Below are 230,686 nucleotides of genomic sequence, written 5' to 3'. Positions count from 1 at the left end.
CGGATCGTCGCGACGTGGTACCGGGTCGGCGACACGACCACGCAGGACGAGACGCTGGTGAAGATCGAGACGATGAAGGCGCGGCTGCTCGGCGGTCCGCAACGTGCGGTGGCGATCCACCTGTCGGTCGAGGGCGCCGACCCGCGTCCGATCGCGCGCTTCCTCGCCGCATTGGGGCCGATCGGTACGGTCGCCGATCATGCCGCGGGGATGCGCTAGATGTGCGGCATTGCCGGCATCTTCCATCCGGGTACGCCCAAGCCGGTCGACCCCAACCGCGTCCATGCGATGATCGCCGCGCTCGCGCATCGGGGGCCCGACGGCGACGGCATCTGGACCGCGCCGGGCGTCGGGCTCGGCCACCGCCGGCTGTCGATCATCGACCTCGAAGGCTCGCCGCAGCCGATGTCCGACGGTACGCTGACGATCACCTACAACGGCGAAGTCTATAATTTCGCCGAACTGCGCGACGAGCTGATCGCCAAGGGTGCGATCTTCCGGACGGTGGGCGATACCGAAGTCCTGCTCCACGCATGGCGCGCCTGGGGGCCGTCGATGCTCGACAGGTTGAACGGCATGTTCGCGTTCGGGATCCACGATTCCGCTGCGCACACGCTGTTCCTCGCGCGCGACCGGACGGGCGTGAAGCCGCTATATTATGTCGAGCTCGCCGACGGTTCGCTCGCCTTCGCGTCCGAACTGAAGGGCCTGCTCGCGCATCCGCAACTCCGGCGCGTGCCCGATCTGAGCGCCGTCGAGGATTACCTTGCGCTGGGCTACGTCCCCGATGATTCCTGCATCGTCGCGGGCGTGAAGAAGCTGGCGGCAGGGCATTTCCTGCTGGTCGAGCGCGGTCGCGCGGTGCCGCAACCGCGTAAATGGTGGGACATCGATTTCTCCAACCGAGCGACCGGATCCGCCAAGGCACTCGGCGAGGAACTGGTCGACCGAATGCGCGCGGGCGTGCGGTCGCGGATGGTCGCCGACGTGCCGCTCGGCGCGTTTCTGTCGGGCGGAGTGGACAGCTCTGCGGTAGTCGCGCTGATGGCCGAGGCGAGCCCCAAGGCAGTCCGCACCTGCACGATCGGCTTCGACGAAGCTGGGCATGACGAGCGGGGCTTTGCCTCCACAGTCGCGCGCCGGTTCGCCACCGATCACCGCGAGCGCGTGGTCCAGTCCGGCGACGTCTCGCTGATCGACACGCTGGTCGCGAGCTTCGACGAACCCTTCGCCGATGCCTCCGCGCTCGCGACGTACCAGGTCTGCGCGCTGGCCCGCGAGAGCGTCACCGTCGCGCTGTCGGGCGACGGCGCGGACGAGGCGCTCGCCGGCTACCGTCGCTACAAGTTCCAGTCCGCCGAGGAGCGAGTCCGCGGCCTGCTCCCGGCGCATCTGCGCGCGGACGTGTTCGGGACGCTTGGCCGCTGGTATCCGAAGGCCGATTGGGCACCGCGTCCGCTGCGCGCGAAATCGACGTTGCTCGCGCTCGCGCAGGGTGGCGGCGAGGCGTATGCGCGGTCGGTCGGCGTCACCACGCCCGAGTTGCGCGCGCATCTCTTCACGCCCAGCGCCCGCGCCACGCTCGGTGGGTACCGTGCCGAGGATCGCTACGTCGCGACGATGGCGAACGCGCCCGCGCGCGATGCGATCGACCGCGCGCAATATGCCGACATCAAGCACTGGCTGCCCGGCGACATCCTCACCAAGGTCGATCGCACCAGCATGGCGGTCGGGCTGGAGGCGCGCGAGCCGTTGCTCGATCACCGCCTGATCGAGTTCTGCGCAACGCTGCCGGCGAACATGCGGTTGCGCCACGGCGAGGGCAAATGGCTGATGAAGAAGGCGATGGAGCCGTATCTGCCACGTGAGATCCTCTATCGGCAGAAAATGGGCTTCGTGACGCCGATCAGCGCGTGGTTCCGCGAGACGCTGGCGGGGGAGGCGTCGGCGCTGGCGAAGTCGCGCACGCTCGGTGAGACGGGCTGGTTCGACATGGCGACGATCGCGCGGATCGCCGACGAACACCGCATGGGCCGGGTCGAGCATGGCCGGACCCTGTGGCAGTTCGTGATGCTCGAACGATCGATGAAGCGGATGTTCGGGTAGCTCCTGATCCTCCCCCGCCAGGGGGAGGTGTCGCCGAAGGTGACGGAGGGGGAGGACACGGAACAGGCGTTTCGCGTACCTCCCTCTCCGTCTGGCAACTGCCAGCCACCTCCCCCTCGCGGGGGAGGATTCAGCCTTAGAACAACCCTTCGATCAGCCCTTCGTCGTTGAGGCGGATCGCCTCCGCCGCGGGCACGCGCGGGAGGCCCGGCATCGTCATGATCTCGCCGCAGATCGCCACCACGAACCCTGCGCCTGCCGCGAGGCGGACTTCGCGTACCGGTACGATGTGTCCGGTCGGCGCACCGAGCAGCGCGGGGTCGGTCGAGAAGCTGTACTGCGTCTTGGCGAGGCAGACGGGGAGGTGGCCGTAGCCCGCATCCTCCCAGCGCTTGAGTTGTGCCAGCACGCTCGGCTCGGCGACCGCGTGTTCGGCGCGGTAGATGCGCCGCGCGACGGTGTCGATCTTGTCGAACAGCGAGAGTTCGTCACCGTAGATCGGCGCGAAACCGCCGCCATGTGTCTCGCAGATCTCGGCGACCGCGTCGGCCAGCTCGACCGCGCCTGCGCCGCCCTCCGCCCAATGCCGGCACAGGATCGCACGCGAACCGTGCTGTGCGGCGGCCTCGACGATAGCGGCGATCTCGGCGTCGCTGTCGGTGTAGAAATGGTTGATCGCGACGATCGCGGGAACGCCGAACTGGCGAATGTTCTCGATGTGGCGGACGAGGTTGACCGCGCCCTTTCGGACCGCATCGACATTCTCGTGCGCGAGATCGGCCTTCGCGACGCCGCCGTTCATCTTGAGCGCGCGCGCGGTGGCGACGATCACGACTGCGTCGGGGGCAAGGCCCGCCTGACGACACTTGATGTCGAAGAACTTCTCCGCGCCGAGGTCCGCACCGAAGCCGGCTTCAGTCACGACGTAATCGCCGAGCGACAAGGCGGCGCGTGTGGCGATCACCGAGTTGCAGCCATGGGCGATGTTAGCGAACGGTCCGCCGTGGAGGAACGCAGGCGTGCCCTCCAGGGATTGGACGAGGTTGGGCTTGATCGCCTCCGCCAGCAGCACCGCCATCGCGCCGTCCGCCTTCAGGTCACGCGCGGTGATCGGCGAGCGGTCGCGGGTGTAGGCGACGACGATATCGCCGAGCCGGCGCTCCATATCCGCCAGATCGTTGGCAAGACAGAGGATCGCCATCACTTCGGAGGCGACGGTGATGTCAAAGCCCGATTCGCGCGGATAGCCGTTGGCGACGCCACCGATCGACTGGACGATGTCGCGCAGCGCACGGTCGTTCATGTCGAGCACGCGGCGCCAGACGACGCGGCGGACGTCGATCTGAAGCGCGTTGCCCCAGTGGATATGGTTGTCGATCATTGCCGCGAGCAGATTGTGCGCAGCGGTGATGGCGTGGAAATCGCCGGTGAAGTGGAGGTTGATGTCCTCCATCGGCGCAACCTGCGCGCGGCCGCCCCCGGTCGCGCCGCCCTTGGTGCCGAAGCACGGTCCGAGCGACGGTTCGCGAAGCGCCAGCACCGCTTTGCGGCCGGTGTGGCGGAGTGCGTCGGCGAGGCCGATCGAGGTGGTGGTCTTGCCTTCGCCCGCCGGGGTCGGGTTGATCGCGGTGACCAGGATCAGGCGTCCGCCCTTGCCCTTCTCACGCGTTTCGAGCCAGTCGAGCGAGATCTTCGCCTTGAACCGACCATAGGGCTCGATCGCCGCATCCGGAATCCCGAGGCCGTCGGCGATGGCGGCGATGGGGCGCAGTGCGACGCTGCGGGCGATGGCGATATCGGTGTCCATGTCGCACGCCTAGCCGTGGAACGATCCGCTTTCCAGACGGCTAAACGATGAAACGTCGAACGGCGCCCGCGTACCAACGCGGACGCCGTCGATGTCATACGATCTGCGTTACATCGATTGCAGTTCGGCGATATGCGTCTGGACGACCGGTACGATCCCCGCCGCGACCGTCTTCAGGCCGGGGACAGTACCGTTTGCCGCATAGCCCTGCTGCAACGCCAATGCCTTTTCATGCGCTGCCTTTTGCTGCGTCACGTAAAGCCGGTCACGTGCGGTACCCTTGGCGGCACGCAGCGCCGCGACGTTCTTGGCGCCGACCGCATCGAGCTTCGGCGGGGCGACTTTGACATGCGCCGCGGTTGCCGCCGCCTTCACGTCAGCGGTGCTCTTGGTATGATCCGTGACCATCATCTGCGCGAACGACTTCAACTTCGGATTCGTCGTCGTCGCCAGGACGAGCTGGCTCGATGTCTTCTCATACAGATCGCTTGCGCCCGCCTTCATGACATAGGTCGAGGCTGGGATCGGGGCCTGAGCAGACAGTGCGTAGGCGGGCAATGCTATCAATACGGCTGCGGTATAAAAGCGATTCATCATCTTCTCTCCTTGGCGGATATCGTTCGGTCGCCGTTGCCAGAACTTCGACCGCACGATCCGAACTGAGCGAACAACTGTACCGAGCGCTCTAATGTTCCGGTCGTTACCGGATCATTCGACGATCTTGATTTGGGTCATGACGGAACTGCCTCGAGCAGCGTTCGGCGTGTAACGAAGTTTACAGATCGACAGTCGAATTCACGCGTCGGTGACAGGCCGACCTCGATTTCACGCGGTTGTTGCTCCAGCTTCGTGTCAACAACTCTACACGCCGATCATCGCAGCAGCAGACGAGGATCGCCCGTGACCTACCAGACGCATATCGCCCAGTTAACCAACCTCATCGCCGATCAGAACGGCACTTGGGACGCGATCTCGCCCGAGTCCGTCGCGCGGATGCGGCTCCAGAACCGGTTCACCACCGGGCTCGACATCGCGCGCTACACCGCCGCGATCATGCGCAAGGACATGGCGGCCTATGACGCGGATCCGGCGAACTACACGCAGTCGCTCGGCTGCTGGCACGGGTTCATCGCGCAGCAGAAGATGATCAGCATCAAGAAGCATTTCGGCACCACCGACCGCCGCTATCTCTACCTCTCCGGCTGGATGGTCGCGGCGATGCGGAGCGAATTCGGCCCGCTGCCCGACCAGTCGATGCACGAGAAGACCAGCGTCCCCGCGTTGATCGAGGAACTCTACACCTTCCTCCGCCAGGCCGATGCGCGCGAGTTGGGCATGATGTTCCGCGACGTCGATGCCGCGCGCGCTGCGGGCAACGCCATCGAGGAACAGCGCCTGCTCAACGCGATCGAGAACCACCAGACGCACGTCGTGCCGATCATCGCCGACATCGACGCGGGCTTCGGCAATGCGGAGGCGACGTACCTGCTCGCGCGGAAGATGATCGAGGCGGGGGCCTGCGCGCTCCAGATCGAGAATCAGGTCAGCGACGAGAAGCAGTGCGGCCACCAGGACGGCAAGGTCACCGTGCCGCATGAGGACTTTCTCGCGAAGGTCCGTGCGTGCCGCTACGCGTTCCTCGAACTCGGCGTCGAGGACGGCATCATCGTCACGCGCACCGACTCGCTCGGGGCCGGCCTCACCAAGCAGATCGCGGTCAGCAAGGAAGCGGGCGACCTTGGCGACCAGTATAACTCGTACCTCGATTGCGAGGAGATCGATCCGGCGACCGCGCAGAACGGCGACGTCATCCTTAACCGCGACGGCAAGCTGCTCCGCCCCAAGCGCCTGCCGTCGAACCTGTTCCAGTTCCGCGCGGGGACCGGCGAAGATCGCTGCGTGATGGACTGCATCGCCAGCTTGCAGAACGGCGCCGACCTGCTCTGGATCGAGACCGAGAAGCCGCATATCGAACAGATCGCCGGCATGGTCGACCGCATCCGCGCGGTCGTGCCGAACGCGAAGCTCGTCTACAACAACTCGCCGAGCTTCAACTGGACGCTGAACTTCCGCCAGCAGGTGTTCGATGCCTGGTCGGCGGCGGGTGAGGACGTCTCCGCCTATGATCGCGCGCGTCTTATGAGTGTCGATTACGATGGTACCAAGCTCGCCGACGAAGCCGACGAACGCATCCGTACTTTCCAGGCGGATTCGGCCAAGCGGGCTGGGATCTTCCACCACCTCATTACGCTGCCGACCTACCACACCGCCGCGCGCTCGACCGACAATCTCGCCAAGGAGTATTTCGGCGATGCGGGGATGCTTGGTTATGTGAAGGGCGTCCAGCGCAAGGAAATCCGCGAGGGGATCGCCTGCGTGAAGCACCAGAACATGTCGGGCTCGGACCTAGGCGACGATCATAAGGAGTATTTTGCGGGTGAGGCGGCTCTGAAGGCTGGCGGCGCGCATAATACGATGAATCAATTTGCGGCGTGATGCCCAAGCCGGAGCGAAAGCTCCGGCGCGGATCCGGCATCACGCCCGGCCGGCGGGGCCAAAAGCCCCGTCCGACGACGCGGCTTTGCCGCGGCGCTAAGCTTCAGGAATGTTCGCGGAAACAGGTGGTCCTTCCGACGATCCTCCCCTTGACTGGGGAGGGTCGTCAAACTCCCGACCTACTTCACTCCGCCGGATCCACCCGGTCAGCCGCAAGCGGTTCCGCCAGCGCCGTCTCACCCAACGAGGCGAGCACCGCCGCCGTCAGCGCGTCGAGCCCATACGGCTTCTCCAGCATGATCGCATCCGTATCGCCCTCGACCGACGCGGTGTCGCCGCTCGCGAAGACGATCCCCACGCCCGGCCGCAGCGCGCGCGCAGTGCGGGCGAAGTCCGGTCCCGATACGCCGGGCAGGTTGATATCGGTCACCAGTGCGTCGATCGGCACGGTCTGAAGCGCGGTCATCGCGTCTTCGGCACTGGCCGCGTCGACCACCACGAAGCCGCTGCCTTGCAGCATCTCGGCCGTGTTCGCGCGAATCATCTCGTCGTCCTCGACCAGCAGGACGGTGCGCCGCGCCGACGCGTCGAGCCGTCGCTCCGCCTCGATCCGCGCATCGCGCGCGACCTTGGCGGCAGGCGAGTCGCCGCGCTGCCGATTGGCCAGCACTTCGCGGAATTTCCGCGCCAGCGCCTCGCGCGAATACGGCTTCGACAACAAGTCGACGCCGGCATCAAGCTTGCCGCCGTGCACGATCGAATTCTCGGTATAGCCCGACGTGAACAGCACCACGAGATTGGGCAGCCGCTCCTTCGCCTTGCGCGCGAGTTCCGGGCTTTTCAGCGTTCCGGGCATCACGACGTCGGTGAACAGGATATCGATCGGCACGCCGCTCTCGACCACGTTGAGCGCACTCGCCGCGTCGACCGACTTCAGGACGCTGTAGCCGAGGTCGGTCAGCAGCTCGACCACGGTGGTGCGGACCTCGTCGTCATCCTCGACCACCAGCACCGTCTCCGTGCCGCCGCAGATCGGCCCCGCATCGGCGACGACCTCGACGTCCTCGCTCTCCATCGCGCGCGGCAGATACAGCTTGATCGTGGTGCCTTCGCCGACCTCCGAATAGATCTTCACATGCCCGCCGGACTGTTTGACGAAGCCATAGACCATCGACAGGCCGAGGCCCGAGCCCTTGCCCTCGCTCTTGGTCGAGAAGAACGGTTCGAACACCTTTTCGATGATTTCGGGGCTCATGCCGCTGCCGGTGTCGGACACCGCGAGCAGGACGTACTGCCCGGCTTCGACCTCCTCGTGGCTGCGCGCATAGGCGTCGTCGAGGTGGGCGTTGCCGAGTTCGATGGTGAGTTTGCCTTGGCCCTCCATCGCGTCGCGCGCGTTGATCGCGAGGTTGAGCAGCGCGTTCTCGATCTGCGCGGGGTCGATGAAGGTGTTCCAGAGGCCGCCGCCGACCACCGTCTCGATCTCGACGCCTTCGCCGATCGCGCGGCGCAGCATGTCGTCCATCCCGCGCACGAACCGCGTGACGTTGACGACCTTCGGCTCGAGCGCCTGGCGACGCCCGAACGCGAGCAGCTGCGAGGCTAGCTTCGAGCCGCGCGTGACGCCGGCCATCGCGTTGGCGACCCAGCGCTCCGCACGCTCGTTGCCGGCGAGGTTCTTGCCGAGCAGCTGGAGATTGCCCGAGACCACCTGGAGCAGATTGTTGAAGTCGTGCGCGACGCCGCCGGTAAGCTTGCCGACGGTCTCCATCTTCTGCGACTGCGCGAGCTTGGCTTCGGCCTCTCGGCGCTCGCCGATCTCGGCGATCACACGCGCCTCCAGCGTCTCGTTGAGCTGGCGGAGCTGATCCTCGGCGCGTTCGCGGTGGCGGACCTGGCGGGCGAGCGCTTCGGCCTGTTCGCGCAAGGCGGCCTCGGCGGCGCGCTGATGCGTGATGTCGGTGTGGACGCCGACCCATTCGACGACTTCGCCGCCTGAATCGAGGATCGGCAGGCTGCGGACGGCGAACGTGCGCCATGCCCCGCAATGGCGGCGGACGCGGTGTTCGAACACGAACATCGACTTGTTCAGGACGGCGGTGGTCCACGCCTTGATCGTCGATGCGACGTCGTCGGGGTGGATCGCGTCGGCCCAGCCGAAATTCTGGTACTCGTCGATCGACTGGCCGGTGAGCGTCGCCCAGCCGGGTTGCTCGCCGATCATCCGGCCGTCGGGGCTGTTGGTCCAGAGCACGCCGTGGACCGCATCCATCGCGGTGCGGAAGCGGCCGTTGCTGATGCCGAGTGCGGCCTCGCGTTCGGCGCGGTCCTCGACGTCGATGCCGAGCACGTAGATGCCGGCGACCGAACCGTCCGCCTGGACATGCGGAACATAGCGGAATTCGGAGCGGCGCGGGCGTCCGTCGCGGTGCGGAAAGACGGTCTGCGCGATGAAGCTTTCGCCCGCCAGCGCGCGCTCGAACGACGGGCGGCGATCCTGGTAGACCGCGTCGCCGAGCACTTCGCGGACGGGTTTGCCGATCATCGTTTCGGGCGCGACGCCGAGCCATTCGTCATATTGCGCGTTGGCGAGACGGTAGACGTGGTCGCGGTCGATGTACGAGATCAGCATCGGCACGGCGTCGGTGACGCGGCGGAGTTCGGCTTCGCTGGCGGCGAGGCGGTGCTCGGCTTCGACCCGGCCGCTATTGTCGACCATCGTGCACAGGACGCCGCCGACCGCGCCACCGGCGCAGTAGACGGGCGTATAGAACAGGTCGAGCGTCAGCGTCTCCGGGCCGTCGGGGCGCTGGAACAGGATCGGCTGGTCGCGATAGGCGACGGTCTCGCCGCGCAGGCCTGCTTCGAGGACCGCGCGGTTCCAGTCCCACACCTCGGGGAACGCGGTCGCGACCGGGCTGCCGAGTGCGGCCGGGTGGCGGTCACCTGCGACGGCACGGTAGCTGTCGTTGTAGAGCATGATGTGCTCGGGTCCCCACATCACGACCTTGGCGACGGGCGAGTTGAGGATGTTGGCGAGCGTGACGCGAAGCTCGGCGGGCCACGAGTCGATCGGGCCGAGCGACGTCGCGCTCCAGTCGCGCTGGCGGACGAGCATCCCGCATTCGCCGCCGCCGATCAGGATTTCCGCTGGTGCGGCCAAGGCAGCGTCGCGGTCGCGCATCTGCTCGAGCGCGGTGCGGACGATGGCGGCGGTGTCGCCGTGCCCTCCGTCGGTCAATTCGTCGATGTAGCTGCCGAGGTCTGCGGGCAGGGAAATGGTGCGCGACGAGTCAGGCGTTGTCATGCCGGACTAGTGGGTATGCGGCGCGCGCCTGTCAATGATTAGGGGTGTTTGGGAAGCTCTGCCCCTCCCTCATACCACCCCGGCGAAGGCCGGGGCCCAATTGGAAAGGTGGCAGTAACGACGGGTGACGCTCCGTTGACAACTTCACCCAATTGGGCCCCGGCCTACGCCGGGGTGGTGCGGGGGGGGGGAGCAACCGATCTCCAAGCATGTTTCCCCGCGAAGGCGGGGACCCAGACTGGCTCCCGCCTTCGCGGGAGAACAAGGAAGGGCGCCCTGCCGTTCGGCAGCGCGCCCTTCCTTCTCTCATCCGATCAGCCCTCGGTGCGTGGCAGGCCGAGCGGGTTGTCGTGCTTGACCGCCTTCGGCAGCAACGCATCGGGCAGATCCTGGTAGCAGACCGGGCGCAGGAAGCGCTCGATCGCAGCCGTACCGACCGAGGTCGTGCGCGGGTCCGACGTTGCGGGGAAAGGGCCGCCGTGCACCATCGCCGGGGCAACCTCTACGCCGGTAGGCCAGCCGTTCGCCAGGATGCGACCAGCCTTGCGCTCGAGCACGGGCACCAGCGTCGCAGCGTCGGCGTAATCGCCTTCGTCGATCTGCAGCGTGATCGTCAGCTGACCCTCGACCTGTTCGAGAACCTGTCGGACCTCGGCGAGATCGGTGCAGCGGACGATGATCGACGCCGCCCCGAACACTTCGTGCGACAACGCCGGATCGGCGACGAACGCCTTGCCGGTGGTCGAGAACAGCGCGGCGCGACCGCGGTTGGCGCCCTCGGCCTCGGTGCCGCGCGCGAGCGTCTCGACCGCGTCGTGACCGGCGAGCGCGGCGACGCCCTGGTCGTAGCTGGCATGGATGCCGGGGGTCAGCATGACCTGCGGCGCAGCTTCGCCAAGCGCAGCGGCGGCGGCGTCGACGAAGGTGTCGAGGTCAGGCCCGTCGACCGCGACGACGATGCCGGGATTCGTGCAGAACTGGCCCGAGCCCATCGTCAGCGAGCCGACATAGGCCTTGCCGAGCGCTTCGCCGCGCGCCGCAAGCGCCGCGGGGAACAGGATCACCGGGTTGACGCTGCTCATCTCGGCATAGACCGGGATCGGCTCGGGGCGGGCTGCGGCGAGTGCCACCAGCGCAAGGCCACCGCCGCGCGAGCCGGTGAAGCCGACCGCCTTGATGCGCGCGTCCTTGACGAGCGCGGCGCCAAGTTCGTTCGCCGGACCCTGGACCAGCGAGAACACGCCCTCGGGCAGGCCGCACTTGGCGACAGCGGCCTGGATCGCCTTGCCGACCATCACCGACGTTCCGGGATGCGCGGGGTGCCCCTTGACCACGACCGGGCAACCGGCGGCGAGTGCGGAGGCGGTGTCGCCGCCAGCGACCGAGAAGGCGAGCGGGAAGTTCGAGGCGCCGAACACCGCGACCGGGCCGACCGCGATGCGGCGCTGGCGCAGGTCCGCGCGGGGGGCGGGCTTACGATCGGGCTGTGCTTCGTCGATGATGACCGAGGCCCAGGTGCCAGCGCGGAGATGCTTGGCGAACAGGCGGAGCTGGCCGGTGGTACGGCCGCGCTCGCCTTCGAGGCGTGGGCGGGGCAGGCCGCTTTCCTGGATCGCACGGGCGACGAGCGGCTCGTGGATCGCCTCGATCTCGTCGGCGATCGTCTCGAGGAATTTCGCACGCGTTTCGGGGTCGGTTTCGCGGAAGGTGTCGAAGGCGGCCTCGGCGAGCTTGCACGCCTCGGCGACATCGGCCTCGCTCGATACGGCGAAGGCGGGCTCGATCTTCGCGTCGGTCGACGGATCGATCGCGAGGAAGGTGACGTCGCTGCTTACGGCGCGCGCGCCGATCGGGAAGGTACCGTCCATGTCAAATCTCCAAGCGTTCGGAGCGGTCATGCCGATCGAGGGCAGGACCGCGAATGATGCTGGCCATGAAGTAAGGTTGGGAGCGATAACACGCAACCCAAGCTTGCTCCGACGGCGATGTGCCCGATGATATCGATTGCAGGCTGATTATCCCGCATTCCCCTGCTAGACGTCGGTGATGGGGACCATCACGCGCAAGCCGCGCACCGCAACCGGACGCCGGAGCGGAGCACCGACTATTTCCGACGTCGCGGCGCTCGCCGGCGTTTCGCCGATGACCGTATCGCGCGTCATCAACGGCGAAGCCAAGGTGCGCGATGCGACCCGGGACGCGGTCAACGCCGCGATCGTGACGCTTCACTACGCCCCGAACCGTGCCGCGCGCAGCCTTGCCGGTGGCGGACAGATGCGGATCGGGCTGCTCTACAGCAATCCGAGTTCGGCCTATCTCAGCGAGTTCCTCGTCGGGAGCCTCGAACAGGCGAGCCGCAGCGACGTGCAACTTGTCGTCGAGAAATGCGACATCGGCGATCACGAGATCGAGGTGGCACGGCACATGATCGAGAGCGGGATCGACGGCGTGATCCTGCCGCCACCGCTGTGCGATTCACGCGCCGTGCTCGACGTGCTGACGGAGGCTGGCGTGCCGACCGTCGTCGTGGCGACCGGCTCGCCGCCGAGCGGGTCGGCGGCGGTCACGATCGACGACTTCGAGGCGGCACGCGCGATGACCGAACATCTCGTCAAACTGGGGCATTCGCGAATCGGGTTCATCATCGGCAATCCGAACCAGACGGCGAGCGAACTGCGCCACCAGGGCTATCTGGCGGCGATGGTGGATGCAGGGCTGCCGGCCGACGATTCCCTCGTGGTCGGCGGATTGTTCACCTATCGATCGGGGCTCGACGGGGCGGAGCAACTGCTCGACGCGAAGGATCCGCCGACCGCGATCTTCGCGAGCAACGACGACATGGCGGCGGCAAGCGTCGCGGTCGCGCATCGCCGCGGGCTCGACGTGCCGGGCGACCTGACCGTGTGCGGGTTCGACGACAGCGCGCTCGCGACGACGATCTGGCCGGAGCTGACTACCATCCACCAGCCGATCGCGGACATGTCGCGCGCGGCGGTCGAACTGCTCGTGGCGGCGATCTCGCATCGTCGTGGCGGCGGCAAGGATCACAACGGCCACGTCGTGCTCGACTATACGCTGGTCCGGCGGCAGTCGGATGCGGCACCGCGCCGCCGCCCACCCGCGAGCGTGCGCGCTTGACCGACTCCCGGTGGTCGCGGTAGCGCTCCCATCGAATAATAGACCGCGTCTAGGAGAGTTTGCAGTGGACCGTGTACCGGTGAAGCCGTTCCGATCGCGCGACTGGTTCGCCGATCCCGCCCGCTCGGACATGACCGCGCTGTATCTCGAACGCTTCATGAATTACGGGCTGACCCCGGCGGAACTGCGCTCGGGTCGGCCGATCATCGGCATCGCTCAGTCGGGCAGCGACCTTTCTCCGTGCAACCGCATCCATCTCGAACTCGCCAAGCGAACGCGTGACGGCATCCGCGACGCAGGCGGCATCGCGATGGAGTTTCCGGTCCATCCGATCTTCGAGAATTGCCGGCGGCCGACGGCGGCGCTCGATCGTAACCTCGCCTATCTCGGGCTGGTCGAGACGCTGTACGGCTATCCGATCGACGCGGTCGTGCTGACCACCGGCTGCGACAAGACCACGCCGTCGGGGATCATGGCGGCGTCGACGGTCGATATCCCCGCGATCGTGCTGTCCGGCGGTCCGATGCTCGATGGCTGGCATGACGGCGAACTGGTCGGTTCGGGAACGGTGATCTGGCGTAGCCGGCGCAAGCTGGCCGCGGGTGAGATCGACGAGGAGGAATTCCTCAACCGCGCCACCGACAGCGCGCCGTCAGCGGGGCATTGCAACACGATGGGCACGGCCTCGACGATGAACGCCGTGGCGGAAGCCCTGGGTCTGTCGCTCACCGGATGCGCGGCGATCCCGGCGCCGTACCGCGAGCGCGGCCAGATGGCGTACGAGACCGGCCGGCGGATCGTCGAGATGGCGTATGAGGATCTGCGCCCCTCGAAGATACTCACGCGCGACAGCTTCCTCAATGCGATCCGCGTCGTCAGCGCGATCGGCGGATCGAGCAACGCGCAGCCGCACATCATGGCGATGGCGCAGCATGCCGGCGTGACGCTGTACCCGGAGGACTGGTCGGATCACGGCTACGACCTTCCGTTGCTCGTCAACATGCAGCCGGCTGGCAAGTATCTCGGCGAGCGCTTTCACCGCGCGGGCGGCGTGCCGGCGGTGCTTCACGAGCTGATCGCGGGCGGGAAGCTCGACACGTCGTGCCTGACCGTCACCGGCCGGTCGATCGGCGAGAACATCGCCGGTCGCGAGACGCGGGACCGCGAGATGATCAAGCCGTTCGACGCACCGATGATGGAGCGCGCGGGCTTCCTGGTGCTCAAGGGCAATCTGTTCGATTTCGGGATCATGAAGACCTCGGTGATCTCGCCGGCGTTCCGCGCGCGCTATCTGTCGACGCCGGGCGCGGAAGATCGGTTCGAGGCGCGGGCGATCGTGTTCGAGGGTTCGGACGATTATCACCACCGGATCAACGATCCTGCGCTCGATATCGACGAGGGCTGTATCTTGGTGATCCGCGGCGCGGGACCGATCGGCTGGCCGGGCTCGGCGGAAGTCGTCAACATGCAGCCACCCGACGCACTGATCCAGCGCGGCGTGCTGGCGCTGCCGACGCTCGGCGACGGGCGTCAGTCGGGGACGTCGGACAGCCCTTCGATCCTGAACGTCTCACCTGAGAGTGCGGTCGGCGGCGGACTGTCGTGGATCCGGACGGGCGACGTGGTGCGGATCGATCTGGTCGCGGGCACGTGTGACGCACTGGTCGAGCCGGACGAGATCGCGCGACGCAAGGGCGAGGGGCTGCCACCGGTGCCCGAGAGCAATACGCCGTGGGAGGAACTGTACCGCGAGAAGACCGGGCAGCTCGCCGAGGGCGGCGTGCTCGACTTCGCGGTGAAGTATCGCGGGATTTCGGCGAAGACGCCCCGGCATAATCACTGAGGGCTTGGGGGGCAGCGCACGGCGTCCTGCCCCCTCATCGTCATCCTGACAACGACGGTGGATGCGCTTTGTTCAGCCCCGCGCGATCGTCAGCGACATCGCGATCGTCCGGGTCTCGTCCGGCGCCAGGATCGTCGGGTCCGCCAGGTTGAGCGCGTTGGGCATGTCGCTCACCGGTTCGGCACAGAAGAACCCGAGACCCGGCGGCGTGAAGACGTGGAGATAGGGCGTGCCCTCGCCCGTCAGCGTGATGGTGTCGTCACGCGTCGCGATCGTCGCGTCCTTGCTCCAGCCTTCATAGGCGTTGTCGATCAAGGTCGAGCGTACGACCGTTTCGCCCGACGACCAATCGGCCAACTGGTTCGCGCCGGCACGCTCGGTCGGGAGCATCGCGTCGTCGGCAAGCCAGACCGATTTCGCGTCGAAGCTCAGGCGCGTTTCGGCATCGGCGGGGAAATAGGGATGGAAACCCAGGCCGGCGGGCATCGCGCGGTCGGTGGTGTTCCGGACCGACAGCGATACGTGAAGGCCGGACTCATCGAGCGAGACATGCTGTTCGGCGCGGTAGGACCACGGCCAGTTCGCGTCGGCTTCATGCGTATGGATCAGCACCGCCGAGCCCGCATCCGTCGCCTGCACGTCCCAGCCGCACAGCCAGCCGACGCCGTGCAAAGGATGATCCTGCCCCTCCATGTTGCGGGGAAGCGCGTACGACTCCCCCGCGAACAGGAACCGGCCGTCGGCGATGCGGTTCGCGTAGGGCACCAGCGGGAAGCACGCGGTTTCCAGCGGGTTGGTCGCGCCCGCCGGCGTCGGCCGCAACACATCGCGGCCCTGGAAGGTGAGGGCGGCAATCGTGCCGCCCAGTTCCGGCTGGAGCGCGACCTTCCAGTCGCCCGCTTCGAGGTGGAGCATCAGCCCTCCATGTCCTCGAGCTCGCGACCCCGCGTCTCGGAGACCATCTTCCAGACGAAGAAGAACGAGACGAACGCCGAAAGCGCGTAGAAGCCGTAGGTGAGCGACAGGCCGAGCGAGATCGCCATCGTCGGGAAGCTGACCGAGATCGCGAAGTTGGCAAACCACTGTGCGAAGCCCGCGACGGCCAGACCCGAACCGCGGATCTGGGTCGGGAACATCTCACCGAGCATCACCCACATGATTGGGCCCCAGCTCAGGTTGAAGAACACGACATAGGCATTGGCTGCGATCAGCGCGATCAGGCCGTTCTGGTCGGAGAGGCGCAGCGAACCCTCGACGATCGCACCGCTGGCAAAGCAGATGCCGACGATCGCAAGCGTGACGGTCATGCCAGCAGACCCGATCAGCAACAGCGGCTTGCGCCCGACCTTGTCGACCAGCGCGACGGTGAGCAGGCACGCGACGATCGACAGCGAGCCCGACAGGATGTTGATCAGCAGCGCATCGCTCTCGCTGAAGCCAACCGACTGCCACAGCACCGAACCGTAATAGAACACGATGTTGATGCCGACGAACTGCTGAAAGATCGCAAGGCCGATGCCGGTCCAGACGATCGGACGGATCTTGCCGCTCGCCTTGTCGATCAGGTCGGACAGTTTGGGACGATGCGCGTCGGCCGACAGCGAACCGCGGATCTCGGCGACCTTACGCTTGGCTTCGGTGGCACCGAACAGGCGCGTCAGGACGGTCTCGGCTTCGTCGTAGCGCCCCTTGAGGACCAGGAAGCGCGGGCTTTCGGGGATCAGGAACAGCGTCACGAGATAGATCGCGGCGGGGATGACTTGCATCCAGAACATCCAGCGCCACGCCGGATAGTCGAGCCAGAACAGCGCGGTCGACGAGCCGGCGATCCGCGCGAGATACCAGTTGGCGACGAACGCACCGGTCAGGCCGGTGATGATCATGATCTGTTGTACGCTCGACAGCCGGCCGCGGACGTTCGCAGGCACGACTTCGGAGATATAGACCGGCGCGAGCACGCTGGCGGCACCGATGCCGAGCCCGCCGATGATGCGCGCGAGCACGAACATCGTCGCCGAGGTGGCGGCGCCGGCGCCCAAAGCGCTGATGATGAAGAGCACGGCGGCGATCATCATGACGTTGCGGCGGCCGAGATTGTCGGCGAGCCTGCCCGCCATGAACGCGCCGACCGACGAGCCGATCAGGATCGCGCCGACGGTGAAGCCGGTGCCGAGCGACGACAGCGCGAACGTGCTTTCGAGCCCCGCCTGCGTGCCGTTGATGACGCCCGAGTCATAGCCGAACATGAACCCGCCGATCGTCGCGACGATGACGATCATCGCGATAAGCGCTCGGTTCACGTGTTGGCCGGAATCTGCCGCAATGGTCATTGGTTTTCCTCTCTGGTGCAACGCTCTGGCGGCGTTTTGCGCATTATAGTGTGATGGGGTCGACGAGCACGCCGGGGACGGCGACGCGGAAGGTGAAGAGATTGCCGGCGAGCGGCTGGGCCGCGCGGGCGTCGTCGTCGAGCCCCTTGGCCGCGGTCGTCGCATAGGCAGTACGACCATCGGGACCGCCGAGTGCGATCTTGGTGATGTTGGCCACCGGGAAGCGGACGATATCGGTAAGGCTGCCATCGGCGGCATAGCGTCGCGCTGCCCAGCCGCCGAAGAAACCGACCCACACGCCGCCCTCGGAATCGCAGATCGCGCCGTCCGGGTGTCCGTCGTCCGGCCCGACCGTCAGGAACACGCGCGGCGCGCCGAGCGTGCCATCGGCGTCGATCGGGTACGCGCTGATCGTCTTGCCGAGCGTGTCGACCGCGTACAGCGTGCGGCCATCGGGCGAGATCGCCGGGCCGTTGGTGATCGCGACGGGCGGGATATCGGTCTTGGTCAGTGCGCCGTCATGCCAGTGATAGACATGGCCGGTGAGGTCCGCCTCCGCATTGTCCATCGTCCCGAACCAGACACGGCCCGAGGGATCGCGTGCCGCGTCGTTGAGGCGGTTGCCGGGTGTTTCGGGGTGAACCGCGGCAAGATGCTCGAACGCGCCGGTTGCCGGATCGAACCGGTGGAGGCCGCCGCGGACCCCCGCGAGGAAGTCGCCATCGTCGGTGGGGATCACCCAGCCGACCTGATCGGGCGCTTCCCACGTGTCGAGCGTTGCGGTCGCCGGATCGAACCGGTGCACGCACGGTGCCTTGATATCGACGAACCAGAGTGCGGCGTCGCGCGCGATCCAGATCGGGCCTTCGCCGAGCGTCGCGCCGACGTCGCAGACGCTTTCCGCGGTGATCTCGTTCGTCATGTCAGCGCCAGCCGGCGTCGACGAAATAATCATGCCCGGTGCACATCCGCGCATCGTCCGACGCGAGGAACAGCACCAGCGCGGCGACGTCGGCGGGCTGGACACGGGTCTTGAGGCACTGCGCGGCGATGATCTCCGCCTCGCCCTCGGGCGTGTACCATTTCAGCTGGCGCGGCGTTTCGACGTTGCCGGGGACGATCGTGTTCACGCGAATGCCGTCGCCACCGAGGTCGCGGGCCATCGCGCGGGTCATGCCCTCGATGCCGGCCTTGGCGGTCTGGTAGATCAGCAGCTCAGGCAGCGCGAGATGCCAGGAAATCGAACCGAAATTGAGGATCACGCCGCCGCCGGCGCGCTTCATCGACGGCACCACGGCCTGGCCTGCGAAGAACAGGTGGCGCAGGTTGGTCGCCATCCGCTCATCCCAATAGGCGGGCGTGACCTCTTCGATGCTGTGGCGATCGTCGTTGGCGGCGTTGTTGATCAGGATGTCGATCCCGCCGAGCCGGTCTTCGATTCCGGCGATCGTCGTTTTCAGGGCGTCGATATCGCGCAGGTCGAGCGATGCGAAGATCGGCGCGGTCGCGACGTCGGGCGTCAGCGTTTCGATCAGCGCGTTCGCCGCGTCCTCGGCCATGTCGACGAACGCGACGTGCGCGCCCTGCCGTGCGAACGCCTCGACCAAGCCTGCACCGATCCCCGACGCGCCGCCGGTGATCAAGACGCGCTTGCCCTTGAGGCTGGGATAGATCGCCGTCTGGTCGGCGGCTTGGGTCTTCTGCAACACGGGCTTACGCTCCCTGGTTCTTGGTGGGCGCGAGCAGGCCCCGGCCTGCCAGATTGCGCATGAGATCGCCGATGCCGTAGTCCCACGGTGCCGCGTCCTTCGACGTCGTCACCGGATTGACGAGCGCACCGAGCTTCGGATTGGAGATCGTGACGACGTCGCCGACCGCATGCGTGAAACCGCGACCGGGCTCGTCGCGGTCCTGCGTCGGCGCGAACAGCGTGCCGAGGAACAGCACGAAGCCGTCGGGATATTGATGCTCGCTCATCGCCTGGCGGACGAGCTCCTCGGGATCGCGGCTGATCTGGTCCATCGAGCTGCTGCCGTCGAGTCGGTAGCCCTCGGCGCCCTCGATCGTCAGCGCGATCTGCGCGGCGCGAACGTCGTCCATGCCGAAATTATCGTCGAACAGCCGGATGAACGGGCCGATCGAGCAGGACGCGTTATTGTCCTTCGCCTTGCCGAGCAGGAGCGCCGAGCGCCCCTCGAAATCGCGCAGGTTGACGTCATTGCCTAGCGCCGCGCCGACGGTCTTGCCGGTGCGGTCGACGATCAGGACGACTTCCGGCTCCGGGTTGTTCCAGGTGGAGTCGGATCGGATGCCGATCTCGCCACCCCAGCCGATCGTGGAAAGCGTAGGGCTCTTGGTGAAGATCTCCGCGTCGGGGCCGATCGCGACTTCGAGATATTGCGACCACATGCCGTCTTCGATCAACGCAGCCTTCAGCGCGGCGGCTTCGGGCGAGCCGGGTACGACCGAGCGGATGCTGCCACCGACGCGCTCTTCGAGGCGCGCGCGGACCGCAACGGCAGCCGACGCATCGCCCCGCGCGCGTTCCTCGATCACGCGCTCGAGCGCGGAGACGGCGAAGGTGACGCCGGAAGCCTTGACGCACTGGAGGTCGATCGGGCTCAGCAGGCGGACGTCCGAGGTGGCATCGGGTGAGAGCGACAGGTCGTCGAGATGGCCGAGATCGGTGCCGGCAGCAGCATCGAACTTGCCGCTCGCGATCAGATCGGCGACGGTTGGCGCGACGTACGACATATCATACACGCGGCCGCCACGGACGATGACCGGGGTCGGCCCGTCGCCCAGGTCGATTCGGCCGAGCAACGCCGCCTGTTCCCAATCGGCGGGCAAGGCCCATGCCGATGCGAATGCGATCTCCACGATGTAATCCCCTCCAGGTTTGTTAGCGGTACCGTATGCTGCGCAGCGACAGCGTCAAGTCCCCAATGTGGCATCCCGCTGCGCGAAGCTGATGCCGATCGGGCTTGCGCAAACCGTAAATGAACGACATTAATCTTACAAATGATATGTGCGAAGAGCACGGACACCGTTGCCGCAAGCAACTGGGCGGGGAACTGGGAGAGGATGATGATCGCCATGTGCAACTCGAAGCCGGCAACGCTCGAATTTTGATGATAGCGATATCATTCTGCACCGTCCGCGACGGCTTCGCGGGCAATTATCGCGTGTATATCGGCACCGATACCGAGGGGCGGGGGATCGGCTGTGCCGACCGCGCCTTTGCGCAAAAGGATTGAAGATGGTTCGTATGAAGAGCGTGCTCGCCGGGCTGGCGCTGTCGGCGTCGATAATTTCCACCGTCGCGACTGCGCAGACCACCACCGAGATCCCACGCATGGTGACGAAGAACGGCCGGCATGCGCTGATGGTCGATGGTGCGCCGTTCCTGATGCTCGCGGGGCAGGTCAACAACAGCAGCAATTATGCGTCGGCCTTGCCGCAGGTGTGGCCGCTGCTCGACCGGATCCACGCGAACACGGTGGAGATCCCGATCGCGTGGCAGCAGGTCGAGCCGGTCGAAGGCAAGTTCGATCTCTCGTTCCTGCAGACGTTGCTCGATCAGGCGCGCGTGCATGACAAGCGGGTCGTGCTGCTCTGGTTCGGAACGTGGAAGAACACCTCGCCGGGCTACACGCCGGACTGGTTCAAGGCCGATAACAAGCGCTTTCCGCGGATGAAGGCGAAGGACGGGACGGACCATTATGTCCACTCGCCGATGTTCCGCGCGACGCTGGAGGCGGACAAGCGCGCGTTCGTCGAGGTGATGAAATACCTCAAGGCGCACGACCCGCAGAACACGGTGATCATGGTGCAGCCCGAGAACGAGGTCGGCAGCTATCGTTCGCCGCGCGATTACGGTCCGCAGGCGAATGCGGTGTTCGCGAAACCCGTGCCTGCCGAACTGGCGAAGGCGTTGAAGAAGCCGGGCGGAAGCTGGACGCAGATGTTCGGTGCGCAGGCGGATCGCGCGTTCAACACCTGGCATACCGCGCGGTTCGTCGATGAGATCGCGGCGGCGGGCAAGGCGATCAAGCCGTTGCCGATGTACGTCAACGCGTCGCTCGCCGGGCCGTCGAACGTCCCGGATCCGACCGGCGTCGCGAGCGGCGGGCCGCAGCAGGACGTGCTCGATATCTGGAAGGCGGCGGCGCCTGCGATCGATTTTGCGGCACCCGATATCTACGACCGCGATGCCGCACACGTGGCGCTGTATCTCGATGCGTATGCGCGGCCGGACAACGCGCTGATGGTCCCCGAGATCGGCAACGCGAAGGAATTTGCGCGTTTCTTTTGGGCGACGCTCGGACACGGCGCAATCGGCTATGCGCCGTTCGGCATGGATGACACGGGGTACTTCAACTATCCGCTCGGCGCGAAGGCGCTCGATCCCGAGACGGTCGATGCGATCGGCCTGAAATACGGTGTGCTGTCGTCGATGGCGCGCGACTGGGCGAAGATCGCATTCGAACATCCGACCTGGGGTGCGGCCAAGCCGGATGACGGCGCCAATCAGATTACGACGATGGGCAACTGGACGATCGGCACGAGCTATGGCGAATGGCAGTTCGGGCAGAAGGACTGGACCTGGATCAAGTCCGAGCCGCCCGCCTGGGCGAAGGAGGCGGTCGGCGGCGTCGCGGTCGCGCATCTGTCGCCCAACGAGTTCCTGGTGGTCGGCGACCACGTCCGCCTGAACTTCGGTACCGCGAAGGATGGCCCGAAGAACGGCTCCGTATTCCGCGTAGAGGAAGGTCGCGTGGTCGACGGGCGCTGGGTCATGAGCCGCATCTGGAACGGCGATCAGACCGATTACGGTATCAATCTCATCACGCCGGTCATCCTGAAGGTGACCATGGGCAGCTACAAATAACGAGCTCTTGGCTCGACGATTTTAAGGAATATGCTGATGAAGGTTTTCGGTTTTGCGGCGCTGCTCGCGGGCAGCGCACTCACGCCGGCCTTGGCTGAAGCGCAGGTTGCCAAGGGTGGTTTCGAGACGATCACCAACGGGATCGGCGTTGCGCCGTCGAGCGGTCCGGCAGGCTGGATCGAGGTGACGGTGCATGGTGACGGGATCATCCACGTCGTCGCCAGCCCGACGCGCGTGACGACTGCGCCCAGCTTGATGGTGCCGACACCGCCGATCGCGGGCGAGTACACCGTCACGCGATCGGGCAAGCGCGTGCTGGTCGCGACGTCGCGCGACACCGCCGAGGTCGACCTGAAGACCGGCCGAGTCCGCTTTCTCGACAAGGCCGGGAAGGTCGTGCTGGATCACGCCGCCGCGCCGGCGTTCGCCAAGACCCAAGCTGACGGCAAGCCGTTCGTCGTTGCGTCGCAGCAGTTCAATCGCGGTACCGACGAGGGGCTGTACGGGCTCGGCCAGCACCAGAACGCGCAGATGGATTATAACGGCGAGGACGTCGAACTCGCGCAGCACAATATGGATATCGCTGTCCCGTTCGTCGTCTCGACGCGCAACTACGGCCTGTTGTGGGATAACGACGGCATCACCCGCTTCGGCAATCCGCGCCCCTATTCGCTGGTCGGCACCGATGGCCTGAAGGTCACGAGTGGCGGCAAGCCGGGCTTCACCGCGCAATATTACTTAGGCAACCGGCTGGCGGTGACGCAGCAGGAAGCGTCGATCAACTACCAGTATATCAAGGATCAGGCGAAGTGGCCCGCCGCCGCCAAGGCGCAGACGGTCGCCGCGACCGGGGGCCAGAATACTGCGGGCAACGCTGTCGAGACACAGAAAGTGGTGTGGACCGGCGACGTGACGCCGGACGTTAGCGGCGTGCACAAGTTCCAGCTCTACGGCTCGAGCTATTTCAAGGTGTTCGCGGACGGCAAGGAGGTGCTGAACCGCTGGCGCCAAAACTGGAACCCCTGGTACGCGAACTTCGACCTGCCGATGACCAAGGGCAAGCAGGTCAAGGTGCGGATCGAGTGGGAGCCGAACGCAGGCTACATCGCGCTTCTCCACAACGACCCGCTGGCCGCGCCCGATCGCCATTCGGTGTGGTTCACCAGCGATATCGCGAAGTCGGTCAATTATTGGTACGTGCCCGGCAAGGACATGGACGATGTCGTCGCGGGCTATCGTTCGCTGACCGGCAAGGCCGTGATGATGCCGAAATGGGCCTACGGCTTCTGGCAGTCGCGCCAACGGTACAACACGGAAGGTGAGGTCGTCGACGTCGTCAAGAAGTATCGCGACCTGAAGATCCCGCTCGATAACATCGTCCAGGACTGGTTCTACTGGCCCGAGAATGCGTGGGGCAGCCACGAATTCGACAAGGCGCGTTTCCCCGAGCCCCAGAAGATGGTCGACAAGATCCACGACATGAACGCGCGCTTCATGATCTCGGTCTGGCCGAAATTCTATCCGACGACCGAGAACTACAAGGAGCTTGCGGCGAAGGGCTATACCTATCGCAACAACCTCGACGTGAAGAACATGGACTGGGTCGGCAAGGGCTACGCGAACACCGATTACGATCCGTATGCACCCGAGGCGCGGACGATCTACTGGCGGCAGATCAAGGACAGCCTCGCGAAGATCGGCACCGACGCGTGGTGGCTCGATGCGAGCGAGCCCGATATCCATTCGAACCTGTCGATCCCCGAGCGGATCGCGACGATGGGCCCGACCGCGGCCGGGCCGGGCGCGCAATATTTCAACAGCTATCCGCTGGTGCATGTCGGCGCGGTCTATGACGGCTGGCGTCAGTACAAGCCCGACGTCCGACCGTTCATCCTGACGCGCTCGGGGTTTGGCGGGTTGCAGCGCGAGGGGGCCGCAGTGTGGTCCGGCGACGTCGCGAGCCGCTGGTATGATCTGCGCGCGCAGATCTCCGCGGGCGTGAACATCTCGATGTCGGGCATCCCGAACTGGACGCACGACATTGGCGGGTTCGCGCTGGAGGATCGCTATTCGAGCAAGACGGCGACCGCGGTGAACCTCGACGAGTGGCGCGAACTGAACCTGCGCTGGTTCCAGTTCGGCGCGTTCAGCCCGCTGTTCCGCAGCCACGGCGAGGCGCCGTACCGCGAGATCTACGAGATTTCGCCGGAAGGCTCGCCGATGCGGCAGTCGATGGTGTGGTACGACCAGCTTCGCTACCGCCTGATGCCGTATATCTACACCGTCGCGGCGGACACGTGGTTCAAGGACGGCAGCATCATGCGCGGGCTCGTGATGGACTATCCGAACGACGTGCAGGCGCGGAAGGTGAACGACGAATATCTGTTCGGCGACAGCTTCCTCGTCGCGCCGGTAACCGAGTACAAGGCACGGTCACGCGCGGTGTACCTGCCGGCGGGGACCGCGAGCTGGTATGATTTCCAGACCGGTCAGGTGTATCGCGGCGGGCAGACGGTCACGGTGGCCGCGCCGTTCGAGCGGATGCCGCTGTTCGTGAAGGCGGGCGCGATCGTGCCGATGGGGCCGGTCACGCAATATGTCGACCAGAAGCCCGACGCGCCGCTGACGCTGTCGGTCTACACCGGCGCGAACGGCAGCTTCGGACTGTACGAGGATGACGGCACCAGCGAGCAGTATCGCGGCGGCGCGTACAGCCGGATCCCGGTGACGTACGACGATACGACCGGCGTCGTGACGCTCGGCGCGCGTGAAGGGCAGGGGTATAAGGCCATGCCTGCGAGCCGGACGGTTCGGGTGCGGTGGATGACGGCCGGGCGTCCGCTCGATCTCGATGGGGCGGGCGATGCGACGGTGACGTATCGCGGAGCTGCGGTGGAGGTGAAGAGGCCCGGTAAATAAGGGCTGGGCTGGGCGGTCGGGAGCCCCGTCCGTCATGCCGGGCTTGTTCCGGCATCCAGGATGCCGCGGACCGAAGCTCAGTCGGAGCGTGGTAAGACTGGCCTGCCAATACCCGTCTTCCACGAAGGCGGGGTGTGAGAGCTACGTACGCCATCGCTCGTAACCCTGGGCCTCCGCTTTCGCGGGGAACTAGCGTCACATGCTCTTACGGTTTGTAGAGTGTGCGGCGCGGTGGATGCCGGAATGAGCCCGGCAGGACGGGGGAGGGGGCAGACGTTCCGAAAAAGACCCCCTCATCACGAGAATACCCCCACCCCGGCGAAGGCCGGGGCCCAGTTGGGCGACGGCGGTAACAATGCGGATCGCTTAGTTACTGCGACCTTTCCAACTGGGCCCCGGCCTTCGCCGGGGAGGGGGTTTTGTTGGAATGGTATCTCGTCAAATTGGCGGGCGGCGGACCTAGACCAGCCCGCGACCTTCCAACTTCAGCACCGGCACGAACCGCCCGCGCGTATTCGACGGCATCGTCACATGCAGGCCCTTCGCGTCCTGCCGATGCGCAATCACGCCGCCGCCGAGCAGCGTAACCCTTTCGACCACGCCGCCATTCACCGTCCGCGCCAGCGAGCCGATCGTCGCCGCACTCTCGGGCCAGCCGAGGAACACTGCGTAGAGCGCGCCCTTGTTGGTCGTGAACCGAATGTCGCTCGGCGTGAACGGCTTCACCGTTTCGTTCTGCATCCCCGTCGGCAGGATCGTCGGCCCTTCGCCATATCGCCGCCACGGTCGCGAGCCGAAGATCGCCTCGCCGTTGATCGCCACCCAATCGGTCATGCCGTCGAGGATATGCTCGACCTCGCTGTCGATCGAGCCGTCGCCCGGCTGTGGCACCGACAGCAACAGATTGCCGTTCTTCGACACCACGTCGGCGAGCCGCTGGATCACCTCGGGCGCGCTCTTGTAGCTTTTGTCGCGGAGGCGGGCGACGTTGTAGAACCAGTCGCCGAGGCACGTGTCGGTCTGCCACGGCTCGTCCCAGATATGGTCGGTATAGCCGCGCTCGACGTCCTCGACCAAACCGAAGCGGTGCGCCGGCTGGATCTTCTTGGCGGTGAGGACGACGTCGATCTTGCCGTGCCATTCGATCGAGCGGTTGTAATAGTCGGCGACGGATTCGAGCCCGATTGGTCCGAACGGCAGTTCGTAATCGTCGAAATAGACCATGTCGGGCTTGTACTTGTCGATCAGGTCGGTCTGGCGGAGCAGCCATTTTGCCGCATAGCCGGGCGCATCCTTGGGGCCGTGCTCCATCCACTGGCCATCATTTGCCTCATGCCACGCGTTCATCGCCGCGATGCTGTCGATCCCGTCGGGTGTGGCCATGTGCGCGCCGGTGTAGAGTTGTTGCGGATCGAGGCCGTCCCACCATTTGCCCGCGCCGTCCGCTTTCCGGAGCGTCGACGCGTCGTAGCGGACGCCCTTCAAAGGCCCGGTCGGATCATAGGCGTAGCCGGTCTGGTACCAGTGCCAGGCGTGCGCGGCATGGTTCGAGACGCCGAACTTCAGCCCCGCCTTCCGCGCCGCCTTTTCCCAGATGCCGACGACGTCGCGCTTCGGGCCGACCCGCAGCGTGTTCCAAGCATGATAACGGCTGTCGTAGCAGTCGAGATTGTCGTGATGGCAGGCGAGCGACATGAAGTATTTCGCGCCGGCCTTCTTGTAGCGTTCGATCAGCGAGTCGGCATCCCAGCGGTCCGCGGTCCAGCGGTTCATGATGTCCATCATGCCGGTCTTCGACGGATGACCGTACGTCTTGAGGTGGTGCTCGTACATCGGATGGCCCTGCATATACAGGAAGCGGCCATACCAATCGCCTTGCTCGGGCACCGCTTGCGGCCCCCAGTGCGACCATAGCCCGAGCTTCGCATCGCGGAACCAGTCGGGGTAGCGATACGCGCTGACTAATGAAGACCATTCGGGCTTCACCGGCCCGGCGGCGAGCCCCATCGGGCTTTGCGCAACCGCTCCCCGCGCCGCGCCGAGCGCCGCCATGCCGGCAAGAACCGACCGCCTGCTGAAATCCATCTTCTGTCCTTACCGACCGAGGGTTTTCGCGATCGCGGCGCGCGCGAGCGGCTTCATCACGGCATAGCCTTGTGGCGTCGGGTGGACACCGTCGGTTGCGTAGCCGGGCTTCATGCCGCCATCGGGCCCTGCAAGCGCGGCGTGATAGTCGACATAGGTGAAGCCGTTCTTCGCGGCATAACCGCGCAGCCACGTGTTGAACGCGACGATCTGCGGCGCAGGCTTCATCGCCGGGCTCCAGGGAAACGCGGCGGCGGGAGGGATCGAGGCGAGGATCACCTTGATGCCGTGCGCGCGCGCGAGTTCGGCCATCGTCATGATATTGCCCTGCACGGTCTCGATCGTTGCCGCGCCGGTGTTGCCGGCGATGTCGTTGGTGCCCGCCATGATATGAACCGCGCGCGGTTTCAGCGCGAGCACGTCGGCGCGGAAGCGGACCAGCATCTGCGGCGTGGTCTGCCCGCTGATCCCGCGATCGACGAGGCCGGCGGTGAACAATGCGGCATCCGCGCCGATCCAGTTGTCGGTGATCGAATCGCCCATGAACACCACGCGCACCTTCTCACCCGAGCCGAGCAGCGCTGCGTTCTGCGCGGCGTAGCGGCAGCGCTGGGCGAAATCGCGCGTCAGCATGTGCAGTTTCCACTGTTCCCAGCCGGCGCCGTCGGTCGGCCGGGGGTGGATCGGGCAGGGATCCGCGACGATCCCGACCGGATCGCCGGTGTAAGGATCGCCTGGAATCCGGGTTTGCGCGATACCGGGCTGCAGCGCGCAGCCCGCGAGCAACGGCGCGCATACCGCACGTAGCAATCGTGTTTTGATCATATGCAGCCGTCTCCCAAACCGTTTCATGTCCGACAATCTCCGAAGATGACGGAGTTTAATCTATTATAACCAAAAGTTACGGCTACCATCGACGCTATACCCTATCCGAGGGGAATATCCCGCGAGGAATCCCTCTTCACAACCGCAAACTTCGTGATATGACAAATCAAGGCCGTTAGCGCTAACGCTAGCTCAAGAGGTCGAAGGAGGGAACGGGCAGGGTCGTCGATCCGAGCCGTACCATCGAAACTTGACGCGGGATTCCGCGTACCCGGAACGCAACTGCCCCGGGAAGCAATCGGCGGCGACACGGCAGCGTGGCGTGGTCAATCGATGTGTTGAAAGGGTTTGTCATGTTCGTCCGTTCGCAGCGCGAGATCGCGCTTCGTCTGCTCACCGGGTCCTCCGCCGCCGTGCTGGCCCTGAGCCTGACGCCAGCCGCATCCGCGCAGGATGCGACGCCTGCTGCTCCCGTTGCTACTGCTCCGGCTGCCGAACCACAGGCGACACCCGATGCGCAGGCCACCAGCGGCGCGGTTACCGCACCGAGCGGCGATGCCGGCCAGCCGGTCGAGGCGGCCTCGGCCCCCGGCGGCGAGGACATCGTCGTGACCGGCGTCCGTGCCAGCCTCCGCAGCGCGCAGGCGATCAAGCGCAACTCAGACCAGATCGTCGACTCGATCGTCGCCGAGGATATCGGCAAGCTGCCCGATCGCAATGTCGCCGAAGCGTTGCAGCGCATTTCGGGCATACAGGTAACCCGCAACTACGGCGAAGGCAGCTCGGTCGCGATCCGTGGCCTGACGCAGGTCCGTACCGAACTCAACGGCCGCGACATCTTCACGGCCAGCGGCACCGGTACGTCGCTGAGCCTTGAGGACATTCCCTCAGAGTTGCTCGCCGGCATTGATGTCTACAAGAACCCGTCGGCGGACCTGATCGAGGACCAGCTGAGCGGCACGATCAACCTCCGCACCCGCAAGGCATTCGACTTCGACGGCTTCAAGATCTCGGCCGGGGCCGCGAACACCTATTACGACCTCGCGCGCAAGAGCCAGCCGACCGCGTCGGTGCTGCTCAGCGATCGCTGGAAGACCGGCATCGGCGAGATCGGCGTGCTGGTCAGCGCTTCGTACCAGAAGACCGTGTTCAGCCAGGACACGATCTCGACCGAGCCGTTCAACACGCTCGACCCTAACGACCCTGATCCTGTCGTTCGCGCAGCGTCTATCGCATCGCTCGCGACGCTCGGCCGTACCGGTCAGGTCACGACCCTGCCGCGTGGCACGGGTATTGGCCAGGTCAACGGTGCCCGTCGTCGCTTCGGCATCGATGCGTCGCTGCAGTGGCGCCCGACCGATACGCTCGAATTCACGGGCGAGCTGTTTCGCAACGACTACAAGTTCCGCTACGACGATTTCAGCTATTTCGCGCAGCCGGCCGAAGGTGCGACCAATGTCTCGCCGCTGCCCGGTGCGCCGTTCACCTTTGCACCGAACGGCGATTTCCAGAGTGGGACGTTCCAGAACATCCGCACTGCGGCAAATACCAGTCTTGAGAATCGCCATTCGACGACCATCGATTATTCGTTGAACGGCAAATGGCGTCCCACCCCCAATCTGACGATCACCGCAGATGGTCAGTATGTGGATTCGAAGACCACCCGGACGCGGTCCATCGTCGGCCTCAACGGCGCCGGTAACGGTACGCTGACCCAAGACATCACGGGCGACGTACCGTCGTTCCAGATCACGACCCCCCAAGGCCTGACCAACGCGGCGACCTACGCCTCGGCCTTTTATCTCGATAACCTCAACCGTTCGCGCGGCAAGGACAAGACGGCGCGCCTCGATGGCGAGTACAAGTTCGACAACAGCGTGCTGCGGTCGATCAAGCTTGGCGTGCGCTATGCAGACCGCAGCAATCGCTACAGCGACACGGGTTATCGCTATACCGGGTTGAACAGCGTGCCGTCACAGCTCGAATTCGCCGATTTCAGCAAGTTCTTCCGTGGTGACGCCGACCTGTTCGGCAACGCGCTGCTCTTCTCGCGCGGTATCACGCAGGATTACGACGCTACGCTCGCCACCCTCGGCATTACGACGCTGCCGAGCTACTTGCCGAGCAGCACGACGACGCAGTCGCAGAAGACCTATACGGGCTATGCCACCGCGTTCTTCAACGCCGCTGACCTGCCGGTGCCGATCGACGGTAACATCGGCGTGCGCGTCGTCCAGACCAAGCTCGCAGTCGCCGGCTTTTATCAGCAGACCGATCTGATCACGCCACCGGGCGGCACGGCGCAGGTCACGGGACCGACGACCTTCGTCGCGGCCGGCAACAAGGACGACTATACGTCCGTCCTGCCGAGCTTGAACGTCCGGGCGCATCTCACCGAAAAGCTCCAGCTTCGTCTGGCGCTTTCGAAGAACATTTCTCGCCCGGATCTCAACCAACTGAACCCGAGCCTCAACATCACCGAGCCGGGTCGCGCCCAAATCGCGCAGCTTCAGTACACGTCGGGCGGCAACCCAGATCTGAAACCGATGACGTCGAAGAACCTCGACGCATCGGCCGAATGGTATTTCGCACCGACCGGCTCGCTGACCGTAGCGGGCTTCTACAAGGACATCTCGGATTATATCCAGACCGGGATTTCGAACCGCGCGGTGACGTTCACCGACGGCTTGACCGCGAACTACAGTGTCACGTCGTACAGCAATGTCGCCAACGCCAAGGTGAAGGGCGCCGAAGTCGCTTATCAGCAGTTCTTCGACTTCCTGCCAGGGCCTCTCGCTGGGCTCGGCGCACAGGCAAACTTCACTTTTGTCGACTCCAAGGCACCAAGCCCCGCGACCGAGGGTCCGGTCCGTCAGCTGCCGCTGCAGGGGTTGTCCAAGTACAACTACAACCTGATCGGCATCTACGAGCGCGGCATTATCTCGGCACGTGCCGCCTACAACTGGCGTAGCAAGTATCTGGTGACGACCTCGAGCAACGGCTCGGGTAACCTGCCGGTGTTCCAGAAGCCGTCCGGCCAGCTCGATGCGTCCGTCACCGCCAACGTGACGCCGCACTTCTCGTTGACGCTGGCCGGGGTCAATCTGACCAACACCGTGCGCTCGACGTTCTACGGCGTAACCACCCGCCCGCGCGATTCGATCATGAGCGATCGCCAGATCACGGGCATCGCGCGCATCACCTTCTGATCGCCTTCCTTCTTTAACCTTCTCTCCCCAACTGGCCGGATCTCACGATCCGGCCATTTTTTTTACGGGTTCGAGATTTGGAAAGCGGTTGGCGCGCCCGGAGGGGTTCGAACCCCCGACCGAGGAGGTAGAAGCTCCTTGCTCTATCCAGCTGAGCTACGGGCGCGCGCTGCGGCGACGACTAGCGCGGATTGTGCGGGCTTGGAACCTCGATCATAACGGTCTGCATGGTTATTGGTACGGATGAAGCGCGGCGGCCGGAGCCGGTTGTCGCGATCGCGGTCAGCGGTTCGCAGTTTCGCTATTTCGATTTCGTGATGGCGGCGTTCGTCACGATCCTGCTGCTGTCGAACGTGATCGGTGCGGCCAAGCGCGCGGTGATCGACCTACCGTTTATCGGCGCGTGGCCGTTCGGTGCCGGCATCCTGTTTTTCCCGGTCAGCTATGTGATCGGCGACGTCCTGACCGAGGTGTACGGCTATGCGTACGCACGGCGCTGCATCTGGGCGGGGTTCGGCGCGATGCTGTTCATGGTGTTCATGTCGGCGGTCGTCGTCGCGCTGCCGCCAGATGCCGGGTGGACGGGGCAGGCGGCATACGAATCGGTCTTCGGCCAAGTGCCCCGGATCGTGTTCGCGTCGATCTGCGCGTTCTGGGTGGGCGAGTTCGCCAACAGCTTCGTGCTCGCGCGGATGAAGATCTGGACGCAGGGGCGGATGCTGTGGACGCGGACGATCGGGAGTACGATCGTGGGGCAGGCGTTCGACAGCCTGATCTTCTACCCGCTCGCGTTCTACGGCGCGCCGGACTGGCCGGTGGAGGCGATGCTGATGGTGATGGTCAGCCAGTTCCTGCTCAAGGTATCTTGGGAGGTACTGCTGACGCCGCTGACCTATGTCGCGGTGGGGTGGCTAAAGCGCCGCGAGGGGGTGGACGTGTACGACCGGGGGACGGACTTCTCGCCGTTCCGGACCCGGGTTTGACGCCTCGACCTTGACTGCTCTCCCGCGCACGCGGAAGTCCAGGGTCACGGTCGATGTGGGTGATATCCTGGGCCCCCGCTTTCGCGGGGGAACAAGGGTTAGGCGCTGACGGCTTCCAGCAAACCTTCGAACAAACGCCGACCATCCGTGCCGCCGTGCGCCGCTTCGATACGACGCTCCGGATGCGGCATCATGCCAAGTACGTTGCCCTTGTCGTTCAGCAGCCCAGCGATGTTGCGCGCGGAACCGTTGACGCTCTCCGCATAACGGAACGCTACGCGGCCTTCGCCTTCGAGGCGGTCGAGCGTTTCGGCGTCGGCGAAGTAGTTGCCGTCGTGATGCGCGACCGGGAAGGACACGCGTTCGCCTGCGGAATAGCCCGACGTGAACGTCGAACTCGCCGTCTCCACGGTCAGCGCGACATCGCGACAGACGAAGTTCAGCCCCTCGTTGCGCATCAGCGCGCCGGGCAGGAGACCCGCTTCGGTCAACACCTGGAAGCCGTTGCAGATGCCGAGCACGGGCAGGCCCTTGCCCGCCTGCTCGACGACCGCACGCATGATCGGCGATCGCGCCGCGATCGCGCCCGAGCGGAGGTAGTCGCCATACGAGAAGCCGCCAGGGACCGCGACCAGGCCGACATCCGCCGGCAAGTCCGCATCACCGTGCCAAACCATGAGCGGCTTGACACCGGTCACCGCCTCCAGCGCGACGGCGATGTCGCGGTCGCAGTTGGAGCCGGGGAAGACGATGACCGCAGTTTTCATGCGCGCTCGACCCGGTAATTCTCGATCACCGTGTTGGCGAGCAGCTTGCGGCACATGCCGTCGATCGTCGCGTCGTCGGTATCGTCGGCGACCTCCAGTTCGATCAGCTTGCCCTGGCGGACGTCGTGCACGCCGTCGAAGCCGAGGCTGCCGAGCGCGTGGTGGATCGCCCGGCCCTGCGGATCGAGCACGCCGGGCTTCAATGTCACGAAAACCTTGAGTTTCATTTACTTGCCCCGGTTCTTGCGATGCTTTTCGAGGTCGAGGACGGCGTTGTCGGCCCCCTCGGGCAGCAGGCCAAGACGGCGTGCAACCTCTTGATACGCCTCGACTTCACCACCAAGATCGCGACGGAAGCGATCCTTGTCCATCTTCTCGTTGGTTTCCATGTCCCACAGGCGGCAGCCATCGGGGCTGATCTCGTCCGCGAGGATGATGCGACCGAAGTCGTTGTCGAAGATGCGGCCGAATTCGAGCTTGAAGTCGACCAGGCGGATGCCGACGCCGGCGAACAGCCCACACAGGAAATCGTTCACGCGGATCGCGAGGTCGGCGATGTCGTGCATCTCCTCCTGGCTTGCCCAGCCGAACGCGGCGATGTGTTCGTCGGAGATCATCGGATCGCCGAGCGCGTCGTCCTTGTAGTAATATTCGATGATCGTGCGGGGCAGCTTGGTGCCCTCCTCGATCCCGAGACGCGTCGAGATAGAGCCCGCGGCGACGTTACGCACGACGACTTCGATCGGGACGATCTCGACCTGGCGGATCAGCTGCTCGCGCATGTTGAGGCGGCGGATGAAGTGCGTCGGCACGCCGATATGATCGAGCAGCGTGAAGATGTGCTCGGAAATCCGGTTGTTGAGCACGCCCTTGCCGTTGATCGTGCCCTTTTTCTGGGCATTGAACGCGGTCGCGTCGTCCTTGAAATACTGGATCAGCGTGCCCGGCTCGGGACCCTCGTAGAGGATCTTGGCCTTGCCTTCGTAGATCTGGCGGCGGCGAGCCATGCGCGGTCCCCTGGAAATCGAGCGATGAAAATCGAGCGGCCCCAGCCTACGCGAGATCGTTCGCGAAGCCGAGGCCGGAATAGGCCGCGCCTATAGGCGAAGGGTGCGGGGGGTGCAATCGCGGCTTCGCGTGGTGTCAGGTGACAGCCAGGCGCTCGGCGAAGGCAAGGGCTCGCCAGGCTTCGGTTTCGAGCGTTTCGCGCAGGATGTCGCCCGCGCGCCAGACGTCTTCATGGCTGAGATACAACGGCGTCAGGCCCAAGCGGAGGATGTCGGGGTCGCGGAAATCACCGATGACGCCTCTAGCTATGAGGGCTTGGGTCAAGGCGTAAGCGTGCGGGTGACGGAAGCTGATGTGGCTGCCGCGTTTGGCGGGGTCTCGAGGGCTGACGCAGTCGAGGCCCAGTGCGTCGCCGGCTGCGGCGAGGATGTCGAACAATTGCGCGCTCTTGGTAGCGACAGCGTGCTGGTCGATGTCGGCCCAGAGGTCGAGCGCGGTTTCCAGTGCGGCGGTCGAAAGCATCGCAGGCGTGCCGGCAAGCCAGCGCTTCATGCCGGGGGCGGGGCGGTAGGCGTCCTCGAACGCGAACGGCGCGATGTGGCCCATCCAGCCGGAGAGCGGGCTGGCGAGCGCGTCCTGCCAGCGCGTGGCGACGTAGAGGAACGCGGGCGCGCCGGGGCCGCCGTTGAGGTATTTGTACGTGCAACCGACGGCGAGATCGGCGTTCGCGCCGGTCAGGTCGATCGGGACCGCCCCGACACTGTGGCTCAGGTCCCAGAGCATCAACGCGCCGGCGTCGTGCGCGCGCGCGGTCCAGGCGGCCATGTCGAAGCGGTCGCTGGTCTTGTAGTGCACGTGCGTGAGGAGGAGGATCGCGGTATCTTCGTCGAGCGCGGCGGCAAGATCTTCGCGGGCGACCACTCTGAGCCGTGCGCCGGGGACGCAGGCGACTGCACCCTCGGCGATGTGCAGGTCGGTGGGGAAGTTGCCGGCCTCGCTCAAGACCGTGTGACGCTCCGGGTTGCTGCGCAGTCCGGCAACCAAGGCCTTGAAAAGGTGCGTCGAGGTCGTGTCACCGATGATCACCTCGTCCGCGGCCGCGCCGATCAGCGGGGCGATCTTCGTGCCGATCCGCTGGGGGGCCTCGATCCAGCCTTCGTTCCAACTGCGGATCAGGCGGTCGCCCCATTGGCGGGTGGCGACGTCGGCGAGTGCGGCGGGCGTTGCCTTGGGCAGCGCGCCGAGCGAGTTGCCGTCGAGGTAGATCACGCCCTCGGGGAGCGCGAACTTGTTGCGGCAGGCGGCGAGCGGATCGGTCGCGTCGAGTGCGCGTGCGTCTTCGAGAGTCACTGGCTCTTTCCGAAATAGGACAGGATCAGGCGTTTGGCTTCGGCCCAGGCAGGCGTTTCCGGCGCGATCAGTTCGACATGGCCGGTCTCAGGAATGGTGTGCAGCGTCGCGGTGTCGCCGGCTGCGGTTGCCTTGGCGATATAGTCGGTGGCCATGACGAAGGGGATGATCCGGTCTTCGCGGCCGTTGATCAGGTCCTGCTTCATGCCGAGCGGCAGCAGGCGCGGGACCGAGGTGTCGGCGTAGACGCCCGGATGCTGCGGCGTGGGCGTGCCGACCAGTTTTGCGACGACTTCGGTGCCGCAGCCATTGTCGGCGTTGGTCGCGGTGGCTTCGAGATCGGGAAGGCCGCCGAGGCTGATGACGTGGCGGATGCGGAGTGGGTGAGCCATGTGGAGGGGGCTCGTCGTCGGAAGCTTCGGGCGAGCAGCGAGCCAGAGCGCGAGATGGCCGCCAGCCGAGTGGCCGATCGCGAGCACGCGGCGCGTGTCCAGGTTGAACGTCTTGGCGCTGACCTTGAGTTGGTCGGCGGCCTTGGCAGCGTCCGCGAACGTGCCGGGATAGCCGCCGCCGGTGCGGTCGACGCCGCGATAGTCGATGTTCCAGACCGCGACGCCGGTGTTCCGCAGGTCGTCGGCGATCCAGTTCATCAGGCTGCGATCGGCGATGCTCGTCGTCCAGCAGCCGCCATGGACCATCACGACCACTGGGAACGGCCCCTTGGTTTTGCTCTTGGGGAGCCAGACGTCGACCTTCTGCATCGGGTCAGTGCCATAGTCGACGGTCGCATCGGGCATCGGTTTCTGCCGCTTCGTCAGGTCGGGCCATGTCAACAGCTTGGCCGGGGGGGGAGCGGGCGTCTGCGCCATGACGGGCGTGGACGTTGCGGCAAGCGCGAGAAAGGCAAGGCGGATCATAAGGTTGGTGTAGCGGGCTCGATCGACCGCGTCATGCGGGCATATCGTCGTGATCGAACGTGCAGGCCGCTTCGTACGTTCATGCTTTGATCGTTTCGTTCGCGGCTGCTATCGCTGCGCGCAATGGCCACCGATTTCAAAGATCCGTTCGACTCCATCGTCGACGCCCCCTTCGACAGCGCGCTGTCCGAGCGGTATCTCGTCTATGCGTTGTCAACGATCACCGCGCGGTCGCTGCCCGACGTGCGCGACGGGATGAAGCCGGTGCATCGGCGCTTGCTGTGGGCCATGCGACTGCTCAAGCTCGATCCAGCGCAGGGGTACAAGAAGTGCGCGCGCGTCGTCGGCGACGTGATCGGCAAATACCATCCGCACGGCGACCAGTCGGTCTACGACGCGATGGTGCGCTTGGCGCAGTCGTTCGCGATGCGCTATCCGCTAGTCGACGGGCAGGGCAATTTCGGCAACATCGACGGCGATAACGCCGCCGCCTACCGCTACACCGAGGCGCGGCTGACTCAGGTCGCGATCGACCTGATGGACGGGCTCGACGAGGACGCGGTCGCGTATCGCCCAACGTATAATGGCGAGGATCACGAGCCCGAGCTGTTCCCGGGGCTGTTCCCGAACCTGCTGGCGAACGGCGCGAGCGGGATCGCGGTCGGCATGGCGACGAGCATTCCGCCGCATAACGCCGCCGAGTTGCTGGAGGCGGCGATCGTGCTGATCGACACGCCCGACGCCGACGATGCGGCGATCCTGGAGCATGTGAAGGGGCCCGATTTCCCGACCGGTGGACTCGTCGTCGATCCGCCCGCGGTCATCCGCGAATCCTATGCGACCGGGCGTGGTGGCTTTCGCGTCCGCGCGCGCTGGGAAACCGAGCGCGAGAAGGGCGGCGGCTGGCAGCTGATCGTTACCGAAATCCCGTACGGTGTGCAGAAGGGCAAGCTGATCGAGCAGATCGCCGACCTGATCAACGCCAAGCGCCTGCCGATCCTCGCCGATGTGCGCGACGAATCGGATACCGAGATTCGCATCGTGCTCGAACCGCGCAGCCGCACGGTCGATCCGCAGATCCTGATGGACGGGCTGTTCCGGCTGACCGATCTCGAGACGCGTATCAGCCTCAACCTCAACGTGCTCGACAAGGATCGCACGCCGCGCGTGATGAGCTTGCGCGAGGCGCTGGCGGCGTGGGTCGATCACCAGTTCGTGGTGCTGCGCCGGCGGACCGAGCACCGGCTGGCGAAGATCGCCGACCGGGTCGAACTGCTCGACGGCTATCTGATCGCGTATCTCAATCTCGACCGCGTGATCGAGGTCATCCGTACCGAGGACGAGCCGAAGAAGGTGATGATCGCCGAGTTCGCGCTGACCGATCGCCAGGCCGAGGCGATCCTCAACATGCGGTTGCGCAGTCTGCGGCGGCTCGAAGAGTTCGAGATCAAGACCGAGCGCGACAAACTCGACAAGGAGCAGGCGACGCTGGCCGCGTTGCTCGCCGATCCGAAGAAGCAGCGTGCGCGGATGAAGCGCGACATGGCGAAGATCCGCGATCGATACGGGCTTGAGACCCCACTCGGCAAACGGCGGACGACGATAGAGGAGCATGCTCCGACCCGCGACATCCCGCTGGAGGCGATGATCGAGCGCGAGCCGATCACCGTGATCCTGTCGCAGCGTGGCTGGATCCGGGCGATGAAGGGGCACAACGATCTGGCAAGCCCGGAAGCGCTGAAGTTCAAGGAGGGCGACGGCCCGGCCTATGCGTTCCACGCGCAGACTACTGACAAGCTATTGCTCGCCGCGGAGAACGGGCGGTTCTACACGCTGGCGGCGGACAAGCTGCCGGGCGGGCGCGGGTTCGGGGAGCCGGTGCGGGCGATGATCGACCTCGATGGCAGCGTCGGGATCGTCGCGCTACTGCCCGCTAGCAAGCATCCCAAGCTCTTAGTGGTGGCGACCGATGGGCGCGGTTTCTCGGTGAGTTCGGCCGAAGTGATCGCCGAGACCCGCAAGGGCAAGACGGTGATGACGCCGCGGCCGGGTGCGCAGTTGAAGATCGTTCGGCCGATCGGGCCCAACGACGACTACGTCGCGGCGATCGGCGACAACCGGAAGATGCTGGTGTTCCCCCTCGCCGAACTCGTCGAGATGACGCGCGGGCAGGGGCTTCAGTTGCAGCGCTACCGTGACGGCGGGCTCGCGGATGCGATCACGTTCGTATTTGCCGAGGGTCTGAGCTGGGCGATGGGCGGCGGCACGGGAAGAACCCGGACCGAATCGGACCTTGGCCCATGGCGTGCGGCACGCGGCGCAGCAGGAAGAATGCCACCGACCGGTTTCCCGCGCGATAATCGGTTCGGGTAAATCCAGCGGTAGCACGCTGTAAAACCGAAAGATTGGCGATAAACGACAGTTAAGAGCCGTTTCGGTTCCTTCAGGACGTTTTAACGAACGTCGGCTAGGCAAGGCGCATGGCATCGATGGCCCCGGATGCGATGACGCAACCAATCGTCGCGACGGAACTCGTCGCGCGGGCGCTCGAACTCGTTCCCATACCGGCGGCGCACGTGGTGGTGAACGCCGGTGTGTTCGATCTGTTCGCGATGAACCGCGCCTATCGGCTGGCTGGCCTGGGCGTCATCGCCGAGCGATCGCCGATGATCGCCGATCTGGGATCGCGTATCCTTGCCTTTCTCGATTCGGCGAGCTTGCGGTCCGATTTCGAATGGTCGCTGGGGGACGAGATCGACTGCCGCTATTACCGCGTGACGATCGCGCGGACGTTCGCGTCGTTGCGCGATCGCTGCACGATCAGTTTCATCGACCAGACCTCGCAGATCCAGACCGAACGCAGCCTGCGCCGCGAGATGACGACCGACAGCCTGACCGGTTTGCCGAACCGCGAGGGATTCGAGGAACTGATCGAGGATATCGGCGATCGTAGCGCCAGCGCGGTTCTCGCAATCGATCTCGACCGGTTCGGGCGGCTGAACTCGTGTCTCGGCTCGCTGGCCGGTGACGAATTGCTGATCACCGTCGCCCGGCGGATCAAGGGGGCGTTGCGCGCCCGCGATACGCTGGCCCGCATCGGTGGCGATCAGTTCGGCATCCTCATGACGGTCGACAATGACCGCGACGAGGCGCACGCCTTGGCCGAGCGGATCCAGCGGACGCTGACGACGCCGTTTCGGCTTACCGATTACGAGATCAGCGTCGAATGCTCGGTCGGCATTGCGTACGGCGCCGACGAGGCTGCCGACGTCGCCGAACTGATCCGCCACGCGCAGTTCGCGGTGAAGCGGGCGAAGGTGAGCGGTCGCGCCGAGAGTTATTTGCCGCAGGACTTCGCGATCGCCCGCGCGCAGTTCAGCATGGAGACCGCATTGCGGCGCGCGATCGAGAATCGCGAACTGCGGCTGGCGTATCAGCCGATCTGCGATCTCGCGACCGGCCGGATCGTGTCGTTCGAGGCGCTCGCCCGCTGGACCGACGAACAGGGGCGCGCACACAACCCGACCGAATTCATCCCGGTTGCCGAGGAATCCGGCCTGATCGTACCGCTGGGGCGCTGGGCGATCGAAGAGGCGGCCCGGACTCTGGCGGGCTGGGACATGCGCCACGGCGGATCGTGCGGGGTGAAGGTCGCGGTCAATCTGTCGGCGATCCAGTTGCAGCGCGACGACATCGCGCCGGTGGTCGAGGCGGCGCTGGCGTCGACCGGATTGAGCGGGGATCGCTTCACGCTGGAGCTGACCGAGAGCGCGATCGTCACCGATCCGGACCGCATCACGGGCACGATGCATGCGCTGAAGGCGCTTGGCACGACGCTCGCGATGGACGATTTCGGGACGGGATATTCGAACCTTGCATACCTCCAGAAGCTGCCGATCGACGTGCTCAAGATCGATCGCAGTTTCGTCTCGGGGATGCTCGCCGACCGCGACAAGGTGTCGATCGTCCGCGCGATCCTGAGTCTGGCGCAGGCGCTGGGGATGAAGACCACCGCCGAGGGTATCGAGACGAACGAACTGGCGCAGACGCTGGCCGCACTGGGGTGCACGTTCGGGCAAGGATATTTCTATGCCAAGCCGCTTGAAGCCGATGCGGCCTATGCGATGATCGGGTCTGTGGCCTAGCCCCCGCCCTGCTCCGATAGACCGGAGCAGGGGAATGACGGATGCCCCGCGTCCGGCTCCTTCGGACTCAAAAACGCCGCCTCAGAGCGCGGTTGCGACCATTTCGTCGGCGATTGCCGCGACCCTTGCGGCATCGGGGAAGCGTTCTGCGATCCACTGCGTCTCGACCCGGCGCAGCATTGCCGCGACGTCCGGGCCCCTGCGGAGCCCGCGTTCGACCAGTGCGCCGCCCGAGAACGGGAAGGCGGGCGGCGTCCAGTCGGTGATCGGCGTGACGTCGTCGCCAGCGATCAGGAGGCGGTCGACCGCGACGGTCGAGCCGACGCGGTAGGCAAGTGCCTGCGGGCCTTCCTCGCCGGGGCCGGCGGTGGCGGCGATCAGGCGCTTGCGGTCGGTGTTGGAGAGCTTCAAACGCGCGCCGACGGCTTCGGCCGCTGCGGGAGCGATCGTCATGGCGAGGCGGCGGATCGGGTCCGGCGCGATGCCTGCCGTCGTCTCGCGGTCGGCCAGGAGGGCGAGCCGCTCGGCACCGGCCGCGTCGATCTCCGGCAACACCGCGCGAAAGATGCCGCGCTCGACCATCAGCGCGACGACGGGCACGGCGTTGGCCGCAACCAGCAGTTTCAGCACTTCGCTCGCGACGCGTTCGCGCGAGAGCGCCATCAGGTCGTTGGCGCGTGCGGTACATGCGTCGAGCCCGGCTTCGTCGATCGTGGTGCCGAACCGCGCGTGGAAGCGGAAGAAGCGGAGGATGCGAAGGTGATCTTCGGCGATCCGCTGCAGCGGGTCGCCGATGAAGCGGACGCGCCGCGCCGCGAGATCGTCGAGACCACCGAAATAATCGAAGATCTCGCCGGTCGCCGGGTCCGCGTAGAGCGCGTTAATCGTGAAGTCGCGGCGCGCCGCATCCTCGCGCCAGTCGTCGGTATAGGCGATGATCGCATGGCGACCGTCGGTCGAGACGTCACGGCGCAGTGTCGTCACTTCGACCGGTCCCGCAGCCGTGACCGCGGTGATCGTGCCGTGTGCGAGCCCGGTCGGGACCGCCTTGATCCGCGCATCCTGAAGCCGCTCGATCACCTCCTGCGGGGGCAGGCGGGTGGCGATATCGACATCGGCGACGTCGATCCCGAGCAGCGTATCGCGCACCGCGCCACCGACGAAGCGCGACTCGCCGTCCGCCGCGCCGAGAACCTTGGTCAGTGCTTCCAGGCCATCACGGTCGCGCCACGCCGCAGCCGGGAGTATCAAGACCACCTCAGACGGCGCGCGAGGTTGACGATCATCGCCGCGGTCGCGCCCCAGATGCGGCGCTCGTTCCACATGATCTCGTAGTAATGCCGGTCGTGGCCCTGCCATTCGAGCGTCGCCTCGACATGGTTCGCCTCGTCGAGGAGGAACGCGAGCGGGACTTCGAAGACGCTGGCGACTTCCGCTTCGCTCGGCGTGAAGATCAGGTCGGGCGGGATGATGCCGATCACCGGCGTCACCTGGAACCCGGTGACGGTGCGGTAGCTGTCGGCCTCGCCGATCACGCGGACCTGGTCGCGGGGGAGGGCGATCTCCTCCTCGGCCTCGCGCAGGGCCGCGGTCACGACGTCCTCGCCGGGATCGATCCGGCCGCCGGGGAACGCGATCTGGCCGGGGTGGCGGCTCATCGTGTCGGTGCGCTGCGTCAGGATCACGCCGGGATCGGCGCGGTCGGTCACCGCGATCAGCACCGCGGCGGGAAGCAACGTGTCGGCGGCGGTGAGATCGCCGTCATGCTGGTCGCCGGTGAGCAGTATCATGTGCGACCCGGCGCCCTTCGCCAGCGCCGCAGTCATCCGTTCCGTGAGGCTCATGCAGCGGGCTCCAGCGGGAAGAACGCGCCGTCGCTCCACAGCCCGGCAGGCGTCGCGTCGTCGGCGATCGCGCGCTCGGCGAGCTCGTAATAGACCGAGCGAACGACCAGCGCCTCCATCCCGCCGCGCACCGCGAGGTACGGGCGAGGGCCATCGGTATCCTTGACGAAGCGCAGCGGATGCTCCGGGCCTGCGGTGACGAGGTCGCCGGTGTTCAGCCGGAAGGCGAGCTTCGCATCGCGACCGCTACCTTCGGCCTTCATCTCGACCGCGATAAAGGCCGCGTCCTCGACCTCGATATCGAGTTTCTCGACGGGGGTGACGAGGACGTGCGTACCGTCGGGTTCGCGCCGGAGGATCGTCGAGAACAGCCGGACCATCGCCGGGCGCCCGATCGGCGAGCCCTGGTGATACCAGGTGCCGTCGCGGGCGATCCGCATCTCGCTGTCGCCGCAATGCGTCGGGTTCCATTTCTCGACGGGCGGCAACTTGGCCTCCTCGACGAGCTTGGCGATCTCGGCGAGACTGAGCGAGGCGATATCGGGAATGGGATCCATGGGCATGGCGGCGGACTAGGCGGGGAGGGGGCCGAGGTAAAGCGGCGCCTTATACGGATGCGGTGACTGGTATCGTCTCCGCCGTGCGTGGACCGAGTATGCCCGCGGTATCCGGTACCGAAGTGCCGCGCGCGAGCAGGCGGTGGCGCTCGACCGGGCCGGGGGCGTCCCAGAATGCGGTGCGCTCGGCCGAGAAGCCGAAGAAGCGACCGTAATAATCGGGGTCGCCGATCAGCATGAGCGCATCGTCGAGTCCGTTCGCGGCAGCGGCCTCGAGCACCCGCGCGACGAGGCTGCGACCGATGCCGTCGCCCTGGCGGTTGGGGGAGACGGCGACCGGACCGACCATCACCAGCGGACTCTGCCGGTCGTCGCCGATCAGCGCGATCGGCCAGCACTGGATCGAGCCGACCAATACGCCGTCCTCGACCGCGGCAAAGCTGAGCGCCGCGATCGGCGTGCCGGTGCCGCGGATCATATAGGCGGTCCGCGTGAACCGATCCGGGCCGAAAGCGGCATCGAGCAACATCTCGACCGCGGTCGGATTGATGACATCGAGGGGGACGAGCGTGATCACCGGCATCTCCTGCCCCGCATGCGCCGCGTGTCGACCGCGTGTCGGCGGCGCGTGGACGGTGGGGCAGCGCGCTTTAGCGTTGGCGACGCTGAACGCAAGGATAACCGAAGGCTTCGGAAATGGGGGACACGCAGCGGGCATAGTGCCTGAACTACGCCTCCGTCATGCAAGTGCCCGCCACCTTCCCCTGGCAGGGGGGATCGAGGGGGCCGAATACCCGACCGCGTTCGCTCTTCCGAAGAGCCGACTTTCATCTCGGCGTGCGTCTGCTAGAGGCGCGCCTATGGAAGACAGTCTTCAACTCGAAGTTCACGATCTCGAAGTGCAGGTCCTGACCGGCATCTATTCGGAAGAGACGCACCTGCCGCAGCCGTTGCGGATCTCGCTGACGGTCGACATGGTCTGCCCGAAGCGCTTTGCGCCGGATACGCCGTTGTCCGCCTCCAAGAACTATCTCGACCTGAAGAACGCGGCGACCACCGCGCTGCCGCCCGGCGTGCACTTCACGCTGATCGAGGGCGTCGCCGATCATATCTGCGAGACGCTGTTTCTGCAGGATGCGCGGGTGTTGCGGGTGCAAGTGAAGATCGTGAAGCTCGCGATCGCCGAAGCCGACGAGGCGATCGGGGTTACGCTCGTCCGTCATCGGCGGTGATCGGATGCGGCTGACGCTGGAGTCGGGTGGCGATATCGCGGCATTGGTCCGCGGGGCGGGGGGCGAATCGCTCGTCGTCGTGATCTCGCCGGTGCTGGATGCGCTGACGATGGCGCAGGCGAGGGCATCGATCGCGCCACTCGCGGTCGAGTTGGCGCCGTCGACTCGGCTCAACGCCGTCGTGCCGGGCGAGGGAGCAGACCCCGCCGACATCGATGCTGCCGTCGCTTTTCTCGAACAGGCGCGGTCGACTACCGGGCAGGTGCTGGAGATCGGCAAACGCTAAATCGTGAGGGCGTTCAGCTCTTCCGCGTCCGCCCGCAGGGTCCGAGCGCGGCCAGGACGAAGGCGTAATCCTCGCGTGCGATCGTCGCGTCGGCGGCTTCGAGCGATCCGGTGCTCCGTTCGGGTAGCGTCGCCGGCAACGCGCAGGCCATCCGGTACCACAGCAGCGTCTCGGGAGCAGGCGGTGCTGCCGATTCGTCGACGATCTCGCTCAGCGCCACCGCCCAACGGGGTTGCTCGCCAGGGCGACGCAGTACCGATAGCGAAACCGGACGTTGATCCGCCGTCGTCAGGAAGATCTGCGTCTCGCCCTCGCCGGGCAGCGCACCGGCGACGTGGAACGCGTTGCCGATCCCGGTGATGACCGGTGGCGCGTCGCTGGCCAGCGCATCGTTGGCGATCTTGCGGGCGCGCGCATCCGCCGTCGGTGTCCAGTCGAGTTGCGCATCGGGCGCGATCAGCTGGACCTGGTTGACTGCACCCGCGACCGGCCGCGCGAAGATCAACACGCGCGCCTTCTTGAACTTTGGCACCTTGCCGGCGGAATCGGGTGCGATATCGAGCAGGTACCCGATTCGCGGCGGCAGTCCGTCCGCACCCCGGATCAACGCCGTGACGTCGACTTCGACATAGAGCCGGACAAGCCCGGGCGCGAGATTGGGCGCCTCGGCCGGCTTTATCTTCGCGGTCGACCGCACGGTCGCATCGGCGATGATCGGCGCCGAGAGAACCAGGTCGGCGATGTCGGCATAGCCGATCCCGCCTTGTGTTTCCGGTGGCGCCTCCCGTGGCGCCTGGCCTGTCGTGACAGGCGTCGTACCGGGAGAAACCTGCGGCTGCGGTGGCACCCGGCCGGCATCGGCGGGCAGTGCGACGAGGGCGATCGCGAGGGCCGAAGCCGTAACGTGAAACAGTGGATTCATGTGTTCAGGCTACGCGACTGAAGCTGAACGATACAGAAATAATTCTGCCATCGTACGGTTGTACGTTTGTTGCGTCTGACAAAGCGTTTGCGTGTCGCAGAACGTGGCGATAGGACTTGGGCACTGCCCCGTGGTTATTCCGGCCAACGGCAGACGTATGTGTCGCGTACCGAGTGCGGATACGTGCGTACGGAGCAGGCAGATTAAGGGAGTGTCGTTTCTGAATGGCCTATACTGACCAGAAGATGTCCGGAGGCAAAATCGTCGCGATCGTGATCGTCGCGCTGATTCATGCGGCCTTGGGCTATGCTTTCGTCACTGGCCTTGCGTATCAGTACGTAAAGAAGGCCCAGGAAAAGATGACGACGTTCGACGTGGAGCCGCCACCGCCGCCGCCTCCACCCGACGAGCCCCCGCCGCCGCCGCCTGACCAGCCAAACCTGCCGCCGCCACCGACCACGGTCGTGACGCCGCCGCCGGTCGTGGTAACGCCGCAGCCCGCTCCAGCGATTACCACGTCGAGCATCATCCCCAAGTTCCAGCCGACGGCCCCGCCGTCGCCGCCAGCACCGCCGGCTCCAGCAGCGCCTCCCGCGCCGCCAGTCGTCAGCAAGGCAGCCGGACCTAAGGGTGATCCTGCTCAGTGGGTTTCGACGGATGATTATCCGCCGAGTTCGCTGCGCGCCGAGGAAGAAGGCACCGTGGGGATCGCCTGGGACATCAATGCCCAGGGTCGCGTCGAGAATTGCCGCGTGACGTCGTCGAGCGGATCGTCCGCGCTGGATCGGGCCGCATGCGCCGCGATCACACGGCGTGGTCGGTATTCGCCGGCAATGGACACGGCGGGCAATCCGATCCGGTCGAGCTCTTCGCGTCGCGTGACGTGGAAGATCCCGCCCCAGTGATTTGGGCCAGTGATTATCGGGCCCGGTGATTTGGGCTCGATACTCTGGTCAGTTTACGCTGCACTTTTCGTTTCAGACATTGACTATAGTCAGAGGACTAACCGATCATGATCACCACCATCCTTGCAGCGGCAGCGCCCGCCGCAGCCGACGCCAACCCGTACGGCCTGCAAGCCGCACTCCGTGAAGGCGGCCTGATTTCGCAGACCGTGTTCGGCATCCTCGTGCTGATGTCGGTCGTGTCGTTCTACATCCTGTTCTCGAAGCTGTTCGAGCAGCAGAAGATCATCGGTCAGGGCAAGCGCGTCCGTCAGGCGTTCTGGTCGTCGAACAGTCTTCGCGAAGGTTCGGCCAAGCTCGAGAAGAACTCGGCCTACAAGCAGATCGTCGACGACGGTCTCGCCGCTCAGGAGCAGCATTCGAAGCTGACCGATCCGGTCGAGGCGCATGACTGGCTGCACGGTTCGCTGGCGCGTTCGGAAGCCGCGATCAACTCGAAGCTCGGTGGCGGTCTCGCCTTCCTCGCGACGGTCGGTTCGGTTTCGCCGTTCATCGGTCTGTTCGGTACGGTTATCGGCATCTACCGCGCACTCGTGAAGATCGGTGCATCGGGTCAGGCATCGATCGACAAGGTCGCAGGGCCGGTCGGTGAAGCACTGATCATGACCGCCCTCGGTCTGGTCGTCGCGGTTCCTGCCGTTCTGTCGTACAACTGGCTGCAGCGCCGCAACAAGTCGATCGCAGAGGACCTGTCGGCCTTCTCGAACGACGTGCTCGGCTTCCTCGCTTCGAACGGTGCGGTTCGTCCGTCGATCGCTTCGGGCGCAAAGCCGGTTCCGGCCAAGCCTGTCACGACGACCACGACTGCCGGCCAGACCGGTGGCGTACCGCGCGCCAACTAAGACGCGTGAAAGGCGGGGCTGCTGCTCGCAGCTGCCCCGCTTCATTGCTGCCGGCGGTTCCGGTGGCGATCAAATGGATAGGATAGTTCGCACATGGCGATGAGTGTTGGTGGCGATTCCACCGAGAGTTCGATATCGGACATCAATACGACGCCGCTGGTCGACGTCATGCTCGTGCTCCTGATCATCTTCCTGGTAACGACGACCGTCGCGGTCCAGGCGGTGCAGCTGAAGCTCCCGGATGTCCGCTTTGATCCGACGATGACCAAGCCCGAGAACGTCTCGCTGTCGGTGACGTCGGCCAACGGGCAGTGCCAGGTATTCTGGGGTCTTTCGCCGGTTACCCATGAAGAGCTGCTGCAGCGCGGCGTGGACAAGCTGAAGGCCGAGATCGCACGTCAGGGCGGTGCCAATGCCGCTGGTCTCGAACTGCCTGAGGCGCATATTCGCGGCGACGTGAACGCACCGTACCGCTGCATCGGCGCCACGATCTACACGATGCAGCAGGCCGGGTTCGCCCGCGTCGGCTTCATCTCCGAACCGCCTCCCGGCGGCACCACCGAACGCTGATGCCGAACGCTGATGGTGGCTCGGACGTAATTAGGAGTAGTATAAAATGGCAATGAGCGGCGGCAAAGAAGATGGCGCGCCGATGATGGAAATGAACATGACGCCGTTGATCGACGTCCTGCTCGTTCTCCTCATCATGTTCATCATCACGATCCCCATTCAGACGCACGCGGTTAAGGTCGACCTTCCGGTCAACAGCCCGAACCAGCCGCAGAACCCGGTCAATCCCGAGAAGAACAAGATCTCGATCGATGCCGCCGGTGTTATCGCGTGGAACGGTGCGCCGGTCGACGAGGTCACGCTTCGCCAGTATCTGGATCAGTCCGCGGGCATGACGCCCGAGCCCGAACTTCACTTCCAGCCTGATCCACAGGCCCGGTACGAAGTGGTCGATCGCACGCTGGCCGTGATCAAGCGGTCCGCGATCACCAAGCTCGGCTTCATCGGCAACGAGCAGTACCGCAACGACTTCTAAGTCGCCTGCGTACAGTATCGAACGTCCAAAGGGCGGTCCTCCGGGGCCGCCCTTTTTTGTCGTGTGCTCGTGACTAGCGAGGCTCGGATCGAAGCGACGCTCGGATCGGAGCGTCGCGGGGCCGATCGATCGAGGCAATGAACCCGCGCGCGCGAGCTTGATCAATGTACTTGTATGACAGTCATCGAAGTGACACACCGTTGTCACAAAAATGAAACCTTCCGGAATGCGAAGGTCAGTGGAGATGGATGATGCGCAAGTCCGTTCTGTTCGTTCTCGCAACTCTTGGTGCCGCGACGCCGGCTCTGGCGGACCAGTCCGCGACGGTCGATCGCACGGGCTACGTCGCGATCGCAGCCGGCGATCTATCGATGGCGGAGCAGCGTATCGTCGCCGAGCGTAAGATCTTTCCGCAGCGCCCCGAACTTATGCTCAACCTCGCGTCGGTCTATCACCGCACCGGTCGCGAATCGGAGGCACGCGCGCTGTATGCGGCAGTGCTGGAGCGACCTGCGGTTGCGATGGACCTGCCATCCGGCGCGGTGGCATCGTCGCACGATCTGGCTAGCCGTGCGCTCGCTCGGCAAGCGCAGCAGATCGCCACTCGCTAGAGCGTGATCTCGCGGTCGTGATCGCGGAGGGGGCGCCCTCTCCCTGTTCTCTTGCGAAGGCGGGAGCCCAGGCGGGGTCTCCGCCTTCGCGGGGGATCAAGTGCGGAAGGTTGATGGTTCGGTACCTGTTGGATGACGAACTGCCATGCGCTGCAAGGCACGACACCGTTTGAGCATGTGGGTTTGGCAGCGGGGTCAAATCGTCCGCGGTTGGTCTTCGTATGGAAGACGTGTGTGCTGGGTTTGGGTGTGCTCTTCCCGTCGTTAGCACTCGTAGACTTCGTCTATCAAGACACGCACGACACTACCCCGGCGGAGGCGTGGACCCAATCGGGGACGCTGCCAACGGAGCGTTGAGCGTCGTCACCTAGACCTCGCCGCTTGGACCCCGGCCCTCGGCGGGCGGGGGAGACGGGGACAACTAGGTTCGCCCGATTTGTCCACGTGTCTGACAGCTCGCTGGGCCGGTGAATCCGCGGTGGGAGCTGGCAACCTCAGGAGCCGGAACAAACGTGGAGCGGGTCTAAGTTTCCGCAGCCTCGCGTCAGTCTCCCCGGCGGCAGCAGTACCCAGCCCGACGCCCGAAGCCCCATGCGCCAAGCCCTAAAGCCGCGGCAGCGTCACCCCGCGCTGGCCCATGTATTTCCCGGCGCGATCCGCATAGCTGACCTCGCAAGGCTCGTTCCCCTTCAGGAACAGGAACTGGCACGCGCCCTCGTTCGCATAGATCTTGGCCGGCAACGGCGTGGTGTTGGAGAATTCCAGCGTCACATGCCCCTCCCATTCCGGCTCCAGCGGCGTCACGTTGACGATGATCCCGCACCGCGCATAGGTCGACTTGCCGAGGCAGATCACCAGCACGTCCCGCGGCACGCGAAAATATTCGACGGTGCGGGCGAGCGCGAAGCTGTTCGGCGGGATGATGCAGACGTCGGTCTTGCGATCGACGAAGCTGTTCGCGGCGAAGTCCTTCGGGTCGACGATCGCGCTGTCGACGTTGGTGAAGATCTTGAATTCGTCGGCAACGCGCGCGTCGTAGCCATAGGACGACAGCCCGTACGAGATGCACCCGTCGCGGCGCTGCGCTTCGTGGAACGGTTCGATCATCGCATCGCCCAGCGCGCGCTCGCGGATCCAGCGGTCGGACATCACGGACATGGCAACTCCCTTTTCGGGAGCGGCTTTCGCCCGGATGCGTGCCGACGGCAAGAGGGACGCGCCGAATCACGTGCAGCCCCGTCCGCGCGCCTCTCACGAAGCGTCCGCTCACGCGCGTAGGCTATTGATGCGGTCGGGCGGTGGCGTCACAGTGCGACGTCACGATCGCCGCGATCGCAACTGCGCCGTCGGTGCTGGCCCGACGGCTGAAAGGGAAGCTGGCTTGAAGTTCATCGAGACCCCGTCACCCAATTTCGACGATCGTTCGCTGCCGATCACGATGATCGTGCTGCACTATACCGGAATGCAGGACGGCGCGTCGGCGATCGCTCGGCTGCGCGATCCCGAGGCGAAGGTGTCCTCGCATTATCTGGTCGAGGAAGACGGCACGGTCCTGCGGATGGTCGCGGAGGACAAGCGCGCCTGGCACGCGGGCAAATCGCACTGGCGCGACGTCGACGACGTCAACTCCGCCAGCGTCGGCATCGAGATCGTCAATCCCGGTCACGAGTTCGGCTATCGCCCGTTCCCCCCTGAGCAGATCGCGTCGGTCGTGACGCTGGTCGCCGAGATCAAGGATCGCCACGAGATCACGCGGGGCAACATCGTCGGCCATTCGGACATCGCGCCGGTGCGCAAGCGTGATCCAGGCGAGCTGTTCCCGTGGCACGAACTGGCGCGGCGCCGGCTGGCGTTGCCGCGGCCGACGAAGAATCTGATGGACCCGGGCTGGACCGAAGGCGGCTTCTGCCTCGCGCTCGAACGCTTCGGCTATGATGTCGAGAACCGGATGGCGGCGACGATGGCGTTCCAGCGGCGCTTCCGCCCGGAGCTCGTCGACGGCGAGGTCGATGCGGAGTGCCGGTGCATCCTGCTGGCACTGTTGCTGCCGAAGCCGATGGGCGACGACTAATCACGATCCTCCCCCGCCAGGGGGAGGTGGCACCGAAAGTGTCGGAGGGGGAGGACACGGAACAGAAGCTGTCCCTTGCCTTCCCCTCCGTCTGGCGAGTGCCAGCCACCTCCCCCTGGCGGGGGAGGATCGCAGCGCACGCTAAAAACGGTGGTGCATCGCCCGCACCCGCGCTAGGGCTCGCCTCGCCAGAGGGTCGGGCGGCCGCGGGTGTTTTCGGACACGCGAGGAAAGTCCGGGCTCCGCGAAACGACGGTGCCGGGTAACGCCCGGCGAGGGTGACCTCAGGGAAAGTGCCACAGAGAGCAGACGGCCAACCCTCGGCTTCGGTCGGGGCGGTCAGAGTGAAAGGGTGCGGTAAGAGCGCACCGCGCGCCTGGTAACAGGGGCGGCACGGCAAACCCCACCGGGAGCAAGATCGAATAGGGGTGGCACATGGGCTTCGTTTCAGCTCGTCACCCGGGTTGATTGCTTGAGGCGGCGGGCAACCGTCGTCCTAGAGGAATGGTCGCCTAACTTCCGCATCGAAGGATCGGAAATGGACAGAACCCGGCTTATAGACCCTCTGGCATCCATCTCCGAACCATTGCAGACTGCGCGCAAATGACGCGGGGTGGCGACATGGGGGATGCGATGCAGATCGACAGGGTAGGGGTCTTTGGCGCGGGCATGGCGGCGATCGCTGCCGCGATCGTGCAGATGGCGGCCCCGGCGATTGCGCAAGGCCCCGCAACGACGGTCCAGCAGGATTTCGACGCCGCAACCGCCCTCGATGCGAAGGGCGACAAGGTCGCGGCGCTGGAAGCGTGGGAAAAGCTCGAGGCACGGACCAAGCCGGGGTCGCGTAGTCGTGGCATCGCGCTCATTCGCAAGAGTGCCGCCTTGTTCAAGCTCGATCGCTCGGACGACGCGGTGACCGCGGCGCGAACCGGGCTCGCGGTGTTGCCCGCGACCGATCCGACACTCGCAGAGGATCGTTGGCGGGCCTATTACAACCTGGGGACCATCGCCCAGAACGCGCTCGACTATGCGGGCGCGAGCGATGCCTATGCGAGCGCGGAAGCGGCGGGCGATACGCCGTCGCTGAAGGCGAGTGCGATGCTGGCGCTGGCGGAGACCAGGACGTTCACCGATCCCGCCGCCGCAGAGGCGGTCCTCGCCCGTGTCGATGCCCTGGTGAAGACCACCCCGGCGGATGCCAAGACGAAGGCGATGATCGCGCGCCGTCATGCGATTCTGGCGCTCAACCGTGGCGCGTACGAGCCTGCGCGCGTCTATGCGATCGACGCGGTCAAGCAGCTCGGCGGAATGACCTCGCAGACCGATATCAACGACGTGTCCGCACGCTCGGACGCGGCGATCGCCTCGCTGATGGCGGGCAAGCCCGACGACGCGCGGCGATATATGGCGATGACCGGCGCCGGGCGGCTGACTAAGGGCGAGTTCGACCCGGCGGTGCAAATGGATGTGCCGCCATGCGGGGGCGAGGCCGACCTGCGGCCTGCCGACATGGCGGTGGTCGAGTTCACGGTCGGCGACGACGGCGTAGTGAAAGACGTCTCGCCAATCTATGCGGCAGGAGGCGGTGCGGTCGCGCTGGAGTTTGCCCGCGCGGTCCGCGGCTGGTCCTGGACGCCGGAACAGGCAAAGGCGTTCCCGGCATTCTTCCGGTACAACGTCCGCATCGAGATGCGGTGCTCGACACTGTTCGAGCGCCCGTCGATCGGCAAGTTCCTTGATGCCGACATGGCGACCTGGCTCGAATCGAAGGGGCTGTCGCTGCCGGCCGGGGAGCGTGGGGCGGATGCCGTCGCGGTCGTGAACCAGCGCGCGGCTCTTGCGGCGGCAGAGACGAAGTCGGGCGCCAATTCGCTTGCGACGCTGCCGCCGCTGTATCAGCTGGTCAATAATGCTGTTGTCGGGCGCGAGGAGACCAACGTGTTCGCCAAGCGTGCGCTGGCGATCGCTGAAGCGCAGGGCGCGCCCGCATCGGCCAGACTGCCGCTCGATATCAGCGCGCGCGTTACGGCCAGTGCGGACAGCTGGAAGGACGGGGCGTTCACGCGTGCCGTCACGCCGCTGCTATCGATGCCGATCTATGCGAACGATCCCGAGGCACGCTCGGCGATCCTGTTGCTGATCGCCGAGCGGACCAATGCGCGAAACCGTCGTGCGGTGCTGCTGCAACAGGTGGCGGACGACCAGCGGCTGGCGGCGAACGATCCCATGCGGGTCGGGGCGTTGATCCGCCTGGCTTCGCTGCAGCAACAGGCGGGCGACACCGCTACGGCGCGTGCGACGTTCGACCGGTCGGGGCTGGCAGCGAGCCAGTGTGCGATCCTCGACGCGCCGCCACGCTTCCTGTCGGCCGGCGGGACGTTTCCCGACGAGGCGATGGCCTGGGGCTTCGAAGGGTGGACCAGGACACAGTTCGACGTCGGCGCCGACGGCAGGGTCCTCAACCAGCGCGCGGTGCTGAGTTACCCCCCGTTCGTGTTCACCAAGGCCGGGGTGCAGACGATCGCCGGGGCACGGTACAGCAAGACGTTCCGACCCGATGGCGGTGTCGGCTGCGGCGGCCTGTCACATAGCGTGCGGTTCAAGCTGCCGGGGTGAGGCGGCAGGTGACCAGCCCGCCTACACCAGCACCTTGTCCGGTCTGCCGACCTCTTCCAGCACGGTCGTCGAGTCGATCTCCATCATCGGTTTGATGAGCCCGTCGCGGATGTCGTAGACCCAGCCGTGGAGCAGCACTTCCTGCCCGCGGGCGAACGCGCCCTGGATGGTGGCCGTGCGCGCGAGACGGAGGAGCTGGTCGCGGACGTTGACCTCGACCAGCCGGTTGACCTTCTGCTCGCGGTCGGGCTGCGCGTCGATCTCGTCGGCATGGTCGTGCATGACGCAGCGCGCGGGGGCGAGCCACGCGTCGACGGCGCCGGTGGTGCGGCCATCGACCGTCGCACGGATCCCACCGCACGCGTAATGCCCGCAGATGATGATATGCCGCACGCCGAGCACGTCCACCGCATATTCGAGCACCGACATCAGGTTCATGTCGTCGGGATTGACGAGATTGGCGATGTTGCGGTGGATGAACATGTTGCCGGGTGGCGTCATCGTCATCTGCTCGGGCCCGACGCGGCTGTCCGAGCAGCCGATCCACAGGAACTCCGGGTTCTGGCCGACCAGCTGGCGCTGGAAGAAGTCGGCGCTCTCTTCGATGATCTCGGCCGCCCACGCCTTGTTGGCGAGCAGGAGCTGCTTGTACTGCCTCATGCGAAACGGACCTCGGTCTGGGGGGCGTTGATCAGTTTGACCGTGCGCAACGCGAGATCGCCGCGGATGAGTACGGTGATGCCGCGATACTCGGCGCCCTTGATGAACGCGTTGATGATGTCGACGTTGTCGAGGTCGACGTAACTGGTCGACGACAGGTCGATCAACAGGTTGGCGTTGTCGGGCACCCGGTCGAGTGACTTCTGCAACTCGTATTTGTGGATGAAGTACAAATTGCGGCGGGCACGGACCAGGCAGTCCTCATCGTCGCATGCGAAGGTGATCGCGGTACGGAAATTGCGCGCGATCACGAACACGAAGCCGACGACCATGCCGATCAGGATGCCTTCGAGCAGGTCGGTGAACAGGATCGCGGCGACCGTCACGACGAACGGAATGAACTGGGTCCAGCCCTGCTTGTAACGCTCGGTGAACAACTTGGGCTTGGTCAGCTTGTAGCCCGTCGCGATCAGGACCGCGGCGAGCGCCGACAGCGGGATCAGGTTCAACACCGCCGGGATCAGCGCGACGCTGACCAGCAGCCAGAAGCCGTGCAGCATCGTCGACAGCTTGCTTTCGGCCTTGGCATCGACGTTCGCCGATGAGCGCACGATCACCGAGGTGACGGGCAGGCCGCCGATCAGGCCGGACAGGATATTGCCGCCGCCCTGTGCCATCAGTTCCCAGTTCTTGTCGGTCGAGCGACGACGCGGATCGATCTCGTCGACCGCCTTGACGCTCAGCAGCGATTCGAGGCTGGCGACGATCGCGAGCGTCACGGCGCTGCTCCAGACGATGCCCATCGTGATCCCGGAGAAATCGGGGAAGGTGAACAGCGACGGGAATTGCGACAATGTCTGCGTGATCGGCACCTGGACGAGGTGCGTCGCCTTGAGCTGCCATTCGGGCTTCACCGCGCCAAGCAGGACGTTGCCGAAGATGCCGATCAGCACGACGACCAGCGGGCCGGGGACGAAACGCAACGGGCCGTTCTTCGGCTTGGCGCCGTCCCACCAGAACAGGAAGGCAAGGCTGACCGAGGCGATCAGGATCGCACCCGGCGTGACGGCAGCGCTCAGGCTGTCGAAGATCCGCGCGAACGTGTTGATGCCGTTCGCGGTGGTGAATTCGAAGATGCCCTCCGCTTCCCGGTCGAATCCCACGGCGTGCGGAATCTGCTTGAGGATCAGGATCAGGCCGATCGCGGCGAGCATGCCGGTGATGACCGACGACGGCACGAATTCGCTGAGGATGCCGGCGCGGGTCAGCGAGAAACAGATCTGGAGCACGCCGGCCAGCACGACCGCCATCAGAAACATCTGGTAGCTCGGCATGCTTTCGATCGCGGTGAGTACGATCACGGTCAGGCCCGCCGCTGGGCCGCTGACCGACAGCGGCGACTTCGAGAACAGGCCGACCGCGATACCGCCGACGATCCCCGAGATGACGCCCGCGAATAGCGGAGCACCCGAGGCGAGCGCGACGCCGAGACAGAGGGGCAGCGCGACGAGCGCGACGACGATGGAGGCGGGAAGATCCGCGCGCCATGTGGTAAGCCTTGGAATGAGAGTCGGCACCGATGCTCCTGTCGCTGAGGTGTCGGCTGGGAATACGTCCGACCCGGACGCGTCTATCCATGCCACATGACAAATAGTTCATGTTCAGTAAGCGATGAACGGTGGCTGACTCAAGGCGGAATGTTGCGCTGCGGGAGATTGTCGGAACGCGGGACTTTCGCTCGCGATCACCGCGTGCGGTTGCGTTGTCCGCGGGGACGCCTATCTCGGGCCGCTATGGCGAGAAGCACGACACGATCTTCCGACTGGGGTTTCCCGCGCTGGCGCGAGTATGGCGCGAGCACCGAGGCGGTGACCGTCCGGCTGTGCGACCGGCATGGCTGCAACGAGCCCGGGAACTGTCCGGCACCGAAATCGCCCAACAGCCCCGATCGCTGGTATTTCTGCATGAACCACGCGGGCGAATATAATCGCGGCTGGAATTATTTCGAAGGTTTGAGCGCGGAGGAAGCGGCCGAGCGCGAAGCGGCGGAGACGCGCACCGCCGATGGTTATACCGATCCCAAACATTATGCCTGGGCCGGTTCGGGTGACGGTAGCCGATCGCGTGACGAGATGCGCGCGCTGGAGGTGCTCGACCTCGAGCCCGACGCGACCTTCGAGGACGTCCGTGCGGCGTGGCGGCGAATGGCGAAGGCGAATCATCCGGATGTCCGCCCGAACGACAAGGACGCGGCGAAGCGGTTTCAGGGCGTGCAGGCAGCATACGAGGTTCTGAAGGTGGCCGAAGACCAGCGGACGTGGAAACCGGCGTGATCCGTGTCCTCGCCAGTCGCTGGCAGGGTAGCGTTCTGGTCTGCGGGAAATGCTCGAAGAAGCTGCACGGCGGGTTCGGCGAGAAGGGCCGGATGTCGCTCGTGAAGCTGTTGCGTCAGGCACTCGGCGTCAAGAAGGGCCGCAAGTCGGATCGCGGCGTGGTCGAGGTGAAGTGTCTTGGCGTTTGCCCGAAGAACGCGGTGGTGATGGTCGATGGCGCCCGGCCGGACCGGTGGATGCTGGTGCCGGCTGGTGCAGACGTGACCGAGGTCGTCTCAACGCTCAGCGAACCCGCCAGCGTGCCCTCACCCTCGCCGCCTCCGGCGTCTCTCCCTCTCCCCTGAGGGGAGAGGGAAGGGGCCCGCCCGGCGCTTGCCGGGTGGGAAGGGTGAGGGCACGGTTCTCGCGTTACCCTGCGTACCGCTCGGCCGTCTCCCGGATCAATGCGATCATGTTCGGGATACCCTGAGTCCGGTTCGAGCTTAATTGCTTGCTCAGATCGAACGGCGCCAGTTCCGCCTTGATGTCGGTCGACACGATCTGGCCGGGAGTCTGATCCTGCACCGTCAGCAACACCAGCGCGATGATCCCCTTGGTGATCGCCGCATTCGAATCCGCGAGAAAGTGGAGCCGGCCATCATCGGTCGTGGTCGGATAGACCCAAACCGACGCCGAACACCCCCGCACCAACGTCGCATCGGTCTTGAGCGCATCCGGCATCGGTTCGAGCTCTTTGCCGAGGTCGATCAACAGGCGGTAACGATCGTCGGGTTCGAGGAAGTCGTATTCCTCGCGAATGTCGGTGAGAGTGGGCATTGGGTGGTCGGTAGCGGTTCGGCTTCAGCGCTTCAACACCGCGGAACAAACCAGAGGCGTATCTTTGGTTAATACCACCCCGGCGAAGGCCGGGGCCCAGTTGGGGGACGGCGATGGCCAGGTGCGGTCCGCCATTATTGCCACCTCACCAACTGGGCCCCGGCCTTCGCCGGGGTGGTCGTGTGGTTTTGGCGAGGCTTAAAGATCCACCCCGGCAGCGATCGCCTCGAGCTTCTTGATCCGCTCCTTCAGATCCGCGATCTCGATCCGCGATCCGGTCGATACCGCGACCGGCATGCGACCGTCCTGCATCTGGTCCAGTTCCATCCGCCGCAGTGAGAGCCACCCGCGCCATCCGGCCAATCCGCCTGCGACAATCATCGCGAGGCCCGCAAGGCTCGCCAGCGCGAGCGTGATGTAAAGGTTCGCTTCGATCATGTCCGCCTCCTCTAGCGGTCGCGGAGCCGTTCGATCTCTCGGTCGAGATCGACGCTCTTGTGGTTGTCGGTAATCACGCGCTCAAGCACCTGGATCCGCTCCTTCATCTGCTGCACCTCGTCGCGGAGGCGGGCTGCCTCGGGATCGTTCATCAGCGACTGCGCCTCGCCGTGTCGCGCACTCTTGAGGCGCGATTTGAAGATGCCGGTAATCATCACGATCAGGACGATCATCACGACCATCACCTGTCCACCATTCATGATCTTGTCTCCTAACGGGTCGGTCTAGTTGGCCAGGCGTTCGGTCGCGGGACCCGTATCGCGGAGCAAATCGATCTCGTTCGAGAGCTCGATCCCGCGGTCGGTGACGATCCGTTCGAGCACCCGGACGCGCTGTTCGAGGCGGTCGGTATGCGCCGCATATTGCGCGGACTTCTCGGCGATCATCTGCGCGTCGAGTTCCATGCGGCGATGCCGATACGCGAACCAGGGCCTGACGAAGACACCGCCGAAGATCGCGAGCAGTCCGCAGCAGATGCCGAGGATCGGGATGAGCAAGGGGCTGAGCATGATCGTGTCCTTCAGCGGTCGCGGAGGGCGTCGATCTCGCGAGCGGTGCGCTCGGCGGGATCGGTGGCGATGCGCTCGAGGACCGCGATCCGCTCCTCGAGGCGGGAAACCTGGCCGGTGAGGCGCTCATTCTCGCTGCTGAGCAGTTCGACCTTTCGTTCGCCAGCCGGGTCCTGCTTGTGCCCGCCGCCCCAGTTCATCGAGCTGCCCCAGTCGTCGCTCGGCGGATAGCCGTGTTTCGTACGGATCCAGTTGTTGACGATCCAGCCGACGGTCGTGATCGCGATAATGGCGATAATGAAACCTGGTCCACCCCAAGCCATAGTCATTCTCCCTGTTGACGCCGCGTCTCAGCGCAGGCTGTCGATCTCTGCCGCGAGGCTGTTGCTTGAGCGGCTGGTATAGTGCGTCTCGATGTCGGCGAGGCGGCGGTCGATGTCGCGGAACTTGCTGCGGACCTCGGCGGTCGAGCGCTTTGGGTTCGAGCGGACGCCCTGCCAGAACTTCGCGTCGTCGGGTGTCTCGTACAGCCCGATCGGCTTGGCATGCCCCATCCAGGCCACCATCCAATAGGCCAGCAGCGTCCAGGGAAAGCCCCCGGCGAGCGTCAGGACGACCATGCCGACCCGGACGAAGAGCGCATCGACGCCGGTATAGTCGGCGATCCCGGCGCAGACGCCCTTCCACTTGGCATTCTGCTTATCGAGGTAAAACTGTGTGCGGCTGCCGGACATCTCAGTTCCTCCGATCAGAAGTGCGGTCGGACTGATGGTCCGACAGATACGGCGATTGCGTCGTGCCGAGGCCCGGCTTCCAGTCGGGGTTATCGGCGGCGATGATCCGTTCGACGGTCATCACGCGGTCTTCGAGGCGGCGGGCGAGCATCTGCATCTCGTCGAGCAGGCGTTCATCCTCTTCGGTGATCCGCGGCGCCTGCTTCCACTTGGTAATGTAGTGCAGGATCACCCACGGCAGCCCGATGAAGAGCACGGCGCAGACGAGAACGGGCATCAGGTCATCCATCTCAATCGTCCTTCTTCATGCGCGCTTTCAGCGCGGCGAGCTGGGCATCGACCTTGTCGTTGCTGCGCAGCTCGGCGATTTCCTCTTCGAGCGTCTTGACGACCCCGAGCCCCATCGCATCCGCGCGGCCCTCGGCCTCGTCGACGCGGCGGTCGAGGATGTCGAAGCGGCTGAACGCCTCGTGCGTCTTCGGGCCGTTGTACATCTCGCGAAGTCGCGTCCGGTTGTTCGCGCTTTCCAGCCGGGTCTGCACCGCGTTCTGCTTGGTGCGTGCCTCGCGAAGTTTGGTCTGGAGCTTGGCGATGTCCTCCTCCGACGCGCGGAGCGCATCGTCGAGCACGCCGACCTCGGCCTTCAACTGCTCGGCCATGTCGAATGCCTTCTGGCGCTCGACCAGGGCTGCCTTGGCGAGGTCCTCGCGGTCCTTGCTCAGCGCCAATTCGGCCTTTTCGGTCCAGTTGTCCTGGAGCTGCTCCAACTTCGAGATATGGCGGCGCATCTCCTTCTGGTCGGCGATGGTGCGCGCGGCGGAGGCGCGAACCTCGACCAAAGTCTCCTCCATCTCGAGGATGATCATGCGGATCATCTTCGACGGATCTTCGGCCTTCTCGATGAGATCGGCGAAGTTGGCGGCGACGATGTCGCGGGTGCGGGAAAAGATGCCCATGTAAATCCTACTCCAGGGGTCGGCCCGAGGCTCTCAGCGAGTCCGTCGGGGTCTTATGCCACGATTGCGGTGGTTGCCGCGATGGGCGTTGCGTTGGTTGCGATCGCGGGGCCGACTGCGCCGAGGACGCAGGTTGCGCTGACGACGATGGTGCAGAGGGTAGCGGCGACGGTGCGGGCGATGTTGGTGTTGAACATGGTGGGTCCCCTTTAAGGATGGTTGGTTCCGCTATTCGGCGGGTTGCCTGAAGCTTTGCATCTCTCGTGCCAGTTTCGAAAATGGCGGAATTGCAGGGGTTTGCGCGATTCTCGCCGCTGGGTCGGTACCGGAAGCTTGCCAAGAGTTGGGAATTCGCGCCACATCTTCGCCATGGAGCGAACAACCCAGGTCATCGGCGAGTCCGGCACGTTCATGGCGGCGCTCGAACGCGCATCGCGGGCGGCGGCGCTGGATCGCCCGGTGTTGGTGATCGGCGAGCGTGGCACGGGCAAGGAACTGGTCGCCGAACGCCTCCACCGCCTGTCGCCGCGGTGGGATCAGCCGCTGGTCATCATGAACTGCGCGGCGCTGCCCGAGACGCTGATCGAAGCGGAATTGTTCGGACACGAGGCGGGCGCGTTCACCGGTGCGACCAAGGCGCGGGTAGGGCGGTTCGAGGAGGCCGATGGCGGCACGCTGTTCCTCGACGAACTCGGCACGCTGTCGATGGCCGCGCAGGATCGGCTGTTGCGCGCGGTCGAATATGGCGAGATCACGCGGATCGGCTCATCGCGGCCGATGCGCGTCGATGTGCGGATCGTGGCGGCGACCAACGAGCATCTGCCGGACAAGGTCGACCGGCACGAGTTTCGTGCCGATCTGCTAGACCGCTTGTCATTCGAGGTGGTGACGTTGCCGCCTCTGCGCGCGCGGACCGGGGACGTTGTGGTGCTGGCAGAGCATTTCGGCCGGCGGATGGCGTCGGAGCTCGGCCGCGAGCGCTGGGAGGGGTTTGGCCCGGCGGCGATGGATGCGCTGATAGCCTATCGCTGGCCGGGGAACGTCCGCGAACTCCGCAACGTCGTCGAACGCGCGGTGTATCGCTGGGAACAGGCGGGGCCGATCGACGCGATCGAGATCGACCCGTTCCAGTCGCCACACCGGCCCGGTGCTTCGACCGCGCCTAAGCCTATGGTTGTGGCGCCGCGTCCCGCCGAACCGGAGGAAGGCGAAGACCCGGTCGTCGCGTGCGAAGAAGGCCCCTCGGACTTCAAGTCCCGCGTCTCCCGCTTCGAACGCGATCTGCTCTCGCGCGCGCTGTCGGAACACCGCTTCAACCAGCGCGCCACAGCTGAAGCACTAGGCCTGAGCTACGACCAACTCCGTCATGCGCTGAAACGCCACGACCTGCTGAACGCGGGAGGCTGACCTATTTTCTTCGTTCTCCCGCGAAGGCGGGAGCCCAGGGTTGCGAACGATACCGGTCTTGGCTCCTGGACCCCCGCTTTCGCGGGGGAACAGTATCGGGATGCTCGCTGCTTAGTTTGCTCAGGCGCTCTTCCCCACCAACCCCGCCAGCTTCTTCAACTTCGGCGCAACGATCGGCACCGTTAGCATCGTGCTGGCCAGCGCCATCAATAGCAGCGCGGTGAACGTCTCATTCGTAATGATCTTCTTATCCAGCAGGATGTTGACGAAGATGATCATGATCAGCGCCTTGGTCTGAAGCAGCCAGCCGATCGCCGAAGCCTCGCCCGGCCGCCACTTCAGGATACGCCCGGCGGCATGAACCCCGGCCAGCTTGCCGCCTACCGAGGCGACGAGCAGCAACGCCGCCGCGCCGAACACCGCGTAACCGCCGACCGCCCACTGCGTCTTCAACCCGGTCGACAGGAAGAACACCGGCATCACCGCGAGCAGCACGAAGTGACGGAACTGGTCCATCTTCGCGGTCGTGAACCATTTCGAATCGAGCACCGCGCCCGACAGGAACGCACCGACCATGAAGTGCAGCCCCGCCCAGTCCGCCGCGAACCCGCAGCCGGCCAGCCAGATCAGGCTGACATACCAGCGATCACGCTCCTCGATCCGCGCCATCAGTTTCCGCACGATCAGCGTCGCCACGGCGAATCCGACCAGGAAGCCGCCTTGACGACCGACACGCTCCCAGTCGAGCAGGATCAGCGCGAGGACGCCCCAGATCGCGATGTCGTCGAGGCTCGCATAGCGCAGGATCCGCTGGCCGATCGGCTCGCGCAGCACGTCGAGCTTTTCGAGAAACAGCACAAGGATCGGCAGGGCGGTGACCGCGCACGCCATGCCGATACCGAGCACCACCTGCCATGTCGCGCCGTCCGGCCCACGCCACCCTGGGTAGCGCAACATCAGCACCGCCGCGATGCTGCCGGTGATCAGCGGCACTGCGAGCGCCAGCCCCGCCGTCACGCCGGTCTCTCCGCGGCGCTTCCACGCCTCGCCGAGATCGAGTTCGATACCGGCGACCCACACGAACATCATGACTGCCCACCACGCGATGCCGTTCAGCGAGCCCAACGTCGCAGGCGTGAAGACCGTCGCGTAATAGTCGGGATACGCCGCGCCGAGCACCCCCGGCCCGAGGAGGATGCCGCCGAAGATCTGCACGACCACCAGCGGCGCCCAGTAATCGGTCCGCCCAAGCCTCCACACCAGATACGGCACGGTGAAGATGATGAGTATCGCGAGGAGGAAGACCTCCGTCGGCGTCATGGCGTGCATGTGGATCCCCCGCGCCGATCGGTTCCCCCCGCCGGCTTTGTTACGGTAGCGGTATTATGCGGATCGGACGGTAGCGGCAATACGCCGTTGCGACGGGATTGAACCGAACCTTTTGCGCCATTCCGGGACACGCAGTGTGCTGGCGGGTGTTGGGCCGATCGATCGCGGGTGATAGTCCTCGAGCCGCATCGTACCGCCCCGGCTGGTAGGCGCATCGTGACCGTGAAAGGACGTCCCATGAAACGATCGTTGCTGGCGCTTGCGCTGCTCTCCGTCCCGGCGCTGGCGCAGACCAATGCGCCGTTCACCGTCAACGGCCAGGGGTTCGCGAACCTCCAGGACGCGGTGTCGTCGATCCAGCAGGGCACGGCGACGATCCTGATCGCGCCCGGCACGTACCGGCAGTGCGCGGTGCAGGCGGGCGGGCACATCACCTTCAAGGCCGTACAGCCCGGGACCGCCATCTTCGACAGCGTCGCGTGCGAGGGGAAGGCAGCGTTCGTCCTGCGCGGGCTCGGCTCGGCGGTCGATGGCATCGTCTTTCGCGGGTACAGCGTGCGCGACGGCAATGGCGCCGGTATCCGGATCGAAATGGGCAACCTCACGGTGACCAACTCGATGTTCCTCAACAGCCAGGAAGGCATATTGGGCGGCGGGCCGACGACTAAGCGGATCACGGTCGATCGCTCCACCTTCTCCGGGCTGGGCCAGTGCGACGTCTCGCCGGGCTGTTCGCATGCGATCTACCTCGCCAATGACGGCAGCGTGACGGTGACCAACTCGCGGTTCGAGCGCGGCACTGGCGGGCATTACGTCAAGCTGCGTAGCCCGACGGTGACGATCACCGACAACAGCTTCGACGATACGGGTGGCCGCAAGACGAACTACATGATCGATCTGTCCGATGGCGGCACCGGCCTGATCGCACGCAACACGTTCGTGCAGGGTTCGCACAAGGAGAATCACAGCGGCCTGATCGTCGTGGCGGCAGAGGCCAAGACGTTCGGCTCGACCGGGTTGCGGATCGAAGGGAATGATGCGCGGTTGTCGCCCGGCGATGCGACCAGCCCGGCATTCGTCGCGGACTATAGCCACGACAAGCTGGTAATCGGGGCGAACCGTCTGGGGGCAGGGTTGCGGCCGTTCGAGACGCGCTGAGTTGGTCCGCGTCTACCCACTGTTCGTCACCCCAGCGAAACCTGCGGTATCCCGGTTGGGATGGGCTCGCGCGGTCATGAGGAAATCCCAGCTTTCGCTAGGATGACGGTTTTCGAGGGAAGCAGCGCCCACCCAAAAGATTTGTTCTCCCGCGAAGGCGGGAGTCCAGCTTGTTCCCCCGCCTTCGCGGAAGAACAAGCTTGTCGGTAAGGCGCGGTGCTCAGTTAGCGCACGTACTCGCAGCACTCGGATCGAGATCTAGGCACCGCCCGTCTAGCCCACTAACCGGCAACCCGATCGTCGCCGCCAAGGTCGGCACGATATCCACCGTCTCCACCGACAGCGGCTGCTCGAACCCGGTCATCCCCTTGCGCCAGAACAGGATCGGCACGCGACGGTCGTAATCCCACGGCGACCCGTGCGTCTCCACATAGCCACCCGCCGGCGACACGATCGTCGTCACGCGCGGCTTGAGCAGCACCACCATCTGACCGGACCGCTCGGGATAGAACGACGCCCGCACCCGCTCGATCAGCGTCCACGTCTCAGGCGGAGACTTCGCCATCGGCGTCGCCATGATCTCCGCTGCCGAGTAGGCACCCGCTATCTGCGGCATCGCGCGATACCGACGCAACGCCTCCGCAAGCACCTTCGCCTGCGTCTTCGCCGGCAGCGTGTCGTCGATATACACGTCGCCTTCCGTCCCCAGCAGCACGCTCCCCGGCAGCCCCATGTCCTTGGCGATCGCAGTGCCGACCTGCTTGGCGAGGACGTTCTCGTCCATGTGCGCCTCCATCGGCATCGCACGCTGCTGCTGGCGCTCGGTCGCGTCATGCGCGCCGTGGTCGGCGGTCAGCACCACCTCGTAATCGACGCCGGTTTCATCCATCACCGCGAAGAAATCGCCCAGCGTCTTGTCGAGCTCGGCCATCTGGATGCACATCTCGGTGCCCTGCGTGCCGTAGGTATGCCCGACATAATCGGTCGCCGACGCGCCGATATCGATGATGTCGGTCTGCGGCCCCTTGCCGAGCTTCATGTCCTGCACCAGCGCCGCCGCCATTGCGAACACCGCGGCGTCGGATGCCGGCGACACGCGGAACCCCTTCGCGTCGCCGGCCTCGCGCTCGAAGCGCCCCTGGCCGTAGGTCTTGCCCGCGATCACGATCGGATGGTTCACACCTGCGCAATAGCCGGGCAGGGGGAGCGCCGCCTGCGGCTTGGCGATGAGCGCGGCGACCGCGTCGCGCGTCCGCTGCACTGCCGGCGGCACCGCGCGACCGGCATACGAAACGTACGTCTTGCCGTCCCACCACCAGAGCTCGTCGACCTTGTGGCCGCCCATCATCACCGCCGCGCGGTCTTTTCCGGCGACCGACACCGACCGCGTCCGCGGATCGCGCGCCTTCATCATCTCGCCCAGCGTCGGCACTTTCAGATGCATGTCGGACACGGTGTAGCTGTCGTGCGTGCTGCCGGTGACGCGCTCGTCCTCCGAGCAGTAGACGATCTTGTCGGGCCGCCCGGCGCGCTGATCGACCCAGTTGTTGGCGATGATCCCGGTATGCGCGGGCCGCATCCCGGTCAGGATCGTCGAGTGACCGGGGCACGTCTCGGTCGCGGCATGGCTCTGATACCCGCTCGGGAACACCGCGCCGTTCAGCAACCGGGTGAAGCCGCCGGTATAGTGATTGCGATATTGCTGGAACAGGTCGGCGGCGAACTGGTCGACCGAGATCGCGACGATCAGTTTTGGCGGAGTCGTGGGGGTCGCCGCGGGGGACGCCGCCGTCTGGGCAGAGACCGAAGCGGCCGAAGTCAGCAGGAGCGCGGCGATAAGTGCTTTCACGAACAGTCCTTTAGACAGCGATGACCATCGAGCGCGGCCGTCGCTTTGAAGTGCAATACGAGATCGTCACCGCTATGGCTTTGTGCGATGAACGAAACAAGGATGGCCATGCGCGGATTACGTTGCGCCGTGATGACGGTCTTGCTGGCCGTCTGCGGGCTGGCAAGCGCGCCCGCGATTGCGGAATCGCTGAACGGCTCCAGCCAGCATCTGATGATGAAGCTGGTGGCCGAAAGCGATCACCCGAAGGCCGGCGCGCCGCTGACGATCGCGCTCGCGACGACGCCCGAGACTGGCTGGCACGGCTATTGGCGCAACCCCGGCGACGCGGGTTTTCCGGCGACGTTCGACTGGACCTTGCCGACAGGCGCAAAGGCGGGCGAGCCCGAATGGCCGGTGCCGACGACGCTGTTGATCGCTGGCCTGATGAACTATGTCTACGAGGCGCCCTATGCGCCGGTCGTGACGATCCAGGTTCCGGCGGGGCTGGCGGCGGGGTCGAAATTCTCCATCCGCCTGAAGACGAGCTACCTCGTCTGCTCGGCGACGATCTGCGTACCCGAAGAGAAGGCGCTCTCGCTCGACCTCACGATCGGTGATGGCGCGCCATCGCGGGCCGCCGAGTTCGCGGGCTGGCGTCAGGCGATCCCCAAGCCGCTCGATGCCGGCGCGACCTACGCCACGAGCAACGGGACGATGCGGATCGCGGTGCCGTTCCCCGCAGGCGCAAAGATCGACAAGGCGTATTTCTTCCCGGTCACCACCGGCGCGATCGAGAATGGCGCGGCTCAGGCGGTCACGCGCGACGGCGACCGACTGACGATCAGTACCAAGGTCGCCGCGAACGCCAAGGCTGGCGGACCGATCGAGGGCGTGCTCCGGATCGGCGACGGTCAGGGGCTCGGCGTCAAGGCAACGCCCGGTGCGGTGGCCGAAGCGGCCGGCGGCGATGCGACCAGCGCGAGCGGCGAGAGCCTCTGGCTGACTGCGCTGATCGCATTCGCCGGCGCAGTGCTCGGCGGGCTGATTCTCAACATCATGCCGTGCGTCTTCCCGATCCTCAGCCTCAAGGCACTGAGCCTCGCCCGTGGCGGCGCGAGCGAGAAGGACGCGCGGGGGGAAGCCTTGGCCTACACCGCGGGCGTCGTGCTGGTCTGCCTCGGGCTCGGCGGTGCGATCCTGGCCTTGCGCGCAGGCGGATCGGCGGTCGGCTGGGCGTTCCAGTTGCAGCATCCCGGCGCGATCGTCGCACTGCTACTGCTGAGCACCGCGATCGCGTTCAACCTCGCCGGGCTGTTCGAGGTGCCGACCCCGCGCTTCGCAGGTGAGAGTGGAGCGAGCGGCGCGTTCGCGACCGGCGCGCTGGCGGCGTTCATCGCGACGCCGTGCACCGGTCCGTTCATGGGCGCAGCGCTCGGCGCGGCGCTGGTGCTGCCGTGGCCGGCGGCGCTCGCCGTGTTCGGCGGGCTCGGGATCGGCTTGTCGCTCCCGTTCCTTGCGATCGGGTTCATCCCTGCGTGGCGGCGGTGGCTGCCAAAGCCCGGCGCATGGATGGAGACGTTCCGACACATCCTGTCGGTGCCAATGTTCCTGACTGCGATCGCGCTCGGCTGGGTGCTCGGGCGCCAGACCGGGGTGGACACGCTGACGCTCGCGCTGGTCGCGGTGCTGGCGATCGGCGCGGTGCTGTGGATCGGCGGCTCGCGCCAGCGCAAGGGCAAGTCGTTCGGCGTGGTGGCGCAGGTTCTGCTGCTCGTCGTGTTCGTCGGCAGCGCGGTGCTAATCTCACGCGCGCCGCCGGTCGCCGCCAAGACCGCCACCGCAGGCGACGAGGCGTTCACCGAGGCCAAGCTCGCCTCGCTGCGCGCCGAGAAGCGTCCGGTATTCGTGTACTTCACGGCCGACTGGTGCCTGACGTGCAAGGTCAACGAGAAGGCGGCGATCGACACCGCCGGCGTCCGCGACGCCTTCGCCAAGCACAACGTCGCGGCGCTGATCGGCGACTGGACCGACGGCGACCCAGTGATGGGCCGCTTCATCCAGGGCCACAACCGCGCCGGCGTGCCGCTGTATCTATACTACGCGCCGGGCGCAGCCGAACCCACCGTCCTCCCGCAGGTCCTCACGCCAGGCCTGCTCGAAGGCCTGGGCGCCTAAGATACGATCTTCTTCCCGATGGGGGAGGATCGGGTGAATACCAGTACACAGAAGGACTTGTGCAGCGCAGCGATGCGTTGCAGCATGGAACCGCAACGCTTGATGGGGAATTGACCGTTTCGATGGGGAAACAAGCGTTCGACGAAATCATGGGGACACCGGGCGATACGACCGCCCGGCCCGAACTGGCGGCATTGTGCAAGTGGATCGAGGATACGCCTGACGCCGAACTGCGTCGCCGTCAGGAAGCTGCCGAGACGACGTTCCGGCAGCTCGGGATCACTTTTGCGGTGTACGGCGAAAACGAGGCGGCCGAGCGGATCATCCCGTTCGACATCGTCCCGCGCGTGTTCCTCCACGACGAATGGACGCGGCTTTCGGAGGGCTTGGTCCAGCGCGTCGAGGCGATCAACGCGTTCCTCGACGACATCTACGGCGAACGACGCATCCTGAAGGAGGGCATCCTCCCCGAGGACCTCGTGCTCGGCAACGCGCAGTTCCGGCCGGAGATCGCCGGCATGCGGCCGCCGCATGGCATCTGGGCGCATATCTGCGGCATCGATCTCGTCCGCACCGGGCCCGACGACTTCTTCGTGCTCGAGGACAATGCGCGAACGCCGTCCGGTGTCAGCTACATGCTCGAAAACCGCGAGGCGATGCTTCGCCTCTGCCCCGAACTCTTCCGCGAATTCCGTGTGGCGGCGGTCGACAGCTATCCCGACCGCCTGCTCGAGACGATGAAGTCGGTCGCGCCGCACGGCACCGGCTCCAACCCGACGTGTGTTTTGCTGACCCCCGGTCACTACAACTCCGCCTATTACGAGCACAGCTTCCTAGCGGATTCGATGGGGATCGAGCTCGTCGAGGCCGCGGATCTCGTGGTCGACGACGACGTCGTGTGGATGCGGACGATCGCCGGCCGGGTGAAGGTCGACGTGATCTATCGCCGGATCGATGACGACTATCTCGATCCGCTCGTGTTCCGTCCGGATTCGGCGCTCGGCGTGCCCGGGCTCATCGCAGCCTATGCGGCGGGCAACGTCGCGATCATGAATGCGCCGGGCAACGGCATCGCCGACGACAAGGCGATCTACAGCTACATGCCCGACATCGTGAAATTCTACTCGGGCGGCGAGTGCAAGCTCCGCAACGTCGAGACCTGGCGCTGCCGCGAACCGCAGGCGCTGAAGTACGTCCTCGACAACCTAGAACATGTCGTCGTCAAGCTGGTCGACGGCTCTGGCGGCTACGGCATGCTGGTCGGCCCGACCGCGTCGAAGCAGGAGATCGAGGATTTCCGCGCCGCGCTGATCGCCGAACCGCATCGCTACATCGCACAGCCCACGCTTGCCCTGTCCACCGTTCCGACGATGGCGGACGGCGGTTTGAGCCCCCGGCACGTCGATTTCCGCCCGTTCGTCCTGACCGGCTCGAAGGGCGTGCAAGTCGTGCCCGGAGGCCTGACGCGCGTTGCGCTCAAGGAGGGATCGCTGGTGGTCAATTCGAGCCAGGGTGGCGGGACCAAGGACAGTTTCGTGCTGATGGCGGATCAATCGCAGCGCATAGCGGCGGGCGGGATGACGCAGACGATGGGTGGCATGTCGCAATCGCTCGGTACGATGCTGCCATCGCCGGGAGCGGACTCCTGATGCTCTCGCGCACCGCATCGTCGCTTTACTGGCTCGGGCGCTATTTCGAGCGCGCCGACTTCATCGCGCGGCTGGTCGAGGCCACCGTACGCCTCGATGTGCTGTCTTCCCAGCCGGCCGGCGAAGCGGCGTGGGCGTCCGCACTCGCCGTCACCGAAACCGAGGAGCCGTTCGCTGCGCTCGGCGCCGGCATGACCCAGACCGAGGTGGTCCGCTTCCTGACGCTCGATTCGAGTCATCCCGGTTCGATCGTCCGCTGCGTCGACATGGCGCGCAACAACGCCAAGGCAGTGCGTACTGCGCTGACCCGCGAGGCCTGGACCGCGATAAATCGCGCGTGGCTGCTGTTCGAGAACCGGACGACGCCGCGCAGCACGACCGACCAGATGAACCTGGTCGAGGCTGTCAAGAACGAGACACGCGGGTTCGAGGGCGCGGTCCACCGCATGCTGCGCAACCAGACGACGTGGTTTATCCGCCTCGGACAGGCGGTCGAGCGCGCGGACAACACCGCGCGTCTGCTCGACGTCAAATACCACATCCTGTTGCCTGAGGGCGAACGCCTGGGCGGTGCAATTGATCGCGACCAGTGGACGACGATCCTCCAGACCGTCTCCGCGGTGACCGCCTATCGCTGGCTGTATAATGACGGTCTGCGGCCTGCCGACGTCATCGACCTGTTGCTGGCCCGCGCGGAACTCCCGCGAAGCCTCGCCGCGTCGGTCGAAGAGACGGTCGACGTGCTGAACCTGCTGGCGAAACGCACGGGCAACCACGGGGAGGCGGACAGGATGGCACGGATGCGCGCGAGCCGGATGGGTAAGACCCGATCCGGCGAAGTGATCTCGTCGGGGCTGCATCAGTATCTGCAAGCCTTCATCGCCGAGAACGCGCTGCTGCACGGCGCGATTGGTCGCCAGTTCAAGTTCCTTTGATGCGATTGTCGATCGATCACCACACGATCTACCGCTTCAGCCAGCCGCAGGGCCGGCTCGTCCAGATGCTCCGGCTGACGCCCGAGAACACGCATGACCAGACCGTGGCGTCGTGGCGGATCGACGTCGATTGCGACGCCAGGCTGCGGCCGGGCAGGGACGGCTTCGGCAACGCGGTGACGATGTTGTACGCCGAGGGGCCGGTCGACGGGATCGAGATCACCGTGACGGGCGAGGTGCTGACCAGCCATTCGGACGGCGTATTGCACGGCGTCCACGAGACCTTGCCGCCCGCGGTCTATCTGCGCTCGACCGAGGCTACGGCGCCGGATGCGACGATCGCCGAGTTCGCTGCCGATGCGGCGGTCGGCGCGCGCGACCGGATCGGGGCGCTGCACCGGTTGAACCGCGCGTTGCACAAGCAGTTCGTCTTCGATGCCGGTCGTCCGGAACCGGGGCGGACCGCCGCCGCGGCATTTCGCGAGGACAGCGCGACGCCGCGTGACATGGCGCAGATGTTCGCGGTCGCCGCACGCTCGCTCGGCGCGCCCGCGCGGTATGTGTCCGGCTATCATCACAACGATCACGAGGTCGTGCATCTGCCCACGCCGCACGGCTGGGCGGAGGCGTTCGTCGACGGGCTGGGCTGGGTAGGCTTCGATCCCTGCACGGGGATGTCGCCGGAGGAGCATTACGTTCGCGTCGCGATGGCGCTCGATGCGGCGGGAGCGGCGCCGGTGGCGGGCTCGCGGCTGGGCGAGGGTGGCGAGGAACTCGACGTCGACGTGGTGGTCCAACGCGAGGACTGAGGTTGCTTTCCTGCGAAAGCAGGGACCCAGACTTGGCTCCCTGCCTTGGCAGGAAGAACAAGACGTGGGTTACGCCAGTGCCGCGACCCGTGCTGGCGGCGTTACCAGATCCACATCCTCCAGCCGCCGCCACCCCGCCGGGCCCAACACTTCCAGCGGCCGGTACCGCGTCTTGTACTCCATCCGCGGCGAGCCCTTTACCCAATATCCGAGATACACGTACGGCAGCCCCGCATCGCGGGCGCGCAGGATATGGTCCATGATGATGAAGTTGCCGAGCCCCGGTCGCGACGTGTCGTCGGCCGCGAAGAAGCTGTAGACCATCGAGAGGCCGTCCGCCTGGCGATCGGTCAGGCAGGCGCCAATCAGCGCTCCCGGCACGCCGTCGACCGACCGATCGCGGTACTCGACGATCACCGAATTGACCGGCGAATGCTCGATCATGTCGGCATAGTCGTCTTCGTCCATCCCGGCCATCCCGCCACCGGGATGGCGCGTGCCGAGGTAACGGCGGAGCAACTGAAACTGCTCGTCGGTCGCCCAAGCCTTGCACGCGGTAATCTCGATATCGCCGAGCCGCTTCAGCAGTTTGCGCTGGGTCGCGTTGGGCACGAACTCATCGGTCACCACGCGGACCGAGACGCACGCCGTACACCCCGAGCAGGACGGCCGATACGCCACGCCCTGGCTGCGACGAAAGCCGATCCGGCCGAGCGCATCGTTCAGTTCGTTCGCGTGCGGACCGGTCAGTTCGGTGAACACCTTTCGCTCCTGACGATCCGGCAGATACGGGCACGGCGCAGGGCTGGTGACGAAGAAGCGCGGGAAACGAAAGGGCGCGGTCACCGAGCGGAAAGTCCTTCAGGCAGGCGCGAGCAGCCGCGTCGCCCCGTATATGGCCGCCCTGCGGCGACGTGCAATCGGTTTACCACGAATGTCGGTAAACGCGGTAAATCGCCGTATCAGAATGGGATCACGCCAGCTCGACGGTCGACGTCTCGTACCCGCCAGCCCGCAATGCCCCCACCAGCCGATCGAGGTGCGCCCGGTCGCGGAGCTCGCATTCGATGTCGGTGATGAGCCCTTTCGCCGGCAACGTCGTGAAGACGCGCTGGTGATAGATCTCGATGATGTTGACGCGTTCCTGGTCGAAGATCCGCGCGACATGGAACAGCGCGCCGGGCTTGTCCTGCAACCGGATGCGCAACCGCGCGAGCCGCCCCGACCGCGCCAGATCGCGCAACAGCACGTTGGCGAGCAGGCGCGTATCGATATTGCCCCCGCACAGCACGATGCCGACGGTCTTGCCCGCGAACCGCTCGGGATGCGAGAGCAGCGCGGCGAGCCCGGCGGCACCGGCGCCCTCGACCACGGTCTTCTCGATCTGGAGCAGCAGGCTGACGGACTCTTCCAGGCTGCGTTCGCTGACGAGGACGATCTCGTCGACCAGTTCGGCGACGATCTTCGAGGTGATCGCGCCCGGCTCCTTGACCGCGATGCCCTCGGCCAGCGTATCGCCCGCGCACGCCATGTCCGTGCCGTTGATGCGGTTGTACATCGACGGGAACAACTCGGCCTGCACGCCGACGACCTCGATCGGGTGACCGCCCGGCGCTTCGCTCAAAGCTCGCGCGACCGTCGACATGCCCGAGATCAGCCCGCCGCCGCCGATCGGGATGACCAGAGTATCGAGCTGCGGCACGTCCTGCAGCATCTCGATCGCGACGGTGCCCTGCCCTGCGATGACGCGCGGGTCGTCGAACGGGTGGACGAAGGTGAAGCCGCACTCGCCTTCGAGGATGCGAGCGTGGGCATAGGCCGCGTCGAACGTCTCGCCGTGCAGCACGACGTTGGCGCCGTGGCCCTCGGTCTGCATGACCTTCACGGTCGGCGTGTTGGTCGGCATCACGATCGTCGTCGGAATGCCCAGGCGGTTGGCATGATAGGCGAGGCCCTGCGCGTGATTGCCCGCCGACGCGGCGATGACGCCCTTCGCGCGCGCTTCGGCCGACAGCTGCAACAGCGTGTTGAGCGCGCCGCGCTCCTTGTACGCCGCGGTGAACTGGAGGTTCTCGAACTTCAGATACACCGTCGCGCCGGTCATCTTGCTCAGCGTCTTGCTGATCAGCGTCGGCGTGCGGACGATCGAGTCGCGGATCCGGTCATGCGCGACGCGGACGTCGTCGATCGAGACGGGGAGGGTGGGTGCCGCTACGGCAGCGTGGGTAGCCATGTCCGACCCGCTAGACCATCTGGCGCGCGTGGGAAACACCGCTTATGCGCGGACGCTATGGCAAAACTGGCATTCATCGGAACCGGCGTCATGGGCGCGCCGATGGCGGGACACCTCGCCGCGGCAGGGCACGACGTCACCGTCTATAATCGAACTAAGGCCAAGGCGTTGGCATGGGCCGATAAATATGGCGGCAAGGTTGCCGACACGCCGGCTGCCGCGGCCAAGGATGCCGACGCGGTGTTCGCCTGCGTCGGCAACGACGACGATCTGGCGTCGGTCACTCTGGGCGACGACGGTGCGTTCGCGGCGATGCGCGAGGACGCGGTGTTCGTCGATCACACGACGGTCTCCGCCTCGATCGCGCGGCGGCTCGCGGGCGAGCGCACGCTGGTAGTCGACGCACCGGTATCGGGCGGACAAGCTGGCGCGGAGAACGGCAAGCTCTCGATCATGTGCGGCGGTTCGACCGAGGCGATGGCAAAGGCCGAACCGTTTATGCAGGTCTATGCCGCACGCATCGTTCACGTCGGCGAGGCAGGCGCGGGCCAGACGACCAAGATGTGCAACCAGATTGCGATTGCCGGCGTGATCCAGGGCGTCGCCGAATCGCTGCGGTTCGCGCAAAACTCCGGGCTCGATCTCGACAAGGTGTTCGAGGCGATCTCGGGCGGCGCGGCGCAGAGCTGGCAGATGGTCAATCGCTGGCCGACGATGGCGAAGGACGAGTTCGACTTCGGTTTCGCGGTCGACTGGATGCGCAAGGATCTCGGGCTGGCCCTAGACGAGGCGCGACGCAACGGCGCTGTGCTGCCGGTCGCGGCGCTGGTCGATCAATTCTACGCCGATGTTCAGGCGATGGGCGGCGCTCGGCAGGATACGAGCGCGCTGGTACGGAGATTGCCGAAGTGAAGCGTTACCTGATCTCCGCAGCCATCTTCGCGCTGCTTCCAACCCCCGCGCTTGCCGACGGGATCGTCGACAACGTCAACGGTGTCACCATTGCTGACGGCGGACGCGTGATCCACTTCAAGGCGATCCTGGTCGACAAGGATGGTCGCGTCACGCGTCTCGTCCCCCCTGGCGAGGAGGCCCCCAAGCTCAGTCGCAAGGAATTGAAGAAGAACGCCGGCAAGCCGCTGTACGACTGGCGCGTCGACATGGGTGGCAAGACGGTGTTGCCGGGCTTCATCGACGCGCATGGCCACGTCCTTGAGATGGGCTTCGGCGCGCTGTCGCTCGACCTGTCGATGACCAAGTCGCTCGACGAGGCGAAGTCGCGGATCGCCGCCTACATCGCCGGCAACCCCGATCGCAAATGGGTCCTGGGCCGCGGCTGGAACCAGGAGGCGTGGGGGCTGGGTCGCTTCCCGACCGCCGCCGACCTTGAGTCGGTTTCCGGCGGCCACCCGATCTGGCTGTCGCGCGCGGACGGCCATGCCGGCTGGGCGAACCGCGAGGCTATGCGCGAGGCCGGCGTCACCGGCTCGACCGTATCGCCGGCGGGCGGACGGATCGAGAAGACCGGCGGCGCCCCCGCGGGCGTATTCGTCGACGGCGCGCAAGGACTGATCGAGAAGGTCGTGCCGCAACCGCTTCCCAAGGAGCGCGATGCCGCGTTCCTGACGGCGCAACGCATCCTCCTGGGCTACGGCATCACCGCGGTCGCCGACATGGGTACGACGCTCGACGACTGGCTGACCTATCGCCGGATGGCGGACATCGGCGGGCTTCGTGTCCGCATCATGAGCTATGCGATGGGCGTCGAGACCGCGAGCCGGATCGGCGGCAAGGGGCCGACGCCGTGGCTGTACAATGATCACCTGCGGATGGGCGGCGTGAAGCTCTATGCAGACGGCGCGCTCGGGTCGCGCGGTGCGTGGTTGCTGAAGCCCTATGCCGATGCGCCCGGCCAGTCGGGGCTCGGCTTCCTGACCGACGACCAGCTTCAGAACCAGATGAGCCGGGCGGCGATGGACGGGTTCCAGGTCGCGGTCCATGCGATCGGCGACAAGGCCAATCGGGAAGTGCTCGACGCGATCCAGGTCGAGAGCGAGACCTATACCGGCGATCGCCGCTGGCGGATCGAGCATGCGCAGATCGTCGACCCGACCGACCTGCCGCGCTTCGGCAAGTTCGGCACCATCGCCTCGATGCAGCCTACGCATGAAACCAGCGACCGGACGATGGCCGAGGCACGGCTAGGGCCGAACCGGCTGGCCGGTGCCTATGCGTGGAAATCGATGCTCACCAACGGCGCGAAGCTCGCCTTCGGGACCGACTTCCCGGTCGAGAAGCCCGATCCGTTCGCGACGTGGGCGGCAGCCTTCACGCGTCAGGATGCTGACGGGCAGCCGCAGGGTGGGTGGCAGCCGCAGGAACTCGTCACGCGCGAACAGGCGTGGTGGGCGATGACCGGCGCGGCCGCCTATGCAGGCTTTGCGGAGAAGCAGTTCGGTGCGCTCGCGCCCGGCCAGCGCGCAGACTTCATCGTCGTCGACCGCGACCCGACGATGGCCTCGCCGACCGACCTGCGCGCGACGAAGGTCAGCGAGACGTGGATCGGCGGGGAGAAGGTCTGGGTGCGCAAGTAACCGCGCGGATTACTGGCGCATCCTGATCAACCCCTCCTGCGCGACGCTGGCGACGAGCCGGCCGTCGCGCGAGAAGATACGCCCGCGGTTGAACCCGCGGGCATGTCCGGACCACGGTGCGTCGCAGGCGTAGAGCAGCCAGTCGTCCGCGCGAAAATCCTCGTGCAGCCACAGCGAATGATCGAGGCTCGCGGTCTGCAGCCCCGGCGTGATCCAGTTGACGCCGTGCGGCAGCAGCGCGGTACCGAGCAATGCCATGTCGGACGCATAGGACAGGATCGCGCGGTGCATCGCCGGGTCGTCGCCGATCGGCGCGACCAGGCGGAACCAGTTGGCATGCGCCGCGGGTTGCGGAACCGGCTCGATCCAGCTGCGCGGGTTGACGGGACGGATCTCGATCGGCCGCTGGCGCAGCATGTGCGCGCGGAACTTCTCGGGGATGCCGTCGATGCTCTCCAGGCGCAGTTCGCGATCGGAGCGCAGGTCTTCGGGCGGTGCGACATCGGGCATGACGTCCTGATGGTGGAGTCCATCCTCGGGCGTCTGGAACGACGCCGCCATGTTGAGGATCGGCTGCCCCTTCTGCATCGCGATCACGCGCCGGGTAGCGAAACTCCGGCCCTCGAAGTCGCGCACCACGCGGTAGACGATCGGGTAATCCTCGTTGCCCGGCCGCATGAAATACGCGTGCAGCGAGTGCGCGGCCTTTGGGCCTTCGGTCGAGCGTTGCGCGGCTTGCAGCGCCTGCGCGATCACCTGCCCGCCGAACACGCGACCGACCCCGCCCGGCTGACGCTTCCCGACATAGAGATCGGTATCGACCTCCTCGATCTCGAGCAGGTCGACGAGCCCCTGCGCGAGAGCTTCGGGCGACGTATCGGCAGTATCCAAGCTCATCTGACCTCCGTGTTCACCCGCGAAGGCGGGTGCCCAGACTGGGCCCCCGCCTTCGCGGGGGCACACCCTACGGTCAATACCCCGCGGCTACGGCCAGCCGATCCGCATGGAAGTTCGCATCCCCGAACATCTCGGCCAGCACCCGCGCGCGCTTCATATAGAAGCCGATGTCGTATTCGTCGGTCATACCGATGCCGCCATGCATCTGCACGCCCTCCTGCACGCTGAGCGTCGTCGCCAGCGCAGTCATCGCCTTCGCCACCGACACCGCCTCGTCCGCGCGGTCGCTGCCGAGATCGAGCAGTTGCTGCGCCTTGAGCACGGCGGCGCGCGCCACCTCCATCTCCGAATACAGATGCGCGGCACGGTGCTGGAGCGCCTGGAAGCTGCCAATCAGCATCCCGAACTGCTTGCGCTCCTTCATGTAGCCGATCGTCATGTCCATCGCCCCGCCGCCAACGCCGAGCAGCTCCGCCGACGCCCCGGTCCGCCCGGCGCGGAGCAGGCGGTCGAGCGGGGTACGGCCCGCATCGACCTCACCGATCACCGCGTCCGCATCGACCTCGACGCCCTCGAACTCGAGTCGCGCGGCCAAACTCGAATCCGCGAGGCGTTCGGCGTTTGCGGTCAGCCCGGCAGCATCCTTCGGCACCGCGAACAGCGTGATGCCGTCCTGGTCCTCGGCACTACCGCCGGTGCGCGCGGCGACGATGATCAGGTCGGCGGTGTGGCCGTGCGTGACGAACCGCTTGGCGCCGGTCAGCTTGAAGCCGTTGCCCGACCGTTCGGCGGTCATCGCCACGGTATCGCGGTGCTTGGCACCCTCGTCGATCGCGAGTGCCGCCACGGTCTCGCCGGCGATGATGCCGGGGAACCAGCGTTCGGCCTGCCCCGTGCCTTTGAGCGCCTCGACTGCGGCGACCGCGGTGGAGAGGAACGGGGAGGGGGACAAATTGCGCCCGATCTCCTCCAGCACCACGCCCGCCTCGACATGACCAAGCCCTAGCCCGCCCTGGTCCTCGCCAATCAGGATGCCGGTAAAGCCCATCTCCGCGAACTGCTTCCACAGATCGCGCGAGAAGCCGGTCGCATCGTCGGCGTCGCGCAACGCCCGCATGTGGCTCACGGGCGCGTGCTCCGCGACGAAATCGCGAATGGTGTCCTGAAGGACGGTCTGGTCGTCGTCTAGATACAGTGGCATTCTGGTTCCCCCGCGGAGGCGGGGGCCCAGGAGCCCCACGCGCAGCGTTCGTGATTCTGGGCTCCCGCTTTCGCGGGAGAACGGTCAAAGGTCAGGCAGGCAATTCCAAGATCCGCTTGGCGATGATGTTGAGCTGGATCTCGCTCGTCCCGCCCTCGATCGAGTTCGCCTTGGTCCGCAGCCAAGACCGCGGGATCGCCCCGCCGCGCGACCGATCGCTGTCCCATTCGAGCGCATCCGACCCGCCCGCCGCCATCATCAGTTCGTACCGACCCTTGTTCAGCTCGGTGCCGTAATATTTCATCATGCTCGGCTGGGCCGGGTGCGCCTTGCCCGCCTTCAGCTCGTCGATGAACCGCTCGGACATCGCCCCGAACGCTTTCGCGCGCACCTCGAACAACGCGATCGACGCGCGCAGCAGCGGATCGGCGAGCCGCCCGTCATGCCCAAGCCCGACGGTCGCGATCGCCCCGTCGATCAGCGGATTGCCGCCGCTCGACGCCAGCCCCATCCCCGAGATCATCTCGCGCTCATGCCCGAGCAGGTATTTCGCGACGTCCCAGCCCTTGTTCTCCTCGTAGACGCGGTTGACCTTGGGCACCTCGACATTGTCGAAGAACGTCTCGCAGAACGGCGAATTGCCACTGATCAGCAGGATCGGCTTGGTCGACACGCCGGGCGACGCCATGTCGAACAGCACGAAGCTGATCCCGCCCTGCTTCGAGGTCTTGTCGGTGCGGACCAGACAGAAGATCCAGTCGGCCTTGTCGGCATAGGACGTCCACACCTTCTGCCCGTTGACGAGATAATGGTCGCCCTTGTCCTCCGCCGAGGTGGCAAGCCCGGCAAGATCGGACCCCGCATTCGGCTCCGAATACCCCTGGCACCAGCGAATCTCGCCGCGCGCGATCTTGGTCAGGTGATCGAGCTTCTGCTCCTCGGTGCCGTATTTCAGCAATGCCGGCCCGAGCATAGAGATCCCGAACGAATTGAGCGGGTTGCGTGCCTTTATTGCCGCCATCTCTTCGCGCAGGATCTTCGTCTCTGCGGGTGACAGGCCACCGCCGCCATACGCCTTGGGCCAATCCGGCACGGTCCAGCCCTTGGCCGCCATCTTGTCGAGCCATTCCTTCTGCGCCGGGCTCGAAGGCTTGAACTGGCGCCCACCCCAGCAGACGTCGTCCTCCGAACGCACGGGCTTGCGCATCTCGGGCGGGCAGTTTTCCGCGAGCCAAGCGCGGGTTTCGGTACGGAAGGTGTCGAGGTCGGTCATGTCGCTCTCCGTCTTGCTCCCTCTCCCCTTCGGGTAGAGGGCTGGGGTGAGGGGCTGTTCCGGGCGCTGCGCTGCTTGGCTACCCCTCACCCCGACCCTCTCCCCGAAGGGGAGAGGGAGTGGAAATTACTTTATCTTACCGCCGGTTGCGGATGCATCCTTCAACGACTTGGCAACGGTGAACCCGTATTTCTCGAGCCCCGCCACGACCTTCGGCAACCCCTCGGACTGCGCCCAGAACATCGGCCCGCCGCGGTACACCGGCCAGCCGTAGCCGTAGATCCACACCACATCGACGTCCGACGCGCGCTGCGCCTTGCCCTCTTCGAGGATCAGCGCGCCTTCGTTGACCATTGTGTAGAGCGTCCGCACGACGATCTCCTCGTCGCTGATCTCGCGCGGCGTCACGCCCGATTTCTTGCGGAAATCGTCGATGATCTCGGTCACCCGTGCCGAGTTCGACGGCGTCCGCTTCTCGTCGTAATCGTAGAAGCCCGCCTTGGTCTTCTGGCCCCAGCGATTCTCCGCCGCCAGCGCATCTCGGATATTCTCGATCCGGCTCGGGTCGCGGTGCCAGCCGATGTCGACGCCCGCCAGATCGCTCATCTGGAACGGCCCCATCGGCATCCCGAACGCGACATGGACCTTGTCGATCTGCTCCGGGCTCGCACCTTCCAGCAGCAGCTTGGTCGCCTCGACCTGCCGCGGCATCAACATGCGATTGCCGATGAAGCCGTAGGTGACGCCTGCCACCACGGCGACCTTCTTGATCTTCTTCGCGAGCGCCATGACCGTCGCCAACACGTCGTCCGCGGTCTTGTCGCCGCGTACTACCTCGAGCAATTTCATCACGTTGGCGGGCGAGAAGAAGTGCATCCCGACCACGTCCTCGGGCCGCTTGGTGCAGGCCGCGATCGCGTCGATATCCAGATACGAGGTGTTCGACGCCAGGATCGCGCCCGGCTTGGCGATCGCGTCGAGCTTGGTGAAGATCTCCTTCTTCACCTCCATCGTCTCGTACACCGCTTCGATGATCAGGTCGCACTCGGCGAGGTCGGCGAAGTCCAGCGTCGGCTTCAGCGCCCCCATCGCCTGCTCGACCTGTTCGGGCTTCATCCGGCCCTTCGCGGCGGTCGCCTCGTAGTTCTTCCGGACCACGCCGGTACCGCGGTCGAGCGCTTCCTGCTGCATCTCGACGATCGTGACCGGGATGCCCGCGGACAGGAAGTTCATCGAGATGCCGCCGCCCATAGTACCCGCGCCGATCACACCGACGCGCTTGATTTCGCGCAGCTTGGTGTCGGCGGGGACGTCGTCGATCTTGGCGGCCTGGCGCTCGGCAAAGAAGATATGGCGCTGGGCGGCGGACTGGACGCCGGTCATCAGCTTCATGAATTCCTGGCGCTCGAACGCTATGCCCTCCTCGAAGCTGGAGCCGTCGGCGGCCTTCTCGACGCAGGCGATGTTCGCTGCCGGCGCGTCGAAGTTACGGAAACGCCGCGCGTTTTCCTTCTTGAACGCGGCGACCGCATCGGGATCGGCCTGCGCGGTCTTCTCGGACGCGCGGGGCAGGGGGCGCTTCGTCGCGATCTCTCGCGCGAAGGCGACGGCATCGGCCTCAAGGCTGTCTTCACCGACGATCTTGTCGATCAGGCCAGCGTCGAGCGCCTTCTTTGCCGAGATCGGACCGCCCTTCGCGGTCATCTCCAGCGCCAGCTTCACGCCGGCGATCCGCGGGATACGCTGCGTTCCACCCGCGCCGGGGAGCAGGCCGAGCTTCACTTCGGGTGTGCCGATCTTCGCCGAAGGAACGGCAACGCGGTAATGGCAGCCGAGCGTGACTTCGCAACCGCCGCCGAGCGCGGTGCCGTGGATCGCCGCGACGACGGGCTTCGACGACGCCTCGATCATGTCGACTACGGTCGGCAGGCCGGGCTCGACCATTTCCTTGCCGAACTCGGTGATGTCGGCGCCCGCGAAGAACGTGCGGCCGTCGCAGCGGATCACCATCGCGGTGATGCTGTCGTCGTTCACGCCGTCCTTGATCGCGGCTTCGAGACCCTGGCGGACCGCGGCGCCGAGCGCGTTGACCGGCGGGTTGTTCGAGATGATGACGAGCACGTCGTCATGGCGTTCGGTGCGGATCGGGCCAGTGTTCGTCGACGGGGTCATACTATTCTCCTTGTTCTCCTGCGAAAGCAGGAGCCCAGGGCCACATCGGCAGCCCTGTGTGATACTGGACTCCTGCGTGCGCAGGAGAACGGAAACTCAGGTCATCGCCGCGTAGATCATCGTCTTCAGTTCGCGGCGGATGGGATAGAAACTGCTCGGCGAAAGCTGCGTCATGAACACCATCGACAGGCGTTCGACGGGATCGACGAAGAACGCGGTCGAGAACATCCCGCCCCAGTAGAATTCGCCCTTCGACCCCGGCACCATCGTCTTCGCGACGTCGTCGGTGATCGCGAACCCGAGCCCGAAGCCGGTGCCCGCGTTCGACGCCTCGCTGAACAGCGACTTCGACATCGCCGCGAGATCCGATTTTCCGGGCAGGTGATTCTGCGTCATCAGGTCGAGCGTCTTGCGCCCAAGGATGCGCGCGCCGTCGAGTTCGCCCCCGTTCAGCAGCATCGTATTGAACCGGTGATAATCGAGCGCGGTCGAGACGAGCCCGCCGCCGCCGGACACGAGCTTAGGCTGCCGGCTCCATGCACTCTCCGCGCCGCAATCGTACATCACGCGGCCCTTGCCCGGCGCGAGCGTGTAGCAGTCCGTCAGGCGATCGAGCTTGTCGGCAGGAACCTGGAAGAAGGTGTCGTCCATCTTCAGCGGCGCGAAGATGCACTCCCTGAAGAACTGGTCGAGCGGCAGGCCTGACACGCGCTGCACGACCGCGCCGAGCACGTCGGTCGCGACCGAGTAATTCCACGCGGTGCCGGGCGAGAATTCGAGCGGGATCTTCGCCAGCGCGCCGATGAACCCGTCGAGATCATATCCGCCATGCCAGCCCTCGATCTTACCCTCGCGGTAGGCGGCATCGACGTTCGACCGGTTCTGGAAGCTATACGTCAGCCCCGAGGTATGCCGGAGCAGGTCGACCATCCGCATCGGCTCGGCGGTCGGCCTGGTTACGAACGGCACGCCGCCGCCACCGCCATCATAGACGCCGATATCCTTGAACTCGGGCAGCACATGGTGGACCGGCGTATCGACCGCGACGAGGCCCTGTTCGACCAGCATCATGAACGCGACCGAGGTGATCGGCTTGGTCATCGATGCGATCCGGAACAGCGATCCTTCGTCGACGCTCTTGCCGCCCTCACGCGCCGCGCCCGCGTTCGAGAAATGCACGATCTCGCCGTCGCGCGCGATCAGCAATTGCGCGTTCGGCAGCTTGCCCGAATCGATGTAGCGCGTCTGGAGCAGCGTATCGATCGCCGCCAACCGGCTCGCATCGAAGCCGTGTGCGGCAGGTTCAGCGATTTTCATGATTCGACCGTCCGTGCCATGACCCGCTCCATACCCCTAGTTCGAACTTGGTGCCTCTATTGCCTTGAGTGCGGCAGGAATCAACTATAACCTGTCTTCGAACAGGCGATAAGCCAAACCCGAAATTCAACTCTGGAGTCAACCGGTCTTGGCAAGCGAACCGATCATCGCACTCGATCCCTCCTGGCCGGCGATGTCGCTCGCCGATGCCGAGCGACTGCTGACCGCGCCCGGCGCGAAGTTCGAGATGGAGATGCTGACGATCGACGGCATCGAGACGCGCATCTGGAAGAACGCGCCGGCGTCGTTGCGCTGGCTGGCCGAGGCGGCGCGCGCGCATGGCGAGCGTGTGTTCACGGCCTATGAGGACGAGCGCGTCACCTACGAGGCGAACTTCCGGGCGATCGCCGTACTGGCGCACCGGTTGCGCGAGATGGGGATCGGCCCCGGCGACCGCGTGGCGCTGGCGATGCGCAACCTGCCCGAATGGCCGGTCGCGTTCTTTGCAGGCGCCAGCATCGGCGCGATCATGGTGCCGCTCAACGCGTGGTGGACCGGCGCGGAGATGGAATACGGCCTCGCCGATTCGGGCGCGCGCGTACTGATCACCGACGACGAGCGGCATCACCGGCTGGAGGCGGCCTACGCGACGCTGCCGGCGCTCGAGCACGTGTTCGTCGCGCGTGCCACGGAGCCGGTGACGGGAATCGTGACGCGGCTGGAGGATGTGATCGGCACCCCGCACGACTGGGCTGCGTTGCCTGATGTCGGCTTGCCCGAGGCAACGATCGCGCCCGACGACGACGCGACGATCTTCTACACCAGCGGCACGACCGGCGCGCCGAAGGGTGCGCTCGGCACGCACCGCAACATGATGTCGAACATCCTGTCGGGCGGGTATTCCTCGGCACGCTCGTTCCTGCGCCGCGGCGAGGCACCGCCCGAACCGACGCCGCGCGTGACGCTGACGGTGATCCCGTTGTTCCACGTCACCGCCTGCTCGGCGGGGATGATGGGGGTGATCGCGACCGGCAGCACGATGATCTTCATGCGGAAATGGGACACGATCCGCGCGATGGAGATTATCGAGCGCGAGAAGGTCAACATTACCGGCGGCGTGCCGACGATCGCGTGGCAGCTGCTGGAGCATCCCGACCGTGGCCGCTACGACCTCTCGTCGCTCGAATCGATTGCCTATGGCGGTGCGCCGGCGGCACCCGAACTGGTGAAGCGCATCCATGCCGAGTTCGGCGCGATGCCCGGCAATGGCTGGGGCATGACCGAGACGATGGCGACCGTCACGCATCACGGCGGCGAGGATTACCTCAATCGCCCGACCAGCGCGGGGCCTCCGGTGGCGGCTGCCGACCTGAAGATCATCGCCGACGACGGGGTGACGGAGATGCCTCTGGGCGAGGTCGGCGAACTGTGGGCACGCGGCCCGATGATCGTGAAGGGATACTGGAACAAGCCCGACGCGACCGCCTCGACCTTCGTCGACGGCTGGGTCCGCACTGGCGATCTAGCGCGGCTTGACGACGAGGGTTTCTGCTACATCGTCGATCGCGCCAAGGACATGATCATCCGCGGCGGCGAGAACATCTATTCAAGCGAGGTCGAGAACGTCCTCTACGCGCACCCCGCGGTGACCGACGCGGCGCTGATCGGCATCCCGCACCGCATCCTCGGCGAGGAACCGGCGGCGGTGGTCCATCTCGCACCGGGGGCGGTGACGACCGAAGCGGAGTTGCAGGGCTGGGTGAGGCAGCATCTGGCGGCATTCAAGACCCCGGTCGCGGTGCGCTTCGTCCACGAGACTCTGCCGCGGAACGCGAACGGTAAGATTCTGAAGAAGGACTTGCAGGTGCTGTTCGAGGACCGGGTGGGGGTGTCGGCGTAGGAGGCATAACTGATACTGCTCCGTCATCCTGACCAAAAGCGGGGGGCTTGGGATCAAGACATGATCGGACATGCTGCGGTCTTTTCGAGGAATTCCATCGCGCTGGCGCCGCGCGCGGCTTGAATGCCGACCGCGTTTACGGGATGGGAGTGGCAAAGGAATTGCCATGACGGACGAGGGTCTTCGCCAGGAAACGCACCAGCCGCAGGGCGGGGACGGCGTCGTTGCGGAAGGGCCGCCGGCCGAGAGTGCGTTCGGGTTGCCGATAGCGGTCGGGGTCGAAGATGCGATGCGGATCGCGCAGCGGCGCGATCGGTTGCTCGCGGCGCTGACACTGACCGCTGGCGTCGGGCTGATCCTCGCTACGCCGTTCGCGCTGAAATCGGGGGCGGAGTTTTTCCTACCGTTGACCATCGCGCTCGTGATTTCGGTCGCGCTGGTGCCGGTGCTGGAATGGCTTGAGCGGCGTCACGTACCGTCGCCGCTGGCCGCGATATTGTGTCTACTCGTGTTCCTGATTGCGGCGAACATCGCGATCGCCGCGATCCTTGTGCCTGCGACCGACTTCTTCCGTCTGCTGCCGACGCGGTTGGACCGGATTCAGAGCAACCTCGCGCCGTTGCTCGACCTGTATTCGAGCCTCGAGAAATACGTGAACAAGACGCTGCGGCAGGTCGCGTCGACGCCGATCAAGCAGCCGGCGACCGCAGGCGTAGCCGCGCCAGGCTCGATCCTCGAACTCGCGGCGACGTCGGCCCCGGCAGTTATCGTGCAGTTCCTGTTCGGTGTTCTGATCGTGTTCTTCTTCCTGTCGGGCTGGACGCGGATGCGGCGGCAGACGATCACCGGGCGGACCAGCTTCGACGGGGCCATGGCGACCGCGCGCGTTATCCAGGACATCGTCGACGACGTGTCGGCGTATCTCGGGACCATCACGCTGATCAACATCGTGCTCGGGATCGTCACCGGGACCGCGTTGTGGTTCATCGGCATGCCGTATCCGGCGATGTGGGGCGGGATCGTCGCGCTGCTCAATTACATCCCGTATTTCGGGCCGGTGATCGGTGCGTTCCTGCTCGCGCTGGGGGGGCTGATGACGTTCTCCGACATCTGGATGGCGATGCTGCCGCCGGCGCTGATGTATGGGCTGCACCTGGTCGAGGCGAACGCGATCACGCCGTTCGTCGTTGGGCACCGGCTGACGATCAGCCCGCTGCTGATCCTGATCTCGCTGAGCTTCTGGGGATGGGTGTGGGGTACGTCGGGCGCGCTGCTCGCAGTTCCGCTGCTGATCATCATCCAGACGATCGTCAAGGCCGCTGGCAAGCCCGATATTGCCGGGTTCCTGTTCGAGCACGGGACGCTGGTGCAGCCCAAGACCGGGAGAAACCGTCGTCGTGGCGACCCGCCCGAGGCACAACGTGAAACTGGCGGATAATTTGGGTTGACGGTATCCGAACCCTCGCCTAGTTGCCGCCTCCACGCTGTTTCAGCGGGTGTAGCTCAGTTGGTTAGAGCGCCGGCCTGTCACGCCGGAGGTCGCGGGTTCGAGTCCCGTCACTCGCGCCATCGTTTGCCCTGACCGGGTAGATGGTTCGAGATAGTGTTGAGGTTTTGACGAGCCTTCCCGCGTGTCCCTCGGGGCGCTAGGGTTCGTCATTGGGAATGCGGGTGTAGCTCAGTTGGTTAGAGCGCCGGCCTGTCACGCCGGAGGTCGCGGGTTCGAGTCCCGTCACTCGCGCCACCCTTATGGGGTGGGCGAGACCCTTTTTAGATTTTGGATGCCGAGAGCAGTGCATCCTGGCTCCGAGGTCAGGATCGCCCCCCTTTCCGTTCGTGCTGAGTAGAGACCGAGTAGCTTCGTCAGAAGCGTATCGAGGGCTCGTATCGAAGCATGGGTTCCGTGCGCCAACCTGTTCTTCGATACGCCCTCTCGATACGCCGCTACGCGGCTACTCAATGGCTACTCAGGACGAACGGGGGAGGGGGCAGGGGAGCGCATCGGCGCAGGGATCCGACAGGCCGGGTGCGTTACCGCCCTAGCTCCATCCAGCGCAGGACTGGCTTCAACGGCGCGATCCAGATCAGGCCGGTGAAAAGGTAGAACACCAGTTGCCCCAGCCAGTGCCAGCTGCCGACGATGGTCGACAAGCTCACTATGGCCACGCACCACACCAGGATCAGTAGCAAAATGCCGAGCATGCCGACGGGTTTGCGCCAGGTTGGCGTCATGGCGTGATCCAGTCTGATTCGGTGGCGATGGCGTGGAGCGGGACGTCCCAGGGGTCTGGGGTCAGGCTATCGACGTGCTGCACCGATAGCGCAATGCCGACACGCCAGGCGTTCGGGTGGGCGAGGAAGGCGCGGTCGTAATAGCCGGCGCCCTGGCCGATCCGGTTGCCGCTGCGGTCGAAGCCGACGAGCGGCGTCAGGATGATGTCAGGTTCGAGTTCGGCGGCGTCTTCGGCGGGCTGGTGCAACCCGAACGGTCCGGCGATCAGCGCCGCCTCGGTCGCCCAGGACAGGAAGCGCATCGGCAGCGAGCGGCGGACGACATGGGGTAGAGCGATGACGCATCCGGCATCGACCGCGGCACGCGCGAAGGGCGAAGGGTCCGCTTCGCCGCCGAACGGGACATAGGAGGCGACCGTCAGTCCGGGTTTCAGCCGGTCAAGGAACGCCGACGGCACAGAAAGCTCGACCGGCGGGCGCGCTTCTCGCGCGGCGCGGAGCGAGGCTCTCAGCGCGCTCTTGTCGGTCATGCGCCTGCGACCCTGAGATAAAGGGAAGATGGTGGTGTGGCGGGCCCACCATGGCCGTGTGCCGGGTTATCCACTGACGCACGGTACGTCAGGTGGGGACCATGTGCTTCGGACCAGGATCCTAACAGGGACAGCCCCCTATGGATGATGAATAGCCTCAGGGATAATAAAGGCTCGTACCGGGCAGAACCCGCCACAGCCAATCTAGGCGTTGGGCGGGCTAAGCTCAAGGGCTTGTGCGAGGCCCTCGAGACGATCTGCGATCCGTGTGAGTGCGATCTCGCTGACCGCCGAACCTTCGGGTGGGCGATGCGCGGCTTCGTCGAGGTCGTCGGCGAGCATCAGCGCTACGAACAGCATCGCGCGCTCGGCGCTGAGACCGCCTGCTGCACGATCTGCGGTGGCCCAGCGTTCGGCGACCATCGCACCCAGCAGGCGGACTCGCGACTCTTCGCCGTCACGGCAGGCGACGGCGTGGGGACGGCCGCCGATATCGAGCATGACCTGGGCCATCAGTTGGGGCTCCCGCGCGTGATGACGTCGTCGAGCGCGGCGACGGCTTCGGCCATCCGCGCCTTGAGCGCGGCGTGGCGCTTGGCGAGCGCGTCGCCGGCTTCGGTGCGGGCTGCAATGGCGGATTCGATCCGTGCGATCGCGGCGTCGATCCGTTCGACGGCAGTTGGTCCGTCGGGAAGTGTTTCTGACATGCCATGCGAGATAGCATGGACGGGGGGTGCGACAAGTCGGTTTAGGCGAAACCCATCACCATCCACGGTGTTGACAGGGCGCCCCACCGCCCCGCAAAGGCTGCGCGCCCGGAACGGACTCGCGGGCGTAGCGGAGATACAGCAATGACGGTCAAGGTTGCGATCAACGGTTTCGGGCGCATCGGCCGTCTCGTCGCCCGTGCGGTACTCGAACAGTCGAACGGCGCACTCGAACTCGTCGCGATCAACGATCTCGGCGATGCCAAGTCGAACGCCTGGCTGTTCAAGCGCGACAGCGTCCACGGCAAGTATCCGGGTGAGGTTTCGGCCGAGGGCAACGAGCTGGTCGTCGACGGCAAGCGCATCCGCGTCACCGCCGAGCGTGACCCGGCAAACCTGCCGCACGCCGAGCTGGGCGTCGACATCGTCCTCGAATGCACCGGCTTCTTCACCGACAAAGCCAGCTGCCAGAAGCATCTCGATGCGGGTGCCAAGAAGGTGCTGATCTCGGCACCGGGCAAGAACGTCGACCTGACCGTCGTGTACGGCGTCAACCACGACAAGCTGACCGCCGAGCACACGATCGTCTCGAATGCGTCGTGCACCACCAACTGCCTCGCGCCCGTCGCCAAGGTCCTGAACGATGCGATCGGCATCGAGCGCGGGCTGATGACGACCGTGCATGCCTACACCAACGACCAGAAGATCCTCGACCAGATCCACCCGGATTTGCGTCGCGCGCGTGCTGCGGCGATGTCGATGATCCCGACGACGACGGGTGCCGCGCGTGCGGTTGCCGAAGTGCTGCCGGAGCTGAAGGGCAAGCTCGACGGCTCGGCGATCCGCGTGCCGGTGCCGGACGTTTCGCTGATCGACCTGACCTTCACGCCGTCGCGCGATACGACGCGTGAAGAGGTGAATGCGGTGCTGAAGGCGGCCTCCGAGAGCGGCCCGTTGGTCGGCGTGCTCGACTGGTCGGACGAGCCGCTCGTCTCGATCGATCTCCAGCATACCCCGGCGTCGTCGACGATCGACAGCCTGGAGACCGCGGTGATCGACGGCAAGCTGGTTCGCGTCGTAAGCTGGTACGACAACGAGTGGGGCTTCTCGAACCGGATGGTCGATACGGCCACCGCGATGGCGAAGTTCATCTAAGCTCGCGATGCGTCCCCTGTTCCGTTCGCTTCGAGTGCAATCAAGAAGTCGTCTCCCGTGACAGATGGTGTCTCGACTGCGCTCGACACGAACGGGGAGGGGGCGGTGGCTCAGGCTCCGGCCTCAACGGTGGCTGGCACAATCGCCGGCATCGCGCGCCACCTCCGCGCCAAAGCCCCGATGGAGGTCATCGACGATGTCGAGATCACCATCGAGGCTGGCCTGCACGGCGACTTCCGCGGTCGCGTGAAGCCCGGCGGCAAGGGGCGGCGGCAGGTCACGTTGCTCGAACTCGGCGACTGGGACGCCGCGATGGCCGAAGTCGGGCGCGATATTCCGTGGTACGAACGGCGTGCCAATCTGCTGGTCGACGGCTTCGATCTTCCCCAGATACCCGGCACGCGGCTGCGTATCGGCGCGGACGTCGTGCTGGAGGTGACGCGCCACACCGATCCGTGCGACCGCATGGATGCACTGGCGCCAGGATTGTTCGCTGCGCTGACGCCGGACTGGCGGGGCGGGGCGTGTGCCCGAGTTTTGATGGGCGGCAGAATCGCCGTCGGTGATGAGATCAGGATCGAAGAACCATGACCAAGCCATTCAAGACGCTCGATGATATGGGCGATGTCCAGGGCAAGCGCGTGCTCGTGCGCGAAGACCTCAACGTGCCGATGGCCGAGGGTCGCGTCACCGACGATACCCGGCTACGCGCCACCGTCGCAACCGTTGGCGAACTCGCCGACAAGGGCGCGATCGTCCTTGTCCTGGCGCATTTCGGCCGTCCCAAGGGCGTACCGAGCCCTGAATTCTCGCTGTCGCAGGTCGTGAAGCCGTACAGCGAAGTGCTCGGCCGCGAAGTCCGCTACATCGACTGGGAAGGGGCGGATGACGCCGTCGCTACGCTCGAACCCGGCGATATCGCAGTTCTGGAGAACACGCGCTTCTTCGGCGGCGAGGAAACCAACGACGCGGCTGTCGTCCAGCGGTTTGCAAGCCTTGGCGATCTCTACGTCAATGATGCCTTCTCGGCTGCACACCGCGCGCATGCCTCGACCGAGGGTCTCGCGCACGTCCTACCCGCCTTCGCCGGTCGCGCGATGGAAGCCGAACTCGACGCGCTCCAGAAGGCACTTGGCGAGCCCGAGCATCCGGTCGCGGCGGTCGTCGGTGGCGCGAAGGTGTCGTCGAAGCTCGACGTGCTGCGGCATCTCGTCACCAAGGTAGATCATTTGATCATCGGCGGCGGCATGGCGAACACCTTTCTCGCGGCGCGCGGCGTCGATGTCGGCAAAAGCCTTTGCGAGCATGAGCTTGCAAGCGTCTGCGAACAGATCATGGAAGCAGCGGACAAGGCGAACTGCACGGTCCACCTGCCGTATGACGTCGTGGTCGCCAAGGAGTTCAAGCCGAACCCCGCCACCCGCACCGTCAACGTCCACGAAGTCGCCGCCGACGAGATGATCCTCGACGTTGGCCCGGCGGCGGTCGAGTCGCTTGGCGACGTGCTGAAGAACTGCCGCACGTTGGTGTGGAACGGTCCGCTGGGCGCGTTCGAGACGCAGCCGTTCGACAAGGCAACCGTCGCACTCGCAAAGACCGCCGCGGCGCTTACCGAAGGCGGATCGCTCGTCTCGGTCGCCGGCGGCGGCGACACGGTTGCGGCGCTCAATCACGCTGGCGTCGCGGATGCGTTCACCTTCGTCTCGACGGCGGGCGGCGCGTTTCTCGAGTGGATGGAAGGCAAGGACCTTCCCGGCGTCGCGGCGCTGACGCGTTAAGGCGCTGGTTCCCGCAGCAACGGGACCAGCAAGGTATTGAGTTCATTCAGGTCGAACGCGCCGGCTTTCGCATAGCGAACCACGCCGGCGCGATCGATGATGTAGTTGGTGGGGAGGGCGCCCATCACCGCGAACGGCCCCTTGATTCGTCGCGCCGACGGGATCGTCATCGCGGCGAACAGGGGTTTCAGCTTGAACGCGGGCAGCGAATCCTCCGTCGCCACCGCGAACACGCGCAGGCCGTTGTCCTTGCGAATGCGGTAATAGCTGTCGAGCAGCGGAAGCTCTGCCTTGCACGGCCCGCACCATGTCGCCCAAAAGTTCAAGACGACGACCTGTCCGTGCAGATCGGCACTGCGCACCTTGGTCCCGTCGATCATAGTCAGTTCGAACGGCGGCGCTGGTTCGCCGATCTTGACTGCGGCCGTCGCTGCGGATGTGGTCATGATCATCGCGCATGCGACGATGCCTTGCATGATCTTCATTGGCCCGCCCCTGTGCCGCCCGCCCCGTATTTCGAGAGTGTCAGCGTCGAGAGATCCAACGTCAATCATCAGGTTTGCAGTCCAGCCGGGGTTGATCCTCAACACCCGCCCGCCTATGTTTAACATGTTAAACGGAGACTCGGATGCTCGGCGTCAGGCTCGATAGCGAACTCGAAGAGCGACTCGCGGCGGTTGCGCGCACCCAAGGGCGCAGCAAAAGCGATATCGCACGCGAAGCCGTACGACGCTATGTCGAACGCCACGACGAGGCTTTCCTTGCCGAGGCTAAGCGGCAGTCGCTCGCGGCGGCGGCACTTGGCTGGGCCGAAGAAGACGACGCATGGGAGCGGTTGGGTGTGGCTTGGGATGATCCGGAGCCTGCCAGCAGTCGCCGTGATGCCGCCGAATGAAACGCGGTGACATTGTTACTATTGCCGACGCCAACGCAGGGGACTTTGCCAGCAAGCCGCGCCCGGCGCTCGTCGTTCAGACCAACGCGTTTCTTCAAGATCACGACAGCGTGACGGTCTGTTTGATTACCAGCCAGCTTGCCGGCCTGGGCATGTTCCGCATACCGATTGCGGCAAATCCCGATACGGGACTCTTCAAGCCGAGCGAGATCAGTATCGACAAGGTTCAGTCGGTCTGGCGGCATCGCGTCGGCCGACGGATCGGTAATGCTTCCAACGAAACCATGTTTGCGGTCGATCAGGCACTGCGCCGATGGCTGGAACTTTAAAATATTGAGAAAGGACTTACCCATGACTTCCACGATCACTCCGCAAGTCAAGACTATTCTCGACAAGTACGAAGCCACCAGTTCGGCGGTAAAGGCGAACCTCGCGCGCATCCTGATGCAGGGCAAGCTCGGCGGCACCGGCAAGCTCGTGATCCTGCCGGTCGACCAGGGGTTCGAGCATGGCCCGGCGCGCAGCTTCTCGGTCAATCCGGCGGCGTACGACCCGCATTACCATTACCAGCTGGCGATAGATGCCGGGCTCAGCGCCTATGCCGCGCCGCTCGGGATGCTCGAAGCGGGGGCGGATACGTTTGCCGGGCAGATCCCGACGATCCTGAAGTGCAACAGCTCTAACAGCTGGGCGACGACGATCGACCAGGCGGTGACGGCGACGGTGTCGGACGCGGTGCGGCTCGGGTCGGCGGCGATCGGCTTCACGATCTATCCGGGCGCGGACCAGTTCTTCGACCTCGTCGAGGAAATCCGCGAGCTGAGCGAAGAGGCGAAGTCGGTCGGCATCGCGACCGTGATCTGGTCGTACCCGCGTGGCGGCGAGCTGACCAAGGACGGCGAGCTCGCTTTGGACGTCAGTGCCTATGCCGCGCATATCGCGGCGCTGCTCGGCGCGCACATCATCAAGACCAAGCTGCCGACCGCGCATATCGAGCAGAAGGAAGCCAAGCCGCTCTACGCGAACACCGACTGGTCGAAGCAGTCGGATCGCGTGAAGCACGTCGTCCAGTCGAGCTTCGCCGGGCGTCGCATCAACGTCTTCTCGGGCGGCGCGTCGAAGGGCGAGGATGCGATCTTCCAGGACGCGCGCGATATTCGCGACGGCGGCGGCAACGGCTCGATCATCGGCCGCAACACCTTCCAGCGTCCGCGCGACGAGGCGCTGGCGATGCTCGATCGGATCATCCGGATCTACAAGAACGAGGAATAAGCACCTGTGATCGGGGCGTTCTCCTATCACAAGGCGATCGCCCCGGTGATTTGGGTGTTGATTGGGCTGTCGAGCGTCGAACTCGTGGTCGTTCATTTGCTGCTGGCGCATTGGTGGCCACGGGTCGCGGCCGTCGTCGCAATAGCGACGATGATGGGGATCGGCTGGCTCGTGACGGTCGTGCGGTCGTTCCGCGGCATGCCGGTGCTGCTCGATGCAGAACGGCTGCTCATGCGTGTCGGGCGGCTGCGCTCGGTCAGTGTTCCGACCGATCACATCGGCGGGCTGCGATCGTCTTGCGACGGAGCAGCATTGAAGCAGCGCCATGTACTGAACCTGGCGTTGATCGCGTATCCCAACGTGGTGGTCGATCTGACTGCGCCGATCGAAGTCGGTCGGCGGCAGATTTCGACGATTGCGCACCGGCTCGATGATCCAGCCGGTTTCGCTGCGGCGCTGAACCGGCTAGGGCCGCGGACATGACCGAATTCGAAGATCCGCTGGGCCCGCTCGATCCCAATTTCGCCGAGAATTTTCGTCGCGACATGCGTCGGCCGGCTTGCCAGCTTTACTTGGTGTCGCCGCTGGATGTTGGCGGCGACTTTCCGGAGCGTCTTGCTCGATCGCTCGATGCCGGCCCCGTGGCGGCATTCCAGTTCCGTGTGAAGGACATCGATCAGCATGCGGCTGCCGCGCTGGGCGAGCCTTTGCGCGCGATCTGTGCCGAGCGCGATGTCGCGTTCATCGTCAACGACGATATCGGGCTGGCGAAGCGGCTCGATGCGGACGGCGTGCATCTCGGGCAGGACGATGGCGATCCGCGCGAGGCGCGGGCGCAGCTCGGCCCCAATGCGCAGATAGGCGTGAGCTGTCACGGCAGTCGTCATCTGGCGATGGAAGCGGGCGAGGCTGGGGCTGACTACGTGGCGTTCGGGGCGTTCTATCCGACGACGACGAAGACGGTCGAGCATATGGCCGAGCCGGTGATCCTGTCGTGGTGGTCGACGCTGTTCGAGATGCCATGCGTCGCGATCGGCGGGATTACGCCGGAGAATGCTGGTCCGCTCGTTGCTGCGGGTGCCGACTTCATTGCGGTGTCGAGCGCCGTTTGGGGTGGCGACGAGGTCGCTGCGATCAAGGCGTTCGGCGAGGTTCTCGGGAAGCGCTGAGCGGTTGGAAACAACCGTCGCCCTGACCGTTTGATGCATAAGCGTAACGGTTTGGGATGATGGCATGACGGCATTTGCGATGAAGGCTTCGGTTCTTGCGGCCTGCCTGCTGGGGGCCGCGTCGCCCGCGTTGGCGCAGACAGCGCCGGCCAAGCCCGTACCGATCGATCGCAACATCCTGCACGTACAGGTTATCCTCGACCATCTCGGCTTCGGGCCGGGCGTGCTTGACGGGCGGGGCGGGCAGTCGCTGGTGGCGGCGCTGAAGGGGTTCCAGGAGGCGAAGGGGCTGCCCATCACCGGCAAGTCTGACGCGCGGACGTTGCAGGCGCTGTATCCGTACCGCGCTGCTCGGCCGACCGTGACGGTCGCGCTGACGCCGGAGATGCTGGCCGGGCCGTTCGTCAATCCGTTCCCGAAGGATCCAGCTAAGCAGGCCGAACTGCCGTCGCTGGGCTACAAGACGGTGATGGAGAAGCTCGGCGAGATGTTCCATACGACGCCGGCGGTGATCGTGGCGCTGAACTCGCCGACGACGAAGCTGGCGCCGGGTACCAAGGTCGTGTTCCCGAACGCGTTGCCATCGTCGCGCGCTTATGATCCGAAGCTAAAGCCGGACTGGATCGCGACGCTCACCATGCTGAACGTCGATGCGAAGCAGCCACAGGCGGACCATGTCGTGGTCGACAAGTCGGACGGCGTGCTGCGCGTGCTCGATGCGAACGACAAGCTGATCGCGCAATTCTCCGCGACGATGGGGTCGAGCCATGATCCGCTGCCGCTTGGCACGTGGACGATCAAGGGCTCCGATTACAATCCGAAGTTCCACTTCAATCCGGCGTTGTTCTGGGATGCGAAGAAGGGGCAGCAGAAGGAGATGCTGCCGCCGGGGCCGAACGGACCGGTCGGCGTTGTCTGGATGGACCTGTCGAAGGAGCATTACGGCATTCACGGTACGCCGAACCCCGAGACGATCGGGCGTGCCGAGAGCCATGGTTGTATCCGCCTGACCAACTGGGACGCGGCGCGATTGTCTATGATGATCAAGCCGGGCACCAAGGCCGTGTTCCAGGCCTGAGCGATGACGCGGACGTTCTGGATCATTCTCGGGCTTATCGTGGTCGTGGTCGGCGGCTTTGCGTCGATGATATCGTTCGGGAGCAGCGGTAGCGGCATCGAGCGGCGGGTGCCTTGGCGTAAGTCGGCGCCTCCCGCAGAAGTCGCAGCTGTTACCGTGACACCGGCGGCGCTGGCTGTCCCGGTGGCGGGCATCCCACGCAAGGCGATTGCGAACAGTTGGAACGATGCGCGGGGCGGCGGGCTGCGCGGCCATCACGGGACCGACATCATGGCACCGGGTGGCACGCCCGTCGTCGCGGCTGCGCCGGGGCGGATCGAAAAGCTGTTTCAGAGCGGGCTTGGCGGGATCACGCTGTACGTGCGTTCGCCCGACCGCCGCTGGACCTATTATTACGCGCATCTTGCCGGGTACGCGGCCGGCATCCGCGAGGGGATGGCGGTCAAGGCGGGCGACACGCTAGGCTATGTCGGCGATACCGGCGACGCGGGGGTGGGCAATTACCACCTCCATTTCGGGCTGACCAGGATGCAGCCGGGTGAGCGCTGGTGGCAGGGCGAGAACGTGAACCCGTACCCGCTGCTTGCCGGAACGGGGTCGTCCCGCTAAAGCCCGCCGCTTCGGGTTTCCGCAGAGTCATGCTTCAGGGTCATGCTTCGCGGACGGCCCCTAGCTCTTTCCAGCAGGAATCGGTCATGAAGATCAACGCGGTCGAGATTCGTCCCGGCAACATTCTTGAATATGAGGGCGGCATCTGGCGCGCCGTCAAGATTCAGCACACCCAGCCCGGCAAGGGCGGTGCCTATATGCAGGTCGAGATGAAGAACCTCATCGACGGCCGCAAGAACAACATCCGCTTCCGTTCCGCCGAGAGCGTCGAGAAGGTGCGGCTCGAGACCGTCGACTTCCAGTTCCTGTTCCGCGAAGGCGACATGCTCACCTTCATGGACAAGATCAATTACGAGCAAATCTCGCTCGACGCCGACATCCTGGGCGACGCCGCGGCGTTCCTGCAGGACGGCATGGACGTGGTGATGGAGCTCTGGGAAGAGCGGCCGATCTCGGTCCAGCTGCCCGACACGATCGAGGCGCTGATCGTCGAGGCGGATGCTGTGGTTAAGGGGCAGACTGCCTCGTCTTCGTATAAGCCTGCCGTGCTCGAAAACGGTGTGCGCGTGATGGTGCCGCCGCATATTGGTGCGGGTACGCGGATCGTCGTCGATGTCTACGAGCAGACGTACGTGCGTCGCGCGGACTAAAATCTGCTCCCCCTCCCGCAAGCGGGAGGGGGCTGGGGGGGTGGGCACCCGCCCCCCCATTTTACGCGACGATACTGGCGCGAACTATTTCGATGCCGCGCGACGATGATAGCGCGAGCCCACCCCCGACCCCTCCCGCACGCGGGAGGGGGGAGATAGAATACAATGGCTTCCCATTCCGGCATCATGACCGTTATCGAGCGCGCCGCCCGCAAGGCCGCGCCGCGCCTGCGCCGCGACTTCAACGAGGTCCAGCAGCTCCAGGTAAGCCGCAAGGGCCCGGCCGACTTCGTCAGCCAAGCCGACCAGCGCGCCGAGCAGACGATCTTCGAAGAGCTCAGCCACGCTCGTCCCGACTGGGGCATGCTCATGGAGGAGCGCGGCGAGGTCGCGGGCGATCCGAACAAGCCACGCTTCATCGTCGATCCCTTGGATGGCACGTCGAACTTCCTCCACGGCATCCCGCATTTCTGCATCTCGATCGCGGTCGAGGAGCCGATGCCGAACGGCAAGCGCGAAGTCACCACCGCGCTGGTGTATCAGCCGCTGACCGACGAGAGCTTCTGGGCGGAGAAGGGTCGGGGTGCTTGGCTCACCGACCAGCGTCTGCGTGTGTCGTCGCGGCGTGATCTGTCCGAATCGCTGATCGCTACGGGGATTCCGTTCCTGGGGCATGGCGACTTCGCGCAGTGGAGCCGGATTTTCGGCGCGGTTGCGCCTGAGGTTGCTGGGATCCGTCGTTTGGGTGCTGCGGCGCTCGATCTGGCATGGCTTGCGGCGGGCCGGTTCGATGGGTTCTGGGAATCGAACCTGAAGCCTTGGGATGTTGCGGCTGGCATGCTGCTGGTCAAGGAAGCCGGCGGTTTCGTCACCGACTTCCGTGGCGGCGATCGCGCGATGGAGCGGAATGAGTTTCTGGCTGCAAACGATGCGCTGCATTCGCGACTGCATAAGCTGGTAGCCGGCGCACTGCGTTAAAGCGGATGACCAATCCTCCCCCGGAAGGGGGAGGTGGCAGGCGTTTGCCTGACGGAGGGGGAGGAACGAGCAACGGTTGTTCCGTGTCCTCCCCCTCCGTCACCTTCGGCGACACCTCCCCCTGGCGGGGGAGGATCGTGAGGTCGGACCTCGTCAGCGCGCAGTCCGTCATCCTGCGCTTTTTCCGGCATCCACTCGCGCACAATTTCGTCCCTCGTTTGTTTGCGGTGCCGGGGGACCTCGGAACTGCTCGATGTATCCCCTGAGAGCCGAAGTCAGTTTGTCCCCCCGCGAAGGCGGGGATCCAGACTGGGCTCCCGCCTTCACGGGAGAACAAGGAGAAGGGGACTGTCGTTCGAACGCGGCGTCGTCTTTGCTTGTCAGCAAGGCGCCGAACACGTCCGAGGTGACGGATCGGTATCGGCGACGTCATGGAGCGCCGACGCTCGTCCGTGCCGAGTAACGCATGTTTCCCGCCACCCCGGCCCCTCCACTTGCGAGTGATTCTCACACCCTCCACGCCTTGCCCATCACCCCCCATCGGCCTAAAGCGGCCCCGTTCCGTTCGCACTTGCGAGAAGCAATTTGGTCGACCTGTCGCACTATCTTCCGATCCTCCTGTTCCTCGGGATCGCCATCGCATTGTCGAGCACGTTCGTGTTCCTGCCGATGGCCGTCTCGCGCCTCACGGGGTCACACAAGCCTACGCCTGAGAAGCTCAGCGAATACGAGTGCGGCTTTCCCGCATTCGAGGATCCGCGGAGCCAGTTCGACGTACGCTTCTACCTGATCGCCATCCTCTTCATCATCTTCGATCTCGAGGCCGCGTTCCTGTATCCCTGGGCCGTCTCGGTCTTCACGCTCGGTTGGACCGCGTGGATTTCGATGATGATCTTTATCGGCGAATTGGCCCTTGGCCTCGTCTACGCATGGAAGAAGGGAGCACTCGATTGGGAGTAGAGCTTCAGCCCGCACCCGGTTCGCCCAGTTCGCTGGTGCCACCCGACCAGGGCTTTTTCGACGGATTGAACGGTGAACTGACGGACAAGGGTTTCCTCGTCACGTCGACCGAGGAGCTGTTCCAATGGGCCCGCACCGGCTCGCTGTGGTGGATGACGTTCGGGCTAGCGTGCTGCGCGGTCGAGATGATCCACGTCAACATGCCGCGTTACGATCTGGAGCGCTTCGGCGCCGCACCGCGCGCGTCGCCGCGTCAGTCGGACGTGATGATCGTTGCCGGCACGCTGTGCAACAAGATGGCGCCTGCGCTGCGCAAGGTCTACGACCAGATGTCCGAGCCGAAGTACGTGATCTCGATGGGATCGTGCGCGAACGGCGGCGGCTATTATCATTACAGCTACAGCGTCGTGCGTGGCTGCGATCGGATCGTGCCGGTGGACATCTACGTCCCTGGGTGTCCGCCGACGGCCGAGGCGCTGCTGTACGGCATCATGCAGTTGCAGCGGAAGATCCGGCGGTCCGGGAGCATCGAGCGTTGAGGGCTCCCGCACCAGCTTACACGTCGAACGATGGCGTTATCGACAGCGCCCGCGCGGCGCTTGGCGGCATGCTGCTCGATGCGGTCGACCATGTCGGCGAAGTTGCGCTGCACGTTCGTCGTGAAGACCTGTACGACGCGATGATCGCGCTGCGCGATACGCCGGGGCTTGCCTACCAGCAGCTCATGGAGATCGCCGGCGTAGACTATCCGGATCGCGCGGAGCGATTCGAGGTCGTCTATTGCATGCTGTCGCTGACGCGGAATCACCGTCTGCGCGTGCATGTCGCGACCGACGAAGAAAAGCCGGTGCCGTCGGTGACGGATATCTGGCCGGTCGCCGGTTGGCTCGAGCGCGAAGTGTACGATATGTACGGCGTGCTGTTCAGCGGAAATCCAGACCTGCGCCGCATTCTGACCGACTATGGTTTCCGCGGTCATCCGCAGCGGAAAGACTTCCCGCTGACCGGGTATGTCGAGCTGCGCTATTCGGAAGAGTCTAAGCGCGTCGTGTACGAGCCCGTGCAGCTTGCGCAGGATTTCCGCACGTTCGATTTCATGAGCCCGTGGGAGGGCGCGAACTACGTGCTCCCCGGCGACGAGAAGGGCGCGTTGCCCCAGGCCAAGGGTGCTCAGACGCCGTTGTCGGCCGACACGATCGTCAAGGCCAATGCGGCACAGTCGCCGACCCAGGCGCCGGCCGAACCCAAGAGCACCGAGTCGACCGCGCAGACGGGCGCCGGCAAGTCGGAGTCCGACGCGACGCCGAAGCCTGCGAACCCCGACGTGGTCCCGACCAAGGGTGGAGGACAGAACCAGTGAGTCTGTATGTCGAAGAGCTTCTGGGTGAAGCCGACGTAGCCGATCCCACGACCGGCGACGTCACAATCCAGAACTACACGATCAACTTCGGTCCGCAGCATCCGGCCGCGCACGGCGTGTTGCGCCTCGTCATGGAACTCGACGGCGAGATCGTCGAGCGCGTCGACCCGCATGTCGGCCTGCTCCACCGCGGCACCGAGAAGCTGATCGAGTACAAGACCTACACGCAGGCGCTGCCGTATTTCGATCGTCTCGATTACTGCTCGCCGCTGTGCATGGAGCATAGCTGGGTGCTGGCGGTCGAGAAGCTGCTCGATCTCGAAGTGCCCGAGCGTGCGCAGTATCTGCGGGTGTTCTTCGCCGAGCTGACGCGCATCTCGAACCACATGTTGAACCTCGGATCGCACGTGATGGACGTCGGCGCGATGACGCCGAACCTTTGGCTGTTCGAGATCCGCGAAGACTGCATGAACTTCTTCGAGCGCGTCTCGGGCGCGCGCATGCATTCGAACTATTTCCGTCCCGGTGGCGTGCATCAGGATGCGCCGTTGAAGCTCCTCGCCGACATCGGCGACTGGCTCGACACGCGCCTGCCGCGGCTGTTCGAGGATGCGATCTCGCTCGTTGCGGACAACCGCATCTTCAAGCAGCGCAACGTCGACATCGCCGTGGTCAGCCGCGACGACGCGATCAAGTGGGGCTTTTCCGGCCCTATGATCCGGGGTTCGGGCATCGCCTGGGATCTGCGCAAGTCGCAGCCCTACGACGCCTACGCGAAGATGGACTTCGAGGTGCCGGTCGGCACGCGTGGCGATTGCTATGACCGGTTCATGGTGCGTGTCGAGGAAGTGCGTCAGTCCGCGCGGATCATGAAGCAGTGCCTGCGCGACATGCCCGAGGGGCCGATCGCATCGCTCGACCGCAAGGTCGTGCCGCCCAAGCGTGGCGAGATGAAGCAGTCGATGGAAGCGCTGATCCATCACTTCAAGCTCTACACCGAGGGCTTCCATGTGCCCGCCGGCGACGTCTATGTCGCGACCGAGAGCCCCAAGGGCGAGTTCGGCGTGTATCTGGTCGCCGATGGCTCGAACAAGCCGTACCGCTGCAAGATCCGCCCGACCGCGTTCTCGCATCTGCAAGCTATGGACTTCATGGCGAAGGGCCACATGCTGGCGGATACGACCGCGATCCTCGGCGCGATGGATATCGTTTTTGGTGAATGTGACCGCTGATGGCTGAAGCTCCGAAAATTCCCGACGAGGCCGAGACCCGCGCACGCTGGGGTTCGTTCGCGTGGACGGACGAGAACCAGGTCAAGGCGAACGAGATCCTCGGGCGCTACCCCAAGGGCCGCGAGCAGTCTGCGTCGATCCCGTTGCTCGATCTGGCGCAGCGCCAGGTCGGTGCGGAAACGCAGACGCAGGGCTGGTTGCCGGTGCCGGTGATCGAGTTCGTCGCGCGTCAGATCAGCGTCCCGTACATGCGCGTGTATGAGGTCGTGACCTTTTACACGATGTTCAATCTGGCGCCGGTCGGTCGCTTCCATGTCCAGGTCTGCGGCACGACGCCGTGCATGCTGCGTGGGTCGGACGACGTTCTTGCCGCCTGCAAGAACCGCGGGCTGGTCAAGGGTGGCACGACGCCAGACGGCATGTTCACGCTGACCGAGGTCGAGTGCCTGGGCACGTGCGCGAATGCGCCGATGGTGCAGATCAACGACGATAACTTCGAAGACCTCGATTACGACAAGACGACCGAGATTCTCGAGGCGCTGGCCAATGGCAGGCACCCGACGCCGGGTCCGCAATTCGGTCGTCGCGCGAGCTGCCCCGAAGGCGGCCCGACATCGCTCAAGGCGATGGTCGACGCGAACCACGATTACCGGGGGGAGTGGGCCTGATGCTCGCCGACAAGGACCGCATCTTCACCAACGTCTACGGTTTCCAGCCGTGGAACATCGACGCGGCGATCATGCGCGGCGATTGGGACAACACCAGGGACCTGATGGCGCTCGGCCAGGACGCGATCATCGACGTGATGAAGGCGTCGGGTCTGCGCGGCCGTGGCGGCGCGGGCTTCCCGACCGGCACCAAATGGTCGTTCATGCCGAAGGAGCCGAAGCCGGACCGGCCGAACTTCCTAGTCATCAATGCCGATGAATCCGAGCCGGGCAGCTGCAAGGATCGCGAGATCATCCGCCACGATCCGCACAAGCTGATCGAAGGCGCGCTGATCGCCGGGTTCGCGATGCGCGCGCGCGCCGCGTACATCTACATCCGCGGCGAGTATATCCGCGAGGCCGAGACGCTGTTCGCGGCCGTCGCCGAAGCGTATGATCGCGGCTTCATCGGCAAGAACGCGTGCGGATCGGGCTATGACTTCGACGTGTTCGTTCACCGTGGTGCTGGCGCCTATATCTGTGGCGAAGAGACCGCGATGCTGGAGAGCCTCGAGGGCAAGAAGGGCCAGCCGCGGCTGAAGCCGCCCTTCCCGGCGGGTGCCGGTCTTTATGGCTGCCCGACGACGGTCAACAACGTCGAATCGATCGCTGTCGCACCGACGATTTTGCGGCGTGGCGCGGCATGGTTTTCCAGCTTCGGCGCGGAAAATAATCGCGGTACCAAGCTGTTCCAGATCAGCGGCCATGTGAACAAGCCGTGCGTGGTTGAGGAAGAGATGAGCATCTCGTTCCGCGACCTGATCGAGACGCATTGCGGCGGTATTCGTGGCGGCTGGGACAACCTGCTCGCGGTGATCCCCGGTGGTTCTTCGGTGCCGCTCGTGCCTGCCGCGCAGATCATGGACTGCGCGATGGATTTCGACGGCCTGAAGGCGGTCGGGTCGGGCCTCGGTACCGCGGCGATCATCGTGATGGACAAGTCGACCGACATCGTCCGCGCGATCAGCCGCATCTCGTACTTTTATAAGCATGAGAGCTGTGGCCAGTGCACGCCGTGCCGCGAGGGCACCGGCTGGATGTGGCGCGTGATGGAGCGGATGCGCACGGGCGACGCCGAGCTGTCCGAGATCGACATGCTCCAGCAGGTCACCAAGCAGGTCGAGGGTCACTCGATCTGTGCGCTCGGCGACGCAGCCGCATGGCCGATCCAGGGCCTGATCAAGCATTTCCGCCCCGAGATGGAGCGCCGTATCCGTGAGCGCGGTGGCGACACCGCGCCGATGATGGAAGCCGCAGAGTAATGCCCTTAGTCAAAGTCGATGGCGTAGAGATCGAGGTGCCGCAGGGCGCCACCGTGCTGCAGGCGTGCGAGCTTGCCGGCAAGGAGATCCCGCGTTTCTGTTATCATGAGCGGCTGAGCATCGCTGGCAATTGCCGGATGTGCCTAGTCGAGGTGAAGCCTGGTCCGCCCAAGCCGCAGGCGTCGTGCGCGCTGCCGGCGGCGGACAAGCAGGAGATCTTCACGAACTCGCCGATGGTGAAGAATGCCCGCGAGGGCATCATGGAATTCCTGCTGATCAACCATCCGCTCGATTGCCCGATCTGCGATCAGGGTGGCGAGTGCGATCTACAGGACCAGTCCGTCGCTTACGGCCGCGGCCATTCGCGCTACGACGAGAACAAGCGCGCGGTCACCGAGAAGTATATGGGCCCGATCGTCAAGACGGTCATGACCCGCTGCATCCAGTGCACGCGCTGCATCCGGTTCGCTGAGGAAGTGTCCGGCGTCGAGGAGATCGGTGCGATCTTCCGCGGCGAGGACATGCAGATAACCTCGTATCTCGAGAATGCGGTCAAGAGCGAACTCAGCGGCAACGTCGTCGATCTGTGCCCCGTGGGTGCGCTGACGTCGAAGCCGTATGCATTTGAGGCGCGTCCTTGGGAGTTGCGCAAGACGCTGACGATCGACGTGATGGACGCGGTCGGCACCAATATCCGGCTCGACAGCCGTGGTCGCCAGGTGCTGCGCTGCGTGCCGCGGATCAACGAGGACGTGAACGAGGAGTGGGCGACCGACAAGACGCGCCACGCGATCGATGGCCTCGTGCGTCGCCGTCTCGACAAGCCTTATGTCCGGGTGAACGGCAAGCTGGTTCCTGCGACGTGGGACGAAGCGTTTGCGGCGATCAAGGGTGTGAACGCCGGGTCGAGCGTTGCGGCCGTCGCTGGCGATCTGGTCGATTGCGAGACGATGTACGCCGCCAAGGCGCTGCTCGCGAAGATGGGGTCGAGCCTGCTCGAAGGCCGTCAGACCGGCATGGATTATGACGCGACGAGCATCGCCGCGGTCAATTTCAACACGACGATCGCCGGCACCGAGCGTGCCGATGCGATCCTTCTGGTGGGCACCAACCTGCGCTGGGAAGCGCCGCTGGTGAACACGCGGGTGCGTAAAGCGATCAAGAAGGGTGCGAAGGTCTTTGCGATCGGGCCGGAGACGGACCTGACGTACAAGGTCGAGTGGCTCGGCGACGATCTGGCGTTGCTCGGCACTCTGCCTGAGGCGGTGACCGAAGCGTTCGCGAAAGCAGAACGCCCGATGGTGATCGTCGGTGGCGGCGCGCTGAAGGGTGGCCATGCGGCTGCGCTGAAGCTGGTCAATACGCTCGGTCTCGTGAAGGACAAGTGGAATGGCTTCAACGTCGTTCACATGGCGGCGTCGCGGATGGGCGGGCTGATGCTTGGCTATGCGCAGAAGGCCGGCATCGCCGACGTGATGGGGGCGAAGCTCGGCTTCTTCCTCGGCGCGGACGAGGTGGACTATTCGAAGTTCGCTGGCTTCAAGGTGTTCGTGGGCCATCACGGCGACAAGGGTGCGGCGGCTGCCGACGTCATCCTGCCGGGTGTCACCTATGCCGAGAAGTCGGGGACGTGGGTCAATCTCGAGGGCCGTGTCCAGCGCGGCGAGCGCGCGGTGTTCGCACCGGGCGACGCGCGTGACGACTGGTCGATCTTCCGCGCGCTGTCCGACACGCTCGGCCACACGCTGCCGTTCGACAGCTTCGAAGGCTTGCGCGAAGAAATGTATGCGGACGTGCCTGCGTTGCGGCACCAGGCGCTCGCGACGTTCGAGTGGAACCCGCCTTCGCTCAACGATGCCAGTGATGGTCGGGGTGAGGGTGTCCTCGCCGGCTATCCGATCAAGGACTTCTACCTGACCAACGCGATCTGCCGTGCGTCGCCGACGATGCAGCGCTGCTCGGCCGAACTTCTCCACGGGGAAGATTACGCGGAGGCAGCCGAATGATCTCCTGGTTCGAATCCTCGCTCGGTTACGACTGGGCGTTCTTCCTCGCGACGATCATCGACATCCTCGTGATCGCGCTGCCGCTGATGCTGGCGGTGGCGATGATCATCTATGCCGACCGTAAGATCTGGGCGGCGATGGCGTTGCGGCGTGGTCCGAACGTCGTCGGTCCGTTCGGTCTGTTGCAGAGCTTTGCCGACGGCCTGAAAGTGTTCCTGCAGGAGACAATCGTCCCCGCAGCCGCCAACCGCACGCTGTTCCTGCTCGCGCCGATCATCACCTTCACGGTCGCGCTGATCGTCTGGGCGGTGGTGCCGTTCGGCGTCGGCGTCGTGCTTGCCGACATCAACGTCGGGCTGCTCTACGTGCTCGCGGCGTCGTCGCTCGGCGTGTACGGGATCATCCTGTCGGGTTGGGCATCGAACTCGAAATACCCGTTCTACTCGGCGCTTCGTGCGGCCGCGCAGATGGTGTCGTATGAAGTTGCGATCGGCTTCATTCTGATTTCGGTCGTGCTGTGGACCGGCAGCTTCAACCTGTCGGCGATCGTGATGGCGCAAAAGTCGCACGTCTGGTTCTTCAACGGGTACATCCTCAACCCGCTGATGTTCCCGATGGCGGTGATGTTCTTTATCTCGAGCTTGGCGGAGACGCAGCGTGCGCCGTTCGATCTGACCGAGGCGGAGAGCGAGCTCGTCGCCGGGTACCAGACCGAATATTCGTCGATGTCGTTCGCGCTGTTCTGGCTCGGCGAGTACGCCAACGTGCTGCTGATGTGTGCGCTCAACGCGACGCTGTTTTGGGGCGGGTGGCTGCCACCGGTCGACTGGGCGCCCCTGTATTACGTGCCGGGGATCATCTGGCTGTTCGCCAAGATCCTGTTCTTCTTCTTCCTGTTCAGCTGGGTGAAGGCGACCGTGCCGCGGTATCGCTACGATCAGCTGATGCGGCTCGGCTGGAAGGTCTTCCTCCCCGTCTCGCTGTTCTGGGTTTTCCTCGTGTCGGGCTATCTCATGCTGACGCGCGTTGGAGTGGGTTCATGAGCGTCGCTCAGATCATCAAGTCGTTTACCCTGTGGGAATTCGTGAAGGCGCACGCGTTGACGCTTCGCTATTTCTTCAAGGAAAAGGCGACGATCAACTATCCGTACGAGCGCAATCCGGTGTCGCCGCGGTTCCGGGGCGAGCATGCTTTGCGTCGCTATCCGAACGGCGAAGAGCGGTGCATCGCATGCAAGCTGTGCGAGGCCGTGTGTCCTGCGCAGGCGATCACGATCGAAGCCGAGCCGCGTGACGACGGCTCGCGTCGCACCACGCGCTACGACATCGACATGACCAAGTGCATCTATTGTGGCCTGTGTGCCGAGGCGTGCCCGGTCGATGCGATCGTCGAGGGGCCGAACTACGAGTTCGCCACCGAGACGCGCGAAGAGCTGATCTACGACAAGTCGAAGCTGCTCGATAATGGCGACCGTTGGGAAAGCGCGATCGCGGCGAACCTTGCCGCCGATGCGCCGTACCGTTAAGCGCTCGCGACGATGACCCAGACCTACTCCGTCATCCCAGCGCACGCTGGGATCTCCCCGTTTCAGAGCGCGCCCGCGCGGCTTGAGACCCCAGCGTTCGCTGGGGTGACGAGGACCTCATGATCCAGGCCTTAGCCTTCTACCTCTTCGCCTTCGTCGTCGTCCTGTCGGGCGCGCTGACGATCGCGTCGCGCAACCCGGTCCATTCGGTGATGTGGCTGATCCTCGCGTTCTTCAACGCGGCCGGCCTCATGATCCTGGTCGGCGCCGAGTTCATCGCGATGCTGCTCGTCATCGTCTATGTGGGGGCAGTCGCGGTGCTGTTCCTGTTCGTGGTCATGATGCTCGACATCGACTTCACCGAGCTGCGCGCAGGCGTCGCCCGGTATTTCGGGATCGGCCTTGCGCTCGCGGTCGCACTCGCCGCCGAGGTGATGATCGCGATCGGCGCTTGGAGCACGGGTCCGATCCAGCTCGCACGTCGTGCCGCGCCGATCGACGACACCGTGCCCAACATCCAGGCGATCGGTAACCTGCTCTACACGCGCTATCTGTTCGTGTTCGAGGGGGCCGGCTTGGTGTTGCTGGTCGCGATGATCGGAGCGATCGTGCTGACCCACCGCCAGCGTGGCGGCGTCAAGGCGCAGAACATCAGCCGCCAGAACGCGCGTCGTCCGCAGGACGCCACGCGCAATACGAGCCCGGTCGTCGGGCAGGGAGTCGAACTGTGACGATCGGTCTCGTCCATTATCTGGTCGTCGCGGCGATCCTGTTCACGATGGGGGTGCTCGGCATCTTCCTGAACCGCAAGAACCTCATCGTCATCCTGATGGCGATCGAGCTGATCCTGCTGGCGGTGAACATCAATCTCGTCGCGTTCTCGGCGTTCCTCCACGACCTCGTCGGACAGGTGTTCGCGATGTTCGTGCTGACGGTCGCCGCGGGTGAAGCCGCTATCGGCCTTGCCATTCTTGTGATCTATTTCCGCGGTCGCGGCACCATCGCGGTCGACGACGTCAACCGGATGAAGGGGTAATACGGTTGATCCAGCTTATCGTCTTCCTGCCGTTACTGGCCGCGATCGTTGCCGGGTTCGGCAATCGCGCGATCGGCAACGTGCCGGCGAAACTCGTCACCACGGCTGCGCTGTTCGCGTCGTGCCTGTTGTCCTGGCCGATCTTCATCGGTTTCCTGTCGGGCACCAGCACGGCCTCCGTCGCGCCGCTGCTCGACTTCATCCATTCCGGCGACATGAACGTCGCATGGTCGCTGCGCGTCGATGCGCTGACCGCGGTTATGCTCGTGGTCGTCACGTCGGTCTCGGCGCTCGTCCATCTGTATAGCTGGGGCTATATGGATGAAGACCCTGATCAGCCGCGCTTTTTTGCGTATCTGTCGCTGTTTACCTTCGCGATGCTGATGCTCGTGACCGCGAACAACCTCGTCCAGATGTTCTTCGGCTGGGAAGGCGTGGGTCTCGCATCCTACCTGCTGATCGGCTTCTGGTTTCGCAAGCCGTCGGCCAGCGCAGCCGCGATCAAGGCGTTCGTCGTCAATCGCGTCGGCGATCTTGGCTTCATGCTCGGTATCTTCGGCACGTTCCTGGTGTTCGGCACGGTCTCGATCCCCGAGATCCTCGCCGCGGCCCCCGGTATGGCGGGTTCGACGCTCGGCTTCCTCGGCTACCGCTTCGACACTATGACGGTGCTCTGTCTGCTGCTGTTCGTCGGCGCGATGGGCAAGTCGGCGCAACTCGGCCTGCACACCTGGTTGCCGGACGCGATGGAAGGCCCGACCCCGGTGTCGGCGCTGATCCACGCGGCGACGATGGTCACCGCCGGCGTGTTCATGGTCTGCCGCCTGTCGCCGATGTTCGAGATGAGCCCGGTCGCGCTGACCGTGGTCACCTCGGTCGGTGCCGCGACCTGCCTGTTCGCCGCCACCTGCGGCCTCGTGCAGACCGACATCAAGCGCGTGATCGCGTATTCGACCTGTTCGCAGCTCGGCTACATGTTCTTTGCGGCCGGTGTCGGCGCGTACGGCGCGGCGATGTTCCACCTCTTCACGCACGCGTTCTTCAAGGCGCTGCTGTTCCTCGGCGCGGGCTCGGTCATCCATGCGATGCACCACGAGCAGGACATGCGCTATTATGGCGGTCTGCGTAAGAAGATCCCGGTGACGTTCTGGGCGATGATGGCGGGTACGCTCGCGATCACCGGCGTCGGTATCCCCGGCATCTTCGGCAACACCGCGATCGGTTTCGCAGGCTTCCATTCGAAGGATGCGATCATTGAGGCGAGCTGGGCTGCGGGCCAGCCGGGCGTGTGGTTCGTCGGCGTGCTCGTCGCGTTGCTGACCAGCTTCTATTCGTGGCGCGTGATGTTCCTGACCTTCTGGGGCAAGCCGCGCTGGGCCGCATCGGAGCACATCCAGCATGCGCTTCATGACGCACACGGTCATGACCACGGCGATGCGCATCATGTCGACGATCACCATGCGAACCCGGCGCAGGCCGAGGACGCAGGTCACGCGCCGCACGATCATCACGATGCGCAGCACTCGCCGGCCGAAGGCGACGGTGGGTATCACCCGCACGAGAGCCCGCTGCCGATGCTGATCCCGCTGATCGTTCTGTCGATCGGTGCGGTTCTTGCCGGCTTCGTGTTCCACGGCTTCTTTATCGAGCCGACCGCGGGCGAAGAGTTCTGGAAGGGCGCACTCGCGTTCCGCGAACATCTGATGCACGAGATGCACGGCGTGCCGTTGCTGATCAAACTGTCGGCGACGATCGCCATGCTGCTCGGCCTGCTGACCGCATGGTACGCCTATATCAAGGCACCGACGTTCCCGGCCAAGGTCGTCGAACAGTTCGGCGTGCTCTACGACTTCCTGCTGCATAAGTGGTATTTCGATGAGCTGTACGACTTGATCTTCGTCCGCCCGGCGTTCGCGATCGGCCGCTTCCTTTGGCACCGCGGCGACGAGAAGACGATCAACCGGTTCGGGCCCGACGGCGCGACCTGGGTCGTCCAGATCGGCAGCCGTGTCGCCAACCGCTTCCAGACGGGATACCTCTACACCTATGCCTTCGTCATGCTGATCGGGCTGACCGCAGCCGTAACCTGGGCGATCGGACTGTAATGACCGGCTTTCCTATCCTCTCCGTCCTGATCGCGGTCCCGATGATCGCGGCCGTCGCGTGCCTGTTCGTCTCGGCGAACACCGCGCGGATGCTGGCACTGGCGGCAACACTGATCGACTTCGTTCTCGGCATCATGCTGTGGATGAACTACGACATCGGCGGCGCGCAGTGGCAGTTCGTCGAGCATGCCCCCGGTATCTTCGGCCCGTTCGGCTGGTCGCTCGGCATCGACGGCTTCGCGCTGATGCTGATCATGCTCAGCGTGTTCCTGATGCCGATCTGCATCGGTGCCAGCTGGCGCTCGATCACGACCCGCGTGCCCGAATACATGGCGGCGTTCCTGTTCACTGAAGTGCTGATGATCGGCACGTTTGCGGCGCAGGACCTGTTCCTGTTCTACGTGTTCTTCGAAGCCGGCCTGATCCCGATGTACCTGATCATCGGCATCTGGGGCGGCGCGAACCGGATCTACGCGTCGTACAAGTTCTTCCTGTACACGCTGCTCGGCTCGGTCCTGATGTTCATCGCGATGCTGTACATGGCGAAGACCGCGGGCACGACCAGCATCCCGGCGCTGATGAACTACGACTTCCCCGCGCACGTGCAGACGTGGCTGTGGCTGGCGTTCTTCGCATCGTTCGCGGTCAAGATGCCAATGTGGCCGGTCCACACCTGGTTGCCCGACGCGCACGTCCAGGCGCCGACCGCAGGCTCGGTGATCCTGGCGGGCGTGCTGCTGAAGCTCGGTGGCTACGGCTTCCTGCGCTTCCTGCTGCCGATGTTCCCCGAAGCCTCGGGCCAGCTCACCTGGCTGATCTTCGGTCTGTCGGCGGTCGCGGTGATCTATACGTCGCTCGTCGCGCTCGTGCAGTCGGACATGAAGAAGCTGATCGCCTATTCGTCGGTCGCGCATATGGCGATCGTCACGATCGGCCTGTTCGCGTTCAACCGGCAGGGCATCGAAGGCGCGATGATCATGATGCTGAGCCACGGCCTGGTATCGGGCGCGTTGTTCCTGTGCGTCGGCGTGATCTACGACCAGCTGCATACCCGCGAGATCTCGCGCTATGGCGGCCTTGCGATCAACATGCCGAAGTATGCGATCTTCTTCCTGTTCTTCACGATGGCCTCGATCGGCCTGCCGGGCACCAGCGGCTTCGTCGCCGAGTTCCTGTCGCTGATGGGCACGTATCAGGTCTCGACCTGGACCGCGCTGCTCTGCACGACGAGCATCATCCTCGGCGCCGCATACATGCTGTTCCTGTATCGTCGCGTCGTGTTCGGCGAGATCAAGTCGGACGACGTTCGCGCGATGGTCGACCTGTCGGGCCGCGAGATGTGGCTGCTCGCTCCGATCGCAGCCGTCGTGTTGTGGATGGGTGTGTATCCCGAGAGCTTCCTGGCACCGATGCGCAAGGACGTGAGCGTGCTTCTCGCCCGTGTTGACCGCACCAAGCCTGCCAGCGATTCCAACCCAACTGCGGGGAAGCCCGCCACCGTCCACGCGGGGAACCCCGCCACTGTCGATAGTGCCGCGCACGGGGAGGCACACTGATGGATTACGCCGCTAACATCGCCATGACGCTGCCCGAACTGGTGCTGGCGTTGGGTGCGATCGCCCTGATGCTCGTCTCGGCCTGGGGCGGGGACAAGTCGACACGGGCCGTCTCGATCGCTGCCGTCTTCGTACTGGTCGGGGCAGGGATCGCATTGGTCGGTCCCGCGTCGTCGGGTGGCTATGCGTTCGACGGCCTGTACCGCGCAGACGCGTTCGGCGCGTTCGCCAAGGTGCTGATCTACATCGCCTCGGCAGTCGCGATCGTGATGGCGCCGAGCTTCTTCGCGCGCACGCACGGCGACGATCTGCGTCCGGAATATCCGGTGCTTATCCTGCTGTCGGCATGCGGCATGGGGATCATGGTTTCGGCCACCGACATGCTGACGCTGTATGTCGGTCTCGAGCTCCAGAGCCTTGCGGCCTATGTCCTCGCCAGCTTCATGCGGCGCGACGGGCGTTCGGCGGAAGCCGGCCTGAAGTATTTCGTGCTCGGCGCGCTTGCCAGCGGCATCCTGCTGTACGGCATCTCGCTGGTCTACGGGTTCAGCGGCACGACGTTGTTCTCGGGCATCTCGGAAGCCTACGCGGGCACCAAGTCGCTCGGCCTGCTGTTCGGTCTGGTGTTCGTGTTCGCAGGCCTTGCCTTCAAGATCAGCGCCGTACCGTTCCACATGTGGACGCCCGACGTGTACGAGGGCGCACCGACCCCGGTCACCGCGTTCTTCGCGTCCGCCCCCAAGGTCGCGGCGCTTGCTCTCAGCGTCCGCGTGGCGGTCGATGCAATGGGCCCGGCGACCGACCAGTGGCGCCAGATCGTGATCTTCGCGGCGCTCGCCTCGATCATCCTCGGTGCGGTGGCCGCGATCGGCCAGACCAACATCAAGCGGCTGCTCGCGTATTCGTCGATCAACAATGTCGGCTTCGCGCTGATCGGTCTTGCGGCTGGAACGCCGGAAGGCGTGTCGGGCGTGCTGATGTACCTGACGATCTACGTCGCGATGACGCTGGGTTCGTTCCTGGTCGTGTTGCAGATGCGCGGTGACGACGGCCAGCCGGTCGAGACGATCGACAGCCTCGCCGGCATGTCGCGGACCCGTCCTGCACTGGCAGCGGCGCTGGCGATCTTCATGTTCAGCCTCGCCGGCATACCGCCGCTGTTCGGCTTCTACGCGAAGTTCGCGGTGTTCAGCGCGGCGGTCGACGCCGGGCTGTTCCCGCTGGCCGTGGTCGGCATCGCCGCCTCGGTGATCGGCGCGTATTATTACCTGCGTGTCGTCAAAACGATGTACTTCGATGACCCGGCACCTGCGTTCGCGCCGATGGAGAGCAAGGTCGAGGGTGGCCTGATCGCCATCGCCGCCGTGTTCGTCTCGCCAGCCGGCTACCTCCTCATCCCCGTGCTCGGCGCGTGGACGATGGCGGCCGCACGGGCGTTGTTCTGAGCATCATCCGCACCGTCGCGGAAACAGGATCGACCAACGCCGACCTGCTGGAGCTTGCACGCGGCGGTGCCGAGGACGGTCTCTGGTTGCGTGCGATCCGGCAGACGGCGGGGCGGGGGCGGCTCGGGCGCGAATGGTCGTCGCCCGAGGGTAACCTCTACGCGAGCACGCTGGTCCGGTTGCGGACAAATGATCCGCCGGCCGCCAGCCTCGCGCTGGTTGCTGCGGTCGCCTTGCAGGAAACCGTGTCGACGTTCCTCGTCGCCGGGATCTGCCAGGGCACGACCGATGCGAGCGAGACGCTGGTCCTGAAATGGCCGAACGACCTGTTGCTTGCGGACGCCAAGCTGTCGGGTATCCTGCTCGAACGCGCCGACAATGCGGTGATCGTCGGCTACGGCGTCAACATCGCGCATCATCCCTATTTGCCTGACCGTGCGACGACCGATCTGGCCGCGCACGGCGTGGTGGTCGATCCGGCGATGTTCCTCGACATCCTCGCCGACAGTTTCGCGCGCTGGATCGGTCGCTGGCGGACCGAAGGCATCGCGCCCGTCCGTGAGCGCTGGGTCGATTGTGCGCACCCTGCCGGGACCGCGCTGACCGCTCGCCTCCCCGATGGCAGCGGGATCGACGGCCTGTTCGTCGGCCTCGACACCGACGGCGCGCTGATCCTCCGCTTGGCGTCTGGCGAGCGGCGTGTCATTCACGCTGCCGACGTCTTCCTGCTTTGAGGCCCCGCTGATGCTGCTCGCGATCGATGCCGGCAATACCAATGTCGTGTTCGCGCTCGTGGACGCGGGCGAGATCGTCGCCCGCTGGCGGATCGCGACCGATCCGCGGCGGACGGCGGACGAATATGCGGTGTGGCTGAGCCAGTTGATGCAGCTCGGCGGGCATGATCGCACCGCGGTCGAGGGCGTGATCGTCGCTACCGTCGTGCCGCGCGCGCTCCACAACCTCCAGGTGCTCGCGTCGAAATACTTCAACACCGCGGCGCTGATCGCCGGTCATGCGCCGGTCGAATGGGGCATCGCGATCGACGTCGACGAGCCTGCCTCGCTCGGCGCCGACCGTGCGGTCAACACGATCGCCGCGCATGCGCTGCATCCCGGCGATCTGATCGTGATCGATTTCGGCACCGCGACCACGTTCGACGTCGTCGACTATAGCGGCGCGTACAAGGGCGGGATCATCGCGCCGGGGATCAACCTGTCGCTCGACGCGCTGGTGACCGCCGCGGCGAAACTCCCGCGGATCGCGATCGAGGCGCCGACCGATACCAGCGTCATCGGGCTCAACACCGTCTCGCAGATGCATATCGGCATCTATTGGGGCTATGTCGCGATGATCGAGGGGCTGGTCGCGCGGATGAAGCGCGAGATCGGCCGTCCCGTGAAGGTCGTCGCCACCGGCGGCCTCGCCACATTATTCGAGAAACAGACCGACGTGTTCGACGTCATCGAAGCCGACCTGACGATCCAGGGGCTGGCGATGATGTGGGATCGTCACCATATCTAGGGCCATTGGGCTCGCGCCGACCGGCCTGCGGGCCATATTCCTGTATAATCCTGAAAGTAATCAATGACTCCGAAGAACGAACTCCTTTTCTGTGGCCTTGGCGGCTCCGGCGAAATCGGCATGAACGTCAACCTGTACGGCTGCCAGGGCAAGTGGGTGATGGTCGATCTCGGCATCACCTTCGCTGATCCGCAATATCCCGGCGTCGACGTCATCCTGCCCGACCTGTCCTTCATCGAGGACCGGATCGACGACCTGTTGGGCATCGTCATCACGCACGGCCATGAGGATCACATCGGCTCGCTTCCGTACCTTGCCGAAGACCTCGGCGTGCCGATCTACGCGACGCCGTTCACGATGGGCCTGATCCGCGGCAAGCTCGAGGAAGAGGGCATCGCCAATCGCGTGAAGCTCAAGATGATCCCGATGGGCGGCAATTTCCAGCTCGGGCCGTTCGGCTTCACCTTCGTCGAGATGTCGCATTCGATCCCCGAGGCGAACGCGCTGCTGATCGACACGCCTTATGGTCGCGTGTTCCACACCGGCGACTGGAAGCTCGACAAGAACCCGGTGATCGGCAACCCGACCACGCCCGAGGGCTTCATGGCGATCGGCGACAAGGGCGTCGATGTGCTGGTCTGCGATTCGACCAACATCTTCAATACCACTGCATCGGGCAGCGAGAGCACCGTGCGCAAGGGCCTGTTCGAGGAGGTCACCAAGGCCAAGGGCCGCGTGATGATCACCAGCTTCGCGTCGAACGCGGCGCGTCTGCACACGTTCGGCGAAGTCGCGAAGGAAACCGGGCGCAAGCTGTGCGTCACCGGGCGTTCGCTCGACCGGATTATCAAGGTGGCGCGCGCGACGGGCTATCTGAAGGATTTCCCGGACACGATCAGCCCCGACGAGGCGATGCGCCTGCCCAAGAACAAGGTGCTGATCATCGCCACCGGTGGCCAGGGTGAAGAGCGCGCGGCGCTGGCGCGTGTCGCCAATGGCCAACACACGATCACGCTTGAGGCCGACGACACGGTGATCTTCTCGTCGAAGCAGATCCCGGGCAACGAGGTCCAGATCGGTCGCATCCAGAACACGCTCGCGGCCAAGGGCATCCGCATGATCACCGAGCGCCAGGCGCACGTCCATGTGTCGGGCCATCCGGGGCAGCCTGAACTCGCGCAGATGTATGACTGGCTGCGGCCCGAGGTACTCGTGCCGACGCACGGCGAGATGCGCCACATGATGGAGCATGCGCGCTTCGGTCTCGAGCAGGGCATTCCACGCGCGATCGTGCAGAGCAACGGCGACATCATTCGTCTGGCCCCCAAGGGCCCGGCGAAGATCGGCAATGCGACGGTCGGGCGCCTGGTGCTCGACGGCGACGTGATCCTGCCGGCGGACGGCGCGACGCTGAGCGAGCGGCGGAAACTGGCGATCAACGGCCAGATTTCTGTCGGTGTCGCGCTCGGCAAGGACGGCCGGATGGTCGGCCAGCCACAGGTGCGCGTGCAGGGTGTGCCGGTCGAGGAAGACCGCGCGGCGTTCATCGCCGATGCGGTGCAGGCTGCCGCCGATACGGTGCGCGGTGGCAAGCGCGAGAGCGAGAAGATGCGCGAGCAGATCCGTCTCGCGGTGCGCAAGGTGGCCAAGCGCTGGACTGGCAAGCAGCCGATCGTCGATGTCCTGCTGATCGAGGGCTGATCGGGTGCGCTGGACCTCGGCACTCGCGATCTACGTCCTGTTCTGGTCGTTCTCGGTGTTCCTGGTCCTGCCGTTCGGCGTGAAGACGACTCGCGAGGTCGGGGGCGAACACGTCCCCGGCCAGGCCGAAAGCGCGCCGCATGAGTTTCGGTCTGGGCGGACGGCGTGGCGGGTGACGGTGGTCGCAACGGTGTTGTTCGTGTTGTTCCAGCTGAATTATTCGTACGGGTGGATCACGCCGCAGAGCGTCGACCTGTTCGACCGTGGGAACATGGTCACGCGCTGAGTGGCGGCTTCACGATCCTCCCCCGCAAGGGGGAGGTGGCACCGAAGGTGACGGAGGGGGAGGGCACGGAACAGAGGTTTCCCTAACCTCCCCCTCCGTCTGGCAAGTGCCAGCCACCTCCCCCTCGCGGGGGGAGGATCGTTACCCCGGCGACGCGGCGGAGCCTGCCAGCAAGCCGCCATCGATATTGATCTCCGTTCCCGTAATATATGTCGCCTCGTCTGACGCGAGCATCGCGGCTACCGTGGCCACCTCGTCTGGCATTCCGAACCGTTTCAACGGCGTGTCTGCCACCAGCGCCGCCATCCGCGCCTCGCGGTCCGGCCCATCCCCGAGCATCGGCTCCCAGATCGGCGTCAGGATCGCTGCTGGATGCACCGAGTTGCAGCGGATCTTCCACCCTTGCTGCGCGCAATACAGCGCCACCGTCTTGCTGTGATTGCGGATCGCCGCCTTCGACGACGCATAGGCCGCAGCTAAGGGGATCCCGACCAGCCCGGATCGCGACGAGATGTTGATAATCGACCCCGTGCCCGCGGCCTTCATCGCACCGATCGCATAGCGGCAGCCAAGGAACGTGCCGTCTAGATTGACTGCATGAACGGCGCGCCAGTCCGACAAGCTCACATGTTCCGGATCGTGCGTGACCATGCCGTGCTCGAAACCCGTCACGCCGGCATTGTTGACGACCACGTCGACCACCGGAACGATCGCCGCCAGACGCTGCCAATCCGTCTCTTCGCGGACGTCGAGCTTTTCGAACCGGCAGCCTATCGCCGCCGCAGTCTCGGCGCCGGCGGTTTCGTCGATGTCGGTGAGGATGACGATGGCGCCTTCGTCATGGAAGCGCTCGGCGATCGCGCGGCCGATGCCACGTGCTCCGCCGGTGACGACGCAGATCTTGATGTTCAGTCTGGGCATGTAAGCCTCGAAATATGAGTCCGGTCGGCGGACTGCTCCGCTGGCGATGGCCGCGTTAGCGGTGACGCTGAATCATTCCGGGAGCTCCTTCGACGTGCGGTTCAGCGCAGACGCTCGATCGCCTGCGCGAGCGCTACGTATAGCTTGCCCATGTCCGACGACAACAGTGTCACCCCGAGCGGCGAGCCGTCGCGTTGCGTCAGGATCGTGCGGAGCATCGCTTCGAAGTCGTGGATGTAGCGGTTGACCATCTCGCGGAAGGTCTCGTCCTCGTCGTACAGACCGGCGATCTCGCGGACTTCGCTGGCGTCCAGGATACGGACTGCACGTCGCGTAAAGACACCGCGGTCGCCCTTGAGATACGCGCCCCAGGCGCTGTCGGAGATTTCGGGCGCGATCGCCTTGGTGATGTCGATCGACGCGGAATTCAGCGATTCGATCAGCAGAGAGACGCGGCGTGCGAAGGTGTCCTGATCGGCGTCCTCGCGCTCGGTTCGCGCTTCCTGGAGCCGCGTTTCGACGATCGCGGTCTGGTCGACGATCGCCTGGACTTCGCGCGCAAGGCGTTCGGTTGCGCCGGTAGCGGCGTCCACCGCGGCGCCCGTCGCATCGGTGAGCGCCTTGACCTGGCGTTCGACGGTGTCGTTGGTGGCGCGGCGCATCGCGTCGGCGCTGGCGGCTTCGAGTGCGGCTGCGGCTTCGGGAATGACTTTCGACAGCGTCTCGCGCGCCTTGTCGGCCGCGACCGCAGCGGTCTCGCGGACGCGGTGGAGCGCCTCGATCAACTGCGGCGCGGCGTCTTCGGCGAAATGCTGCGTCCGGCCGATCGCCTCGTCAACCATGTGACCGAGCGCATCGGCCTTCGCGCGGCCTGTGTTGAGCGTGTCGAGCAGGTCGGTCGACAGCGTGTCGAGCACATGGCGCTGTTCGCCGATGACCCCGGCGATCGCCTCGATCGCGTCGTGCGTGCTCTCCGCGGCGGTGACGAGCGCGAGCAGTTCGGGGCGTGCCGAAACGACGATGCTCTTGCTGGCGAGGACCTGCGTATCGAGGCGGCCGAGTGCGGCTGGCATCGTCTCGTCGATCTCGCGCGCGGCAGAGTCGAGGGCGACGAGCAGCGTCTCGGTCGTCGCGATCGTCCGGTGCGCCATGTCGTCGCCCGCGCGCAACGCCTCGGTCATTGCATCCGCAGAGCCGCCGAGCGCGCTGATCGAGGCCGCGAGGTCCTGCGTGCGCTCGGTACCGTGGCGATGGAGCAGTTCGATCCGCGATTCGACTTCGCCGAGCCCGGTGTGGAGGTCGTCGACTATCCGATCGCCGGCGCTGCGTTGCAGGTCGAGGCGGATCGCGACGCGTTCGATCGCGTCCTCCACGCTGGCAATCCGCTTGGCGAGCGCTTCGGCGCTGTCGCGGGCGGCGTTGTCGAGTGCGGCCTGGTTCGCGCCGACCATTGCCAGCATCGCGTCACCCTGCGCGGCGATGCCGCGGCGTGAGTGATCGACCGCGTCGGCGGTGCGGTTGAGCAGCGCGTCGACTGCGGCCGACATGCCGTCGGTGACAGATTCGAGATGTGCGCCGGCGGTCTGACTGGTCGCCTCCATCCGGACGATATGCGCGGCAAGACGCTGTGCGGCGCCGCTGGCCATCGCGTCGGCATCACGGCCGCGTTCGGCCAGCGCGACGATCTGCGCGTCGAGGGCGGCGGCGTGTTCGCTTGCAGACAGCCCGGTGCGTTCGAGGCGCTTGGCGACGTCGTCGATATCGGCCTGCGCGCGGGGGAGGGTGGCGATCAGCACGCCGAGGCTGGTCTGCGCGCCGGCCGTCGAGGTCGCGAGGTTGCGCGCGTGCGCCGCGGCTTGGTCGATCTCGGACACCATGCCGCGACCGATCGCTGCGAGTTGCTCGGTTGCGCCGCCGCCCATCGCCATCAATGCGTTGAGCTGCTCGGCGAGGTGTTGGCGGTTGACGTCGATCGTATTCGATAGCGCGGCGACGCTGCGTTCGAGGCTCGCGGCCTCGTCGCGCATGGCCTGCGCGGTGATGCCGAACCGGTGCGCCTCGCTACGGCTGGTCCGCATCGCGAGTAGCCAGACGATGCCGATCAGCGCGGGGACGATGCAGAGCGCGGCGATGAACTGGACGAGCGTAACCGGCTCGATGGTTGCGAGCGATCCGCGCGCGAGCCAGAGCATTGCCGCGAGCCAGACCACCACGATGGCGACCGCGATACCTGCGTAGAGACGTCCACGTTCAGGCGCAGGCTCTTGATAAACCTCATCAAAGTGTGTTTCGAGGACGGTGTCGGACATGTCTTCTATCACCGGATCCATCACGATATCCGCGCGAATGGGATGGGCATTGCCTGCCGTCGCGCGAAACCCGATCATTGACGAACCCCCGTTCATGAGTGTCTGAGGTATCACGAAACGCGGGCAGACAAAATGCATAGTGCAAGCTTTGCTTAAGCATCCGTCCGGTAAGCAGGGCGGCATGGCGTATGATGCCGGAGCTATCGGTACGACGCTCGCGGCTGCGGTCGGCGACGATCCGGCGCTGATCGCCGATCTGCGCAGCGCGTTCGTCGAAAGTGCGGAGCGCGTGCTGACCGCGATGACGCTGGCGGCGGACGCAGAGGATTGGCGCGCGGCGGCATGGCGACTGCGGGGATTGGCGGCGAGTTTCGGCGCCGTGCGGCTGATGGCACTCGCGACGGAGGTCGCCGAAGACCCGCGTGACGCAGAGGGTCTGAAGAAACTTCGCCGAGCTATTTCCCGCCTGTAACGCGGTTCCGACCATATAGCGGGGCGGTTCGGCCGAACGCGGGCTTTGCAGGACGGCGCGTACCGCCTAACAGCCGCGCATGCTTGCCGGCCTATTATTTGCAATTCACGACGCCGACGATCGCCCCGATCGTCTGGCCGCGACGCTGCCGTTCAGTGGTGTCACGCTTATCGAATACCAGGCGCGGTTGCTGATCGCGGCCGGCGTGTCGCAGGTGATCGTCGTCGTCGCGCGTATGACCCCCGAACTGCTTGGCGCGATCAACCGCATCGGACGGCGCGGCGTCAGCGTCGATACGGTGCGCTCCGCGACCGAGGCGGTGGAGAAACTTCACCCGCTCGCCCGCGTGCTGATGCTCGGCGACGGGCTGGTCACGACCGAGGCGATCGTAAAGGCGATGGCGACCGAGGAAGGCGATTGCCTGCTCGTCGTGCCCGAGAGCGATGCAGGTCCGGGGTTCGAGCGTGTCGGCGGGCAGATGGCATGGGCCGGCGTCGCACGCCTGAGTTCGAGCCGGATCGCCGAAGTAGCCGCGTTGCCGCAGGATTACGATCTCCAGTCTTCGTTGTTGCGGCTGGCGGTACAGTCGCGCGCGATCCATGTGCTGTTGCCGACTGACGCAGTGCGCGGCGGGCACGGGATCGAGCGTCAGGCACGGACGCTGGAGGAGCGTGGTCGCGCGGTGCTGATGACGATCGTGTCTGGGCGACGGGGCTGGTTCGACCGGTTCGTGCTCGCGCCGATCGCGCGACTGGCGCTGCCGCTGCTCGTCGATCGCGGCGCGGCGGGAACGACCGTTGGCGCGGGCGGGCTGGCGCTGGGCGTCGCCGGGCTGGTGACGATCGGCTTCGGGTTATCGTCGGTCGGGCTTCTGGTCGCGTTGATCGGGTGCATCGCTCTGGCGCTCGGGTCGGTACTGAGCGGACTGCGCGACGAGGAGCCGATAGCGCATGGCCAGACGCTGGCGATCGCCGGCGTCGTTGCCGCCGCGATCCTCGTCTTTGCATTCTTCGTCAGCGGTTATGCAGGCGAGAACACGGCCTTGGCGATCGGCACTGCGCTTGTCGCGATCGGTGGACTCGCGGAGCGCGCCATCGTCGAACGCGAACGGCAACTCTGGTGGGGCAGCCCCGCGGCCTATCTGCTGATCGTTGCCGTGTTTGCGCTGATCGGTTTTCCGGTGTTTGGGCTGGGGCTGACGGCTGTGTATGCGACCACGACGCTGGCGGCAGTAATCGAACGATTGCGTCGCACGCCTTAGGCGGACCTTAACGACCGGGGGCTAAGCACGGGATCATGTCGGTCGGCCCAACGATGCATGACGCTATGCCGTCCTACGATCCGGTGACGCGAGCGGAGACTGCACGCCTGCGGGCGGAAGCGCGGTTGGCGGGCACGATTGCCGACTTTTTCCTGGATGCGGACGCGCGGTTGGACGACCGGACGCGGCTGATGCTGGCGCATGTGCTCGGCGCTATCGTCGGCGCGATCGAGTGGGATATTCGGCGACATGCGGCGCGGTTGCTGGCGGGTGACGGGGCGACGCGCGCGGGTGAAGCGATCCTCAAGGCAGGGGCGGGGAGCGTCGTCGAACGCCTGACGCGCGCTGGATTGCTTCGTGACGAAGAGTTGATGGAAGAGCTCATTGCCCGCGTTCGGCATGACCTGATCGCGGCGTCACTGCCTGTCGAAGTGGCTGAACCCGACGAGGCGAGCCTGCTGGTACGGCTGGCAGGGGTGCCCGACAGCATCGTGGCGTCGGCGGCGTCTGCGTTGCTGGCGGCGGAAAGCCGGCGGCGGGTCGCGAACGAACTGGGATCGGCAGGCGGGAGCGAACTGCCGGCCGAGCTGCATCACCGGCTGGTCTGGTGGGTCGCGGCAGCGATCCGCGATGGTTTGAAGTCCACACGCGAGAGCGACCGGGCGATCACCGATGCGGCCGAGCGCAGCCTTGCCGCGCATGACGAAGGCGAGCGACCCGACGCGGTCGCCATGCGGCTGGCCAAGGCTCTGGACGCGCGCCCCAATGAACTGGCCGCCGTCCTGGTCGAATCGATCGGGGATCGGCGGCTGTCGCTGTTCGTCGCGGTACTCGCGCATGCGCTCGGCATCGCGTTCGATCAGGCGCGATCGATCACGCTCGAGCCGGACGGCGATCGGCTGTGGCTGGCGTTGCGTGCGCTCGATATGGATCGACCGACGATCGCGAGGATCGGTCTCGCGCTGTCCGAAGCCGATCCGCGGCGCGATATCGAGGCGTTTGCCGATGCGCTGGATGCGATCGTATCTATCGGTGTCGAGGATGCGCGGGCGTCGATCGCACCGTTGGCACTGAACCGCGATTTTCGGATGGCGTTGCGCGCGCTGGCGCGTACGGATCGGCGATGAGCGTGTTCGACCCCACAACCGAAAGCCCGATTGCCCACGCCATCGTCGCACCCGACGGTTCGCTGTCGTTCGCGGATCCGGCGCTGATCGCACTCAACCAGCGCGCGGGCGGGATGCGCGGCGCGCCGCTGGCGGTGCCGCAACTCGCGACGATCGCGCGGCTGGCACGACGGCTCGGGATCGTCGTCTCGCGCGGCGTGGTCATCGCGGATGACGAGACCGACGTCGACCTCTGGGTGCGCGCGCAACCCGACGGCGAGAACGTGCGGCTGACGGTCAGCGGCTGGCGCGAGGTCGCCGCGTGGCGCCCGACCCGGCCTGCACCCGACGCGCAAAATGATTTCCTCAGCAGCGATACCGACTGGCGATGGGAGACCGATTCCGCGCTGCGGTTGACGTTCGTGACGCTCGACGCGGGGCCGAAGCACGGCTTCGACGCCTTCGCGCTGCTCGGCCAGCCGCTGACCGCGATGTTTGCGCTCGATGCTGGCACGGACGGGACGCTGCCGATCCTCGATTCGCTCGCCCGGCGACGGGCGATGGCGGCGCAACCAGCCAGGTTACGGAGCTCGGGACGTGCGGTAACGCTGACTGCGAACGTGCGTCACGATGCTTCGGGCGATTTTGCCGGGTTCGTCGGCGTCGCGCGGATGGTCGTAGAGGACGTCGCGCCGTCCGCTGAAACCGCAACGGCAACCGCAACGCTGTCGCCGACCTTCACGAGTGGGCTCGACAAAGCGTTGCGGATCCCGCTCGCGCGGATCGTCGCCAACGCCGACAGCATCAACGCGCAGGCCGATGGCCCGGTGCAACATGATTATGCCGACTACGCCGCGGATATTGCCAGCGCAGGGCGGCATTTGCTCGAACTCGTCGATGACCTCGTCGATCTCCAGGCGGTCGAGCGTCCAGACTTCGCGCTGGCACCCGAGCCGATCGACCTCGCCGACGTCGCCCGCCGCGCCGCGGGTCTGCTGACTGTACGCGCGAGCAATGCCGAGGTGACGATCGTTCGGCCGGCGATGGACGCACGCGTGCCGGCACTCGGTGATTTCCGGCGTGTGCTGCAGATCCTCGTCAATCTGGTCGGCAACGCGGTGCGCTATTCCCCCGCGGGGTCGCATGTCACGGTATCGGTGGAGCGGTCCGAGACGCAGGCGATCGTCGTCGTCGCGGATCAAGGCAAAGGCGTCGCGCCCGAGGATCAGATCCGGATCTTCGAGAAGTTCGAGCGGGTCGATCCGTCGGAGGCCGGCGGCAACGGGCTCGGCTTGTATATCGCACGGCGCCTGGCGCGGGCGATGCAAGGCGATCTCATGATCGAGAGCGCACCCGGCGAAGGCGCGCGGTTCGTGCTGACGTTACCGGCGGATCCGGCGCGCCACTAATATCAGCGCGAGGCCGAACGCGGCGAGGAATGCGCCGCGATCCGCCCATGGCCGCTGGTCGAGCATGAAGCTCGACTGCGGCCAATGGACGTAACCAAGCCCCTGACCGATCCAGAGCAGACCCATCAGCGCGCACAGCACGCCGACGATCATCAGGATCGGCCGGAGCATCTTCATCAGCGTGACGCCATCGGGACGTAGTCACGCGCGGTCGGGCCGCTGTAGAGCTGGCGCGGACGGCCAATCTTCTGGTCGGGATCGGTGATCATCTCGTTCCACTGCGCGACCCAGCCGACCGTGCGGGCGAGCGCGAAGAGGACGGTGAACATCGAGGTCGGGAAGCCGATCGCCGACAGGATCACGCCCGAGTAGAAATCGACGTTCGGGAAGAGCTTCTTCTCGATGAAGTACGGATCGCTGAGCGCAAGACGCTCGAGTTCGATCGCGACGTCGAAAACGGGGTCGGTGACGCCCAGCTCGCCGAGCACTTCCTTGACAGTCGTCTGCATGACGGCCGCGCGCGGATCGTAGTTCTTGTAGACGCGATGACCGAAGCCCATCAGGCGGAACGGATCGTTCTTGTCCTTGGCGCGGGCGATATACTCGGGGATGCGGTCGACGGTGCCGATCTCATGCAGCATGTTGAGCGCGGCTTCGTTCGCGCCGCCGTGCGCGGGGCCCCACAGGCAGGCGATGCCGGCGGCGATGCACGCGAACGGGTTGGCGCCCGACGAGCCGGCAAGACGGACGGTCGAGGTCGACGCGTTCTGCTCATGATCGGCGTGGAGGATGAAGATGCGGTCCATCGCCTTTTCGACGATCGGGTTCACGACGTACTTCTCGGCAGGGACCCCGAACGTCATCTTCAAGAAATTGCCGGTGTAGCTCAGCGTGTTGTCCGGATAGACGAACGGCTGGCCGACGCTGTACTTGTACGCCATCGCGGCGATCGTCGGCATCTTGGCGATCAGGCGGTGCGACGCGATGACGCGCTGTGCCGGATCGTGGATGTCCGTCGAATCGTGATAGAACGCCGACAGCGCGCCGACGACACCGCACAGGATCGCCATCGGATGCGCGTCGCGGCGGAAGCCACGGAAGAACTGCGCGAGCTGCTCATGCACCATCGTGTGGCGCGTGATCGTGTTCGAGAAGTTCGCCAGCTCGTCTTCGCTCGGCAGTTCGCCGTTGAGCAGGAGATAGGCGACTTCCATGAAATTCGACTGCTCGGCCAGCTCGCCGATCGTGTAGCCGCGGTGCAGCAGCGTGCCCGCGTCACCATCGATATAGGTCAGCTTCGACTGGCACGACGCCGTCGACGTGAAGCCCGGATCATAGGTGAAATTGTCCGTCTGCGCGTACAGCTTGCGAATATCGATGACATCGGGTCCGACCGTACCGGACATCACCGGATACTCGAAATCCTTGCCGTCGACCTTGAGGGTTGCGGTCTCGCTCATGCTTGTATCCTTCCTCGAAATCTTATCAGCTAGCCATCCGGTCGGCGATCCGTCCCAGGCTCTCGTCGCGCCCGAGCAGGTCGAGCACGTCGAAGATCCCCGGCGACGTCTTGCGTCCCGTCAGCGCGGCGCGAAGCGGCTGTGCGACCTGGCCGAGCTTGACGCCCCGCGCTTCGGCCACGCGCCGTACTGCGCCTTCGAGCGCCTCCGTATCCCACTCGGCGAGCGCGTCAAGTTCGGCATGCGCGTTCGCCAAAATGACACTCGCTTCACCTTGCAAAAGGCTCGCTGCGGCGTCATCCATTGCCAATGGGCGCTGGCTGAACAGGAAATTCGATCCGTCGGCCAGCTCGTTCAGGTTAGCGGCACGGGGCTTGAGGACCGGCATCGCACGCGTGAGCAGGTCCAGTCCGCCGGCCGGCAGATCATGGCCGAGACGGTCGGCGGCGAGTTGCGCAAGGCGCGCATCGTCGGCTTCGCGGATGTAGTGGCCGTTGAGGTTCTCGAGCTTCTTCAGGTCGAAGCGCGAGGGCGACTTGCCGACGCCCGACAGATCGAACCACTCGACTGCCTGTTCGCGGCTGATGATCTCGTCGTCGCCGTGACCCCAGCCAAGCCGGAGCAGGTAGTTGTCGAACGCCTCGGGCAGGATACCCATCTCGTCGCGGTACGCTTCGATGCCGACTGCGCCGTGACGCTTCGACAGCTTGGCGCCATCGGGGCCGTGGATCAGCGGGATGTGCGCGTAGATCGGCTCGGGCCAGTTCATGGCTCGGTAGATCGGCAACTGGCGGAACGCGTTGTTGAGGTGATCGTCGCCGCGAATGACGTGCGTCACGCCCATGTCGTGATCGTCGACGACGACGGCGAGCATGTAGGTCGGCGTACCGTCCGAGCGGAGCAGGACGAGGTCGTCGATCTCTTCGTTCTTGACCGTGACGGCGCCCTGGACGCGGTCCTCGATCGTGACGGCGCCTTCCTGCGGCGCGCGCAGGCGGACGACGTGGGGAAGGTTCGGCGCTTCGCTCTCGGGGCGGTCGCGCCAGGGGCTGCGGATGCGGAGCGGTTTCTTCGCTGCCTGTGCCTCGGCGCGCATCGCGGCGATCTCGTCGTTGGTCATGTAGCAGTGATAGGCGTGGCCGTTCGCGACCATTTCGTGCGCAACCTGCGCGTGACGCTCGGCACCGGCGAACTGCATGACGGCATCGCCGTCCCAGTCGAGCCCGAGCCAGCGCATTCCGTCGATGATCGCGTCGATCGCCGGCTGGGTCGAGCGGACCCGGTCTGTATCCTCGATCCGCAACAGGAACTTGCCGCCATTTGCCTTGGCGAACAGCCAGTTGAACAGCGCGGTGCGCGCGCCGCCAAGATGCAGGAACCCCGTCGGCGACGGAGCGAAACGGGTAACCACGGGTGCGGCCGAATTGGCGGTGCCCGTATCAGATATTGCGCCCAACCGCGGGTGCTCCCAGACTGATGAAACAATGGAGAAACGATGGCCATAACAGCCGTCGCCGCCCCTAGCATGCGTCCTTGGCGGCGACAAATGGGCGTGCCGCGATGGGGGGCTGTCGTCGGGCTCGCCGTGGAGCGCTGGCTGGAGGCGGAGCGCGACCAGCTGGTGCTGTGGCTGCCGGTGATGCTGGGTGCGGGAATCGCGTTGTGGTTCGCGCTGCCGGATCCGGCAGCGTGGTGCGTGGCAATACTGCTGCTGGTGGCGAGCGGGTTGGCATGTCTGGCGGTGGGGCAGGGTGGCCGTGCGGCGCGGTCGCTCGCGATTGGGTTGCTGACTGCGGCGCTGGGTCTGGGTCTCATCTGGGCGCGATCGGAGTTGGTAGCGCGACCAGTGCTGGGCGGACCGTCGGTCGCGAGTTTCTCCGCGAGGGTGGAGGCGATTGAGCCGCTGGTGGCGCGGAAGCTGGTCCGGCTGACGCTGCTGCCGATCGGGAAGGGCGCCGAGACCGACGGGCAACCGGTGACCCTGCCATACCGCATCCGCGTCAATCTGGCGGAGTCGGATGCGCCGAAGCTGCTGGGAACGGGAGCGGTCGTGCGTCTGCGGGCGCGGCTGATGCCGCCGCCGCTGCCCGCGGTGCCGGGCGCCTACGATTTCGCCCGAGTTGCTTGGTTCGGCGGGATCGGAGCGACAGGAAGAGGTTTCGCACCGGTGGTCGTGACGACGCCGAGCGAGTCGGGAGCCGGCATCCGCGGCGCGCTTTCGCACCACATCGTATCGCGACTGGACGGCAGCGCAGGCGGTATCGCCGCAGCGCTCGCAACCGGCGACGTCGGTGCGATCAGCGAGGAGGATTCGGAAGCGATGCGCCGCGCCGGACTCGCGCATCTGCTGTCGGTGAGCGGGTTGCATATCACCGCAGCGGTGGCGGCAACGATGTTGATCGTGCTGCGGCTGCTGGCGCTGAGTCCTTGGTTAGCGCTGCACGCGCGCTTGCCTTTGATCGCTGCGTTGGCGGGAGCGGCGGCGGCGATCGGCTATACGTTGCTGACCGGCAGCCAGGTCCCGACGATCCGGTCGTGCGTCGCCGCGCTGCTCGTACTGGCGGCGCTGGCGATGGGCCGAGAGGCGATGACCTTGCGCCTCGTCGCGGCGGGGGCGGCGTGCGTCATGCTGGTTCTACCCGAATCGGCGGCGGGGCCGAGCTTCCAGCTCTCGTTCGCGGCGATCACCGCGATCATGGCGCTGCACGAGCATCCAGCCATTCGCGCGTTCTTCGGCCCCCATGAGGAAGGCAGGCCGCGCCGCCTCGCTCGCGGCATAGCATCGCTGTTGCTCACCGGCCTGCTCGTCGAGTTCGCGCTGATGCCGATCGCCGTCTATCATTTCCACAAGGCCGGGCTCTACGGCGCGTTCGCCAACATCATCGCAATCCCGCTGACGACCTTCGTCGTTATGCCGTTGGAAGCGTTGGCGTTGCTGCTCGATGCGGGCGGGCTCGGAGCGCCGATATGGTGGCTGGTCCAGCGCTCGCTCGATGCTCTGCTGTGGCTGGCGCATATCGTTGCCAGCGCGCCAGGATCGGTGCGGTCCTTGCCAGCGATGCCGACGGCGGCGTTCGCCTTGATGATCGTCGGGGGCATCTGGATCGCCTTGTGGCGGACGCGGTGGCGGCGACTCGGGGTGGTCCCGCTGGCGATCGGGGCGGTCTGGGCGCTGACGACGCCGGCGCCGGATGTTCTCGTGACCGGCGACGGGCGTCATGTCGCGGTGCGGACGGCGGCGGGGCTCGCGATGCTGCGCGATAGGGCGGGCGACTATACGCGTGACATGCTGGCGGAGAATGGTGGGGTGGACGGCGAGCCGCTGTTGCTGGCGGACCAACCCGATGCGCGGTGCAGTCGCGATCTGTGCGTCACCGATATCGCCGCACGGGGACGGATGTGGCGGGTCCTTGCGACGCGCAGCGCCTATATGGTCCCGATCGCCGAGCTGATCACCGCCTGTCGGAGCGCCGACGTTGTTGTCAGCGAACGTGGGCTGCCGAAACGGTGCGTACCGCGGTGGCTGAAACTGGATCGCCGCGTCCTCCGGCGGACGGGCGGCGTCGCGCTGACCTTGGGGGCGGGGACGGTCGTGACGATACTGAACGCGGGCGACCGCCACCCTTGGCGCGACCCGCCAATCCTCGAACGCACTCCATTCAAGCCGCAGCAGGGCGGGTTTCGGGGCTCAGCATCGGCGTTTCGAGTAAATGGGAAACGCTGACGCGTAAAATTAACCACGCAAAAGGCGCGAAGGCGGCATGACCTGATAAACCGCGGCCATTTTAATAAACGAGAGTGTCATGTCGGCTTCCTCTGTGCCTGGGGAGGACGGTAGGCTGGTCCAGACACAACAGCTTTGCGCCTTTACGTGAGCACAATCATCCGTAGCCGCGGGCGATTTTAGTCAGATGAATGTTCACGCGGAGACGCGGAGCCGCGGAGAAATTTTGCAGCGCAGAGTAAATTTGGCGAGTGGTTGTCTGGGTCTCATTCCGATGGCATTTGGAACAGCGGCGTTCTTCTCGGAGCGGAACACCTCTGCGTCTCTGCGCCTCTGCGCGAACCAATCTTCTGTTGCGCTGAGGGTTGTCGACGAGATATTCGCGCAAAGGCGCGGAGGCACAGAGATTATAGATTTGGGCCGCAAGCGCCGTTTTGCAATGAAATGTGGAATCGTCTTCCGAATGCCATGTCGCATTGAAAATAGACGCCCACGCGACTCACGGCATTGTGTGAAGACTGTATCAAAACACTTGCGCTATCTTCAACGCTCTTGCTCAAGTTGCCGGGCTTGTTGAACAATTCTATTGCCCGGTAACCGACGCAATGAGGAATCCGTCCTGCCGATCGGCATCCTGCCTCGCCGGTGCGACCGGAGAACAACGCCGGCACACCGGGCAGCCACATCGGCTACCCCTCCGCGGCTTAGTCGTAGCGGCGGAGGATGCCGGAGAGTTTGCCTTGGACGCGGACTTGGGCGGGGGCGTAGCGTTGGGGGTCGTAGGCTCGGTTTGCCGGGTCGAGGCGGACCATGGCGCCTTCGCGGCGGAAGTATTTGAGGGTGGCTTCGCTGTCTTCGATCAGCGCTACGACGATCTCGCCGTCTCGTGCAGTTTCGGTGCGGCGGATCAGGGCGTAGTCGCCGTCGAGAATGCCGGCTTCGACCATCGAGTCGCCCGAGACTTCGAGGGCGTAGTGTTCGCCGGTGCCGAGCAGCGCGGCCGGGACGGCGAGCATGGTGCTGCCTTCGAACGCTTCGATCGGGACGCCGGCGGCGATGCGGCCGTGGAGGGGGATCTCGATGACGTCGTTGGCGGGTTGCGGGGTCGCGGCGGCGGGCGCGGCCTTGACGTTCGACGGCTTGGACGGCGTCTTCTTTTCCGGGCGCTCGGGCATGCGCAGCACCTCGAGCGCGCGGGCGCGGTTGGGCAGGCGGCGGATGAAGTTGCGCTCCTCGAGCGCGCTGATCAGACGGTGGACGCCCGACTTCGACTTGAGGTCGAGGGCGTCCTTCATCTCCTCGAACGACGGCGAGACGCCGGTATCGTTGAGGCGATCGTTGATGAAGCAGACGAGTTCGTGCTGCTTGCGCGTGAGCATGGCGGTTCTCCGTCCGGAACAGACTGGGAACTTCTATGGAACATAATTAACGCCGTCAAGCGTCCGTATCACGCGATCACGAGGATTTCCGCCGATTCGCCTGTCTTTGCAACCGGTGCGTTGCCGGGGCGGACGATGAGGCAGGTCGAGCGGGCCAGTGTCAGGAGCATCGAGCTGTCCTGGATCGTCGAGGCATAGGCTTTGCCGTCGCGCAGTTCGGCGCGGAGATAGTCGGTGCGGGCGTTGTTCGCAGGCAGGTCTTCGCCGAGCAGTGCATGGGTTGACTGGGGGAGCGGATCGCATGCGCCGGCCATGTGCGCGACGACGGGTTTGACGAACAACGTCGCGGTGACGAACGCGGAGACCGGGTTGCCGGGGAGGCCGAGCACCATCATCTCGCCGATCCGGCCGGCCATCATCGGCTTGCCGGGGCGCAGCGCGATCCGCCAGAAATCGATCGTACCGCCGGCGGCTTCGATCGCCGGGCGGACGAGGTCGTGGTCGCCGACCGACGCGCCGCCGGTGGTGACGAGCAGGTCTGCCTGCACGCTGGCGAAGGCTTCGCGGAGGACTTCGAGATTGTCGGGGAGGATGCCGAGATCGATGATATCGACGGGCATGTCAGCGAGCATCGCGGCGAGCATGATGCCGTTCGATTCGGGGAGCGCGACGCCGTCGGTGGTCGAGCCGGGGGGGACGAGTTCGTCGCCGGTGGCGGCGACGGCGACGCGAACGCGGCGGTTGACGGTGAGGCTGCCGTGGCCTCCGGTCGCGGCGACGGCGATGCGCGCGGGGCTGAGGCGGTCGCCGGCGGCGATCAGGCGGATGCCTGTGGAGAAATCGAGCCCCTTGCGGCGGGTGTTGCGGCCGAGTGTCGGGGGGCCTTCGCCGGCTAGGATCAGGGTCTTGCCGTCACGCTCGGCTTCTTCCTGGACCATGACGGTGTCGGCGCCTTCGGGCATGGCGGCGCCGGTGAAGATGCGGGTGGCTTGGCCGGGGGCGACTGTTCCGGTGAACGGGCGGCCGGCGGCGCTTTCGCCGATGACTTTCCAGGGGCCGGGGAGGTCTGTGTAACGGATCGCGTAGCCGTCCATCGCGGAGAGGTCGGCGGCGGGCTGCGTGCGGCGGGCGAGGATGTCCTCGGCGGCCCAGCGGCCGGCGGCTTCGCGTAGCGTCACGGTCTCGTGGCCGACGCGGGGGGCCATGGCGAAGAGGCGGGTCTGGGCTTCGGCGACGGGGACTAGGGTCATGCTAAGGCTCTGTCTTTGGGCGGTTCTGAAAAGTGAAGTATAGGAAGTGTAGACGCTGGGAGCGTTTTGGCGGTTGGCGCTTTTGGGGTGTTGTATGGGGAAGCGCGGGGCGTGGGGGTAGGTTCCGTGCTCTGCCATGGGTTTGGTGTGTAGGACAGGCGTTGTTGGCTTAGCGCGGCGCGGCGAGCTTAGCCGCTGGCGCCGTCTGGGCGGGTAGATATCGAACGTTAGCTACCGCCTTCTTGTTCTCCCGCGAAGGCGGGAGCCCAGACTGGGTCCCCGCCTTCGCGGGGAAACAAGGGTTGGGCGGATGGTTGTCGCTATAATGTTGGCCTTCCCAATTGGGCCCCGGCCTTCGCCGGGGTGGTGTTAGTTCGCGGGGGTGGTGCCAGTTCGCTGGCGTGGTGCTGGGAGGTTGGCGCCGCTGCTTTCTTCCGGGGCGGTAAGTGGATGCGGGTGATGGCCTTCGCGTCCTTCGTACCTCTGGCCAGCGCGGGTTCATCCGGTGTGGGGCTTTGTTTGGGGGAAAGAGACACCAGATCAGTATGATGACACGCAATCAGCCTCGGGCGAGAGACAGGATCGGGGCGGCGGTGGGCGCGGTCCTGTTGCCGGGGGTGCTGGGCTATGCGCTGCTCAACGGGCTGGTGGTGACGATGCCGGCGGCGGTGACCGATGCGTTGAAGGTGTTCGATGCGGCGCCGCCTCCGCCGCCGCCGCCCGAGGAGAAGGTGAGGCCTCGGCCTTCGCCTAGCCGCAAGCCGGAAGGGGCTGCGTCGCCGCCTAATTTGAAGTCGAAGGCTACCGAGGTGGTGGCGCCGCCGCCGGTGGTGCCGATCGTCGTGCCGCCGCCTGTCGTCGTTGCGGAGAAGGCTGGGGTGGGGGCGCAGGCGACGGCGGGGGCTTCGGATATTCGCGGGCCGGGGACCGGGAGTGGCGGGATTGGTAATGGCACCGGCAGCGGTGGGTATGGCGATGGCGACGGCGGCGGGGGCGAGGAGACGCCGCCGCGGTGGCGTAAGGGGCGGTTGAAGGATTCGGACTATCCGCGCGAGGCGGCCGAGACGGGGATCCGGGGGCGGGTCTCGGTTCGGTATCTTGTGCAGACCGATGGGCGCGTGTCGCGGTGCCGGGTGACCAGATCGAGCGGGAGCCGGGAGTTGGATGCGCTGACGTGCCGGTTGATCGAGGAGCGGTTTCGGTATGACCCTTCGCTCGATGCGGCGGGGCGGCCGGTGGAGTCTACGATCGTGGAGGATCATGAGTGGGCTATGGGTGGGGATTGAGACCCTGAATTGACGGCAAACTGCTTGGCTTGCCCTCACCCTCGCCGCCTTTGGCGTCTTTCCCTCTCCCCTTTGGGGAGAGGGTTTTGTTTTAGGCGGTCCAGTTGCCGGATTTTCCGCCGGACTTTGCGCGGACGCGGATGTCGGTGAGGACCATCGTCTTGTCGATCGCTTTGGCCATGTCGTAGATCGTCAGGAGCGTGACCGTGGCGGCGGTGAGCGCTTCCATTTCGACGCCGGTCTTGCCTTCGGTCGAGGCGGTGGCGGTGGCGGTTACGCCGGTTTCGTCGACGACGAGGTCGATTTCCACCTTGGTGAGCGGGAGCGGGTGGCAGAGGGGGATGAGGTCGCTGGTGCGCTTGGCGGCCATGATGCCGGCGACGCGCGCGACGGCGAGCACGTCGCCCTTTTTCGCGGTGCCGGCGCCGATCGCCGCGGCGGCTTCGGCGGACATGGTGATGCGGCCGGAGGCGATGGCTTCGCGGGCGGTGACCGCCTTGCCGCCGACGTCGACCATCCTTGCCGCGCCGGCTTCGTCGATGTGGGTCAGGCCGGTCATCCGACGAGCGCCCGAGTAGCGGCTTCGACGTCGGCCTGGCGCATGAGCGCTTCGCCGATCAGGAAGCAGTGGATGTCGTGCGCGGCCATCGCGTCGAGTTCGGCGCGGGTCGTGAGTCCGCTTTCGGCGACGAAGGTGCAGTCCTTGGGGGCCTTGCCGACGAGGTCGTAGGTGCGCTGGAAGTCGACCGAGAAGTCGCGCAGGTCGCGGTTGTTGACGCCGATCAGCCGCGACTTGAGCCTCAGCGCGCGCTCCATCTCGTGCGCGTCGTGAACCTCGACCAGCACATCCATGCCGCATTCGAGGGCGGAGGCCTCGATTTCGGCCATCTGGATGTCGTCGAGTGCTGCGACGATGATCAGGATGCAGTCGGCACCGATCGCGCGTGCTTCGGTCGACTGCCACGGGTCGACCATGAAGTCCTTGCGCAGGACGGGGATCGAGACGGCGTCGCGCGCCGCGGTCAGATAGGCGTCGGAGCCCTGGAACCACTTTTCGTCGGTCAGGACCGAGAGGCAGGCGGCGCCGCCGGCTTCGTAGGCTCGGGCGTGGGCTACGGGATCGAAGTCGGCGCGGATCAGGCCCTTCGAGGGACTGGCCTTCTTCACCTCGGCGACCAGCGCGTAGCCGGTCTTCGCATCAAGCGCGGCGCGAAAGCCGCGGGGCTTCGACATGCGGGCGATGCCGGCGTCGATGTCGGCGAGCGAGGTGGTTGCCTTGCGCGCGGCGACTTCGGCGCGCTTGGTCTCGAGGATACGGTCGAGCATGGTCATGTCAGTAGGCGATCCAGCGGGCGAGCAGCGCGTCGGCGCTGCCGGTGTCGAGGGCGGCGGCGGCTTTGGCCGCGCCGTCGACAAGATTGGGGACGGTGCCGGCGACCATCAAGGCGGCGGCGGCGTTGAGCAGGACGGCGTCGCGGTAGGCGCCGGCCTCGCCCTTGAGCAGGCGGCGGAGCGCGTCGGCGTTGTGGTGTGCGTCGCCGCCGCGGATGTCGGTGATCGCGTGGCGAGTGAGGCCAGCGTCTTCGGGCGTAACCGTGCCGGGCAGCGCGGCGGTGCCGACCGAGGCGACGATGCTGGGGCCGGCACCCGACAGTTCGTCGAGGCCTTCTTCGCCCGAGACGACGAGCGCGGCTTCGGTGCCGAGCTGTTCGAGGGCTTCGGCGTAGAGCGACACATAGTCGGGGCGGGCGATGCCGATGAGTTGCCGGGTGGTGCCGGCCGGGTTGGCGAGCGGGCCCATCAGATTGAAGATCGTCCGCTTGCCGATGCGTTGGCGGATCGGGGTGATGCGCTTCATCGCCGGGTGGTGGTTGGCGGCAAACAGGAAGGCGATGCCGATCTCGTTGAGGCTCGCCTCCGCGGTGGCGCCGGCGCGGTCCATGTCGAGGCCGAGGACTTCGAGCGTGTCGGCGGCGCCGGCCTTGCTGGAAGCGGCGCGGTTGCCGTGCTTGGCGACGGGGACGCCGCATGCTGCGACGACCAGCGCGACCGCGGTCGAGACGTTCAAGGTGTGGTGGCCGTCGCCGCCGGTGCCGCAGACGTCGATCGCGCCGGCGGGGGCGTCGATCGGGATCATCCGGTTGCGGAGCGCGCGCGCGGCTTCGGCGATCTCGATGCTGGTTTCGCCGCGGGTCGCCAGATCGGTGAGGAAGGTGGCGATCGCGTCGTCGCTCGCTCGGGCGTCGAGGATGTCGGCGAACGCTTCTCGGGCAGATTCGCGGGAGAGGGGGGAGCTGGGGTCTGGGAGAACGGTGGTCGTGGTCACAGCTCCAGGCCTTCGCGCGGTATCACCGGGATACCGGCCATCTTGAGGAAGTTGGCCAGCATCGCGTGGCCGTGTTCCGTAGCGATGCTCTCGGGGTGGAACTGCACGCCGTGGATCGGCAGCGTCTCGTGGCGGAAGCCCATTACCGTGCCGTCCTGCGCGGTCGCGTTGACGACCAGCGTGTCGGGGACTGCGTTGACGATCAGCGAGTGATAGCGCGTGGCGATGAACGGCGAGGGCAGCCCGGCGTACAGCCCGGTATCGTCATGGACGACGGGCGAGGTCTTGCCGTGCATCAGGCCACCGCGCTCGACCTTGCCGCCGAAATGCTGGCCGATCGCCTGATGGCCGAGGCACACGCCGAGCAGCGGCTTGCCGGCATCGGCGCAGGCGGCGACCAAGTCGAGGCTTACGCCCGCCTCGGTCGGCGTGCAGGGGCCGGGGGAAATGAGGAACGCGTCCGCGCCCGACGACAGAGCCTGCCCGGCGGAGATCGCATCGTTGCGGACGACTTCGACCTCGGTACCAAGCTCCATCAGATAATGGACGAGGTTCCAGGTGAAGCTGTCGTAATTGTCGACGACGAGGATCATGGCGCCGCCATAGCCGATGCGTCACGCCGCGCAACGGTGTTGCCGCAAACCGAGGCCGTTGGACGGGCGGTCGCAATTCTGTCGTGCTGCAGTCGCGAGAGCGGAGCACCGCTCCTATATGAGCGCTATCATTCAGGGCGGAGCAATGCCGCGTGCTGGACGTTATCCTTTCAAAGGAGCTTAACCGATGTTTCGTACCGCCGTCCTCGCTGCACTGATCGCACTTCCCGCCATGGCCTCGGCGCAGGACGCACAAGTCGACACGCCGCCGCAGCGTATCCGCAGCGTCACGCTGACCGGCGACCAGAAATGCCCGAAGTCGAGCGGTGGCGAGATCGTCGTGTGTTCGACGCTGGACCAGCCTTATCGCATCCCGAAATCGCTGCGAGACGACAAGCCGGTCGCGGCGCAGAACCAGAGCTGGGTGAACCGCGCGGCGACGATGGATCAGGTCGGGCGTGTGGCTGGCGGATTGCCGGATACGTGTTCGGCGGTCGGCACGGGTGGCCAGTCGGGCTGCTTCATGCAGCGCAACCAGGCGTATGCGGCGGAGCGTCGTGCGTCGGCGACCGAGTCGAACACGCAGCCGTAAGTCTATCGTTCTTCGGTGAAGGCAGGGATCAAGACTGGTTCCCTGCCTTCACGGGTCGTCGTTCTGCCTACTGACCGAAACCCGGTGCCTTCGCGCGACCGACCGCTTCGAGCGCGGCGGCGAGGATCGCGCCGGCCTTGGCTTCGCACTCGCGTTGTTCGTATTCGGGGATGCTATCGGCGACGATACCGGCGCCCGCCTGGACGTGGATCGTGCCGTCCTTCACCACCGCCGTTCGTAGCACGATGCACGAGTCCATCGAACCGTCGGGGGAGAAATAGCCGACCCCGCCCGCGTACGCACCGCGGCGTTCGGGTTCGAGCTCGGCGATGATCTGGCAGGCGCGGACTTTCGGCGCGCCGCTGACCGTGCCGGCGGGGAAGCCCGCGAAGAGGGCGTCGAGCGCGTCCTTGTCGGGGGACAGCGTGCCGACGACGTTCGAGACGATGTGCATGACGTGGCTGTAGAATTCGACGCCGTAGCTGGCGGTCACCTTTACCGAGCCGGGTGACGCGGCGCGGCCGACGTCGTTGCGCCCGAGATCGAGCAGCATCAGATGTTCCGCGCGTTCCTTTGGGTCGGCGAGCAGGCTGACGCGGTTCGCCTCGTCCTCGGCGGCGGTCTTGCCGCGCGGGCGGGTGCCGGCGATCGGGCGGATCGTCACTTCGTCGTCGCGGACTCGGACGAGGATTTCGGGACTGGAGCCGATCAGCGCGAAGCCAGGGAGGTCGAGGTGGTACAGGAACGGCGACGGGTTGATGCGGCGTAGCGAGCGGTAGAGCTCGAACGGCGGCAGCGCGAACGGCGTGCTGAAGCGCTGCGCGAGCACGACCTGGAAGATGTCGCCGGCGAGGATGTAGTCCTTCGCCGCGGCGACCATCTCGCCGTAGCGGCCCTCGGGAAGCGCTGGCGTGTAGGTCGGTTCGGCGACGTCGGCGCGGATCGGTGCGGGGACGGGCGTGCTGGCGAGCTTGGCGGCGACCGCGTCGAGGCGCTCTTCGGCTTCGGTCACGATCGAGTCGGCATCGCGTGCCGGATCGGGCCAGGCTGGCGAGACGAGGTAGAGCGCGTCGGTCAGACGATCGAACACCAAGATGACGGTCGGCCGCACGAAGATCATGTCGGGCAGGCCGAGCGGATCGACCGGCGGCTGCGGCAGAGTCTCGACCAAGCCGATCGTCTCGTAGCCGAAATAGCCGACCAGGCAGGCGAGCGCACGGGGCAGTTCGGCCGGAACGTCCGCACGGCATTCGGCGACCAGCGCGCGCAACGCATCGAGCGTAGGCACGGGGCACGGCTCGAACGTATCGCGATCGGTGGCCCAGTGGCGGTTGATCTCGGCGTTATGCCCATGCGCGCGGAAGAGCAGGTCGGGGGCGAGGCCGATCAGGCTGTGGCGACCGCGGGTTTCACCGCCCTCGACCGATTCGAGCAGGAAGTCGCCACGCCCCGGCTCGATCAGCTTCAGCGCGGCGGCGACCGGCGTCTCGGTATCGGCGACCTGACGACGCCAGACGAGCGCGGGACGCCCTTCGGCCAAAGCTTCGCGCGCGCTCGTCATGCGATCAGTTCCCGGCGGCGCGCTGGCCGAGCAGGTCGGCACGGACGCGGGCGATCGAGGTTGCGTTGGTCTTCACGCCGACGTCGGCGCGGACCGCCTTGGCGAACTGCTCGACATATTCGCGACCGACCGAGCGGGCGATGTTGCCGCGCGCGGCCTTGATAGCAGCCTGGTTGCCGGCCGCGTTGCCGCTGGCGATGCTGTCGAGCTTGATGATGAACCAGCCGCTGTCGTCGGGTGCGGCGAGCGTCTTGGCGGTGTTCGGCGCCATGCTGAACATCAGCGCGAGCGCCGGCGGCGCACCGCGCGGATCGGCGGCGATCTGCGCACGCGACGCGGTCAGCGGACGCGCGGCGGGAAGCGGCAGCTTGGTCTGCGCCAGCGACTGCTGGATCGGCATCCCCTTGTTGATCCGCGCGAGCACGTCAGCGGCGACCTTCCGCGCGGCCTGGCGCGAACGATCGGCGGTCACGTCGCGGAGTACGTCGGCGCGAACCTGTGCCAGCGGGCGCGGGGTGGCGGGAACGACGCGGCCGAGCGCGACGACCGCGAAGCCGCCATCGGTGCCGAGCTGAACGAGCTGCGGCCCGTCGCCATCGGCGGCCTGGAACGCGGCAGCGACAAGCGGCGCGATCGCGGGATCGGGCTTGCTGGCGGCATCGTCGGGGTTGACGCCGTTGGCGATCAGCGCCGGCGTAGTGACGGCAGCAAGCTTCTGGTCGGCGATCACTTCGTCGAACGTAGCGTTCTTCGAGAGCGAGTCATCGATCTTGTCATGGACGTCGGACAGCGCAGCCGCGGCCTTCTGGATGCCGAGTGCAGCAGAGATCTCGCCACGGACCTGGTCGAGCGAGCGACCGGCGACGTTCTCGATCTTGTTGACCTTTGCGACCGTCCAGCCGAGCTGCGTGCGGACCGGGCCGATCACCGCGCCGCTGGGGGCGGCGAACACGGCATCGGCGACTTGCGCGGAGGCGGTGCCGGCATAGGCGGCCTTCTCGACGCCGGCCTGAGTCGAGGCTTCGAGACCGGCAGCACGGGCTGCGTCGACGAGGCTGGTGCCGGCCTTCACCTTGGCGGCAAGCGCGGTGGCGCCGGCCTGATCGGCGATGACGACCTGCGTGATCGTGCGCTTCTCGGTCGCGGCATAGCGAGCGCGATCCTGCTGATAGGTCTTGGCGATCTCCGCATCGGTCGGGACGGCCTGCGCCTTGACCCGGTCGGGCGCGACGATCGCGTAGCGGACGATGCGGCGTTCGGGCACGGTGTAGCGTGCGATGTTGCGCTTGTAGAAGGTGTTCAGGTCGGCATCGCTCGGCGCGGGGCCGGCGGGGACGACCGCGGCGGGGATGAAGCCGATCGTGCCGGTGCGCTTTTCGAGCAGCAGCGATGCGTAAGGGAGCGCGAGCTGGCTGGCGACCTGGGTCGCGCCGGTGCTCGGAATGGTCAGCTGCTGTGCGAACGTGTCGCGGACGATGTCGCTGCGAATCTGCGCGTCGGTCAGCTTCCGCTGGGCGAGCACCTGGCGGTACAAATTCTCGTCGAACTTGCCGGTCGGCCCCTGCAACGCGGGGATGCTGGCGATCTGGCCGTCGACCGCGCGCTTGCTGACGACCATGCCCTGCGCACGGCCGAACTGCTCGAGCGCCATGCTGGAGACGATCCGGTCGAGCGTGCCGTCGAGCCCGCCCTGGTTGACGAAGGTCGCCATGTCGAGCGTCGGCTGTTCCTGGCGGAAGCCTTCGAGCTGCGTTTGCGCCTGCGTCTTGAGTTCGTTGACGGTCACCTCGGCCTTGCCGACCTTGGCGACGTCGCCACCGGTGATCCCTGCGCCACCGGTCATCGAGCTCAAGCCCGTGATGTCGCCGGCCGCGAACGCGAGTGCGATCACGCCGAGCACGACGAACGTGATGACCACGCCGACCTTCGAATGGGTAAGGCGACGAAAGAAAGCGAGCATGGACAGCCGATCGACAGGGATGGGAACGCGGTTGCTTTACGGGGGCGAGGGCGGCTCTTCAAGTCGGGCGGTTGCACAGTCCTTCGGGTCGTGTCGTCCCGTGCGGGCTTGTGCAGGGCGGTCGCGTCGCTATCGCTGGGCAAAACATGCGGGAGATCGTGATGCGGCGGAAGCTTGTAGCCGGAAACTGGAAGATGAACGGGTCGCGGGCGATGCTCGTCGAACTCGAGACGATCGCGGCGGCAGCGCAGGCTGCGCCGGGGATCGACGTGTCGGTCGCGGTGCCATTCACGCTGATCGATGCCGCGTCGCAACGCGTGCCAGGGTTGGCGATCGGTGCGGAGGACGTGCACGAGGCGGATTCGGGCGCGCATACCGGCTGCGTCTCGGCGGCGATGGTCAAGGAAGTCGGCGCGTCGTTCACGATCGTCGGTCATTCGGAGCGGCGCGCCGACCAGCACGAGACGAGCCACGACGCGTGGGCGAAGGCGGCGGCGGCGCGGCGGCAGGGGCTGCACGTCATCCTGTGCTGCGGCGAGACCGAGGCGGAGCGCGATGCGGACCGTGCCGAGCGTGTCGTGCAGGCGCAGATCGAGAAGTCGGTGCCGGACAATGCGGAGGGGAGCTGGTTCACGCTCGCTTATGAGCCGCGCTGGGCGATCGGCACGGGACGCACGCCGACGCTGGACGAGATCGCGGCGATCCATGCGATTGCGCGCGCCAAGTTGCGGATGCTGATCGGTGACGCGGCGGCGGGCGTGCGGATCCTGTACGGCGGGTCGGTGACAGGGGCGAATGCGGCGGCGATCCTTTCCACGCCGAACGTCGATGGTGCGCTGGTTGGTGGCGCGAGCCTGACCGCGGAGAAGTTCGTGCCTATCATCGAGGCGGCGGCATCGCTGTGAACGTCCATCGGTGCTTGCATGCGAGGCCGTTAAGTCCCGATAAACCCTGTGCTCTTATGATTAACGGGTGATTCGGCGATCGGATGCTGGATCGGCGTGACGCGGCTTTCGTGCGAGGGTTGATATGGCCAAATTGTTCTCCCGGTGCGTCGGCGCCTCGGTCGCGGTCTGCGCGATGGTGTCAGCGATGCCGGTACGGGCGGAGACGCCGCGCGAGTTGCTGACGCAGGCCGGATTCGTCGACCGCGATCGCAGCATCGCGCTGGCGCGGATCGACCGGGCGGCGGCAGCGGCGGGGCAGGCGCTGAGCCGCTCGCCGAACGATGCCGAGGCCGCGATCATGCAGGCGATGGCGAACGGGTATCGCGCGAAACTGCTGGGGAACCGGGGGCAGGCGATCGCCGCGCGAAAACAATATGAGGCGCTAGTGGTCCGCTATCCGCGCAATGCCGAGGCGCAGGCGGCGTTGGGCGCCTGGCATGTCGGCGTGATCGCGAAGCTCGGGCGGTTCGTCGGGCGTGCGGTGGCGGGCGCGCAGAAGGCGGTCGGGTTCGAGGCTTTGGATAAGTCGGTGGCTTTGGGTGGCAATCGCGCGATGTTTGCCGGGCTTGCCGGGCTGTTGCGGCTGGAGCTGGATCCGAACGATGCTCGGGGACGCGCGCTGGTCGAGACCGCGAGCAAGGCACCGACACCGACCGCGATCGACGGGTATGTGCGGAAAGCTGCGGTAGCGGTGCTCGTGCCGCTGCGCGCGGGTGATGCGAATGCGACGAAGGCCCTGGCGGACAAGTTGCTGCCGTTCGGGCAGTTCGCGACGGGGTGATCCCGGTTACGGTCTCACCGCTGTCATTCCCGCGGAGGCGGGAACCCATACTGGCTATCGTATCGGTGTGATCACCGACACCTGAGATTATGGATCCCCGCCTGCGCGGGGATGACGGGGTGTTTGGCGTTCCCTTTATTTAGCGCGAGTACCGCTTCGCCAACATCGCGAAGGCGGCGCGGAGGGCATAGGCTTCGCCACCCTTCGGTCGCCCTGGTTTGGCGGACGGGCGCCATGCGAACACGTCGAGATGGGCGCACGCCGCGGTCTTCGGCACGAACCGACGCAGGAACAGCGCGGCGGTGATCGCACCAGCGAACCCGCCATCGGGTGCGTTGACCATGTCGGCGATGTCCGACTTGAGCATCTCATCATAGCCGTTCCAAAGCGGCAGGCGCCACATCTGGTCGTTCTGCTCCAGCCCGGCTGCGAGCAGGTCCGCCGCCAGCGACTCGTCGTCGGTGAACATCGGCGGCAGGTCCGGACCTAGTGCGACGCGCGCCGCGCCGGTCAGCGTCGCGAAGTCGAGGATCAGTTCGGGATTGCCCTCGCCCGCCTTGGTCAGCGCATCGCCGAGCACGAGGCGGCCTTCCGCGTCGGTGTTGGTGTTCTCGACCGTCAGGCCCTTGCGCGTAGCAAGCACGTCGCCGGGGCGGAAGGCGTTGCCGGCGATCGAGTTTTCCACCGCGGGGATCAGGAGATGGAGGCGGACCGGAAGCTTGGCCGCCATCACGAGGCTCGCCAGCGCCAAGGCATGCGCAGCGCCGCCCATGTCCTTCTTCATCAGCCGCATGCCCGCGGATGGCTTGATGTCGAGCCCGCCGGTGTCGAAGGTGACGCCCTTGCCGATCAGCGCGATGCGGGGGTGCGTGGGATCGCCCCATTCGAGTTCGATCAGCCGTGGCGCGCGGTCCTTGCTCGCGGCCTGCCCGACCGCATGGATCATCGGGTAGCCGGCCGCTAGCGCATCGCCGCGCGTGGTCGTGACGGTCGCGCCGTGGCGTTTGGCGAGCGTCTCGGCAGCGGCTTCGAGGTCGGCGGGGCCCATGTCGGAGGCGCCGGTGTTGACAAGGTCGCGGACGAGAGCGGTGGCTTCGGCGAGGCGCACAGTCTGGTCGATGTGCGCGGCGTCTTCGGTCAGCAGCACGCGGGCGCCGATCGCGTCTGGCTTTACGTACCGCGTGAACTGGTGCTGGGCGAGCAGCCAGCCGAGTCCGGCCGCGTCGACCGGACCTTCCGCGAGACGGTAGGTGCCCTCGGGTAGCGACGCGCCGAGCGAGGCAATCCGCCAAGGGGACGTCACCGCTTCGTTGCAGACCAGCAGCATCGACCAGACGTCGGCGGTGTCGCCCGGCAGGACCGCGCGATCGCCGGCTTTGCCGGTCAGCCGGTGCGCGGCGATCGTCGTGCGAATGCGCTGCGACTGCTTGGCGAGCCAGCCTTCATACGTATCGGGGTGTACGACGTGGATCGTCCGTGCGGGCTGGCCGCGGTCGGGTTGGAGCATCGAAGCGAAGTCGGTCATTGTGCGGGCGCCACCAGGAGTTGTTCGTATCGGCCGCTTGATCCCGGCTCGGCATAGGTGCTGAGCGAGAGCGTGCGGTCGGGATAGGTTATGCGGTAGGTGCGGTTGACGAAGCCGCCGCGCAAGCGGGTCTTGCCGGTTTGTGCGAACGCGGTGGGGTCGCCTAGTGCGCTCAGACTCGTTTTGTAGTCATCGAGTGCGACCGGCTTGAAATAGTAATTGGCGTCTTCGGTCAGGCGTTTGCGGTCGAGCGTGCCGGTGCGGAGCTGGTCGTAGACGGCGCGGGCGCGGGAGAGTGCGGCGGTGTCTTCGGCGCTGGCGGCGGCGGGCGGCAGGACGATTTTTGCGACGCCCGCGGCGATGCGGCTTGTTGCGTCGCTGAACCAGCTGTTGGTGAGGACGACGATGGCGGCCTTGTCATCGGGATAGACGGTGTTCTCGGACAGGAAGCCGACCGCTTCGCCGCTATGCTCGACGTAGCGGCGACCGTTCGCGCTGCCGGTGAAGACGCCGAGGCCGTAGCCGTTGCTCGATCCGTCGGCGAGCTTGACGGGGGTTTCCTGCGCGGCCCAGTCGTCGGTGGGGAGCGTGGTGCGGTTGAGGCGCGCGACGTCCCATTTGGCGAGGTCTTCGGCGCTCATCGAGAGTTCGCCGGCGGCGTAGAGCCAGCCGTCCGCACTGGGGGTCTCGGGGCGGACCGGGCCGAGCGCGAAGCGGCCATAGCCTTGCGGGAAGGCCTTTCCGATCGCCTTGTCCTGGTCGAGTGCGCGGATGTCGAGCGGCTGGAAGATGCGCTGCTGGAGGAAGCTTAGCAGCGGCTGGCGCGCGACCTTCTCGACGATGAGCCCGGCGACGACGTAGCCCGTGTTCGAATATTGCCACTGTGTGCCGGGTGCGAAATCTAGCGGCTTCTTGGCCCAGCGATCGACGATCTGCTGCGGCGTGACGGGCTTGGCCATCGCCGCGAAGCTGTAGTCCTGCGGCCAGTAATCCTGGAGGCCGGAAGTGTGGCTGAGCAGCTGGCGAATCGTGATGCGGTCGCCGCCGGTGATGCCGGGGATGTATTTCGACACGGTGTCGTCGAGGCTGAGCTTGCCTTCGTCCTCGAGTAGCAGGATCGCGGCGGCGGTGAACTGCTTGGAGATCGAGGCGATCTGGTAGGGGAGCTTCGGGTCGGCCACGGCGATCGCCTCTGACGGTTTGCCGTAGGCCTTGGCGAACACGATCCGCCCGCCGCGAACTACCGCGATCGAGGCGGACGGCACGCCGGTATCGCCGAGCGCGCCGGTGACCAGCGTGTCGATCTGCGCGGTTTCGGTGGGGGTGAGCGACTGCGCGATGGCGGGAGCGGGGAGCAGCGCGGCGACGGCGAGGAGGCGGAGGATCATGCGCGCAACGAAGCAGAACCGGCGTGCGCGCGCAACGCTGTGATTTTTATTCCGTGGCGGTTGAGGGGGTTAGGCTAGGGCAGAAATGTTGACGGAACACGCCGTGTTACACGCACGTTTCATCGTCCGACCGGGAGCCATTTCACGTCTTAGGGGATATAACCATGCTGTATACCATCGCCGTAATCCTGCTGATCCTCTGGCTGGCAGGCTTCGCCTTCCATGTCGCAGGTGGACTGATCCACATCCTGCTGGTGATCGCGGTGATCGTCGTTCTGGTGAAGCTGTTCACCGGCCGCAACGTAGTCTGAATCGCGTTCTCCTGCGAACGCAGAAGTCCAGGATTACGGGCGGTATCGCTTGGTATCCTGGGCTCCCGCTTTCGCGGGAGAACGTTTAGGCGACGGGGACGCCGTAGAGGTCGTGATCGTCGGCGTCTTCGATTGTGACCGGGACGATGTCGCCGACCGTCAAATGGCCGGCGTCGCGGAGGAAGACTTCGCCGTCGATCTCGGGCGCGTCCGCCTTTGAACGGCCGGTTGCGCCTTCCTCGTCTACCGCATCGATGATCACGTCCAGCGTGCGGCCGATCTTCGCCTGCAACTTGGCGGCGGAGATTGCCGCGGTCTTTTCCATGATGCGGGCGTAGCGCTCTTCCTTGAGCTCTTCGGGCACGTGGTCGGGGAGCAGGTTCGCCGCCGCCCCTTCGACCGGCTCGAAGCGGAACGCGCCGACGCGATCGAGCTGCGCTTCGTCGAGCCAGTCGAGCAGATACTGGAAATCCTCCTCGGTCTCGCCGGGGAAGCCGACGACGAAGGTCGAGCGGATCGTGATGTCGGGCGCGATGGTGCGCCAGTTGTGGATGCGCTGGAGCACTTTCGCATCGTTGCCGGGGCGCTTCATCCGGCGGAGTACCGACGGCGCGGCGTGCTGGAACGGGATATCGAGATACGGCAGCACGAGGCCTTCCGCCATCAGCGGGATGACGTGGTCGACGTGCGGGTAGGGGTAGACGTAGTGGAGGCGGACCCACGGCGCGATCTTGCCGAGTTCGCGCGAGAGGTCGGTCATGTGCGCGCGGACCTCGCGGGCTTCGTTCCGCGACATCGGGCCGCCGGTCTTCACTGGCCAGCTGGCGTGGCGCAGGTCGACGCCATACGCCGAGGTGTCCTGGCTGATGACCAGCAGTTCCTTGGTGCCGGCTTCGACGAGCTTCTCCGCCTCGCGCAGGATCGCGTCGGGGCGGCGGCTGACGAGATCGCCGCGCAAGGACGGGATGATGCAGAACGAGCAGCGGTGGTTGCAGCCTTCCGAGATCTTCAGATAGCTGTAGTGGCGCGGGGTCAGCTTCAGGCCGGCGTCGGGGATCAGGTTGAGGAAGGCGGACGGCGGCATCGGTGCGGCCTCGTGGACCGCGCCGACGACCTGCTCGTATTCGTGCGCACCGGTGATCGCGAGAACCTGCGGGAAGCGTGCGCGGATCGCGTCGGCTTCCTTGCCCATGCAGCCGGTGACGATGACGCGGCCGTTCTCGGCAATCGCCTCGCCGATCGCCTCGAGGCTTTCCTCCTTGGCGGAATCTAGGAAGCCGCAGGTGTTGACCAGGACGATGTCGGCGCCGGCATAGTCCGGCGACATCTGGTAGCCGTCGCCGCGGAGCTGGGTGAGAATCCGCTCGCTGTCGACGAGGTTCTTCGGACAGCCGAGCGAGACCATGCCGATCTTCGGCGGGGAGGGGAGTGTTGTTGCCATGAAGCCCGCGCACATAGGCGCAAAGTTCGGTTTTTTCTAGGCGGCGGAAAATGCATCCTGCATGGGTGGGCGGATTGCGCGGGAAGGAACCGATATGCTGGCGATTGGACTGATGTCGGGGACGTCGCTCGACGGGATCGATGCCGCGTTGATCGAGACCGACGGCGAGGCGTTCGTGCGGCCGATCGCGTTTCGCGGCGAGCCCTATTCGGATGCGGCGCGGGCGCAATTGGCGGAGGCCACGCGGATGGCGCTGACGTTCGACAAGCCGCGCGCTAGTCCGCCGGTGGTCGCTGCGGGCGAACTGATTACGCGCGCGCATGTGTTTGCGGTGCACAAGCTGCTGGCGGATGCGGGGGTTGCGGCGGCGGATGTCGACGTGATCGGCTTCCACGGGCAGACGATTGCGCATCGGCCTGATCGGCGCTGGACGTGGCAGATCGGCGACGGGGCGGCGGTCGCGCGGGCTACCGGGATTACGACGGTGTCGGATTTTCGGTCGGCGGATGTGGCCGCGGGCGGGCAGGGGGCGCCGTTGCTGCCGGTGTATCATGCGGCGTTGGCGGCGGGGCTCGAGGGGCCGGTCGCGGTGCTGAACCTTGGCGGGGTGGGGAACATCACCTTCATTCCCGGCGGGCTCGACATGCACGATTCGCGCGAGATGTCGCCGGAGCGGGCACAGATGACGGACCGCGATGGACTGGTGGCGTTCGATACCGGGCCGGCGAACGGGCTGATCGATAGCTGGGTCGAGGCGGAGACTGGTGCCCGGTATGATGCCGGGGGGGCGTTGGCGGCGTCCGGGCGGGTCGACGAGACGGTGCTGACGGCGATGCTCGATCACCCGTTTTTCGATGCGCCTCCGCCGAAGTCTTTGGACCGGAATGATTTTACGATCCAGCCGGCTCGGGGGTTGTCGGCGGCGGATGGGGCGGCGACTTTGACGGCGTTTACGGCCGCTACGGTGGCGGAGGCTTTGCGGCATTTGCCGGCTCGGCCGGTGCGGTTGCTGGTCGCGGGGGGGGGGCGGCATAATCCGACGATGCTGGCGATGATTGCGGAGCGGACCGGGTTGGTGGTGGAGCCTAGCGATGTGCTCGGGTGGAACGGCGATGCGCTCGAGGCTGAGGGGTTCGCGTATATGGCGGTTCGGACGTTGAAGGGGCTGGCGATTAGTTTTCCGGGGACGACTGGGGTTCCGGTGGCGATGGCTGGTGGGGTTGTGGATCGGGTTTAGTTTGCCGGCCGGTGCGGAAAAGCTTGTTCTCCCGCGAAGGCGGGAGCCCAGACTGGGCTCCCGCCTTCGCGGGAGAACAAGGAAGTGGAAGCGCATCCAGTGTTGTATCTCCACCCCGGCGGAGGCCGGGGCCCAGTTGGGGGGCGTTGCTAACTGAGGCTGCACCCCACCACTACGACCTTTCCAACTGGGCCCCGGCCTTCGCCGGGGTGGGGTGGGCGAGCGCGTTTGTATCAATTGTATCAGTGCGGCTTCTTGGCCTTGGCCGGCTTCTTCGGCTCTGGCTTCTTCGGGGGCGCCTTCTTCTCCGCAGCATCCTTCGCGCGCAACGCCGGCGCCGCGATCGCCGCTGCGATACCCGCGATCACCGTCGCACCAACCGCGATCGCCGTCTTCGGGTGCGACTTCACCGCGTCGGTCGCGGTCGCGAGGCCAGCCTTGGCCGCGTCGGTCGCGTCCTCGACCCAGTCGCTGGTCGCCGCGGTCTTCTTCGCGTCGGGCTTCGGCTTGTGGTCGTCGTCGTGATGGACCTTGGCGTGCGGCATGGCGGAGTTGGGAATCGACGACATAGGGCTTGTCCTTCGGTAAGGGATGATGCCCGATAAACCGATCGCGTCCGTGACGGTTCCGTTACGGTCAGCGGCTTACCGCGCCAAACTCACCGCTTACGGGTCAGCTCGCGCATCGCGTCGTCGAGCCCGGCGAGGCTCAGCGGGTACATCCGGTCGGTCATCAGTTCGCGGATGATCCGCACCGACTGCGAATAGCCCCATTGCGCCTCGGGCACCGGGTTCAGCCATGCCGCCGCCGGATAGGTGTTGGTCAGCCGCTGCATCCACACCGCGCCCGGTTCCTCGTTGAAATGCTCGACCGAGCCGCCGGGGTGGGTGATCTCGTACGGGCTCATCGACGCGTCGCCGACGAAGATCAGCTTGTAGTCGTGGCCATATTTGTGGAGCAGGTCCCACATCGGCGTACGCTCCGCGAACCGCCGCGTGTTGTCCTTCCACACGCCCTCGTACGGGCAATTGTGGAAGTAGAAGAATTCGAGGTTCTTGAACTCGGTGGTCGCCGCCGAGAACAGTTCCTCGCAGAGCTTGACGAACGGATCCATCGAGCCGCCGACGTCGAGGAACAGCAGCAGCTTCACCGCATTGCGACGCTCGGCGCGCATGACGATGTCGAGATAGCCTTGCCGCGCGGTGCCGGCGATCGTGCCGTCGATGTCGAGTTCGTCGGCGGCGCCGTCGCGCGCGAAGCGGCGCAGGCGGCGGAGCGCCACCTTGATGTTGCGGGTGCCGAGTTCCTTGGTGTTGTCGAGGTTGCGGAACTCGCGCTGGTCCCAGACTTTCAGCGCGCGCTTGTGCGTGCTTTCGCCGCCGATGCGGACGCCTTCGGGGTTATAGCCGCCGTTGCCGTAGGGCGACGTGCCGCCGGTGCCGACCCATTTGTTGCCGCCCTGGTGGCGTTCTTTCTGCTCCTCGAGGCGTTTCTTGAGCGTCTCCATGATCTCGTCCCACGAGCCTAGCGACTTGATCGCCGCCATTTCCTCAGGGGTCAGGAATTTCTCGGCGACCGCCTTCAGCCAGTCCTCGGGCACTTCGCCGGCCGGCGTGCCGTAGCTCGTGGCCAAGCCGCGAAAAACCTTGGCGAAGACCTGGTCGAACTTGTCGAGCAGCCCCTCGTCCTTCACGTACACCGCGCGGGAGAGGTAGTAGAAATCTTCGGGCGTCCGTTCGATCACCTCGGCGTCAAGCGCTTCGAGCAGGATGAGGTGCTCTTTCAGGCTGGCGGGGATGCCGGCGCTGCGGAGTTCGTCGAGGAAGTTCAGGAACATGGGCTCACGTCCTCACTTGGCAGCCGCGATCGGCAGTTCGATCGCGCTGGGCTGCGCAGCCGAGTGGAAGACGCTGATCGTGGCCTTGCGGTAGTCGGCGGGCTTCGCGTCGAAGATGTTGGGGACGTAGGTCTGCGGGTTGCGATCGTAGAGCGGGAACCAGCTCGACTGGACCTGGACCATGATGCGGTGGCCGGGGAGGAATACGTGGTTGGCGTTGGGCAGAACGACGCGGAAATGCGTCGGCTGGCCGGCGACGATCGGGGTCGGCTTCTCGAAGCTATCGCGGTAGCGGCCGCGGAGAATGTCCATCGAGACGGCGAGCTGGTAGCCGCCCATCTCGGGCTTGTCGGAATATTCGGCGGGATAGACGTCGATCAGCTTCACGACGAAATCGCCGTCGGTGCCGGTGGTGCTGGCGATCAGGTCGGCGACGGGGGCGCCGGCGATTGCGACCGGGCTGGTCAGCGGCGGTGTCTGGTAGGTCAGGACGTCGGTGCGGTCGGAGAACGGGCGCTGGTCGTCGACGAGCCATTGCCGCCACGTCGAGCCGGTCGCGTAGGTCGGGCGGATCGGGCGGAGGCGGTAGGGGATCGGCTTGGCGGGATCGGAGATATAGTCGTCGTGGCCGTCCTGTGCGGGGGCGGTGGCGCCGAGGCCGCTGGCGGGCTGGAAATAGAGTTTCTGCGTAGCGGTCGAATTCGGCCAGCCGGCGAGCGTCTGCCACTGGTTCGTGCCGGTCTGGAACGCGGTGACGGGGGCGAGCGCGGGCGACGTCGCGTCCGCCTTCAGCGCACCGTCGAAGAACGGGAGCAGGACGTTCTTGCGGAACCAGAGCGCGGTGTCGGCGTCGAAGCGGATCGCGCCGAGCGTCGAGCCGTCACCGTTCGCGCCACCATGCGCCCAGGGGCCTAGCGCAAGGTGGTTGACGTGGTTCGGATCGACCTTCGATACCGCTTCGTAGGCCGCGACGGCGCCATAGATGTCCTCCTGGTCCCATTGGCTGGCGACCCAGAGCGTCTGAACTGTCTGCGGCTGCTTGGGAAGGATCGCCTCGAGCGCCTGGCCCTGCCAAAATGCGTCGTAGGTCGGGTGATCGTGAAGGCGGTTGACGAACGGGAGCTGTCCAAGGCCGCGGCTTTTGACGAACGCACTGGCGGATCCGGCGCGCAGGAACGTGTCGTAATCGTCGTAGGCGTCGCGCCAGAGGTCGCCGGCTTCGCCCTTCGCCGCGTCCTGCGTGTAGTAATAGTCGTAGCCGATCTGCCGGAACGCGCCGCCGTGGAAGTCGTCGTCACCCTTCCAGGTGTTGATCACCGGGTTCATCGGGACGGCGGCTTTCAACGCGGGATGCGGGTTCACCAGCGCCATCGCGGCCATCATGCCGTCGTAGCTGCCGCCGATGATGCCGACCCGGCCGTTGCTGTTTTTCAGGTTCTTCACGAGCCAGTCGATCGTGTCGTAGGCGTCGGTCGAGTGATCGACTTTCGTCTTGTTGAGCGGGCCGATCAGGGGGCGTTCGTTGATGTACGCGCCGTTCGAGCCGTTCTTGCCGCGGACGTCCTCGAACACGCGGATATAGCCGGCGTCGAAGAACATCGCGTCGGACGCGCGCAGGTTCATTGCGCCGCTGGGGCTGGAGGATCGGCTGGCGCTGCTCTCGGCGTTATATGGAGTACGTTGGAGCAGGATCGGGGCGTCGGTGACGCCCTTGCGCTGGACGATGACCGCGTGAAGCGTGACGCCGTCGCGCATCTTGATGTCGACCTCGCGGCGGTCGAAGTCGAAGCTCGCATTGGCGGGGACGAACTTGGCGGGGATGTCGCCACCGGGGGGCGGGGACTTTTCCTTCTGCGCGCCGACGACCGAGGGAGTGGTGGTCGCGAGCAAGGCCAGCGTGATCGTCGTAAGAGCCTTGAACCGCATCACTATCCTCACCGTCTTTTCGGACGCGGTGGTGGCACGGTTTGGCGGGTGGCGGCAATCCATTCGCGCCGTCATCCTGACGAAAGTCAGGATCCACGGGTACGAACGCGGTCTTTCTTGGCTCTGGATCCTGACTTTCGTCAGGATGACGGACGCGCGTTCAGCGGGCGATGGGTTCGCCGCTGACGGGCACGTAGGCGTCAATCAGCGCGCCGACGTAATCCGGGTTCCGGCTCGTCAGTTCGGCGGCGGCGTGCGCATGGCCGTAGATGAAGCCGTAGACCGGGTAGATCCCGCCGCCGAGGCCATCGACGTCCTTGTACCAGACCTTGACGTCGCTCCAGTCGTTGTTGCGCGAGACGTCGAACAGCGTGACATCCTGTTCGGCATGCCCGCGTTCGCCGTTCTGGCGCGACCAGTTGGCATGCGTAAGCATGACGACGCGCTTCTCGACCACCCGGCTGACGACCGCGACATGGCCCATCGGCAGGCGCTTGGTCTTCTCGAACACGATCACCGCGCCTTCCTTCGGCTTGTGCGTGCGTTCGTATTTGCCGTCGGCCTGCTCCCACCAGGTCCAGGCGTTGCCGTAGATCTGGATACCCGACGCGGCGCGGGCGAAGGGGACGCACTGGCCGACATAGTCAAGCAGTGAACCGGCATGGGCGCTGGCGGCCGTCGTGGCGGCAAGGGCGAGGCAGAGGAGCGTTCGGCGGATTCGCTTCATGCTCCCCCGATACGCGGTCGACGATGACCGGTCGGTTTCGGCCTATGGTTAACGATCTCGCTCGCCCCGTTTTTCGGGCAGGTGGGCGCGTGGTCTGCGCTTAACCCTGGTTCTTCTGCCGTTTCGCCATGAACGCGAGGCGTTCGAACAGCATCACATCCTGCTCGTTCTTCAGCAGCGCACCGTGGAGCGGCGGGATCGCCTTGGTCGGGTCTCGGTTCTGCAGGATGTCGAGCGGCATGTCTTCGTGAAGGAGCAGCTTGAGCCAGTCGAGCAGTTCGCTGGTCGACGGCTTCTTCTTCAGGCCCGGCACATCGCGGACGTCGTAGAACAGGTCCATCGCCTTGCTGACGAGGATCTTCTGGATGCCGGGGAAGTGCACGTCGACGATCGCCTGCATCGTCTGGCGATCGGGGAACTTGATATAGTGGAAGAAACACCGGCGGAGGAACGCGTCGGGCAGTTCCTTCTCGTTGTTGCTGGTGATGATGACGATCGGGCGCTCGACCGCGCGCACCGTTTCCTTGGTCTCGTAGACGTGGAATTCCATCCGATCGAGTTCCTGCAACAGGTCGTTGGGGAACTCGATATCGGCCTTGTCGATCTCGTCGATCAGCAGGACGGGCGGCGCGGGCTGGGTGAACGCCTCCCACAATTTGCCCTTGCGGATATAGTTGCCGATGTCGTGGACGCGCGCGTCGCCGAGCTGGCCGTCGCGCAGGCGGGCGACCGCGTCGTATTCGTAGAGCCCTTGCTGCGCCTTGGTGGTCGACTTGATGTTCCACTCGATCAGCGGCGCGCCCAAGGCTTTCGCGATCTCGTAGGCGAGGACGGTCTTGCCGGTGCCGGGTTCGCCCTTGATCAGCAGCGGACGGCGCAGCGTCACGGCGGCGTTGACCGCGACTTTCAGATCGTCGGTCGCGACGTAGCTCTGGGTGCCCTCGAAGCGCTTCATGCGATGTCCCGTCCGGTTCTGAATACCGGGTATGGATAGAGGGGAAGCGTTGGTCAGCGCAAGCCGGTTACAGGTCGCCGCGGGCACTCGATCGCGCTTCGAGCAGCGACCACAGGCCGCGGTGCTGCGCGAAGAGTTGCTGCGCGCCGAAGAGGATCGCGCGTTCTCGACCGGGCGACGCGCCAAGGCTGGCGATCGCCGCAGCCGTTTCGGACGCCGGCGGAAAAGTCGAGGGGGGCGTCTCGACACCGAACCGGTCCGCGGCCGCGTCGAGGACACGCCGGACACTGGCCCAGTCGTGGATCAGGGCGGCAACCGCGCCGGTCGCGCAGCCGGTGCGTTCCGAGCGCGCGAGCATCTCGAGCGCATGGCGTTCGCCGACCAGCGCGGATTCGCTTTCCGCCTGGCCCGGCGTCGACGGCAGTGGACCAACCGCGGCGGTCAGTTGGGCGAGATACGCACGTTCGTCGGCAAACCCGGCCGCCACGACAGTCAGCCAGCCGGTCGCTTCGGGGTGCACGGCGTGGGCGAGAACGTCGGCGATCATGCCAGGATGATGGCAATGGATCGCGCATACCGCGTGAACCGCGTCGGAGAGGTTGCGCTGCGCCGGGCCGCCACTGGTCAGGCGATGGATGTGCGGGTGCGCTGCGCTGCCGTCGGCCGCGCCCAGGCGGACGAGCGCGTCCCATGCGCTTGACGGCTCGATCTGTGTTACGGCGTTGGAAATCATCATATCCCAGACGTAATGCAGCGCGGCAAACCTCAACCGCGCTCCCTTGTCTCCGGTATCCTTATACGAAGCGCGTAAAGACGCGGTGAACGTGACTTTAAGTATCGCAGGATGCGGCAAGGTGCGATCGCGCGTCCCGTTGCGCCCGAGCGTTCACCCGCAATGCGGACTTTACGCAGCCGTGTGGCACCGCGATAACGCGCCGCGTCGCCGATACGGCTCGGCGGCATGATCCCACGGAGACTACAGGATGCGCACATGGTTGCTCGGGCTTGCACTTGCTTCGGTCGGAACCGCCGCGATGGCCGCTGATCAGGTCACGCCGCCGGCTGCCCCCGCTGCACCCGCCCCTGCACCGATACGCCCGGTCGAAGCCGCCAAGCCCGGCGACCTGACGATGGCGCGCGTGTTCGGCAATCCGGACCTGTCGGGATCGCAGCCGAAAGCGGTCCGTTTGTCGCCCGACGGCACGCTGCTGACGAGCTTGCGCAACCGCGACGACGAGAAGGAGCGTTTCGATCTCTGGGCGGTCGATACCGCGACGGGCCAAGCACGGATGCTGGTCGATTCGAAGACCGTCGGCAGCGGCGCGGAGTTGACCGAGGCCGAGAAAATGCAGCGCGAGCGTGCGCGGATCGGCGGGCAGAAGGGCATCGTCGCGTATGACTGGGCGCCCGACGGCAAGTCGATCCTCGTCCCCCTCGACGGTGACCTGTATCTCGCCGGGCTCGACGGCAAGGTGAAGCGGTTGACCAACACCCCCGGCGGCGAGCTGAACCCGGTGGTCAGCCCCAAGGGCAGCTTCGTCTCGTTCGTCCGCGACCAGAACGTTTTCGTCCAGCCGCTGGGCGGTGGCGACGCGCGGGCGCTCACGACCGGCGGTGGCGGAACGGTGCACTTCGGCGAGGCGGAGTTCGTCGCGCAGGAGGAAATGGATCGCCGCACCGGCTATTGGTGGTCGCCCGACGAGCAGCATGTCGCGATCGAGCGGTTCGACGAGGCACCGGTTCATACCGCCACCCGGGCATCGATCGGCGCGACGGGGACCAAGGTCTACGAGCAGCGCTATCCCGCCGCGGGCACGCCCAACGTGCTGGTCGATCTGTATATCATGAAAGCGGATGGCTCGGGGCAGGTGAAGGTCGATCTCGGCGTCAATCCCGATATCTATCTCGCGCGGGTCGACTGGACGCCGGATGGCCGGATGCTGCTGGTGCAGCGCCAGAGCCGAGACCAGAAGCTGCTGGAGATGCTCCGCGTCGATCCGGCGACGGGCAAGTCCACCGTGCTGTTCACCGAGAAATCGGGCGTGAAGAGCTGGCTCAACCTGTCCGATGCGTATCACGTGCTCAAGGACGGCAGCCTGATCTGGCGGTCGGAACGGAGCGGCTACGGCCAGCTCTATCGGTTCGCGTCGGGGAAGTGGACACAGCTGACGAAGGGCGACTGGGTCGTCACCGATCTGGTCGGCGTCGATGAAACCAAGGGGCGGTTGTTCTTCCTCGGCAACAAGGACGACGTGCTCGAACAGCAGCTTTATTCGGTCGACGTCGCCAAGCCGAACGTCATCACCAAACTGACCGAAGCGGGCTGGTGGAACAGCGCGACGATGGATGCCGCCGCAAGCCGGTTCATCATCTCGCGCTCGAACCCCAAACAGCCGACGCAGGTGTATCTGGCGGATGCGACCGGCAAGCGGATCTCGTGGATCAACGAGAATGCGGTGGTCGAGGGGCATCCTTACTACCCGTATCTGTCGAGCCATCAGGAGACCAAGTTCGGGACGCTGAAGGCCAAGAACGGCATGACGCTCTATTACGAGATGATCACGCCGCCATTGGAGCCAGGCAAGAAATACCCCGTGTTCTTCGAGCATTACGGCGGGCCCGGTACCGGCCAGCAGGTCACGCGCGGCTGGCAGGGCGGATTGCCGCAGTATCTGGTCGATCGCGGCTGGATCTATTTCAAGATCGACAATCGCGGCTCGTACAACCGCGGCAAGGCGTTCGAGGACCAGATCTATCACGCTATGGGCACGGTCGAGGTTGAGGACCAACTGTCGGGTGCGAATTACCTGACGTCGTTGCCGTTCGTCGAGCCGAGCAAGATCGCGACCTATGGCTGGTCGTACGGCGGCTATATGTCGTTGAAGATGCTGGAGAAGACGCCGGGCGTGTATGCCGCAGCGGTGTCGGGCGCGCCGGTCACCGACTGGCAGCTTTACGACACGCATTATACCGAGCGCTATCTCGGCGATCCGGCGAAGGACCCGGCGAGCTATGTGACGTCCGCGGCGGTCGAGGAGGCGAACCGGATCGTCGATCCGTTGCTGCTGATCCACGGCATGGCGGACGACAACGTGTTCCTCGACAACTCGACCAAGGTTGCCGCGCGGATGCAGGCGACCGCGACGCCGTTCGAGATGATGTTCTACCCCGGCTACACGCACCGCGTGGCGGGGCCGGGGATCAGCGAGCATGTCTGGGGAACGATCCTGAACTTCCTCGACCGGACGGTGAAGGACAAGCCGGCGCCCGAGGCGACTGCGGTCCCGGTGAAGTAACGTCCGGTGCGGTTCGTCGAGACGTTTCACCTGTGGCCGTTCCTCGACACGCTGGTGAGCTATATCGCCGCGTTCGTGTTCGGGACGCTTATCGGGGCGGAGCGGCAATATCGCCAGCGGACCGCGGGGTTGCGGACGAACACGCTGGTCGCGCTCGGGTCGGCGGCGTTCGTCGATCTTGGGCAGCGGCTGGGCGGCGACGTCGAATCGATCCGGATCATCGCTTACGTCGTGTCGGGGATCGGCTTCCTCGGCGCGGGCGTGATCATGAAGGAGGGGATGAACGTCCGCGGCCTCAACACCGCGGCGACCTTGTGGTGCTCGGCGGCGGTGGGGTCGTGCGCGGGGAGCGACATGATCGCGGAGGCGGGGTTGCTCACCTTTGTGGTGCTGCTGGCGAACACCGCGCTGCGGCCGCTGGTCGACGGGATCAACCGGATCCCGACCGAGGGGCGGACGATCGAGGCTACGTATAGCGTGATGGTGACCGCGGCGGCGGGGGATGCCGGGCCGATCGGCGATCTGGTGGTCGAGCATCTGGAGGCTGCGCAGTTGCAGGTGGCGGAGCTGGACGTGACTGAGCGGGGTGAGGACCGGGTGGAGATCGCTGCGACCTTGGTGGCGACGAACGTACCGGCGGAGGAACTGGATGCGATCACCGATCACCTGGCGAAGGTGCATGGGATCGAGCATGCGACCTGGCAGGCGCGGACGCACGATTGAGGAGCGCACTTAGCCGTGCCTCCTCCCCAGCCACCACCCCGGCGAAGGCCGGGGCCCAGTTGGAAAGGTCGCAGTAATGGACCACAGCGCTCAGCTGGCAACGTCCCCCAACTGGGCCCCGGCCTCCGCCGGGGTGGTGCTACTGCTGGGGCAGGTGCTGATCCATCTCGCTAAGCTAGCGTGTTCCCCCGCGAAGGCGGGGGCCCAGACTGGGCTCCCGCCTTCGCGGGGGAACAAGGAAGCATGTGCAACGGTCGCCGCGATCCACCCCCCAAACTCCCCCTATCCGCGCAACAAGTCGAAAGCCGTTGGACCTCGCCGCGCAACGTCGGTACTGCCCGCCCAAGTCCAATCGGAGTTAAGACATGGGTTATCGGGTGGTGGTCGCGGGTGCGACCGGCAATGTCGGGCGCGAGATGCTCAATATCCTGGCGGAGCGCGAGTTTCCGGCCGACGAGATCGCCTGCGTCGCATCGTCGCGCAGCCAGGGGTTGATGGTCGACTATGGCGACACCGGCAAGCAGATCAAATGCCAGAACATCGAGCATTTCGACTGGAACGGCTGGGACATGGCGCTGTTCGCGATCGGCTCGGAGGGCACGGCGGTCTACGCACCGATCGCCGCCGCCGCCGGCTGCGTCGTGATCGACAATTCGTCGCTCTACCGCATGGACCCGGACGTGCCGCTGATCGTGCCCGAGGTGAACCCCGAGGCGATCGACGGCTACAAGGTCCGCAACATCATCGCCAACCCGAACTGCTCGACCGCGCAGATGGTGGTCGCGCTGAAGCCGCTGCACGATGCGGCGAAGATCCTGCGCGTGGTCGTCTCGACCTATCAGTCGGTGTCGGGCGCGGGCAAGGCGGGCATGGACGAGCTGTTCGAGCAGAGCCGCAACATCTTCGTTGGCGATCCGGCCGAGCCCAAGAAGTTCACCAAGCAGATCGCCTTCAACGTGATCCCGCACATCGACAGCTTCCTCGACGACGGCTCGACCAAGGAAGAGTGGAAGATGGTCGTCGAGACCAAGAAGATCCTCGACAAGAAGATCAAGGTCACCGCCACCTGTGTCCGCGTGCCGGTGTTCGTCGGCCATTCGGAAGCGATCAACGTCGAGTTCGAGAACGAGATCACGGCCGAGGAGGCGCAGAACATCCTGCGCGAGGCGCCCGGCATCATGCTGGTCGATAAGCGCGAGGACGGGGGGTACATCACGCCGATCGAGTGCGTCGGCGACTTCGCGACGTACATCAGCCGCGTGCGCGAGGATCCTACCGTCGAGAACGGCCTGAACCTTTGGTGCGTCAGCGACAATCTCCGCAAGGGTGCGGCGCTGAACGCCGTGCAGATCGCCGAACTGCTCGGGCGCCGGCATCTGCAAAAGGCCTGAACCGGACGGGGTGATTCGCCCCGTTTTCGGACAGATCGCGCGGACAGAACCGCGTCGCCATCGAGTATGGCGGCGCGGTTTTTACTTGCCTGACGGATACGGGCAAAATTTCTGGGGAGGCATTTATCCAGTTTGGCAGTCGTCTCGCGCGACGACCTATTTCTTTTCCGGTTTCGTTCTCCGTGTTGTGAATCGAAGCATAATCCGGAAAGCTAGCGATCCACGAAGTAACGCAATCCATAATGGTTCGAAATTAAAACCATTGAGAACTGTAGTTATGATTGGATAGACGTTGATATCGATATCAATGCCGTTTAATCGGGTAACTTGCTGTTAGGGGTAGAGGTCGGAAACTTCACGCGTTCCAGTGATCAGGTCGGAATACGATCAGTCACCGGTAATGTTCGGGCTGCTGCTGCAGTCGCTAGTGGAGGTTATTGGCATGTCTACCGCGTCGACTTATCGCAATGCGTCGGGAGTACGGTACTCGGGCGGGATCGCTCTCAAACTGCACGAAACCGTCAGGACGCGTCGCGACACCGGCATCTTGCGGCAGATCCGCGGCGGCGTATCGCTGATCGGGTTGGCCGCCGCGACCACGCTCGCGTCGCAACCGGCCGCAGCCCAGGTCGTCCCGCCACCCAACGTCGTCGGCGTGTGCTCCGGCGTCAGCCTTCCGAAATCGGTCGTTACCGAGATCATTCGTCCGGTCATCGGCGGGGTCGTCACGCCGATAGAGAACACGCTCAATCCGATCCTGACGACCGTGAATCGAATTCTCCTCGTGCCACTGGTGGGTGGGGTAATTCCCGCCCTCCCGGCCACGACACAGACCATCGACGTGGATGGGTTGCTGACCGCTGCGGCCGATGGCGATGACATCACGCTGAGCGTACTTGACGTCAACGGAAACGCGGTTGGACCCAATTCCAGTTGCGTCTCGCAGGCGGACGGTTTCACGCTGCGAACGCCGGCCGGCATCGCAATCGGCGGCAACCGGATCACCGGCCTCGGCGCGACCGGCCCGGTAGCGGTAGCCGGTGAAGGCAACTCGATCGCGTTCGGTAACGCGGCGCAGACCGCCGCGACCGCAGCGGGCTCAATCGCGCTCGGCACCGGATCGACGGTCGGCGCCAATGCAACCGGCGCGGTCGCGCTCGGCACGGGCGCAACCGCGACCGGCGTCAACGGGGTCGCACTGGGCGCGGGCAGTGTCGCGGCGCGCGTTCCGCTGACGGGGTATGCCGCGATCGGGCTGGCCGCTCCCCAGACGTCGGTCGGCGAAGTCTCGGTCGGGGCACCGGGTGCCGAGCGCCAGATCACCAACGTCGCGGCTGGATCCGCGGGTACAGACGCCGTCAACGTCAGCCAGCTCGCGGGCGTGCGGGCTCAGATCGGCACGCTCGCCAGCGGCGCGGTTCAATATGATACCGCGGCGCAGGACCGCGTGACGCTGGCCGGAGCAGCCGGTACGACGATCGGTAACCTAGCGCCGGGCGCGCTGAGCGCGACATCGACCGAGGCGGTCAACGGCAGCCAGTTGTTCGCGACCAATACCAACGTTGCCAACACCGCCACCGCGGTCACCAATCTCACGACCAGCATCACCAATGGCGGCATCGGGGCGCTGCAATATTCCAGCGTCGGTGCGCCGACCACGCCGAACGGTGGCGTGCCATCGAACGACGCGACGCTGGTTGGCGGCGCGGCGGGTGCGGTCGCGTTACACAATGTCGGCGACGGTGCAGTCGTCGCAGGATCGACCGACGCCGTGAACGGTGGCCAGCTTGCCACTGTGACGGGACAGGTCGGCACTCTGGCAGCGCTGGGCGTGCAATATGACGACGCGACGCGCGCTAGGGTGACGCTGGGCGGTGTCGGTGCTGGTGTGCCTCCCGTTGCAATCGGCAATGTCGCGGCAGGTACGCTCGGCGCGACTTCGACCGAGGCGGTCAATGGCAGTCAGCTATTCGCGACCAATACCAACGTCACCAACCTGATGACCAACATCGCCAATGGTGCGATCGGTGCGCTGCAATATTCCAGTGCAGGGGCACCGACGACGCCGAACGGTGGCGTGCCATCGAACGACGCGACGCTCGTGGGCGGTGCGGCTGGCGCGGTAGTGCTGCACAATGTCGGCGACGGTGCAGTCGTCGCAGGCTCGACCGATGCAGTGAACGGCGGGCAGCTCGCCACCGTGTCGGGCCAGTTGGGCGGCTTGTCCGCGCTGGCGGTGCAGTATGACGATCTCAGCCGGTCGCGCGTAACCTTCGGGGGCGCGGGCGCAGCACCAGTCGTACTCGGCAACGTTGCGGCGGGGGCGCTCGGCGCGACCTCGACCGAGGCGGTCAATGGTAGTCAGCTGTTCACGACCAACGCCAACGTCACCAACACCAACACGGCGTTGACCAACTTGACGACCAACATCGCCAATGGCGGGATCGGCGCGGTGCAATATTCCAACGCGGCGACGCCGACCACGCCGAATGGCGGCGTGCCAAGCAACGACGTCGCGCTGGTCGGTGCGGCTGCGGGGCCGGTCGGGTTGCACAATGTCGCTGACGGCAATGTCGCGGTGGGATCGACCGACGCTGTCAACGGTGGCCAGCTCGCCAGCGTATCCGGTCAGGTCAGCGGCCTGTCGGCGCTCGCGGTGCAGTATGACGATCTCGGCCGGTCGCGGATCACGCTCGGCGGCGTCGGGACCGGTGCGGCGCCCGTCGTGATCGGCAACGTTGCGGCCGGGACGCTCGGCGCGACCTCGACCGAGGCAGTCAACGGCAGCCAGCTGTTCGCGACGAATACCAATGTCTCGAACCTGACGACGAGCATCGCCAATGGCGCGATCGGTGCGCTGCAATATTCGAGCGCAGGTGCGCCGACCACGCCGAACGGCGGCGTACCGTCGAACGACGTGACGCTGGTCGGAGGTGCCGCTGGTGTAGTGGCGCTGCATAACGTCGGCGACGGCGTGGTTGCGGCGGGCTCGACCGATGCGGTCAACGGCGGCCAGCTGGCGACCGTATCCGGGCAGGTCGGCAATCTCGCCGCGCTGTCGGTGCAGTATGACGATCCGAGCCGGACGCGGGTGAGCTTCGGCGGCGTGGGTGCGGCACCGGTGGTGCTCGGCAACGTCGCGGCGGGGACGCTGACGGCGGGTTCGACCGAAGCGGTCAACGGCGGTCAGCTCGTCGGGCTGGGTACCGGCGTTGCGGCTAGCTTGGGTGGCTTGTCCACTTACGACGCGGCAACCAACAGCGTGCTTGCCTCGATCGGCTTTGGCGGCGTGCAGTATGGCAGCGTCCAGTCGGTGTTCAACGCCGTCGATGGCGCGATCAACGGCGGTGCGGGTATCCGCTACTTCCGCGTTCTCTCGACCCGCGACGACAGCGTCGTGACGGGCACCGACAGCATTGCGATCGGGCCGGAAGCGACCGCCACCGCGGACAACAGTGTTGCCATCGGCACCGGCTCCTCGGCGCTTCGTGGCGGTACGCTTGGCTACGCTGCGCTCGGGCTCGCCGGCTTGCAGAACTCGGTCGGCGAAGTGTCGGTCGGTTCCGCCGGTGGCGCTCGGCAGATCACCAACGTCGCGGCAGGCACCGCGGCAACCGATGCCGCCAATGTCGGACAGGTGGCCGGCGTTGCGGCGCAGGTCGCAGCCCTCGGCACCACGACCGTCCAGTACGACAACGGCACGAAGAGCTCGATCACGCTCGGCGGTGCCGGCGGGACGGTCATCACCAATGTCGCGGCGGGCAATGTCGCTGCCGGCTCGACCGATGCCGTCAACGGCGCGCAGTTGGCCGCGACCAACACGCAGGTGGCGAACAACACGACCGCGATCACCAACCTGGGCAACCAGATCAGCAACGGTGCGGCTGGGCCGGTACAATACTCCAACCCCGGCAGCGCCACCACGCCGAACGGTGGCACGAAGACCAACGACCTGACGCTGGTCGGTGCAGCGGCTGGGCCGGTCGGGTTGCACAACGTCGCGGGTGGCTCGATCGCGGCCGGATCGACCGATGCAGTCAACGGCGGCCAAGTGTACGCCCTGGCGCTGACGGCGGTGAACGCGGTGTCGTACGGCACCGACCCGAACGGCGCGCGGACCAACACCGTGACGCTGGCGGGCGGTAACGCGGCGGCACCCGTGACGGTGACGAACGTGGCGGCGGGCGTGGTCGCGGCGGGATCGACCGACGCAGTGAATGGCGGCCAGCTGAACACCACCAACCAGGCGGTCGCGACGGCGCAGGGCACCGCCGACAGCGCGCTCGCGATGGGCAACAACTCGGTGCAATACGGTCCGTCGCGTACCAACGTGACGTTCAACAATGGTGGGGCCGCAACCGTCCTCAGCAACGTCGGGCCGGGCGTCTCGGCCACCGACGCGGTCAATCTCGGGCAGATGAATGCCGGGATGAACTCGGCGGTGACGCAGGCCAATGCCTATACCGACGGACGGATCGCGGCGCTCGACTTCGATCTTCGCTCGGTACGACGGGACAGCTATGCCGGGACTTCGGGTGCGCTTGCCGCGGCCGGGCTTCCCCAGGCGTATGAAGCCGGCAAGGGCATGGTCGCGATCGGCGGCGGTACCTATGCCGGGCAGTCCGCAGTCGCGGTCGGCATGTCGAAGGCGTTCAGCGACGGGCACACCGTCGTGAAGCTCAGTGGCACCTATGACTCGCAGGGCCGGGCCGGCGGATCGGGCGGGATCGGGTATCAGTTCTGATCCCACTGGACGATCGACGGAACGGGCGGCCTGCGGGTCGCCCGTTTTCGTTTCGGCGCGAAAGTTGACAGCGCGGGCCGAGGCCACGAACTGGCGACTGCACAGTTTAGAGGACGAGACGTGGCCAGCACCCCGAGCGATACCCAGTTTTTCGAGAGCTTCGACGGCACGCGGATCGCGTGGCGCGAGGTCGGCGAGGGACGGCCGGTGGTACTGATCCACGGCTATTTCTCCGACGCGAAGACCAACTGGATCCGCTACGGACATGCCGCGAAGATTGCCGCCAAGGGCTTCCGGGTGATCATGCCGGACCTGCGCGCGCACGGCGAGAGCGAGAAGCCGCACGGGCTCGAAGCGTATCCGGCGGATGCGCTGACGCAGGATGGCCACGCGCTGATCGCGCATCTCGGGCTGACGGAGTACGACCTTGGCGGCTATTCGCTGGGTGCGCGGACGACCTCGCGGATGCTGGCGACCGGGGCGACGCCGCGGCGCGTGATCTTCTCGGGCATGGGTCTCGAAGGGCTTACCCAGACGTCGCGCCGGGCCGGGCATTTCCGGAACATCCTGACCAAGCTGGGGCAGCATGTGCAGGGTACGCCGGAGTGGCTGGCGGAGGCGTTCCTGAAGACGACGGGCGGCGACCCGGTCGCGTTGCTGGGTATCCTCGAGACGTTCGTGGATACGCCGCTCGAGTCCGTGAAGGCTATCCAGCAGCCGACTTTGGTCGTGTGCGGCGGCGAGGATCAGGATAATGGTTCGGCACCGGATCTGGCGGCGGCATTGCCGAGCGGGACGTATGTCGAGACTCCGGGCGGTCATATGAGCGCGGTGGTGAAGCCTGAACTCGGCCAGGCGATCGCGGATTTTCTTGCTGGTTGATGCCCTGTCCTCGATCCTCCCCGCAAGGGGGAGGATTGCAAGGTCGGCCAGAGACAGTTGACCAGGCGACGGCGGATCATCACTCTGGGCGCATAATCCAGGGGAAGATCATGATCCGTACCGTCTCTCTGATCGCGCTCGCGTGCGCGATCGCCGTGCCGTCCGTAGCGCGGGCCCAGACTGCAGCACCCGCCATCACCGGCAAGCCGACGGTCGCACAGGCAGATGCGTTCGTCGCTGAGGCCGAGAAGGCGATGGCAGCCGCCTCGCTCGACGCGAACCGCGTGGCGTGGGTCAACGCGACGTATATCACCGACGATACCGATGCGCTGGCGGCGAAGTCGGGCGCGGAGATGACCGATCTCGGGGTAAAGTACGCGCTGGGCGCCGCCCGCTACGCGTCGCTGCCGGGGCTGTCGTTCGATACCAAGCGCAAGCTCGACCTGCTGCGTGGTGGGCTGACGCTGCCGGCACCGACGCGGCCGGGCGCGTCCGACGAACTGTCGACGCTGACCACCAAGATGTCGTCGTCCTACGGCAAGGGCATGGGGACGCTTGACGGCAAGCTGATCAACGGGTCGGATATCGAGGCGGCGATGGGCTCGACGCGCGATCCCACCAAGCTGACGGAGATGTGGACGAGCTGGAACGACAAGGTCGGCGCGCCGATGCGCGGCGACTATGCGAAGATGACGTCGATTTCGAACGAAGGCGCGCGCGAGCTTGGCTACAAGGACGTCGGCGCGCTGTGGCGCTCGGGCTACGACATGACGCCCGAGCAGTTCGCGGCGCTGACCGACACGATCTGGAAGCAGGTCGAGCCGCTCTACATGGCGCTCCACACCTACACGCGGTGGAAGCTGAACGAGAAATACGGCGACGCGGTGCAGGCGAAGACCGGGCCGATCCGCAGCGACCTGCTCGGCAACATGTGGGCGCAGGAATGGGGCAATATCTACGACATCGTCGCACCCAAGGGAGCGGGCGATCTGGGTTTCGACACCGGCGATCTGCTCAAGGCCAAAGGCTATGATCCGCTCAAGATGGTGAAACAGGGTGAGGGCTTCTATTCGTCGCTCGGCTTCGCGCCGTTGCCGGAGACGTTCTGGAAGCGGTCGCAGATCACCAAGCCGGCGGATCGCGACGTGATCTGTCACGCATCGGCGTGGGACATCGACGCCAAGGACGATATCCGGATCAAGATGTGCACGAAGGTGAACGCCGACGACTTCGTCACGATCCACCACGAACTCGGCCACAATTACTATCAGCGCGCGTACAAGGCGCAGCCGTTCCTCTACGCGAACGGCGCGAACGACGGTTTCCACGAGGCGATCGGCGATACCGTCGCGCTGTCGATCACGCCGGACTACCTGGTGAAGATCGGCCTGCTCGACCAGGCGAAGGTGCCGAGCGCGGACAAGGACATCGGACTGTTGCTGCGCCAGGCGATGGACAAGGTCGCGTTCCTGCCGTTCGGGCTGCTGATCGACAAGTGGCGCTGGGGCGTGTTCTCGGGGCAGATCCCGGCGACCGGCTATCAGGCGGCGTGGGATGCGTTGCGGCTCCAGTATCAGGGGATCAAGCCGCCGGTCGCGCGTGACGAGACCAAGTTCGATGCGGGCGCCAAATACCATATCCCGGCGGCGGTGCCCTACACGCGCTACTTCTTGGCGCGCGTGTTGCAGTTCCAGTTCTACAAGGCGGCGTGCGACCAGTCGGGCTGGAAGGGGCCGCTGCATCGCTGTTCGTTCTATGGCGACAAGGCGGTGGGGACGAAGCTGAACGCGATGCTGAGCATGGGGCAGTCGGAGCCTTGGCCGGATGCGCTGCAGGTGTTCACAGGGAGCCGGGAGATGTCGGGCAAGGCGCTGGTGGAGTATTTCGCGCCGTTGAAGGCTTGGCTGGACGTGCAGAACAAGGAGAAGCCGACTGGGTGGTGAGGGGGCCGGGTATCGGAGTGCTAACGCGTCCTCTTAGTTCCCCCGCGAAGGCGGGGGCCCAGGGTTACGAACGCTTCCGTGGTTTAGCTGGGCCCCCGCCTCCGCGGGGGAACGAACGCGGCGTGGGGCGACACCTACAACGCACCATCCCGGCGAAGGCCGGGGTCCAGTTGGGAAACGTCGTTAACGGAGCGATGAGCATCGTTACGCAAGACGTTCCAAATGGGCCCCGGCCTTCGCCGGGGTGGAGTATCTTGGGGATACTTACTCCGGGACCGTCCCCGGGTCGGCGATCCCCGCGTCGAACGACTTCGACGAGTCCGTCCCGTCAGCCTGATGTGCGTGCATACCCTTCGGTTTAGGCGCTGTCTGAGGCTTCGGCGTACTGCCACGCAGAGTCAGCAGCGCCCCAACCGCGGCGCCAGCGACCGCCACTCCGCTGAAGATCGCAGCAGCCCCCCATTTCCCCCGGGTCTTCTCCGGTAGCTTGGCGACCGGAACCGGCGTGGCCGTATTGCGTGCAGGCACCGGGCGGGGCGTGCTGCGCTTGGTCGAGCGGGGCTTTGGCGTCGGCTTGCCCACTGGCTTCGACGACGCGGCAGTCACGGGCTTGTCCGCAACCGGCACGGGCTTGGACGCGACCGGCTTGGCCGACGACGTGGCAGCCGGTGCCGCCTTTGGCGCGCTTGTCTTGCGCGGTGCGCGGCGGCGGGTGACGGGCTTCTTTGCTTCCGTATCGGGCGTGTCGGTGTCGGCCACGGTTATCTTCCCTCAGCAATGATTCCGGATGCGTAACCCATTCTCGCGCGATCCGCTCCGATTATTACCGGAAAGGCGGCTCGTCGAATGCGCGCAGCTTGCGGCTGTGAAGCTTGGCGCCTTCCAGGCGGAGTTGCTCGCAGGTCTCGATGCCGATCCGCAGATGCTCGCTGATCGCGCGTTCGTAGAAGCGATTGGCCTGGCCCGGCAGCTTCAGCTCGCCGTGGAGCGGCTTGTCCGAGACGCAGAGCAACGTCCCGTAGGGGACGCGGAAGCGATAGCCCTGCGCGGCGATCGTCGCGGACTCCATGTCGATCCCGACCGCGCGGCTGAGCGAGAAGCGCAGCGCGGACTTCGAGTAACGAAGCTCCCAGTTGCGGTCGTCGGTGGTGACGATCGTGCCGGTGCGGAGCCGGCGCTTGAGCTCCTCGCCCGACTGGCCCGAGACGATCTCGGCAGCCTTGGCCATCGCGAGCTGGACTTCGGCGATCGCGGGGATCGGGATTTCGGGCGGCAGGACGTCGTCGAGGACGTGGTCGTCGCGCAGATACGCGTGCGCGAGGACGTAATCGCCGATCCGCTGGCTCGGACGCAAGCCGCCGCAATGGCCGATCATCAGCCACGCCTCGGGGCGCAATACCGCAAGGTGATCGCAGATCGTCTTGGCGTTCGAGGGGCCGACGCCGATGTTGACGAGCGTGATGCCGGTGCGGTCGTCCGCCATCAGGTGATACGCCGGCATCTGGTGACGGCGCCACGCGCTGTCGGAGATGATCTTGTCGATGTCGTCGCCCGACGAGATCGTGATCCCGCCCGCGCCGGAGAGGCTGGTGAAGCGCGAACCTTCGCCCAACTGCGTGCCGGCCCAGCGGACGAACTCGTCGACATAGCGGTGATAGTTGGTGAACAGCACGAAGCGCTGTGCGTGTTCGGCGGGGGTGCCCATGTAGTGGCGCAGGCGGGCGAGGCTAAAATCGGTACGCAGGCCGTCGAACAGCGCGAGCGGACGCGTCTCGTCGTTGGCGACCCAGAGGCCATCGGCGATCTCGTCGCCGATATGCGCGAGTTCGGTCGCGGGGAAGTGGCGCGACAATTCGGTCGCGGAAACCTCGTCGAGGCTCAGCGCGTGGCCGGGCTCGATCACATAGGGGAACGGGATTTCCTGGCGGCCTTCGACCGCCTCGACGGTGACGTCGTAATCCTCGATCAGCAGCGTAAGCTGTTCGGTCAGGTATTCGGCGAAGATCGCGGGCTTGGTGACGCTGATGCGGTATTCACCGGCATTGACCAGACGACCGAACGAGCGGAGCGGGGTGGGTCGGTCGACGCCGCCCTTATAGGTCAGCCGAATCTCGGGATAGGCGAACGAGCCGTCGGTACGGCTGACCGGATCGGGCGTCGTGCCGTCGGCGATATAGGCGCTCATCGCGGCTTGGAGGCGCTCGACGGAGGCGCGGTAGAGGCGGTCGAGGTCGGCGACGAGGTCGGATGCGATTGTCATCGGGCAGTGTTAGGTGGCGGACGTTACGGTGGCAAGACCACCTAAATCCTCCCCGTGTCGGGGAGGTGGCAGCCCGCTCGGGCTGACGGAGGGGGCGCTCCGCGACCGTAACGCTCGCGGTGAGCCCCCTCCACCCTTCGGCAAAGGTGCCGAACGGTCCCCCTCCCCGTGCCGGGGAGGATTAGATCTCGCTGAGGAGGTGCTCGGCCGAGCTGACCTTGAATTCGCCCGGTGCCTCGACGTTCAGCTGCTCGACGACGCCGTCGTTCACCAGCATCGAATAGCGCTGGCTGCGTATGCCCATGCCGAATCCCGAGCCATCCATCGTCAGCCCGATCGCCTTGGCGAAGTCGCCATTGCCGTCCGCGAGCAGTGTGATGTCGCCAGCGCCTGCCGACTTGCCCCATGCGCCCATCACGAACGCGTCGTTGACCGAGACGCACGCAACCTCGTCGATGCCCTTGGCCTTCAGCTCGGCTTCCTTCTCGACGAAGCCGGGGAGGTGCTTGGCCGAACAGGTCGGCGTGAACGCGCCGGGGACTGCGAACAGCGCGACCTTGCGGCCCTTGAAGAAGCTGTCGGTATCGACCTGGTCGGGGCCGTCCGCGGTGGCCTTGACGAGAGTGGTGGTGGGAAGGCGGTCGCCGACGCTGATCGTCATGTGAAATCTCCTGTCGCCGCGCGTTGGTCGCGGGCGAGCCGTACCTTGGACGCGGACGCGGGTATTTCAAGCGTGGCGGGCGATCGTCCGCGTCGCTATGGTCCACCGCATGGACAAGACGCCCTTTCTTTCCGGACAATTCCTGCTCGCGATGCCGGGGATGAGCGACCCGCGGTTCGCCCGCGCGGTGATCGCGATGTGCAGCCATGACGAGAATGGCGCGATCGGGATCGGGATCGGCGCGACGATCGACGGCTTGGGCTTCCACGATTTGCTCGAACAGTTCGGGATCGAGACGGGCGACGCGCCGAACGCGCCGGTGCATTTCGGCGGGCCGGTCGAGCCGCGGCGCGGGTTCGTTGTGCACTCGTCCGACTGGGGCGGGCAGGATACGGTCGATGTCGCCGGGCGGTGGAAGCTGTCGAGCACGGTCGACGTGCTCCGCGCGATCGCCGAGGGGAAGGGCCCGTCGGAGTGGGTGGTGGCGCTTGGCTATGCCGGTTGGGATGGCGGGCAGCTCGAGGGTGAGCTGTCGCGGCCGGGCTGGTTCAACGTGCTCGGCGATACGGAATTGCTGTTCGATACCGCTGCGGAGGATCGGTGGACGTTCGCCTTCGCGCAGGCCGGTGTGGATCCGCGGTTGCTGGTGGCGGAGACGGGGCGGGCTTGAAATCCTCCCCCGCAAGGGGGAGGTGGCTGGCGCTTGCCAGACGGAGGGGGAGGAAAGGGTAACCTTTGCTCCGCGTCCTCCCCCTCCGTCGCCTTCGGCGCCACCTCCCCCTGGCGGGGGAGGAAAGTTTGCGGCGGCGGGCGGGGCTACATCCATCATATAAAGATATCTTTATATTTGATTTGAGCCCTCCGATCGCCTAAGTGGCACGGCATCCGGCACGGGCATGAGGCTCGCCGATCACAGAATTTCCAGGAGACCCATCGTGGCCACCACCCTCGCCCCCGCGAAGACCGACTACGTCGTCGCCGACATCAGCCTCGCCGATTTCGGCCGCGCCGAGATCAACATCGCCGAGACCGAAATGCCCGGCCTGATGTCACTGCGCACCGAATTCGGCGCGTCGCAGCCGCTCAAGGGCGCGCGGATCACCGGTTCGCTGCACATGACTATCCAGACCGCGGTGCTGATCGAGACGCTGACCGCGCTCGGCGCCGACGTCCGCTGGGCGACCTGCAACATCTTCTCGACGCAGGATCACGCCGCCGCCGCGATCGCCGCGACCGGTGTGCCGGTGTTCGCGATCAAGGGCGAGACGCTTGCCGATTACTGGAACTATGTCGGCGACATCTTCCAGTGGGATCGCGACGTCGAGGGCCAGACCGCCAACATCATCCTCGATGACGGCGGCGACGCGACGATGTTCGCGCTCTGGGGCGCCAAGCTCGAAGCCGGTCACACGATGCCCGAGCCCGAGAACGAGGAAGAGGTCGAGATGCAGCGTGCGCTTAAGGCGTACGTCGCGAAGAACCCCGGCTACCTCACCGAGACCGTCAAGAACCTGAAGGGTGTTTCGGAAGAGACCACCACCGGCGTCCACCGCCTGTACGAGATCGCCAAGAAGGGCGAGCTGCCGTTCCCGGCGATCAACGTCAACGACTCGGTCACCAAGTCGAAGTTCGACAACCTTTACGGCTGCAAGGAGTCGCTGGTCGACGCGATCCGTCGCGCGACCGACGTCATGCTCGCCGGCAAGGTCGCCGCGGTCGCCGGTTTCGGTGACGTCGGCAAGGGCTCGGCCCAGTCGCTCCGCAACGGCGGCGCGCGCGTGATGGTCACCGAAGTCGATCCGATCTGCGCACTGCAGGCGGCGATGGAGGGCTTCGAAGTCGTGACGATGGAAGAGGCCGTGACCCGCGCTGACATCTTCGTGACCGCGACCGGCAACGCCGACGTCATCACCGCCGATCACATGAAGGCGATGAAGCCGATGTCGATCGTCTGCAACATCGGCCACTTCGACTCGGAGATCCAGATCGCCGCGCTGTCGAACTACGACTGGACCGAAGTGAAGCCCGGCACCGACCTGGTGAAGTTCCCGGACGGCAAGCAGATCATCATCCTGGCGAAGGGTCGCCTGGTGAACCTCGGTTGCGCCACCGGCCACCCGTCGTTCGTGATGTCGGCCTCGTTCACCAACCAGACGCTCGCGCAGATCGAGCTCTGGACCAAGGGCGAGAACTACAAGAACGAAGTCTACGTCCTGCCGAAGCACCTCGACGAGAAGGTCGCGATGCTCCACCTCGAGAAGCTCGGCGTGAAGCTGTCGAAGCTTTCGGACAAGCAGGCCGGTTACATCGGCGTTCCGGTCGAAGGTCCGTTCAAGCCCGACCATTACCGCTACTAAGATAGCCGCCACGATCGCTGTCGCGATCGTTGCCGGGAAGGCCGCGTCTACCGAGAGGTGGGCGCGGCCTTTTTCGTTCGTGTTCGCTTGGAGGTGGTGCCGAGCGCGGATTCGTTGGTGAGTCGGCGGGTTCGCCGATGGCTGTCAGGAGAACTTCCAGCCTCGTGGGCTCAGCAGTCACCCCGGCAAGTACCGCTTCCAATAGGTATCTCGTCGCTTCGGGAACACCGTTCATCGGATATAGGATATCGTATATTATATTTGACAATGTCGTGAGGGCGTGATGAATTGTTCCCAACACATCAGGAAACGGGGCATTCATGAAATCTTTCGCCAGTCTGCGCGGTAATCGTTCGAGCATCGGTACGGTCGTGGCGATGCTTCTTTCGTCCAGCGCCTACGCGCAGGTTGCGCCCGTCCCCCAGCCGGGCACGACCGCGACGAACGAGGCCGGCGAAGATTCGATCGTCGTGACGGGGACGCGCATCCGGCGCCCTGACCTTGCGAGCAACAGCCCGATCACGTCGGTGACGGATCAGGAAATCAAATATCAGGGCGCGGTGAACGTCGAGAGCGTGCTGAACCGGCTGCCGCAGTTCAAGGCCGATGCGAACGAGAACGTCTCGAACGGGTCTGACGGTACGGCCAACATCAACCTCCGCAGCCTGGGGCCGAACCGGACTCTGGTCCTGCTCAACGGCCAGCGGTTGCTGCCCCAGCAGGCGATGGATCTGAACTTCGTGCCGTCGACGCTGATCGACCGGGTCGACGTGGTGACCGGCGGCGCGTCCGCGGTGTACGGGTCCGACGCGGTGGCGGGCGTGGTGAACTTCGTGCTGAAGGATCATCTCGACGGGTTGCGGATCGATGGGCAGTCCGGGCTCGGCGTTCACACCAACGACAACAGCGCGGTGCGCGATATCATCACGACGCGCGGCTATGCCAACGCGCCACACCGCGTCGCCGATGGCGGCAAGCAGGACATCAACGCGGCGTACGGCAAGAACTTCGCCGATGGCCGTGGCAACATCACCGTCTATGGCGGGTATCGCCACACCGATCCGGTGTTGCAGGCGAACCGCGACGTTTCGGCGTGCGCGCTGAACCAGGCAGACGATGCCGGCACGGGGCTGGTGTGTGGCGGATCGAGCAACTCGCCCTACGGCACGTTCGCCCCGCTCGGCGGGCCCAATGCCGGCAAGACGCTGACCAACAACATCGACGGCACGCGGACCTGGGTGCCCTACACCTCGGCCTACGCGTACAATTACTCGCCGACCAACTACCTCCAGCGCTCCGACGACCGCTACATCGGCGGCGGGTTCGCCAAGTTCGAGATCGCGCCGATCGCCGAGGTCTATGGCAGCTTCATGTACATGAAGGATCACACCTTCTCGCAGGTTGCGCCATCCGCGCTGTTCCTGGGAACGAGCTTCACCGTACCGTGCAACAATCCGCTGATGAGCACCGCCCAGCAACAGTCGCTATGCGGACCGACCGCCGGCACCGCGGCGACGCAGGATACGCTGATCGGCTACCGCCTCGGTGACGGCCAGTCACGCCGCGACGATCTTCGCCATCAGGATTACCGCTATTCCGCCGGCGTGCGCGGCGATCTCGGCCACGGTTTCCAGTACGACGTGAACTATCTGCATTCGCTGGTGAAGTTCAACGAGACGTACATGAACAACGTTGACAATGTGAAGGCGCAGCGTGCGCTCGACGTGGTCAACGTCAACGGTGTGCCGACCTGCCGTTCGGTGATCGACGGCAGCGATCCCGCCTGCATCCCGGTCAACGTCTTCCAGCCCAACGCGATCACCGACACGCAGGCCGCCTATCTGTTCTCGGAGAGCAACACCGCGTCGCGCAATGCGCTCACGGTGATCTCCGCGAACGTCAACGGCGACCTTGGCACGTTCGGCATCACCAGCCCCTGGGCCAAGCGCGGCGTCAACATCGCGCTGGGCGCGGAACGTCGCCGCGAGACGCTGAACTTTACGGCGGATGCGGTCGCCGAACAGGGCGGCGTGACCGACTCGGACGGGCGCATCACCGTCAACGAAGCGTATGGCGAGATCGAAATCCCGATCCTGCAGGACCTGCCGTTCGCGCATGCGCTGACGATCAACGGCGGACTTCGTTATTCGGCGTATCGCAACGACCAGCAATCGACCGACCTGAAGTCGAAGTACAACGTCTGGACCTACAAGGGGGAGGCAAGCTGGGCACCGTCGCGGGATGCGCGTCTTCGCTTCAGCTACAACCGCGCGATCCGTGCACCCAACATCGCCGAACTGTTCGGATCGCGGTCGATTGGCAACGTCGCCGCACAGGATCCGTGCTCGGGCGCCTCGCCGACCGTATCGTTCGACGTCTGCCGCCTGACCGGCGTGACACAGTCGCAATATGGCAGCATCATCGAATGCCCGTCGGATACCTGTTCGGCACAGTTCGGCGGCAACACCGCGTTAAAACCGGAAAAGGCGGATACCTATACGGCGGGCATCGTGCTGACGCCGCGGATGGTGCGCAACTTCACGCTGACGGTCGACTATTTCCACATCAAGGTGAAGGATTATATCAGCTCGGTCGATCCTTCGCTGGCGATCAGCCAGTGCGTCGCGGGCGGCGACCCATTCTATTGCGGGTTGTTCACCCGCGATCCACGCTCGGGCGCGATCTTCGGTACCAACGGCTACATCGTCTCGACGACGTACAATACCGGATCGCTGACGACCTCCGGGGTCGACATCACCGCAGATTACACGTTTGGGATCGGCGCGCTCGGCAAGCTCAACGTGAACCTGGTCGGCACGCGCCTGATCGAGCAGGTCTCCGAACCGCTGGCCGGTCTCGGCAGCTTCGATTGCAAGGGGCTGTACGGCTATACCTGCGCCCAGCCCAACCCGACATGGCGGCATGCGATGCGGGCGACGTGGCAGATCCCGCAGGGTGCTTCGGTGTCGGTTGCCTGGCGCCATACCGACTCGGTCAAGTTGTCGTCGTTGGCGGACAACAGCTTCTTGGACCAGAATGCGAAGAGCAACATCAACCGGAAGATCTCGGCATACGACTACATCGATCTCGCGGGCACCGTCGCGGTCGGGGAGGGGCTCCAACTGCGGGCGGGCGTCAACAACCTGTTCGACAAGGACCCGCCGGCGATCGCCTCCGGCATCCTGTCGTCGTTCGGCAATGGCAACACCTATCCCGGGGTGTACGATACGCTCGGGCGGACGATGTTCGTCGGCGCCACGGTGAACTTCTGACGCGGATTGGGATGACGATATGACGCGTTTCGGCCGCCGCGACGTTTTGAAGACGGGCGGCGTGTCCGCACTCGCCGCCATCGTTCCCGCAGGGGCGATCGGTGCGGCGGAAACGGCGCGACCGGAAAATCCGCGCGAGATCGTGTCGCTCGGGACCGGGTGGCGGTTCCATCTCGGCCATGCGAGCGATCCGGCGAAGGATTTCGGCTTCGGTCGCTCGCACGACACCTATGGCAAGTCGGGCGATGTCGGCACGCCGGTCGCCGAGCCCAAGTTCGACGATAGCGCATGGACGGCGGTGGCGTTGCCGCACGACTGGGCGGTCGACCTGCCGTTCGAACGGTTCGGGCCGGCGGGGAGCGAGGCGGACCGCACCGGATCGTTCCAGGGGTTCAAGCCGGTCGGGCGGATGTGGCCGGCGACCAGTGTCGGCTGGTATCGCCGCGTGCTCACGCTGGCCAAGGCGGACGCGGGGCGGCGGTTGCTGCTCCAGTTCGACGGGGTGGCGCGCGACTGCATCGTGATCCTCAATGGTTTCGTCGTGGGATCGAACGAGAGCGGTTATGCGCCGTTCGAGATCGACGTCACCGACTTCGCCAAGCCGGGCGAGGACAATGTGCTCGTCATCCGCTGCGACGTCAGCCTGGGCGAAGCGTGGTCGTATGAAGGCGCGGGGCTCTACCGCGACGTGCGGCTGGTGAAGACCGCGCCTGTGCATGTCCGGCGATGGGGGGCGACCGTACGGTGCTCGGTCGGCTCGGATGGCGCGATCGTGCGGGTCTCGACCGAGATCGAAAATGACGGTCCCGCTGCCAGTGCGCGCGTGCGGTCCACGGTGGTCGGGCCGGACGGGAAGACGGTCGCGGTGCTGTTTGACCCGCTGGACTTGCCGGCTTGGGGGAAGGCGATTGCGGCGCAGGAAACGCGCATTGCTGCGCCCGCGCTTTGGTCGCTGGAGACGCCTCACCTCTACACTCTGGTCAGTGAGATTCTTGTCGATGGCGTGGTGGTGGACCGCGACACGTGCACATTCGGCATCCGCACTATCCGCTTCGACGCAACGCTCGGGTTCTTCCTCAACGGCAAACCGGTCAAGATCAAGGGCACCTGCAACCATCAGGATCACGCCGGCGTCGGCTTTGCGGTGCCCGACAGCCTGCACATCTGGCGGCTCGAGCAATTGAAGGCGATGGGCAGCAACGCGTATCGCTCGACGCATCATTCGCCGTCGCCCGCGATCCTCGACGCGTGCGACCGGATGGGCCTGCTGATGATCGACGAGACGCGGCAGATGTCGAGCAATGCCGAGGGGCTGGGGCAGCTCGAACGGATGGTACGGCAGGGCCGCAATCATCCGAGCATCATCCTGTGGAGCATCGGCAACGAGGAGATCCACCGCGGCACCGAAACCGGCGCGCGGATCGCGGAGACGATGAAGCGGAAGGTCTACGAACTTGATGGGACGCGGCCGGTGACGGAGGCGTTCAACGGCAAGTTCGGGGAGGGCGCGTCCCGCGTGCTCGACGTGATGGGGTGCAATTACTACCTCGACGCGATCGATCCGTATCATGCCGCGCACCCCGACATGCCGATGATCGGCACCGAGACGGGCAGCACGGTAATGACCCGCGGCGAATATGCGCGCGACGACAAGGCTGGCTTCGTACCCGCGTACGACCGCGAATTCCCCAAATGGGCGACGACTGCGGAAAAATGGTGGAGTTTCTACGACGCGCGCCCGTTTCTGAGCGGCGGGTTCGTGTGGACCGGGTTCGACTATCGTGGCGAGCCGACCCCGTTCGAGCGCTGGCCGGAGAATGTCTCGAACTTCGGCCAGATGGACCTGTGCGGCTTCCCCAAGGACAATTATCATTACTATCGCGCGTGGTGGAGTGGGGAGCCGGTGCTGCACCTGTTCCCGCACTGGAATTGGGCGGGGCGCGAGGGCCAGCCGGTGTCGGTATGGGGGCACAGCAACTGCGAGGTGGTCGAGCTGGTTCTGAACGGGCGCAGTCTCGGGCGGCAGGCGGTGGTGAAGAACACGCATCTCGAATGGCAGGTGGCGTACGCGCCGGGGCGGATCGAGGCGCACGGATATCGTGGCGGCAAGCGCGTGATGCACGCGGTACGCAAGACGACCGGCGCGCCGGCGCGGATCGGCCTATCGAGCGACCGACGGCAACTGGCGCCGGGCGAGGTTGCCGTAGTTCGCGTCGCGATCCTCGATTCGAAACGGCGCGAGGTGGCGACTGCATCCGATCGCGTGACGTTCGCGCTGTCGGGCGATGCCAGGTTGCTGGGGGTCGGTAATGGCGATCCGCGGAGTCTGGAGCCCGATCATGCGACGTCGCGCTCGGCGTTTAACGGGCTGTGCATGGCGCTGGTTCAGGCGGGCGCGACGGGCGGGCCGATCCGGCTCGAAGCACGCGGTGACGGGTTGGCGCCTGCGATGCTGCCGTTGATCGGCATGACCAAGGAAATCTGATGCTGGTACGTCGTTCGTCGCGGGCGCTTGCGCTGGTGTTGCTGTGCGCTTCGGTGGCGGCGGAAGCGGCGCCAGACGAGGCGGCGTTTCGGCGCTCGATCGGCTTGCGGCGGGCGTGGCAGGACTTGACGCGCGAGGTCGCGTGGCCCGCGCACTGGACGCCGGACGGGCGGCGCTTTTCCTATCGCAAGACGGTGGCGGGCGGGTTCGCGTTCGAGACGGTGGACGCGAAGACGCTCGCCAAGTCGCCCGCGTTCGATACGGCCAAGCTTGCGGCGGCGCTGGGCGATGCGCGACACGAGGCGGTCGATGCGATGCACCTGCCTTTCGCCGAGTTCGACTATGCCGACGATGGCAAGGAGATCGCGTTCTCGCTGGACGAGACGCGGTGGCAGTGCGGGATCGTTGTCTACCAGTGCGAGGCGGTCGTCGATCGCACCCGCCCGCGCGGCTTTGGCGTGGTGCGCGATATGGCGGTGCCGGCCGAGAACAGTCCCAAGGTTTCGCCGGACGGCAAATGGACCGCGTTCGTCCAGGGCGACAACCTCGTCGTGCGCAAGACCGGCAATGCGACTATCGTTCCGCTGAGCGTCGACGGGACGGCAGGCGACTTCTACGACCCCGAGACGTTGCGCTGGTCGCCCGATAGCCGGCACATCATGATCTACCGCGTCCGGCCGGGATATCAGCGGCGGGTCTTGCGCGTGGAATCGTCGCCGCGCGACCAGCTTCAGCCGAAGCTTCGGAGCCAGTTATACCCCAAGCCCGGCGACGCGATCGATCAGGAACGACCAGTGCTGTTCGATGTCGCCACGCGGCGCCAGACGGTGATCGACGACGCACTGTTCCCCAACGCGTACGAACTCTCCGCGCCACGCTGGCGCAACGACGGGTGGAGCGTCGCGTTCGACTATGTCCGGCGCGGGTTCGGGCAGGCGCGGATCGTCGCGGTCGATGCAGAAACCGGCGTTGCGCACGCGGCGGTGACCGAGGATGCGAAGACCTTCGTGTTCGCCGACCGCCGCTATGCGCATGAGGTCAACGGTCTCGGCGCCGAGATCGTCTGGGCGTCGGAGCGCGATGGCTGGAACCATCTGTACCTGATCGACGGTCGCACCGGGAAGGTGAAGAACCGGATCACGACTGGGGACTGGGTGGTGCGCGACGTGGTCGCTGTCGACGACGCCAAGCGCCAGATCGTGTTTGCGGCGAGCGGGATGAACGCGGGTGAGGACCCGTATTTTCGCCACGTCTACCGGATCGATTTCGACGGCCGCCACCTGACCGCGCTGACGCCGGCCAAGGCGGATCACGACGTGCGGTTCTCGCCCGATGGGTCGCTGTATGTCGACACCTATTCGCGCGTCGACCTGCCTACGGTCAGCGAACTACACCGGTCGAGCGACGGCGCGCTGGTCGCGACGATCACCAAGGGAGGCGACAGCGCGTTGCGCGCGACGGGGTTTCGGCCGCCCGAGGTGTTCGTCGCGAAGGGTCGTGACGGCAGGACCGACATATGGGGCGTCGTTGTCCGGCCGCGCGATTACGATCCACGCAAGAAATACCCGGTAATTGAGAACATCTATGCGGGGCCGCACGACAGCTTCGTGCCCAAGCAATATTGGCCGTTCGGCTTTCATTCCGGCGGCGACAAGGTCATCGGCATGCAGGAGCAGGCAGACCTCGGCTTTATCGTCGTGCAGATCGACGGGATGGGGACCGCCAACCGCTCGAAGGCGTTTCAGGACGTGGCGTGGAAGAACCTCGCGGACTCGGGCTTTCCCGATCGTATCCTCTGGCACCGCGCGATGGCGGCGAAGGACCCGTCCTACGATATCGGCCGGGTCGGCATCTATGGCGCGTCGGCGGGCGGGCAGAGTACGCTGAACGCGCTGCTGTTCCACGGCGATTTCTACAAGGTCGGGGTGGCCTATGCCGGCTGCTACGACAACCGGATGGACAAGATCAGCTGGAACGAACAGTGGCTCGGCTGGCCGGTGGATGCGAGCTATGCCGCCGCATCGGGCGTCGATCATGCCGCGCAACTGACCGGCAAGCTGCTGATGATCGTCGGCGAGCAGGACAGCAACGTCGACCCCGCCTCGACGATGCAGGTCGCCGACGCCTTGATCCGCGCGGACAAGGATTTCGACCTGCTGGTGGTGCCGGGTGGCGAGCACAGCGTCGGGCGCTCGACCGGACCGATCGACTATGTCGCGCGGCGGCAGTTCGGGTTCTTCGTGGCGAACCTGGCGGGAGAAGCGGTGCCCAATCGGAATGCTCTCCCGCCGTCCTGACGACGAGCCGGACCGGCATCACCGGGTGGAGGGGGCCGCGATCCGCGACCCGAGGAGATCGACAAACTGGTTCAGCGGGCACGGTGCCGCGCAGTTCGGGATCGCGATCGGTGTCGCCACGACATCGGGGCGTAGCGCGCGGATCGCGGCGAGGGGTTGCGCACGGTAGAACAGCCGGACGAAGCGCGCTCCGGAACGCCGGTCGCGCAACCGTTCGATGACGATGGCACCGCCCGGCGCGACGTCGTTTCGGGCAAAGCCTGGCGCATCGAGATCGACATGCAACGCTGCGGCGAGCGCGGTGACATTGGTATCGTGGCCGACCAGTATGTCGAGCCGTGGCGCGTCGGGCGCGGTGAGCCTGTCGAGGATCCGGTGGCCGAGTACCGCAGCCTGATGCGCCGCCATGTAGGGCGCGCGCGTGAACACGTCGAACAGCGCGGCATGGAGCGCGCCCAGGCGTGCGATCGTCGCGGGATCGGCGCGGCCCCAACCAACATCTGCGCGGGACATGCCCTCTGCCTCCTGGAGCAACAGGACCTGCGCAATGCCCGAGGTATCACGGATCGGCCCGGTGAGATCGATGCCGTGGCCATCGGCGGACGGGGTGAGAGTCGCCGGTCCCGCAGGGCTGCATGCGCCGCCGCCGCCGCAGCCGAGTACACGCTCCAGCAAGGCGATGGTCGGCCGGTGGCGCGCGACGAGGGCGTCCATCCCGCCGGTAACGTGGTCGATCGATGCGATCGCCTGTTTCGGGTCGAACGCGGTGGCGGCCGCGCGCAATGGTTCGAAAATCGGATCCGTGCGGTCTTCGGCGAGGTAGCCAACCGACATCGTGCAACCCGGCGCAAATCCCTCGGCATAGGCCTTGCCGCTGGCGATCGTGCGTTCGGCGGTATTGGTCCAGATCCGGACGGCACTGGCAGCGGGGCAGCGGGCGATGCCGAGCGGCGCGAGCCAGCGCCGATCGTAGCGCGCGAGCAACCGCATCGCCGCTGCGCCGTGCGGGGTCAGATGACCTTCGGGAACCGACCATTTCGGCCAGCGCCGCGCGGTCCTGGTGTTGGCCGGGACTTCTCCGGACAAGGGCGCGCGGACGCCGTGACGCATCACGATCACGACGCGTTCGAGGTCCAGCCGGTTCGGAGCCGGACGCGCGGATGCCGTCATTGGCAGGCCCGTCAGGACGGCGGCACCGAGCATGGTCGAGAGAAGTCGGAGAGGGCGCATCGGGGGACCTGCTGTATTCAGGGAAAGGGTGCCGCCGGTCACGCAAATCACCGGCGGCAAGCGGTCGGACTACATCTTCATCGTCAGGCTGAACTGGAACACGCGGCCGGTCTTCATGTACCCGCCGTTGCGATCGTTCGAAATGTACCGCTCCGACTTGCCGACCGTCGCCCAATAGGTGTGCTGGTCGAGCAGGTTGCGCGCCGCCACGCCGATTTCGAGGTTGTCGGTGGCGGCGAACGCCAAGCCGAAGTTCAGTTCGCCGACCGGCTGGACGTAGATGTCGGGCTGGCTGTCCTGCACGTTCGAGAGAAAGCGGCCGGTATGGTTGTACGACAGGTTGGTGCGAACCTTGCCGTCGGCGTAGAAGACCTCGGCATTGTAGATCAGGTCCGGTGCCTGCGGCAGGCTGGAGCGACGGATGTCGGTTGCCGAGATCTGGTAGTTCGCCTCGGTGCGCTGATAGGTGATGTTGCCGCCGACGCCGAAATTGCCGAGAAAAGTCGAGCCGACCATGTCGCCGATGGTGAAACGCCCCGACGCCTCGACTCCCTTGGCGTTGCCGCCGCGACCATTGACTGGCTGGATGGTGACGACATTGCCCACCGTTTCGCTCAGCGACCGCGTGCCGGTCGGCACGAGGATGTTCTTCAGATCCTTGTAGTACAGCGCGACCTGAAGGTAGCGGCCGACGCCGCCATAATATTCGACGCCAGCGTCATAGCTCCAAGCCTCGACCGGTTTCAGGTCTGGATTCGGCCGAGTGACGGTGATCACGCCGTTCGAGTCCGCATCGCTCCGGCGGGTCGGTCCGGCGATCTGATCGAACCCCGGGCGGGCGTAGCTCGATCGGATCGCCCCGCGCACGACGAACCGGTCGTCGGGCTTCCATGCCGCCAGCACGCTGGGATCGAGATGGTCGTAATTGCGGCCGGCATTGACGAAGCTGCCGCCGATGCCGTTCGCATTCGCGGAGAAGTAGCGTGCATCGAAGCTGTTGTCCTCATAGCGGACACCCGGCACGACTTCGAGCGTCCCCAGCTTGAGCGTCGCGGTGCCGTACACCGCCTTGCGCTTTTCGTTCGCCTTCAACAGCCCCTGGTTGATCACCTGCTGAGACACGGTCGCCAGGTTCATATATTGGCTGACCTGAGAATCGAGCTGGCTGCGCTCCAGGACCTTGATCCCGCGAGAGGGATAATAATCGAGGAAGTCCTTGAGGACATAGCCGAGATACTGGTTGATCGTCGGCCCCTGCACGGTGCCCGCCTGCAACGGCGTCAGGAACCGATAACGCGTGACGTCGGGCGACAGCGAACGGCCATCGCGATCCGAATCCTCGTACAATCCGCCGACCGCGATGCTCGCGAGGACCCCCGTACCTTCCCAGCCCACGCTGCCCTTCACGGTCTTCTTGACCTCCGACAGATAGTCATAGCCTTGCTGGACGTAGAGCTGTGTCGGCCGGTCGAGCGAGCCGACATAGGCGCTGGCGCCCGACGACAGCACCGGGCGCGGCGAACGTGGGTTGGACAGGTCGACGACCACGCCTTCGCTCGACAGACCGGTATTCGTCGCCGCGCCGTTGTAGGCGACGCCGCGGAACGCTGCCTCGATCCGCTGCGGCTGGTCGAACCGGCCATCCGCATAGGCACCCTCGAGCGACGCGGTGAAGCCGTTCCAATGCGCCTTGCCGCCGACTTGCGCCGAGAACAGTTCCTGCTCGACGTCCTCCGTGCGGAAGTAGCTGGCCGGGTTGATGCCGAGCGGGGTGTAGATCCCGGCGGCGTTGTACGCCTGCGTCGTCCCACCGCCGGTCAGCGTACGGACCGGGTTGCTGTTGGTCTGGCCGCGCGTGAGTTCGTTGCGCAGACCGGTCTGGTTCATCGTGTTGGTGTTCAGATAGGTCGCATAGTTGACGCGGGCGAACAGCTCGACGGGGTCGCTGTGGAAATCGAGCGAGCCTGACGCGCCGTACCGCTTGATCTCGTTGTCGTAGAAATTCCACTGGACGCCGTCTGCCGACAGCGCATCGCCATTGGCGCGAGCAGTGCCGACGTTGAAGTTGGTCGTCTTGTAGTCGTTCTGGACTGCGGTGGATTCGGCGGCGTTGGCGCGTTCTTCGTAATAGCCCGCGACATAGACGCCGAACTGGCGGTCGCTGCCGAACCGGCGGGCCGCATCGATGCCGACCGCGCCGCCAAAGCCCTTCTGCTTGCGATCGAGCGCGAGTTGCGCGCCTTGGGCCAGCACGCGGGCGCGGGTGAAGTCGGTCGAGAAGTCGAACGCGGTCGGCGTGCGCAGGTCGACGATACCTGCGATCGAGTCCGAATCCTTGGCGGCGCCCGGCGTCTTGTCGACTGCGATCGCGCCGACCGCGAACGGCGAGAACAGGTTGAGCGAGATCGCGCGCGAGTTGCCCGCGACCTGCGGCAGGCGCAGGCCGTCGAGCGTGTACGCGTTGTAGCTGGTGTCGAACCCGCGGATCGAGACGTATTGCGCCTCGCCGGTAGCGCTCTGGTTGCGCCCCTGGTCGCGGCTGACCGAAATCCCCGGCAGCGTCTTGGCGAGATCGGCGATCCCGGTCTGCGAATGGATCGCGACGTCGCCGGTGGTGACGATGTCGATCACGCCGACCGCGTCATGCTCCTCCGCCAGTGCGTTCTGCTGGCGACGGCCGTTGACGACGATATCGCCGGTGAGCGCTTCGCTGGCGGTTTCGGCGGGGATCTGATCGGTCGCAGCAGCCTCTGCCGGCACGGTCTGCGCGAACGCAGCGCTGGCAGGCAGGCACAGGATCGCGGCCGCGAGCGCACCCGGCGCGGCGTGGGCGAGCAGGGCAAGCGCGCGCGATCGCTGCCGGCGTACCGGCAACGTGTAGGTCGAATTCATGGGTCCCCCCTGGGATGGTCGTTATGGGCAGAGCCGCCCGTTCGAGGGGTGCGTTAGGGCCGGTTCGATACGATTTTGTGACACTCCGCCGCGTTTGCGTGCGAATATGACGGCGCGTGCAAAAGTTGTCGCGGTTTGGAGACGGTCGGACATCGGGCGAAATTTTCGCCGGCGGGGTCGGCGCGGAGTCCGTCATCGCCACGCAATGATCGGCCGATAATATGCTGTCGCAACGCCGTTTCGGCGAGCACGTCCTTGCTTCGAGATTTACGTCATGCCCTTGATAGTCCTGCGTCTGATCGCGCTGTTGTCCCTCGTCCTGGCCAGCCCCGTTTTCGCGCGGACGCCCGATCCGGGTTTGCGGGTGATGACCTTCAACGTCCGCTATCCAAATCCGGACGACGGTTCGAACGTCTGGGCAAAGCGCCGCGCGCTGTTCGTGCGGACGATCGCCGCGGCGAACCCGGATGTGATCGGCACGCAGGAACTGTTTGCCGCCCAGGGTAACGACATCGTTCGCGCACTGCCCGGCTATGCGTGGTTCGGTCGTGACCGGCGGGGTGGCCATGACGACGAGCATATGGGGATCTTCTATCGGCGCGATCGCCTTCGGCTGGTTCGGCACGGCGATTACTGGCTGTCCGACACCCCTGCGGCAATCGGCAGCATGGCGTGGGGCGTGACCCTGCCGCGGATGGTCAACTGGGGCGTGTTCGAGACCCACGGCCCGGTGCGACGTCGCTTCGTACTGTTCGACACGCATTTCGCGCACCGCGACGAGGACGACGTCGCGCGGACGAAATCCGCGACGCTGTTGCTGGAACGGTTGGCATCGACCGCCGGCAACCTGCCGATCGTGCTGACCGGCGACATGAATGCTACCCCCGAAAGCGACGCTTATCGCCTGCTTGCAGGCCGTCTGACCGACGCCTGGACCGCGGCGCCCGTACGCCGCGGCCCAGACCGTACTTTCCACGATTTCACCGGGAGTCCCGATCGACGTATCGACTACGTCTTTGTTCGCGGCTTCAGGCCGACCCGCGCGGAGGTGCGTACCGACCACATTGGCGGCCTGTATGCATCGGACCATTTCCCGGTCGTCGCAGAGTTGCAGTTCGAGAACCCGATCGGGCGATGAATGGCCGGGAACATTTGGCGAAACCCGGCGATACGCCCGTCTTGATATGCCCCTAGATGACGCCCCGTTTCATCCGACCGCTCGCCTGGGTTCGGCATCACGCGCGGCGATCAGTTCGTGGACGACCGGCAGCAGGTCGCGGCCATAGTCGATCGCGTCCTGCAACGGCTCGAAGCCGCGGATCAGGAAATGGTCGATGCCGAGGTCGTAATAATCGAGCATCGCGTCCGCAACCTGTTCGGGCGTCCCGACCAGCCCGGTCGAATTGCCCTGTGCACCGCCTAGTGCCGCCACCCCGGTCCACAGCCGCTTGTCGACGCGGTAGCCCTGGCTCGCCGTCTCGAGCAGGCGTTGCGAACCGGCGTTCGGTGGTGCGTGGCCGCTGGTCGCCGCACCAGCCGAGACGCGGAGGTCACGGACCTTCTCGACGATCTGGTCGGCCTTTTTCCATGCCGCTTCTTCGGTATCGGCGATCACCGGGCGCAGCGACAGCGAGAAGCCGGGGCTGCGGCCATAGCGTGCGGCGGCGTGGCGGATCGTGCCGACCGCCTCGCGGACCTGCGCCTGCGTCTCGCCCCACAATGCGTAGACATCGGCGTGGCGCCCGGCGACGTCGATCGCAGCGGGTGACGATCCGCCGAAGAACACGGGTAGATTGGCCGGCTTGATCTGGCTGAACGCCTGGCGGACGTTGTAGAAGCGCCCGTCATGGTCGAACGGCGTGGCCGACGACCATTCCTGCTTCAGGATCTCCAGATATTCGTCGGTGCGCGCGTAGCGATCGTCCTTCACCGAATGATCGCCGTCGCGCGCCATCTCGCTGTCCGCGCCGCCGGTGATGATGTGCACCGCGACACGCCCGCCCGAGAGCTGGTCGAGCGTCGCCAGCTGGCGCGCGGCGAGCGTCGGCTGGGTGAAGCCGGGGCGGTGCGCAATCAGGAAACCGAGCTTGGTCGTGATCGCGGCGGCGTGCGCGGCGACGATCTGGCTTTCCGGGCTGTCGGAGCCGAACGGGATCAGGACGCGGTCGAAGCCGCCCTTTTCCTGCGCGATCGCGGCGGCCTCGACATAGGCCTTGTCGAGCCCGCGCGCCTTGCCGACGCCGTGGATTTCGGACGCGTCGTTGAAACCGATATAGCCGATGAACTTGACGGGCATGACGTGTCTCCTGTGGTGATTTTTCGCGGGTTCAGATGACGTAGAAGCCGTGCGTGCCGTCGCGCGCGAGCTGGTCGACCAGGCCGTATTCCCAGTCGAGATAGGCCTGCATCGCGGCAGCGGCGTTGTCGGTGCCTTCGTAGGGGCGCTTGTACCGGTGCGCGGGGTCGCCCGGCGGGATGGTCGGGCCGGGACCGGTTTCGAGGTCTCCCCCAGTGCCATTGGCGAACCCGCCATCGAGCGCGAACACCTCCCAGCCGAGTTGCGCGAGCCACGACGCGGTCATGTCGGCTCGGGGGCCGATGTCGTCGGCAAGGACGATCCGCGCACCGCGAACCGGCGCGGCGATGTCGGTTTCCTGCACCAGCTGTCCGCCGGGATAGGACCGGAAGCCGGCAATGTGGCCGGCAGCGTATTCGTCGGGGCGGCGCACGTCGAAGCGGTAGAGCGTGCGGCTAGTGTCGCGTTCGAGCACCGCGAGCTCGGCGGGCGTCAGGCGTTTTACACCCGCGCGGTAGGCGACGGCGCGGGCGGTCGCGGCGGACTCGTCGCTGTGTCGTACTTCCGGCGCAGAACGGTCGCTGCCGTGCGCGAGCGACTGGCCGGCGAGCGTCCAGCCGATCGTACCGTTGCGCAGCGCGACGACGCGGTTGGGGATGCCGGCGTTGATCAGCGACTGCGTGCCGATGATGCTGCGCGTGCGGCCGGCGCAGTTGATGATGATTGTCGTGTCGGGATCGGGCACCGCCTCTGCGACGCGCAACACGAGTTCGGCGCCCGGCACGCTGGTCGAGCCGGGGATGTTCATCGTCGCATATTCCTCGAACCGGCGCGCATCGAGGATCGCGATGTCGGCCTTCTCCTCGATCAGCGCGGCGACGTCCTCGGCGGCGAGCCACGGCGTGTGTCGGCGCGCCTCGACCAGCTCGCCGAACGCCTTCGAGTAGGAGTTCACGTCCTCGAACACTTCGAAGCCTGCCGCGCGCCAGCTTGCGAGACCGCCTTCGAGGGTGGTGATTTGGGTGTAGCCGAGGGCGGTCAGCGCTTTGGTGGCGGCGGGGACATAGCCTTCGCCGTCGTCGTACAGGACGATCGGTACGTCCTTGCGCGGAAGGCGGATCGTCGCTTCCAGCTCGATGCGATCGAAGGCGAGATTGGCGGCGAACAGCGGGTGCCCGGTCGCGAACGCGGCTTCGTGACGAACGTCGAGCAGCGCGATTTCATGCCCGAGCAGCAGCGCGGTGCGGATTTCGGTGGGGGTAGTCAAAGCGTTGCTCCCGAACGGTCCCAGAGGTTCGGCAGCACGGCGTTGGCATAGCCCGACACGAACCGCTTCGGGGTGCCCGCTGCATCATAGGTGGCGCGTTCGACAGCACCGATGTTGCTGCCGTAGAGGTGGATGCTGATCGATACGCAGTCGTCGAACGCGTTCGATACGCGGTGGATGTCGCCGACCGAGGGTGAGACGGCCTCGACTTCGCCGGCTTCGAGACGCTCGATCGCGCCGACTGCGTGCAACCCGCCGTCCGGGTAGCGCGCGAACCGTTCGGAGAGTTCGGCGCCGCGCAGCACGCCGACCAGGCCCCAGACGCGGTGATCGTGGATCGGCGTTGCCTGTCCCGGTCCCCAGACGAAGCTGACGACGGAAAAGCGTTCGCGGCTGTCGCAGTGGAGGAGGTATTGCGAGTAACGATCCGGGTTTGGCGCTGCGTAGGCGTCCGGCAGCCAGTCGTCGTGCGCGACCAGCCTGCCCAGCGCCGTGCTGCCTTCCTCGAGCAGCGAGCGTTCGTCGCGGGTGCGGTCGAGCAGCGTGCCGATGCCGGTGACGAAGTCGCGCAAGCGGTCGAGGCGTGGGCGGTCTTGTACGAGGCTCGCCATCATTCGGCCTTCACGAAGGGCAGGGGCTCGTCGCGTTCGACGCCGAGCGATCCCAGCAACCGCTCGCGCAATGCCGCCGCGATACCGGTACGTTGTCCGCGCGGGACCGAAATGCGTTCCTCGACGACGATCCGCCCGGCATCGAGCACCAGCACCCGGTCGGCCAGCGCGATCGCCTCGTCGACGTCGTGCGTCACCAGCAGCACGGCCGGCTTGTGCGCGCGCCACAGCGCCATCACGAGGCCATGCATTTTCACCCGAGTCAGCGCGTCGAGTGCTGCAAACGGCTCGTCGAGCAGCAGCAGTTTCGGTTCGCGGACCAGCGCGCGGGCGAGCGCCACACGTTGCGCCTCGCCGCCGGACAGCGTCAGCGGCCAGACGTCGAGCCGGTGGCCGAGACCGACTTCACGCAGCGCCGCCTCTGCACGGTCGCGTACGTCCGCGCCCTTCAGTCCGAGCCCGACATTGCGCCACACGCGCTTCCACGGCAGCAACCGCGCATCCTGGAAGACGACGGCGCGCGACGTCGGTATCGTCACGTCCTGTGCATCGGCTGCATCGAGTCCCGCGAGCGTCCGCAGCAACGTCGTCTTGCCCGACCCCGAACGGCCGAGCAGCGCGACGAACTCGCCTTGCGCTATCTCGAGATGGAGATTGTCGAGGACGGTGTTCGTGCCGAAGCTGCGCGAGAACCGCGAGAGCTTGACGACGGGGCGGACGGGCTGCGGCATCGGGATGATGTGCGAGATGGTCATGGTTCAGGCCTCCACGAGCTTGGGGCGCCACGCGAGCGCACGGTCTTCGATCAGGCGCACCGACTGGTCGGCGGCGAGGCCGAGCCCGGCATAGACGAGCAGGCAGACGACGATGATGTCGGTCCGCATGAAATCGCGCGCGTTGTTGATCAGGAAGCCGAGACCCGCCGAAGCGTTGATCTGTTCGGCGACGACCAGGATCAGCACCGCGACCGAGAAGGCGTAGCGCAGCCCGACCAGCAGTTGCGGTAGTGCGGCGGGGAGGACGATGTCGGTGACGATCTGCGCGCGCGACAGGCCGAAGCTACGCCCCGCGTCGATCAGCCGGACATCGACTCCGCGGATGCCGTTGTAGAGATTGAGATAGACCGGAAACAGCGTCGCGAACGCGATCAGCGCTATCTTGGGGGTCTCGCCGATCCCGAACCAGACGATGAACAGTGGCGACAGCGCGAGCGCGGGCAATGTCCGCAGCATTTGCACGGGAGAGTCGACCGCCGCTTCGCCCTCGCGAGTGAGGCCGGCGACCAGGGCGAGGACGATGCCGAGGCTCACGCCGATCACGAGGCCCGCCGCCGCGCGACCGAGCGATACGGCGAGGTTGGCGGGCAATTCGCCCGACACGATCATGCCCCACAGCGTGTCCAGCACCTGCGAAGGCGCGGCCAATGTACGGGTGGGGATCAAACCAACCCGGGACGCCGCTTCCCAGGCCAGCATGAGCGCTATCGGCGATACCCAGCGGCTACGCTGGAGCCTGCTCTGCCATGATCGGCTGGTGGATCGTTGGGACGTCTTCGCCATGGACAGCCTTTCGGACGCTCGTTTTTCCGGAGCGCCTTCAATGCGTCTTCAATTCCCATTCGTTCAATAGAGAATGACTTGCTAGCCTTATGAGCGTTGCAAATACGAGCCTAAAACCGCCTCGATCTCAGCAGGTTAGGGGAACGGGAAAGAAAGCCTTTGCGGCCGTGAAGAGCGTCAATCTGCGCTGGCGGATTCGACGATCGAACGAAGGACGACGTCGTGGAGCCGGTCGAGTACCGGATGTCGCGTGTCGTTGATGTGCAGGACATAGGCGACGCGGGGCAGCGCGGGGAGCCCGTCGTGGATTTCCGGATCGAGCCCCATCAAGGCGTCGGTTCGACAGGTTATACCGATCCCGCCGGTCACCGCCGCGCGCAGGGCGGACAGACTCGGCGTCTCCAGGACGATCCGGTAGGGCCTGCCCGCCGCCTCCAGCGCGGCGATCGCGGCATCGCGGAACCGGCATGGCTTCTGGAGCACCGCCAAGGGCAAGATCGCCGCGGATATCAGGCGTGGATTGCCGAGCCAGTGCATGTCGGCGGTCGCGACGGCGGCCTTGTCGGTGTCCTCGCCGATGCACAGGACGATGTCGAGGCGGTCGGTCGCGAGCAGATCGAGCAGTTCGGCCGACCCTGCGACGCGAACGTCGAGCGAGGCGTCGGGGTTGCTGACCGAGAACACCGACAAGACGCCGGACAACAACGTCTCCGCGAAATCCTGGACGAAGCCGATCCGCGCGGGGCCGGCGAGGCTGCCGTCGCCAAGCGCCGCCAAAGCACCGTCGTTGACCGCAAGCAGGTCGCGCGCGTGCGGCAGGAACCGTTCGCCCTGCACCGAGAGGACGAGCCTGCGTCCCTCCCGCCGGAACAGCGCGACCTGGAGCAGTTCTTCCAGCCGTTTCATCTGCAGGCTGAGCGCGGACTGGCTGACGAACACGCGGTCCGCGGCACGGAGCATCGAGCCGGCATCGACGATCGCGACGAAGCTGCGCACGACGTCGGTGGGAATGTTGACGGCCATGATCGGTCCTAGAAGCCAGGCTCATATGCGTTAGCAGACAATCTACATTGATTCGATGGGAAATGAAGCGCTCCTTGCTGCGGGAAGGAGCGCAGCATTGGTATATCCTAATCCTGGACCCGGATCGCAGCACGGCGGCCACGCGCCGCGCTCGACCGATCGTCTTCACTTGAAGCCTGTCGACGGCCTGATCGACATGGTCCTGCGATGAGTGCGCAACTCCTCTCGATTGCGCCGCAGGGGCCGACGCTTGATCTCGATGCAATCCTGCCGGGCGTGACGGCCGCGTTCGCTGCAACCGCTGCACAGCATGACCGCGCCGGCACGCTGCCGGTCGAGAATTTCGCGCTTCTGCACCGTCACGGCCTGCTCGCGCTGACCGCGCCGCGTCGGCTTGGCGGTGGTGGTGGCGATCTGGCGGAGGCGCGGCGCGTGATCTCGGCGGTCGCGCGCGGCGAACCGGCAACCGCGCTCGTCCTGACGATGCAGTATCTGTTCCATGCCGGGCTCGACGATCGGTCCGGTTTCTCTGAGGCGCTGAAGACGCGTGTCGTCGGCGAGGCGTTGCGCGATGGTGCGCTGATCAATGCGCTGCGGGTAGAGCCGGACCTGGGCACGCCGGCGCGGGGCGGCCTTCCCGGCACGATCGCGCGGCGCACGGCCGAGGGCTGGCGGCTCGATGGGCGGAAGATCTTTTCGACCGGCTCGACCGCGCTGACGTGGATGGTGGTCTGGGCGCGTTCGGACGATGCCGAGCCGCTGGTCGGCGGCTGGCTGGTACGCGCCGATACGCCGGGCATCCGGATCGAGGAGAGCTGGGATCATCTCGGGCTGCGCGCGAGTGCCAGCCACGACGTCGTGTTCGAGGACGTTCTGGTGCCGTTCGATCAGGCGCTGGAGCCCAGGCCGGTCGGCAAGCAGCCGCCCTATTCCGCTGCGTTCGCCAACTGGTCCGCGGTGCTGACGTCGGCGATCTATGATGCCGTCTCACGGAATGCGCGCGACTGGCTGGTCGGCTGGCTGATCGATCGCAAGCCGACCAATCTCGGTGCGTCGTTGTCGACCTTGCCGCGGTTCCAGGAGGTGATCGGGACGATCGACGGGTTGTTGTTGCAGAACCGGTTGCTGCTCGATGCCGGTACGTCGGGTGCGACGAGCGGGCTTGAGGCGGGGCTGGTCAAGCACCTCGTCACCGAGAACGCGATCGCCGCGGTCGAGAAGGCGATCGCAGTCACCGGGAATGCCGGGCTGACGCGGCATAATCCGCTCGAGCGGCATCTGCGCGATGTGCTGTGCGGTCGCATCCATACGCCGCAGGGCGATGTCGTGCTGGGCAGCACCGGTCGCGCGGCGTTTGCGGAGCGTGGGGCGTGACGCGTGTCCAGGTCGCCAGCCAGCTACCGGCGCTCTTCAACGACGCCTTTGCAGCCTCGACGCAGGCGGCGGAGATCGTCAGCATCGCACCCGGATCGGCCGGGCTCGCGCATGGCCCGCAAGTGCTGATCGCCGCGCCGTTCCGACGGCCGGGCGATGCGTTTCCAGTGCGACCCGGGGGCTGGCCGTTCGATCTGCGCTGGATCCAGCTCGTCTCGGTCGGCATCGATTTCTACCCGGACTGGCTGTTCGAGGGGCCGGTCGTCACCACCGCACGCGGGGCGTCGGCGATCGCGCTGGCGGAGTTCGCGCTCGCGGCGATCCTGGCCGAGGCGAAACATCTCCCCGACATCTGGATCCGTGATCGGAAAGACTGGGTGGCCAAGCCGCTCGCGACCGTTGCCGGCACCACGCTCGGGCTGATCGGGTTCGGGGCGATCGGCGAGGCGCTCGCCCCGCGCGCTCAGGCGCTGGGGATGCGGGTGATCGCCACGCGCCGCTCGGACCTGCCGCTCGCAGCGGGTGTCGAGCGTGCCGATCCCGCGACGATCTTCGCGCAGGCCGACCACGTCGTTCTCGCTGCGCCGGCGACCGCGCAGACCGAGCGGATGATCGATGCGAAACTCCTGTCGCTGGCCAAGCCGAACCTGCACCTGATCAACATCGCGCGCGGTATCCTGATCGACGACGATGCGTTGCTCGCCGCGCTCGACGAAGGGCGGGTCGGGCGCGCGACGCTCGACGTCACCTACCCGGAGCCGCTGACCGCCGGGCACCGCTTCTACACGCATCCCCGCGTCCGCCTGTCGCCGCATACCAGCGTCCACACGACCGAGACGCGGCGCAATCTTTCGCTGAGTTTCGCCGCCAATCTCGATCGCTTCCGCCGCGGGCAACCGCTCGACGGCGTGGTCGATCGCGCCCGCGGCTATTGAGGAGACCGACGATGACCAACCCGCTTCCCCTGCGGCGCAAGGAGCAGGCCGAGACTGCGATCGTCGAGGCGCTGTTGCCCGAGTTCGGGTCGTCCGTGATCCCGGTCCACGCCGATCCCGCGGTCGAGCGGCTGTATCGCAAACAGCGCCTCGCCGCCGCGTACCGGCTGTTCGGGCGCAACGGCTACGACATGGGCGGCGCGGGGCACATCACGGTGCGCGATCCCGAATGGCCCGATCACTTCTGGGTCAATCCGTTCGGCGTGCATTTCGGCCGGATCAAGGTGTCGCACCTGATGCTGGTCAGTCACGACGGCGTGGTCGTCGAGCCGCCCAAGGGCGTGCCCCCGCGCCTAAACCGCGCGGCGTTCGCGATCCATTCGGAGTTGCACAAGGCCCGGCCCGACGTGATCGCGGCGGCGCATTCGCATTCCTTGTACGGCAAGGCATGGTCGTCGCTCGGGCGGCTGCTCGATCCGCTGACGCAGGATTCCGCCGCCTTCTACGACGATCACGCGCTGTTCGAGGAGTATAGCGGGGTCGTGCTCGATGCGAGCGAGGGCGAGAAGATCGCGCGCACATTGGGCCACCGCAAGGCGGTCATCCTCCAGAACCACGGCATCCTGACGGTCGGTCATTCGGTCGAGGCGGCGGTCTGGCGATATCTCGCGATGGAGAATGCGTGCCAGGCACAGTTGCTGGCCGAAGCTGCGGGCACGACCAAGCCGATGAGCGACGCGGTCGCGCGGCACACCGCGTCGCAGGTCGGCACGGAGGTCGGCGCGTTGTGGGCGTTCCAGCCCTATTGGGACGTGATCGTCTCGCAAGAGCCGGACCTGCTCGATTGAGCCCGCTGGTTTCCCGCCGCGCGGTGATCGGCGGCGCGCTTGCCCTGTCGGCGTGCGGACGCGGAGGTTCCAAACCGGTCGCGCTGAAGGACGTGACGCTGCGCGTCGCCACCTACAAAGGCCAGATCGACTCGTTCTTCGCGCAGGCCGGCGAAGCCGCGCCGCCCTATACGGTGAGCAAGGCGCTGTTCGCGGGCGGCAACCAGATCGTCGAGGCGATCAACGCCGGCGCGGTCGACTTCGGCGGGATGAGCGAGATACCGCCGATCTTCGCCGCCGCCGCGGACCCGCTGTTCCGGCTGATCGCGGTGCAGCAGTACGACGTCAACAATCAGGTCGTGCTGGTGCCGGGCGGTTCGACCATCCGCGATGCGGCGGGTCTGCGCGGCAAGCGCGTCGGGTATGTCCGTGCGACGACCTCGCATTACATCCTGCTGCGCCTGCTCGACGAAGTCGGGCTGACGTTCGCGGACGTCGTGCCGATCGCGCTGTCGCCCTCGGACGGACTGACCGCGTTCCAGCAGGGACGGCTCGACGCATGGGTGATCTACGGCGTGCAGGGCAGCCTCGCCCGGTCGACCGGCGCGCGCGTGCTCGCCACCGGCAAGGGGAGGCTGTCGGGTAATTACGTCGTCGCGGCGTCGACCGCAGCGCTCGCCGACCCGCTACGGCGTGAGGCTATCGGCGACTATCTCGGCAAGATCGCGCGGACCTTCGCATGGTCGGTGGCCAACCCCGCGGCCTGGGCGACAGCGCTTGCCAAGGATACCGGGGTACCCGAAGCGATCTGGCTCCAGCAGTTTCGGGAGCGCAGTTCCGATCCGCGCATAGTGCCCGTCACCGATGCGGCGATCGCCTCGCAGCAACAGGTTGCGGACCGGTTCGCGACGGCAAAGGTCATTCCGACGAAGGTGGATGTGCGGCCGCTCTGGTCGACTGTCTTGAATGCCCGGATCGGTCAAATCTACTGAACTTGGTCGGGGCGATCGCTTGACGGGGGAAGTGATGCACCATTGCCGCCGAAGCGGGCGACGGACCCAACCGGCGCGAATACGGGCTATCGCGCGTGCTGTGTGGGGATCGTCACCGCCCAGGTGATCGTTGGCGAAGCGATGTGTCGGCGAGTGCGGATCTGATCAGTACCAGACCGGGTAAGAGCGGCAGCCATACCGTGAAGACCCGCAGCAGCAAGGTCGCTGTGAGCGCTGCTTCGACGGGGACGTCCATCAATGTCAGCATACCGGTCGATCCCGCCTCGAACGTACCGAGACCGAGCGGGATCGGACCGAGCGTCGCCAGCATCGACGCGGTCATGACCGCGACGAATGCGACGGCGAAGCCGACCGGGTGACCGAGCGCGAGGAAGCACACCGTGAGGCTGGCGGCGTCGGCGAGAAAGATCAGGCTGTTCACCGCAGCGACGCGCGTGATGAGCTGGCGGTCGACCAGCAGGCGCTTCGGTGCCTCGCCGACGATCGCCACGAGCGTCCGGATGGACGCAAATCGAACGAATGCCGGCGAGAACGGACGTCGCCCGCGTCGCCTGATCCACAGCGCCAGTCCCGGTATCGCCGTCGCGACGACGAGAAAGATCGCGACGAAACCGGCGATCCAGATCGAGGCGAGCCCCTTGATCCATACCAGCACGAGCATCGCCAGCGCCAAGACGCCGTACGCCGCATAGAAGCCGATCATCGCAACGAGCAGTGCGGCGACGGCATGGCCTCAATGGACGCCCAGCGCGGTGAGGCGATCGACGAGGTAAAGGTTGCCGCCCATACCCGCGACCGGGATGACCTGGTCGGCGAAGAGTTTTCCGACCGCGATCGGATAGAGCTTGCGGAACGGTTGCGGCTGACGGGCTTCGGCCAGCACGAACGCCCAGCCGGCCGCGACGCTCGCATAGGTGGTTGCCTGTAGCACCACCGCGACGAGCAGCCAGCCGGGTCGAGCATCGCCGAGCATCATCGCGAATGCGTGCAGGTCGCCGATCCGCAACACGGCGGCGACGACGATCGCGATCACCGCGATGCCGAGCAGCCAGCCGGCATGGCGTAAGCCCCGCGCCAGATGTTTGCCATCGTCATCCAGCGCGACCGCGGCCGTGGCGCCGGGGTTGCGCAGGGCGATGGTCGAACAGGAACGTCTTCAGGAGTTCGGCCAGCACCAGATAGGCCAGCGTGAGGCCTGCCAAGCTGCCCATTACCGCGAGCGGCGGCGCGACGAAGCCGAACCAGCCGCCGATCGGCGTGAACGGCAGCACCATCGCCACGAGCAGCGCACCGAGCGACGACAGCGCGAGCGCCGGGCGCGGCAGGTCCGCCCACGGGCGACCGTTGGTGCGGATGACGAAGATCACCAGGATCTGCGTCGCCATCGATTCCAGGAACCACGCGGTGCGAAATTCCGGCGCGGCGACGTGGAAGATCAGCGACAGCCCCGCGAACGTCAGCAGGTCGAACGCCGACGACAACGGACCCATGACGGCGGCGAAGCGGATCAGCGCGGGCATGCTCCACACCTGCGGCCTTGCGACGGCTTCGGGCCGGACGCCGTCGAACGGAATGCCGATCTCCGACACGTCGTAGAGCAGGTTGTTGAGGAGGATCTGCGTCGGCAGCATCGGCAGGAAGGGCAGGAACAGCGACGCTGCCGCCATCGACAGCATGTTGCCGAAGTTCGAACTGGCCCCCATCCGGACGTATTTGAGGATGTTCGCAAACGTCCGCCGGCCCTCCTCGACGCCGTCCGCCACCACGCCGAGATCGCTGTCGAGCATGATCATGTCCGCCGACGCCTGCGCGACGCTGGCGGCGCCTGCGACCGACAGGCCGATATCGGCAAGCTTCAGCGCGGGCGCGTCGTTGATCCCGTCGCCGAGATAGCCGACGATCGCACCGTCCGCCTGCAACGCGCGTACCAACCGCGCCTTCTGGTCGGGCGCGAGCCGGCCATAGGCGTCGACCTCGCGAACTTGCACCGCCAGCGCGTCGTCGCCGAGCCGCGCGATGTCGGCGCCGGACAGCACGCGGGACGTAGCAAGGCCGACCAGTCCGGCAAGGCGCGCGACCACCACGGGATCGTCGCCCGACAGGATCTTCAGCCGGATCCCCGCCGCCTGCAGCCGCGCGACGGCGGCGGGCGCGGTGTCCTTCGGTGGATCGGCGAATGCGCAGAGGCCGGCGTAGACGAGGTTCGTTTCGTCCTCCGGCGTCGGCGGGCGAGCCGGGCCGGTCCAGGATCGCGAGGCGATCGCGATCGCGCGAAGACCCTGTTCGGCAAGCGTGCGGACCTGCGCGAGGACGGCTGCCCGGTCCGCGTCGGTCAACGTGACGCATCCCGCGAGCACGGCTTCGGGCGCGCCCTTGGTGATCAGGATGATGCCGTCGGTTCCGCTCGCCAGCACCGTCCCGAGCCGCCGGTCGAAGTCGAACACGCTCTGCGCGGCCAGCGCCCAACCCTTCGCGGCGTCCGGCGATGCGGTCACCAGGGCCGTATCGAGCGCGCCACGATCGCCGCCGAGCGCCGCCGCGATAGCGCCGAGCCGTGCGGCTTCCGGATCGTCTTGGCCTGCGCGGTCGATGCTCTGCGCGAGGCTGATCTGCGCGGACGTGAGCGTACCGGTCTTGTCGGTGCACAGGATCGTCATCGCGCCGAGATCGTGGATCGATGCGAGCCGCTTCACGATCACCTTGCGCTTCGCCATCCGCATCGCGCCGCGCGACAGCGTGACGGTGGTGATCATCGGCAACAGCTCCGGCGTCAGCCCGACCGCGAGCGCGACCGCGAACAGCAGCGACTGGAGCAACGGCCGACCGAGGAAGATGCTCGCGGTCAGCACGACGACGACCAGCGCCAGCGTCAACCGGGTCGTCAGCAGGCCATAGGCATGGAGGTCGCGCTCGAACGGGGAGGGGGCGGCGTCGGTCGCCAGCGCCGCCGCCGCCGAACCGAACAGCGTCGCCCGCCCGGTGCCGACGACCAGCGCGGTCGCGGTACCAGTCTGCGCGATCGCCCCGCGGAACAGCGCGTTCGAGGCTTCGGCCGCGGTGGTCGCCGTGACGATGCCGGCGCGCTTGTCGACCGGATAGGGTTCGCCGGTCAGCGCGGCTTCGTTGGCGGTGAAGGCTGTGCTGTCGAGGATCAGCGCGTCCGCGGGAATGATGTCGCCCGCGCGAACCTCGACGATGTCGCCCGGCACCACCCCCTCGACCGCAACCGCGACGAACGCGCCGTCACGAAGCACGCGCGCGGAAACGGCGACGGACTGACGCAGGATCGCCGCGGCATGAACCGCCTGTCCCTCCTGATAGGTGTCGAGCAGGATCGAAAAGCCGAGGATCACGACGATGATCGACCCGCCGACCGCATCGCCGGTCGCGGCCGATACGAGTCCCGCGGCCAGCAGGATGAGCGAGAGCGGTTCGAGCAGGCGTCGCGCCATCGCGCGTGCCGGGCCGGTGCGGGCTTCGGCGCTGTCGCTGTTAGGGCCATAACGCGTGAGGCGCGCCGACGCCTCGACCGCGGTTAGGCCGCTCATGGTGGCGCCGAGTTCCGCGAACAGCGCGGCGGCCGTCCGGGTCCAGAAGGGCGGTGAATCCCGAGTCAGCGGACGCGCTCGGTCAGGATCGAAGGGCTGTCGGTCATCGCCCCATTCTCGTCGACGGACGGCGCTGAACCCGGGTGCGGCGCCGCGAAGGCATCGGATTCGGCCTAAAGAGTCATCCGGAGGATCATCGCGGCGGAATCGCCCGGACAGGCCGACGCGATCCAGCCGCGCTCGCGTTCGAGGTCGATCGCCTGATGATTGTCGCGGCTCTCGATCGACTCCAGCGTGCGGATGCCTTTTGCCCGCGCGAACTTCGCGACGTGATCGAGCAACGTCCAGCTGATGCCGAGGCGTTTGAAATCGGCGCGGATCGCGACGGCGACCTCGGCATTCGTGAGCGTCTCGTCGGCGGCCAGCATCGCGGTCGCGAGGATCCGGTCGGTGCCGTATTCGAAAGCGAGGAAGTTCTCGGTATGCTCGTGATCGACCGTCACCAGGGCCTTGAGCTGGGTCTCGTCGACCTTGTGGATCGCGCTGAGAAAGCGGAACCGCAGGTCTTCCTTGTCGACCTTGGTGAAGAATTCGCCGAGCGCTGCCTCATCCGAGGGCGAAGCGGGCCGGACGTGGAAGACGTAGCCGCTGCGCGTCACGAGATCCGTGCTCCACGTCACCGGTTCTTCTACGGGCGGCGATGGCGCGATTATACGTTCGGGGGCGGTTGCACGCTCGCTGACGAGTTCGACCATCGTGGCGTCCTTATCGATCACGCACCCGACTTGGGTACGGTTCTGGATTAGCCGCAAAGCGCGCCTCGCCGGAGCGTCGGGAAACACGTAGTTTCCGATCCTAGCGACGGTTCCCCTCCAAACTAGGTTGCGGATGGGCGATCCTCCGCCCCTGCGAGGAGACCGCATGACGATCGATATCCAGAGGATGCAGGGTCTCGCGCACGAGATCGTCCGGCTCCAGGGCGAACTCGACCGCGAGATCGAGCAACGACGGCGCGCGCTCGGCGTCGAGCTCACCGGGCGGATCGTCGGGTTCGAACACGGCGTGCTCGATGCGCAGCGGCGGTTGAAAGTATCGGTGCTGCGTTTCGTCGCGCGTTCCGATCTGGTCTGGATCGTGACTGCGCCGGTGATCTACTCGCTGATCGTGCCGCTGCTGATCGTCGATGCGTGGGTCAGCCTGTACCAGGCGATCTGCTTTCGCGCGTACGGGATCGCGCGGGTGCGGCGCGGCGACTACATCATGTTCGATCGCGCCCATCTGGGCTATCTGAACCGGATCGAAGCGCTCAACTGCGCCTTTTGTTCGTACGCGAACGGGCTGGTCGGGTTCGTCCGTGAAGTCAGCAGCCGGACCGAGCAATATTGGTGCCCGATCAAGCATGCACTGCGCGTCGACGATCCGCTTCACCGCTATTACGCCTTTCTCGAATACGGCGATGCGGATGGCTATCGGTCGCGGCTCGCCGAGTTTCGGGATCTGCTGCGATGATGTGGGTCTGCCCGATGCATCCGGAGATTTGTCGGGAGGGACCTGGCATTTGCCCGATCTGCGGGATGGCGCTCGAACCCGAAGCACCGACTCTCGACGACGGCGCCAATCCCGAACTCGTCGATTTCACGCGGCGGGTCTGGATTGCCGGGGTGCTGACGGTGCCGTTGCTCGTGCTCTCGATGGGGGCCGAGATGACGGGGATCGTGGTCGTCCTGCAGGGCTGGTCGGCCTGGATCCAGCTCGCCCTCACCACGCCGATCGTGTTGTGGGCGGGGCTGCCGTTCTTCGCACGCGGGTGGGTCTCGGTGCGGACTTGGCGGCTCAACATGTTCACATTGGTCTCGCTCGGTGTCGGCGCGGCGTTCCTGTACAGCGTCGCCGCGACGATCGCGCCCGGCCTGTTCCCGCAGTCGATCCGGATGCACGGGACGGTGCCGGTCTATTACGAAGCGGCGGGCGTGGTGGTGACGCTCGTCCTGCTCGGCCAAGTGCTCGAACTCCGCGCGCGGGCAGCGACCGGGCGGGCGATCCGCGCCCTGCTCGATCTGGCGCCGAAGACCGCGCGGCGGATCGTCGGGAGCGACGAAACCGAAATTGCGCTGGCCGACGTCGCGCTCGGCGATCGGCTGCGGATACGGCCGGGCGAGGCGATCCCGGTCGACGGCGCTGTCGTCGATGGCCGGTCGTCGGTCGACGAAGCGATGCTGACCGGCGAGCCTGCGCCCGTGCTCAAGACGATCGGCACCACGCTGACCGGCGGCACGATCAACGGCACCGGCAGCCTCGTGATGGAGGCGCGGGCGGTCGGCGCGGACACCGTGCTCGCGCGGATCGTGCGAATGGTCGCCGAGGCGCAGCGCAGCCGTGCGCCGATCCAGGCGGTCGCGGACCGCGTGTCGGGCTGGTTCGTACCGCTGGTGGTGGCGATCGCGGTCGTGACGTTCGTGGTCTGGTATGCGACCGGCAGTTTCGGCCATGCGCTGCTCAACGCCATCGCGGTGCTGATCATCGCGTGTCCGTGCGCGCTGGGGCTGGCGACGCCGATGGCGATCATGGTCGGCACCGGACGCGGCGCGCGGGCGGGCGTGCTGGTCAAGACCGCGGAGGCGTTGCAGGCGCTCGAACGCGTCGACACGCTGGTGATCGACAAGACCGGTACGCTGACCGAGGGGCGGCCGAGGCTGACCGCGGTCGAGACGCTCGGCGGGATGGCGGAGGACGAACTGCTCGCGCTGGCCGCGGCGGTCGAGCGCCCGTCGGAGCATCCGCTGGCGCACGCGATCGTCGTGGCGGCGGACGATCGCAAGCTGGCGACGATGGTGGTGACGGGGTTCGCTTCGACGACCGGGATGGGCGTGGCGGCGGATGTCAGCGGGCGGCGCGTCGCGATCGGCAATGCGGCGATGATGGTGTCGGTCGGCGCGGATCCGGCATCGCTTGCACGGCAAAGCGAGACGCGGCGGGACGAGGGCGCGGGGGTGATGCTGGTCGCGGTCGACGGACGGCTTGCAGGAATGCTCGTCGTCGCCGACCCGATCCGCGAGGCCGCCAAGGCTGCGATCGCCGACCTGCACGCGGAGGGGCTGCGGATCGTCATGCTGACGGGCGATGGTCGCGGTACCGCGGAGGCCGTGGCGCGCGCGATCGGTGGCATTGATGCGGTCCACGCCGACCTCAAACCCGAGGACAAGGCGCGGATCGTCGGCGACCTGAAACGCGGCGGCGCGGTCGTCGCGATGGCAGGGGACGGGATCAACGACGCACCCGCGCTCGCCGCCGCCGATGTCGGCATCGCGATGGGGACGGGCACCGATGTCGCGATCGAAAGCGCGGGCATCACGCTGACCAAGGGTGATCTCGCGGCGCTGGTGCGCGCGCGGCGGCTCGCGCGGGCGACGATGCGCAACATCCGCCAGAACCTGGCATTCTCGTTCCTGTTCAACGGGATCGGCGTGCCCGTGGCTGCGGGCGTACTGTACCCGATGACCGGCAACCTGTTGTCGCCGATGCTCGCGGGCGCGGCGATGGCGCTGTCGTCGTTTGCGGTGGTGACGAACGCGCTGAGGCTGAACGCGGTGCGGTTGTAACCGCCGACCCGTTACATCCGCGTCGTGCCCGTATCGAGGAACAGCTGGTGCCACGACGGCCAGACATATCGGCTTCTGCAAAGGGGAGGTCGGGGTGGACGATGCATGTCTTGTTGCTGGCGTCGATCCTGCCCTGGCGCCTCTGACCGTTCGCACGTCAGCGGCTACCGTTACCGAGCAAGGCTAGCGCTCCCGCATGCGTGTGCGGTCTGGCGCGTGTCATCGATGCGGTTCGCGGAGACGCCACAAATACGATGCCGACGAAGCCCGGCGTGGTGCGAAACGTCCGCCAACGTCGTCAACACCATGAAACCGTTCGTTTAACTTTTCGCGGTTAAGCGGGCGTATGCCGACGTCTCCCTCTGCGCTTGCGACTGTGAAACCCGATCGCGCCGGGAATGTCCTGTCCGGCGCAGTCGAAGGCTGCCGGCGGCATCTGCTGTTCGCGGCGCTGTTTTCCGGGTTGGTGAACATCCTGTATCTCGTGCCGTCGATCTTCATGTTGCAGGTGTATGATCGCGTGGTGCCGACGCGCGGTGGTGCGACGCTGTTGCTGCTTACGCTGATCCTCGTGTTGTCGTTGATCGTGTTCGCGATCCTCGATGCCGTCCGCATGCGACTGTTGCTGCGCGCGAGCATGCGGCTGGAGCGTCGGGCGGCGCCGGGCATATTGCTGCGGATCCTGGGCACCGATGGCGCGACGATCGGTCAGCGCAGTCAGGCTATGCGCGATTTCGATACGGTGCGGGGCACGCTGACCGGGCCGACGATCATTGCGCTGTTCGATGCGCCCTGGGCACCGATCTACATCGGCATCGCGTTCCTGCTGCATCCGTGGATCGGCGTGCTGGCGCTGGTCAGCGCGCTGCTGCTCGGCGGGATCGCGATCCTTAGCGACCGGGTGACCGCGGGGGCGGCGCGCGACACGCAGACGCGCGCGGTGCTCGCGACGCGCGAACAGGACGTGTCGATCCACGGATCGGAGGTCGCGCGCGTGATGGGAATGCGCAACGCGCTGATCACCCGGCACCTGCTGGAGCGTGCCGAGCTGGTCCGTCGCCAGTCCGCGCTCGCCGGCACGTCGGGGCAGTTCCTCGCGATCACCAAGTTCCTCCGCCTGCTGCTGCAATCGCTCGCGCTGGCGCTCGGCGCGTTGCTGGCGATCCGGCAGGATATCTCGGGCGGCGCGATCTTTGCCGCGTCGCTGTTGCTCGGGCGCGCATTGCAACCCGTCGAACAGATCCTCGGCGCGATGAAGCCGCTCGCCGCCGCGCGTAACGCCTACCGCGATCTCGACGCGTTCTGCGCGATGCCGGGGCCGTCGATCGATGCGACGACGCTCCCCGCGCCGGTCGGCCGGATCGACGTCCGCGGCGTCACCGTCCGCGCCGAAGGTAGCGATCGGGCGCTGCTGACGGACATCAGTTTCGCGGTCGAACCCGGCGAGATCGTCGCGCTGGTCGGCCCGAGCGGTGCGGGCAAGTCGACCTTGCTGCGCGTCCTGTCGGGCGCGCTGTCGCCGGATACGGGCGAGGTTCGGATCGACGGCGCGAGTCTGGCGGACTGGAACCGCGAGCAACTCGGTCGGCACGTCGGCTATATGCCGCAATCGCCGTCGCTGTTCCCGACCTCGGTCCACACCAACATCTCGCGCTTCCAGTCGGTGCTGGCGGGCGAGAGCGAACAGCTCGACGCGTCGGTGGTGGAAGCGGCGCAGGCGGCGGGTGCGCATGAGGTGATCCTCGGCCTGCCGCAGGGCTATGCGACGATGCTGAGCATGGCGGACGGATCGGGGCTGTCGGCGGGGCAGAACCAGTCGGTCGCGCTGGCGCGTGCGCTGTTTGGTACGCCGACGATCCTGTTCCTCGACGAGCCCAACGCGCATCTCGACAGCGAGGGCGAAGCGCGGCTGGTGACGACGTTGGCAGCACTGCGCGCGCGCGGTGCGACGGTGATCGTGTCGACGCACCGGACCGGGCTTCTGCAAGCGGTCGACAAGATCATGGTTTTGCGCGGCGGCACGATCCAGTTGTTCGACGAGCGGGCAAAGGTGGTGCGTCCCGCCAATGCCGCGCCCGCCGCTGCTACCGGAGGCGCACGATGATCCCCGCCGAACTGGCCAGTCCAGTCCCCGCCGCTGGTGGCGCGAGCCTCGGCGATCGCCTCCGCCTCGACGATTCACCGCGCCATGCGATCCTCGTCGGCGGGATAGTCGCGATCCTGTTCTTCGTCGTCGGGCTCGGCTGGGCGGCGTTCGCGCGGCTCGATGCGGCGGCGGCGGGCGACGGGCAGGTGGTCGTCGCCGGCAATCGCCAGACCGTCCAGCACCGCGAGGGCGGGATCGTCGCGGCAATGGCCGCGCGGGATGGGCAACACGTCCGCGCGGGGGATGTCCTGTTCCGGCTCGAAGGTGCGGAAGTGACCGCGAGCGAGCGCGCGTTGGCGGCCAGTGTCATCGACCTCCAGGCGCAGCGGGCGCGGCTCGAAGCGGACGTTCGCGGTGGCGCGATCGTCTGGCCCGCCGAGTTCGCGTCGGCACAGGGCGATGACCTGCGGCTGGTCGAGCGAGCGAAGTCGCTCCAGATCGCGCAACGCACCGCGCGGTCGGCTGCGCTGGCGGCAAACGGCGCAGTGCTCCGCCAGCAGGCGGCGGCCGTCGCGCAGCAGACCACCGGCTTCAACGCACAGGCGCAAGCGACCGCCCGCCAGCGTGCGTCGCTCCGCCAACAGCTGGAGAGTACGCGTACGCTCGCCGATCAGGGCTATGTCTCGCGCAACACGGTGCGCGCGATCGAGCGCTCGATCCAGCAGCTCGAAGGCACCGACGCCGACTATGTCTCGCGCTCGGCGGCGGCACGCGAACAGATCGGCCAGACGCGCGCGGAGGGCGTCCAGACCCGGCGCAAATATGTCGAGGACAGCGCGACGCTGCTCCGCGACACGCAGTTCCAGCTGAACGAGGTGATGCCCAAGTTCGCCGCCGCGCGCGAGCAGATGGCGCGGACGATCATTCGCGCGCCTGTCGCCGGTCGCGTCGTCGGTCTGCGCGTCTTCTCGGTCGGCGGCGTGATCCAGCCGGGGCAGGCGATCCTCGACATCGTCCCCGACGCCGCGCCGCTGGTGGTCCGCGCGAACTTCTCGCCCGGCGACATCGACGGCGTGTTTGCCGGTCGTGAGGCAGAGGTGAAGTTCCTGTCGCTGCACGAACGCGACCTGCCGATCCTGCTCGGCACGGTCCGCACGGTGTCCGCGGACTCGCTCCGCGACGAGCAGACTGGCCACAGTTACTTCAGCGCCGAGATCACCGTGCCGCGCGACCAGATCGCCAAGATCGAGGCCGTCCGCGGGCGCGATACCGGCATCCGTGCAGGCGTGCCCGTCACCGTCCTCGTCAAGCTGCGGTCGCGCACCGCACTCGATTATCTCCTCGATCCGTTGACCGAGGCATTTTCACGGTCGCTTCATGAACGCTGATATCCTTCGCCTCGCCGCCGTCGTGCTTCTGTTGCCGGCCGGATCCGCGGTCGCCCAGACGGCACAAGAGGCACGGTCCGCCGCACCCGAAACGCTGGGCCAGGCGATCTCGGACGCGTATCGGAGTAATCCCTCGCTGGAGGGGCAGCGTGCGCAACTCCGCGCGCTCGACGAGCAGATCGTCCAGGCGGGGGCGGCGTACCGGCTCAACGCGGGCGTCAACATGACGCTGCAATACCAGTCACAGGACCAGCGCGGCCTGCTCGGCGATTTCGATACGGCACGGGGGCGGATGGTCGGCGCTTCGCTGACCGCGTCGCAGATCCTGCTCAACGGCGGGCGCACCGCGGCGCAGGTATCCGCGGCGGAGGCGACCGTGCTCGCGGGACGCGAACGGCTGCGCGAGGCGGAGAACGCGATCCTGCTCGAAGTCGTCGACGCGTTCGTGTCGGTGCGGCGCGACCAGGCGCTGGTGGCGATCCAGCAGCGTTCGCTCGAGTCCTACGGGCGGCAGGTCACGCAGGCGATCGCGCGCGAACGCGGCGGCGACCTGACGCGCACCGACATCGCGCAGGCGCAGGCGCAGCGCGAGATCATCCGCGCGCAACTGGCGCAGGCGACCGTCAACCTCCAGGCGAGCCGGGGGCGGTTCGCGGCCGTGGTCGGGCGCAATCCGGGCACGCTGCTCGTCCCGCCGACGCTGCCCGGCCTGCCGCGCTCGCTCGACGCGGCCTTCGCGGTGGTCGAGAAGGAGAGCCCGAGCCTGTGGCAGGCGATCCTGGCTACCAAGGCGGGCGATGCGAGGATCGCTGCACAACGCGCCGAGCGCGCGCCGATCGTCGCGCTGTCGGGCAGCTATGGCTATGCAAGTCCGTATTCCTACCGTCTGCGCGATGCCGGCGCGCAGGCGACCGGCGGGGTCACGCTGACGATGCCGCTGCTGACCGGCGGCGTGATCGGGTCGCGCGTCCGTGCCGCGGTCGCCGAACGCCAGCAACTCGGGTTCGAGGTCGAGACCGCGCGACGGGCCGCCCTCGCCAACGCGCAGAACGCGTGGAACCAGGCGGTGGCCGGCGGCGAGCAGATGGCGGCAGGGCAGCTCGCGACCGAGGCCGCGGAGTCTGCGCTCACCGGTGTCCAGCGCGGCTTCGCGGAAGGGTTTCGCTCGAATTTCGAAGTGCTGGATTCGGAACAGCGGCTGCTGACCGCGCAACTCGTCTTCGTCAACGCGACCTACGGCGCCTATGCCGCGGAGGCGCGCCTTCTAGCGACGCTCGGTCGATTGCAGGCGGCGGCTATCGATCAGGCCGTGCCGAGCTACGATCCAGCGCAGAACACGCGGCGCGTGCGGGCGAAGACGTTCGGTCCGTTCGATCCGATCCTTGCACCGATCGACCGCGCGCAGGTTCCAAGTGCGGCGATGCGACCCGCACCGCTGCTCGCGCCTGCTACCGACGCGAGGATCAGGCCGGCGCTCGTGCAGGCGTTGCCTGGGCCGGTCGGCACGGCCTTGCCGATCGTCGGCGTTCCAGTGCTGGCCGGACCGGCTGCGGTGGACTTGACGGATGTGGTGGTGACCGGCGGGGCGTAGGGCGAAGCGATCCTCCCCCGCCAGGGGGAGGTGTCGCCGCCAGGCGACGGAGGGGGAGGACCACGGAACGGCTGACATCGTCTACCTCCCCCTCCGTCAGGCGCGCCTGCCACCTCCCCTGGCGGGGGAGGATTGTAGGTTTGTTGGCGCACCTTGAATGCGCCTACCGCGCGATCAACGATCCGTAGAGTTCCGCATAGGCTCCGATGATCGTGTCGTGGTCATAATCCCGCCGCACGCGCTCGCGCATCGTCTCGCCCATCGCCAGCCGCATCGCCGGATCGCCGGCGATCGCCAGGATTCCCGCCGCGGTGGCTGCCGGATTAACCAGCGGCGTGACGATGCCGCCATGGCCGGAGTCCGCGCCGCCGCGACCCTCGATCATCTCGCGGCAACTGCCGACGTCGGGTGCCACCACCGGGATCCCGCATGCGCCACCCTCCAGGATCACCAGCGGCTGTGCCTCCGACAGGCTGGTGAGCACGAGCAGGTCGATCTTCGCCATCAAGTCCTCGATCCGCACGCGGCCGGCAAAACGGAAGACCGGCGTCAGCTCCAGATCCTCGACAAGCCGCGTGCACTCGGCGGCATATTCCGGGTCCTCGTCCTCGGGGCCGAGCACCACGAAGCGGATATCGGGACGTTCGGCGTGCGCGATCGCGGCAGCGCGGATGAACGTCTTCACGTCCTTGATCGGTACTACGCGGCCGAGCAACGCGACCAGCGGATGCGCCGGATCGCGCTGATCCGGGAGGCTCGCGAACCGCCGTGAATCGATCCCGTTGGGGATCACGCGGACCCGGTCGGCGGCGGCGCCCAGCCGGCGCTGGACAGCCGTGTTCGCGCCGTACAACGCGACGATCGGGTCGCAGCTGTCGTAGCAGGCGGTCGCATAGCTGGTGAACGCGCGCACCCACAGGTCGCGCAGATCGCGGACGCTGCGTTCCAGTTCGAGCCCGGTATCGACCTGATCGCCGATCCAGTCCGCCATCATCACCTCGATCTGGCGTTCGAGCAGGTAGATGCCGTGCTCGGTGATGAACGCCGGTCGCCCGGTCTGGCGCGCGGCACGCGCGGCGAGCAGGCCCGCGAACCCGGTCGAGATCGTGTGATACGCCTTCGCGCGAGGCAGCGGCGTGGTCAGCACCGCGAGCAACCCACCCAGCAGAACGCGCATCGCCCAGAAATAATGGTGGAAGGACGCCTTGGGCAGCATCGCCTGATAATGGCGCCGGAGGCGTGCGAAGACGGCGGGGTGCGACAGGATATCGCCGGGCGCGAGCGGCCGGGCGCTGCCGCCGATCACGTCGATCAGCGTCGCGAGCCGATCTGCGCCACCGGTCGCGACGAACGCGACCAGCGCATCGGCGATCGGCACCGCGATCCGGTCCGGAATGGCGCGCGGAACGGCCGGCGCGGGCGCGAGTCCGATCTCGACCACCGCGACGACATTGGGCGGCGGCGTCAACTGGAACGGGAGCAGTCCGGCGCCCGGCTTGATCGCGGCGATCACGAACCGGACGTCCGGCAGGTGCGTGATCAGGTCCTGCAACCAACCGGACACGCCACCGATTACATAGGGGTACGCGCCCTCGACGATCAGGCAGATGTCGGCGTCCGGTATGTCGACAGACGCTTGTCGCGACCTTTCGGCGAGTGCCGAGAGCGGGATCATGCCGCTGCTCCCGTCAGCCACCAAGTCGCCCGCGTCGTCGCGCCGCGATGGGTAGCGTCCATCGGCGTATCGTTCCGCTCCGACGCGGCCTCGATCGCAGTCGCCATCCGGTCGATCGCCGCGTAATCGCCTGCGGCCCACAATGCTTCCATCATCAACGCGTCGCGCGTCCCAGACCTTGGATCGTCCGCCTTTGAAGGGACCGCGGCGACCATCATCGCGACCGCATCCTCGCGAAGGTGGAGGCGTTGCGAATCCGACAGCAGCACGTCCGATCGGGCATGATCCGCGAGCAGCGTCGCCAGGCTGATGGCGGCTTCCGGATCGGCGCCATCGGCAACGCGCGCCGATAGCCTCGCCCGTGCCAGAACGAGGTTCTCCGCGACCCGGGCCGAGGCCGCCGCTGCCAGCGCGCGGATGGTCTGGTCGCTGTCGGTCAGCGCCAGCGCGATCAACGGCGACAGTGCCGGCTCGAACGATCGCACCACCGTCTCCAGCGCGCGCCGCCGCTCGGCAACCGCACCGTGACGCATGATCGTGACCAGTGAACTGAGCGTATCGGGCGTTGCATGATGAACCCGTCCGTCGAGCATCCGCGCGACGGCGAGGCGCGCGCCGCGCTGTGCGGAGCCGCGCGTAGCCGGGCCGAACATTTCGTCGTCGCTGCGCTGCGCCTTGGGCCTGGATAAACGCCCGAGCGGCAGCGCGACGAGCAGCCCGAGCGGCCCGAGCACGCCGAGCATCGCCGGCGCAAAACCGGCCGCGGTCCCGCTGCGAAGCCACACGCCGAACCCGAACGCGCTCGCCACTGTATGTACGGCGAGGCCCCAGCCGACCGCGACCCCGGACATCCAGCACGCCGCCAGGATCATCGTCTCGAAGACCGCCAGCGCGATCAGGCGGAGGATCACGCGACCAGCCCGGCGGATCTCACCGGTTGCCGTGTCCCCTGCGGTAGATCGGCGAGCAGGGGCGTCAACCAAGCGGCGATCTCGGCGAGTTCCGCGGTACGACTCGCGTTCAATGCCTCGAAGGGCAGGGTGTGGAGAACCAGGCAGCCGACGATCTCGCCGGTCTTCCGGTCGGGCAAGGCGATCGCAGCGACGCCGACACCGTCGAGCGCGTGCCGATCGCTGCGTTTGGCGACATGCAATATGCGTTTGTGCCGCTCGATCCTCTCCAGGAGGGACGCGGGCAGGACGTCGCGGCGCCCTGCGGTGACCGGCCCCCGGAGCCAGGCACGCGCCTCCCCGCCGGTGACCCTGTAGCAGGTGAAGTCGGCGGTCCGCGTGGCGAGCGCGACCAGTTCGCCGATCGCGCCGCGCCGCTCTGCCCGGTCCTCCGAACTGAGCCGCGTCGCCGTCTCGATCGCATGGCCGACGGTATGCGCCTCGGTTGCGATCTGGACCTGCAACAGGCGATTGGTCTGCGACAGCGTCGCGAACGCGTCGGTCAGCCGCGCCAGATTGCGCGTCGCGACCCGGCCGCGCTGCTCCAGCCGATCGTGACGCCCGGTCCGCATGATCGTCACTTCGCCGATGATCCCCGCCACGACGAACCACATCAAAGGCTGTAGCGACAGATGGAACAGGTGGTCGAGGTAATCGCGTTCGCCCGGGGTGTCGTGAACGTTGGCGAGCCAAAGCCCCGATGCGATCACGGCTGCGAGAACGCCGGGGCCGGTCCCATACGCCAGCGCCATCACGAGGACCGGCACCCAATAGGGGTTCGGATGGACGTGCGCGAAACCGGTGCCGCCCGTCAGCCACCAGTCGAGTGCGACCAGCGCGGCGAAGGCAAGCGCGATCTCCCCCGCAACGCGCGCGGGGCGTCGCCACCGGGTCTGCCATTTGCCAACTTGGTCGTCGTGCGTCACTGCGTATCCCCAAGGCTGCGCGTCAGCAGCGCCCGTGCGTAGAGTTGGCGACCCGAAAAGCCGGGGCGTGCGATCGACGTGATGCCGCCGCTGCCCTCGACCCGCCAGGCCACCGCGATTGGTGCGGCGATGCCAAGGCTGGCGGTAGGGCCGTCGCCACCGAACCTGTCGACGGTCCAGCCTGCCAGTGCGGTCATCTGCACCGTACCGAGCGCGCCGCTGAGCAGGCCCTGGACGGTATGGTTCTCCCGCGTGGCGAGCGGGATGATGGCCAGGCTGTCCGCGCCGAGTTGCAAACGCTGGACGTATTCGGCCTCGAACCGATAGGTCAGGCCGAGCGCGGGGAACTGGCGGCGGATGAGATAGTCGACCCCGCCGCTCGCGACGATGGTGTCGCTCGCGCCGCTGCTCCCTGCGAGCCCGTACCGGTTCGCGCCGATATCGCCTTGCACGACGAGGCCCGGAGTCAGCCGATAGGTCACTCCGAGCAGGGCGCGCGACAGATACCCGCCTGCCAGCACCTGCGCCGGCGTCGAGTAATCGGGCATGTGCCGGGTCAACGTCACGCGAAACTGCGCGTCGGCGGACCCCGCGACAGCTTTGGCACCGCCGCCGGTGACGCCATCGTCGAGCGCTGCGGAGGCGAGCAGCTGTACGCGGACTGCGCCGTCGAACGCGGCGGCCAGTGAGGCGTCGACCACGGTGTCGCCGGTTCGCACGGTCTGCGCGTCTGTGTCGACCCTGCTGACGATATGGCGGAGGCCACCATCGGCGGCGAAGGTATCGCCGACCGCCGCGTCGATCCTTGCGGCGAACTCCGCTTGCGACAGGTCGCTGCCGTCGCGCGCGGTGACTCCGATGCTGGCCGTTCCCGGTGCGGCGGCAATCGCGCGCCGTGCGGTCAGGTCGTCGGCTGCGAGCGCGCGGTAATCGCGCGCCGCGCCGCGCACGTCACCGTCGGCCAGCCGCGTGTCGGCGAGCATGCGCGCCGCGCGTGGGTCGGTCGGATAGCGTTTCGCCAATTGCGTTGCGGCGCGTCGTGCCGGCCCCGGATACCCGGCCGCGGCGTCCGCCTCGATCGCTGTCAGCGCGGCATCGGATGCGGTATCGTCGGAAGTCTCGGTGAGCGGTTCGGTCGCGGCCGGCGGCGAGAAGGTCACCGCGACCGTTGCGCCCGCCTGCCGCCAGGTCATCGACCAGCCGGCGGCGGGACGCAGGACGAGGCTGTCGTCGTTCCAGCGAAGATCGCCGATCGCATCGCCCGCCGCGTCGCGGAACGCGGCGATCCGGTCGGCGGTCATTGGCTGGTCGAAGCGCGCGACAAGCTCTCCATCGTGGTCCTCAATGCGGACGATGGCTTGGTCGGGCCAGGCCATCACGGACTCGGGCACGATGACCCGACTGTCGGCGAAGACCGTACGGGGAACGGTCAGCGCGGGCGCGTCCGTCAGGCAGAGGAGCAGCGCGATCATTGCGCCAACACCGCTCGTGCGCGGCCCGGTTGCCCCTGCGCGATCAGCAGGCGCGCATGCAGCGCGGCGAGCGATCGGTCGCGCGGGGTCTCGGTGCGCAGCGTCTCGACCAGCGCTACGGCCTCGGCCCGACGACCGAGCTTTTCCAGAATTTCCACGCGTGCCTTGCTGGCTGCGGGTGTCTGCGCGAGCGCGCGGTCCAGCCAAGGGCGTGCCGCACGCTCGCCCCCCATCCGTATCTGCACGTCGGCCATCAGCCGTAGCGCCGGAAGGTCGGTTGGATCGCTTGCCAGATGCTGATCGAGCCTCTTCGCCGCGCCCTTGGCATCGCCCGCATTCCACGCCGTCCAGGCTAGGTCGAGCTGATCCCGCGGCGCCGCGACCCCGGCTGCGACGCGCAGTTTCGCGATTGCCGCTGCTTGTGCCTGGTCGATCTTTGCGGGGGCTGCGGCGGATAGCGCGGCGATCTGCGCGGGATCGAGCGAGCGGCCGTCCAGCAACGACGCCAGCACCGCACGACCGGCGGTATCATTGCCAGACGCGCGGGCCAGCGACAGCCGCATCAGCATCACGTCGGTCTGGCCCGCGAGCGGATGCCGCGACAGGAACGCCAGCGCCTCGCCGGGTCGATCACGCTCGGCATAGTGCGTCAGCCAAGCGCGTTGCTGGTTCGCGCTGCCCCGCATACTCTGCTGTTTGAGCCAAGCGAGATCGTCGGCCCCAGGGCGCGGCCCCATCAGGTACAGCAGGCGCTGAGCTGCCGGCGCGGTCGGTGGCTGGCCGGTCGTCGCCCGTCGCAGTATCGCCATCGCATCGCCGCGGTAGCCCGTTGCAAGCAGCCGTTCCGCCTCCCGCTCGGGTTGCGCACCCGGCGCCGCGGCACGCGCCAGCAATTCGGTACGCAGCCCCGCGCGGTCGCCTGCCTCGGTCAGGATCGCCTCGCGCGCGGTCGCCCGCTGCTCGATCGGCAGATAGTCGGCTGCCCTCAGCCCTCCCGCGGTATCCTTCATGCGCGCCGCGACACGGATCGCCAGCCAGGGATCCGCCGCCCGCCAGTTCGCGGTCGTCGCCTTGTCGAGCAATGCGATCAGGTCAGTGCGCCCAGCCTTGTCGGCACGCCGCGCCAAATCGAGCGACAGCGCGGCATCGGGCGGCGGGATGACGTGGTTCGCCGCTGCTGCGATCACGAGGTCGGGCCGATCGATCGCATACGCCGCCGCAACGATATCCGCAGCCGCCACCGCCCCGCGCGTCTGCGCCGCCCGCGCGACGAGCGCGGCCGCATCCGCAGTCCGCCCGGTTTGGCGAAGAAGGTCGACACGCAGCCGCCACGTCGCTGCCGCCCCGCCGTCGGGCCGTGCCGCCAGATAGCCAAGCGCCACCGCCGGCCGCTTCGCTGCGACCAGGTCATAGGCGACCTGCAGCGTCGACACCGACTGGCCCTCGGCGATCAGTTGCGCGGTCAGCGCGGCAAGCGTTGCTGCATCGGCAGTCGCGATCTGCGCCGCGATCGCCAGGTGAGCAGGCGGTTGCACCGGTGGCGATACCGGCGCGGCGGGGAGCGAACTGCTCGCCGTCGGCACGGGCTGCGCACGGCGCGCGGCGTGGCGGATCTCTCGGTCGTTCGGCAACAGCATCAGTCCGCCCGCAAGCAGGCCGAGCCCAGCCAATGCGGGCAGGACGATCGCAAGCCGTCCGCGTCGGCGGTCGATCCTCATCAACTCGGCTCCGGCACCAGTCGATCGAGCGCCAGCGTCGCGACATAGGGGCTGAACCCAGCCGCGCGCTCGCGCGCATACAGCGCGGCGACCTGCTTCGTGTCGGCCGGATTCCAGTAATCGAGCGTCAGCAGGCTCAGTGCCGGGTTCCGGGTCTTGGCCGCACGCAGGCGATCGGCCTGCCACGCCCAGTCCGAATCGCTGAGCAGCTCATGGCGTTTGGTTGCAAAATTCCACCGCGATGCCATCGCTTCGCCGAGCAGATAGTCGATCTTCGGCGCGACGTCGGGCAACATCGCATAGCCGCGGTTGAGCATGATGCGCATCCTGGGAAAGCGGGCGCGTACGGCGGCGATCAGCGTTACGGCTGCGGCCACCATGCCCTTGTTGGCCACCGGATCCTGCCGCTCCATCGCTTCGGCGTTGTCCATCGTATCGATGAAGATGCCGTCATAGCCGAGCGCCAGGATCGCGGGGACGAGGCGGTCGAGCACCGCTGCGCGCCACGCCGGATGGCGCAGGTCGGCAAGCCGCGCGTCGGGCCAGTTGGGATTGGTGGCCTTGAGCGCACCGGCCTTTTCAAGCGCGGCGAAATACGGTCTGCCGCGCTCGACTTCGCCGAAGCTGACATAGCCGAGCAGGATGCTGCCGGGGCCCCGGAGCGGCGCGATCGGGCGCGCATGATGCGGCTCCAGCACCACCAGGTCGCACATCCTCGCCAATACCGGATCGGTCGCTGCGCCGTAATCGACGCCCCAGCGCAGCGCGGCTTTCGCGGACGGCTTGGGCGCGGCATTCGACCGCGATCGCATGCCAAGCGTCAGGGCCGTTGCACCCAGCGCTAGCATCCGCCGCATGATCTTCCTGCGCGGCATATCTGAAATTCCCGTCACAACAGACGCCCTCCGTGCCCCACGACCGAGGGATTGTTGCCGACGAACAGCAGGTAAGTGAGGTTGACCGTGGCCTCGGCGACCAGCGCCATGCCGACCGACGCACCGACCACCGCACCCGCCATATAGCCCCAACCGAACGCGGCAAACCCCGCGTCCCACTGCAGCAGCGTCGCGACGCCGCTGCCGATCGCGAAGGCGGTCCAGGTCAGCAGGATCCGCCCGAACAGGTCGTAATAGGCCAGCACGACCGTCGTCGCGATCACCACGAGGTGGAAGACGGTGCCGAGCGAGGTCTGGCGGAACGCGAAGATCGCGCGCGCGTCCGCGCCGATCAGTTCGAACAGCGGCACCGCGAACACCCAGGCGAGCGCGGCGACGAGCGCCTGCACCAGCAGCATGATCCGCAGTCCGTCGAACATCGTCCGCGCGAGTTCGCTGCGCGCCTCCTCGATCCGTTGCAGCGTCGACGTGCCGGTACACCGTACGATCATGTCGCCGAACGCGCGATCGAACCGCGTCTCGGTGACGATCAGCAACAGCGTCAGGCCCGGCACCATCGTCAGCAACCCGAGAAAGCTTCCCTGGTCGTTGATCGGATTGAGCCGCAACAGCCCGATCGCGCGAATGCTGTCGGGCCCCGCCCACAACAGCCACTTGTCGATCCAGATCGCGGCGACCCCGGCGATGCCTGCCGCCGCGACGATCCACGCCAGCCGCGGCGTCATCGCATCCTGCGTCGGCAGGACGGGCGGGGCGGAAAAATGCCGGCGGATCACGGTCACGATCGCGGCCAGCGTTAGTCCGATCCCGCCGGCGATGACGGCGAGCACGGTGACGACCTCGGGCTTAAGCAACAGCGCTAGCAACACCGTCGCAAAAACGATGCCGAGCAGATAGGCGAGGGGGATCGCGCGGTAGCGGCGCAGGGCCGTAAGCAGCGGAGCAGCGATCCACACCTGCGTCAGCCACGCGAGGATCAGCGTCGCAAGTGCCGCCTGGCCAAATGGGAGCCGAGCGAGCGTCCCGAACACCACCGCGCCGACCGCCAGCGCGATCGCGCCGCCCGCAGCTAGTGCTACCAGCATGATCCCCGATACGCCGCCAGCATCGCGTGCGAAAATTCGATCCGCCACCATCCGGGTTGCGAGAATGCCGACGGGTGCCGCGGCGAGCGCGGACAGGCTGAACGCATAGACCAGGATCGTCTGCACCGTCCGCGCGCCATCGGCGCGGAGATGCACGCCCGACCAGTGGTTGAGCATCGCCATCGCGACCGCGGTGATGAGCCACGGTCCGGCGCTGATCACCGCACCGAATGCGGCGGCGCCGACGATCCCGCCGACGCCGCCCTCACGCGCGGTTTTCGCTAATTGGAAGCCTATGCCCGCCATAACACTGCCGGCCTATGCCGCGGACTACATGAAGAAATCGTTCGCAGTCAGGACATGGTGGCCGGTCAGCGCGATCGAGAAGTCGGCGGCCGAACCGCTGTCGGTGTTGCCCTCGACGACGGTGAATTCCTTGCCGCCGATCATCTGGTAGCTGTAGCGTAGCTGCCCCGGTGCGGTGAACTTGCCGGTCGTGCCGATGAAGCTGAACGCCTGATCGCCGCGCGCGAACAGCGAGGTGTTGGCGTCGATCATCGACAGGTCGATCTTGTCCTGCCCGACGGTGAAGTCGGTGATCACGTCGCGCGACGACGACGTCAGGCTGTCGCCCTTCACCTCGAAGCGGAAGATGTCCGCGCCTGCGCCGCCGGTCATCGTGTCCATGTCGTCGCCACCGATCAGGATGTCGTTGCCGTCGCCACCGTTGAGGATGTCGCGACCGTCGCCACCGATCAACGTGTCGTTGCCCGCGCCGCCGTTGAGCGTGTCGTGGCCCATGCCGCCGATCAGGCGATCGTTGCCGCCCAGCCCGTTGAGCACGTCGTTGCCCCAGCTGCCGTCGAGCACGTCCTGCTCGCTGGTGCCGTTGATCGTCTCGGCGAAGATCGTGCCCGTCTTGGTGATGCCGACCACGTCGGTGACGCCGATCGTCAGCGTCTGCGTGTCGATCGCGCCACGCGCGTCGGTCGCGACCACGGTCACGCCGTAGATGTTGTCGCGATTGGCATCGGTCGGCGCCTCGAAATCGGGCGCGGTCACGAACTTCAGCACGCCCGTGGTCGCGTCGATCGAGAAGTTGGCGCCGTCGCCGCCAGAGCCGATCGAGTATTTGATCGAATCGCCCCAGACGATGTTCGCGTCGGTCGCGGTGATCGTGGTCAGCGCGGTGCCGTTCTCGGCGATCGGCAGCGCGCCCGTGGTGCCGCCGCCGAACGAGGTCAGCACCGGATCGACATTGGCCTGATGGCCGATCTTGACGTCGTGCACGCCGATCGCGCCGAGGTCGATCGTCAAGATCTCACCGATCTGGCTCGCGATCGTGCCACCGCTCACCGTCGTCCAATCGGTCTTCGGCGCCTTCAGGTCGACGGTGACCTTGCCTTCGCCCTCGACCGTGAACGCAAGGTCGCGGCCGTCGCCGCTCAGCGTCGTCAGCGTCGCACGCATCGGCAGCGCGGTGATGTGCGTCACGTCGTCCGCGACCGCGCCCATCGTGATCGCATAGGTGCCGCCCGCCTTCGGCAGGAACACCGTGTCCGCGTCATAGGCGTACCAGTTGGCGACGCCCTTGATCACCTGGCCGTTGCTCTGGCCATCGACGTCGAGCGAGAAGGTGCCCGTGGTCGCGCCAACCGTCGCGGTGATCGTGTTGCCGACGACGGTCGAGCTGATCGTCGTGTTCTGGAACGCGCTGACCCGGCCCGCCAGATCGGCAAGCGTCACGAATTCGACGCCAGCCGCCGCCGCCTGCGCAACGAAGGTCGTGAACATCTGCTTGGTGTACAGGCTGGTCGCGCCATCGGCGGCCCACATCGTCGGGCCGTAATCATGCCACGGCCACACGATGACCGGGGCGTCGGCACCGGCTGTTAGCGCGCCCAGTTCCTTCGCCCAGATCGCACTGGCCTCGGCGACGGTCTTCTTCTGGAACTCGATCAGCGAGAAGTCGAACGACGTGTTCGGCGCCAGGTACACCTTGTCGTCGGCGGCGTTCTGCGGCGTCATATAGCCGATCGCGTTGGGATAGCCCGCGCCGACGCCCGAATAGCCGCCGCTGAGATACGTCACGTATTTCAGGATTTCCTGGCTCGTCGCGATCTGCTCGGGCGCACCCGGTACCGCAGCACCACCGACCGTCACGGTCTTGCCGAGATACGCGCTCAGCTGCTTTTCCAGCTCAGTCCGCGACTGCCCGAACTCGAACGCGATCTGCGCATCGGTCAGCAGGTTCGTGTCCATCGGATGCGTGTAGCTGTGCGTGCCGATCTCGTTACCCGCATCGAGCAGCGCCTTGTAGACCGGCAGCGACACCGCCCAGTCGGTCGCCTGGCCGTTCGCCGGATCGTTGCCGATGTTGACGTAATAACTGCCGACGAAATTATACGCGGTCTTCCACTCGGTCAGGATCGGCAGCAGCTTGTCGTAGATGCCGGGCGCGGTGCCGGTCGGATTGACCTCCTCGATCTGCTTGCTCTGGTCCATGTCGACGCGCGACGCGAACAGCCCGGCCTGGCGGGTCATCTGCAACCCGACCGACAGGCCGTCGCCGTGGACCGAGTAATCGATCGCCTTCTGCAGCAGGTTGTCGTCGGCCATCACCGCTTCGCTCGAGAACAGCACGTTGCGCCCCCCCGTCTGCGTCGCGATCGCTGCCGAATAGGTCTGGCCGTTGACCGTCTCGGTCGCGATCGTCGTGCCGGTCCCGCTGACGCTGGTGAACGCATTCCAGCCGACGCCGGTGTATTGGCGGATGACCTGGCCGTCGCTGTAGCCGTCGAGCACGAGATGCGACGCATCGCTCGCCTTCACCGTCACGTCGGCGGGGAAGCCACCGGTCACGCGCGTGGCGTCGAACAACAGCTTCATCCGCGAATATGAGTCGCCAGCGAGCGCGGTATTGTCCGCGCCGTTGGTCATGAACTCGCCTGCCGCGACCAGGCCGATGCCGAACTGCTTGGTCGCCTGTTCCAGCGTCTGGGCGATCAGGTCCGCCTTGCCCGCCTCGACGTTGCGGAACGACGGGAAGACGATCGTATCGTACTTGGCGAGCGTCGCCAGGCTGGTCAGGTCGCCCTCGGTCAGGATGTCGAACGGCACGCCGGCCTGCATCGCCTGGGACTGCGCGGCCATGAACAGCTGCGAATAGGCGGTCTTGCTGAAATAGGCATTCGCGGTCGAATCGGACCAGACGATCGCGATCCGGTGCGACGCGTCGGCGACGATGCCGGTGTCGTTAAAGACGGTGAACGCGGGGTTCGAATAATTGCCCGGCAGAAACGCGGTGTCGTTGACGTCGTAGATGGTGTCGATCGCCTGCGGATTGCCGATCGCCGCCTTGGGCACCTTGAACTCGACGGTGGTACGATCGGCGGACCACGCCGCCTGCAAGCCGCTGGCCACGAGCATCTGCCCGGCAGCCCCACTGTAGAGCGATACCGTCCCGTCCGCGGCGAAGTTCACATTATACTCGGCGCCACCGGCAAACCCGAAAACCTGGTATCCCGTCGTCGCGTTGCGATCCGTGTTGAGCCACGCGGTGGTGTTCGCGCCGATCGCGGTGGGGGCGGTGATTGCGAAGGCGAAATCGGCGCCATCGCTGCGCGCGTAGATCGCGTATCCTGCGCCGAGGCCGCGATCGATCCGGTCGCCGACGGTCCAGTCGTTCAGATTGCCATCGAGGATCACCGGTGTTGCGTTCGCCATCATTCGTCCCCGTTTCCGCTACGGGCCTCACCGACGGGCAAGCCAGCCGTCGTGAAGCTCGGCGCGGGCTGTAGCAAAGGCATGGGGCCAATCGTACCGTTAAGATGCGGTGATCACGCCGAACTTGTATCAACCTGGCACGGGCGATCACGCGTGAGGTTCCGGATATCGAACGGCGATCGCCTGAGCTGTTAAGCCGGTCCGGTTCCGGCCGTTACTAGGGCATGCTGTCGACGATATCTCCGACGAAGCTGCTCGCGCGGGTCGCCTCCAATCCGCTCCAGCGGCCTGCCGCCCGCATGCTTCTGGAGACCGACGGCCAGATAACTGAGGAGCCGGGCTCCAACGCGACGACGGTTGGTGGCGTGATTGGCCAAGTCGGACCTGCCAGAACCGAAGCATCGACCGATAAGGATATGGCGCAGAAATCTGCTGGAAACGGGAAGAGGACCATCGTCGATCAACGGACGACCGACGCGGGACCCATGCGGATCACCGTCATCGCCTATAGCGACGGGTCAACGGAGACTCTTCAAGAGGTTAAGAACGTGGATCGTCTGGTGCTGGCGGCCACGCCGATGAGGAACGCTGCACCCACGCTGGATAAAGCTATGGTGATCGACAGGCTGGCGTGATTGAACTTTGACGTGTCCAAACCGATCGGCGTTCGGCATCCCCGACTATCACCGACCTGTCGTCCTCGATCAGTTACATGACGGCGGGACGCGTCATTACGAGCCGGAACGACCTTCCGGCCAATCACCCGGAAGACGCGGCAAAACGCATCCCGTGGTTTAGCGCGCATTTGTATTGGAGCGTCGGTCCGATCTGCTGGACGTCCGGCATGCTGAAGATCGTCATCGAGAAGTCTGCTGAACCATCGGCGTGGACTTGGTAACGCAGGAATTGCCGGATGGGCTTGCCGTCGCGTCCGATCGTGAAGTGGTCGTCGGCGAAGGCCAGCGTTCCGTCCTCGGTCTCGCGGTAGGCGTTGATACGCAGACCTCCGCGTGTCCGTGTCGGCTTGGTTTCCGTCGATGCTGGACTACACAGCCCAAGGTCCATGACGACCGATACGGTTCGTCCGCTTTCCAGCATGCGTTCGACGGCTTGCAAGCTATCGAGCTTGGCGGTTGCGTTCGCCCCGGACGCAGATGCGCAAATCACTATACCTGAAACCACCAGGCGTTTCATCGTCATCATGGTCATAATTCCTGTCGAAATGCTGAAAATATGCCTGAATTTCAGACTGGCTCTACCTGCCGCCCGCAAAATCTACGGCGGCCTTGCGAGGCGGTTCGTCTCTGAAGATTTGCGCGACATGGTGTCCACCGTATCTGTGAGCGCCCTTTCCAGATTCCACGGAATGACGGAAAGGGCGCGTCACTATCGATCGCGATACTGTGGATCCAACGGCTCTCGAAGGCTGCTTAGTTCAGGAGCCATGGCGGCGCAGAGTGTGATTTGTCACCAGGCGCCGGAGACGATCAGCCAGCAGCGTCGAGGGGGAAGATCAGCAAGGTCGACGTCGCCGTTGCACACACCTTGCCATTACGATCGGTCAGCTTGGCCTCGGCAAACCCGGTACGGCGGCCGATCGAAACGATGTTGCCCTCGGCTCGAACGGGACCGCTCGCATCGGTCAGCGGGCGATGATAGGCGACCTTGAGTTCCAGCGTCGTGTAGCCTTGGTCGGCGGTCAGCGTCGAATGGACCGCGCAGCCGCAAGCCGTGTCGAGCAATGTCGCTGCATAGCCACCGTGCACCGCGCCGATCGGGTTGTAGACGCTCTGGTCCGGATTGCCCTCGAACACGGCACGGCCTTCCTCGAACTCGGTCAACGTGAAGTTCATGGTCTTGTTGATCGGCGGTGGTATGTTCGCAGCGATGAGTGCGTGAAGTTGTTCCAGTCCCGACAAGCGAGCTTTGTTGTCTTTGATCATATCCATGAAACATCTCTCCTAAACGCTACCCAGGGCGAACTATTCGGCAAAACAGAAAGATTCGAACTCCGATCGAAATGGTCGGTAAGAACTGTCTGATTCGCTCACTAGCAATTTAGGGCCATGTCGGAACGAATAATATAGAAAATCAGTTCACTCTGCCGTTCTATTCTAACCGTCTGCCTGTTCGATCTTTGCTACAAGGCGAGATGTATTTGCTTGTACGTCAAAAGCTCCCGTCGCCGAGAAGGTCGTCGAAATCCGCCGGGATGGCTCGATTAATATCTCCGATAACCTTCGCCGATCGGAGAGGGCGCGAACATTTGCCGATGACAAATCTCCGCGCCCCTTTGATCAATTGAGCGCGTAGCATTCGGATGTCGGAACGTTCGCGTCGGTCGCTGGATTGGCGCCTCTCAGAAGGCAGATGCTGTAGGCCTTCTTCAACTGAACCGTCACGATCGGGCCGTTCGTCCCGACATAGGAACTGACGACCTTGCCGCCCGCGTTCAGGATATCGGTAAGCGACTGCATCATCGGGTCGAGTTTTGTCGGGATGCTGAGCGCCTTGGTCGGCGACTTTACCGACTCTTCGAGGGGCCAGCGTGCCTCCTGTGCGAAGAGCGGGGCTGGCACGACGACCATGACGAGCGCTGCAAGATTGAGAAAAGTCTTCATGGCATTGCGTCCTTGGCAGGCATCATCGCCCGTCATTCGAGGGGGAAAATCGAAATGGTCGATGTCGCTGTGGCGCAAAGGCGTCCGTGACGGTCGAACAGGCGGCCAGCGGCAAACGCGGTGGTGCGCCCGATCGAGATGACGCGGCCTTCCGCCTGAACGGGGCCACTTTCGTACGTCGGCGGTCGGTGGTGCGCTATTTTCAGTTCGAGCGTCGTGTAGCCCTGGCTAGCGTCGAGTTGCGAATGGACCGCATAGCCACATGCGCTATCGAGCATCGTGGCTGCGAAGCCACCATGTACCGTGCCGATCCGCGTGTGGACCCGCTGGTCAGGATGGCCTTCGAACACGACCATGCCGTCTTCGACTGCGATCAGTGCAAAGCCGAGCGTCCGATTGATCCTGGGCGACGCGTTACCTGACATCATTGCGCGCAAGGCCGCGATGCCGGGCATGTCTCGTACAGCGCCGAGGGCAAACGCCGTCATGCTACCCGCTCATACGATTCAGTCGGACTTCGGGGCAGGGCGCGCACTACGCCAGGGCTGGCGACGGACAGTCTGGGCCGAATACGGAGCGCATGTCGCTGTAACGGCTTGGGTTTCCGACCCGAATCTCGGACTAGCAGGCGCATATCCTTCAAACCGTTATTGCGATCCATTATCATGGCCGGATCGGTCCTGCAAGCGTGGTACTATACTGGTAATGCTTCGGCAGGCCGCAGGATCTTTCGGATTCAAGCGCCTGTGCGTTGCCCCGGGTGCCTTGCACGGCGAGCAAACCGGCAAGCAGCTTATGGACGGTGTAGAGCGGCGGCCGCGAACCGTTGAGATCGAACCCACCCGATTTGATCTCTCCTTTATGCCTGGTGGCGGCAGGCTGCAAAACCGCCCGGTGCGGTGTTCGCGTTCAACCGAAGGCTTGCTCCGTACCCAAGTCCCGGGGTGCCAACAGCATGGCTCGGCGGACATGGTCCGGGTTCGCCAAGGTGCGTGAGGGCTTGCCGATCAGATAACCCTGGATCGCGCCACATCCTTCCCGCGTGACGATGGACAATTGCGCCGGTTGCTCGATCCCTTCGGCGAGGACCGGCATATCCAGGCTGGAGCCGAGCGCGGTGACGGACCGCAGGATGGCGACTGCCTGCTCGCTATGCTCGATTTCCGCGACAAACGACGCGTCGAGCTTGATCCTGTCGAACGGAAACGAGCGCAGAACGTCGAGCGAAGAATATCCGACGCCGAAGTCGTCCAGTGCCAGGGCGATGCCCATAGCCTTCAACTGACGAAGCTGGTTCAGGGCGAAGTCGCGGTCGTGGATGATGGCGCTTTCCGTCAATTCCAGCGAGAGCCGTTCGACCGGCAGGCCACTGTCTTCGAGCGCGGACCGCACCGTCTCGACCAGTTGAGGGTCTGACAGATGCAGCGGTGACAGGTTCACCGCAACCATGTGGCGATTGGTCCAGAGGGCGGCTTCGAAACAGGCCTGGCGTAGGACCCAGATACTCAGCGGCACGATCTGCCCGCTTTCCTCCGCTACCGGAATGAACGTTGCTGGCGAGATCGAACCCCGCGTCGGATGGTGCCAGCGGATCAGCGCTTCGTACCCGGTGATTTCGCCGGTCGCGACCGAGGCCTGGACTTGATAGTGGAGTTCGAACGCGCCGGCGGCGACCGCGTTACGGAGGTCGCTGGCAAGTTCGCGTCGATCGCGGACTGCGTCATCCATCTCGGCTTGGTAGTAACATGGCTCGTCGGAGTGCAGCGATTTGGCGCGGTACATCGCCAGATCCGCCTTCGCGAGAAGCGTATCGGCGTCGAGCCCGTCATGGACCGCCAAGGCCACACCGATGTTTGCCCCGACCGACGCGGTGAACCGCTCGAACTCGAAAGGGGTCGTGAACGTCGCGCGCAGACGATCGAGGAAATCCGCCAGGTCGGCCGGGGTGTCGTAGGAGATCAGGGCAGCGAACTCGTCACCGCCAAGGCGAGCGATGCTTTCGCCGCGCCGCTGGGCTGCAACGAACCGCGTCGACAACGCGATCAGCAGTTGGTCGCCGGCTTGATGCCCATAGGTATCGTTGACCGCCTTGAAGCGCGACAGGTCCATCATGACGACCGCCATGCATGGGCGTCCGGACTTCAATCCCAGTCGTCGACCAAGCTCTTCGTTGAAGCTCATGCGGTTGGGCAGGTCGGTCAGGCCGTCATGCAACGCCATCCGCCTGAGGCGCCGATAGGATTCGTCCTGGCTATGTCCGTCGATCAACGCGCTGAGCGCGGCGCATCCGACCACGAGCAGCGCGGCGATCGCGGTCGTGATCCCGAGTGCGGACAGCGTTCCGTCGGACAGGCCGTCGCCGAGCTGCAGAACAGCGATGTTCATTGCGGCCATGCCGGTGAAATGCAGCACCGCAACGCTCAATCCCAGCATCCCGCCAGCGCGTGCCCGCCGCCATCGGCCAGCGCGTTTCAGGATGTGAAACGCAGCCGCGGAGAGCACAGCCGAAAGGACGATCGAAGCGAGAACGTATCTCCAGTCCCACGTGACGATCCCGTCGATCCGGTACGCCGACATGCCGAGATAGTGCATCGCCGACACCGCCACGCCGATGATCGCGCCACCGGCGATACCCGTCCAACGTTGCCGCATCGCCGCAAGTGCGAGTCCTGGAACGGCGACGACGATCGCCAGAAGCAGCGAGGCAAACGTCAAGATCGGATCGAGTACCACCGGGGCCTGCGTGCGGAATGCCATCATCGCGACGAAATGCGTCGACCAGACCATGGTCCCCGTGCTGACCGCGGTCAGCAGGACCCAGCCGAGCCGGCTATATCCCATCGCCGACCGGATCCGGCCGAACAATTGCACCGTCGCAGCCGAGCCGATCAGGCATACGGCGAGGGCAACCATGACGAGCCGCAGATCATGATCCTGCGTGATGCAAAGCGCGATCTTCATCATGCCGCGCTACCTTCGCGCCACAGGTCGCCGCGCGCTTCCAGTGCCATCGATGCCTGGCGCGCCAGGCCCAGAAGGTAGGCGCGCTGGTCGGGCGAGGAGGGGGGGCGTGTTACGGTGTCGAGCACGCAGAGCGCACCGACGTCGACACCGTTCAGAAGCGTGAGCGGAGCGCCGATATAGTAGCGAACGAACGGGTCTCCGGTAACGATCGAAAAATCGGCAAAACGGGGATCGACTTCGGGATCGCAACATTCCAGCACGCCTGGATGGTCCAGCGTGTGCCCGCAGAAACCATTCTCACGTGGTATGCAGGTTACAGCCATTCCCACGGCAGCCTTGAACCATTGGTCGTCGCTGTGGATCACCGACAGCACGGCGATGGGCGCGTCGAACGATAAAGCCGCTTGTTGGACAAATCTATCGAATGCCGGTTCGGGTAACGTATCCAGAACACCGAGCCGCTTCACGGCATGGGAGCGTCGACGCTCCTGAAAGAGATTTTTGAACATCGACGGACCACCACGGCGTTAGCTAACCGCCGACATATCCAATCAAACTGTTTAGGATTGGTAATCGGTCTGCGCGAACGGATGGCGGTGCGCGATGAAATCGCAGCGTCACTCGTCGGCCTGAAAGTCCCTGACGTGGCAGCTACTTACAAGATGAAGCACGCATCGATTGCCGGCATCGCCGGTCGCTGTGGGCCGGCCATGGAGAGAACTGCGCGGCGATCATCCTTCGCGCTGCCGACGATCAAGCCAGCCAACCGCCTGCGAAGCCAGCGCGTTGCAGACCGCGGCGGATGTGCGGGTTGCCGCGCATCGTCGTCCAGACCAGACCGGTCCGCCAATTCTCCATCATCACGACGATCGCGCCCTGGTCGATCCCGAGATAGTCGTTGTCGACCCAGCCCATCTTCGGATCGATGCTGCCATGCTTCAACGGCATCGCCGCTGCCGTCAGCGTCGGATTGAACGAGTCGAGAAATCCGTATTTTCCGTAGATCTGCGTGCCGTAGCGCCCGTGCATCGTCTCGATCGCGCGCCGTGCCAGTTCCGGCTCGAACGCGATCGATGCCGCGGCTGCGGTCGGTGCCAGCGTACCGTCGTCGCGATCGTCGGGCCCGCGCGCGGAATAGCTGAAGAATTCGCGCTTGCGCCCGCCGAGGTCGATCGTGAAGTCGCCCGGCCCGTCGCAGGCTGTTAGCCCCCAGACGTCGGGGCCATAGCCGCTCCACCCGCCCGGATTGGCGATCGCATAGGCCCGCTGCGCGCGCACCGCACGGCGGCTGTTCTCGAAATAGTCGATGCCCTTCTTCGCCATGTAGCGATCACGAATGCCGCGGAAGTCGATCCAGCAATGGCTGTATTGATGCACGAACAGCGGCGCGAAATGGATGTGCGGCTCGCCACCCCATTTGTCGGTCCACTGCGCGTCGAAGCGATCGGTCCACGCGTCCCAGGTTTCTGCGGGCAAGGCGTGCGTCGGCGATCCCAGCGCCAGCACATAGAGCAGGAGCGCCTCGTTGTAGATGTTCCAGTCGTGTGCGATGAACCCGCTCTCGGGGTGCCAGCCCATCGACATGAACGGCGGGCGCGGCACGATCCAGCTCCAGTCGATCGCAGCATAGAGCTGGTCCGCGAGCGCACGGATTCGCACCTCGCCGGGATGATCCGAGTCGAACCAGCTTTGCGCGAACAGCACCCCGCCGATCAACAGCGCCGTGTCGATCGTCGACAGTTCCGCGCGCGCGAACCGGTGGCCCTTGGTGGTGCCGAGGAAGTGGTAGAACAGCCCCTTGTAGCCGCTGTCGTCGCTCTTGCTGTCGCCCTGTGGCGCGGCGGCGAAGAATTCGAGCGTGGCGAGCGTCCTCGTGCGCGCCTCGTCCCGCGTGATCCAGCCGTTGACGACGCCGATCGGATAGGCGGTGAGCGCGAACCCTACCGCGGCGATCGACGCGAACGACGGTGTCGGCCAGCGATCGGGGGCCAGCCCAGTCGTGGGGTCGGCCGTATCCCAGAAGAACCGAAAACTGCGTTCGTGCAGATCGGCAAGCAGCGCGGTCGGCATCGCCGTGCCCGTAGCGGTGCCCTTCGCGCCACCTGCCACGCTACCGAGCCGGGTAGCGGACGGCATCGCGCAGCCGGCCATAAGTCCTGCCAAGCCCAACGAAGTGCGGCCCAGCAACTGCCTGCGATCGATCATGACGTCCTTCGGTTACTGATACGCGAACAGGGGCGGGACGCGGTCATGCCGCGTCCCGCCAACGGGTTCTAGAACGAGAAGCCCGCAGACAGCTTGATCGTGCGCGGCGCGTTGCCGCCCGTGCTGTAGGTCGATCGCTGTCCGTAGTTCGGATCGAGCGGGCTGTTGTTGAAGTCGGTGTAATTGCGGTCGTTCATCACGTTCAGGATATCGAGCCGCATGCGGACCCTCGCCTGTTCGGTGATGAAGCCGACGGGCACATATTTGGTGAACGCGAAGTCCAGCTGTCGGCGGCCCCAGAGATCGCCCAAGCTGTCCGCCTGCCGTCCGACCAGTTCGCGTGAGAAGGGATCGGACCGGTCGACGAATGCCTTCAAATAGATCGGCGACTCGATCTGGAACTTGGTCGAGAAGGTCACACCGATCGGCGTATCGACGCTGCCCGCGATCACGAAGCGGTGCTGCGGCACGCCCGACGAGCGCAGCATCGGGTAATCCGAGAGCTGCGCATAATCGAGCAGATACGTGTCCCCGAATTTCCCCGTCTCTTCGGCCTGCGTGTAGGTGTAGGTCGCATCGATGCTCCACGGCGAAGCCGCCGAATAGGTCTTGGTCAGCTTGAAATAGACCGCATCCGAGTTCGTCTTGAGACCGTTCGTGCCGAGGATGATCGAGCCATAGCCGTTTGGCGAGAACGAGAAGGGCGACTGCGGCACGTCACCGGGATCGGCCGGATCGTTGAAGAAGAACGAGCCGTCGGGCCGGCGATTGCCGAGCAGGAAGGCGAACCCGTCGCGGCTGGCGATATGCGTGTAGCCGACCTCGAGTTCGACCGGCGAGAAGCGACCGCGCATGCCGAGGCTGAACTGGTCCGAATACGGCACCTTGAGATCGTTGTTGAGGAAGCGGAACTCGCGCCCGCCGCCGATGGCCGCGCTGGCCAGCTGCTGGCGTCCGGCCGCGGTCAGATAGACCGGGTTCCACGCGATGCAGGTCTGGCTGGGGATGCAGGGGTTGAGCGAATCGTTGCCGATGAAGTTGAACGTGCGGACCTGGTACGCGCCCTGGCTTGCTTCCTGCTGGAGGAAGTCGAACTGGTTGCGATCGTACGACCGGCCATAGCCACCGAACATCGAGAAGCGTCCGGCTTCGTCGAAGCGGTAGGTAAAGCCAAGCCGCGGCTGCCACGCGCCCTTGAACGCCTTCCGGTCGTTGCCGTTCGAGATATAGTCGTTGATGTCGTAGTCGGCTTTGTTGAGGTTGGGGTAGTTATCTGGCGATACCGCCGCGATATTCTCGGCCGACGTGACGTAGTCCAGATAGGACGGCGTGCGCTCGTAATCCCAGCGCAGACCGAGATTGAGCGTCAGGTGGCTGGTGATATCCCAGTCGTCCTGCGCGTAGAAACCGATCTGGAAATTGTTCGACCGGACATTGGCCTGCCCCGCCGCGCCGGTTGCCCCGAACTGAAGTTTGTACGGCAGCGCATCGTTGAAGGCGACGCCGGGGATCGCGTTGACGTCATAGGTATATTCCGGGTTCGTCAGGTTCTGCTCGAGCGTGTTGAGCTTCACCCACTTCGCCTTGGCACCGACCTTGATCGTGTGCCCCTGAAGTCCAGTGAATGTGAAATCGTCCTGGATCGTCCAGCCCTTTTGGCCCTTGGTCTGGAAGTTGCCGCCGCCACCGGCACGGAGCAGGTCGGTGCGCTGGATGCCGTTGCCGATCCGCTGCGTCGCCTGGAAGAACTGTGTGATGCCGTCGGTCGCGGGGGTCGGCGCGAACAGCGAGTCCTCGTAGGACAGGCGCGCGTCGTTGATCCACTGGTTGCCGGTGTGCTGCCAGCGGAGCAGGCCACGCTTGTCGACGACCTTGTTGAGCGTCGAAGTGCTGGCCGCATTGATGCCGGTCGCGTTCTGGATGCCCGACTCGTCGCGATATTTGCCCGACAGTTCGATCAGGTCGTTGTCGGTCGGCTCGATGTCGATTTTGCCGAAATACAGGTCCTGCTTGAACTGCAGCGCGAAGGTGCCAAAATTATCCTGGTATTGCTGCGGAATAGACGAGATCGGATAGCCGTTCTCGGGCCGCACGTCGTACGGGCTGGAGATGCGCTTGCCTTCGTAAGTGAAGAAGAAGTGCGCCTTGTCCTTGATGATCGGACCACCCAGCGCCGCGCCGAACTGCTTGTTGCTGGTGTCGACCTTCGGGATCGTGGTCGGAAAGATCTCGCTCGGGCGGCGATCGCGCAGTTTCTGGTTGGTGAAGTCGTAGAAACCCTCACCGTGGAATTCGTTCGTGCCCGATTTGGTCACCGCGGTGATCGCGACCGAACTGACTTGGTCGAATTCCGCCTTGTAGTTCGACGACAGCACCTGATACTCGCCGATGCCGAGCTGCGGGAACGGATTGCCGGGCGACGAATCCTGGCCGGTGATGCCGTTCTTGAGGACGTAATCCTTCTGGCTGACGCCATCGATGAAGACGTTGACGGTGCGGCTGTCCTGCCCGCCGCCCTGGATGCGCGACGCGCCGCTTGCGTCCTCGATGAACCGCACGCCCGGCGCCAGATCGGCGAAGGCGAGGAAGTTGCGATTGTTCTGCGGCAGCTGCTCGATCAGCCGCGACGAAATGACGCTGCCGACCTGGCCGCCCGACAGCGATCGGATGCGGTTGCCGGTGACGACGATCTCATCGCCAGCCGCCGCGGCCCCCGCAGCGGGCGTATCGCCGGGCGTGGCTTCACCGGTGGTACCCGCGGGGGCAGGCGTTCCGGCGGCTGCGAGATCGAGATCGAGGCCAGCCACCTGGCCGACGCGCAGCGTGAGGGCGTCCGAATTGCGCGTGCCGTTGCGCTGCTTGATCTCGAGGCGATAGGTGCCCGCGCGCAGCGACGCAAAGTTGTACGCGCCGTTGGCGTCGGCCGGCACGGTGCGCCGCAAGCCCGTGGATATCTCGACCGCGGTGACCTCGACGACCGGATTGTCGGCGGGTGCGGTGATCGTGCCGCGCAGCGAGGCCTGGCCGACCTGCGCCACTGCCGGCGTCGGCGCAAACAGCAGCCCGCTCGACAGCGCCGTCAGCGAGACGACCGCCGCGCGCAACATCATCTTGGTCATTGGAGTTCCCCTTTTCCCGATTGTTCGGGTTTGTTGTTGTGGACGTTGGAAAGATTCGGGCCGTGCTGGCTGTGGCGGGCCGGGCCGGTGGATTCGCGGACGATCACGATCGGTACGCGCTGCTCGACACCGCCATCGTCGTCGCCCGCGATCGCCTTCACCAGCCGCGCGACCGCGCTGGCGCCGAAGCTGGCGATGTCGATGCTCGCCGAGGTCAGCGACGGCGAGATGAGCCGGGTCAGCGGGATGTCGTCGAATCCGGCGATCGCGATCTGGTCGGGAACGACGATGCCGGCCCGCTTGAGCGTCATCATCGCGCCGATCGCCATCATGTCATTCGCAGCGAAGATCGCGTCGATGTCGGCGCCCTCTTCGATCAGGCGCGCGGCGGCGGCGGCGCCCGACGGCTCCTTGAAGTCGCCCGTCAGTACGCGGAGCGACAAGCCGGCGCGCGTGCACGCCTCCTGCGCACCGCGCAGGCGCTCGTCGGCATCGATGTTGCCCGCGGGCCCGGAGATATGGACCAACCGCCGCCGGCCAGTCGCGATCAGATGCTCGACCAGCGCCGACGCGCCCGCGACATTGTCGATGCGCAGTTCGGTGCGACCCGAGTGTCCCGGCGCGCAGTTGACCAGCACGGCGGGCATGCCGCGAGGCAAGTGCGCGAGCAGTTCGTCCGCGGACACCTGCGGCGCCATCACCACCAGCCCGTCGACCCGGCCGCGCATCGCGTGCAGCGCCGCGACGCCGCGCTGCGCATCTCCGTGCATCACCATCATCATGCAGTACAGGCCGCGCTCGGACGCCTCGCGGTCCATGCCACGCAACAGTTCGGAG

The 230,686-nt window shown here is 65.8% G+C and carries 193 protein-coding genes, 3 tRNA genes, 1 other RNA gene and 2 pseudogenes (2 of these 199 only partly in view); 98 read left to right on the top strand and 101 right to left on the bottom strand.

What is annotated here, in order from left to right:
- Positions 1-219, top strand: partial view of an exosortase A gene (gene xrtA / locus IFT67_RS02895; protein WP_192144972.1) — the end only. Its footprint begins 1,257 nt before the window's first position; 219 of the gene's 1,476 nt are visible here — the last part of the coding sequence; the start codon falls outside the window, past its left edge; it ends in the stop codon at positions 217-219.
- Entirely contained in the window at positions 220-2,106 is a 1,887-nt protein-coding gene (locus IFT67_RS02890) for an XrtA/PEP-CTERM system amidotransferase (protein ID WP_192144971.1), read from the top strand.
- Positions 2,107-2,242: 136 nt separating this feature from the next.
- Here the strand turns inward: IFT67_RS02890 and IFT67_RS02885 are convergent, their stop codons facing one another.
- Both IFT67_RS02885 and IFT67_RS02880 read right to left on the bottom strand, forming a co-directional pair.
- Positions 2,243-3,913 carry a formate--tetrahydrofolate ligase gene (locus IFT67_RS02885; RefSeq protein ID WP_192144970.1) on the bottom strand — a complete coding sequence of 557 codons (1,671 nt, stop codon included), beginning with the start codon at positions 3,911-3,913 and terminating at the stop codon, positions 2,243-2,245.
- A gap of 108 nt (positions 3,914-4,021) precedes the next feature.
- Positions 4,022-4,510, bottom strand: coding sequence for a DUF4142 domain-containing protein (locus IFT67_RS02880; RefSeq protein WP_244647142.1), 489 nt, complete (start codon positions 4,508-4,510; stop codon positions 4,022-4,024).
- 303 nt (positions 4,511-4,813) lie between these two features.
- Between IFT67_RS02880 and IFT67_RS02875 the strand changes: the two genes are divergently transcribed.
- Positions 4,814-6,409: an isocitrate lyase gene (locus IFT67_RS02875; RefSeq protein ID WP_192144969.1), complete on the top strand. Its 1,596-nt coding sequence runs from the start codon at positions 4,814-4,816 to the stop codon at positions 6,407-6,409.
- Positions 6,410-6,593: 184 nt separating this feature from the next.
- Here IFT67_RS02875 and IFT67_RS02870 read toward each other — a convergent pair whose 3' ends face one another.
- Both IFT67_RS02870 and IFT67_RS02865 read right to left on the bottom strand, forming a co-directional pair.
- Positions 6,594-9,716, bottom strand: coding sequence for a PAS domain-containing protein (locus tag IFT67_RS02870; protein ID WP_192144968.1), 3,123 nt, complete (start codon positions 9,714-9,716; stop codon positions 6,594-6,596).
- Between the two features lie 314 nt (positions 9,717-10,030).
- Positions 10,031-11,584 (bottom strand): aldehyde dehydrogenase (NADP(+)), encoded by a 1,554-nt coding sequence (locus tag IFT67_RS02865; protein ID WP_192144967.1) that lies wholly within the window; start codon positions 11,582-11,584, stop codon positions 10,031-10,033.
- 178 nt (positions 11,585-11,762) lie between these two features.
- Here IFT67_RS02865 and IFT67_RS02860 point away from each other — a divergent pair, with 178 nt between their 5' ends.
- Both IFT67_RS02860 and IFT67_RS02855 read left to right on the top strand, forming a co-directional pair.
- Entirely contained in the window at positions 11,763-12,854 is a 1,092-nt protein-coding gene (locus IFT67_RS02860) for a LacI family DNA-binding transcriptional regulator (RefSeq protein WP_192144966.1), read from the top strand.
- A gap of 64 nt (positions 12,855-12,918) precedes the next feature.
- The gene (locus tag IFT67_RS02855) at positions 12,919-14,697 is read left to right on the top strand and encodes a dihydroxy-acid dehydratase (protein ID WP_192144965.1); all 1,779 of its coding nucleotides are present in this window, start codon (positions 12,919-12,921) and stop codon (positions 14,695-14,697) included.
- 72 nt (positions 14,698-14,769) lie between these two features.
- Here IFT67_RS02855 and IFT67_RS02850 read toward each other — a convergent pair whose 3' ends face one another.
- The 5 genes from IFT67_RS02850 to IFT67_RS02830 are packed head-to-tail and all read right to left on the bottom strand — an operon-like array spanning position 14,770 to position 19,910.
- Positions 14,770-15,612: an aldose 1-epimerase gene (locus IFT67_RS02850; protein ID WP_192144964.1), complete on the bottom strand. Its 843-nt coding sequence runs from the start codon at positions 15,610-15,612 to the stop codon at positions 14,770-14,772.
- Positions 15,612-17,027: a sugar porter family MFS transporter gene (locus IFT67_RS02845; protein ID WP_181321085.1), complete on the bottom strand. Its 1,416-nt coding sequence runs from the start codon at positions 17,025-17,027 to the stop codon at positions 15,612-15,614. The genes IFT67_RS02850 and IFT67_RS02845 overlap by 1 nt, the downstream gene beginning before the upstream one ends.
- Positions 17,028-17,070: 43 nt before the next feature.
- Positions 17,071-17,949 carry an SMP-30/gluconolactonase/LRE family protein gene (locus IFT67_RS02840; protein ID WP_192144963.1) on the bottom strand — a complete coding sequence of 293 codons (879 nt, stop codon included), beginning with the start codon at positions 17,947-17,949 and terminating at the stop codon, positions 17,071-17,073.
- A gap of 1 nt (position 17,950) precedes the next feature.
- The gene (xylB, locus tag IFT67_RS02835; protein WP_192144962.1) at positions 17,951-18,736 is read right to left on the bottom strand and encodes a D-xylose 1-dehydrogenase; all 786 of its coding nucleotides are present in this window, start codon (positions 18,734-18,736) and stop codon (positions 17,951-17,953) included.
- A gap of 4 nt (positions 18,737-18,740) precedes the next feature.
- Entirely contained in the window at positions 18,741-19,910 is a 1,170-nt protein-coding gene (locus IFT67_RS02830) for a fumarylacetoacetate hydrolase family protein (RefSeq protein ID WP_192146392.1), read from the bottom strand.
- A 116-nt stretch (positions 19,911-20,026) separates the two neighbouring features.
- Between IFT67_RS02830 and IFT67_RS02825 the strand changes: the two genes are divergently transcribed.
- Genes IFT67_RS02825 through IFT67_RS02815 form a run of 3 tightly spaced genes read left to right on the top strand, consistent with a single transcriptional unit; the run spans position 20,027 to position 24,837 of the window.
- The gene (locus tag IFT67_RS02825; protein ID WP_192144961.1) at positions 20,027-20,284 is read left to right on the top strand and encodes a hypothetical protein; all 258 of its coding nucleotides are present in this window, start codon (positions 20,027-20,029) and stop codon (positions 20,282-20,284) included.
- Between the two features lie 11 nt (positions 20,285-20,295).
- Positions 20,296-21,918 carry a DUF5597 domain-containing protein gene (locus tag IFT67_RS02820; RefSeq protein WP_192146390.1) on the top strand — a complete coding sequence of 541 codons (1,623 nt, stop codon included), beginning with the start codon at positions 20,296-20,298 and terminating at the stop codon, positions 21,916-21,918.
- A gap of 36 nt (positions 21,919-21,954) precedes the next feature.
- Positions 21,955-24,837: a glycoside hydrolase family 31 protein gene (locus tag IFT67_RS02815; protein ID WP_192144960.1), complete on the top strand. Its 2,883-nt coding sequence runs from the start codon at positions 21,955-21,957 to the stop codon at positions 24,835-24,837.
- Positions 24,838-25,296: 459 nt separating this feature from the next.
- Here the strand turns inward: IFT67_RS02815 and IFT67_RS02810 are convergent, their stop codons facing one another.
- The gene (locus IFT67_RS02810) at positions 25,297-26,922 is read right to left on the bottom strand and encodes an alpha-L-fucosidase (protein WP_192144959.1); all 1,626 of its coding nucleotides are present in this window, start codon (positions 26,920-26,922) and stop codon (positions 25,297-25,299) included.
- 9 nt (positions 26,923-26,931) lie between these two features.
- Entirely contained in the window at positions 26,932-27,747 is an 816-nt protein-coding gene (locus IFT67_RS02805; RefSeq protein ID WP_192144958.1) for an SGNH/GDSL hydrolase family protein, read from the bottom strand.
- Positions 27,748-28,100: 353 nt separating this feature from the next.
- Here IFT67_RS02805 and IFT67_RS02800 point away from each other — a divergent pair, with 353 nt between their 5' ends.
- Entirely contained in the window at positions 28,101-30,956 is a 2,856-nt protein-coding gene (locus IFT67_RS02800) for a TonB-dependent receptor (RefSeq protein WP_192144957.1), read from the top strand.
- Positions 30,957-31,045: 89 nt separating this feature from the next.
- On the opposite strand, the gene IFT67_RS02795 is transcribed toward IFT67_RS02800, so the two are convergent.
- A tRNA-Arg gene (locus tag IFT67_RS02795) sits at positions 31,046-31,122 on the bottom strand.
- 61 nt (positions 31,123-31,183) lie between these two features.
- Here IFT67_RS02795 and IFT67_RS02790 point away from each other — a divergent pair.
- A complete protein-coding gene (locus IFT67_RS02790; RefSeq protein ID WP_192144956.1) occupies positions 31,184-31,939 on the top strand; it encodes a queuosine precursor transporter in 756 nt (251 codons plus the stop codon).
- A 98-nt stretch (positions 31,940-32,037) separates the two neighbouring features.
- Here IFT67_RS02790 and purQ read toward each other — a convergent pair whose 3' ends face one another.
- The 5 genes from purQ to IFT67_RS02765 form a co-directional block, all read right to left on the bottom strand.
- Positions 32,038-32,706, bottom strand: coding sequence for a phosphoribosylformylglycinamidine synthase subunit PurQ (gene purQ / locus IFT67_RS02785; protein ID WP_121886688.1), 669 nt, complete (start codon positions 32,704-32,706; stop codon positions 32,038-32,040).
- On the bottom strand, positions 32,703-32,933 hold the full coding sequence (gene purS / locus IFT67_RS02780; RefSeq protein WP_056482414.1) for a phosphoribosylformylglycinamidine synthase subunit PurS: 231 nt from the start codon (positions 32,931-32,933) through the stop codon (positions 32,703-32,705). Before purS ends, purQ begins: the two co-directional genes overlap by 4 nt.
- A complete protein-coding gene (purC, locus tag IFT67_RS02775) occupies positions 32,934-33,713 on the bottom strand; it encodes a phosphoribosylaminoimidazolesuccinocarboxamide synthase (RefSeq protein WP_056050712.1) in 780 nt (259 codons plus the stop codon).
- A gap of 136 nt (positions 33,714-33,849) precedes the next feature.
- Complete coding sequence (gene kynU, locus IFT67_RS02770; protein WP_192144955.1) at positions 33,850-35,064, bottom strand: kynureninase; 1,215 nt, start codon at positions 35,062-35,064, stop codon at positions 33,850-33,852.
- A complete protein-coding gene (locus IFT67_RS02765; RefSeq protein WP_192144954.1) occupies positions 35,061-35,981 on the bottom strand; it encodes an alpha/beta hydrolase family protein in 921 nt (306 codons plus the stop codon). Before IFT67_RS02765 ends, kynU begins: the two co-directional genes overlap by 4 nt.
- 123 nt (positions 35,982-36,104) lie before the next feature.
- On the opposite strand from IFT67_RS02765, the gene parC reads away from it, so the two are divergent.
- Together parC and IFT67_RS02755 are read left to right on the top strand one after the other, a co-directional pair.
- Entirely contained in the window at positions 36,105-38,354 is a 2,250-nt protein-coding gene (gene parC / locus IFT67_RS02760) for a DNA topoisomerase IV subunit A (protein WP_192144953.1), read from the top strand.
- Between the two features lie 107 nt (positions 38,355-38,461).
- On the top strand, positions 38,462-40,126 hold the full coding sequence (locus IFT67_RS02755; RefSeq protein WP_192144952.1) for a putative bifunctional diguanylate cyclase/phosphodiesterase: 1,665 nt from the start codon (positions 38,462-38,464) through the stop codon (positions 40,124-40,126).
- Positions 40,127-40,207: 81 nt separating this feature from the next.
- Here IFT67_RS02755 and IFT67_RS02750 read toward each other — a convergent pair whose 3' ends face one another.
- Genes IFT67_RS02750 through IFT67_RS02735 form a run of 4 tightly spaced genes read right to left on the bottom strand, consistent with a single transcriptional unit; the run spans position 40,208 to position 43,104 of the window.
- Positions 40,208-41,383: a CCA tRNA nucleotidyltransferase gene (locus IFT67_RS02750; RefSeq protein WP_342450536.1), complete on the bottom strand. Its 1,176-nt coding sequence runs from the start codon at positions 41,381-41,383 to the stop codon at positions 40,208-40,210.
- A complete protein-coding gene (locus IFT67_RS02745; RefSeq protein ID WP_107961973.1) occupies positions 41,374-41,970 on the bottom strand; it encodes a CoA pyrophosphatase in 597 nt (198 codons plus the stop codon). Before IFT67_RS02745 ends, IFT67_RS02750 begins: the two co-directional genes overlap by 10 nt.
- Positions 41,967-42,533 carry a DUF1285 domain-containing protein gene (locus IFT67_RS02740; protein ID WP_192144950.1) on the bottom strand — a complete coding sequence of 189 codons (567 nt, stop codon included), beginning with the start codon at positions 42,531-42,533 and terminating at the stop codon, positions 41,967-41,969. Before IFT67_RS02740 ends, IFT67_RS02745 begins: the two co-directional genes overlap by 4 nt.
- 43 nt (positions 42,534-42,576) lie before the next feature.
- Positions 42,577-43,104 carry a GNAT family N-acetyltransferase gene (locus IFT67_RS02735; RefSeq protein ID WP_192144949.1) on the bottom strand — a complete coding sequence of 176 codons (528 nt, stop codon included), beginning with the start codon at positions 43,102-43,104 and terminating at the stop codon, positions 42,577-42,579.
- A gap of 283 nt (positions 43,105-43,387) precedes the next feature.
- Here IFT67_RS02735 and IFT67_RS02730 point away from each other — a divergent pair, with 283 nt between their 5' ends.
- Together IFT67_RS02730 and IFT67_RS02725 are read left to right on the top strand one after the other, a co-directional pair.
- The gene (locus IFT67_RS02730) at positions 43,388-43,759 is read left to right on the top strand and encodes a dihydroneopterin aldolase (RefSeq protein ID WP_107961975.1); all 372 of its coding nucleotides are present in this window, start codon (positions 43,388-43,390) and stop codon (positions 43,757-43,759) included.
- Between the two features lie 4 nt (positions 43,760-43,763).
- On the top strand, positions 43,764-44,045 hold the full coding sequence (locus IFT67_RS02725) for a Rossmann fold domain-containing protein (protein WP_192144948.1): 282 nt from the start codon (positions 43,764-43,766) through the stop codon (positions 44,043-44,045).
- Between the two features lie 13 nt (positions 44,046-44,058).
- On the opposite strand, the gene IFT67_RS02720 is transcribed toward IFT67_RS02725, so the two are convergent.
- Positions 44,059-44,967: a hypothetical protein gene (locus IFT67_RS02720; RefSeq protein ID WP_192144947.1), complete on the bottom strand. Its 909-nt coding sequence runs from the start codon at positions 44,965-44,967 to the stop codon at positions 44,059-44,061.
- A 245-nt stretch (positions 44,968-45,212) separates the two neighbouring features.
- On the opposite strand from IFT67_RS02720, the gene IFT67_RS02715 reads away from it, so the two are divergent.
- The 5 genes from IFT67_RS02715 to IFT67_RS02695 all read left to right on the top strand — a co-directional run bounded on the left by IFT67_RS02715 (position 45,213) and on the right by IFT67_RS02695 (position 48,430).
- Complete coding sequence (locus tag IFT67_RS02715) at positions 45,213-45,872, top strand: energy transducer TonB (protein ID WP_446740788.1); 660 nt, start codon at positions 45,213-45,215, stop codon at positions 45,870-45,872.
- A gap of 107 nt (positions 45,873-45,979) precedes the next feature.
- A complete protein-coding gene (locus IFT67_RS02710; protein WP_107961979.1) occupies positions 45,980-46,774 on the top strand; it encodes a MotA/TolQ/ExbB proton channel family protein in 795 nt (264 codons plus the stop codon).
- 93 nt (positions 46,775-46,867) lie between these two features.
- A complete protein-coding gene (locus tag IFT67_RS02705; RefSeq protein ID WP_107961980.1) occupies positions 46,868-47,344 on the top strand; it encodes an ExbD/TolR family protein in 477 nt (158 codons plus the stop codon).
- 46 nt (positions 47,345-47,390) lie between these two features.
- Entirely contained in the window at positions 47,391-47,819 is a 429-nt protein-coding gene (locus tag IFT67_RS02700) for an ExbD/TolR family protein (RefSeq protein ID WP_181321086.1), read from the top strand.
- A 251-nt stretch (positions 47,820-48,070) separates the two neighbouring features.
- Positions 48,071-48,430, top strand: coding sequence for a tetratricopeptide repeat protein (locus tag IFT67_RS02695; protein ID WP_192144946.1), 360 nt, complete (start codon positions 48,071-48,073; stop codon positions 48,428-48,430).
- A 603-nt stretch (positions 48,431-49,033) separates the two neighbouring features.
- Here the strand turns inward: IFT67_RS02695 and dcd are convergent.
- Positions 49,034-49,588, bottom strand: a complete 555-nt coding sequence (gene dcd / locus IFT67_RS02690) for a dCTP deaminase (protein ID WP_055878967.1) — start codon at positions 49,586-49,588, stop codon at positions 49,034-49,036.
- Positions 49,589-49,868: 280 nt separating this feature from the next.
- Here dcd and IFT67_RS02685 point away from each other — a divergent pair, with 280 nt between their 5' ends.
- From IFT67_RS02685 to IFT67_RS02675, 3 genes are all read left to right on the top strand, one after another.
- On the top strand, positions 49,869-50,501 hold the full coding sequence (locus IFT67_RS02685) for an N-acetylmuramoyl-L-alanine amidase (RefSeq protein WP_446740802.1): 633 nt from the start codon (positions 49,869-49,871) through the stop codon (positions 50,499-50,501).
- Positions 50,502-50,689: 188 nt separating this feature from the next.
- Positions 50,690-51,074, top strand: an RNA gene (rnpB, locus tag IFT67_RS02680) — RNase P RNA component class A.
- 30 nt (positions 51,075-51,104) lie between these two features.
- Complete coding sequence (locus tag IFT67_RS02675; protein ID WP_192144944.1) at positions 51,105-53,117, top strand: hypothetical protein; 2,013 nt, start codon at positions 51,105-51,107, stop codon at positions 53,115-53,117.
- Positions 53,118-53,138: 21 nt separating this feature from the next.
- On the opposite strand, the gene IFT67_RS02670 is transcribed toward IFT67_RS02675, so the two are convergent.
- Together IFT67_RS02670 and IFT67_RS02665 are read right to left on the bottom strand one after the other, a co-directional pair.
- Positions 53,139-53,777 (bottom strand): carbonic anhydrase, encoded by a 639-nt coding sequence (locus tag IFT67_RS02670; RefSeq protein ID WP_192144943.1) that lies wholly within the window; start codon positions 53,775-53,777, stop codon positions 53,139-53,141.
- On the bottom strand, positions 53,774-55,354 hold the full coding sequence (locus IFT67_RS02665; protein WP_107961985.1) for a SulP family inorganic anion transporter: 1,581 nt from the start codon (positions 55,352-55,354) through the stop codon (positions 53,774-53,776). The genes IFT67_RS02670 and IFT67_RS02665 overlap by 4 nt, the downstream gene beginning before the upstream one ends.
- 216 nt (positions 55,355-55,570) lie before the next feature.
- Between IFT67_RS02665 and IFT67_RS02660 the strand changes: the two genes are divergently transcribed.
- Positions 55,571-56,110, top strand: a complete 540-nt coding sequence (locus tag IFT67_RS02660; protein WP_056058203.1) for a J domain-containing protein — start codon at positions 55,571-55,573, stop codon at positions 56,108-56,110.
- Complete coding sequence (locus tag IFT67_RS02655; RefSeq protein ID WP_192144942.1) at positions 56,107-56,454, top strand: NADH-quinone oxidoreductase subunit NuoE family protein; 348 nt, start codon at positions 56,107-56,109, stop codon at positions 56,452-56,454. The genes IFT67_RS02660 and IFT67_RS02655 overlap by 4 nt, the downstream gene beginning before the upstream one ends.
- A 64-nt stretch (positions 56,455-56,518) precedes the next feature.
- On the opposite strand, the gene IFT67_RS02650 is transcribed toward IFT67_RS02655, so the two are convergent.
- From IFT67_RS02650 to IFT67_RS02610, 9 genes are all read right to left on the bottom strand, one after another.
- Positions 56,519-56,926 (bottom strand): SufE family protein, encoded by a 408-nt coding sequence (locus tag IFT67_RS02650; RefSeq protein WP_192144941.1) that lies wholly within the window; start codon positions 56,924-56,926, stop codon positions 56,519-56,521.
- A 198-nt stretch (positions 56,927-57,124) separates the two neighbouring features.
- Positions 57,125-57,364, bottom strand: a complete 240-nt coding sequence (locus tag IFT67_RS02645; RefSeq protein ID WP_107961988.1) for a hypothetical protein — start codon at positions 57,362-57,364, stop codon at positions 57,125-57,127.
- Between the two features lie 11 nt (positions 57,365-57,375).
- On the bottom strand, positions 57,376-57,624 hold the full coding sequence (locus tag IFT67_RS02640; protein WP_107961989.1) for a hypothetical protein: 249 nt from the start codon (positions 57,622-57,624) through the stop codon (positions 57,376-57,378).
- A 24-nt stretch (positions 57,625-57,648) separates the two neighbouring features.
- Positions 57,649-57,933 carry a hypothetical protein gene (locus IFT67_RS02635; RefSeq protein ID WP_056058216.1) on the bottom strand — a complete coding sequence of 95 codons (285 nt, stop codon included), beginning with the start codon at positions 57,931-57,933 and terminating at the stop codon, positions 57,649-57,651.
- 11 nt (positions 57,934-57,944) lie between these two features.
- On the bottom strand, positions 57,945-58,256 hold the full coding sequence (locus tag IFT67_RS02630) for a bZIP transcription factor (protein WP_192144940.1): 312 nt from the start codon (positions 58,254-58,256) through the stop codon (positions 57,945-57,947).
- 27 nt (positions 58,257-58,283) lie between these two features.
- Positions 58,284-58,667, bottom strand: coding sequence for an envelope stress response membrane protein PspC (pspC, locus tag IFT67_RS02625; protein WP_056482352.1), 384 nt, complete (start codon positions 58,665-58,667; stop codon positions 58,284-58,286).
- Between the two features lies 1 nt (position 58,668).
- Positions 58,669-58,956: an envelope stress response membrane protein PspB gene (gene pspB, locus IFT67_RS02620; RefSeq protein WP_056058227.1), complete on the bottom strand. Its 288-nt coding sequence runs from the start codon at positions 58,954-58,956 to the stop codon at positions 58,669-58,671.
- Position 58,957: 1 nt separating this feature from the next.
- Positions 58,958-59,623 carry a phage shock protein PspA gene (gene pspA / locus IFT67_RS02615; RefSeq protein ID WP_055878009.1) on the bottom strand — a complete coding sequence of 222 codons (666 nt, stop codon included), beginning with the start codon at positions 59,621-59,623 and terminating at the stop codon, positions 58,958-58,960.
- A gap of 53 nt (positions 59,624-59,676) precedes the next feature.
- Entirely contained in the window at positions 59,677-59,820 is a 144-nt protein-coding gene (locus tag IFT67_RS02610; RefSeq protein WP_192144939.1) for a hypothetical protein, read from the bottom strand.
- Positions 59,821-59,992: 172 nt separating this feature from the next.
- On the opposite strand from IFT67_RS02610, the gene pspF reads away from it, so the two are divergent.
- Positions 59,993-61,030 (top strand): phage shock protein operon transcriptional activator, encoded by a 1,038-nt coding sequence (pspF, locus tag IFT67_RS02605; RefSeq protein ID WP_192144938.1) that lies wholly within the window; start codon positions 59,993-59,995, stop codon positions 61,028-61,030.
- Positions 61,031-61,150: 120 nt separating this feature from the next.
- Here pspF and IFT67_RS02600 read toward each other — a convergent pair whose 3' ends face one another.
- A complete protein-coding gene (locus IFT67_RS02600) occupies positions 61,151-62,359 on the bottom strand; it encodes a cation:proton antiporter (protein ID WP_192144937.1) in 1,209 nt (402 codons plus the stop codon).
- 237 nt (positions 62,360-62,596) lie between these two features.
- Here IFT67_RS02600 and IFT67_RS02595 point away from each other — a divergent pair, with 237 nt between their 5' ends.
- Positions 62,597-63,517, top strand: coding sequence for a right-handed parallel beta-helix repeat-containing protein (locus IFT67_RS02595; protein WP_192144936.1), 921 nt, complete (start codon positions 62,597-62,599; stop codon positions 63,515-63,517).
- A gap of 220 nt (positions 63,518-63,737) precedes the next feature.
- Here IFT67_RS02595 and IFT67_RS02590 read toward each other — a convergent pair whose 3' ends face one another.
- Entirely contained in the window at positions 63,738-65,366 is a 1,629-nt protein-coding gene (locus IFT67_RS02590) for an alkaline phosphatase family protein (RefSeq protein WP_192144935.1), read from the bottom strand.
- Positions 65,367-65,474: 108 nt separating this feature from the next.
- Between IFT67_RS02590 and IFT67_RS02585 the strand changes: the two genes are divergently transcribed.
- The 4 genes from IFT67_RS02585 (at position 65,475) to IFT67_RS02570 (ending at position 70,916) form a co-directional block, all read left to right on the top strand.
- Positions 65,475-67,523, top strand: coding sequence for a protein-disulfide reductase DsbD family protein (locus IFT67_RS02585; protein ID WP_244647139.1), 2,049 nt, complete (start codon positions 65,475-65,477; stop codon positions 67,521-67,523).
- Positions 67,524-67,645: 122 nt separating this feature from the next.
- Positions 67,646-69,172, top strand: coding sequence for a circularly permuted type 2 ATP-grasp protein (locus IFT67_RS02580; protein ID WP_192144933.1), 1,527 nt, complete (start codon positions 67,646-67,648; stop codon positions 69,170-69,172).
- Positions 69,172-70,107, top strand: a complete 936-nt coding sequence (locus tag IFT67_RS02575) for an alpha-E domain-containing protein (RefSeq protein ID WP_192144932.1) — start codon at positions 69,172-69,174, stop codon at positions 70,105-70,107. Before IFT67_RS02580 ends, IFT67_RS02575 begins: the two co-directional genes overlap by 1 nt.
- Positions 70,107-70,916: a transglutaminase family protein gene (locus IFT67_RS02570; protein WP_192144931.1), complete on the top strand. Its 810-nt coding sequence runs from the start codon at positions 70,107-70,109 to the stop codon at positions 70,914-70,916. Before IFT67_RS02575 ends, IFT67_RS02570 begins: the two co-directional genes overlap by 1 nt.
- Before the next feature lie 69 nt (positions 70,917-70,985).
- On the opposite strand, the gene IFT67_RS02565 is transcribed toward IFT67_RS02570, so the two are convergent.
- Both IFT67_RS02565 and IFT67_RS02560 read right to left on the bottom strand, forming a co-directional pair.
- The gene (locus IFT67_RS02565) at positions 70,986-71,762 is read right to left on the bottom strand and encodes an arginyltransferase (protein ID WP_192144930.1); all 777 of its coding nucleotides are present in this window, start codon (positions 71,760-71,762) and stop codon (positions 70,986-70,988) included.
- Between the two features lie 127 nt (positions 71,763-71,889).
- Positions 71,890-73,149: a threonine ammonia-lyase gene (locus tag IFT67_RS02560; protein WP_192144929.1), complete on the bottom strand. Its 1,260-nt coding sequence runs from the start codon at positions 73,147-73,149 to the stop codon at positions 71,890-71,892.
- 57 nt (positions 73,150-73,206) lie between these two features.
- On the opposite strand from IFT67_RS02560, the gene IFT67_RS02555 reads away from it, so the two are divergent.
- The gene (locus tag IFT67_RS02555; RefSeq protein WP_192144928.1) at positions 73,207-74,061 is read left to right on the top strand and encodes an NAD(P)-dependent oxidoreductase; all 855 of its coding nucleotides are present in this window, start codon (positions 73,207-73,209) and stop codon (positions 74,059-74,061) included.
- Complete coding sequence (locus tag IFT67_RS02550; RefSeq protein ID WP_342450535.1) at positions 74,058-75,743, top strand: amidohydrolase; 1,686 nt, start codon at positions 74,058-74,060, stop codon at positions 75,741-75,743. The genes IFT67_RS02555 and IFT67_RS02550 overlap by 4 nt, the downstream gene beginning before the upstream one ends.
- Positions 75,744-75,752: 9 nt before the next feature.
- Here the strand turns inward: IFT67_RS02550 and IFT67_RS02545 are convergent, their stop codons facing one another.
- The 5 genes from IFT67_RS02545 to IFT67_RS02525 form a co-directional block, all read right to left on the bottom strand.
- Complete coding sequence (locus IFT67_RS02545; RefSeq protein ID WP_192144927.1) at positions 75,753-76,640, bottom strand: acyl-CoA thioesterase; 888 nt, start codon at positions 76,638-76,640, stop codon at positions 75,753-75,755.
- Positions 76,641-76,713: 73 nt separating this feature from the next.
- Entirely contained in the window at positions 76,714-77,841 is a 1,128-nt protein-coding gene (locus IFT67_RS02540) for an acyl-CoA dehydrogenase family protein (RefSeq protein WP_192144926.1), read from the bottom strand.
- A 91-nt stretch (positions 77,842-77,932) separates the two neighbouring features.
- On the bottom strand, positions 77,933-79,114 hold the full coding sequence (locus IFT67_RS02535; protein WP_192144925.1) for an acyl-CoA dehydrogenase family protein: 1,182 nt from the start codon (positions 79,112-79,114) through the stop codon (positions 77,933-77,935).
- A gap of 126 nt (positions 79,115-79,240) precedes the next feature.
- A complete protein-coding gene (locus IFT67_RS02530) occupies positions 79,241-81,286 on the bottom strand; it encodes a 3-hydroxyacyl-CoA dehydrogenase NAD-binding domain-containing protein (protein WP_192144924.1) in 2,046 nt (681 codons plus the stop codon).
- Positions 81,287-81,382: 96 nt separating this feature from the next.
- Positions 81,383-82,603, bottom strand: a complete 1,221-nt coding sequence (locus IFT67_RS02525) for a serine hydrolase domain-containing protein (RefSeq protein WP_192144923.1) — start codon at positions 82,601-82,603, stop codon at positions 81,383-81,385.
- Between the two features lie 193 nt (positions 82,604-82,796).
- Here IFT67_RS02525 and IFT67_RS02520 point away from each other — a divergent pair, with 193 nt between their 5' ends.
- The 4 genes from IFT67_RS02520 (at position 82,797) to IFT67_RS02505 (ending at position 86,247) form a co-directional block, all read left to right on the top strand.
- Positions 82,797-84,503, top strand: coding sequence for a class I adenylate-forming enzyme family protein (locus IFT67_RS02520; protein ID WP_192146386.1), 1,707 nt, complete (start codon positions 82,797-82,799; stop codon positions 84,501-84,503).
- A gap of 289 nt (positions 84,504-84,792) precedes the next feature.
- Positions 84,793-85,941 (top strand): AI-2E family transporter, encoded by a 1,149-nt coding sequence (locus tag IFT67_RS02515; RefSeq protein ID WP_107962265.1) that lies wholly within the window; start codon positions 84,793-84,795, stop codon positions 85,939-85,941.
- 54 nt (positions 85,942-85,995) lie between these two features.
- A tRNA-Asp gene (locus tag IFT67_RS02510) sits at positions 85,996-86,072 on the top strand.
- A 98-nt stretch (positions 86,073-86,170) separates the two neighbouring features.
- A tRNA-Asp gene (locus IFT67_RS02505) sits at positions 86,171-86,247 on the top strand.
- Positions 86,248-86,534: 287 nt separating this feature from the next.
- Here IFT67_RS02505 and IFT67_RS02500 read toward each other — a convergent pair.
- The 4 genes from IFT67_RS02500 to IFT67_RS02485 form a co-directional block, all read right to left on the bottom strand.
- The gene (locus tag IFT67_RS02500; RefSeq protein WP_192144922.1) at positions 86,535-86,735 is read right to left on the bottom strand and encodes a DUF2842 domain-containing protein; all 201 of its coding nucleotides are present in this window, start codon (positions 86,733-86,735) and stop codon (positions 86,535-86,537) included.
- Positions 86,732-87,265, bottom strand: coding sequence for a 5-formyltetrahydrofolate cyclo-ligase (locus tag IFT67_RS02495; protein WP_192144921.1), 534 nt, complete (start codon positions 87,263-87,265; stop codon positions 86,732-86,734). The genes IFT67_RS02500 and IFT67_RS02495 overlap by 4 nt, the downstream gene beginning before the upstream one ends.
- 204 nt (positions 87,266-87,469) lie before the next feature.
- Positions 87,470-87,778: a cell division protein ZapA gene (locus tag IFT67_RS02490; RefSeq protein WP_056048487.1), complete on the bottom strand. Its 309-nt coding sequence runs from the start codon at positions 87,776-87,778 to the stop codon at positions 87,470-87,472.
- Entirely contained in the window at positions 87,778-87,972 is a 195-nt protein-coding gene (locus IFT67_RS02485; RefSeq protein ID WP_181321090.1) for a hypothetical protein, read from the bottom strand. Before IFT67_RS02485 ends, IFT67_RS02490 begins: the two co-directional genes overlap by 1 nt.
- Positions 87,973-88,116: 144 nt before the next feature.
- Here IFT67_RS02485 and gap point away from each other — a divergent pair, with 144 nt between their 5' ends.
- The 3 genes from gap to IFT67_RS02470 all read left to right on the top strand — a co-directional run bounded on the left by gap (position 88,117) and on the right by IFT67_RS02470 (position 90,905).
- The gene (gap, locus tag IFT67_RS02480; protein ID WP_056048489.1) at positions 88,117-89,127 is read left to right on the top strand and encodes a type I glyceraldehyde-3-phosphate dehydrogenase; all 1,011 of its coding nucleotides are present in this window, start codon (positions 88,117-88,119) and stop codon (positions 89,125-89,127) included.
- A gap of 180 nt (positions 89,128-89,307) precedes the next feature.
- Positions 89,308-89,718 carry an MOSC domain-containing protein gene (locus tag IFT67_RS02475; protein ID WP_192146384.1) on the top strand — a complete coding sequence of 137 codons (411 nt, stop codon included), beginning with the start codon at positions 89,308-89,310 and terminating at the stop codon, positions 89,716-89,718.
- On the top strand, positions 89,715-90,905 hold the full coding sequence (locus tag IFT67_RS02470; protein WP_192144920.1) for a phosphoglycerate kinase: 1,191 nt from the start codon (positions 89,715-89,717) through the stop codon (positions 90,903-90,905). Before IFT67_RS02475 ends, IFT67_RS02470 begins: the two co-directional genes overlap by 4 nt.
- Here IFT67_RS02470 and IFT67_RS02465 read toward each other — a convergent pair.
- Positions 90,902-91,381: a TlpA family protein disulfide reductase gene (locus IFT67_RS02465; RefSeq protein ID WP_192146382.1), complete on the bottom strand. Its 480-nt coding sequence runs from the start codon at positions 91,379-91,381 to the stop codon at positions 90,902-90,904. The two genes, IFT67_RS02470 and IFT67_RS02465, sit on opposite strands and share 4 nt — an antisense overlap.
- Positions 91,382-91,533: 152 nt before the next feature.
- On the opposite strand from IFT67_RS02465, the gene relB reads away from it, so the two are divergent.
- The 27 genes from relB to IFT67_RS02330 all read left to right on the top strand — a co-directional run bounded on the left by relB (position 91,534) and on the right by IFT67_RS02330 (position 116,258).
- Positions 91,534-91,800 carry a type II toxin-antitoxin system RelB family antitoxin gene (gene relB / locus IFT67_RS02460; protein WP_192144919.1) on the top strand — a complete coding sequence of 89 codons (267 nt, stop codon included), beginning with the start codon at positions 91,534-91,536 and terminating at the stop codon, positions 91,798-91,800.
- Complete coding sequence (locus IFT67_RS02455; RefSeq protein ID WP_192144918.1) at positions 91,797-92,129, top strand: type II toxin-antitoxin system PemK/MazF family toxin; 333 nt, start codon at positions 91,797-91,799, stop codon at positions 92,127-92,129. Before relB ends, IFT67_RS02455 begins: the two co-directional genes overlap by 4 nt.
- A 22-nt stretch (positions 92,130-92,151) precedes the next feature.
- A complete protein-coding gene (locus tag IFT67_RS02450; RefSeq protein WP_192144917.1) occupies positions 92,152-93,072 on the top strand; it encodes a class I fructose-bisphosphate aldolase in 921 nt (306 codons plus the stop codon).
- A gap of 6 nt (positions 93,073-93,078) precedes the next feature.
- Positions 93,079-93,555, top strand: a complete 477-nt coding sequence (locus tag IFT67_RS02445; protein ID WP_192144916.1) for a hypothetical protein — start codon at positions 93,079-93,081, stop codon at positions 93,553-93,555.
- Complete coding sequence (thiE, locus tag IFT67_RS02440; protein WP_192144915.1) at positions 93,552-94,241, top strand: thiamine phosphate synthase; 690 nt, start codon at positions 93,552-93,554, stop codon at positions 94,239-94,241. Before IFT67_RS02445 ends, thiE begins: the two co-directional genes overlap by 4 nt.
- A gap of 64 nt (positions 94,242-94,305) precedes the next feature.
- Positions 94,306-95,319 carry a L,D-transpeptidase family protein gene (locus IFT67_RS02435; protein ID WP_244647138.1) on the top strand — a complete coding sequence of 338 codons (1,014 nt, stop codon included), beginning with the start codon at positions 94,306-94,308 and terminating at the stop codon, positions 95,317-95,319.
- Positions 95,320-95,322: 3 nt separating this feature from the next.
- Positions 95,323-95,928, top strand: a complete 606-nt coding sequence (locus tag IFT67_RS02430; protein ID WP_192144914.1) for a M23 family metallopeptidase — start codon at positions 95,323-95,325, stop codon at positions 95,926-95,928.
- A gap of 86 nt (positions 95,929-96,014) precedes the next feature.
- Positions 96,015-96,578: an elongation factor P gene (gene efp, locus IFT67_RS02425; RefSeq protein ID WP_093397280.1), complete on the top strand. Its 564-nt coding sequence runs from the start codon at positions 96,015-96,017 to the stop codon at positions 96,576-96,578.
- A 165-nt stretch (positions 96,579-96,743) separates the two neighbouring features.
- A complete protein-coding gene (locus tag IFT67_RS02420) occupies positions 96,744-97,556 on the top strand; it encodes an inositol monophosphatase family protein (protein ID WP_093397281.1) in 813 nt (270 codons plus the stop codon).
- 585 nt (positions 97,557-98,141) lie between these two features.
- Positions 98,142-98,516 (top strand): NADH-quinone oxidoreductase subunit A, encoded by a 375-nt coding sequence (locus tag IFT67_RS02415; protein ID WP_056048518.1) that lies wholly within the window; start codon positions 98,142-98,144, stop codon positions 98,514-98,516.
- On the top strand, positions 98,507-99,055 hold the full coding sequence (locus IFT67_RS02410) for a NuoB/complex I 20 kDa subunit family protein (RefSeq protein WP_056058310.1): 549 nt from the start codon (positions 98,507-98,509) through the stop codon (positions 99,053-99,055). The genes IFT67_RS02415 and IFT67_RS02410 overlap by 10 nt, the downstream gene beginning before the upstream one ends.
- A complete protein-coding gene (locus tag IFT67_RS02405) occupies positions 99,052-99,876 on the top strand; it encodes an NADH-quinone oxidoreductase subunit C (RefSeq protein ID WP_192144913.1) in 825 nt (274 codons plus the stop codon). Before IFT67_RS02410 ends, IFT67_RS02405 begins: the two co-directional genes overlap by 4 nt.
- A gap of 20 nt (positions 99,877-99,896) precedes the next feature.
- Complete coding sequence (locus tag IFT67_RS02400) at positions 99,897-101,108, top strand: NADH-quinone oxidoreductase subunit D (protein WP_197982941.1); 1,212 nt, start codon at positions 99,897-99,899, stop codon at positions 101,106-101,108.
- Positions 101,108-101,776 (top strand): complex I 24 kDa subunit family protein, encoded by a 669-nt coding sequence (locus tag IFT67_RS02395; protein ID WP_192144911.1) that lies wholly within the window; start codon positions 101,108-101,110, stop codon positions 101,774-101,776. The genes IFT67_RS02400 and IFT67_RS02395 overlap by 1 nt, the downstream gene beginning before the upstream one ends.
- Entirely contained in the window at positions 101,776-103,077 is a 1,302-nt protein-coding gene (nuoF, locus tag IFT67_RS02390) for an NADH-quinone oxidoreductase subunit NuoF (protein ID WP_192144910.1), read from the top strand. The genes IFT67_RS02395 and nuoF overlap by 1 nt, the downstream gene beginning before the upstream one ends.
- Positions 103,077-105,083 (top strand): NADH-quinone oxidoreductase subunit NuoG, encoded by a 2,007-nt coding sequence (gene nuoG / locus IFT67_RS02385; protein ID WP_192144909.1) that lies wholly within the window; start codon positions 103,077-103,079, stop codon positions 105,081-105,083. Before nuoF ends, nuoG begins: the two co-directional genes overlap by 1 nt.
- Positions 105,080-106,126: an NADH-quinone oxidoreductase subunit NuoH gene (gene nuoH, locus IFT67_RS02380; protein WP_056058320.1), complete on the top strand. Its 1,047-nt coding sequence runs from the start codon at positions 105,080-105,082 to the stop codon at positions 106,124-106,126. The genes nuoG and nuoH overlap by 4 nt, the downstream gene beginning before the upstream one ends.
- Entirely contained in the window at positions 106,123-106,608 is a 486-nt protein-coding gene (gene nuoI, locus IFT67_RS02375; protein WP_055877898.1) for an NADH-quinone oxidoreductase subunit NuoI, read from the top strand. Before nuoH ends, nuoI begins: the two co-directional genes overlap by 4 nt.
- A gap of 119 nt (positions 106,609-106,727) precedes the next feature.
- Entirely contained in the window at positions 106,728-107,339 is a 612-nt protein-coding gene (locus tag IFT67_RS02370; protein ID WP_056048540.1) for an NADH-quinone oxidoreductase subunit J, read from the top strand.
- Positions 107,336-107,644, top strand: coding sequence for an NADH-quinone oxidoreductase subunit NuoK (gene nuoK, locus IFT67_RS02365; protein ID WP_082441002.1), 309 nt, complete (start codon positions 107,336-107,338; stop codon positions 107,642-107,644). Before IFT67_RS02370 ends, nuoK begins: the two co-directional genes overlap by 4 nt.
- Before the next feature lie 5 nt (positions 107,645-107,649).
- Entirely contained in the window at positions 107,650-109,749 is a 2,100-nt protein-coding gene (nuoL, locus tag IFT67_RS02360; protein ID WP_192144908.1) for an NADH-quinone oxidoreductase subunit L, read from the top strand.
- Positions 109,749-111,305: an NADH-quinone oxidoreductase subunit M gene (locus IFT67_RS02355; RefSeq protein ID WP_192144907.1), complete on the top strand. Its 1,557-nt coding sequence runs from the start codon at positions 109,749-109,751 to the stop codon at positions 111,303-111,305. The genes nuoL and IFT67_RS02355 overlap by 1 nt, the downstream gene beginning before the upstream one ends.
- The gene (nuoN, locus tag IFT67_RS02350; protein ID WP_060524719.1) at positions 111,305-112,750 is read left to right on the top strand and encodes an NADH-quinone oxidoreductase subunit NuoN; all 1,446 of its coding nucleotides are present in this window, start codon (positions 111,305-111,307) and stop codon (positions 112,748-112,750) included. Before IFT67_RS02355 ends, nuoN begins: the two co-directional genes overlap by 1 nt.
- A 2-nt stretch (positions 112,751-112,752) precedes the next feature.
- Entirely contained in the window at positions 112,753-113,484 is a 732-nt protein-coding gene (locus IFT67_RS02345; protein WP_192146378.1) for a biotin--[acetyl-CoA-carboxylase] ligase, read from the top strand.
- A gap of 10 nt (positions 113,485-113,494) precedes the next feature.
- Positions 113,495-114,271 carry a type III pantothenate kinase gene (locus IFT67_RS02340; protein ID WP_192144906.1) on the top strand — a complete coding sequence of 259 codons (777 nt, stop codon included), beginning with the start codon at positions 113,495-113,497 and terminating at the stop codon, positions 114,269-114,271.
- A 63-nt stretch (positions 114,272-114,334) separates the two neighbouring features.
- Positions 114,335-115,972, top strand: a complete 1,638-nt coding sequence (locus tag IFT67_RS02335) for a ribonuclease J (RefSeq protein ID WP_192144905.1) — start codon at positions 114,335-114,337, stop codon at positions 115,970-115,972.
- Between the two features lie 4 nt (positions 115,973-115,976).
- Complete coding sequence (locus IFT67_RS02330; RefSeq protein WP_093397299.1) at positions 115,977-116,258, top strand: DUF1467 family protein; 282 nt, start codon at positions 115,977-115,979, stop codon at positions 116,256-116,258.
- A gap of 141 nt (positions 116,259-116,399) precedes the next feature.
- Here the strand turns inward: IFT67_RS02330 and IFT67_RS02325 are convergent, their stop codons facing one another.
- Together IFT67_RS02325 and IFT67_RS02320 are read right to left on the bottom strand one after the other, a co-directional pair.
- Positions 116,400-117,179: an SDR family oxidoreductase gene (locus tag IFT67_RS02325; RefSeq protein ID WP_192144904.1), complete on the bottom strand. Its 780-nt coding sequence runs from the start codon at positions 117,177-117,179 to the stop codon at positions 116,400-116,402.
- A gap of 101 nt (positions 117,180-117,280) precedes the next feature.
- Complete coding sequence (locus IFT67_RS02320) at positions 117,281-119,566, bottom strand: coiled-coil domain-containing protein (protein ID WP_244647137.1); 2,286 nt, start codon at positions 119,564-119,566, stop codon at positions 117,281-117,283.
- A gap of 103 nt (positions 119,567-119,669) precedes the next feature.
- Between IFT67_RS02320 and IFT67_RS02315 the strand changes: the two genes are divergently transcribed.
- The 4 genes from IFT67_RS02315 to IFT67_RS02300 all read left to right on the top strand — a co-directional run bounded on the left by IFT67_RS02315 (position 119,670) and on the right by IFT67_RS02300 (position 123,736).
- Entirely contained in the window at positions 119,670-119,960 is a 291-nt protein-coding gene (locus tag IFT67_RS02315; RefSeq protein WP_192144902.1) for an Hpt domain-containing protein, read from the top strand.
- Positions 119,961-120,039: 79 nt separating this feature from the next.
- Positions 120,040-121,221, top strand: coding sequence for a hypothetical protein (locus IFT67_RS02310; protein WP_192144901.1), 1,182 nt, complete (start codon positions 120,040-120,042; stop codon positions 121,219-121,221).
- A 35-nt stretch (positions 121,222-121,256) separates the two neighbouring features.
- A complete protein-coding gene (locus tag IFT67_RS02305; RefSeq protein ID WP_192144900.1) occupies positions 121,257-122,348 on the top strand; it encodes a DUF2336 domain-containing protein in 1,092 nt (363 codons plus the stop codon).
- Positions 122,345-123,736: a sensor histidine kinase gene (locus IFT67_RS02300; protein WP_192144899.1), complete on the top strand. Its 1,392-nt coding sequence runs from the start codon at positions 122,345-122,347 to the stop codon at positions 123,734-123,736. Before IFT67_RS02305 ends, IFT67_RS02300 begins: the two co-directional genes overlap by 4 nt.
- On the opposite strand, the gene IFT67_RS02295 is transcribed toward IFT67_RS02300, so the two are convergent.
- From IFT67_RS02295 to gltX, 3 genes are read right to left on the bottom strand one after another with little or no spacing between them, the layout of a single operon-like run.
- Positions 123,710-123,913, bottom strand: coding sequence for a hypothetical protein (locus IFT67_RS02295; protein ID WP_192144898.1), 204 nt, complete (start codon positions 123,911-123,913; stop codon positions 123,710-123,712). The two genes, IFT67_RS02300 and IFT67_RS02295, sit on opposite strands and share 27 nt — an antisense overlap.
- Entirely contained in the window at positions 123,913-125,196 is a 1,284-nt protein-coding gene (locus tag IFT67_RS02290; RefSeq protein ID WP_056048581.1) for a citrate synthase, read from the bottom strand. The genes IFT67_RS02295 and IFT67_RS02290 overlap by 1 nt, the downstream gene beginning before the upstream one ends.
- Before the next feature lie 25 nt (positions 125,197-125,221).
- Complete coding sequence (gltX, locus tag IFT67_RS02285; protein WP_197982893.1) at positions 125,222-126,652, bottom strand: glutamate--tRNA ligase; 1,431 nt, start codon at positions 126,650-126,652, stop codon at positions 125,222-125,224.
- A gap of 90 nt (positions 126,653-126,742) precedes the next feature.
- Here gltX and IFT67_RS02280 point away from each other — a divergent pair, with 90 nt between their 5' ends.
- Positions 126,743-128,920, top strand: coding sequence for a ComEC/Rec2 family competence protein (locus tag IFT67_RS02280; protein WP_192146374.1), 2,178 nt, complete (start codon positions 126,743-126,745; stop codon positions 128,918-128,920).
- 704 nt (positions 128,921-129,624) lie between these two features.
- Here the strand turns inward: IFT67_RS02280 and lexA are convergent.
- Positions 129,625-130,299: a transcriptional repressor LexA gene (lexA, locus tag IFT67_RS02275; protein WP_056048586.1), complete on the bottom strand. Its 675-nt coding sequence runs from the start codon at positions 130,297-130,299 to the stop codon at positions 129,625-129,627.
- Positions 130,300-130,367: 68 nt separating this feature from the next.
- Positions 130,368-131,549, bottom strand: a complete 1,182-nt coding sequence (locus IFT67_RS02270; protein WP_192144897.1) for a molybdopterin molybdotransferase MoeA — start codon at positions 131,547-131,549, stop codon at positions 130,368-130,370.
- Positions 131,550-132,142: 593 nt separating this feature from the next.
- Here IFT67_RS02270 and IFT67_RS02265 point away from each other — a divergent pair.
- A complete protein-coding gene (locus tag IFT67_RS02265; RefSeq protein WP_342450533.1) occupies positions 132,143-132,835 on the top strand; it encodes an energy transducer TonB in 693 nt (230 codons plus the stop codon).
- A gap of 91 nt (positions 132,836-132,926) precedes the next feature.
- Here IFT67_RS02265 and moaC read toward each other — a convergent pair whose 3' ends face one another.
- From moaC to IFT67_RS02245, 4 genes are read right to left on the bottom strand one after another with little or no spacing between them, the layout of a single operon-like run.
- Positions 132,927-133,394 carry a cyclic pyranopterin monophosphate synthase MoaC gene (moaC, locus tag IFT67_RS02260; protein WP_192144895.1) on the bottom strand — a complete coding sequence of 156 codons (468 nt, stop codon included), beginning with the start codon at positions 133,392-133,394 and terminating at the stop codon, positions 132,927-132,929.
- The gene (gene trpC / locus IFT67_RS02255; protein ID WP_192144894.1) at positions 133,391-134,167 is read right to left on the bottom strand and encodes an indole-3-glycerol phosphate synthase TrpC; all 777 of its coding nucleotides are present in this window, start codon (positions 134,165-134,167) and stop codon (positions 133,391-133,393) included. The genes moaC and trpC overlap by 4 nt, the downstream gene beginning before the upstream one ends.
- A 1-nt stretch (position 134,168) precedes the next feature.
- Positions 134,169-135,161 (bottom strand): anthranilate phosphoribosyltransferase, encoded by a 993-nt coding sequence (gene trpD / locus IFT67_RS02250; RefSeq protein ID WP_192144893.1) that lies wholly within the window; start codon positions 135,159-135,161, stop codon positions 134,169-134,171.
- On the bottom strand, positions 135,158-135,754 hold the full coding sequence (locus IFT67_RS02245) for an anthranilate synthase component II (protein WP_192144892.1): 597 nt from the start codon (positions 135,752-135,754) through the stop codon (positions 135,158-135,160). Before IFT67_RS02245 ends, trpD begins: the two co-directional genes overlap by 4 nt.
- A 187-nt stretch (positions 135,755-135,941) precedes the next feature.
- Here IFT67_RS02245 and IFT67_RS02240 point away from each other — a divergent pair, with 187 nt between their 5' ends.
- The gene (locus IFT67_RS02240; protein WP_107962034.1) at positions 135,942-136,346 is read left to right on the top strand and encodes a hypothetical protein; all 405 of its coding nucleotides are present in this window, start codon (positions 135,942-135,944) and stop codon (positions 136,344-136,346) included.
- A 67-nt stretch (positions 136,347-136,413) separates the two neighbouring features.
- Here IFT67_RS02240 and trpE read toward each other — a convergent pair whose 3' ends face one another.
- Complete coding sequence (gene trpE, locus IFT67_RS02235; RefSeq protein ID WP_192144891.1) at positions 136,414-137,907, bottom strand: anthranilate synthase component I; 1,494 nt, start codon at positions 137,905-137,907, stop codon at positions 136,414-136,416.
- A gap of 4 nt (positions 137,908-137,911) precedes the next feature.
- Positions 137,912-139,867 carry a peptidylprolyl isomerase gene (locus tag IFT67_RS02230; RefSeq protein WP_192144890.1) on the bottom strand — a complete coding sequence of 652 codons (1,956 nt, stop codon included), beginning with the start codon at positions 139,865-139,867 and terminating at the stop codon, positions 137,912-137,914.
- 161 nt (positions 139,868-140,028) lie between these two features.
- Between IFT67_RS02230 and tpiA the strand changes: the two genes are divergently transcribed.
- The gene (gene tpiA / locus IFT67_RS02225; RefSeq protein ID WP_197982892.1) at positions 140,029-140,772 is read left to right on the top strand and encodes a triose-phosphate isomerase; all 744 of its coding nucleotides are present in this window, start codon (positions 140,029-140,031) and stop codon (positions 140,770-140,772) included.
- A 124-nt stretch (positions 140,773-140,896) separates the two neighbouring features.
- On the top strand, positions 140,897-141,595 hold the full coding sequence (locus IFT67_RS02220; RefSeq protein WP_107962037.1) for a hypothetical protein: 699 nt from the start codon (positions 140,897-140,899) through the stop codon (positions 141,593-141,595).
- Between the two features lie 139 nt (positions 141,596-141,734).
- Here the strand turns inward: IFT67_RS02220 and IFT67_RS02215 are convergent, their stop codons facing one another.
- Together IFT67_RS02215 and IFT67_RS02210 are read right to left on the bottom strand one after the other, a co-directional pair.
- Positions 141,735-143,120 carry a leucyl aminopeptidase family protein gene (locus IFT67_RS02215; RefSeq protein ID WP_192144889.1) on the bottom strand — a complete coding sequence of 462 codons (1,386 nt, stop codon included), beginning with the start codon at positions 143,118-143,120 and terminating at the stop codon, positions 141,735-141,737.
- The gene (locus IFT67_RS02210) at positions 143,117-144,508 is read right to left on the bottom strand and encodes a serine hydrolase domain-containing protein (RefSeq protein WP_192144888.1); all 1,392 of its coding nucleotides are present in this window, start codon (positions 144,506-144,508) and stop codon (positions 143,117-143,119) included. Before IFT67_RS02210 ends, IFT67_RS02215 begins: the two co-directional genes overlap by 4 nt.
- A 164-nt stretch (positions 144,509-144,672) precedes the next feature.
- Here IFT67_RS02210 and IFT67_RS02205 point away from each other — a divergent pair, with 164 nt between their 5' ends.
- On the top strand, positions 144,673-144,819 hold the full coding sequence (locus IFT67_RS02205) for a lmo0937 family membrane protein (RefSeq protein ID WP_107954842.1): 147 nt from the start codon (positions 144,673-144,675) through the stop codon (positions 144,817-144,819).
- A gap of 85 nt (positions 144,820-144,904) precedes the next feature.
- Here the strand turns inward: IFT67_RS02205 and rimO are convergent, their stop codons facing one another.
- Positions 144,905-146,260 carry a 30S ribosomal protein S12 methylthiotransferase RimO gene (rimO, locus tag IFT67_RS02200; RefSeq protein ID WP_056050378.1) on the bottom strand — a complete coding sequence of 452 codons (1,356 nt, stop codon included), beginning with the start codon at positions 146,258-146,260 and terminating at the stop codon, positions 144,905-144,907.
- 94 nt (positions 146,261-146,354) lie between these two features.
- Here rimO and IFT67_RS02195 point away from each other — a divergent pair, with 94 nt between their 5' ends.
- A complete protein-coding gene (locus IFT67_RS02195; protein ID WP_192144887.1) occupies positions 146,355-147,497 on the top strand; it encodes an anhydro-N-acetylmuramic acid kinase in 1,143 nt (380 codons plus the stop codon).
- Between the two features lie 242 nt (positions 147,498-147,739).
- Here the strand turns inward: IFT67_RS02195 and IFT67_RS02190 are convergent, their stop codons facing one another.
- The 6 genes from IFT67_RS02190 to IFT67_RS02165 all read right to left on the bottom strand — a co-directional run bounded on the left by IFT67_RS02190 (position 147,740) and on the right by IFT67_RS02165 (position 153,678).
- Positions 147,740-148,066, bottom strand: a complete 327-nt coding sequence (locus IFT67_RS02190; protein ID WP_056048621.1) for a hypothetical protein — start codon at positions 148,064-148,066, stop codon at positions 147,740-147,742.
- An 89-nt stretch (positions 148,067-148,155) separates the two neighbouring features.
- Positions 148,156-149,334, bottom strand: a complete 1,179-nt coding sequence (locus IFT67_RS02185) for a vWA domain-containing protein (RefSeq protein WP_060525609.1) — start codon at positions 149,332-149,334, stop codon at positions 148,156-148,158.
- 12 nt (positions 149,335-149,346) lie between these two features.
- Positions 149,347-151,260, bottom strand: a complete 1,914-nt coding sequence (locus IFT67_RS02180) for a CocE/NonD family hydrolase (RefSeq protein ID WP_192144886.1) — start codon at positions 151,258-151,260, stop codon at positions 149,347-149,349.
- 160 nt (positions 151,261-151,420) lie between these two features.
- Positions 151,421-151,987: a CHAP domain-containing protein gene (locus tag IFT67_RS02175; protein WP_192144885.1), complete on the bottom strand. Its 567-nt coding sequence runs from the start codon at positions 151,985-151,987 to the stop codon at positions 151,421-151,423.
- Between the two features lie 100 nt (positions 151,988-152,087).
- Positions 152,088-152,942 carry an AAA family ATPase gene (locus IFT67_RS02170; RefSeq protein ID WP_060525606.1) on the bottom strand — a complete coding sequence of 285 codons (855 nt, stop codon included), beginning with the start codon at positions 152,940-152,942 and terminating at the stop codon, positions 152,088-152,090.
- A gap of 67 nt (positions 152,943-153,009) precedes the next feature.
- Entirely contained in the window at positions 153,010-153,678 is a 669-nt protein-coding gene (locus IFT67_RS02165; protein ID WP_244647136.1) for a DUF6975 family protein, read from the bottom strand.
- Between the two features lie 247 nt (positions 153,679-153,925).
- Here IFT67_RS02165 and IFT67_RS02160 point away from each other — a divergent pair, with 247 nt between their 5' ends.
- The 6 genes and pseudogenes from IFT67_RS02160 (at position 153,926) to IFT67_RS02135 (ending at position 165,921) form a co-directional block, all read left to right on the top strand.
- Positions 153,926-156,238 (top strand): S9 family peptidase, encoded by a 2,313-nt coding sequence (locus tag IFT67_RS02160; RefSeq protein WP_192144884.1) that lies wholly within the window; start codon positions 153,926-153,928, stop codon positions 156,236-156,238.
- A gap of 6 nt (positions 156,239-156,244) precedes the next feature.
- Positions 156,245-156,961: an MgtC/SapB family protein gene (locus tag IFT67_RS02155; protein ID WP_192144883.1), complete on the top strand. Its 717-nt coding sequence runs from the start codon at positions 156,245-156,247 to the stop codon at positions 156,959-156,961.
- A gap of 365 nt (positions 156,962-157,326) precedes the next feature.
- On the top strand, positions 157,327-158,352 hold the full coding sequence (locus IFT67_RS02150) for an aspartate-semialdehyde dehydrogenase (RefSeq protein WP_192144882.1): 1,026 nt from the start codon (positions 157,327-157,329) through the stop codon (positions 158,350-158,352).
- A 442-nt stretch (positions 158,353-158,794) separates the two neighbouring features.
- A pseudogene (locus IFT67_RS02145) lies at positions 158,795-162,820 on the top strand (beta strand repeat-containing protein); the annotation flags it as partial.
- A 396-nt stretch (positions 162,821-163,216) separates the two neighbouring features.
- A complete protein-coding gene (locus IFT67_RS02140) occupies positions 163,217-163,978 on the top strand; it encodes an alpha/beta fold hydrolase (RefSeq protein ID WP_192144880.1) in 762 nt (253 codons plus the stop codon).
- Between the two features lie 110 nt (positions 163,979-164,088).
- Positions 164,089-165,921, top strand: coding sequence for a M2 family metallopeptidase (locus tag IFT67_RS02135; RefSeq protein ID WP_192144879.1), 1,833 nt, complete (start codon positions 164,089-164,091; stop codon positions 165,919-165,921).
- 264 nt (positions 165,922-166,185) lie between these two features.
- Here IFT67_RS02135 and IFT67_RS02130 read toward each other — a convergent pair whose 3' ends face one another.
- The 3 genes from IFT67_RS02130 to IFT67_RS02120 all read right to left on the bottom strand — a co-directional run bounded on the left by IFT67_RS02130 (position 166,186) and on the right by IFT67_RS02120 (position 168,842).
- Positions 166,186-166,680: a hypothetical protein gene (locus IFT67_RS02130; RefSeq protein ID WP_192144878.1), complete on the bottom strand. Its 495-nt coding sequence runs from the start codon at positions 166,678-166,680 to the stop codon at positions 166,186-166,188.
- Between the two features lie 64 nt (positions 166,681-166,744).
- Positions 166,745-168,181 carry an AMP nucleosidase gene (locus IFT67_RS02125; protein ID WP_107962051.1) on the bottom strand — a complete coding sequence of 479 codons (1,437 nt, stop codon included), beginning with the start codon at positions 168,179-168,181 and terminating at the stop codon, positions 166,745-166,747.
- A gap of 181 nt (positions 168,182-168,362) precedes the next feature.
- Positions 168,363-168,842 carry a peroxiredoxin gene (locus IFT67_RS02120; protein WP_192144877.1) on the bottom strand — a complete coding sequence of 160 codons (480 nt, stop codon included), beginning with the start codon at positions 168,840-168,842 and terminating at the stop codon, positions 168,363-168,365.
- A 109-nt stretch (positions 168,843-168,951) separates the two neighbouring features.
- On the opposite strand from IFT67_RS02120, the gene IFT67_RS02115 reads away from it, so the two are divergent.
- The 5 genes from IFT67_RS02115 to IFT67_RS02095 all read left to right on the top strand — a co-directional run bounded on the left by IFT67_RS02115 (position 168,952) and on the right by IFT67_RS02095 (position 179,253).
- Positions 168,952-169,512, top strand: coding sequence for a YqgE/AlgH family protein (locus IFT67_RS02115; protein ID WP_192144876.1), 561 nt, complete (start codon positions 168,952-168,954; stop codon positions 169,510-169,512).
- Between the two features lie 226 nt (positions 169,513-169,738).
- On the top strand, positions 169,739-171,199 hold the full coding sequence (ahcY, locus tag IFT67_RS02110; RefSeq protein WP_197982891.1) for an adenosylhomocysteinase: 1,461 nt from the start codon (positions 169,739-169,741) through the stop codon (positions 171,197-171,199).
- Positions 171,200-171,519: 320 nt separating this feature from the next.
- Positions 171,520-174,471, top strand: a complete 2,952-nt coding sequence (locus IFT67_RS02105; protein WP_244647135.1) for a TonB-dependent receptor — start codon at positions 171,520-171,522, stop codon at positions 174,469-174,471.
- A 19-nt stretch (positions 174,472-174,490) separates the two neighbouring features.
- Complete coding sequence (galA, locus tag IFT67_RS02100; protein ID WP_192144874.1) at positions 174,491-176,956, top strand: beta-galactosidase GalA; 2,466 nt, start codon at positions 174,491-174,493, stop codon at positions 176,954-176,956.
- Positions 176,956-179,253: a DPP IV N-terminal domain-containing protein gene (locus tag IFT67_RS02095; RefSeq protein WP_192144873.1), complete on the top strand. Its 2,298-nt coding sequence runs from the start codon at positions 176,956-176,958 to the stop codon at positions 179,251-179,253. Before galA ends, IFT67_RS02095 begins: the two co-directional genes overlap by 1 nt.
- 18 nt (positions 179,254-179,271) lie before the next feature.
- Here IFT67_RS02095 and IFT67_RS02090 read toward each other — a convergent pair whose 3' ends face one another.
- Complete coding sequence (locus tag IFT67_RS02090; protein WP_244647134.1) at positions 179,272-180,456, bottom strand: histidine-type phosphatase; 1,185 nt, start codon at positions 180,454-180,456, stop codon at positions 179,272-179,274.
- A 96-nt stretch (positions 180,457-180,552) separates the two neighbouring features.
- Complete coding sequence (locus IFT67_RS02085) at positions 180,553-183,375, bottom strand: TonB-dependent receptor (protein ID WP_192144872.1); 2,823 nt, start codon at positions 183,373-183,375, stop codon at positions 180,553-180,555.
- A gap of 274 nt (positions 183,376-183,649) precedes the next feature.
- Here IFT67_RS02085 and IFT67_RS02080 point away from each other — a divergent pair, with 274 nt between their 5' ends.
- A complete protein-coding gene (locus IFT67_RS02080) occupies positions 183,650-184,513 on the top strand; it encodes an endonuclease/exonuclease/phosphatase family protein (RefSeq protein ID WP_192144871.1) in 864 nt (287 codons plus the stop codon).
- A gap of 69 nt (positions 184,514-184,582) precedes the next feature.
- Here the strand turns inward: IFT67_RS02080 and IFT67_RS02075 are convergent, their stop codons facing one another.
- The 6 genes from IFT67_RS02075 to IFT67_RS02050 form a co-directional block, all read right to left on the bottom strand.
- Entirely contained in the window at positions 184,583-185,671 is a 1,089-nt protein-coding gene (locus tag IFT67_RS02075; RefSeq protein ID WP_192144870.1) for an LLM class flavin-dependent oxidoreductase, read from the bottom strand.
- 31 nt (positions 185,672-185,702) lie between these two features.
- Positions 185,703-186,938: a rhodanese-like domain-containing protein gene (locus IFT67_RS02070; RefSeq protein WP_192144869.1), complete on the bottom strand. Its 1,236-nt coding sequence runs from the start codon at positions 186,936-186,938 to the stop codon at positions 185,703-185,705.
- Positions 186,935-187,549: a cysteine dioxygenase family protein gene (locus tag IFT67_RS02065; protein WP_192144868.1), complete on the bottom strand. Its 615-nt coding sequence runs from the start codon at positions 187,547-187,549 to the stop codon at positions 186,935-186,937. The genes IFT67_RS02070 and IFT67_RS02065 overlap by 4 nt, the downstream gene beginning before the upstream one ends.
- Positions 187,549-188,304 carry an ABC transporter ATP-binding protein gene (locus tag IFT67_RS02060; RefSeq protein ID WP_192144867.1) on the bottom strand — a complete coding sequence of 252 codons (756 nt, stop codon included), beginning with the start codon at positions 188,302-188,304 and terminating at the stop codon, positions 187,549-187,551. The genes IFT67_RS02065 and IFT67_RS02060 overlap by 1 nt, the downstream gene beginning before the upstream one ends.
- Before the next feature lie 3 nt (positions 188,305-188,307).
- Complete coding sequence (locus IFT67_RS02055) at positions 188,308-189,108, bottom strand: ABC transporter permease (protein ID WP_192144866.1); 801 nt, start codon at positions 189,106-189,108, stop codon at positions 188,308-188,310.
- A gap of 177 nt (positions 189,109-189,285) precedes the next feature.
- Positions 189,286-190,131 carry a LysR substrate-binding domain-containing protein gene (locus tag IFT67_RS02050; RefSeq protein ID WP_192144865.1) on the bottom strand — a complete coding sequence of 282 codons (846 nt, stop codon included), beginning with the start codon at positions 190,129-190,131 and terminating at the stop codon, positions 189,286-189,288.
- 207 nt (positions 190,132-190,338) lie between these two features.
- On the opposite strand from IFT67_RS02050, the gene IFT67_RS02045 reads away from it, so the two are divergent.
- The 4 genes from IFT67_RS02045 to IFT67_RS02030 are packed head-to-tail and all read left to right on the top strand — an operon-like array spanning position 190,339 to position 194,259.
- A complete protein-coding gene (locus IFT67_RS02045) occupies positions 190,339-191,505 on the top strand; it encodes an acyl-CoA dehydrogenase family protein (RefSeq protein WP_192144864.1) in 1,167 nt (388 codons plus the stop codon).
- Positions 191,502-192,440 (top strand): NAD(P)-dependent oxidoreductase, encoded by a 939-nt coding sequence (locus tag IFT67_RS02040; RefSeq protein ID WP_192144863.1) that lies wholly within the window; start codon positions 191,502-191,504, stop codon positions 192,438-192,440. Before IFT67_RS02045 ends, IFT67_RS02040 begins: the two co-directional genes overlap by 4 nt.
- Positions 192,441-192,451: 11 nt before the next feature.
- Positions 192,452-193,288: a class II aldolase/adducin family protein gene (locus IFT67_RS02035; protein WP_192144862.1), complete on the top strand. Its 837-nt coding sequence runs from the start codon at positions 192,452-192,454 to the stop codon at positions 193,286-193,288.
- On the top strand, positions 193,285-194,259 hold the full coding sequence (locus IFT67_RS02030) for an ABC transporter substrate-binding protein (protein WP_192144861.1): 975 nt from the start codon (positions 193,285-193,287) through the stop codon (positions 194,257-194,259). The genes IFT67_RS02035 and IFT67_RS02030 overlap by 4 nt, the downstream gene beginning before the upstream one ends.
- A gap of 112 nt (positions 194,260-194,371) precedes the next feature.
- On the opposite strand, the pseudogene IFT67_RS02025 reads toward IFT67_RS02030, so the two are convergent.
- From IFT67_RS02025 to IFT67_RS02010, 3 genes and pseudogenes are all read right to left on the bottom strand, one after another.
- Positions 194,372-195,319, bottom strand: a pseudogene (locus tag IFT67_RS02025) (lysylphosphatidylglycerol synthase transmembrane domain-containing protein).
- A gap of 52 nt (positions 195,320-195,371) precedes the next feature.
- On the bottom strand, positions 195,372-197,897 hold the full coding sequence (gene mgtA / locus IFT67_RS02015) for a magnesium-translocating P-type ATPase (RefSeq protein ID WP_274602669.1): 2,526 nt from the start codon (positions 197,895-197,897) through the stop codon (positions 195,372-195,374).
- A 104-nt stretch (positions 197,898-198,001) separates the two neighbouring features.
- Positions 198,002-198,604 carry a GNAT family N-acetyltransferase gene (locus IFT67_RS02010; RefSeq protein WP_342450532.1) on the bottom strand — a complete coding sequence of 201 codons (603 nt, stop codon included), beginning with the start codon at positions 198,602-198,604 and terminating at the stop codon, positions 198,002-198,004.
- 609 nt (positions 198,605-199,213) lie between these two features.
- Between IFT67_RS02010 and IFT67_RS02000 the strand changes: the two genes are divergently transcribed.
- The 4 genes from IFT67_RS02000 (at position 199,214) to IFT67_RS01985 (ending at position 206,492) form a co-directional block, all read left to right on the top strand.
- Positions 199,214-201,427, top strand: coding sequence for a copper-transporting P-type ATPase (locus tag IFT67_RS02000; protein ID WP_446740787.1), 2,214 nt, complete (start codon positions 199,214-199,216; stop codon positions 201,425-201,427).
- 376 nt (positions 201,428-201,803) lie between these two features.
- The gene (locus IFT67_RS01995; RefSeq protein WP_342450531.1) at positions 201,804-203,531 is read left to right on the top strand and encodes a type I secretion system permease/ATPase; all 1,728 of its coding nucleotides are present in this window, start codon (positions 201,804-201,806) and stop codon (positions 203,529-203,531) included.
- Entirely contained in the window at positions 203,528-204,901 is a 1,374-nt protein-coding gene (locus IFT67_RS01990) for an HlyD family type I secretion periplasmic adaptor subunit (RefSeq protein WP_192144855.1), read from the top strand. The genes IFT67_RS01995 and IFT67_RS01990 overlap by 4 nt, the downstream gene beginning before the upstream one ends.
- Complete coding sequence (locus IFT67_RS01985; protein ID WP_192144854.1) at positions 204,891-206,492, top strand: TolC family protein; 1,602 nt, start codon at positions 204,891-204,893, stop codon at positions 206,490-206,492. The genes IFT67_RS01990 and IFT67_RS01985 overlap by 11 nt, the downstream gene beginning before the upstream one ends.
- Positions 206,493-206,655: 163 nt before the next feature.
- Here IFT67_RS01985 and pelF read toward each other — a convergent pair whose 3' ends face one another.
- From pelF to IFT67_RS01945, 8 genes are read right to left on the bottom strand one after another with little or no spacing between them, the layout of a single operon-like run.
- A complete protein-coding gene (pelF, locus tag IFT67_RS01980) occupies positions 206,656-208,167 on the bottom strand; it encodes a GT4 family glycosyltransferase PelF (RefSeq protein ID WP_192144853.1) in 1,512 nt (503 codons plus the stop codon).
- On the bottom strand, positions 208,164-209,078 hold the full coding sequence (locus IFT67_RS01975) for a hypothetical protein (protein ID WP_192144852.1): 915 nt from the start codon (positions 209,076-209,078) through the stop codon (positions 208,164-208,166). The genes pelF and IFT67_RS01975 overlap by 4 nt, the downstream gene beginning before the upstream one ends.
- Positions 209,075-210,043 (bottom strand): hypothetical protein, encoded by a 969-nt coding sequence (locus tag IFT67_RS01970; protein WP_192144851.1) that lies wholly within the window; start codon positions 210,041-210,043, stop codon positions 209,075-209,077. The genes IFT67_RS01975 and IFT67_RS01970 overlap by 4 nt, the downstream gene beginning before the upstream one ends.
- On the bottom strand, positions 210,040-211,515 hold the full coding sequence (locus IFT67_RS01965; RefSeq protein WP_192144850.1) for a hypothetical protein: 1,476 nt from the start codon (positions 211,513-211,515) through the stop codon (positions 210,040-210,042). Before IFT67_RS01965 ends, IFT67_RS01970 begins: the two co-directional genes overlap by 4 nt.
- Positions 211,512-213,233 carry a tetratricopeptide repeat protein gene (locus IFT67_RS01960; protein ID WP_192144849.1) on the bottom strand — a complete coding sequence of 574 codons (1,722 nt, stop codon included), beginning with the start codon at positions 213,231-213,233 and terminating at the stop codon, positions 211,512-211,514. The genes IFT67_RS01965 and IFT67_RS01960 overlap by 4 nt, the downstream gene beginning before the upstream one ends.
- Positions 213,233-214,090 (bottom strand): glycoside hydrolase family 191 protein, encoded by an 858-nt coding sequence (locus IFT67_RS01955; RefSeq protein WP_244647133.1) that lies wholly within the window; start codon positions 214,088-214,090, stop codon positions 213,233-213,235. Before IFT67_RS01955 ends, IFT67_RS01960 begins: the two co-directional genes overlap by 1 nt.
- A gap of 32 nt (positions 214,091-214,122) precedes the next feature.
- Complete coding sequence (pelG, locus tag IFT67_RS01950; RefSeq protein ID WP_192144847.1) at positions 214,123-215,520, bottom strand: exopolysaccharide Pel transporter PelG; 1,398 nt, start codon at positions 215,518-215,520, stop codon at positions 214,123-214,125.
- Positions 215,521-215,544: 24 nt separating this feature from the next.
- Entirely contained in the window at positions 215,545-218,943 is a 3,399-nt protein-coding gene (locus tag IFT67_RS01945; protein ID WP_244647132.1) for a M10 family metallopeptidase C-terminal domain-containing protein, read from the bottom strand.
- Positions 218,944-219,164: 221 nt separating this feature from the next.
- Between IFT67_RS01945 and IFT67_RS01940 the strand changes: the two genes are divergently transcribed.
- On the top strand, positions 219,165-219,575 hold the full coding sequence (locus tag IFT67_RS01940) for a hypothetical protein (RefSeq protein ID WP_192144845.1): 411 nt from the start codon (positions 219,165-219,167) through the stop codon (positions 219,573-219,575).
- Positions 219,576-219,699: 124 nt separating this feature from the next.
- On the opposite strand, the gene IFT67_RS01935 is transcribed toward IFT67_RS01940, so the two are convergent.
- The 9 genes from IFT67_RS01935 to IFT67_RS01895 all read right to left on the bottom strand — a co-directional run.
- Positions 219,700-220,143, bottom strand: a complete 444-nt coding sequence (locus tag IFT67_RS01935) for a VirK family protein (RefSeq protein WP_197982889.1) — start codon at positions 220,141-220,143, stop codon at positions 219,700-219,702.
- 284 nt (positions 220,144-220,427) lie between these two features.
- Complete coding sequence (locus IFT67_RS01930; RefSeq protein WP_192144844.1) at positions 220,428-220,889, bottom strand: PaaI family thioesterase; 462 nt, start codon at positions 220,887-220,889, stop codon at positions 220,428-220,430.
- A 348-nt stretch (positions 220,890-221,237) separates the two neighbouring features.
- Positions 221,238-221,561, bottom strand: coding sequence for a hypothetical protein (locus tag IFT67_RS01925; protein WP_192144843.1), 324 nt, complete (start codon positions 221,559-221,561; stop codon positions 221,238-221,240).
- Between the two features lie 32 nt (positions 221,562-221,593).
- Positions 221,594-222,049 carry a PaaI family thioesterase gene (locus IFT67_RS01920; protein WP_192144842.1) on the bottom strand — a complete coding sequence of 152 codons (456 nt, stop codon included), beginning with the start codon at positions 222,047-222,049 and terminating at the stop codon, positions 221,594-221,596.
- A gap of 421 nt (positions 222,050-222,470) precedes the next feature.
- Positions 222,471-224,525 carry a putative bifunctional diguanylate cyclase/phosphodiesterase gene (locus IFT67_RS01915; RefSeq protein WP_192144841.1) on the bottom strand — a complete coding sequence of 685 codons (2,055 nt, stop codon included), beginning with the start codon at positions 224,523-224,525 and terminating at the stop codon, positions 222,471-222,473.
- Positions 224,522-225,034, bottom strand: a complete 513-nt coding sequence (locus IFT67_RS01910; protein ID WP_192144840.1) for a GAF domain-containing protein — start codon at positions 225,032-225,034, stop codon at positions 224,522-224,524. The genes IFT67_RS01915 and IFT67_RS01910 overlap by 4 nt, the downstream gene beginning before the upstream one ends.
- A gap of 244 nt (positions 225,035-225,278) precedes the next feature.
- Entirely contained in the window at positions 225,279-226,730 is a 1,452-nt protein-coding gene (locus IFT67_RS01905) for a glucoamylase family protein (protein ID WP_192144839.1), read from the bottom strand.
- 68 nt (positions 226,731-226,798) lie between these two features.
- Entirely contained in the window at positions 226,799-229,849 is a 3,051-nt protein-coding gene (locus IFT67_RS01900) for a TonB-dependent receptor (protein WP_244647131.1), read from the bottom strand.
- Positions 229,846-230,686, bottom strand: the 3' portion of a protein-coding gene (locus IFT67_RS01895; protein ID WP_192144838.1) for a LacI family DNA-binding transcriptional regulator. 227 nt of this gene lie beyond the right edge of the window; the window shows 841 of its 1,068 coding nt (coding positions 228-1,068); its start codon lies beyond the right edge, outside the window; its stop codon occupies positions 229,846-229,848. The genes IFT67_RS01900 and IFT67_RS01895 overlap by 4 nt, the downstream gene beginning before the upstream one ends.

It is taken from the genome of Sphingomonas sp. CFBP 13728 (genome assembly GCF_014841895.1).
GTDB lineage: Bacteria > Pseudomonadota > Alphaproteobacteria > Sphingomonadales > Sphingomonadaceae > Sphingomonas.
The sequence above is the reverse complement of the archived record's forward strand: the minus strand, read 5'-3'. Positions and strand labels throughout refer to the sequence as shown.

Excerpts from the sequence above, each read along its gene's own strand:
- IFT67_RS02890 (WP_192144971.1), top strand. The coding sequence starts at position 220 with ATGTGCGGCATTGCCGGCATCTTCCATCCGGGTACGCCCAAGCCGGTC.
- IFT67_RS02885 (WP_192144970.1), bottom strand. The coding sequence starts at position 3,913 with ATGGACACCGATATCGCCATCGCCCGCAGCGTCGCACTGCGCCCCATC.
- IFT67_RS02880 (WP_244647142.1), bottom strand. The coding sequence starts at position 4,510 with ATGATGAATCGCTTTTATACCGCAGCCGTATTGATAGCATTGCCCGCC.
- IFT67_RS02870 (WP_192144968.1), bottom strand. The coding sequence starts at position 9,716 with ATGACAACGCCTGACTCGTCGCGCACCATTTCCCTGCCCGCAGACCTC.
- IFT67_RS02865 (WP_192144967.1), bottom strand. The coding sequence starts at position 11,584 with ATGGACGGTACCTTCCCGATCGGCGCGCGCGCCGTAAGCAGCGACGTC.
- IFT67_RS02860 (WP_192144966.1), top strand. The coding sequence starts at position 11,763 with ATGGGGACCATCACGCGCAAGCCGCGCACCGCAACCGGACGCCGGAGC.
- IFT67_RS02850 (WP_192144964.1), bottom strand. The coding sequence starts at position 15,612 with ATGCTCCACCTCGAAGCGGGCGACTGGAAGGTCGCGCTCCAGCCGGAA.
- IFT67_RS02845 (WP_181321085.1), bottom strand. The coding sequence starts at position 17,027 with ATGACCATTGCGGCAGATTCCGGCCAACACGTGAACCGAGCGCTTATC.
- IFT67_RS02840 (WP_192144963.1), bottom strand. The coding sequence starts at position 17,949 with ATGACGAACGAGATCACCGCGGAAAGCGTCTGCGACGTCGGCGCGACG.
- IFT67_RS02825 (WP_192144961.1), top strand. The coding sequence starts at position 20,027 with ATGAACGACATTAATCTTACAAATGATATGTGCGAAGAGCACGGACAC.
- IFT67_RS02820 (WP_192146390.1), top strand. The coding sequence starts at position 20,296 with ATGAAGAGCGTGCTCGCCGGGCTGGCGCTGTCGGCGTCGATAATTTCC.
- IFT67_RS02815 (WP_192144960.1), top strand. The coding sequence starts at position 21,955 with ATGAAGGTTTTCGGTTTTGCGGCGCTGCTCGCGGGCAGCGCACTCACG.
- IFT67_RS02810 (WP_192144959.1), bottom strand. The coding sequence starts at position 26,922 with ATGGATTTCAGCAGGCGGTCGGTTCTTGCCGGCATGGCGGCGCTCGGC.
- IFT67_RS02805 (WP_192144958.1), bottom strand. The coding sequence starts at position 27,747 with ATGATCAAAACACGATTGCTACGTGCGGTATGCGCGCCGTTGCTCGCG.
- IFT67_RS02800 (WP_192144957.1), top strand. The coding sequence starts at position 28,101 with ATGTTCGTCCGTTCGCAGCGCGAGATCGCGCTTCGTCTGCTCACCGGG.
- IFT67_RS02790 (WP_192144956.1), top strand. The coding sequence starts at position 31,184 with ATGGTTATTGGTACGGATGAAGCGCGGCGGCCGGAGCCGGTTGTCGCG.
- purQ (WP_121886688.1), bottom strand. The coding sequence starts at position 32,706 with ATGAAAACTGCGGTCATCGTCTTCCCCGGCTCCAACTGCGACCGCGAC.
- purS (WP_056482414.1), bottom strand. The coding sequence starts at position 32,933 with ATGAAACTCAAGGTTTTCGTGACATTGAAGCCCGGCGTGCTCGATCCG.
- purC (WP_056050712.1), bottom strand. The coding sequence starts at position 33,713 with ATGGCTCGCCGCCGCCAGATCTACGAAGGCAAGGCCAAGATCCTCTAC.
- IFT67_RS02765 (WP_192144954.1), bottom strand. The coding sequence starts at position 35,981 with ATGATCCGCCTTGCCTTTCTCGCGCTTGCCGCAACGTCCACGCCCGTC.
- parC (WP_192144953.1), top strand. The coding sequence starts at position 36,105 with ATGGCCACCGATTTCAAAGATCCGTTCGACTCCATCGTCGACGCCCCC.
- IFT67_RS02755 (WP_192144952.1), top strand. The coding sequence starts at position 38,462 with ATGGCATCGATGGCCCCGGATGCGATGACGCAACCAATCGTCGCGACG.
- IFT67_RS02745 (WP_107961973.1), bottom strand. The coding sequence starts at position 41,970 with ATGAGCCTCACGGAACGGATGACTGCGGCGCTGGCGAAGGGCGCCGGG.
- IFT67_RS02740 (WP_192144950.1), bottom strand. The coding sequence starts at position 42,533 with ATGCCCATGGATCCCATTCCCGATATCGCCTCGCTCAGTCTCGCCGAG.
- IFT67_RS02730 (WP_107961975.1), top strand. The coding sequence starts at position 43,388 with ATGGAAGACAGTCTTCAACTCGAAGTTCACGATCTCGAAGTGCAGGTC.
- IFT67_RS02725 (WP_192144948.1), top strand. The coding sequence starts at position 43,764 with ATGCGGCTGACGCTGGAGTCGGGTGGCGATATCGCGGCATTGGTCCGC.
- IFT67_RS02720 (WP_192144947.1), bottom strand. The coding sequence starts at position 44,967 with ATGAATCCACTGTTTCACGTTACGGCTTCGGCCCTCGCGATCGCCCTC.
- IFT67_RS02715 (WP_446740788.1), top strand. The coding sequence starts at position 45,213 with ATGTCCGGAGGCAAAATCGTCGCGATCGTGATCGTCGCGCTGATTCAT.
- IFT67_RS02710 (WP_107961979.1), top strand. The coding sequence starts at position 45,980 with ATGATCACCACCATCCTTGCAGCGGCAGCGCCCGCCGCAGCCGACGCC.
- IFT67_RS02705 (WP_107961980.1), top strand. The coding sequence starts at position 46,868 with ATGGCGATGAGTGTTGGTGGCGATTCCACCGAGAGTTCGATATCGGAC.
- IFT67_RS02700 (WP_181321086.1), top strand. The coding sequence starts at position 47,391 with ATGGCAATGAGCGGCGGCAAAGAAGATGGCGCGCCGATGATGGAAATG.
- IFT67_RS02695 (WP_192144946.1), top strand. The coding sequence starts at position 48,071 with ATGCGCAAGTCCGTTCTGTTCGTTCTCGCAACTCTTGGTGCCGCGACG.
- dcd (WP_055878967.1), bottom strand. The coding sequence starts at position 49,588 with ATGTCCGTGATGTCCGACCGCTGGATCCGCGAGCGCGCGCTGGGCGAT.
- IFT67_RS02685 (WP_446740802.1), top strand. The coding sequence starts at position 49,869 with ATGATCGTGCTGCACTATACCGGAATGCAGGACGGCGCGTCGGCGATC.
- IFT67_RS02675 (WP_192144944.1), top strand. The coding sequence starts at position 51,105 with ATGACGCGGGGTGGCGACATGGGGGATGCGATGCAGATCGACAGGGTA.
- IFT67_RS02670 (WP_192144943.1), bottom strand. The coding sequence starts at position 53,777 with ATGAGGCAGTACAAGCAGCTCCTGCTCGCCAACAAGGCGTGGGCGGCC.
- IFT67_RS02660 (WP_056058203.1), top strand. The coding sequence starts at position 55,571 with ATGGCGAGAAGCACGACACGATCTTCCGACTGGGGTTTCCCGCGCTGG.
- IFT67_RS02650 (WP_192144941.1), bottom strand. The coding sequence starts at position 56,926 with ATGCCCACTCTCACCGACATTCGCGAGGAATACGACTTCCTCGAACCC.
- IFT67_RS02645 (WP_107961988.1), bottom strand. The coding sequence starts at position 57,364 with ATGATCGAAGCGAACCTTTACATCACGCTCGCGCTGGCGAGCCTTGCG.
- IFT67_RS02640 (WP_107961989.1), bottom strand. The coding sequence starts at position 57,624 with ATGAATGGTGGACAGGTGATGGTCGTGATGATCGTCCTGATCGTGATG.
- IFT67_RS02635 (WP_056058216.1), bottom strand. The coding sequence starts at position 57,933 with ATGCTCAGCCCCTTGCTCATCCCGATCCTCGGCATCTGCTGCGGACTG.
- IFT67_RS02630 (WP_192144940.1), bottom strand. The coding sequence starts at position 58,256 with ATGGCTTGGGGTGGACCAGGTTTCATTATCGCCATTATCGCGATCACG.
- pspC (WP_056482352.1), bottom strand. The coding sequence starts at position 58,667 with ATGTCCGGCAGCCGCACACAGTTTTACCTCGATAAGCAGAATGCCAAG.
- pspB (WP_056058227.1), bottom strand. The coding sequence starts at position 58,956 with ATGGATGACCTGATGCCCGTTCTCGTCTGCGCCGTGCTCTTCATCGGG.
- pspA (WP_055878009.1), bottom strand. The coding sequence starts at position 59,623 with ATGGGCATCTTTTCCCGCACCCGCGACATCGTCGCCGCCAACTTCGCC.
- IFT67_RS02610 (WP_192144939.1), bottom strand. The coding sequence starts at position 59,820 with ATGTTCAACACCAACATCGCCCGCACCGTCGCCGCTACCCTCTGCACC.
- pspF (WP_192144938.1), top strand. The coding sequence starts at position 59,993 with ATGGAGCGAACAACCCAGGTCATCGGCGAGTCCGGCACGTTCATGGCG.
- IFT67_RS02600 (WP_192144937.1), bottom strand. The coding sequence starts at position 62,359 with ATGCACGCCATGACGCCGACGGAGGTCTTCCTCCTCGCGATACTCATC.
- IFT67_RS02595 (WP_192144936.1), top strand. The coding sequence starts at position 62,597 with ATGAAACGATCGTTGCTGGCGCTTGCGCTGCTCTCCGTCCCGGCGCTG.
- IFT67_RS02585 (WP_244647139.1), top strand. The coding sequence starts at position 65,475 with ATGCGCGGATTACGTTGCGCCGTGATGACGGTCTTGCTGGCCGTCTGC.
- IFT67_RS02580 (WP_192144933.1), top strand. The coding sequence starts at position 67,646 with ATGGGGAAACAAGCGTTCGACGAAATCATGGGGACACCGGGCGATACG.
- IFT67_RS02575 (WP_192144932.1), top strand. The coding sequence starts at position 69,172 with ATGCTCTCGCGCACCGCATCGTCGCTTTACTGGCTCGGGCGCTATTTC.
- IFT67_RS02570 (WP_192144931.1), top strand. The coding sequence starts at position 70,107 with ATGCGATTGTCGATCGATCACCACACGATCTACCGCTTCAGCCAGCCG.
- IFT67_RS02560 (WP_192144929.1), bottom strand. The coding sequence starts at position 73,149 with ATGGCTACCCACGCTGCCGTAGCGGCACCCACCCTCCCCGTCTCGATC.
- IFT67_RS02555 (WP_192144928.1), top strand. The coding sequence starts at position 73,207 with ATGGCAAAACTGGCATTCATCGGAACCGGCGTCATGGGCGCGCCGATG.
- IFT67_RS02545 (WP_192144927.1), bottom strand. The coding sequence starts at position 76,640 with ATGAGCTTGGATACTGCCGATACGTCGCCCGAAGCTCTCGCGCAGGGG.
- IFT67_RS02540 (WP_192144926.1), bottom strand. The coding sequence starts at position 77,841 with ATGCCACTGTATCTAGACGACGACCAGACCGTCCTTCAGGACACCATT.
- IFT67_RS02535 (WP_192144925.1), bottom strand. The coding sequence starts at position 79,114 with ATGACCGACCTCGACACCTTCCGTACCGAAACCCGCGCTTGGCTCGCG.
- IFT67_RS02530 (WP_192144924.1), bottom strand. The coding sequence starts at position 81,286 with ATGACCCCGTCGACGAACACTGGCCCGATCCGCACCGAACGCCATGAC.
- IFT67_RS02525 (WP_192144923.1), bottom strand. The coding sequence starts at position 82,603 with ATGAAAATCGCTGAACCTGCCGCACACGGCTTCGATGCGAGCCGGTTG.
- IFT67_RS02520 (WP_192146386.1), top strand. The coding sequence starts at position 82,797 with ATGTCGCTCGCCGATGCCGAGCGACTGCTGACCGCGCCCGGCGCGAAG.
- IFT67_RS02515 (WP_107962265.1), top strand. The coding sequence starts at position 84,793 with ATGCGGATCGCGCAGCGGCGCGATCGGTTGCTCGCGGCGCTGACACTG.
- IFT67_RS02500 (WP_192144922.1), bottom strand. The coding sequence starts at position 86,735 with ATGACGCCAACCTGGCGCAAACCCGTCGGCATGCTCGGCATTTTGCTA.
- IFT67_RS02495 (WP_192144921.1), bottom strand. The coding sequence starts at position 87,265 with ATGACCGACAAGAGCGCGCTGAGAGCCTCGCTCCGCGCCGCGCGAGAA.
- IFT67_RS02490 (WP_056048487.1), bottom strand. The coding sequence starts at position 87,778 with ATGGCCCAGGTCATGCTCGATATCGGCGGCCGTCCCCACGCCGTCGCC.
- IFT67_RS02485 (WP_181321090.1), bottom strand. The coding sequence starts at position 87,972 with ATGTCAGAAACACTTCCCGACGGACCAACTGCCGTCGAACGGATCGAC.
- gap (WP_056048489.1), top strand. The coding sequence starts at position 88,117 with ATGACGGTCAAGGTTGCGATCAACGGTTTCGGGCGCATCGGCCGTCTC.
- IFT67_RS02475 (WP_192146384.1), top strand. The coding sequence starts at position 89,308 with ATGGAGGTCATCGACGATGTCGAGATCACCATCGAGGCTGGCCTGCAC.
- IFT67_RS02470 (WP_192144920.1), top strand. The coding sequence starts at position 89,715 with ATGACCAAGCCATTCAAGACGCTCGATGATATGGGCGATGTCCAGGGC.
- IFT67_RS02465 (WP_192146382.1), bottom strand. The coding sequence starts at position 91,381 with ATGCAAGGCATCGTCGCATGCGCGATGATCATGACCACATCCGCAGCG.
- relB (WP_192144919.1), top strand. The coding sequence starts at position 91,534 with ATGCTCGGCGTCAGGCTCGATAGCGAACTCGAAGAGCGACTCGCGGCG.
- IFT67_RS02455 (WP_192144918.1), top strand. The coding sequence starts at position 91,797 with ATGAAACGCGGTGACATTGTTACTATTGCCGACGCCAACGCAGGGGAC.
- IFT67_RS02450 (WP_192144917.1), top strand. The coding sequence starts at position 92,152 with ATGACTTCCACGATCACTCCGCAAGTCAAGACTATTCTCGACAAGTAC.
- thiE (WP_192144915.1), top strand. The coding sequence starts at position 93,552 with ATGACCGAATTCGAAGATCCGCTGGGCCCGCTCGATCCCAATTTCGCC.
- IFT67_RS02435 (WP_244647138.1), top strand. The coding sequence starts at position 94,306 with ATGACGGCATTTGCGATGAAGGCTTCGGTTCTTGCGGCCTGCCTGCTG.
- IFT67_RS02430 (WP_192144914.1), top strand. The coding sequence starts at position 95,323 with ATGACGCGGACGTTCTGGATCATTCTCGGGCTTATCGTGGTCGTGGTC.
- efp (WP_093397280.1), top strand. The coding sequence starts at position 96,015 with ATGAAGATCAACGCGGTCGAGATTCGTCCCGGCAACATTCTTGAATAT.
- IFT67_RS02420 (WP_093397281.1), top strand. The coding sequence starts at position 96,744 with ATGGCTTCCCATTCCGGCATCATGACCGTTATCGAGCGCGCCGCCCGC.
- IFT67_RS02395 (WP_192144911.1), top strand. The coding sequence starts at position 101,108 with ATGGCTGAAGCTCCGAAAATTCCCGACGAGGCCGAGACCCGCGCACGC.
- nuoF (WP_192144910.1), top strand. The coding sequence starts at position 101,776 with ATGCTCGCCGACAAGGACCGCATCTTCACCAACGTCTACGGTTTCCAG.
- nuoG (WP_192144909.1), top strand. The coding sequence starts at position 103,077 with ATGCCCTTAGTCAAAGTCGATGGCGTAGAGATCGAGGTGCCGCAGGGC.
- nuoH (WP_056058320.1), top strand. The coding sequence starts at position 105,080 with ATGATCTCCTGGTTCGAATCCTCGCTCGGTTACGACTGGGCGTTCTTC.
- nuoI (WP_055877898.1), top strand. The coding sequence starts at position 106,123 with ATGAGCGTCGCTCAGATCATCAAGTCGTTTACCCTGTGGGAATTCGTG.
- IFT67_RS02370 (WP_056048540.1), top strand. The coding sequence starts at position 106,728 with ATGATCCAGGCCTTAGCCTTCTACCTCTTCGCCTTCGTCGTCGTCCTG.
- IFT67_RS02355 (WP_192144907.1), top strand. The coding sequence starts at position 109,749 with ATGACCGGCTTTCCTATCCTCTCCGTCCTGATCGCGGTCCCGATGATC.
- nuoN (WP_060524719.1), top strand. The coding sequence starts at position 111,305 with ATGGATTACGCCGCTAACATCGCCATGACGCTGCCCGAACTGGTGCTG.
- IFT67_RS02340 (WP_192144906.1), top strand. The coding sequence starts at position 113,495 with ATGCTGCTCGCGATCGATGCCGGCAATACCAATGTCGTGTTCGCGCTC.
- IFT67_RS02335 (WP_192144905.1), top strand. The coding sequence starts at position 114,335 with ATGACTCCGAAGAACGAACTCCTTTTCTGTGGCCTTGGCGGCTCCGGC.
- IFT67_RS02325 (WP_192144904.1), bottom strand. The coding sequence starts at position 117,179 with ATGCCCAGACTGAACATCAAGATCTGCGTCGTCACCGGCGGAGCACGT.
- IFT67_RS02320 (WP_244647137.1), bottom strand. The coding sequence starts at position 119,566 with ATGATCGGGTTTCGCGCGACGGCAGGCAATGCCCATCCCATTCGCGCG.
- IFT67_RS02315 (WP_192144902.1), top strand. The coding sequence starts at position 119,670 with ATGGCGTATGATGCCGGAGCTATCGGTACGACGCTCGCGGCTGCGGTC.
- IFT67_RS02310 (WP_192144901.1), top strand. The coding sequence starts at position 120,040 with ATGCTTGCCGGCCTATTATTTGCAATTCACGACGCCGACGATCGCCCC.
- IFT67_RS02305 (WP_192144900.1), top strand. The coding sequence starts at position 121,257 with ATGTCGGTCGGCCCAACGATGCATGACGCTATGCCGTCCTACGATCCG.
- IFT67_RS02300 (WP_192144899.1), top strand. The coding sequence starts at position 122,345 with ATGAGCGTGTTCGACCCCACAACCGAAAGCCCGATTGCCCACGCCATC.
- IFT67_RS02295 (WP_192144898.1), bottom strand. The coding sequence starts at position 123,913 with ATGAAGATGCTCCGGCCGATCCTGATGATCGTCGGCGTGCTGTGCGCG.
- IFT67_RS02290 (WP_056048581.1), bottom strand. The coding sequence starts at position 125,196 with ATGAGCGAGACCGCAACCCTCAAGGTCGACGGCAAGGATTTCGAGTAT.
- IFT67_RS02280 (WP_192146374.1), top strand. The coding sequence starts at position 126,743 with ATGGGCGTGCCGCGATGGGGGGCTGTCGTCGGGCTCGCCGTGGAGCGC.
- lexA (WP_056048586.1), bottom strand. The coding sequence starts at position 130,299 with ATGCTCACGCGCAAGCAGCACGAACTCGTCTGCTTCATCAACGATCGC.
- IFT67_RS02270 (WP_192144897.1), bottom strand. The coding sequence starts at position 131,549 with ATGACCCTAGTCCCCGTCGCCGAAGCCCAGACCCGCCTCTTCGCCATG.
- moaC (WP_192144895.1), bottom strand. The coding sequence starts at position 133,394 with ATGACCGGCCTGACCCACATCGACGAAGCCGGCGCGGCAAGGATGGTC.
- trpC (WP_192144894.1), bottom strand. The coding sequence starts at position 134,167 with ATGACCATGCTCGACCGTATCCTCGAGACCAAGCGCGCCGAAGTCGCC.
- IFT67_RS02245 (WP_192144892.1), bottom strand. The coding sequence starts at position 135,754 with ATGATCCTCGTCGTCGACAATTACGACAGCTTCACCTGGAACCTCGTC.
- IFT67_RS02240 (WP_107962034.1), top strand. The coding sequence starts at position 135,942 with ATGTTTCGTACCGCCGTCCTCGCTGCACTGATCGCACTTCCCGCCATG.
- trpE (WP_192144891.1), bottom strand. The coding sequence starts at position 137,907 with ATGACGAGCGCGCGCGAAGCTTTGGCCGAAGGGCGTCCCGCGCTCGTC.
- IFT67_RS02230 (WP_192144890.1), bottom strand. The coding sequence starts at position 139,867 with ATGCTCGCTTTCTTTCGTCGCCTTACCCATTCGAAGGTCGGCGTGGTC.
- tpiA (WP_197982892.1), top strand. The coding sequence starts at position 140,029 with ATGCGGCGGAAGCTTGTAGCCGGAAACTGGAAGATGAACGGGTCGCGG.
- IFT67_RS02220 (WP_107962037.1), top strand. The coding sequence starts at position 140,897 with ATGGCCAAATTGTTCTCCCGGTGCGTCGGCGCCTCGGTCGCGGTCTGC.
- IFT67_RS02215 (WP_192144889.1), bottom strand. The coding sequence starts at position 143,120 with ATGACCGACTTCGCTTCGATGCTCCAACCCGACCGCGGCCAGCCCGCA.
- IFT67_RS02210 (WP_192144888.1), bottom strand. The coding sequence starts at position 144,508 with ATGATCCTCCGCCTCCTCGCCGTCGCCGCGCTGCTCCCCGCTCCCGCC.
- IFT67_RS02205 (WP_107954842.1), top strand. The coding sequence starts at position 144,673 with ATGCTGTATACCATCGCCGTAATCCTGCTGATCCTCTGGCTGGCAGGC.
- rimO (WP_056050378.1), bottom strand. The coding sequence starts at position 146,260 with ATGGCAACAACACTCCCCTCCCCGCCGAAGATCGGCATGGTCTCGCTC.
- IFT67_RS02195 (WP_192144887.1), top strand. The coding sequence starts at position 146,355 with ATGCTGGCGATTGGACTGATGTCGGGGACGTCGCTCGACGGGATCGAT.
- IFT67_RS02190 (WP_056048621.1), bottom strand. The coding sequence starts at position 148,066 with ATGTCGTCGATTCCCAACTCCGCCATGCCGCACGCCAAGGTCCATCAC.
- IFT67_RS02185 (WP_060525609.1), bottom strand. The coding sequence starts at position 149,334 with ATGTTCCTGAACTTCCTCGACGAACTCCGCAGCGCCGGCATCCCCGCC.
- IFT67_RS02180 (WP_192144886.1), bottom strand. The coding sequence starts at position 151,260 with ATGCGGTTCAAGGCTCTTACGACGATCACGCTGGCCTTGCTCGCGACC.
- IFT67_RS02175 (WP_192144885.1), bottom strand. The coding sequence starts at position 151,987 with ATGAAGCGAATCCGCCGAACGCTCCTCTGCCTCGCCCTTGCCGCCACG.
- IFT67_RS02170 (WP_060525606.1), bottom strand. The coding sequence starts at position 152,942 with ATGAAGCGCTTCGAGGGCACCCAGAGCTACGTCGCGACCGACGATCTG.
- IFT67_RS02165 (WP_244647136.1), bottom strand. The coding sequence starts at position 153,678 with ATGATGATTTCCAACGCCGTAACACAGATCGAGCCGTCAAGCGCATGG.
- IFT67_RS02160 (WP_192144884.1), top strand. The coding sequence starts at position 153,926 with ATGCGCACATGGTTGCTCGGGCTTGCACTTGCTTCGGTCGGAACCGCC.
- IFT67_RS02150 (WP_192144882.1), top strand. The coding sequence starts at position 157,327 with ATGGGTTATCGGGTGGTGGTCGCGGGTGCGACCGGCAATGTCGGGCGC.
- IFT67_RS02135 (WP_192144879.1), top strand. The coding sequence starts at position 164,089 with ATGATCCGTACCGTCTCTCTGATCGCGCTCGCGTGCGCGATCGCCGTG.
- IFT67_RS02125 (WP_107962051.1), bottom strand. The coding sequence starts at position 168,181 with ATGACAATCGCATCCGACCTCGTCGCCGACCTCGACCGCCTCTACCGC.
- IFT67_RS02120 (WP_192144877.1), bottom strand. The coding sequence starts at position 168,842 with ATGACGATCAGCGTCGGCGACCGCCTTCCCACCACCACTCTCGTCAAG.
- IFT67_RS02115 (WP_192144876.1), top strand. The coding sequence starts at position 168,952 with ATGGACAAGACGCCCTTTCTTTCCGGACAATTCCTGCTCGCGATGCCG.
- ahcY (WP_197982891.1), top strand. The coding sequence starts at position 169,739 with ATGAGGCTCGCCGATCACAGAATTTCCAGGAGACCCATCGTGGCCACC.
- IFT67_RS02105 (WP_244647135.1), top strand. The coding sequence starts at position 171,520 with ATGAAATCTTTCGCCAGTCTGCGCGGTAATCGTTCGAGCATCGGTACG.
- galA (WP_192144874.1), top strand. The coding sequence starts at position 174,491 with ATGACGCGTTTCGGCCGCCGCGACGTTTTGAAGACGGGCGGCGTGTCC.
- IFT67_RS02095 (WP_192144873.1), top strand. The coding sequence starts at position 176,956 with ATGCTGGTACGTCGTTCGTCGCGGGCGCTTGCGCTGGTGTTGCTGTGC.
- IFT67_RS02090 (WP_244647134.1), bottom strand. The coding sequence starts at position 180,456 with ATGCTCGGTGCCGCCGTCCTGACGGGCCTGCCAATGACGGCATCCGCG.
- IFT67_RS02085 (WP_192144872.1), bottom strand. The coding sequence starts at position 183,375 with ATGAATTCGACCTACACGTTGCCGGTACGCCGGCAGCGATCGCGCGCG.
- IFT67_RS02080 (WP_192144871.1), top strand. The coding sequence starts at position 183,650 with ATGCCCTTGATAGTCCTGCGTCTGATCGCGCTGTTGTCCCTCGTCCTG.
- IFT67_RS02075 (WP_192144870.1), bottom strand. The coding sequence starts at position 185,671 with ATGCCCGTCAAGTTCATCGGCTATATCGGTTTCAACGACGCGTCCGAA.
- IFT67_RS02065 (WP_192144868.1), bottom strand. The coding sequence starts at position 187,549 with ATGGCGAGCCTCGTACAAGACCGCCCACGCCTCGACCGCTTGCGCGAC.
- IFT67_RS02060 (WP_192144867.1), bottom strand. The coding sequence starts at position 188,304 with ATGACCATCTCGCACATCATCCCGATGCCGCAGCCCGTCCGCCCCGTC.
- IFT67_RS02055 (WP_192144866.1), bottom strand. The coding sequence starts at position 189,108 with ATGGCGAAGACGTCCCAACGATCCACCAGCCGATCATGGCAGAGCAGG.
- IFT67_RS02050 (WP_192144865.1), bottom strand. The coding sequence starts at position 190,131 with ATGGCCGTCAACATTCCCACCGACGTCGTGCGCAGCTTCGTCGCGATC.
- IFT67_RS02045 (WP_192144864.1), top strand. The coding sequence starts at position 190,339 with ATGAGTGCGCAACTCCTCTCGATTGCGCCGCAGGGGCCGACGCTTGAT.
- IFT67_RS02035 (WP_192144862.1), top strand. The coding sequence starts at position 192,452 with ATGACCAACCCGCTTCCCCTGCGGCGCAAGGAGCAGGCCGAGACTGCG.
- IFT67_RS01990 (WP_192144855.1), top strand. The coding sequence starts at position 203,528 with ATGATCCCCGCCGAACTGGCCAGTCCAGTCCCCGCCGCTGGTGGCGCG.
- IFT67_RS01985 (WP_192144854.1), top strand. The coding sequence starts at position 204,891 with ATGAACGCTGATATCCTTCGCCTCGCCGCCGTCGTGCTTCTGTTGCCG.
- pelF (WP_192144853.1), bottom strand. The coding sequence starts at position 208,167 with ATGATCCCGCTCTCGGCACTCGCCGAAAGGTCGCGACAAGCGTCTGTC.
- IFT67_RS01965 (WP_192144850.1), bottom strand. The coding sequence starts at position 211,515 with ATGATCGCGCTGCTCCTCTGCCTGACGGACGCGCCCGCGCTGACCGTT.
- IFT67_RS01960 (WP_192144849.1), bottom strand. The coding sequence starts at position 213,233 with ATGAGGATCGACCGCCGACGCGGACGGCTTGCGATCGTCCTGCCCGCA.
- IFT67_RS01955 (WP_244647133.1), bottom strand. The coding sequence starts at position 214,090 with ATGCGGCGGATGCTAGCGCTGGGTGCAACGGCCCTGACGCTTGGCATG.
- pelG (WP_192144847.1), bottom strand. The coding sequence starts at position 215,520 with ATGGCGGGCATAGGCTTCCAATTAGCGAAAACCGCGCGTGAGGGCGGC.
- IFT67_RS01945 (WP_244647132.1), bottom strand. The coding sequence starts at position 218,943 with ATGATGGCGAACGCAACACCGGTGATCCTCGATGGCAATCTGAACGAC.
- IFT67_RS01940 (WP_192144845.1), top strand. The coding sequence starts at position 219,165 with ATGCTGTCGACGATATCTCCGACGAAGCTGCTCGCGCGGGTCGCCTCC.
- IFT67_RS01935 (WP_197982889.1), bottom strand. The coding sequence starts at position 220,143 with ATGATGACGATGAAACGCCTGGTGGTTTCAGGTATAGTGATTTGCGCA.
- IFT67_RS01930 (WP_192144844.1), bottom strand. The coding sequence starts at position 220,889 with ATGGATATGATCAAAGACAACAAAGCTCGCTTGTCGGGACTGGAACAA.
- IFT67_RS01925 (WP_192144843.1), bottom strand. The coding sequence starts at position 221,561 with ATGAAGACTTTTCTCAATCTTGCAGCGCTCGTCATGGTCGTCGTGCCA.
- IFT67_RS01920 (WP_192144842.1), bottom strand. The coding sequence starts at position 222,049 with ATGACGGCGTTTGCCCTCGGCGCTGTACGAGACATGCCCGGCATCGCG.
- IFT67_RS01915 (WP_192144841.1), bottom strand. The coding sequence starts at position 224,525 with ATGATGAAGATCGCGCTTTGCATCACGCAGGATCATGATCTGCGGCTC.
- IFT67_RS01910 (WP_192144840.1), bottom strand. The coding sequence starts at position 225,034 with ATGTTCAAAAATCTCTTTCAGGAGCGTCGACGCTCCCATGCCGTGAAG.
- IFT67_RS01905 (WP_192144839.1), bottom strand. The coding sequence starts at position 226,730 with ATGATCGATCGCAGGCAGTTGCTGGGCCGCACTTCGTTGGGCTTGGCA.
- IFT67_RS01900 (WP_244647131.1), bottom strand. The coding sequence starts at position 229,849 with ATGACCAAGATGATGTTGCGCGCGGCGGTCGTCTCGCTGACGGCGCTG.